General features: G+C 66.6%; 187 protein-coding genes, 3 tRNA genes and 5 pseudogenes (1 of these 195 cut by a window edge). 105 read left to right on the top strand and 90 right to left on the bottom strand.

Annotation, left to right across the window (positions count from 1 at the left end):
- From PM1_RS09250 to PM1_RS09295, 10 genes are all read left to right on the top strand, one after another.
- Positions 1 to 112, top strand: partial view of a flagellar hook-length control protein FliK gene (locus PM1_RS09250; RefSeq protein ID WP_009621627.1) — the 3' portion only. Its footprint begins 1166 nt before the window's first position; the window shows 112 of its 1278 coding nt (coding positions 1167-1278); its start codon lies beyond the left edge, outside the window; it ends in the stop codon at positions 110 to 112.
- A 284-nt stretch (positions 113 to 396) separates the two neighbouring features.
- Complete coding sequence (gene fliL / locus PM1_RS09255; RefSeq protein ID WP_009621628.1) at positions 397 to 909, top strand: flagellar basal body-associated protein FliL; 513 nt, start codon at positions 397 to 399, stop codon at positions 907 to 909.
- 10 nt (positions 910 to 919) lie between these two features.
- A complete protein-coding gene (gene fliM / locus PM1_RS09260; RefSeq protein ID WP_009621629.1) occupies positions 920 to 1891 on the top strand; it encodes a flagellar motor switch protein FliM in 972 nt (323 codons plus the stop codon).
- A 25-nt stretch (positions 1892 to 1916) separates the two neighbouring features.
- Positions 1917 to 2384 (top strand): flagellar motor switch protein FliN, encoded by a 468-nt coding sequence (gene fliN / locus PM1_RS09265; protein ID WP_009621630.1) that lies wholly within the window; start codon positions 1917 to 1919, stop codon positions 2382 to 2384.
- Positions 2384 to 2869, top strand: coding sequence for a flagellar biosynthetic protein FliO (fliO, locus tag PM1_RS09270; RefSeq protein ID WP_009621631.1), 486 nt, complete (start codon positions 2384 to 2386; stop codon positions 2867 to 2869). The genes fliN and fliO overlap by 1 nt, the downstream gene beginning before the upstream one ends.
- Complete coding sequence (gene fliP / locus PM1_RS09275; RefSeq protein ID WP_009621632.1) at positions 2866 to 3645, top strand: flagellar type III secretion system pore protein FliP; 780 nt, start codon at positions 2866 to 2868, stop codon at positions 3643 to 3645. Before fliO ends, fliP begins: the two co-directional genes overlap by 4 nt.
- 19 nt (positions 3646 to 3664) lie before the next feature.
- Positions 3665 to 3934: a flagellar biosynthesis protein FliQ gene (gene fliQ / locus PM1_RS09280; RefSeq protein WP_009621633.1), complete on the top strand. Its 270-nt coding sequence runs from the start codon at positions 3665 to 3667 to the stop codon at positions 3932 to 3934.
- Entirely contained in the window at positions 3934 to 4710 is a 777-nt protein-coding gene (gene fliR, locus PM1_RS09285; protein WP_009621634.1) for a flagellar biosynthetic protein FliR, read from the top strand. Before fliQ ends, fliR begins: the two co-directional genes overlap by 1 nt.
- Positions 4710 to 5846 (top strand): flagellar biosynthesis protein FlhB, encoded by a 1137-nt coding sequence (gene flhB / locus PM1_RS09290; RefSeq protein ID WP_009621636.1) that lies wholly within the window; start codon positions 4710 to 4712, stop codon positions 5844 to 5846. The genes fliR and flhB overlap by 1 nt, the downstream gene beginning before the upstream one ends.
- Positions 5847 to 5970: 124 nt before the next feature.
- The gene (locus tag PM1_RS09295) at positions 5971 to 6792 is read left to right on the top strand and encodes a hypothetical protein (protein WP_009621638.1); all 822 of its coding nucleotides are present in this window, start codon (positions 5971 to 5973) and stop codon (positions 6790 to 6792) included.
- Positions 6793 to 6795: 3 nt separating this feature from the next.
- Here the strand turns inward: PM1_RS09295 and PM1_RS09300 are convergent, their stop codons facing one another.
- Positions 6796 to 8055, bottom strand: a complete 1260-nt coding sequence (locus PM1_RS09300) for an OprD family porin (RefSeq protein ID WP_009621640.1) — start codon at positions 8053 to 8055, stop codon at positions 6796 to 6798.
- Positions 8056 to 8416: 361 nt separating this feature from the next.
- Between PM1_RS09300 and PM1_RS09305 the strand changes: the two genes are divergently transcribed.
- From PM1_RS09305 to PM1_RS09315, 3 genes are read left to right on the top strand one after another with little or no spacing between them, the layout of a single operon-like run.
- Positions 8417 to 9448 (top strand): TRAP transporter substrate-binding protein, encoded by a 1032-nt coding sequence (locus PM1_RS09305; protein WP_009621642.1) that lies wholly within the window; start codon positions 8417 to 8419, stop codon positions 9446 to 9448.
- Between the two features lie 12 nt (positions 9449 to 9460).
- Positions 9461 to 9997: a TRAP transporter small permease gene (locus tag PM1_RS09310; protein ID WP_009621645.1), complete on the top strand. Its 537-nt coding sequence runs from the start codon at positions 9461 to 9463 to the stop codon at positions 9995 to 9997.
- Entirely contained in the window at positions 9994 to 11316 is a 1323-nt protein-coding gene (locus PM1_RS09315) for a TRAP transporter large permease (RefSeq protein WP_009621647.1), read from the top strand. Before PM1_RS09310 ends, PM1_RS09315 begins: the two co-directional genes overlap by 4 nt.
- Before the next feature lie 367 nt (positions 11317 to 11683).
- On the opposite strand, the gene PM1_RS09320 is transcribed toward PM1_RS09315, so the two are convergent.
- A complete protein-coding gene (locus tag PM1_RS09320; RefSeq protein ID WP_009621649.1) occupies positions 11684 to 13180 on the bottom strand; it encodes an aldehyde dehydrogenase family protein in 1497 nt (498 codons plus the stop codon).
- Positions 13181 to 13421: 241 nt separating this feature from the next.
- Between PM1_RS09320 and PM1_RS09325 the strand changes: the two genes are divergently transcribed.
- The 3 genes from PM1_RS09325 to feaR all read left to right on the top strand — a co-directional run bounded on the left by PM1_RS09325 (position 13422) and on the right by feaR (position 16575).
- Entirely contained in the window at positions 13422 to 14921 is a 1500-nt protein-coding gene (locus PM1_RS09325) for an APC family permease (RefSeq protein ID WP_009621651.1), read from the top strand.
- On the top strand, positions 14902 to 15480 hold the full coding sequence (locus PM1_RS09330; protein WP_009621652.1) for a DUF3156 family protein: 579 nt from the start codon (positions 14902 to 14904) through the stop codon (positions 15478 to 15480). Before PM1_RS09325 ends, PM1_RS09330 begins: the two co-directional genes overlap by 20 nt.
- A gap of 153 nt (positions 15481 to 15633) precedes the next feature.
- Positions 15634 to 16575, top strand: coding sequence for a transcriptional regulator FeaR (gene feaR, locus PM1_RS09335; RefSeq protein ID WP_009621653.1), 942 nt, complete (start codon positions 15634 to 15636; stop codon positions 16573 to 16575).
- A 1-nt stretch (position 16576) separates the two neighbouring features.
- On the opposite strand, the gene PM1_RS09340 is transcribed toward feaR, so the two are convergent.
- From PM1_RS09340 to PM1_RS09435, 20 genes are all read right to left on the bottom strand, one after another.
- Positions 16577 to 16915, bottom strand: coding sequence for a hypothetical protein (locus PM1_RS09340; RefSeq protein WP_009621654.1), 339 nt, complete (start codon positions 16913 to 16915; stop codon positions 16577 to 16579).
- Between the two features lie 137 nt (positions 16916 to 17052).
- The gene (locus PM1_RS09345; RefSeq protein ID WP_009621655.1) at positions 17053 to 18165 is read right to left on the bottom strand and encodes a class II histone deacetylase; all 1113 of its coding nucleotides are present in this window, start codon (positions 18163 to 18165) and stop codon (positions 17053 to 17055) included.
- A 32-nt stretch (positions 18166 to 18197) separates the two neighbouring features.
- The gene (locus PM1_RS09350; protein ID WP_009621656.1) at positions 18198 to 19352 is read right to left on the bottom strand and encodes an MFS transporter; all 1155 of its coding nucleotides are present in this window, start codon (positions 19350 to 19352) and stop codon (positions 18198 to 18200) included.
- 10 nt (positions 19353 to 19362) lie between these two features.
- The gene (locus tag PM1_RS09355; RefSeq protein ID WP_009621657.1) at positions 19363 to 20232 is read right to left on the bottom strand and encodes a transporter; all 870 of its coding nucleotides are present in this window, start codon (positions 20230 to 20232) and stop codon (positions 19363 to 19365) included.
- Positions 20233 to 20337: 105 nt separating this feature from the next.
- Complete coding sequence (locus PM1_RS09360) at positions 20338 to 21324, bottom strand: helix-turn-helix transcriptional regulator (RefSeq protein ID WP_009621658.1); 987 nt, start codon at positions 21322 to 21324, stop codon at positions 20338 to 20340.
- A 144-nt stretch (positions 21325 to 21468) separates the two neighbouring features.
- Positions 21469 to 22236 (bottom strand): SDR family oxidoreductase, encoded by a 768-nt coding sequence (locus PM1_RS09365; RefSeq protein WP_009621659.1) that lies wholly within the window; start codon positions 22234 to 22236, stop codon positions 21469 to 21471.
- Positions 22233 to 23030 (bottom strand): SDR family NAD(P)-dependent oxidoreductase, encoded by a 798-nt coding sequence (locus PM1_RS09370; RefSeq protein ID WP_009621660.1) that lies wholly within the window; start codon positions 23028 to 23030, stop codon positions 22233 to 22235. The genes PM1_RS09365 and PM1_RS09370 overlap by 4 nt, the downstream gene beginning before the upstream one ends.
- On the bottom strand, positions 23027 to 23842 hold the full coding sequence (locus tag PM1_RS09375) for a molybdenum cofactor biosynthesis F family protein (protein ID WP_009621661.1): 816 nt from the start codon (positions 23840 to 23842) through the stop codon (positions 23027 to 23029). The genes PM1_RS09370 and PM1_RS09375 overlap by 4 nt, the downstream gene beginning before the upstream one ends.
- A 59-nt stretch (positions 23843 to 23901) precedes the next feature.
- Positions 23902 to 24570 (bottom strand): helix-turn-helix transcriptional regulator, encoded by a 669-nt coding sequence (locus PM1_RS09380; protein WP_009621662.1) that lies wholly within the window; start codon positions 24568 to 24570, stop codon positions 23902 to 23904.
- Between the two features lie 483 nt (positions 24571 to 25053).
- Positions 25054 to 25419: a cupin domain-containing protein gene (locus PM1_RS09385; protein WP_009621663.1), complete on the bottom strand. Its 366-nt coding sequence runs from the start codon at positions 25417 to 25419 to the stop codon at positions 25054 to 25056.
- Positions 25420 to 25453: 34 nt separating this feature from the next.
- A complete protein-coding gene (locus PM1_RS09390) occupies positions 25454 to 26752 on the bottom strand; it encodes an NAD(P)/FAD-dependent oxidoreductase (protein WP_009621664.1) in 1299 nt (432 codons plus the stop codon).
- 131 nt (positions 26753 to 26883) lie between these two features.
- Positions 26884 to 27324, bottom strand: coding sequence for a GlcG/HbpS family heme-binding protein (locus PM1_RS09395; protein ID WP_009621667.1), 441 nt, complete (start codon positions 27322 to 27324; stop codon positions 26884 to 26886).
- 140 nt (positions 27325 to 27464) lie between these two features.
- On the bottom strand, positions 27465 to 28271 hold the full coding sequence (gene hpaI / locus PM1_RS09400) for a 4-hydroxy-2-oxoheptanedioate aldolase (RefSeq protein ID WP_009621669.1): 807 nt from the start codon (positions 28269 to 28271) through the stop codon (positions 27465 to 27467).
- Between the two features lie 124 nt (positions 28272 to 28395).
- A complete protein-coding gene (gene hpaH / locus PM1_RS09405; protein ID WP_009621671.1) occupies positions 28396 to 29199 on the bottom strand; it encodes a 2-oxo-hept-4-ene-1,7-dioate hydratase in 804 nt (267 codons plus the stop codon).
- A gap of 12 nt (positions 29200 to 29211) precedes the next feature.
- Positions 29212 to 30531, bottom strand: a complete 1320-nt coding sequence (locus PM1_RS09410; protein ID WP_009621673.1) for an MFS transporter — start codon at positions 30529 to 30531, stop codon at positions 29212 to 29214.
- Positions 30532 to 30574: 43 nt separating this feature from the next.
- A complete protein-coding gene (locus PM1_RS09415; RefSeq protein WP_009621675.1) occupies positions 30575 to 30967 on the bottom strand; it encodes a 5-carboxymethyl-2-hydroxymuconate Delta-isomerase in 393 nt (130 codons plus the stop codon).
- Positions 30968 to 30977: 10 nt separating this feature from the next.
- Positions 30978 to 31901 (bottom strand): 3,4-dihydroxyphenylacetate 2,3-dioxygenase, encoded by a 924-nt coding sequence (gene hpaD / locus PM1_RS09420; RefSeq protein WP_009621676.1) that lies wholly within the window; start codon positions 31899 to 31901, stop codon positions 30978 to 30980.
- Between the two features lie 112 nt (positions 31902 to 32013).
- Positions 32014 to 33474, bottom strand: coding sequence for a 5-carboxymethyl-2-hydroxymuconate semialdehyde dehydrogenase (gene hpaE, locus PM1_RS09425; RefSeq protein ID WP_009621678.1), 1461 nt, complete (start codon positions 33472 to 33474; stop codon positions 32014 to 32016).
- 19 nt (positions 33475 to 33493) lie between these two features.
- On the bottom strand, positions 33494 to 34264 hold the full coding sequence (locus PM1_RS09430) for a fumarylacetoacetate hydrolase family protein (protein ID WP_009621680.1): 771 nt from the start codon (positions 34262 to 34264) through the stop codon (positions 33494 to 33496).
- Position 34265: 1 nt separating this feature from the next.
- Positions 34266 to 34931: a fumarylacetoacetate hydrolase family protein gene (locus tag PM1_RS09435; protein ID WP_009621682.1), complete on the bottom strand. Its 666-nt coding sequence runs from the start codon at positions 34929 to 34931 to the stop codon at positions 34266 to 34268.
- A gap of 275 nt (positions 34932 to 35206) precedes the next feature.
- On the opposite strand from PM1_RS09435, the gene hpaR reads away from it, so the two are divergent.
- The 3 genes from hpaR to PM1_RS09450 all read left to right on the top strand — a co-directional run bounded on the left by hpaR (position 35207) and on the right by PM1_RS09450 (position 38189).
- On the top strand, positions 35207 to 35629 hold the full coding sequence (gene hpaR / locus PM1_RS09440) for a homoprotocatechuate degradation operon regulator HpaR (protein WP_009621684.1): 423 nt from the start codon (positions 35207 to 35209) through the stop codon (positions 35627 to 35629).
- 36 nt (positions 35630 to 35665) lie between these two features.
- A complete protein-coding gene (gene hpaA, locus PM1_RS09445; RefSeq protein ID WP_009621686.1) occupies positions 35666 to 36580 on the top strand; it encodes a 4-hydroxyphenylacetate catabolism regulatory protein HpaA in 915 nt (304 codons plus the stop codon).
- A 403-nt stretch (positions 36581 to 36983) separates the two neighbouring features.
- A complete protein-coding gene (locus PM1_RS09450) occupies positions 36984 to 38189 on the top strand; it encodes a Bcr/CflA family multidrug efflux MFS transporter (RefSeq protein ID WP_009621687.1) in 1206 nt (401 codons plus the stop codon).
- 1 nt (position 38190) lies between these two features.
- On the opposite strand, the gene PM1_RS09455 is transcribed toward PM1_RS09450, so the two are convergent.
- The gene (locus tag PM1_RS09455) at positions 38191 to 39420 is read right to left on the bottom strand and encodes an MFS transporter (RefSeq protein WP_009621688.1); all 1230 of its coding nucleotides are present in this window, start codon (positions 39418 to 39420) and stop codon (positions 38191 to 38193) included.
- Between the two features lie 301 nt (positions 39421 to 39721).
- Between PM1_RS09455 and PM1_RS09460 the strand changes: the two genes are divergently transcribed.
- Both PM1_RS09460 and PM1_RS09465 read left to right on the top strand, forming a co-directional pair.
- Complete coding sequence (locus PM1_RS09460; RefSeq protein ID WP_009621689.1) at positions 39722 to 40891, top strand: p-hydroxyphenylacetate 3-hydroxylase oxygenase component; 1170 nt, start codon at positions 39722 to 39724, stop codon at positions 40889 to 40891.
- A gap of 171 nt (positions 40892 to 41062) precedes the next feature.
- Positions 41063 to 41998, top strand: coding sequence for a p-hydroxyphenylacetate 3-hydroxylase reductase component (locus tag PM1_RS09465; protein ID WP_009621691.1), 936 nt, complete (start codon positions 41063 to 41065; stop codon positions 41996 to 41998).
- A 6-nt stretch (positions 41999 to 42004) separates the two neighbouring features.
- Here the strand turns inward: PM1_RS09465 and PM1_RS09470 are convergent, their stop codons facing one another.
- From PM1_RS09470 to PM1_RS09480, 3 genes are all read right to left on the bottom strand, one after another.
- On the bottom strand, positions 42005 to 42715 hold the full coding sequence (locus PM1_RS09470; RefSeq protein ID WP_009621693.1) for an rRNA pseudouridine synthase: 711 nt from the start codon (positions 42713 to 42715) through the stop codon (positions 42005 to 42007).
- 52 nt (positions 42716 to 42767) lie between these two features.
- Positions 42768 to 43865 (bottom strand): AI-2E family transporter, encoded by a 1098-nt coding sequence (locus PM1_RS09475; RefSeq protein WP_009621695.1) that lies wholly within the window; start codon positions 43863 to 43865, stop codon positions 42768 to 42770.
- A 192-nt stretch (positions 43866 to 44057) separates the two neighbouring features.
- On the bottom strand, positions 44058 to 44249 hold the full coding sequence (locus PM1_RS09480; RefSeq protein ID WP_009621696.1) for a hypothetical protein: 192 nt from the start codon (positions 44247 to 44249) through the stop codon (positions 44058 to 44060).
- Between the two features lie 157 nt (positions 44250 to 44406).
- Between PM1_RS09480 and PM1_RS09485 the strand changes: the two genes are divergently transcribed.
- Together PM1_RS09485 and PM1_RS09490 are read left to right on the top strand one after the other, a co-directional pair.
- Positions 44407 to 46176 (top strand): ABC transporter transmembrane domain-containing protein, encoded by a 1770-nt coding sequence (locus PM1_RS09485; RefSeq protein WP_009621698.1) that lies wholly within the window; start codon positions 44407 to 44409, stop codon positions 46174 to 46176.
- A 30-nt stretch (positions 46177 to 46206) separates the two neighbouring features.
- On the top strand, positions 46207 to 47043 hold the full coding sequence (locus tag PM1_RS09490) for a CvfB family protein (protein ID WP_009621700.1): 837 nt from the start codon (positions 46207 to 46209) through the stop codon (positions 47041 to 47043).
- An 84-nt stretch (positions 47044 to 47127) separates the two neighbouring features.
- On the opposite strand, the gene PM1_RS09495 is transcribed toward PM1_RS09490, so the two are convergent.
- Positions 47128 to 47682 carry a hypothetical protein gene (locus PM1_RS09495; protein WP_009621708.1) on the bottom strand — a complete coding sequence of 185 codons (555 nt, stop codon included), beginning with the start codon at positions 47680 to 47682 and terminating at the stop codon, positions 47128 to 47130.
- A 214-nt stretch (positions 47683 to 47896) separates the two neighbouring features.
- Between PM1_RS09495 and def the strand changes: the two genes are divergently transcribed.
- A complete protein-coding gene (gene def, locus PM1_RS09500; RefSeq protein WP_009621710.1) occupies positions 47897 to 48436 on the top strand; it encodes a peptide deformylase in 540 nt (179 codons plus the stop codon).
- A 373-nt stretch (positions 48437 to 48809) separates the two neighbouring features.
- On the opposite strand, the gene PM1_RS31075 is transcribed toward def, so the two are convergent.
- The 3 genes from PM1_RS31075 to PM1_RS09510 all read right to left on the bottom strand — a co-directional run bounded on the left by PM1_RS31075 (position 48810) and on the right by PM1_RS09510 (position 49693).
- The gene (locus PM1_RS31075; protein ID WP_009621712.1) at positions 48810 to 48941 is read right to left on the bottom strand and encodes a hypothetical protein; all 132 of its coding nucleotides are present in this window, start codon (positions 48939 to 48941) and stop codon (positions 48810 to 48812) included.
- Positions 48942 to 49046: 105 nt separating this feature from the next.
- The gene (locus tag PM1_RS09505; RefSeq protein WP_009621714.1) at positions 49047 to 49238 is read right to left on the bottom strand and encodes a hypothetical protein; all 192 of its coding nucleotides are present in this window, start codon (positions 49236 to 49238) and stop codon (positions 49047 to 49049) included.
- The gene (locus PM1_RS09510) at positions 49235 to 49693 is read right to left on the bottom strand and encodes a hypothetical protein (RefSeq protein ID WP_009621716.1); all 459 of its coding nucleotides are present in this window, start codon (positions 49691 to 49693) and stop codon (positions 49235 to 49237) included. The genes PM1_RS09505 and PM1_RS09510 overlap by 4 nt, the downstream gene beginning before the upstream one ends.
- Before the next feature lie 194 nt (positions 49694 to 49887).
- Between PM1_RS09510 and PM1_RS09515 the strand changes: the two genes are divergently transcribed.
- Positions 49888 to 50796, top strand: a complete 909-nt coding sequence (locus tag PM1_RS09515; protein ID WP_009621718.1) for a YihY/virulence factor BrkB family protein — start codon at positions 49888 to 49890, stop codon at positions 50794 to 50796.
- 3 nt (positions 50797 to 50799) lie between these two features.
- On the opposite strand, the gene PM1_RS09520 is transcribed toward PM1_RS09515, so the two are convergent.
- The 5 genes from PM1_RS09520 to PM1_RS09540 all read right to left on the bottom strand — a co-directional run bounded on the left by PM1_RS09520 (position 50800) and on the right by PM1_RS09540 (position 54385).
- Positions 50800 to 51294 carry a hypothetical protein gene (locus tag PM1_RS09520; RefSeq protein WP_009621720.1) on the bottom strand — a complete coding sequence of 165 codons (495 nt, stop codon included), beginning with the start codon at positions 51292 to 51294 and terminating at the stop codon, positions 50800 to 50802.
- A gap of 145 nt (positions 51295 to 51439) precedes the next feature.
- Positions 51440 to 51691: a BrnA antitoxin family protein gene (locus PM1_RS09525; RefSeq protein ID WP_009621722.1), complete on the bottom strand. Its 252-nt coding sequence runs from the start codon at positions 51689 to 51691 to the stop codon at positions 51440 to 51442.
- Positions 51669 to 51947 carry a BrnT family toxin gene (locus PM1_RS09530; RefSeq protein ID WP_009621726.1) on the bottom strand — a complete coding sequence of 93 codons (279 nt, stop codon included), beginning with the start codon at positions 51945 to 51947 and terminating at the stop codon, positions 51669 to 51671. The genes PM1_RS09525 and PM1_RS09530 overlap by 23 nt, the downstream gene beginning before the upstream one ends.
- Positions 51948 to 52101: 154 nt before the next feature.
- Entirely contained in the window at positions 52102 to 52665 is a 564-nt protein-coding gene (locus PM1_RS09535; RefSeq protein ID WP_009621728.1) for a GNAT family N-acetyltransferase, read from the bottom strand.
- 595 nt (positions 52666 to 53260) lie between these two features.
- On the bottom strand, positions 53261 to 54385 hold the full coding sequence (locus tag PM1_RS09540; RefSeq protein ID WP_009621730.1) for a PilT/PilU family type 4a pilus ATPase: 1125 nt from the start codon (positions 54383 to 54385) through the stop codon (positions 53261 to 53263).
- A 594-nt stretch (positions 54386 to 54979) separates the two neighbouring features.
- Here PM1_RS09540 and PM1_RS09545 point away from each other — a divergent pair.
- The 5 genes from PM1_RS09545 (at position 54980) to PM1_RS09565 (ending at position 62986) form a co-directional block, all read left to right on the top strand.
- Complete coding sequence (locus tag PM1_RS09545) at positions 54980 to 57622, top strand: LuxR C-terminal-related transcriptional regulator (RefSeq protein WP_161788515.1); 2643 nt, start codon at positions 54980 to 54982, stop codon at positions 57620 to 57622.
- 381 nt (positions 57623 to 58003) lie between these two features.
- Positions 58004 to 58948, top strand: coding sequence for a SphA family protein (locus PM1_RS09550; RefSeq protein ID WP_009621734.1), 945 nt, complete (start codon positions 58004 to 58006; stop codon positions 58946 to 58948).
- Between the two features lie 11 nt (positions 58949 to 58959).
- Positions 58960 to 60546: a hydantoinase/oxoprolinase N-terminal domain-containing protein gene (locus PM1_RS09555; RefSeq protein ID WP_009621736.1), complete on the top strand. Its 1587-nt coding sequence runs from the start codon at positions 58960 to 58962 to the stop codon at positions 60544 to 60546.
- 23 nt (positions 60547 to 60569) lie between these two features.
- Entirely contained in the window at positions 60570 to 61682 is a 1113-nt protein-coding gene (locus PM1_RS09560; protein ID WP_009621737.1) for a DUF917 domain-containing protein, read from the top strand.
- Positions 61679 to 62986, top strand: coding sequence for a cytosine permease (locus PM1_RS09565; RefSeq protein WP_009621738.1), 1308 nt, complete (start codon positions 61679 to 61681; stop codon positions 62984 to 62986). Before PM1_RS09560 ends, PM1_RS09565 begins: the two co-directional genes overlap by 4 nt.
- Positions 62987 to 63007: 21 nt before the next feature.
- Here PM1_RS09565 and PM1_RS09570 read toward each other — a convergent pair whose 3' ends face one another.
- Positions 63008 to 63289, bottom strand: a complete 282-nt coding sequence (locus tag PM1_RS09570) for a peptidylprolyl isomerase (protein ID WP_009621739.1) — start codon at positions 63287 to 63289, stop codon at positions 63008 to 63010.
- A gap of 359 nt (positions 63290 to 63648) precedes the next feature.
- Positions 63649 to 64236: an NAD(P)H-dependent oxidoreductase gene (locus tag PM1_RS09575; protein WP_009621740.1), complete on the bottom strand. Its 588-nt coding sequence runs from the start codon at positions 64234 to 64236 to the stop codon at positions 63649 to 63651.
- A 216-nt stretch (positions 64237 to 64452) separates the two neighbouring features.
- Here PM1_RS09575 and PM1_RS09580 point away from each other — a divergent pair, with 216 nt between their 5' ends.
- From PM1_RS09580 to PM1_RS09595, 4 genes are all read left to right on the top strand, one after another.
- The gene (locus PM1_RS09580; RefSeq protein WP_009621741.1) at positions 64453 to 65298 is read left to right on the top strand and encodes a CAP domain-containing protein; all 846 of its coding nucleotides are present in this window, start codon (positions 64453 to 64455) and stop codon (positions 65296 to 65298) included.
- Positions 65299 to 65776: 478 nt separating this feature from the next.
- Positions 65777 to 67117, top strand: coding sequence for a carbohydrate porin (locus PM1_RS09585; protein WP_009621742.1), 1341 nt, complete (start codon positions 65777 to 65779; stop codon positions 67115 to 67117).
- A 59-nt stretch (positions 67118 to 67176) separates the two neighbouring features.
- Positions 67177 to 69303: a TonB-dependent receptor family protein gene (locus PM1_RS09590; RefSeq protein WP_009621743.1), complete on the top strand. Its 2127-nt coding sequence runs from the start codon at positions 67177 to 67179 to the stop codon at positions 69301 to 69303.
- A 44-nt stretch (positions 69304 to 69347) separates the two neighbouring features.
- Positions 69348 to 71759 (top strand): glucose/quinate/shikimate family membrane-bound PQQ-dependent dehydrogenase, encoded by a 2412-nt coding sequence (locus PM1_RS09595; RefSeq protein ID WP_009621744.1) that lies wholly within the window; start codon positions 69348 to 69350, stop codon positions 71757 to 71759.
- A 492-nt stretch (positions 71760 to 72251) separates the two neighbouring features.
- On the opposite strand, the gene PM1_RS09600 is transcribed toward PM1_RS09595, so the two are convergent.
- The 4 genes from PM1_RS09600 to PM1_RS09615 form a co-directional block, all read right to left on the bottom strand.
- Positions 72252 to 73688: a GGDEF domain-containing protein gene (locus tag PM1_RS09600; protein ID WP_009621745.1), complete on the bottom strand. Its 1437-nt coding sequence runs from the start codon at positions 73686 to 73688 to the stop codon at positions 72252 to 72254.
- A gap of 192 nt (positions 73689 to 73880) precedes the next feature.
- On the bottom strand, positions 73881 to 74687 hold the full coding sequence (locus tag PM1_RS09605) for a helix-turn-helix transcriptional regulator (RefSeq protein WP_009621746.1): 807 nt from the start codon (positions 74685 to 74687) through the stop codon (positions 73881 to 73883).
- A gap of 90 nt (positions 74688 to 74777) precedes the next feature.
- A complete protein-coding gene (locus tag PM1_RS09610; protein ID WP_009621747.1) occupies positions 74778 to 74960 on the bottom strand; it encodes a hypothetical protein in 183 nt (60 codons plus the stop codon).
- A gap of 10 nt (positions 74961 to 74970) precedes the next feature.
- On the bottom strand, positions 74971 to 76665 hold the full coding sequence (locus PM1_RS09615) for an FAD-dependent monooxygenase (protein WP_009621748.1): 1695 nt from the start codon (positions 76663 to 76665) through the stop codon (positions 74971 to 74973).
- 331 nt (positions 76666 to 76996) lie between these two features.
- Between PM1_RS09615 and PM1_RS31080 the strand changes: the two are divergent.
- From PM1_RS31080 to PM1_RS09655, 8 genes and pseudogenes are all read left to right on the top strand, one after another.
- Positions 76997 to 77449 (top strand): annotated as a pseudogene (locus tag PM1_RS31080) (MFS transporter); the annotation flags it as partial.
- Positions 77450 to 77540: 91 nt separating this feature from the next.
- On the top strand, positions 77541 to 79646 hold the full coding sequence (locus PM1_RS31085) for a nitrate/nitrite transporter (RefSeq protein ID WP_173427905.1): 2106 nt from the start codon (positions 77541 to 77543) through the stop codon (positions 79644 to 79646).
- Positions 79647 to 79675: 29 nt separating this feature from the next.
- The gene (locus PM1_RS09630; protein ID WP_009621750.1) at positions 79676 to 83440 is read left to right on the top strand and encodes a nitrate reductase subunit alpha; all 3765 of its coding nucleotides are present in this window, start codon (positions 79676 to 79678) and stop codon (positions 83438 to 83440) included.
- Positions 83437 to 84993: a nitrate reductase subunit beta gene (gene narH / locus PM1_RS09635; RefSeq protein WP_009621752.1), complete on the top strand. Its 1557-nt coding sequence runs from the start codon at positions 83437 to 83439 to the stop codon at positions 84991 to 84993. The genes PM1_RS09630 and narH overlap by 4 nt, the downstream gene beginning before the upstream one ends.
- A complete protein-coding gene (narJ, locus tag PM1_RS09640) occupies positions 84986 to 85747 on the top strand; it encodes a nitrate reductase molybdenum cofactor assembly chaperone (RefSeq protein ID WP_043300132.1) in 762 nt (253 codons plus the stop codon). The genes narH and narJ overlap by 8 nt, the downstream gene beginning before the upstream one ends.
- Before the next feature lie 13 nt (positions 85748 to 85760).
- Entirely contained in the window at positions 85761 to 86444 is a 684-nt protein-coding gene (gene narI / locus PM1_RS09645; protein WP_043270724.1) for a respiratory nitrate reductase subunit gamma, read from the top strand.
- An 11-nt stretch (positions 86445 to 86455) separates the two neighbouring features.
- Entirely contained in the window at positions 86456 to 87277 is an 822-nt protein-coding gene (locus tag PM1_RS09650) for a peptidylprolyl isomerase (RefSeq protein ID WP_009621757.1), read from the top strand.
- Between the two features lie 290 nt (positions 87278 to 87567).
- Complete coding sequence (locus PM1_RS09655) at positions 87568 to 88011, top strand: helix-turn-helix domain-containing protein (protein WP_242935545.1); 444 nt, start codon at positions 87568 to 87570, stop codon at positions 88009 to 88011.
- A gap of 442 nt (positions 88012 to 88453) precedes the next feature.
- On the opposite strand, the gene PM1_RS09660 is transcribed toward PM1_RS09655, so the two are convergent.
- The 10 genes from PM1_RS09660 to PM1_RS09705 all read right to left on the bottom strand — a co-directional run bounded on the left by PM1_RS09660 (position 88454) and on the right by PM1_RS09705 (position 100101).
- Positions 88454 to 88687, bottom strand: a complete 234-nt coding sequence (locus tag PM1_RS09660; RefSeq protein ID WP_152604472.1) for a DUF7683 domain-containing protein — start codon at positions 88685 to 88687, stop codon at positions 88454 to 88456.
- Positions 88688 to 88880: 193 nt separating this feature from the next.
- A complete protein-coding gene (locus tag PM1_RS09665; protein WP_220805254.1) occupies positions 88881 to 89360 on the bottom strand; it encodes a DUF6392 family protein in 480 nt (159 codons plus the stop codon).
- A gap of 43 nt (positions 89361 to 89403) precedes the next feature.
- On the bottom strand, positions 89404 to 89889 hold the full coding sequence (locus PM1_RS09670) for a DUF6392 family protein (RefSeq protein WP_084229665.1): 486 nt from the start codon (positions 89887 to 89889) through the stop codon (positions 89404 to 89406).
- Complete coding sequence (locus PM1_RS09675) at positions 89889 to 91430, bottom strand: S-type pyocin domain-containing protein (RefSeq protein WP_009621759.1); 1542 nt, start codon at positions 91428 to 91430, stop codon at positions 89889 to 89891. Before PM1_RS09675 ends, PM1_RS09670 begins: the two co-directional genes overlap by 1 nt.
- Positions 91427 to 91918, bottom strand: a complete 492-nt coding sequence (locus PM1_RS09680; RefSeq protein ID WP_009621760.1) for a PAAR domain-containing protein — start codon at positions 91916 to 91918, stop codon at positions 91427 to 91429. Before PM1_RS09680 ends, PM1_RS09675 begins: the two co-directional genes overlap by 4 nt.
- A gap of 347 nt (positions 91919 to 92265) precedes the next feature.
- Positions 92266 to 93351, bottom strand: a complete 1086-nt coding sequence (locus PM1_RS09685) for a hypothetical protein (protein ID WP_009621761.1) — start codon at positions 93349 to 93351, stop codon at positions 92266 to 92268.
- A 226-nt stretch (positions 93352 to 93577) separates the two neighbouring features.
- A complete protein-coding gene (locus tag PM1_RS09690; RefSeq protein WP_009621762.1) occupies positions 93578 to 94042 on the bottom strand; it encodes a BRO-N domain-containing protein in 465 nt (154 codons plus the stop codon).
- 281 nt (positions 94043 to 94323) lie between these two features.
- Complete coding sequence (locus tag PM1_RS09695) at positions 94324 to 95853, bottom strand: hypothetical protein (protein ID WP_242935546.1); 1530 nt, start codon at positions 95851 to 95853, stop codon at positions 94324 to 94326.
- Positions 95757 to 97004 carry a ribonucleotide-diphosphate reductase subunit beta gene (locus PM1_RS09700; RefSeq protein ID WP_009621763.1) on the bottom strand — a complete coding sequence of 416 codons (1248 nt, stop codon included), beginning with the start codon at positions 97002 to 97004 and terminating at the stop codon, positions 95757 to 95759. Before PM1_RS09700 ends, PM1_RS09695 begins: the two co-directional genes overlap by 97 nt.
- Before the next feature lie 217 nt (positions 97005 to 97221).
- On the bottom strand, positions 97222 to 100101 hold the full coding sequence (locus tag PM1_RS09705; protein WP_009621764.1) for a ribonucleoside-diphosphate reductase subunit alpha: 2880 nt from the start codon (positions 100099 to 100101) through the stop codon (positions 97222 to 97224).
- A gap of 732 nt (positions 100102 to 100833) precedes the next feature.
- Between PM1_RS09705 and PM1_RS09710 the strand changes: the two genes are divergently transcribed.
- From PM1_RS09710 to PM1_RS09735, 6 genes are all read left to right on the top strand, one after another.
- Positions 100834 to 101538: a response regulator gene (locus tag PM1_RS09710; RefSeq protein ID WP_009621765.1), complete on the top strand. Its 705-nt coding sequence runs from the start codon at positions 100834 to 100836 to the stop codon at positions 101536 to 101538.
- Positions 101539 to 101706: 168 nt separating this feature from the next.
- Positions 101707 to 103320, top strand: a complete 1614-nt coding sequence (locus tag PM1_RS09715) for an ATP-binding protein (protein WP_009621766.1) — start codon at positions 101707 to 101709, stop codon at positions 103318 to 103320.
- Positions 103321 to 103398: 78 nt separating this feature from the next.
- Entirely contained in the window at positions 103399 to 103722 is a 324-nt protein-coding gene (locus tag PM1_RS09720) for an ArsR/SmtB family transcription factor (RefSeq protein ID WP_009621767.1), read from the top strand.
- On the top strand, positions 103719 to 104150 hold the full coding sequence (locus tag PM1_RS09725) for a YeeE/YedE family protein (protein WP_009621768.1): 432 nt from the start codon (positions 103719 to 103721) through the stop codon (positions 104148 to 104150). The genes PM1_RS09720 and PM1_RS09725 overlap by 4 nt, the downstream gene beginning before the upstream one ends.
- A gap of 2 nt (positions 104151 to 104152) precedes the next feature.
- On the top strand, positions 104153 to 104578 hold the full coding sequence (locus tag PM1_RS09730) for a DUF6691 family protein (RefSeq protein ID WP_009621769.1): 426 nt from the start codon (positions 104153 to 104155) through the stop codon (positions 104576 to 104578).
- A gap of 70 nt (positions 104579 to 104648) precedes the next feature.
- Positions 104649 to 105011, top strand: a complete 363-nt coding sequence (locus tag PM1_RS09735) for a YidH family protein (protein WP_009621770.1) — start codon at positions 104649 to 104651, stop codon at positions 105009 to 105011.
- Positions 105012 to 105216: 205 nt separating this feature from the next.
- On the opposite strand, the gene PM1_RS09740 is transcribed toward PM1_RS09735, so the two are convergent.
- On the bottom strand, positions 105217 to 105645 hold the full coding sequence (locus PM1_RS09740; protein WP_009621772.1) for a TOBE domain-containing protein: 429 nt from the start codon (positions 105643 to 105645) through the stop codon (positions 105217 to 105219).
- A 95-nt stretch (positions 105646 to 105740) separates the two neighbouring features.
- Here PM1_RS09740 and modA point away from each other — a divergent pair, with 95 nt between their 5' ends.
- Genes modA through modC form a run of 3 tightly spaced genes read left to right on the top strand, consistent with a single transcriptional unit; the run spans position 105741 to position 108279 of the window.
- On the top strand, positions 105741 to 106496 hold the full coding sequence (gene modA / locus PM1_RS09745; protein WP_009621774.1) for a molybdate ABC transporter substrate-binding protein: 756 nt from the start codon (positions 105741 to 105743) through the stop codon (positions 106494 to 106496).
- A gap of 12 nt (positions 106497 to 106508) precedes the next feature.
- Positions 106509 to 107189: a molybdate ABC transporter permease subunit gene (modB, locus tag PM1_RS09750; protein ID WP_009621776.1), complete on the top strand. Its 681-nt coding sequence runs from the start codon at positions 106509 to 106511 to the stop codon at positions 107187 to 107189.
- 1 nt (position 107190) lies between these two features.
- A complete protein-coding gene (gene modC, locus PM1_RS09755; RefSeq protein WP_009621777.1) occupies positions 107191 to 108279 on the top strand; it encodes a molybdenum ABC transporter ATP-binding protein in 1089 nt (362 codons plus the stop codon).
- A 348-nt stretch (positions 108280 to 108627) separates the two neighbouring features.
- Here the strand turns inward: modC and PM1_RS09760 are convergent, their stop codons facing one another.
- From PM1_RS09760 to PM1_RS09770, 3 genes are all read right to left on the bottom strand, one after another.
- A complete protein-coding gene (locus PM1_RS09760) occupies positions 108628 to 109989 on the bottom strand; it encodes an OprD family porin (RefSeq protein ID WP_009621778.1) in 1362 nt (453 codons plus the stop codon).
- A gap of 248 nt (positions 109990 to 110237) precedes the next feature.
- Positions 110238 to 110942, bottom strand: a complete 705-nt coding sequence (locus tag PM1_RS09765) for a 4'-phosphopantetheinyl transferase family protein (protein WP_009621779.1) — start codon at positions 110940 to 110942, stop codon at positions 110238 to 110240.
- A 325-nt stretch (positions 110943 to 111267) separates the two neighbouring features.
- Positions 111268 to 112062, bottom strand: coding sequence for a dienelactone hydrolase family protein (locus PM1_RS09770; protein ID WP_009621780.1), 795 nt, complete (start codon positions 112060 to 112062; stop codon positions 111268 to 111270).
- Positions 112063 to 112221: 159 nt separating this feature from the next.
- On the opposite strand from PM1_RS09770, the gene PM1_RS09775 reads away from it, so the two are divergent.
- From PM1_RS09775 to PM1_RS09800, 6 genes are all read left to right on the top strand, one after another.
- Entirely contained in the window at positions 112222 to 112893 is a 672-nt protein-coding gene (locus tag PM1_RS09775) for a polysaccharide lyase family 7 protein (protein WP_009621781.1), read from the top strand.
- An 11-nt stretch (positions 112894 to 112904) separates the two neighbouring features.
- Positions 112905 to 114104 (top strand): lytic murein transglycosylase, encoded by a 1200-nt coding sequence (locus PM1_RS09780; RefSeq protein WP_009621783.1) that lies wholly within the window; start codon positions 112905 to 112907, stop codon positions 114102 to 114104.
- Positions 114105 to 114452: 348 nt separating this feature from the next.
- The gene (locus tag PM1_RS09785; RefSeq protein ID WP_009621785.1) at positions 114453 to 115058 is read left to right on the top strand and encodes a PhoP/Q and low Mg2+ inducible outer membrane protein H1; all 606 of its coding nucleotides are present in this window, start codon (positions 114453 to 114455) and stop codon (positions 115056 to 115058) included.
- A 50-nt stretch (positions 115059 to 115108) separates the two neighbouring features.
- Positions 115109 to 115786, top strand: coding sequence for a response regulator (locus PM1_RS09790; RefSeq protein WP_009621787.1), 678 nt, complete (start codon positions 115109 to 115111; stop codon positions 115784 to 115786).
- The gene (locus PM1_RS09795) at positions 115783 to 117126 is read left to right on the top strand and encodes an ATP-binding protein (protein ID WP_024128601.1); all 1344 of its coding nucleotides are present in this window, start codon (positions 115783 to 115785) and stop codon (positions 117124 to 117126) included. The genes PM1_RS09790 and PM1_RS09795 overlap by 4 nt, the downstream gene beginning before the upstream one ends.
- A 107-nt stretch (positions 117127 to 117233) precedes the next feature.
- Complete coding sequence (locus tag PM1_RS09800) at positions 117234 to 118337, top strand: IS110 family transposase (protein ID WP_009613826.1); 1104 nt, start codon at positions 117234 to 117236, stop codon at positions 118335 to 118337.
- Positions 118338 to 119306: 969 nt separating this feature from the next.
- Here PM1_RS09800 and PM1_RS09805 read toward each other — a convergent pair.
- On the bottom strand, positions 119307 to 120308 hold the full coding sequence (locus PM1_RS09805) for an AraC family transcriptional regulator (RefSeq protein WP_009616959.1): 1002 nt from the start codon (positions 120306 to 120308) through the stop codon (positions 119307 to 119309).
- A 352-nt stretch (positions 120309 to 120660) separates the two neighbouring features.
- On the opposite strand from PM1_RS09805, the gene PM1_RS09810 reads away from it, so the two are divergent.
- Positions 120661 to 121953 carry a dicarboxylate/amino acid:cation symporter gene (locus tag PM1_RS09810; protein ID WP_009616960.1) on the top strand — a complete coding sequence of 431 codons (1293 nt, stop codon included), beginning with the start codon at positions 120661 to 120663 and terminating at the stop codon, positions 121951 to 121953.
- Between the two features lie 529 nt (positions 121954 to 122482).
- Here PM1_RS09810 and PM1_RS09815 read toward each other — a convergent pair.
- From PM1_RS09815 to PM1_RS09825, 3 genes are all read right to left on the bottom strand, one after another.
- A complete protein-coding gene (locus PM1_RS09815; protein ID WP_009616961.1) occupies positions 122483 to 123871 on the bottom strand; it encodes an adenylate/guanylate cyclase domain-containing protein in 1389 nt (462 codons plus the stop codon).
- A 130-nt stretch (positions 123872 to 124001) separates the two neighbouring features.
- Positions 124002 to 124580 carry an HD domain-containing protein gene (locus PM1_RS09820; RefSeq protein ID WP_009616962.1) on the bottom strand — a complete coding sequence of 193 codons (579 nt, stop codon included), beginning with the start codon at positions 124578 to 124580 and terminating at the stop codon, positions 124002 to 124004.
- Between the two features lie 163 nt (positions 124581 to 124743).
- Positions 124744 to 125547, bottom strand: a complete 804-nt coding sequence (locus PM1_RS09825; RefSeq protein WP_009616963.1) for a LuxR family transcriptional regulator — start codon at positions 125545 to 125547, stop codon at positions 124744 to 124746.
- A 196-nt stretch (positions 125548 to 125743) separates the two neighbouring features.
- On the opposite strand from PM1_RS09825, the gene PM1_RS09830 reads away from it, so the two are divergent.
- Both PM1_RS09830 and PM1_RS09835 read left to right on the top strand, forming a co-directional pair.
- The gene (locus PM1_RS09830; protein WP_009616964.1) at positions 125744 to 127108 is read left to right on the top strand and encodes an APC family permease; all 1365 of its coding nucleotides are present in this window, start codon (positions 125744 to 125746) and stop codon (positions 127106 to 127108) included.
- Positions 127109 to 127125: 17 nt separating this feature from the next.
- A complete protein-coding gene (locus tag PM1_RS09835; RefSeq protein WP_009616965.1) occupies positions 127126 to 128226 on the top strand; it encodes a DmpA family aminopeptidase in 1101 nt (366 codons plus the stop codon).
- Positions 128227 to 129252: 1026 nt separating this feature from the next.
- Here the strand turns inward: PM1_RS09835 and PM1_RS09840 are convergent.
- The 8 genes from PM1_RS09840 to gcl all read right to left on the bottom strand — a co-directional run bounded on the left by PM1_RS09840 (position 129253) and on the right by gcl (position 139941).
- Entirely contained in the window at positions 129253 to 130251 is a 999-nt protein-coding gene (locus tag PM1_RS09840) for a sulfate ABC transporter substrate-binding protein (RefSeq protein ID WP_024128603.1), read from the bottom strand.
- Positions 130252 to 130371: 120 nt separating this feature from the next.
- Positions 130372 to 131619, bottom strand: a complete 1248-nt coding sequence (gene sstT, locus PM1_RS09845) for a serine/threonine transporter SstT (RefSeq protein ID WP_009616967.1) — start codon at positions 131617 to 131619, stop codon at positions 130372 to 130374.
- Positions 131620 to 131838: 219 nt separating this feature from the next.
- Positions 131839 to 132729: an urea transporter gene (locus tag PM1_RS09850; RefSeq protein WP_009616968.1), complete on the bottom strand. Its 891-nt coding sequence runs from the start codon at positions 132727 to 132729 to the stop codon at positions 131839 to 131841.
- 651 nt (positions 132730 to 133380) lie between these two features.
- Positions 133381 to 134811 (bottom strand): pyruvate kinase, encoded by a 1431-nt coding sequence (pyk, locus tag PM1_RS09855; RefSeq protein ID WP_009616970.1) that lies wholly within the window; start codon positions 134809 to 134811, stop codon positions 133381 to 133383.
- Positions 134808 to 136085 carry a glycerate kinase type-2 family protein gene (locus PM1_RS09860; protein ID WP_009616972.1) on the bottom strand — a complete coding sequence of 426 codons (1278 nt, stop codon included), beginning with the start codon at positions 136083 to 136085 and terminating at the stop codon, positions 134808 to 134810. Before PM1_RS09860 ends, pyk begins: the two co-directional genes overlap by 4 nt.
- 222 nt (positions 136086 to 136307) lie before the next feature.
- A complete protein-coding gene (locus PM1_RS09865) occupies positions 136308 to 137285 on the bottom strand; it encodes a 2-hydroxy-3-oxopropionate reductase (RefSeq protein WP_324711416.1) in 978 nt (325 codons plus the stop codon).
- Complete coding sequence (hyi, locus tag PM1_RS09870; RefSeq protein WP_009616976.1) at positions 137272 to 138054, bottom strand: hydroxypyruvate isomerase; 783 nt, start codon at positions 138052 to 138054, stop codon at positions 137272 to 137274. Before hyi ends, PM1_RS09865 begins: the two co-directional genes overlap by 14 nt.
- Positions 138055 to 138165: 111 nt before the next feature.
- Positions 138166 to 139941 carry a glyoxylate carboligase gene (gcl, locus tag PM1_RS09875; protein WP_009616978.1) on the bottom strand — a complete coding sequence of 592 codons (1776 nt, stop codon included), beginning with the start codon at positions 139939 to 139941 and terminating at the stop codon, positions 138166 to 138168.
- A gap of 109 nt (positions 139942 to 140050) precedes the next feature.
- On the opposite strand from gcl, the gene PM1_RS09880 reads away from it, so the two are divergent.
- Entirely contained in the window at positions 140051 to 140965 is a 915-nt protein-coding gene (locus PM1_RS09880; protein ID WP_009616980.1) for a LysR family transcriptional regulator, read from the top strand.
- Positions 140966 to 141151: 186 nt separating this feature from the next.
- A complete protein-coding gene (locus PM1_RS09885) occupies positions 141152 to 141583 on the top strand; it encodes a GlcG/HbpS family heme-binding protein (RefSeq protein WP_009616982.1) in 432 nt (143 codons plus the stop codon).
- Positions 141584 to 141804: 221 nt separating this feature from the next.
- Here PM1_RS09885 and PM1_RS09890 read toward each other — a convergent pair whose 3' ends face one another.
- Positions 141805 to 142458 (bottom strand): TetR/AcrR family transcriptional regulator, encoded by a 654-nt coding sequence (locus PM1_RS09890; RefSeq protein ID WP_009616984.1) that lies wholly within the window; start codon positions 142456 to 142458, stop codon positions 141805 to 141807.
- 181 nt (positions 142459 to 142639) lie between these two features.
- Here PM1_RS09890 and moaA point away from each other — a divergent pair, with 181 nt between their 5' ends.
- The 5 genes from moaA to PM1_RS09915 all read left to right on the top strand — a co-directional run bounded on the left by moaA (position 142640) and on the right by PM1_RS09915 (position 146692).
- Entirely contained in the window at positions 142640 to 143635 is a 996-nt protein-coding gene (gene moaA / locus PM1_RS09895) for a GTP 3',8-cyclase MoaA (RefSeq protein WP_009616986.1), read from the top strand.
- 96 nt (positions 143636 to 143731) lie between these two features.
- Complete coding sequence (locus tag PM1_RS09900; protein ID WP_009616987.1) at positions 143732 to 144250, top strand: hypothetical protein; 519 nt, start codon at positions 143732 to 143734, stop codon at positions 144248 to 144250.
- A 134-nt stretch (positions 144251 to 144384) separates the two neighbouring features.
- On the top strand, positions 144385 to 144780 hold the full coding sequence (locus PM1_RS09905; RefSeq protein ID WP_009616989.1) for a PA2779 family protein: 396 nt from the start codon (positions 144385 to 144387) through the stop codon (positions 144778 to 144780).
- Positions 144777 to 145733 (top strand): PA2778 family cysteine peptidase, encoded by a 957-nt coding sequence (locus PM1_RS09910; protein ID WP_009616991.1) that lies wholly within the window; start codon positions 144777 to 144779, stop codon positions 145731 to 145733. Before PM1_RS09905 ends, PM1_RS09910 begins: the two co-directional genes overlap by 4 nt.
- Positions 145734 to 145810: 77 nt before the next feature.
- Entirely contained in the window at positions 145811 to 146692 is an 882-nt protein-coding gene (locus PM1_RS09915) for a formate/nitrite transporter family protein (protein ID WP_009616993.1), read from the top strand.
- 26 nt (positions 146693 to 146718) lie between these two features.
- Here the strand turns inward: PM1_RS09915 and PM1_RS09920 are convergent, their stop codons facing one another.
- The gene (locus PM1_RS09920) at positions 146719 to 148002 is read right to left on the bottom strand and encodes an NAD(P)/FAD-dependent oxidoreductase (protein ID WP_009616995.1); all 1284 of its coding nucleotides are present in this window, start codon (positions 148000 to 148002) and stop codon (positions 146719 to 146721) included.
- A gap of 184 nt (positions 148003 to 148186) precedes the next feature.
- On the opposite strand from PM1_RS09920, the gene PM1_RS09925 reads away from it, so the two are divergent.
- Positions 148187 to 148263, top strand: a tRNA-Val gene (locus PM1_RS09925).
- Between the two features lie 55 nt (positions 148264 to 148318).
- Positions 148319 to 148395: transfer RNA gene (locus PM1_RS09930), tRNA-Val, on the top strand.
- A 290-nt stretch (positions 148396 to 148685) separates the two neighbouring features.
- Here PM1_RS09930 and PM1_RS09935 read toward each other — a convergent pair.
- Positions 148686 to 148835: a hypothetical protein gene (locus PM1_RS09935; RefSeq protein WP_162839902.1), complete on the bottom strand. Its 150-nt coding sequence runs from the start codon at positions 148833 to 148835 to the stop codon at positions 148686 to 148688.
- A gap of 120 nt (positions 148836 to 148955) precedes the next feature.
- Positions 148956 to 149195, bottom strand: a complete 240-nt coding sequence (locus PM1_RS09940) for a hypothetical protein (protein WP_009616997.1) — start codon at positions 149193 to 149195, stop codon at positions 148956 to 148958.
- Positions 149196 to 149364: 169 nt separating this feature from the next.
- Here PM1_RS09940 and PM1_RS09945 point away from each other — a divergent pair, with 169 nt between their 5' ends.
- On the top strand, positions 149365 to 149892 hold the full coding sequence (locus tag PM1_RS09945; protein ID WP_009616999.1) for a DUF4946 domain-containing protein: 528 nt from the start codon (positions 149365 to 149367) through the stop codon (positions 149890 to 149892).
- A 217-nt stretch (positions 149893 to 150109) separates the two neighbouring features.
- On the opposite strand, the gene PM1_RS09950 is transcribed toward PM1_RS09945, so the two are convergent.
- Both PM1_RS09950 and PM1_RS09955 read right to left on the bottom strand, forming a co-directional pair.
- Positions 150110 to 150334: a hypothetical protein gene (locus PM1_RS09950; protein ID WP_009617001.1), complete on the bottom strand. Its 225-nt coding sequence runs from the start codon at positions 150332 to 150334 to the stop codon at positions 150110 to 150112.
- A gap of 432 nt (positions 150335 to 150766) precedes the next feature.
- Positions 150767 to 151135, bottom strand: coding sequence for a histone-like nucleoid-structuring protein, MvaT/MvaU family (locus tag PM1_RS09955; RefSeq protein ID WP_009617003.1), 369 nt, complete (start codon positions 151133 to 151135; stop codon positions 150767 to 150769).
- Positions 151136 to 151422: 287 nt separating this feature from the next.
- Here PM1_RS09955 and PM1_RS09960 point away from each other — a divergent pair, with 287 nt between their 5' ends.
- From PM1_RS09960 to PM1_RS10005, 10 genes are all read left to right on the top strand, one after another.
- Positions 151423 to 152256, top strand: a complete 834-nt coding sequence (locus PM1_RS09960) for an alpha/beta fold hydrolase (RefSeq protein WP_009617005.1) — start codon at positions 151423 to 151425, stop codon at positions 152254 to 152256.
- Positions 152257 to 152479: 223 nt separating this feature from the next.
- Positions 152480 to 154402 carry a threonine--tRNA ligase gene (gene thrS / locus PM1_RS09965; protein WP_009617007.1) on the top strand — a complete coding sequence of 641 codons (1923 nt, stop codon included), beginning with the start codon at positions 152480 to 152482 and terminating at the stop codon, positions 154400 to 154402.
- Positions 154402 to 154953 (top strand): translation initiation factor IF-3, encoded by a 552-nt coding sequence (infC, locus tag PM1_RS09970; protein ID WP_173427906.1) that lies wholly within the window; start codon positions 154402 to 154404, stop codon positions 154951 to 154953. Before thrS ends, infC begins: the two co-directional genes overlap by 1 nt.
- Before the next feature lie 60 nt (positions 154954 to 155013).
- Positions 155014 to 155208, top strand: coding sequence for a 50S ribosomal protein L35 (rpmI, locus tag PM1_RS09975; protein WP_009617012.1), 195 nt, complete (start codon positions 155014 to 155016; stop codon positions 155206 to 155208).
- 21 nt (positions 155209 to 155229) lie between these two features.
- On the top strand, positions 155230 to 155586 hold the full coding sequence (gene rplT / locus PM1_RS09980; protein WP_003099086.1) for a 50S ribosomal protein L20: 357 nt from the start codon (positions 155230 to 155232) through the stop codon (positions 155584 to 155586).
- 296 nt (positions 155587 to 155882) lie between these two features.
- Positions 155883 to 156899 carry a phenylalanine--tRNA ligase subunit alpha gene (gene pheS / locus PM1_RS09985; RefSeq protein ID WP_009617022.1) on the top strand — a complete coding sequence of 339 codons (1017 nt, stop codon included), beginning with the start codon at positions 155883 to 155885 and terminating at the stop codon, positions 156897 to 156899.
- Between the two features lie 37 nt (positions 156900 to 156936).
- Positions 156937 to 159315, top strand: a complete 2379-nt coding sequence (pheT, locus tag PM1_RS09990) for a phenylalanine--tRNA ligase subunit beta (RefSeq protein ID WP_009617023.1) — start codon at positions 156937 to 156939, stop codon at positions 159313 to 159315.
- Between the two features lie 3 nt (positions 159316 to 159318).
- On the top strand, positions 159319 to 159621 hold the full coding sequence (gene ihfA, locus PM1_RS09995; protein WP_003090661.1) for an integration host factor subunit alpha: 303 nt from the start codon (positions 159319 to 159321) through the stop codon (positions 159619 to 159621).
- On the top strand, positions 159602 to 159958 hold the full coding sequence (locus tag PM1_RS10000; RefSeq protein WP_009617038.1) for a MerR family transcriptional regulator: 357 nt from the start codon (positions 159602 to 159604) through the stop codon (positions 159956 to 159958). Before ihfA ends, PM1_RS10000 begins: the two co-directional genes overlap by 20 nt.
- Before the next feature lie 85 nt (positions 159959 to 160043).
- Positions 160044 to 160120 (top strand) — tRNA-Pro (locus PM1_RS10005).
- A gap of 341 nt (positions 160121 to 160461) precedes the next feature.
- On the opposite strand, the gene PM1_RS10010 is transcribed toward PM1_RS10005, so the two are convergent.
- The 5 genes from PM1_RS10010 to PM1_RS10030 all read right to left on the bottom strand — a co-directional run bounded on the left by PM1_RS10010 (position 160462) and on the right by PM1_RS10030 (position 168041).
- Positions 160462 to 162387: a UvrD-helicase domain-containing protein gene (locus PM1_RS10010; protein WP_009617039.1), complete on the bottom strand. Its 1926-nt coding sequence runs from the start codon at positions 162385 to 162387 to the stop codon at positions 160462 to 160464.
- Positions 162384 to 164801, bottom strand: a complete 2418-nt coding sequence (locus PM1_RS10015; protein WP_009617040.1) for an AAA family ATPase — start codon at positions 164799 to 164801, stop codon at positions 162384 to 162386. Before PM1_RS10015 ends, PM1_RS10010 begins: the two co-directional genes overlap by 4 nt.
- A 346-nt stretch (positions 164802 to 165147) precedes the next feature.
- Positions 165148 to 165954 carry a hypothetical protein gene (locus PM1_RS10020; protein WP_009617041.1) on the bottom strand — a complete coding sequence of 269 codons (807 nt, stop codon included), beginning with the start codon at positions 165952 to 165954 and terminating at the stop codon, positions 165148 to 165150.
- A gap of 171 nt (positions 165955 to 166125) precedes the next feature.
- Entirely contained in the window at positions 166126 to 167490 is a 1365-nt protein-coding gene (locus PM1_RS10025; protein WP_009617042.1) for an RNA-directed DNA polymerase, read from the bottom strand.
- Positions 167487 to 168041, bottom strand: coding sequence for an SLATT domain-containing protein (locus PM1_RS10030; protein WP_009617044.1), 555 nt, complete (start codon positions 168039 to 168041; stop codon positions 167487 to 167489). Before PM1_RS10030 ends, PM1_RS10025 begins: the two co-directional genes overlap by 4 nt.
- Positions 168042 to 168317: 276 nt before the next feature.
- On the opposite strand from PM1_RS10030, the gene PM1_RS10035 reads away from it, so the two are divergent.
- Entirely contained in the window at positions 168318 to 168860 is a 543-nt protein-coding gene (locus PM1_RS10035) for a HEPN domain-containing protein (RefSeq protein WP_009617046.1), read from the top strand.
- Between the two features lie 335 nt (positions 168861 to 169195).
- Here the strand turns inward: PM1_RS10035 and PM1_RS10040 are convergent.
- Positions 169196 to 170165 (bottom strand): annotated as a pseudogene (locus tag PM1_RS10040) (IS1182 family transposase); the annotation flags it as partial.
- A 17-nt stretch (positions 170166 to 170182) separates the two neighbouring features.
- Here PM1_RS10040 and PM1_RS10045 point away from each other — a divergent pair.
- Positions 170183 to 170872 (top strand): TonB-dependent siderophore receptor, encoded by a 690-nt coding sequence (locus tag PM1_RS10045; protein WP_009617053.1) that lies wholly within the window; start codon positions 170183 to 170185, stop codon positions 170870 to 170872.
- A gap of 134 nt (positions 170873 to 171006) precedes the next feature.
- Here PM1_RS10045 and PM1_RS10050 read toward each other — a convergent pair whose 3' ends face one another.
- The 4 genes and pseudogenes from PM1_RS10050 to PM1_RS31315 form a co-directional block, all read right to left on the bottom strand.
- Positions 171007 to 173427, bottom strand: a complete 2421-nt coding sequence (locus PM1_RS10050) for a TonB-dependent siderophore receptor (RefSeq protein WP_009617056.1) — start codon at positions 173425 to 173427, stop codon at positions 171007 to 171009.
- A gap of 96 nt (positions 173428 to 173523) precedes the next feature.
- The gene (locus tag PM1_RS10055) at positions 173524 to 174507 is read right to left on the bottom strand and encodes a FecR domain-containing protein (protein ID WP_009617058.1); all 984 of its coding nucleotides are present in this window, start codon (positions 174505 to 174507) and stop codon (positions 173524 to 173526) included.
- Positions 174504 to 175019, bottom strand: coding sequence for a sigma-70 family RNA polymerase sigma factor (locus PM1_RS10060; protein ID WP_009617060.1), 516 nt, complete (start codon positions 175017 to 175019; stop codon positions 174504 to 174506). Before PM1_RS10060 ends, PM1_RS10055 begins: the two co-directional genes overlap by 4 nt.
- 199 nt (positions 175020 to 175218) lie before the next feature.
- Positions 175219 to 175461: pseudogene (locus PM1_RS31315) on the bottom strand (cyclic peptide transporter); the annotation flags it as partial.
- A gap of 319 nt (positions 175462 to 175780) precedes the next feature.
- On the opposite strand from PM1_RS31315, the pseudogene PM1_RS10070 reads away from it, so the two are divergent.
- The 6 genes and pseudogenes from PM1_RS10070 to PM1_RS10095 form a co-directional block, all read left to right on the top strand.
- Positions 175781 to 176437: pseudogene (locus tag PM1_RS10070) on the top strand (HAD-IC family P-type ATPase); the annotation flags it as partial.
- Between the two features lie 769 nt (positions 176438 to 177206).
- Positions 177207 to 177560, top strand: coding sequence for a cyclophilin-like fold protein (locus PM1_RS10075; protein ID WP_024128613.1), 354 nt, complete (start codon positions 177207 to 177209; stop codon positions 177558 to 177560).
- Between the two features lie 176 nt (positions 177561 to 177736).
- Positions 177737 to 178717: an alpha/beta hydrolase gene (locus PM1_RS10080; protein ID WP_218585329.1), complete on the top strand. Its 981-nt coding sequence runs from the start codon at positions 177737 to 177739 to the stop codon at positions 178715 to 178717.
- 105 nt (positions 178718 to 178822) lie between these two features.
- On the top strand, positions 178823 to 180049 hold the full coding sequence (locus tag PM1_RS10085; RefSeq protein ID WP_009617069.1) for an MFS transporter: 1227 nt from the start codon (positions 178823 to 178825) through the stop codon (positions 180047 to 180049).
- A 136-nt stretch (positions 180050 to 180185) separates the two neighbouring features.
- Positions 180186 to 181235: an NAD(P)-dependent alcohol dehydrogenase gene (locus PM1_RS10090; RefSeq protein WP_009617070.1), complete on the top strand. Its 1050-nt coding sequence runs from the start codon at positions 180186 to 180188 to the stop codon at positions 181233 to 181235.
- Positions 181236 to 181268: 33 nt separating this feature from the next.
- Complete coding sequence (locus PM1_RS10095; RefSeq protein WP_009617072.1) at positions 181269 to 182258, top strand: aldo/keto reductase; 990 nt, start codon at positions 181269 to 181271, stop codon at positions 182256 to 182258.
- A gap of 13 nt (positions 182259 to 182271) precedes the next feature.
- Here PM1_RS10095 and PM1_RS10100 read toward each other — a convergent pair whose 3' ends face one another.
- The 6 genes and pseudogenes from PM1_RS10100 to PM1_RS10125 all read right to left on the bottom strand — a co-directional run bounded on the left by PM1_RS10100 (position 182272) and on the right by PM1_RS10125 (position 188953).
- Complete coding sequence (locus tag PM1_RS10100; protein ID WP_009617074.1) at positions 182272 to 183183, bottom strand: LysR family transcriptional regulator; 912 nt, start codon at positions 183181 to 183183, stop codon at positions 182272 to 182274.
- Positions 183184 to 183323: 140 nt separating this feature from the next.
- Positions 183324 to 183979, bottom strand: a pseudogene (locus PM1_RS10105) (XdhC family protein).
- A gap of 240 nt (positions 183980 to 184219) precedes the next feature.
- On the bottom strand, positions 184220 to 185491 hold the full coding sequence (locus PM1_RS10110) for an OprD family porin (RefSeq protein ID WP_009617078.1): 1272 nt from the start codon (positions 185489 to 185491) through the stop codon (positions 184220 to 184222).
- Positions 185492 to 185573: 82 nt separating this feature from the next.
- Complete coding sequence (gene mhpT / locus PM1_RS10115; RefSeq protein WP_009617081.1) at positions 185574 to 186770, bottom strand: 3-(3-hydroxy-phenyl)propionate transporter MhpT; 1197 nt, start codon at positions 186768 to 186770, stop codon at positions 185574 to 185576.
- A 130-nt stretch (positions 186771 to 186900) separates the two neighbouring features.
- Positions 186901 to 187749, bottom strand: coding sequence for a fumarylacetoacetate hydrolase family protein (locus tag PM1_RS10120; RefSeq protein ID WP_009617083.1), 849 nt, complete (start codon positions 187747 to 187749; stop codon positions 186901 to 186903).
- Between the two features lie 64 nt (positions 187750 to 187813).
- Positions 187814 to 188953, bottom strand: a complete 1140-nt coding sequence (locus PM1_RS10125; protein WP_009617085.1) for an FAD-dependent monooxygenase — start codon at positions 188951 to 188953, stop codon at positions 187814 to 187816.
- On the opposite strand from PM1_RS10125, the gene PM1_RS10130 reads away from it, so the two are divergent.
- The 16 genes from PM1_RS10130 (at position 188946) to PM1_RS10210 (ending at position 229478) form a co-directional block, all read left to right on the top strand.
- On the top strand, positions 188946 to 189410 hold the full coding sequence (locus PM1_RS10130) for a GntR family transcriptional regulator (RefSeq protein ID WP_084229694.1): 465 nt from the start codon (positions 188946 to 188948) through the stop codon (positions 189408 to 189410). The two genes, PM1_RS10125 and PM1_RS10130, sit on opposite strands and share 8 nt — an antisense overlap.
- 814 nt (positions 189411 to 190224) lie before the next feature.
- The gene (locus tag PM1_RS10140; protein WP_152604476.1) at positions 190225 to 204786 is read left to right on the top strand and encodes an Ig-like domain-containing protein; all 14562 of its coding nucleotides are present in this window, start codon (positions 190225 to 190227) and stop codon (positions 204784 to 204786) included.
- A 384-nt stretch (positions 204787 to 205170) separates the two neighbouring features.
- On the top strand, positions 205171 to 206592 hold the full coding sequence (locus tag PM1_RS10145; RefSeq protein ID WP_009617091.1) for a TolC family outer membrane protein: 1422 nt from the start codon (positions 205171 to 205173) through the stop codon (positions 206590 to 206592).
- Complete coding sequence (locus tag PM1_RS10150) at positions 206589 to 208697, top strand: type I secretion system permease/ATPase (protein ID WP_009617092.1); 2109 nt, start codon at positions 206589 to 206591, stop codon at positions 208695 to 208697. Before PM1_RS10145 ends, PM1_RS10150 begins: the two co-directional genes overlap by 4 nt.
- Positions 208694 to 209935: an HlyD family type I secretion periplasmic adaptor subunit gene (locus PM1_RS10155; RefSeq protein ID WP_009617093.1), complete on the top strand. Its 1242-nt coding sequence runs from the start codon at positions 208694 to 208696 to the stop codon at positions 209933 to 209935. Before PM1_RS10150 ends, PM1_RS10155 begins: the two co-directional genes overlap by 4 nt.
- Positions 209936 to 210269: 334 nt before the next feature.
- Positions 210270 to 213965 carry an autotransporter outer membrane beta-barrel domain-containing protein gene (locus PM1_RS10160; RefSeq protein WP_009617094.1) on the top strand — a complete coding sequence of 1232 codons (3696 nt, stop codon included), beginning with the start codon at positions 210270 to 210272 and terminating at the stop codon, positions 213963 to 213965.
- A gap of 118 nt (positions 213966 to 214083) precedes the next feature.
- Complete coding sequence (locus PM1_RS10165) at positions 214084 to 214650, top strand: GNAT family N-acetyltransferase (RefSeq protein ID WP_009617095.1); 567 nt, start codon at positions 214084 to 214086, stop codon at positions 214648 to 214650.
- Between the two features lie 13 nt (positions 214651 to 214663).
- Complete coding sequence (locus PM1_RS10170) at positions 214664 to 216328, top strand: fatty acyl-AMP ligase (protein WP_009617096.1); 1665 nt, start codon at positions 214664 to 214666, stop codon at positions 216326 to 216328.
- Between the two features lie 12 nt (positions 216329 to 216340).
- On the top strand, positions 216341 to 216574 hold the full coding sequence (locus PM1_RS10175) for an acyl carrier protein (protein ID WP_009617097.1): 234 nt from the start codon (positions 216341 to 216343) through the stop codon (positions 216572 to 216574).
- The gene (locus PM1_RS10180) at positions 216571 to 217842 is read left to right on the top strand and encodes a cytochrome P450 (RefSeq protein WP_009617098.1); all 1272 of its coding nucleotides are present in this window, start codon (positions 216571 to 216573) and stop codon (positions 217840 to 217842) included. Before PM1_RS10175 ends, PM1_RS10180 begins: the two co-directional genes overlap by 4 nt.
- 18 nt (positions 217843 to 217860) lie before the next feature.
- Positions 217861 to 218691 carry an SDR family oxidoreductase gene (locus PM1_RS10185; RefSeq protein ID WP_009617099.1) on the top strand — a complete coding sequence of 277 codons (831 nt, stop codon included), beginning with the start codon at positions 217861 to 217863 and terminating at the stop codon, positions 218689 to 218691.
- Between the two features lie 320 nt (positions 218692 to 219011).
- Entirely contained in the window at positions 219012 to 222068 is a 3057-nt protein-coding gene (locus PM1_RS10190) for an autotransporter family protein (RefSeq protein ID WP_161788516.1), read from the top strand.
- Between the two features lie 33 nt (positions 222069 to 222101).
- The gene (locus PM1_RS10195; protein WP_024128622.1) at positions 222102 to 222443 is read left to right on the top strand and encodes an FCD domain-containing protein; all 342 of its coding nucleotides are present in this window, start codon (positions 222102 to 222104) and stop codon (positions 222441 to 222443) included.
- 174 nt (positions 222444 to 222617) lie between these two features.
- The gene (locus PM1_RS10200; RefSeq protein ID WP_009617101.1) at positions 222618 to 222833 is read left to right on the top strand and encodes a hypothetical protein; all 216 of its coding nucleotides are present in this window, start codon (positions 222618 to 222620) and stop codon (positions 222831 to 222833) included.
- A 337-nt stretch (positions 222834 to 223170) separates the two neighbouring features.
- Entirely contained in the window at positions 223171 to 226140 is a 2970-nt protein-coding gene (locus PM1_RS10205) for a DNA methyltransferase (RefSeq protein WP_009617102.1), read from the top strand.
- On the top strand, positions 226140 to 229478 hold the full coding sequence (locus tag PM1_RS10210) for a DEAD/DEAH box helicase family protein (protein WP_009617103.1): 3339 nt from the start codon (positions 226140 to 226142) through the stop codon (positions 229476 to 229478). The genes PM1_RS10205 and PM1_RS10210 overlap by 1 nt, the downstream gene beginning before the upstream one ends.
- 24 nt (positions 229479 to 229502) lie before the next feature.
- Here PM1_RS10210 and PM1_RS10215 read toward each other — a convergent pair whose 3' ends face one another.
- Positions 229503 to 229805, bottom strand: a complete 303-nt coding sequence (locus PM1_RS10215; protein ID WP_024128624.1) for a hypothetical protein — start codon at positions 229803 to 229805, stop codon at positions 229503 to 229505.
- A 69-nt stretch (positions 229806 to 229874) separates the two neighbouring features.
- Here PM1_RS10215 and PM1_RS10220 point away from each other — a divergent pair, with 69 nt between their 5' ends.
- A complete protein-coding gene (locus PM1_RS10220) occupies positions 229875 to 230684 on the top strand; it encodes a hypothetical protein (RefSeq protein ID WP_009617106.1) in 810 nt (269 codons plus the stop codon).
- Positions 230685 to 230686: the final 2 nt, after the last annotated feature.

Genomic DNA, 230686 nt, shown 5'->3' on the forward strand with positions numbered 1-230686 from the left:
CGCGGCCACGGCGGGCGCGGAAGGCGACGACGAGCCGGTGCTCAGCGGCGTCAGCGAAATCCGCGCGCGGCCGCAGCTGGGTGGGTTGGGGATGGTGGATTATTACGCCTGACGCCGGCCCTGCCGTTCCCACACCACCGGTTGGCAGCGCTTTCGTAGGAGCGAGCCGGCGGAGCACTCTCGTAGGATGGCGTTGAGCGAAGCGATACCCATCGCCAGGGTCGCATGGGCATCGCAAGCGCAAAGCCCTGCACTTCCGCCATCCCGCACGCCGCCCCTCGCTCCGCTCATCGGCAGCCTGTAATATCCGCCGCGGCGGCCGGGCATGACCTGGCACAGCCCTTGCTCCTATCCTTATGGACAGGCAACGGACCGCGCAAGTGACGGATTTCTGGCATGGCTAAGAACGATCAGCAGACCACTCCACCCGCCGAGGGCGGCGCCGGCAAGGGCCGGCTCAAGCTCATCATCATCCTGGGCCTGGCCTTCCTGCTGGCGGTCGGGGCGTCGGTGGGCGGCACCTGGTTCTTCCTCAGCCGCGGCGCCAAGCCGGCCGAGGCGCCGGCCGCGGAGGCCGGCAGCGGCAAGAAACCGGCGCTCTACGAGGTGCTGGCGCCGTCCTTCGTGGTCAACTTCAATCAGGGCGGGCGGCAGCGCTACCTGCAGGTCGCCGTGGCCCTGATGGGCCGCGACCAGGCCCAGCTGGACGCCCTGCGCGAACAGATGCCGCTGGTGCGCAACCAACTGGTGATGCTGTTCTCCAGCCAGAATTTCGACGCCTTGACCACCCCGGTGGGCAAGGAGATGCTGCGACAGCAGGCGACCGCCAGCATCCAGGAACTGGCCAAGAAGGCCACCGGTCAGTTGACCGTGGAACAGGTGCTTTTCACCAATTTCGTACTCCAGTAGGTAAGCCGCCATGGCTGTGCAAGATCTGCTCTCCCAGGACGAAATCGACGCGCTGCTGCACGGCGTCGACGACGGCCTGGTGGAAACCGAAGTCGATTCCGACCCCACGGCGGTCAAGTCCTACGACCTGACCAGCCAGGACCGCATCGTCCGCGGTCGCATGCCGACCCTGGAGATGATCAACGAGCGCTTCGCCCGCTACACCCGCATCAGCATGTTCAACCTGCTGCGGCGCTCGGCCGACGTCGCCGTGGGCGGCGTACAGGTGATGAAGTTCGGCGAGTACGTGCATTCGCTCTACGTGCCCACCAGCCTCAACCTGGTGAAGATGAAGCCGCTGCGCGGCACCGCGCTGTTCATCCTCGACGCCAAGCTGGTGTTCAAGCTGGTGGACAACTTCTTCGGCGGCGACGGCCGCCACGCCAAGATCGAGGGCCGCGAGTTCACCCCCACCGAGCTGCGGGTGGTGCGCATGGTCATCGAGCAGGCCTTCGTCGACCTGGCCGAGGCCTGGAGCGCGGTGCTGCCGATCACCTTCGAGTACGTCAACTCGGAAGTGAACCCGGCCATGGCCAACATCGTCAGCCCCAGCGAGGTGGTGGTGGTCTCCACCTTCCATATCGAGCTGGACGGCGGCGGCGGCGACCTGCACATCACCGTGCCCTACGCGATGATCGAGCCGATCCGCGAGATGCTCGACGCCGGCTTCCAGTCCGACGTCGACGACCAGGACGAGCGCTGGCAGAACGCCCTGCGCGAGGACATCCTCGACGTCAACGTGCCGGTGGACGCCACCGTGGTGCGCCGCCAGCTGCGCCTGCGCGACATCCTGCACATGCAGCCGGGCGACGTGATCCCGGTGGAGATGCCCGAATTCATGGTGATGCGCGCCAACGGCGTGCCTTCCTTCAAGGTCAAGCTGGGTTCGCACAAGGGCAACCTGGCCTTCCAGATTCTCGATCCGCTCGAGCGCCCGCGCTGAGCGCATCCCCCCAGAGGACCCGACAATGGCAGATGAAGACAAAGTGACCCCCGAGGAGCAGGCCCTGGCGGACGAATGGGCCGCGGCCCTGTCCGAGGCGGGCGACGCCAGCCAGGACGACATCGACGCGATGATGGCCGGCAACGCCGCGCCGGCCGCCCCGGTGGCGCCGCGCGCGCCCATGGAGGAGTTCGGCATGGCGCCGCGGGCGCCGACCATCGCCGGCCTGGAAGGGCCGAACCTGGACGTCATCCTTGACATCCCGGTGACCATCTCCATGGAGGTCGGCCACACCGACATCACCATCCGCAACCTGCTGCAGCTCAACCAGGGCTCGGTGATCGAGCTCGACCGCCTGGCCGGCGAACCGCTGGACGTGCTGGTCAACGGCACCCTGATCGCCCACGGCGAGGTGGTGGTGGTGAACGAGAAGTTCGGCATCCGCCTGACCGACGTGATCAGCCCCAGCGAACGCATCAAGAAGCTGCGCTGATGATGGCCCGCCTGTTCGCGCTGTTCTGCGCCCTGCCGCTGGCGGGGCTGCTGCCCCTGGCCCGGGCCGCCGATGAGCCGGCCACCGCGCCGGCGCCGGCCATCGTCCACGCCAGCGCCTCGCCGAGCCTGATCACCGGCAGCGCCGGGGCCCAGCTGCTGCAGCTGCTGTTCGGCCTGGTGCTGGTGGTGGCGCTGATCTTCCTGCTCGCCTGGCTGGTGCGCCGGGTGCAGCAGATCGGCCCGCGCGGCAACCAGGCGATCAAGCTGGTGGCCAGCCAGGCCCTGAGCCCGCGCGACCGCCTGCTGCTGGTGCAGGTGGGCGAGGAGCAGATTCTCCTCGGCCTGACCCCCGGGCGCATCACCCCGCTGCACGTGCTCAAGGAGCCGGTGCGCGGCGTCGAGGCCGGCGAGCAGCCGGCGCCGCCGGAATTCGCCCAGCGCCTGCTGGAGCTGCTGAACAAGGACAAGGGCCGCCCGCAATGAGCTTCCCCGCCTTCGCCCAGGCACTGCGCCGCTGCCTGCCGCTGCTGGCCGTGCTGCTGGCGCTGCTCGCGCCCCAGGCCTTCGCCGCCGACCCGCTGCAGGTCCCGGCGATCACCGTGACCACCAACCCGCAGGGCCAGCAGGAATACTCGGTCAGCCTGCAGATCCTGCTGATCATGACGGCGCTGAGCTTCATCCCGGCGTTCGTCATGCTGATGACCAGCTTCACCCGGATCATCATCGTCTTCGCCATCCTGCGCCAGGCGCTGGGCCTGCAGACCACGCCGTCGAACCAGATCCTCGTGGGCCTTGCGCTGTTCCTCACCCTGTTCGTCATGGCGCCGGTGTTCGACAAGGTCAACAGCACCGCGCTGCAGCCCTACCTGAACGAGCAGATCCAGGCCCCGGAGGCGCTGAGCCGCGCCGAGGTGCCGCTGAAATCGTTCATGCTGGCGCAGACGCGGCAGTCGGACCTGGACCTGTTCGTGCGCCTGTCCAAGCGCACCGACATCGCCAACGCCGACGCCACGCCGCTGACCATCCTGGTCCCGGCCTTCGTCACCTCGGAGCTGAAGACCGCGTTCCAGATCGGCTTCATGATCTTCATCCCGTTCCTGATCATCGACCTGGTGGTGGCCAGCGTGCTCATGGCGATGGGCATGATGATGCTGTCGCCGCTGATCATCTCGCTGCCGTTCAAGATCATGCTGTTCGTCCTGGTGGACGGCTGGGCGCTGATCATCGGCACCCTGGCCGGCAGCTTCGGCACCGTTTGACTAGAGAGGAGGGCGCGCCATGACCCCGGAAGTCGCCGTCGACCTGTTCCGCCAGGCACTCTGGCTGACCGCCATGATGGTCGCCATCCTGGTGCTGCCGAGCCTGCTGGTGGGCCTGGTGGTGGCCATGTTTCAGGCCGCCACGCAGATCAACGAGCAGACCCTGAGCTTCCTGCCGCGCCTGCTGGTGACCCTCGGCACCCTGATCGTCCTCGGCCCCTGGCTGGTGCGCGAGTTGATGGAGTACACCCAGGGCCTGATCACCAGCATCCCCACGCTGATCGGCTGATGCTGGAACTCACCAACGCGCAGATCGGCGCCTGGGTCGGCAGCTTCGTGCTGCCGCTGTTCCGCATCGCCGCGCTGCTGATGACCATGCCGATCTTCAGCAACCAGATGGTCCCGGCGCGGGTGCGCCTGTACCTGTCGCTGGCCATCGCCGTGGTGCTGGTGCCGACGCTGCCGCCGATGCCCCAGGTCGACGCCCTGAACCTGCGCGCCATGCTGCTGGTGGGCGAGCAGGTGCTGATCGGCGCCATGCTCGGCTTCACCCTGCAGCTGTTCTTCCATGTCTTCGTGGTCGCCGGGCAGCTGCTGTCGATGCAGATGGGCCTGGGCTTCGCCTCCACCGTGGACCCGGCCAACGGCATCTCGGTGCCGGTGATGGGGCAGTTCTTCAGCCTGCTGGTGACCCTGCTGTTCCTGGCCATGAACGGCCACCTGGTGGTGCTGGAGGTGATCGCCGAGAGCTTCGTCACCCTGCCGGTGGGCCAGGGCCTGTCGGGCGAGCACCTGTACACCGTGGCCGGCAAGCTCGGCTGGGTGCTCGGCGGCGGCCTGCTGATCGCCCTGCCGGCGGTCACCGCGCTGCTGGTGGTGAACCTCGCCTTCGGCGCCATGACCCGCGCCGCGCCGCAACTGAACATCTTCTCCATCGGCTTCCCGCTGACCCTGGTTATGGGCTTCATCATCGTCTGGATCGGCACCGCCGAAATCCTCTCGCAGTACCAGGACCTCGTCCGCGAGGCCCTGGCGCTGCTCCGTGAACTGGTGGGAGCGCGCTGATGGCGGAAAGCGAGAGCGGCCAGGACAAGACAGAGGAACCCACAGAGAAACGTCGCCGCGAGGCCCGCAAGAAAGGCCAGCTGCCGCGTTCCCGCGAGCTCAACACCCTCTCCGTGCTGATGGCCGGGGCCGGCGCGCTGCTGGTCTACGGCGCGCACCTGGCCGAGGTGCTGATGGGAGTGATGCGCAACAGCTTCGAGATGTCCCGCGAGACGGCGATGCGCAGCGAGAGCATGCTGCAATTGCTGGGCACCGCCGCGCGCGGGGCCGCCGAGGGGCTCTGGCCGATCCTGCTGGTGCTGCTCTGCGCCGCCCTGATCGGGCCCATCTCCCTGGGCGGCTGGCTGTTCTCCGGCGAGGCCCTGGCGCCCAAGTTCAGCCGCATGAACCCGCTGGAAGGGATCAAGCGGATGTTCTCCGCCAAGTCGGTGCTGGAGCTGTTCAAGGCGCTGATCAAGTTCGTCGTGGTGCTGGCGGTGGCGGTGCTGGTGCTGCGCTCGGACAAGGAGGCGCTGCTGGCGCTGCTGCACCAGCCGCTGCAGACGGCCATCGTGGAAAGCGTCAAGGTGGTGGGCTGGAGCGCCTTCTGGATGGCCTGCAGCCTGCTGCTGATCGCTGCCGTGGACGTGCCCTACCAGCTCTGGGACAACCGCCAGAAGCTGCTGATGACCAAGCAGGAAGTGCGCGACGAGTACAAGGACTCCGAGGGCAAGCCCGAGGTCAAGGCCAAGGTCCGCCGCCTGCAGCGCGAGATGGCGCAGCGGCGCATGATGCAGGCGGTGCCCGATGCCGACGTGGTGATCACCAACCCGACGCACTTCGCCGTGGCCCTGAAGTACGACGCCGCAGCCGGCGGCGCACCGCGCCTGCTGGCCAAGGGCAACGACTTCCTCGCCCTGAAGATCCGCGAGGTGGCCCAGGAGCACAAGGTCACGGTGCTGGAGTCGCCGGCCCTGGCCCGTGCGGTCTACTACTCCACCGAGCTGGACCAGGAGATTCCCGCCGGCCTCTACCTGGCGGTGGCCCAGGTGCTGGCCTACGTCTACCAGCTCAGGCAGTTCCGCGCCGGCAAGGGCAAGCGCCCGGGGCCGATGCCCGACGTGCCCATCCCGCCGGACCTGCGCCGCGACGAGTGAGGCACCGCGTTCGTCGCCCGCCATTGACGGCTGCCGCTGGCGGCCTTCACTTTCACTTGAGGGCCGGTGGCGCGTGCCGTGGTACGACCTGAACGGAGTCGGACCACAACACGGGATTGCTGCCATGGCCAAGGTATTGCTGACCGCCGCGCTGCGCGGCGAATACGAACAACTCTTCAACAGCTGCCAGATCCGCCCGGCGCGCGCCGCCGAGGTGGAGGCGCTGGTCGAGCGCATCGAGGACAACCAGCCGCGCTACGCCGAGGTCGGCAAGGCCCTGGGCATCCCCTGGGGTTTCATCGGCGTGGTGCACTGCATGGAAAGCGGCCTGCGCTTCGACCGCCACCTGCACAACGGCGACCCGCTGACGGCGCGCACCGTGCAGGTGCCGGCGGGGCGGCCGAAGGAGGGCAAGCCGCCGTTCACCTGGGAGGAAAGCGCCGAGGACGCCCTGCGCCTGAAGCGCCTGGGCGCCGCCACCGACTGGAGCCTGGCCGGCACCCTCTACCAGCTGGAGGCATACAACGGCTTCGGCTACCGGCTGTACCACCCCCACGTGCTCTCGCCCTACCTGTGGAGCTATTGCAACCACTACCAGAGCGGCAAGTACGTGCAGGACGGCACCTGGTCCGATAGCGCCCAGTCCAAGCAGTGCGGCGCCGCGGTGCTGCTGCGGCGCATGGCCGAGCGCGGCCTGCTGGAGTTCGTCGACCAGCCCAAGCCGAGCGCTGCCCAGCCGCTGCTGGTGAACTACTCCATGAGCCTCTCCGAGGACGCCGCCGAGGTGCGCCGGGTGGAGGAACTGCAGACCTGGCTGAACAGCTTCCCGGGCGTCTTCGTCAAGATCGACGGGGTGCCCGGCAAGCGCACTTCCGAGGCCTGGCGCCTGGTCACCGGCGTCTATCTGCCGGGCGATCCGCGCGCGCGGCGGCGGGCGGCCGCCTGAGACTCACCAGATGGGGATGCTGTAGTTGGCGATCAGGCGGTTCTCGTCCATGTCCGCGCCATGGCTGCTGCGCGCGGTCACGTTGCGCCAGCGCAGCGACAGCCCCTTGAGCGGCCCGTCCTGCAGGGTGTAGGCCAGGTCGCTGTCGCGCTCGTACTCGTGGCCGTCCTCCAGGCCCGCGCCGCGGCGGATGTCGTCGCCGCGGGTGTAGCGGGTCATGAAGCTCAGGCCGGGAACGCCGAGGGAGGCGAAGTCGTAGTCGTAGCGCATCTGCCAGGACTTCTCCCCCGGCTGGGTGAAGGTCTGGATGGTCATCAGGTTGTGCGAGTAGGGCGGGGTGTAGCCGTTGAGGGTGGGGAAGCCGTCGTCGCCGATCATCTTCTGGTAGGCCACGCCGATGGCATGGGCGCCGGCGCGCAGGGTGAACATCATGCTCAGGTTGCGGTTGTCCACCGGGCCGGAGATGGCTTTGCCGTCGTCGTCGCTGTCGAAGTAGCGCAGGTCGCTGCGCAGCGACAGGCCCTCGGCCAGCGGCAGGGTGTGCACCAGGCCGTAGTAGTGCTGCTGGTAGATGTCCTTGAGCTGGCCGTAGAAGTAGCTGGCGGTCAGGTTCGGGGTGAAGGCGTAGCTGGCGCCGGCGAGGTTGAACTCGTCGCTGGCGAAGGCCTTGCTGCGGCCCATGATGTACATGTCGTCGTTGCCCGCCGACTCGCGGGTGCGCGACTTCCACAGCTGGCCGGCGGTGAGCGTCAGCCCGTCGATCTCGTTGGAGGTCAGCAGGGCGCCGTCGAAGGTCTGCGGCATCAGGCGCACGTCGTCGCGGAACACCACCGGCAGCTGCGGCTCCAGCAGGCCGATGTTCAGCTGCGTCTTCGAATAGCGCAGCTTGGCGGTCAGCCCGGCGTGGCTGTAGTCGTCCACCGGCTCGCGGGAGTTGGGCCCGAAGGGCAGGGTGCCGTCGCCGCTGCGCCCGCGCCCGGAATCGAGCTTGACGCCGAGCAGCCCGGTGGCGTCCAGGCCGAAGCCGATGGGGCCTTCGGTGAAGCCCGACTGCAGGCGCAGGACGAAGGCCTGGGACCAGTTGCCGGCCTGGGATTGCGCGGCGTTGTCCTGGCGGTAGTCGCGCAGCTGGTAGAAGTTGCGCAGGTCCAGGCGGCCGCTGCTGTCGTCGATGAAATCGGCCTGGGCGGCCAGCGGCAGCAGGCCGGTGGCCAACAGGCCGAGGCGGAACGGAATGCGCTTCTGAAGGTGTGTGGCGGACATGCTCTTCCCCTTGTTGTTCTTGTTTTGTTCTTGTTCTTCGCTCCTCGGCGGGAGCGAGCGGGGAGAGGTTGTATCACATAATTAATTTGTTAACGATATGCCGGAACAACCCGGAACTTTCCTCCTGCGGATCGGCTGTTTTCCGCGGAATACGCGCCGTTGCCTGCTTGAGAAAGCCTTCATCCCGGTGTTCATAGGCCTTTCAGGGGCGTCTCATAACATTTTGTCACATTTGCCCGGATGGCAATCCGCCGCCTGATTCGCTGGGCGTATTGTTAAAATATTAACTATGTGCCTGAATCTAGCCCCCGGGCGCCACCAGGTGTCCACCCGACGATAAGAACAACACCGAGGTAACGGCATGAAGAAATCCTCCTTCCTGGCCCTGCTGCTCGCCTGTGGCAGCCTGGCCCCGGCCGTGGCGGCCGAGCGCGTGACGCTGAAGATCGCGCACTTCCTCCCGGCCAGCTCCAACGCCCAGCAGCACGTCATCCAACCCTGGTGCGACACCCTGGCCCGCGAGTCGGAGCAGCGCATCCAGTGCCAGATCTACCCCTCCATGCAGCTCGGCGGCACCCCGGGGCAACTGCCGGACCAGGTGCGCAACGGCGTGGTGGACATCGTCTGGACCGCCCCCGGCTACTCGCCCGGGCGCTTCCCGCGCAGCGAGGCGGTGGAGCTGCCGTTCATGCTGCCGGCCAACGGCGTGCAGGCCTCGAAGATCATCTGGCAGTTCTACCAGCAGGCCCTGCAGGAGGATTACAAGGGCTACCGCGTGCTGGCCCTGCACAGCGACGGCGGCATGCAGCTGCACACCACCGGCAAGGCGGTGCGCAGCCTGGAAGACTTCAAGGGCCTGAAGCTGCGCGCCTCCTCGCGCATGAGCGCCCGCCTGGCCACCGGCCTGGGCGCGGCGCCGGTGAGCATGCCGGCGGCGCAGCTCACCGAGTCGCTGTCCAAGGGCGTGATCGACGGCGCCCTGGCCAGCTGGGAACTGATCCCGGCGCTGAAGCTCGACGAGGTGACGCAGCACCATACCGACGTGCCGGAAGGCCGCCCGACCTTCTCCATCACCCTGCTGGGCATGCTGATGAACCCGCGCAGCTACGAGCGCATGCCCGACGACCTCAAGGCGATCCTCGACCGCAACAGCGGCGACGCCCTGGTGCAGCGCTTCGGCGAAGCCTGGGAGAACGAACTGGCGCGGGCCCGCGACATGGTCGCCAGGGACAGCGTCGCCAGCTTCGAGCCGGCGGCCTACCAGAGCCTGCGTGAGGCCGGCGACAAGGTCACCGCCGAGTGGGTGGCCGACGCCGAGGGCAAGGGCCTGGCGGGCGGGCAACTGGCCGACCGGCTGCGCGAGCTGTCCCGGGCCGCCGGCGTCGAGCTGTAAGGGGTGGCCGCGATGAGCGAGATGCTGTCCCTCGAAGGCGCCGTGCCGGCTCGCGGCAAGGGCCTGCCGGTGCGCCTGCTGGAATCCGTGGCGCAGGGCTTCGCCTATTTTGGCGGCGCCCTGCTGCTGGCCCTGGTGGGCATGTCCCTGGTGTCCATCGTCGGCCGCAAGCTGTGGTCGACGCCGGTCACCGGCGACATGGAGCTGCTGGAAATGGGCGCGGCGGTGGCCATCGCCGCCTTCCTGCCGCTGTGCGAGATGCGCAACAGCCACATCCGCGTGGAGATGTTCTCCAACTGGATGCCCCTGGCCGTGCGCCGTGGGCTCGATGCCGTGGCGCACCTGCTGTTCGCCGCGGTCGCCGCGGTGCTGGCCTGGCGCACCGGCCTGCAGGTGCTGGAGGCCCACGCCCACGAGGACAGCAGCACCCTGCTGGCGGTGCCGCACTGGATCCCCCTGGCGCTGGTGGTGCCGAGCCTGGCGCTGCTGTGCCTGTGCGCCCTGTGCCGCAGCCTGCTGGCGCTGCTGGAAGAAGGAGCCGGACGATGAGCGCAATGGCCCTGGGCCTGTGGATGTTCGCCGGCCTGCTGGCGATGCTGGTGCTGCGCGTGCAGGTCGGCGTGGCGATGTTCCTGGCCGGCGCGCTGTGCTTCCTGGTGATCAATCAGGGCGACCTCAGTGCCTTGCTCTATACCCTCAACAACCTCGCCTACGCGCGCCTGTCCAACTACGACCTGGCGGTGATCCCGCTGTTCGTGCTGATGGGCCAGTTCGCCACCCACGGCGGTCTGTCGAAGGCGCTGTTCCGCTGCGCCTCGGCCTTCATCGGCCACTGGCGCGGCGGCCTGGCGCTGTCGGCGGTGGGCGCCTGCGCCGGCTTCGGGGCGATCTGCGGCTCGTCCCTGGCCACCGCGGCGACCATGGGCCAGGTGGCCCTGCCGGAGCTGGCGCGGCACAAGTACTCCGGGCGCCTGGCCACGGCCTCGGTGGCGGCCGGCGGCACCCTGGGCATCCTCATCCCGCCGTCGGTGCCGCTGATCATCTACGCGGTGCTGACCCAGGAATCCATCGCCAAGCTGTTCGTCGCCGCCATGCTGCCGGCGCTGGTCGCGGTGATCGGCTACATGCTGGTGATCCGCATCCAGGTCGCCCGCGACCCCAATGCCTGCCAGCCGGCGCCCAAGGCCAGCGGCCGCGAAAGGCTGGCGGCCTTCGTGCAGATCCTGCCGATCCTGGCGATCTTCCTGGTGGTGATCGTCGGCATCTACGGCGGCTGGGCCAACCCCACCGAGGCGGCCTCCATCGGCGCCGCGGCCTGCGGCCTGCTGGCGGTGCTGCGCGGCGGCATGCGCTGGGACGGCCTGGGCAAGAGCCTGACCGGCACCGCCGAGGCCAGCGCCATGATCTTCCTGGTGCTGCTGGGCGCCGACCTGCTCAACTCCGGCCTGGCGCTGACGCAGATGCCGGTGGAACTGGCCACCTGGGTCCGCGACAGCGGCCTGGCGCCGCTGCTGGTGCTGGCGGTGATCCTGCTGATCTACCTGCTGCTGGGCTGCGTGATGGACTCGCTGGCGATGATCCTGCTGACCATCCCGATCTTCTACCCGATGATCATGGGCCTGGAGTTCTTCGACCTGACGGCGGGGGAGAAGTCCATCTGGTTCGGCATCCTGGCGTTGATGGTGGTGGAGATCGGCCTGATCCACCCGCCATTGGGGATGAACCTGTTCATCGTCAACAAGCTGGCGAAGGACGTGCCCTACATGGAAACCGCCAGGGGCGTGCTGCCGTTCCTCGCCTCCGACCTGCTGCGCATCGTGCTGCTGGTGCTGGTGCCGGGGTTGTCGCTGTGGTTGTTGAGTTTCTGAGCCGCGCGTTCCCGCACCTGTAGGAGCGGGCCCTGCCCGCGATTCGCGCGCAGGGCGCGCTCCTATGAGGGGTGGTGTGGGGTGGGTATGGCATTCCATTGTAGGAGCGAGCTTGCTCGCGAATGGGGGTTGCCGGGGGGATCGGTGTTGGGTTCAAGAGCTCCCTCTCCCCAGCCCTCTCCCTGAAGGGAGAGGGGGCTTGTCCGTGCCGGCGGATAGGAATGGTTTCAACCTGAACCTTCATTTCCGGCTGACGCCGAAATATCCACATTCACCGAACGGTCCCCTCTCCCTTCAGGGAGAGGGTTAGGGAGAGGGAACGGAGTCAACCCAAGACACTAATATCCCCGGCAAACTCCCCCTCACCTCAATACGCAATACAAACCGACTTCCCCTCCGTGAACCCCTCGATCGCCGCCCGTCCGAACTCCCGTCCCAGCCCCGACTGCTTGTAGCCGCCGAACGGCAGGTTGGGGTCCACCGGCACGTGGTTGTTGACCCACACCGTGCCCGCCTCGATCCGCGGGATCAGGTCCATCACCCGGCCCAGGTCGTTGCTCCAGATGCTGGCTGCCAGGCCGTAGGGGTTGTCGTTGATCTGCGCCACGGCGGCGTCGAGGTCGTCGTAGCTCAGCACCGAGAGCACCGGGCCGAAGATTTCCTCGCGGGCGCAGGCCATGCCAGCGTTCACCCCGGCCAGCACCGTCGGTTCGACGTAGTAGCCGGGAAGCTCCGGGCGGCCTCCGCCGCAGACGAATTGCGCGCCCTGTTCCCGGGCCAGGGCCAGGTGGCGCAGCACGCTGTCCTGCTGGCGGCGCGAGACCAGCGGGTTGACCTGGGCCTGCGGGTCCAGGCCCGGGCCGATGCTCAGCTTGCCCACCTGTTCGCCCAGGCGCTCGACGAACTCGGCGTGGCGGCTGGCGTGGACGAACAGCCGTGAGGCCGCCGCGCAGACCTGGCCCTGGTTCAGCAGGCCGCCGCCGATGGCGCCGGCGACGGCCTTGTCCAGGTCGGCGTCGGGCAGCACCAACATGGGGTTCTTGCCGCCCAGTTCGAGGGTGAAGCGCGTCATGTTCTGCAGGGCCGCGCCGCCCACCAGCTTGCCCACCGCGGTGGAGCCGGTGAAGGACACCTTGTTCAGCAGCGGGTGCGCCACCAGCGCCGCGCCGGCTTCGGCGCCGCCGAGCAGGACGTTGAAGACGCCGGCGGGGATGCCCGCCTCGATGGCCAGCTCGGCCACGCGCAGGGCGGTCAGCGGCGTCTCGTCGGCCGGCTTGATGACGATGGCGCAGCCGCAGGCCAGGGCCGGCATGACCTTCCACAGGGCGATCATCAGCGGGAAGTTCCACGGCACTATGCCGGCCACCACGCCCACCGGTTCGCGCCGGGTGTAGGCGGAAAAGCGCGCGCCGGCCGGCATCGGGATGGACACGTCCAGTGTCTGCCCCTCGATCTTGGTGGCCCAGCCGGCCATGTAGCGCATGTAGCCGAGGGAGGCGCCGACCTCAATGGCCCGGGCGATGTGGATCGACTTGCCCTGTTCCAGGCTTTCCAGCTGCGCCAGTTCCTCGGTGTGGCGCTCCACCAGTTCGGCGAAGCGCAGCAGCAGGCGTTCCCGCTCGCTCGGCGCCAGGCCGCTCCAGATGCCGGAGCGGAAGGCGCGGTGGGCCGACTGCACGCAGGCGTCGACCTGCTCCAGGTCGGCCAGGCGCACCTCGGCCAGGGGGCTGTCGTCGGCAGGGTTGCGCAGGGTGCGGCGGGCGTCGCCGCGCGGCGCGCATTGTTCGCCGTCGATGAAGGAGGCGTGGGCGCGGGCGAGATAGGCCTGCACCTCCGGGAGGATCGGGATCAGCGGGCTGGACATGGGCAACTCCTGGGCTGCGATGGTCGATGGCCCAGGCTAGCCGCGGCGCGCGCCGGCGGCTTGTCCGAGCCTGCCAGGCGGGCATGACCGCGGCTGCCGCCCTGGCAGCCATGGACAAGTCCGCCGGCAAGCCTGGGCAAGACGCCAGCAGGCGCCGGGCGCAGAGTGTCGGCCAGGCCCCATCGTGCCGCCCCTGCCTAAGCCACAACAAACCAGAACATCTGCTTAGAGGCCCACCACCATGTCCATCCAGCAGCAGCTCGACGCGCACCTCAAGCGCGGCACTGTCGGTTTTCCCACCGCCCTGGCCAGCACCATCGGCCTGATCATGGCCAGCCCGGTCATCCTCACCGCCACCATGGGCTTCGGCATCGGCGGCAGCGCCTTCGCCGCGGCCATGGTGATCGCCGTGCTGATGATGCTGGCGCAGTCCACCACCTTCGCCGAGGCGGCCTCGATCCTGCCCACCAGCGGCTCGGTGTACGACTACATCTCCTGCGGCATGGGGCGCTTCTTCGCCATCACCGGGACCATCGCCGCCTACCTGATCGTCCACGTCTTCGCCGGCACCGCCGAGACCATCCTTTCCGGGGTGATGGCGCTGGTGAACTTCGAGCACCTCAACACCCTGGCCGAGTCCGCCGGCGGCTCCTGGCTGCTGGGCGTGGGCTTCGTGGTGGTGTTCGGCATCCTCAACGTGTTCGGCGTCAACGCCTTCGGCCGCGCCGAGGTGGTGCTGACCTTCGGCATGTGGAGCACCCTGATGGTGTTCGGCGTGCTCGGCCTGCTGGCCGCCCCGGCGGTGCAGCTGGACGGCTGGTTCGGCGCCTCGCTGGTGGGCACCGACCTGCAGACCATCCTCTCGCTGGTGGGCATGGCCATGTTCATGTTCGTCGGCTGCGAGTTCGTCACCCCGCTGGCGCCGGACCTGCGCAACTCCGCCAAGGTGATGCCGCGGGCCATGGCCCTGGGCCTGTTCGGCGTGGCCTCGTGCATGTTCATCTACGGCGCGGCGATGAAGCGCCAGGTGGAGAACGTGCTGCTCGACCCGGCCGCCGGCGTGCACCTGCTGGACACGCCCATGGCCATCCCGCGCTTCGCCGAGCAGGTGATGGGCCAGGTCGGCCCGCTGTGGCTGGGCGTGGGCTTCCTGTTCGCCGGCGCCGCCACCATCAACACCCTGATGGCCGGCGTGCCGCGCATCATGTACGGCATGGCCGTGGACGGCGCGCTGCCCAGGTGCTTCGCCTACCTGCAGCCGCGCTTCAAGACGCCGGTGCTGTGCATCCTGGTGGCGGTGCTGATCCCCTGCCTGCACGCCCTGTGGCTGCGCGGCAACACCGACCACATCATGAACCTGGTGCTGGCCGCGGTCTGCGCCTGGAGCACCGCCTACCTGCTGGTGACCCTCTCCGTGGTGCTGCTGCGCATCCGCCGCCCGGACCTGCCGCGGGCCTATCGCTCGCCGCTGTTCCCGCTGCCGCAGGTCGTCTCCAGCGTCGGCATCCTCATCGGCATGTGGTACATCACCCCGCCGGGCATGAACCCCGCCGACATCTACGTGCCCTTCGCCGTGATGCTCGGCCTCACCGCCGCCTACGCGCTGGTCTGGACCCTGCTGGTGCAGAAGGTCAACCCGTTCCGCCCGGTGCCGGTGGAAGAGGTGCTGGAGAAGGAGTTCCGCGCCGAGCCCGGCATCCATTCCAGCGAGTTCTACGGCCATGCTTCCAAGGCTGTCTGACTGGCTGCGCCGGCCGCCCTTGGGCTACCGCCCGGGGGTGACCCTGGAGCAGGCCCGGCGCAACCTCGGCGGCCTGGCCTTCGAAGCCCTGGAGCCCGGCGCCGGGCGCTTCAGCACGGTGGACGGCGGGTTGGTCTTCGAGCTGCGCGAGCGGCCCCAGGCGCAGTTCCTCATGCACCTGGTGCTCACCGAGTTCGTCGTCGAAGGGCCGGCGGCGCACGCCGGCGAGGCGCGCTTCGAGCTGCGCCACCAGGGTGTGCTGCGGCGCCAGGGCGTGGAATGCCGCCAGCGTTCCGGCGACCCGGCCCTGGGCGCGCGCCTGGCCGAGCGCCTGGCGGCCGACGAGCACCTGCAACGGGCGCTGCCGCCGCTGGACTTCAAGCGCCTGGAGCTGGAATTCGGCGTCGGGCGCTGGCGCATCCGCCTGGAACATATGGCCGCCAGCGAGGTGGTCAATCGCCTGCCTAGCTTCCGCCGCTACCTGCGCCTGGAGCGCGAACAGCGCGATCACCTGCTGCGCGCGCTGTTCCACCTGGGGCGCCTGCTCGGCGAACTCTGAGCGCGGCTTGCCGCGCTGCTTTCATTTACAGGTTATCCACGCCCACTGGCATGCCAGCTGCATAGGAAACGGCTGTCAGAAATCCGTTGCGGGCATTTCGATAACATGTTAACTGTTTCGCGACAACAACAACGCCACCCCACGGAGGTGCGTATGCAAGCCCATCATGCCGCCCAGGTCGGGCTGGAAGGCTGGAGCGCGGCGCTGCGCTCGATCTGCGGTCAGTTCGAGACGCAGCTGGCCTTCAGTCGTTCGCTGTTCATCGGCGAGATCCACGCGCAATCGCACTCCGGCCTGACCATGGCGCACCTGCGCACCAATGCCGGGCTAATCGCCCGCAAGCGCCTCAATGCGGACCAGGACGACGACCGCCACTGCTTCCTGATCAGCCAGCGCAGCGGCTTCTCCCAGGTCAGCCAGAACGGCGTGGACATCCAGCTGGCCCCCGGCGAGCTGCTGCTGATGGATTCGGTGGGCAGCTGCGAGATCACCCCCTTCGGCCTCATCGAGCACGCCTCCCTGCACCTGCCGCGCGCGGCGCTGGACAAGGTGCTGCCCGGGCGCAGCAAGTTCGGCAAGGTCTCCGCCGCCTGCGCCAGCGGGCGCATGTTGCACCTGCTGGTGGACCAGCTGTGCCGCGAGTCCGGCTCGAACCCCGCCGGCGCCGAAAGCGAGGCCCTGGAGAACGCCTTCATCGCGCTCCTGCCCACGGCCCTCGGCGCCCACGGTGAGACGCCCGGCAGCGAGGCGCTGCAGGGCGGCAACCTGCGCAGCTACGTGCAGAAGGTCATCGACGAATCCCTCACCCAGCCGGGCCTGAACCCCCAGGGCCTGGCGCAGCGCCTGAACATCTCGGTGCGCCATCTGTACCGGCTGTTCGAGGAGCAGGGCGACAGCGTCTGCCGCTACATCCAGCGCGCGCGCCTGCAGCGCAGCGCCGACGACCTGGCCAACCCCATCCTGCGCGGCGAGTCGATCACCACCATCGCCTACAAATGGGGCTTCACCGACTCGGCGCACTTCAGCCGCGCCTTCAAGAAGCACTTCGAGCGCTCGCCCAAGGACTACCGCGCCAGCGCCCTGAGCGTGGCCTGAGTCAGAGCAGCTGGTCGATGAGCACGGCGTTGCTGTAGATCAGGCTGCCGTCGCTGGCGCGGTGGCCCACCAGGTGGAAGTGGCCGCGTTCCTCCTGGTCCAGGTAGACGCGCATCCGGCAGTCGGACAGCGGGCCGTAGCCCTCGGGCAGGTCCAGTTCCAGGGTGCTCATGTCGACGTCCACCCAGGCCTCGCGCTCGTGGGTGCGCTGCAGTTCTTCCTCGGCGTCTTCCAGGTGCCGGCGGTCGGTGCCGCTGAGGTAGAAGTGGATGTCCTCGATGGGCATGGACTTGGCGTCGGGGTCGGGCTTGTACCAACCTTCGATGGTCAGGGTGCTCATGGCGTGGCCTCCAGTTCTTCGTCGGCCGGCACGGATGCCCGGCCTTCTCCTGGATTGGACCACGGGTTCGCCGGGCTTTCTTCCACGCCTGGACAAACGGATCGGCGGCCGCCGCGGGTGCGCCGGCCGCCGATGGCTCAGGCCGCCAGTTGCCGCGCCAGGTCCCGCACGCGCTGGTGGAGGAAGGCCGCCACCTCGCTGCCCGGTTGCTGCAGGCCGAGGAATTCCAGCAGCGGGTCTTCCACCGCGGTGCGGATACCGCTCAGTTCCTCCAGCACCGCCAGGCCGCAGAAGGGTACGTAGGCTTCGGCGTAGCCGCCCTCGTGGACCAGCACCAGGCGCCCGTCGCAGAGCTGCTCGGCGGCTTCGCGCAGGCGCGCGGTCATGGCGCGGAACGAGCCGCTGTGCAGCAGCATGCGCGCCAGCGGGTCCACGGCGTTGGCGTCGTAGCCGCAGGCGACGATGATCAGTTGCGGGCGGAAACGCCGCAGGGCCGGCAGGACGATCTCGTCCAGCGCCTGCAGGTAGGCGTCGTGGCCGCTGCCGGCGGGCAGCGGGACGTTCAGGTTGGCGCCCAGGCCGGCGCCGCGGCCGCGGTCGGCGGCGCCGCCGTAGCCCGGCGGGAAGCAGTTCTCCTGGTGCAGCGAGACGCTCAGCACGTCGCCGCGCTCCTCGTAGATGGCCTGGGTGCCGTTGCCGTGGTGCACGTCCCAGTCCACCACCGCGACCCGCTCGATGCCGTGCCGCGCCCTGGCCGCCTCGATGGCGATGGGGATGTTGGCCAGCATGCAGAAGCCCATGGCCTGGTCGGCCAGGCAGTGGTGGCCCGGCGGGCGCGACAGCGAGTAGGCGTTGTCCGCCTCGCTGCGCAGCACGCAGTCCACCGCGGCCATGGCCAGGCCGGCGGAGAGCCTGGCGATCTCGTAGCTGCCCGGGCCGATGGGCGCGTGGTCGCCCAGCTCGCCGCCGCCGGCGTCGCTCAGGGCCTTGAAGCGCTGCAGGTAGTGCTCCGGGTGGACGCGCAGCAGGTCCTGCTCGCTGGCCGGCTCGGCGCTGCGCAGGTCCAACTGGCGGGTGAGGCCGGAAACGTCCATCAGGTTCTTCAGGCGCCGTTTGCTTTCCGGCGATTCGGCATGGCCGCCGCCGGCCGGCGGCTGCACCCAGCCGCCCACGGGCAGGAACAGGGCGTGCTGGCTGGCGCTGTGCCAGAGGCTCAGCTCATCGAAGAAGAATGCGGTGCGTCGGGTCATGGAAGGCTCCATTCATAGGTGTTCACAGGGATTCACAGGGGTTGCGCAGTGGCGGCCGCCGCGCGCGGGCGGCTGCCGAGGATCAGTGGCAGGGACAGCGCGGTGAGCGCGGCGGCGCCCAGCAGCAGGCCGTGGAAGCCGCCGTCGGCGCCGATCAGCCGCCCGCCGAGGGCCGGGCCCAGGGCCAGGCCGGCGCCTATCACCAGGTTGCTCAGGCTCATCAGCCGGCCGCTGGCGTCCAGCTCGGCGAGGCAGGCGAGGATGAAGGGCAGGGCGTAGGTCCAGGTGAACTTGAACAGCAGGGCGGCCAGGGCGAAGCGCGCCAGGCCCGGGGTGCCGAGCAGCAGGAGGATGGCCAGGGCCATCAGCGCGAAACCGGCGGCCAGCTGGCCCTCGCGGCGCCAGCGCTCGCCCGCCAGGCTGGCGCAGGTGGCGCCGGCGATGCCGGCCAGGGTAGCCACGGCCAGCACCTCGCCACCCAGGGTGGCGGCCAGCCCGGCGCGCTCGCCGATGGCGCCGACGAAGGTCCAGACCGCGCTGAGGGCGACGTAGAAACCCAGCAGGCCGAGGATGGCGGCGGCGATCTTCCAGCGCGGCGCCTCGACGGTCCTGCGCGGGCCGGTGGCGGCCATGGCGCCGCTCGGCAAGGCGCGCGCCAGCGGCAGCGCCAGTAGCATCAGCGCGGCCAGGGCCAGGTAGCCAGCGCCCAGGCCGTAGGCCTGGTACAGGCGCGGCAGCACGGCCAGGCCGACGGCCCCGAGCACCAGTTGGCCCAGCACCCAGATGCCGTAGGCGCGGCTGGGGTTGGGCATGCCGGCAGCGCAGGACAGGCAGAGGATCATCAGCGAGCCGCCGCAGAAGGCGCTGAGGGCGCGCAGCACGAGCAGCGCCTGGTAGCCGCCGGCGTTCGCCGAGGCCAGGTTGGCGAGGATGAAGCCCAGCGCCGCCAACAACCCGGCCAGGCGCCAGTCCACGCGCCTGAGCCAGAACAGCGAGGGCAGGGTGGCCAGGCTCATGGCGCCCAGCTCGACGGCGAACAGGTCGCCGATGCGCGCCGGCTCCAGGTGCAGCTGGGCGGCCAGCTGGCTGGCGATGGCCGGGGCGGTGAGCAGCACCGCGGGAGTGATGGCGGCGAACAGCACCACGGCCGCCAGCAGGGCCGGCGAGGGAGTACGCGGAACAGTCATGGCGGCGACCTCAGAAGGCATGGACGAAGCGCAGCAGCAGGTTGTCCTGGGCATACGCGTTGGCGGTGGAGACATTGCGGGTGAGGCCGAGCAGCACCTGGTTGCGCTTGTCCAGCCAGTGGCCGACCTCGAAACCGGCCTGGGTGTAGCGCTGGTGGCTGTCGTCGATGTCGTGGCCGCCCAGGCGCAGGGCGCCGCCGTCGGCGGCGATCAGGCGCAGCGCGGCATAGGTGGCGGGGGTGAAGTCGTAGGAGGCGAAGGCCTGCAGGCGGTACAGCGGCTTCTGTTCGAGGGTGGCGCCGAGGTAGTCGTCGTTGTTGCCGTAGAGCTGGGCTTCCAGGTTGGCTTCCAGCACCCAGTTCTCGCCCACGCCGCGGGTGTAGTTGTAGTTCAGGTGCAGGGCCCAGCGGTTGGCGCCGGGCGACACGCCCGGGTCCTTGGCGTGGTATTCGCCCAACGGCAGGCTGACCAGGGCCAGCAGGCCGCTGTAGGTGCGCGTCTGCGGCTCGTCGATGAAGAACAGCGTGCCGCCCACCTGTGGGTCGCCCACCCCGCGCTCGCGGCTGCGCTCGGCGGCGCCGGGGCCGCGCGCCTCGATGTCGGCGTAGGGCACGATGAACTGCGGCGTGCACAGGCGCCCGCAGATGTCGCTGAACCACAACTGGCGGTAGGCCAGGGCATTCACCTTGAGGTCGGCCTTGCCGCTGCTGTCCGCCGCGCCGTGGTAGTCGTCGGAGCGCGTCAGCGGCAGGTAGGTCACCCCCAGGCTGGTGCCCACGGGGGCGGAAAAGAAGTCGCGGGCGTTGAGGTCGGCGGCCTGGGCCGGGCCGAGGTACAGCGCGCCAAGGGCGCAGAGCGAAAGGCTTCGGTGCAGCTTCATGGTGGTTTTCTTCTTCTGTCGGTGAGGCGGGCGAAAGCCTCCCCTGGCGCCGCGCGCGGACGCGGCGTCGGGATGTGGAGGCGTTGGGGGAAATGCGGCCGGCTATCAACCGGGCGGGTGGTGCAGCAGCTGGGCGATGCCGGCCTTGCCGTTGACGCCGAGCTTGCTGTAGATGCTGCGGATGTGGTGGCGCACGGTGTTCGGCGCCAGGCCCAGGTCGCGGGCGATTTCCTTGTAGGTGCTGCCCAGGCCGAAGCGCTGCGCCACCTCGGCCTCGCGGGTGCTCAGGCGGGCCATGGCCGGGCACAGGCGGGCGCTGAGCAGCAGCAGGTCGTGCACGGCGGTGGCCTGCAGTTGCAGGTGCTGGCCGCTGTAGCCGGTGGCCGGGTCGACTTCCGCCGGCAGGCGCGGGCCGGTCCAGCGCGGCCATTCGCGCAGCAGCAGCTCGACGAAGCCGCGCTCGGCATAGTGCAGCAGGCCATGCCGGTCGCACACCGCCAGGGCCAGCGGGTTGGGCGCGTCCAGGCGCTCGCGCAGTGCCACCAGGGCGCGGATCTGGTTGGCCCCTTCGGCGGCCACCAGGTGCGGCATCATCTGGTCCACCAGGAAGCGCTCGCTGGCGTCGAAGGGGCGCGCGCCGGCGCGGCGGTACAGGCTCAGGTGCAGGCTGAGCTGGGTGCGCGGGTCGATGTGGATGATGCAGAGGAACTCGCCGAAGCCGTGGCGCTCGGCCAGCCAGCGCAGGCCGGGGGTGCAGTCGGCGGCGTGGGTGTCGATGCGCACCGCGTGGCCGGGCGTGGCGTAGACGCGCTTGACGGTGATGTCCTGGTGGCGGATTGCCTGCCAGTCCTCCAGGTAGCTGTCCGGCAGCCGGTAGAGGTGGCTGCTGTGTTCCAGCGGCAGGCCGTCGACCAGGGCCGCGCGGCCCCACCAGGCCATATCGAAGTCAAGCAACTGCTGCAGGCGGCCCATGGCGGCGGCGTGGAAGCCGGGCAGCGCGCATTCCTGGGCCAGGCGCTGGAGGTCCAGGACCAGGGCGTTGAATTCGCTGAAGCGCTGGGCGCCGAAGGACAGGTCGAGGGTGCTGCTCATGGGGTTCCCCTGCTGCGACTTTAGTTGTTGTTGTCAGTCATCAGTGAGCGGCCGGGTGTCGGGACGACAGGGCAGGGCCTGGGGCTGAGTATCCGCATCGCGGCGCGCGCGCACCATCCTGCAAATGCAGGATGGGCGGGTGGTTCAGGCCAGCGCGGCACTGCTTTCCGGGAGGGTGGCGCCGCCGTCCACCACCAGCGTCTGGCCGGTGATGTAGGCGGCGGCGTCGGAGGCGAGGAAGAGCATGGCGTTGGCGATGTCCGCCGGCTGGCCGAGGCGGCCCAGGGGAATGCCGGCGGCGATGCGCGCTTCCAGTGCCGCGTCGCCCAGGTTGGCCATGGCCGGGGTGTGGATCATCCCCGGTTCCACGCCGTTGACGCGGATGTTGCGTGGCGCCAGTTCCAGCGCGGCGTTGCGGATGAAGCCGTTGACCCCGGCCTTGGACGCCGCGTAGTGGCTCAGCCCCGGGTAGGCCACCCGGTTGCCGGTGACCGAGGAGGTGGCCAGCACGCAGCCGCCGCCGCGCGCGGCGAACAGCGGCAGGGCGGCCTGGGTCAGCCAGAACAGCGCGCCCAGGTTCACCGCCAGGGTGCGTTGCAGCAGCTGCGGGGTGATGGCGGCGAAATCGGTCAGCGGGAAGTAGGCGGCGTTGTGCACCAGCACGTCCAGGCCATCGAGCCCGGCGAGGGCGGTGGCGATGGCCGGTGGATCGGCCAGGTCCACGGCCAGCGCCCGGGCCTCGCGGCCTTGATTGCGCAGTTCGCTGGCCAGGGCTGCGACGGCCTGCTCCTGGCGGTCGAGCAGCAGCAGCGAGGCGCCGGCTGTGGCGAAGCCCTCGGCGATGCGGCGGCCGATGCCCTGGGCCGCGCCGGTGACCAGCACGCGCCGGCCGCTGAAGTCGAAGCGCGTCATGGCTCGTTCTCCATTATTCGTTCGAAGGCGAGGGTGGGCAGGTCCACCACGCTGGCGCCGCCGTCGGCCACCAGGCAGGCGCCGGTGACGATGGCCGCCGCCTCGCTGGCGAGGAACTGGCACAGCCCGGCGATCTCGTCCGCCGTGGCCGGGCGGCGCAGCGGCACCTCGGCGGTGACCCGCGCGTAGGCGGCGTCCAGGCTTTCGCCATGGTGCTGCATCAGCGGCTGCATCTCGGCATCGGCCATGGGCGTGCGCACCCAGCCGGGGCACAGGGCGTTGACGCGCACGCCGCGCGGGCCATAGTCCCGCGCCAGGGAGCGCATCAGCCCGAGCAGCGCGTGCTTGGCGACGGTGTAGCCGCACACGCCGGGCCCGGCCACCAGGGAGGCGATGGAGCCCACCAGCACCATGTTGCCGCGCCGCGCCAGCAGCGATGGCAGGCAGGCGCGGGCGCTGGCGAAGGCGCTGTCGAGGTTGCCGCGCAGGGCGTCGCGCCAGGCCTGGTCGCTGGTCTCGCCGGCCGCGCCCAGGCCGTGGCCGCCGGCGCAGGCGACGAGCACGTCGATGCCGCCGAAGGCCGCCTCGATGCGCTGGATGAAGCCCTGCCAGGTTTCGCCGTCGGCGGCGTCGCCGGCCAGCACCAGGCCGCCGCACTGGGCGGCGACCTGCTCCAGGGCCTCGCGGCGGCGGCCGATCAGCACCACCTTGTCGCCCGCTTCGGCGAAGCGCCGCGCGCAGGCCGCGCCTATGCCGGTGCCGGCGCCGGTGATGACGACGACGCGGCCGCTCATGGGTACACCGTGCGGTTGAGTTCGTCGCAGTAGGAGGCGACCGGGAAGTTGGACAGCTCGTCGAAGCCGCTGCCGGCGTAGCCGAAGATCTTGCCGTCGCTGCGGTGCTGCTGCAGGTCGATCATCACCAGGCCGAGGGTGGGGACGATCTTCTCGCGCCAGACGAACAGGTACAGCTGCTCGGCGACCTTGTAGTAGTGGCAGCGGTCGGTGTCGCACAGCCCGGCCTCGACGCCGGCCAGGCACTGCCAGGTGTAGAAGCCGTCGTTCAGGTAGATGTGTTCGTAGACCTCGGTGGGGCTGTAGCGGTAGCGGTTGCGCAGGCCCACCAGTTCGCTGCTCGGCGCGTGCGGGCAGGCGCCTTCCTGCCAGGGGCGGTCGAGGCTGCCGTGGAGGATCTGCACCTGCACGCCGGTCAGGTCCTTGCCGGCCAGGGCGCGGGCGTAGAGGCCTTCGCCGGTCTCGGCGGCGCCGGGCAGCTGGCCCAGCACGGCGGTGAAGGATTGGCTGTGGCGGTCCAGCACCAGGCTGACCGACCAGGCCTGGCCGTCCTCGCGCTTGATGAAGTCGACCAGCACGATGCCGGGGCGCACCGAGGTGGCGCGGTAGGCCGCCTCGCCCGCGGAGTGGCCGTCGGCGGCGCGCCAGCGGGTGGTCTCGGCGTCGAACCGGTGCTCGATGCGCCAGCCGTTGGCGAAGTGCAGTTCCAGGCGCTGCCCGGCGAGGTCGGCCAGGCGCGGCAGGATGAAGGCCTCGGGGGCGAAACCCTCGGCGAGGGCGCCGACGGTGATCCAGTCGGAAGAAGCGGTCATGGGTGGGACTCCTGTGTTGGTGGAGCCCCCATGCTGCGCGGCGGGGCGCGCGGGGAACATCAACCGGATGGTTGATCCAGGAACAGCCGCGCCAGCAGCTCGGTGCGGCTGGCCACGCCGGCCTTGCGGAACAGGTGGATAAGATGCGTCTTCACCGTGGCCAGGCCCAGGCCGAGCTGGCGCGCCAGGTCCTTGTTGCTGGCGCCGTCGCGCAGCAGCAGGGCGATCTCGCGTTCGCGCGGGGTGAGTTGGGCGAGGGCGTCGTGGCTGCGGGGCAGGGCCTGGGCGGCCAGCTCCAGCAGCCCCTGCAAGGCCCGCAGGCGGTCGAGTTCGTCGCTGGAGAAGGGCGCTTCGCCAACGCGCCGCAGCAGGGAAAGCCCGGCCAGCGGTCGGCCGCGGTCGGCGGCGATGACTTCCACCACGTCGATCACCCCGTGCCGGCGCAGGAAGCCGTGGTAGCGCTCGCGCTGGTCGCCGGGCTGCTGCGCCATGCCCACGGCCAGCGGCACCACCGGCAGGCCGGTGGCCAGGCAGGCGCCGGGCCGCAGCGGGTCGAGGCGGTGGTAGTGGTCGAGGTAGTCGGCGTGCATCTGCCGGCCCATGCCTAGCAGCTGGAAGTCGCAGGCCTGCAGGTCGGCGTCGATGCGGTAGAAGGCGGCGCGGGTGGCGGGGACCAGTTGGTGGAAGCTGTGCAGGCAGCGTTGGCCGATGTGTTCGGGGGTGGGCATGGGCTGGGTCCTGCGTGGGGGTGGGGGGAGGTGTTTCAGGTTAGCGCGGTTCCCTCTCCCCAGCCCTCGACTGCGCGCCCCGCCCTGAAGGGAGAGGGGGCTTGTCCGTGCCGAGAAAGGATTTGGTGTTAGCCGGGGGCTCGGTACAAGCCGGCTAACGTCGAAACATCAGCGCACTCCGAACGGTCCCCTCTCCCTTCAGGGAGAGGGTTAGGGAGAGGGGGCGGACTCAAACGATGCAGAGGAATTTCTGGCGAACATCCATTCGCGAGCAAGCTCGCTCCTACGAAAAGCCAGAGCACCCTCTCCCCAGCCCTCTCCCTGAAGGGAGAGGGAGCTTGTCCGTGCCGGCGGATAGGAATGGTTTCAACCTGAACCTTCATTTCCAGCTGACGCCGAAAATATCCACACTCACCGAACGGTCCCCTCTCCCTTCAGGGAGAGGGTTAGGGAGAGGGGCTCTTCAGGCTCCCGAACCAGCCCTCAAACCACCGCGTAGTAATGCTTCACAAACCCCTCCCCCAACACCTCCCAAAGCACCTGCGTGCCCTTGGTCACGAACCAGCTGTCCCCAGCCTTGTACAGCTGGCTCTGCCCGGTGGCTTCGTCGGTCAGCCGCACCTCGCCGCTGACCACAGTGGCCTGTTCGTTGAAGGGATAGGTCATGCGGAACTTGCCGCCGGTGGTGCCGAAGTAGGCGGCGCTGACCGGGTCGGTGGGGGCGCCGGCGGTCATCTTGCCGAAGGCGCGGACCTCGCCTTCGAGGATTTCCGAGCCGAGGTCGGCCACCGTGCCCCAGGCGTCCAGTTGGTCGAGGGTGATGCCTTGCCTGATGGGGGTGAGTGCCATGTGCTTGCTCCTGTGCAAGTGAAGGAAAGAGGGTTCAGCGGCGCCCGGACCAGTAGCCGGACACCTGGTGCCAGGTCTTGCCGGCGCTGAGCAGCAGCGGGCGGAACTGGTCCTTGCCGTGGACGCGGATGCGCCGCACCGAGCTGATCAGGTCGTAGCGCGCGGAGCCTTCGCTCATGCCCTCGGCCAGCACCTTGCAGATGATGTGGCTGGGGGTGACGCCGAAGCCGGAGTAGCCCTGCACGAAGAAGGCGTTGGGGCGGCCGGGCAGGGCGCCGATCTGCGGGAACAGGTTGGGGCTGCAGGCCATGGGGCCGCCCCAGGCCAGGTCGATCTTCACGTTTTCCAGGTAGGGGAAGATCTTCAGCATCAGCGCCCGGTTCCAGGCCTTGAGGTCGCGTGGGATGTGCTCGATGAAGGGCGTGGCGGCGCCGAACAGCAGGCGGTTCTCGCGGGTCACGCGGTAGTAGTCGATGACCGGGCGGATGTCGCTGTAGGCGCCGCGGATCGGGCTGATGCGCTGGATGAGTTCGTCCGACAGCGGCTCGGTCATCATCTGGAAGGCGTAGGTGTTGATGGTGCTCTTGTGCAGCTCCGGTTCCAGCTTGTTGAGGAAGCTGTCGCAGGCCCAGAGCAGCTTGCCGGCCTTCACCGAGCCCTTGGCGGTGCGCACGGTGATGCGCTCGCCGTAGGTCACGTCCAGCGCCGGGCTGTATTCGAAGATCTTCACCCCGTGGCTGGCCAGGGCCTTGGCCTCGCCGAGCAGCAGGTTGAGCGAGTGCACGTGGCCGCCGCCCATGTGCAGCAGGGCGCTGGAGTAGGCGTCGGAGCCGATGATCTGGCGCACTTCGGAGCCGTCCAGGTAGCGGATCTCGTGGGTGGAGTTCAGCGACTTGAACTCCTTCTCCCAGGCCCGCAGGGTCTTCGCCTGGCGGGCGTTGAAGCCCATGTAGCCGTAGCCGTGGCAGAAGTCGGCGTCGATGCCGTACTTCTGGATGCGGCCCTTGATGATGTCGGCGCCCAGGTCGCTGATCTCGAAGATCTGCCGCAGGCCGTCCTCGCCGACGTCCTTCCTGATCTTCTCCAGGTCGTGGCCGATGCCGGCCATGATCTGCCCGCCGTTGCGCCCGGTGCCGCCGAAGCCGAGGTAGCGCGCCTCCAGCACGACGATGTTGGCGATGCCCTTCTCGGCCAGCTCCAGGGCGGTGTTGATGCCGGAGAAGCCGCCGCCGATCACGACGACGTCGGCCTCCAGGTCCGCCTCCAGGGAGGGGAAGGACAGGTCGTATTTCTTGGTCGCGGTGTAGTAGGTGGGGGTCTCGATGTTGATCATGACTGCAGCCTGGAACCGGAGGGAAAAGGGCGCGGCCGCTGCCGCGCGGATGGCCCTATTAGGGGCCGCGGCGCCCATTCCTGTCTTGACCCTGGCTGCCCGGTCACTTGTCCGGGACTGACAGCGGCGGCTCAGCCGGCCAGCAGTTGCTCCACGCGCTCGACGGCGGCGCGGGCGCAGAGCATGTCCTGCGCCTCGGAGGCGCCGGAGACGCCGACCGCGCCGATGACCGCCTCACCCAGGCGCAGCGGCTCGCCGCCGCCGAACAGCACCAGCCCGGTCTGCAGCGGCAGGCCCTGGCGCACGGTGGGCGCGCTCTGTTCCAGGTAGGCCTGCCAGTCGCCGGTGGGTTTGTCGAAGGCGGCGGCGGTGCCGGCTTTCTTCAGGGCGATTTCGCGGCACGGCTGCGCGGCGCCGTCCATGTGCGCGGTGAGCACCGGCAGGCCGCTGGCGTCGACCAGCGCGATGCTGAGCCGCAGGCCCAGTTCCTCGGCGCGCGCGAGCGCGGCCTGCAGCGCCTGCTGGGCGAGGTTGAGGGTGAGGTGTGCCTGCTGGCGGACGAGTGCGGTCATCGAGGGGACTCCGAGTGGGAAGGTGGGGGGCGGATCATGACCGAAAGGGGGCGGGGCTTTGCAAGGGCCAGGAAAATCCTTGCCTGGGCGCCGCCCGCCAGCCGCGCCTTCCCGCGCGGGCCTGGCGGGCGGCGGGGGCTTCAGTACACCGAGGGGGCGGACGTGGCCTGGGGCTGGGCGCTGCCCTTGAACTTGCCGGCCAGTTCGCGCAGCGAGCGCATCAGCAGGCTGGTGTCCACGCCCACGGCGACGAACTTCGCGCCCAGCTCCAGGTAGCGCCGGGCCAGCTTCTCATCGGCGCTGAGGATGCCGGCGGCCTTGCCGGCGCGCTGGATGCGGGCGATGGCGTCTTCGATGGCGGCCTGCACTTCCGGGTGCCCGGGGTTGCCGCGCTGGCCCATGGCCGCGCTGAGGTCGGCCGGGCCGATGAACACGCCGTCGACGCCGTCCACCGCGGCGATGGCGTCGAGGTTGGCCAGGCCTTCGAGGTTTTCCACCTGCACCAGCAGGCACATCTGCGCATCGGCTTCGTCGAGGTAGCCGGGGATGCTGTTCCAGCGCGAGGCGCGGGCCAGGGCGCTGCCCACGCCGCGCACGCCGAACGGCGGGTAGCGCATGGCGCGCACCAGCTCACGGGCCTGCTCGGCGGAATCCACCATGGGCACCAGCAGCGTCTGCGCGCCTATGTCGAGCAGTTGCTTGATCAGCGCCGTATCGCCGAGCACCGGGCGGATGATCGGCTGCACCGGATAGGGCGCCACCGCCTGCAGCTGGCCGAGCAGGCTGCGCAGGTCGTTGGGCGCGTGCTCGCCGTCGATCAGCAGCCAGTCGAAGCCGGCGTTGGCCGCCAGCTCGGCGCAGTAGGGATCGGCCAGGCCGAGCCAGAGGCCGATCTGGGCTTCGTCGGATTGCAGGCGTTGTTTGAACGTATTGAAGGGGGGGGGCATGGGAGGTCCTTGGTGGAAGGCTGAAGCTGGAAGCTGGAAGCTAGAAGCTAGAAGCTAGAAGCTAGAAGCCGGAGTCGCTCTGACTTCCAGCTTCAGGCTTCCAGCTTCCAGCTCAAACTCAAACTCATCCAAACCGGCAAGAGATGCTGCCGAGCTGATCGTAATCGACGTGGAAGGTATCGCCGGGCGCCGCCGCCACCGGGCGGGTGAAGGAGCCGCCGAGGATCACCTGGCCGGGTTCCAGGGTGACGTCGTAGGGGGCCAGCTTGTTGGCCAGCCAGGCCACGCCCTTGGCCGGGTGGTTGAGCACCGCGGCGGAGACGCCGGATTCCTCGATCACGCCGTTGCGGTAGAGGATCGCCGGCACGCGGCGCAGGTCGATCTCGGTCGGCCGCACCGCGCGGCCGCCCATGACCACGCCGGCGTTGGCGGCGTTGTCGGAGATGGTGTCGAAGACCTTGCGGGTGACCTTCGTCTGCGGGTCCACCTGCTGGATGCGCGCGTCGATGATCTCCAGCGCCGGGATCACCCACTCGGTGGCCTCCAGCACGTCGAACAGGGTGACGTTCGGCCCCTTCAGCGGCTTGCCGAGGATAAACGCCAGCTCCACTTCCACCCGCGGCACGATGAAGCGCTCGAAGGGGATGTCGCTGCCTTCGTCGAAGAACATGTCGTCCAGCAGGGCGCCGTAGTCCGGCTCGGTGATGTTCGACGAGACCTGCATGGCGCGGGAGGTCAGGCCGATCTTGTGGCCCTTGAGCACGCGGCCATTGGCTATCTTTTGAGCCACCCAGGCGCGCTGGATGGCGTAGGCGTCCTCGATGGCGATGTCCGGGTAGTCGAGGGAGAACTGCCGCACCTGCTGGCGCGAACGCTCGGCGGCGTCGAGGCGGGCGGCGGCTTCCTGGATGAGGCTGGAGTCGAGCATGGCGATATCTCTTTAGCGGGGGTTGACCACGGCGGCCGGGGTGCGCAGGACCAGGGCGGCGCCGAGGGCGATGAGGATGGCCAACAGGTACAGGGCCAGGCTGGAGCTGTGGGTGGTGTCGCGCATCCAGCCGATGAAGTAGGGCGCGGCGAAGGCGGCGATGCTGCCGAAGGAGCTGATCAGGGCGATGCCGGCGGCCTGGGCGCGGTCGGCGAGGAAGGCCGGCGGCAGTTGCCAGAACATCGGCAGCGCGGCGCTGGCGCCCATGCCGGCGAGCACCAGCCCGGCCAGCACCAGCCAGGCGCTGCTCGGCGCGAGGCCCGTCAGGGCCAGGCCGGCGGCGGCCAGCAGCAGCGGCACGGCGAGGTGCCAGCGGCGCTCGCGGCGGCGGTCGGAGGAGCGCCCCAGGGCGATCATGAACACGCAGCCGGCGAGGTAGGGCAGGGCGCTGAGCAGGCCGACGCGGCCGTCGGAGCCGATGCCGGCGCCGTGGATCAGGCTGGGCATCCAGAACGCCAGGGTGTTCACCGCCAGCATCACCGCGAAGTAGATGGCCACCAGCAGCCAGACCTGGCGGTCGCGGAAAATGCCGGCGAGGGAGGTGATCTGCTTGCGTCGTTCCTCGCCCTGCATCTCCGCGCGCAGGCCGGCCTTCTGCTCGTCGCTGAGCCAGGCAACGCGTTCGAAGCTCTCCGGCAGGCGGCGCCAGACCAGCAGGCCGAGCAGCACCACCGGCAGGCCCTCGGCGAGGAACATCCACTGCCAGCCGCGCAGCCCGAGGAAGTCGTGGAAGCCCTCGAGGATGCCGCCGGACAGCGGCCCGCCGATCACCCCGGCCATGGGCACGGCGATGGCGAACAGCGCGGTGACGCCGGCGCGTCGGCGCGCCGGGAACCAGCGGTTGATGTACACCAGTATGCCGGGGAAGAAGCCGGCCTCGGCCACCCCCAGCAGCAGGCGCAGGCTGTAGAAGCCGGCCGCGCTCTGCACCAGCAGCATGGCGGTGGACAGCAGGCCCCAGGTGACCATCAGGAAGGCGATCCAGCGGCGCGGGCCGACGCGCTCCAGCATCAGGTTGCTGGGCACGCCGAACAGCGCGTAGGCGACGAAGAACAGCCCGGCGCCCAGGCCGTAGACGGTGTCGCTGAAGTGCAGGTCGGCGCTCATCTGCAGCTTGGCGAAGCCGATGTTGATGCGGTCCAGGTGGGCGAAGACGTAGCAGATCAGCAGCAGCGGCATCAGGCGCCAGACCACGCGGGCGTGGGTGGCGTCGCTGCCGGCGGGCAGGTCGGCGGAGGGCTGTGCGGCGGAGGGCAGGGTGGCGGTGCTCATGGTCTTGTCTTTGTTCTGCGAGTGGCCGGGGGCGCGGCGGGCTTCAGCCCGCCTGGCCGTTGAGGAAGGCGTGGACGTTGTTCTGCTTGTAGTTGAGCTCGGCGTTCAGCTCGCTCATCTCGAAGGACAACGCCAGCAGCCGGCGCGCCTGGAGGTCGGCGAAGTGCGCCTTGATCACCTCGAACAGCGCGTCGGCGACCTGCCTGCGGGTGGCCAGGTCGCGCCCGGCGCCCACCTTCAGGCTCATGTGGACGAAGGCGTAGTCGTGCGCGCCGTCGGCCATGCGCCAGGTGTCCAGGCGCACGGCGCGGCTGCGGATGCCGCCGAGCGGGAACACCCCGCTCGCGCCGAGGCAGGCGTGGACCTTCTCGAACAGGCCGGGCAGGTCGGCCTCGGTTTCGATGTTGTGCGTGTACTCGGCGATGAAGTGCGGCATGGCGGGCTCCTCAGAGGCGGCTGGCGGACGGGTTGCCGGCGGGGTTGGAGGCCTGGGCGGCGGGGATCGCCGAACCGTCCTGCGGGGTGACCGGGAACACCGCGTTGATCTGCCCGGTGCCGGAGGAGCCGAAGTAGGGCGTGACCACCTCGGCCTTGCCGTCGTAGTCCGACCAGCCCAGCGCGCCGAGAAGCATGGCGGTGTCGTGCATGAAGCCTTCGCCGTGGCCCTTGGCCGCGTACTCCGGGAGCATGCCGCAGAAGGCCTGCCAGTCGCCGCGCTGCCACATCCGCACCACCTCGTGGTCGAGGGTTTCCAGGAAGGGGCTCCAGACCTTGTCGGCGAACTCCGGGGCCTGGCCGTTCTGGGCGAAGCGGTGGGTCAGCGAGCCGCTGGCGAGGAAGGCCACGGTGCCGTCGTAGTGCTCTTCCACCGCCTTGCGCATGGCCCAGCCCAGGCGCGCGCTGTCGTTGAGGTAGTGCACGGTACACAGCGCCGAGACCGAGACCACCTTGAAGTGCCGGTCGGCGTTCATGTAGCGCATCGGCACCAGGGTGCCGTACTCCGGGCCGAGGGTGGTGGCGTCGTGGGCCAGCACGTCCACGCCCATGGCGTTGCAGCCCTCGGCGAGGATGCGCCCCAGCTCCGGGTTGCCGGGGAACTCGTACTCCATGTTGGCGATGAAGTGCGGCAGCTCGTTGCTGGTGTACAGCCCCTGGAAGTGCGGCGCGCAGTTGATGTGGTAGCCGGCGTTGACCAGCCAGTGGGTGTCGAACACCACGATGGTGTCCACCCCCAGCTCACGGCAGCGGCGGCCGATCTCCTTGTGGCCGTCGATCGCCGCCTGGCGGCAACCCTGGCGCGGGCCGGGCAGTTCGGAGAGGTACAGCGAGGGAACGTGGGTGATCTTGGCAGCCAGAGCGAGTTTGCCCATGGTGGTTCTCCTGGTGCGGGGCGCCTGCGCTGGGGCGCCCGGATTCTTGTGATTGTGGCTGCACGCCGGCGATGCAGGCGGCCTGGGCGGCCGCTCTCATCGGGCCGCCTTTTTACACGCCCCAGCGGGGGATGTGGTGGCTGCCCATGGAAATGCACACGTTCTTGATCTCGGCGAACACCTCGAAGCTGTACTCGCCGCCCTCGCGGCCGGTACCCGAGCCCTTCACCCCGCCGAACGGCTGGCGCAGGTCGCGCACGTTCTGGCTGTTGATGAATACCATGCCGGCCTCGATGCCGCGCGCCAGGCGGTGGGCCTTGCCGATGTCCTGGGTCCAGATGTAGGAGGCCAGGCCGTATTCGGTGTCGTTGGCCAGGCGCAGGGCCTCGGCCTCGTCCTTGAACTTCAGCAGGCAGACCACCGGGCCGAAGATTTCTTCCTGGGCGATGCGCATGCGGTTGTCCACGTCGGCGAACACCGTGGGCTGCACGAACTGCCCGCGGGCCAGGTGCGCCGGCAGGTTGGCCGGGCGTTCCAGGCCGCCGGCGACCAGGCGCGCGCCTTCTTCCATGCCGATGCGGATGTAGCCGGTGACCTTGTCGTAGTGCTGCTGGGTGATCATCGAGCCGACCTGGGTCTTCGCATCCTGCGGGTCGCCGACGATCAGGCGCTTGGCGCGGGCGGCGAACTCTTCGACGAAACGCTCGTACACGCTCTCCTGGATGAAGATACGGCTGCCGGCGGTGCAGCGCTCGCCGTTCAGCGAGAAGATGGTGAAGAGCGCGGCGTCCAGGGCGCGGTCCAGGTCGGCGTCGTCGAAGATCAGCACCGGCGACTTGCCGCCCAGCTCCATGGAGTACTTCTTCAGGCCGGCGGTCTGCATGATCTTCCGGCCGGTGGCGGTGCCGCCGGTGAAGGAGATGGCGCGCACGTCGGGGTGGCGCACCAGGGCGTCGCCGGCGGTGGCGCCATAGCCCTGCACCACGTTGAGCACGCCCGGCGGGATGCCGGCTTCCAGGGCCAGGCGGCCCAGCTCGTTGGCGGTCAAGGGCGACAGCTCGCTCATCTTCAGCACCGCGGTGTTGCCCAGGGCCAGGCAGGGCGCGGTCTTCCAGGTGGCGGTCATGAACGGCACGTTCCACGGCGAGACCAGGCCGCACACCCCCACCGGCTGGTACAGGGTGTAGTTGAGCATCTGGTCGTCCACCGGGTAGCTGTGGCCGTCCATGCGCGTGCAGACCTCGGCGAAGAACTCGAAGTTGTGCGAGGCGCGCGGGATCAGCACGTTGCGCGTCTGGTGGATCGGCAGGCCGGTGTCGAGGGTTTCCAGCTCGGCGAGGTTGGGCACGTTCGCATCGATCAGCTCGCCCAGCTTGCGCATCAGCTTGGCGCGTTCCCTGGCCGGGGTGTTGGCCCATTTCGGGAAGGCTTCCTTGGCCGCGGCCACGGCCATGGCGATTTCCTCGGCGCCGCCGCTGGCGACCTCGGCTATCACTTCGGTGGTGGCCGGGTTGATGGTCTGGAAGACTTCTTTGCTCTCGACCTCGCGGCCGTTGATCCAGTGCTTGATCATGCTTGTTTCTCTATCTCGATTAGGGACGGGCGCGGTTCGCGAAGAACTCGGCCTCGCTGACGATGCGGTTGACCAGGCGGCCGACGCCTTCCACTTCCACCACCACTTCATCGCCCGGCACCACGTCGGCCAGGCCTTCCGGCGTGCCGGTGGCGATCATGTCGCCCGGCTGCAGGGTCATGAAGCTGGAGAAGTATTCGATCAGGTAGGGGATGTCGAAGATCATGTCCGCGGTGGTGCCTTCCTGCTTCAGCTCGCCGTTGACCCAGGTGCGCAGCTTCAGCTTCGACGGGTCGGCCACGTCGGCGGCGTCGACTATCCAGGGGCCGACCGGGGTGGTGGCGTCGCGGTTCTTCACCCGCAGGTTGGGGCGGTAGTAGTTTTCCAGGTAGTCGCGGATGGCGTAGTCGTTGCAGACGGTGTAGCCGGCCAGGTAGGCGAGGGCGTCCTCGCGCCTGACGTTGCGCGCCGGCTTGCCGATCACCGCCACCAGCTCGCACTCGTAGTGCATGTAGGCGACGTTGTCCGGGCGCCAGGTGACCTGGTTGTGGCCGGTGTAGGTGCCTTTGGACTTGATGAACGCCAGCGGCTCGGTGGGCGCCTTGAAGGCCAGTTCGGCGGCGTGGTCGGCATAGTTCAGACCGAGGGCGAACATGCTCCCTTCGGCCGGCGGCAGCCACTGCACTTCGTGTTCGCCGAGCAGGCGGCCATCGGCCAGGCGCACGGCGTTGTCGGCTTCCACGGTCACTGCGTGGATTTCGCCCTGGTAGCGGATGCGTGCGTGTTTCATCTCAGGCTTCCTCCGCCACGACGTGATTGACCAGGCGGCCGAGACCTTCGATCTCCACCACCACCTCGTCGCCCGGCTGCACGTCGACGCGGCCCTCGGGGGTGCCGGTGATGAGCACGTCGCCGGCGTGCAGGGTCATGAACTCGCTGATCTCGGCGATCAGCCTGGGAATGCTGCGCACCAGGTTGGCGGTGCTGTTCTGCTGGCGCACTTCGCCGTTGACCAGCAGGCGCAGCGGCAGGGCGTGCGGGTCGGCGATCTCGTCGCGGCCGACCACTTCGCTGCCCAGCGGGCAGAAGCCGTCGCGGCACTTGGCCTTGACCGCCGGGCGGTAGTAGCTGTCTTCCGGCAGGCTGAACTCGTTGACGATGACGTAGCCGGCCACGTAGTCCATGGCCTCGTCCTCGCTGACGCGGCTGGCGTCGCGGCCGAGCACCACGCCCAGGGCCGGGCCCGGCTGCAGGCGCTCGACGCCGGCGGGGAAGACCACCGCCTGGCCGTCGCCGTTGCGGGTGTTCGGCGTTTTGATGAACAGCACCGGCTTGACCGGCGGCTTCTGGTAGGGCGGCTGCTGGAATTCCTCCAGCCGGCTGTGCAACAGGCCCTGGTAGTTCAGCGCGACGCCGAACAGGGTGCCCGTTGCGGCTTCGCTGATAGCGCGACGCATGGCTTCGTTCTCCTGCTTCACCCGGGCCGTGGATACCCGGGCATCGTTAACATGTTAGCGTTATAGTTAATATGTTAACTATGGTCAAGCCTCGTCCATCGGGGCCTGGTTTCGCTACGGGCATTGGAGCAGGCGTGCCGGCGTGGGGATTGTCCGGCGCTGCCATGGCCTTGACCGACGCTGCCAGGGCGCCGCGCGGGTCGTCGCAGGGTTTGCCTATGCAGGGGCTATGCTGGTTAAAATCTTTCCTATTTTCAGTCGAGTAGCCCATCTACATGTCCACGCCGCGTCCGTCCCTGACCCTCACCCTGCTGCAGGCCCGCGAGGCCGCCATGGCCTTCTTCCGCCCCTCGCTGAACCAGCACGACCTGACCGAGCAGCAATGGCGCATCGTGCGCATCCTCCGCCAGCAGGGCGAGATGGAGATCTACCAGCTGGCGCAGCAGGCCTGCATCCTCAAGCCGAGCATGACCGGCGTGCTGGCGCGCATGGAGCGCGACGGCCTGGTGCGTCGCTGGAAGTCCGAGCACGACCAGCGCCGCGTGCTGGTGTGCCTGAGCGAGAAGGGCCAGCAGTGCTTCGTGGCCATGAGCGACGACATGGAGAACAACTACCGGCGTATCCTCGAACAGTTCGGCGAGGACAAGCTGCAGCAGTTGCTGGGGCTGCTGGACGAGCTGAAGAAGATCAAGCCCTGATTCCGCGCTCCTGCCGGCATACAGGTAGGTAACGCCATGGCCCGCGCACCCATCCCCAACATCGACATCGGCCAGGTCTACGACCTGCGCTACAGCGATTCCGAGGTGCACTACGAGGAGTTGGGCAAGCTGGCCGACTTCTTCGGCCGCAACATGCCGGTGCACCGCCACGACCGCTTCTTCCAGGTGCACTACGTCAAAAGCGGCTCGGTGCGCGTGTACCTCGACGAGCAGCTCTACCACCGCCAGGGCCCGTTGTTCTTCCTCACCCCGCCAACCATCCCCCATGCCTTCGTCACCGAGAACGACGCCGACGGCCACGTGCTGACCGTGCGCCAGCAACTGCTCTGGCCGCTGCTGGCGCCGGAACAGGGCCTGGCCGCCGGGCCGGACATCGGCCCGGTGTGCGTGGCCTTCGACCAGTTGGACGAGACCTTCGCCGGCGAGGTGGCGCGGGTCGACGGCCTGTTCGAGTTGCTGCGCGAGGAATTCCGCGGCGAACGCCCCGGCCGCGAGCTGGCTCTGGCCGACCTGGTGCGGCTGATCTTCGTCAGCCTGCTGCGCCTGTCGGCCCGTTCGCTCAAGGCGCAGCCCATGCGCCGCGAGGACCTGCGCCTGTTCCAGCGCTTCAACCAGCTGATCGAGCAGCACTACCCCGAGCACTGGCCGCTGACGGCCTACGCCGAGCGCATTGGCGTGACCGAGGCGCGGCTCAACGACATCTGCCGGCGCGTCGCCGGGCTGCCGTCCAAGCGCCTGGTCCACGAACGGCTGATGCAGGAGGCGCGGCGCCTGCTGCTGTTCAGCGGTAGCTCGGTGAACGAGATCTGCTACCAGCTGGGGTTCAAGGACCCGGCCTACTTCAGCCGCTTCTTCGCCCGCAATGCCGGGATGGCGCCGGGGGAGTACCGGCAGCGCAGGGCGGGTGACAAGGAAGAAGCCTGGCGGTAGGTGGGTGCTGCTGGCTTTTCGTAGGAGCGAGCTTGCTCGCGAACGGGGTTCGTCGGCGGCTATGGGGGGCTGGGTTTGAGAGCGCCCTCTCCCTAACCCTCTCCCTGAAGGGAGAGGGGACCGTTGGGCAGAGTTGGATGTCATGGTGTTAGCCGGCAACCTCGGCGATATCAGGCTGAAACCATCACTTATCTCGGCACGGACTGCCCCCTCTCCCTTCAGGGAGAGGGCTGGGGAGAGGGTTACGGACTTCTATCCCGCTCCGTTGCTGAACCTGGCACCGCTGTTCGCGAGCAAGCTCGCTCCTACGAAAAGCATTCCGTTGCCCCGACAGAAAACCCGTGGCTTCCGGTCTTTTGGTTAACTTGTTAACTTTATACTCCGCTCTCACCCGGACCCGCCCATGCCCACCCCAGCCCACCCCCAGCGCCTGATCCTGCCCCTGGCCGCGCTGGTCGCCTTCGCGCCCCTGTCCATCGACACCTACCTCCCCAGCCTGCCGCTGATCGCCGCCGACCTGGCTGCCGGTGCCAGCGAGGTGCAACTGACCATCAGCCTGTTCCTCGCCGGCCTGTGCTTGGGCATGCTGTTCTACGGGCCGCTGTCGGACCGCTTCGGCCGTCGGCGCCTGCTGCTGGGCGGCATCTGTCTTTATCTGCTGGCCACCCTCGGCTGCCTGTTCGCCGGCACGGCTTCGGCGCTGATCGCCTGGCGTTTCTTCCAGGCCCTGGGCGGGGCCGCGGCCTCGGTGCTGGCGCGGGCCATAGTGCGCGACCTGTTCCCCCTGCAGCAGTCGGCGCGGGTGCTTTCGCTGATGCACCTGGTGACCATGCTCGCCACCCTGGTGGCGCCGCTGCTGGGCAGCCTGCTGGCCCAGGCCGCCGGCTGGCGCGCGGTGTTCGCCGTGCTCTTCGCCTTTGCCGCGCTGTGCCTGCTCACGGTGCTGTGGCGGATTCCCGAGAGCTTGCCGGCGGCGCAGCGCGGGCAGTCGGTGGCGCAGGTATTCCACGCCTACGGGCGCATCCTCCTGCAGCCCAGGGCGCTGGGCTACATGCTGTGCATGGGCCTTTCGTTCGGCGGCATGTTCGCCTTCATCACCGCCTCGCCCTTCGTCTACATCGAGCATTTCGGCGTGTCCTCGCAGGCCTATGCCTGGCTGTTCAGCCTGAACATCGCCGGCATCATCCTGGCCACCAGCCTCAATGCGCGCCTGGTGGGGCGGTTCGGGCCGCAGCGGATGCTCGCCTGCGGCGCTGCCGTGGCTGCGCTGTCGGGGCTGCTGCTGTTGGTCTGCGGCTTCACCGGCTGGGGCGGGTTGCCGGCGCTGGTGCTGGGCGTGCTGCTCTACGTCAGCGTCACCGGCCTGCTCGGCGCCAACTGCGTGGCCAGCCTGCTGGCGCTGTTCCCGCGCGAGGCCGGGGCCGCCGCCGGGCTGGCGGTGACCGGGCAGTTCGCCCTGGGCACGGCGTGCAGCGCTCTGGTCGGCGCGCTTTCCGATGGCAGCCCCTGGCCGATGTGCCTGGTGGTCGGCGGCGCCGGCATCGGCTGCCTGCTGGCCTTTCTCCTGGCCCGCTGGCATGCCCCGCAGCCGCTGGTGGAAGCGGCCTGAGCTAGGCCGGCTGCTGTTCCGTCCGCGCCGGGCGGCGCAGGCCCTGCCAGGCGCAGTAGACCAGCAGCAGGGCGCCGGCCGCGGCCATCGCCCAGGGCCCGCCGTAGCGCGCCGCCAGCAGCCCGGCGAGCAGGCCGCCGATGGCGTCGAAGCCGAAGCGGGTGGCGGTGTAGATCGACACCACGCGGCCGCGCAGCGCTTCCGGCGCGCTGCTCTGGATGACGATGTTGGTGCCGACGTTGTTCACCGTGACGCCGAAACCCAGCACTGCCATGGCCGCCAGCGACAGCGGCAGATGGCGGCTGAGGGCGAACGCCAGCAGCGCGCCGGCGCTGGCCAGGGCGGAGAGCAGGATGATCCGCGGCAACCGCGCCGGGTCCTGGTGCTGGGCCAGGAACAGGCTCGACAGCAGCGAACCGAAGCCGGCGGCGCCCCACAGCCAGCCGAGGGTGCGCGCATCGCCGGCGAAGACGTCGCGGGCGAACACCGGCAGCAGCGCCGCGTAGCTGGAGGCGGTGAGGTTGACCAGCAACACGCCGAGCATCAGCCGGCGCACGCTCGGGGTGCGCAGGGCGTAGTCCAGGCCCTCGCGGAACACGCTGCCCATGCTGCCGCTGGCGCGCACCCCCGGCGCCAGGCGCACCCGCAGCAGGCCGGCCACCAGCGCCAGGTAGGACAGGGCGTTGAGGGCGAAGCACAGGCTTTCGCTGGTCAGCCCCAGCAGCAGCCCGGCCAGCGGCGGGCCGACGAAGCGCGAGCAGGTGAACAGCGAGGCGTTCAGCGCCAGGGCGTTGGGCAGGTCGGCGCGGTCGTCGACGAAGCGGCTGAGCAGCGATTGCCGCAGCGGCGTGTCGAAGGCGCTGAGCACGCCGAGCAGCGCCGACATGCCGACGATCAGCGCCGGGGTGATCAGCCCGCTGGTGGTCAGCCCGGCCAGGGCCGCGGCCTGCAGGGCCATCAGGCTCTGGCTGGCGAGCAGCAGGCGGCGCTTGTCGTGGCGGTCGATCCAGGCCCCGGCCAGGGGGCCGATGAACAGCTGCGGCAGCAGCGCCACGCAACTGGTGATGCCCAGCAGCGCCGCCGAGCCGGTCAGCCGGTAGACCAGCCAGGCCAGCGCCACCTGCTGGACCCAGGTGCCCAGGGTGGAGACCGCATGGCCGGCGAAGTACAGGCGGAAGTTGCGGTGGCGCAGCGCGCGCAGGCTGTTCGGCCAGGAACGGGAAGCGGACATCGGCGGCTCGCTCGGGCGGAGGGCGAATGAGGGAAGGGCGCCATGATAACGGAAAAATTCCGTCAGAACGTTCAGATGTTAACGAAAGCCGCGCGGCGCCTGGCCCGGCGCCGATTTCGCCGCTTCCAGGGGCCGCTAAATCCCATGAAAAGTGCAATCGAGTCCGCGGAAGTTGCATTCAAGGCCCCGCCGGGCGGCTCCCATAATCGGCCCTGCCACTCTCGCCACGAGAGCCCTGCCGCCCGTCGCCAAGCACTTCGCGACGGCGGCGCGCCTCCAATAACAATCAAGGGCCGCCAAGATGAAAAAGCCAAACCCCCTGCTCGAAGACCTGAAATCCGTCCTGCCCGCCATTGCCGCCAACGCCGCCAAGGCCGAACAGGCGCGCACCGCGCCCGCCGAGAACATCGCCCTGCTCAAGGGGATCGGCATGCACCGCGCCTTCCAGCCCAAGTGCTATGGCGGCATGGAAATCTCCCTGCCCGAGTTCGCCGACTGCGTGGTCGCCCTGGCCGGCGCCTGCGCCAGCACCGCCTGGGCCTTCAGCCTGCTGTGCACCCACAGCCACCAACTGGCGATGTTCTCCAAGCAACTGCAGGACGAGGTCTGGGGCGAGAACCCCGATGCCACCGCCAGCAGCAGCATCGCGCCGTTCGGGCGCATCCAGGAGGTCGAGGGCGGCATCCTGTTCAACGGCGAGATGGGCTGGAGCAGCGGCAGCGACCACGCCGAATGGGCCATCCTTGGCTGCCGCCGGCAGAACGCCGAGGGCGAGCAGGTGTACTGCTTCGCCGTGCTGCCGCGCAGCGACTACGAGATTCGCGACGACTGGTACGCCGCCGGCATGAAGGGCAGCGGCACCAAGACCCTGGTGGTGAAGGACGCCTTCGTGCCCAACCACCGCATCCAGGCGGCCAAGGACATGATGGAAGGCCGCTCCGCCGGCTTCGGCCTGTACCCCTACAGCAAGATCTTCTACACCCCGTACCGCCCGTACTTCGCCAGCGGCTTCGCCTCCATCGGCCTGGGCATCGCCGAGCGCATGCTGGAAGCCTTCAAGGAGAAGACGCGCAACCGCGTGCGCGCCTACACCGGCGCCAGCGTCGGCACCGCCACCCCGGCGCTGATGCGCCTGGCCGAGTCCACCCACCAGGTGGCCGCCGCCCGCGCTTTCCTCGAGAAGACCTGGCAGGACCACGCCGAGCACGGCGAGCGCCACGAATACCCCAGCCGCGAGACCCTGGCCTTCTGGCGCACCAACCAGGCCTACGCGGTGAAGATGTGCATCCAGGCCGTGGACCGCCTGTTCGAGGCCGCCGGCGGCACCGCCTGGTTCGAGAGCAACGAGATGCAGCGGCTGTTCCGCGACTCGCACATGACCGGCGCCCACGCCTACACCGACTACGACGTCTGCGCGCAGATCCTCGGCCGCGAGCTGATGGGCCTGGAGCCGGACCCGAGCATGGTCTGAGCCGCCACGCCCAGCCTGCTCTTCGTAGGAGCGAGCTTGCTCGCGAACAAACCCGCTGCGGAACCCGTTCGTGAGCAAGAACCAGGCGTCCCCCTCGCTCCTGCAAGTGGCGCCAACCGCAGATGAATCTCTTCAATCCCGCCGGCCCCGCGTCGGCGCGGAGGAACCGCCATGAACCAGAACAATGAAGCGGGCCTGGACCCGCGTGCCTTCCGCCGTGCCCTGGGCAACTTCGCCACCGGCGTCACCGTGATGACCGCGGCCGCCGACGGCGAACGCGTCGGCATGACCGCCAACAGCTTCAACTCGGTATCCCTCGACCCGCCGCTGGTGCTCTGGAGCATCGACAAGCGCGCCACCAGCCTGGCGGTGTTCGACAAGGCCAGCCACTACGCGGTGAACGTGCTGGCCGCCGACCAGATCGACCTGTCCAACCAGTTCGCCCGGCCCAGCGCCGACAAATTCGCCGGCGTGGCCTGCGAGCAGGGCGCCGGCGGCGCGCCGCTGCTGCCGGACTGCGCGGCGCGCTTCCAGTGCGCGTTGCAGCAGAAGCTCGACGGCGGCGACCACTGGATCCTCATCGGCCGCGTGCTGGCCTTCGACGACCTGGGCCGCGCGCCGCTGCTCTACCACCAGGGCGTGTACTCCAGCGTGCTGCCGCACCCGCGCCTGCGCGAGGCCCAGGCCGGGGTGCCGCGCACCGCCTTCCAGGGCCGCCTGAACCACAACCTCTACTACCTGATGACCCAGGCGCTGCGCTGCTACCAGGCCGACTACCAGCCGCGGCAGCTGGCCAGCGGCCTGCGCACCAGCGAGGCGCGCATGCTGATGGTGATGGAGAAGGACGCCGCCCTGGACACCACGGCGCTGCAGCAACTGGTGGCGATGCCGCTGCGGGAGATCGAGGAGGCCCGCGCCAACCTCGAACGCAAGGGCCTGCTGCAGGTGGGCGAGGGCGGCTGCGCGCTGACCGCCGCCGGCATCGACCAGGCCGAGACGCTGTGGAGCATCGCCGAGGAACAGCAGGCCAAGGTCTTCTCGCGCTTCAGCAGCGAGCAGGTAGAGACCTTCAAGACGGTGCTGCGGGGCCTGGCCCAGCCGCTGTAGAAGCTGTCAGAAGCGCTCGTTGGGCAGCAGGTAGCGCCACTGCCCCGGTTCCATCTTGCCCATGGACACGCCGCCCAGGCGCAGGCGGCGGATGCCCACGACCTTCAGGCCGACCTGGCGGCACATGTCGGCGATCTGCCCGGGGCGGAAGCCCTTGCCGGCGAAGCGCAGGCGCGTCTCGTTCTGCCAACTGACCTTCAGCGCCGGCAGCGGCCGGCCCTGGTACAGCAGGCCGTGGCGCAGGCGCGCCAAGCCGGCGTCGTCGAGGCTGCCGGCGACTTCCACCAGGTACTCGAGCTCGATGGTCGCCGCGTCGTCCTGCAGGCGGTGCAGCACGCCGTAGTTCTGGGTGAACACCAGCAGCCCGCTGGCCTGGTCGTCCAGCGGTGTGGTGCTCTGCTGGCGGGCGAAGTGCTTGCTCAGCGGACGTTGTTCGGCGCTGTCGGCTTCCCAGCGATTGGCCGCCACCAGCAGGCCCAGGGCCTGCTCGGCGGAGTGGCCGGCCGGCTTGTACAGCAGCAGGGTGGCCGGCGGGATCGGCGCCGGGATGGCCCCGGGCAGCAGCTCGACGCGCTGCCCGGCGACGCGGAAGTGCGGCTCGTCGACGGGTTGGCCATCCACCGTGACCCAGCCTCCCTCGATGTACAGCTCGGCCTCGCGGCGGGAGCAGGGCAGCAGTTCGGCGAGGCGCTTGGACAGGCGGGTGGTTTCGGTCATGGCAGGGAGTCGGCGGCGGGAAAGGCCGCCATTGTACTCCCCGGCTGCGGGTTCAGGGCGAGACGTCCTCGGCTTCCGGCGGCCGGGCGCCCTCGCGCACCCAGGTCATGAACAGCTGGAAGCCCAGGGCCAGCACCACCGGGCCGATGAACAGGCCGATGATGCCGCCGGTGAGCATCCCGCCCAGGGCGCCGAGGAGGATCACCGGCATCGGCACGGCGACGCCGCGGCCGAGCATCAGCGGCTTGAGCACGTTGTCGGAAAGCCCGGCCAGCACCGTCCAGACGGTGAACACCACTGCGCTGACGGTGCCGTAGTCGCCGCTCCAGAACACGTAGACGATGGCCGGCAGCGAGATCACCGCCACCGGCAACTGGACGATGCCCAGCAGCAGCACGCCGAGGGACAGCAGGCCGGCGGCGGGGATGCCCATGACGATGAAGCCCAGGCCCAGCAGCAGGGTCTGGATGAAGGCCACGCCGACCACGCCCTGGGCCACCGCGCGGATGGTCGCGGTGCTCAGCCGCGCCAGTTCCGGGCCGCGCTCGGGGCCGGAGATGCGCACCGCGATGTCCTCGGCGGTGCGCGCGCCCAGCGGGCCGTAGGCCATGATCACGCAGGCCACCAGGAAGGCGCCGAGGAACTGCAGCAGCTCCATGCCCACGCCGGCGGCCTTGGCCAGCACCGTGCGGGCCACGCCCTGCAGGTGCGGCGCGGCCTGCTGGGCGGCGCCGAGGAAGTCCTCGGCCAGCCGCTGCCAGGCGTTGTAGATGTAGGGCCCCACCAGCGGCCAGCCCGCCACCGCCTCGGGCGGCGCCGGGATGCGCAGGCCGCCGGCCTGGAAGCGGTGCGCAAGGTCGGCCACCGAGTCGGCGATGGAGAAGCCGATCAGCACCACCGGCACCAGCAGCAGGGCCAGGCCCACCAGCGCCAGCAGCGTCGCCGCCAGGGCCGGCCGCTGGCCCAGGGCGCGCTGCAACATGCCCTGCAGCGGGTAGAGGGTGACGGCGAGGATCAGCGCCCAGAGCATCAGGTCGAGAAAGGGGTGGAAAATGCGGAAGCAGAACACCGCCAGGAACAGGATGAGCCCGGCGCGTATCAACACGTCCAGCAGGTTGCGCGACAGCACCCGGTCCGCCGATGGCAGCATGGCATCTCTCCTTGGAAAGCCTCGTGGGGTTCCTCAGAGCATTGGCCGTGCGCGGCGGAATGCAAGTCGGGCGGGGGAAATCGCCGGATGTCGTACGAAAGGAGGAGGAGGGTAGGGCTCTTGCTCGCGAACGCCGGGCCAGGGATGGCGGGGTCCGCGAGCAAGCTCGCGCCTACGGGAGGAGCGGGGGGATTACTTCTTGCCGAGGCTGATGTGGCGGCTGGCGGCGCCGTTGGGCTGGCCGGTCACGCCCTTGGCGACTTGCTGGATCTCGCCGCCGGACTTGAGGAAGGCGGCCACCTGGGCTTCCAGGGCCTCGCGGCTGGTCACGGCCGCAGCGGGTTTCGGGGCGGACTTCTGGCGGGAGATGGTTTTGCTGGACATGCTTGCCATTACCTGTTCATTCGCGAAATGGCCGCCCATTGTACAGGAAATGACCGTCCTTCGGGGTGAAAATCGACCGAAGGGCCATTGCAGCGCCATCGCCGGGCCCGCGGCGGGGTGTTAACCTCGGTCGATTCCCGGTCGCTGCGAGCCCTCCATGCCTCTGCTGTCGTCCCGCCAGCGCAATGCCCTGCGCCTGGCCCGGGCCTTCCTCGGCCCCTACCGCTGGCGCGCCCTCGGCGCCCTGCTGGCGCTGCTGTTCACCGCGGCCATCACCCTGTCCCTGGGCCAGGGCATCCGCCTGCTGGTGGACCAGGGCTTCGTGACCCAGTCCGAGCACCTGCTCAACCGCTCCATCGGCATTTTCTTCCTGCTGGTGGTGGGCCTGGCGCTGGGCACCTTCGTGCGTTTCTACCTGGTGTCGTGGATCGGCGAGCGCTTCGTCGCCGACATCCGCCAGCGCGTCTTCGACCACCTGATCGAGCTGCACCCGGGCTTCTACGAAAGCAACCGCGCCCTGGAAATCCAGTCGCGGCTGACCGCCGACACCACGCTGCTGCAGACGGTGATCGGCTCCTCGCTGTCCATGGCCCTGCGCAATGCGCTGACCCTGGCCGGCGGGGTGATCCTGATGTTCGTCACCAACGCCAAGCTGACCAGCATAGTGGTGGCCTCGCTGCCCCTGGTGATCGCGCCCATCCTCCTGTTCGGCCGCCGCGTGCGCGAGCTGTCGCGGCAGAGCCAGGACCGCGTGGCCGACGTCGGCAGCTACGTCGGCGAGACCCTCGGGCAGATCAAGACGGTGCAGGCCTACAACCACCAGGCCCAGGACCGCGCGCGCTTCGGCCGCACGGTGGAGGCCGCCTTCGGCACCGCGCGCAAGCGCATCCTGCAGCGGTCCTGGCTGGTCAGCGTGGTCATCCTGCTGGTGCTGGGCGCGGTGGGGGTGATGCTGTGGGTCGGCGGCATGGACGTGATCGCCGGGCGCATCAGCCCCGGCGAGCTGGCGGCCTTCGTGTTCTACAGCCTGATCGTCGGCATGGCCTTCGGCACCCTCAGCGAGGTGCTCGGCGAGCTGCAACGCGCCGCCGGGGCGGCCGAGCGCATCGCCGAGCTGCTGCGCGCACGCAACCAGATAGTCGCGCCGCAGGAGGGGCTGCTGCGCTTGCCCGAACGGGTGGAGGGGCGTATCGAGCTGCGCGGCCTGCGCTTCGCCTACCCGTCGCGCCCGGAGCACTGGGCCATCGACGGCATCGACTTGGACGTGCGCCCCGGCGAGACATTGGCCCTGGTCGGCCCCTCCGGCGCCGGCAAGTCCACCCTGTTCGACCTGCTGCTGCGCTTCTTCGACCCGCAGCAGGGCGAGATCCGCATCGACGGCACGCCCATCACCCGCCTCGACCCCGCCGACCTGCGCCGCTGCTTCGCCCTGGTGTCGCAGAACCCGGCGCTGTTCTACGGCACGGTGGACGACAACCTGCGCTACGGCCGCCCCGACGCCAGCGACGAGGCGCTGCGCGCCGCGGCCCGCGCGGCCCATGCCGACGACTTCATCCAGCGCCTGCCCGAGGGCTACCGCACCCACCTGGGCGAGAGTGGCGTGGGGCTGTCCGGCGGCCAGCGCCAGCGCCTGGCGATCGCCCGCGCGCTGCTGGTGGACGCGCCCATCCTGCTGCTCGACGAAGCCACCAGCGCCCTGGACGCCGAGAGCGAGCACCTGATCCAGCAGGCCCTGCCGCAGCTGATGAGCGGGCGCACCACTCTGGTCATCGCCCACCGCCTGGCCACGGTGCTCAATGCCGACCGCATCGCCGTGATCGACCAGGGCCGTCTGCTGGCCCTGGGCACCCACGCCGAGCTGGTGGCGGGCAACCCGCTGTACGCACGCCTGGCGGAATTGCAGTTCGGCCAGGCGCAGAGCGTGTAGAATGCGCGCCTTTTCCCCGGAGTCCCGCACATGGCAGCCATCGGCCGTTTCAATTCCCTGCAGGTGGTCAAGCACACCGAGATCGGCCTGTTCCTCGACGGCGGCCCCCACGGCGAAATCCTTCTGCCCAAGCGCTACATCCCCAAGGACGAGCCCACCGAGCCGGGCGAGTGGCTGAACGTCTTCATCTACCTCGACAGCGAAGACCGCATCATCGCCACCACCCTGAAGCCCAAGGTGCAGGTCGGCGGCTTCGCCAGCCTGAAGGTGGTGGAAGTCAGCCGCGTCGGCCTGTTCCTCGACTGGGGCCTGCCCAAGGACCTGCTGCTGCCGCACTCGGAAGAGAAGCGCCCGCTGCAGGTCGGCGACTACTGTGTGGTGTACTGCTACATCGACGAGCGCACCCGCCGCATCACCGCCACCGCGCGTCTGGACCGCTATCTGGACGACACCGCGGCGCACTACCAGGCGGGCCAGGAAGTGGACCTGCTGGTGGTGGAGCGCACCGACCTCGGCTTCAAGGCCATCATCGACGGCAGGCACTGGGGGCTCATCCACAAGAACGAGCTGTTCAAGTTCGTCCGCAGCGGCATGCGCGAGAAGGGCTACATCAAGGAAGTGCGCGCCGACGGCAAGATCAGCCTGAGCCTGCAGCCGGTCGGCCAGGCCGCCCGCGACGACCTCGGCGAGCGCATCCTCGCCGCCCTGCGCGAGGCCGGCGGCAGCCTGGCGCTGTCCGACAAGAGCCCGCCGGAGGCGATCAGCCGCGAGTTCGGCGTGAGCAAGGGCAATTTCAAGAAGGCCATCGGCGGGCTGTTCAAGCAGGGCCTGATCACCATCCTCGACGACCGCATCGAGCTGCGCTGATTCCACCGGGCCGCAGCTGCCCCCGGCAGCCCCGCGGCCGCCCTCGGCGCGATCATCCAGCGGCAGGTCCGGCCGCCGCGGTCGCTACATCATGCGTTTGAAGCGGTGCCAGGCCTGTTCCCAGGCCAGCACCCAGCGCGGCATGGGCGCGCCGAAACCGGCCACTTCCAGGCGCGGGTGGTGGCCGACGACCATGTCCAGCAGCGGCTCCTGGTCGGCCCGCACGTCGACGAAGAACACATGCCGGCCGGCCTGCAGCGAAGGCGCGAAGCGCCGCACGTCGCCGCTGGGCCGTTGCAGGCCGAAGAAGCTGCCTTCCCACAGGCTGAAGCCCAGCAGCACGGCCGCCAGGAATAGCACCGGAATCCAGCCGGCGGCGCTTTCGCTCCAGCCGGCGAAGTAGCCCAGCGCCAGCACCAGGACCGCCAGGGCGACGCCGATGCCCAGCCCGTACTTGCCGCCGCGCACCAGGTCCTTGCGCATCACGTCCGGCACCTCGTGCAGGTGGCGCTGGTCGAGCTGCGCGTCCTGCTCGCTGAGCACGTGCATCTGCTCCTCGGCGATGCCGTTGGCCTTCAGCTCGCTCTCGACGTTCTCCAACTCGTCCAGGTCGTTGCTGATGTAGTAGTGCCTGTTCATGGAGCACCTCCAGGTCAGTCCCCCGGCTCCCCCTCGGCGAACGCTCCGGCGTTCGCGGCAGTTCCACGCGGATCGCCACGTGTCACTCTTTGAATTTTACCCCCCTGGACGCTCCCGGCCCCCCGGGGCGACGGGCGTAGCGGGCCTTGCCAGGCGCCGGGCAAGGGGCGAGGATGCCAGCTCACGCACAACCGCCAGCCAGGGGCCCAGGGGCATGATCCGCGAGATTCTCAAGATGGGCGACGAACGCTTGCTGCGCGTCGCCCCGCCGGTGCCGGCGCAGATGATCGGCAGCGCCGAACTGCAACGACTGATCGACGACATGTTCGACACCATGCACCACGCCGGCGGCGTAGGCCTGGCCGCGCCGCAGATAGGCGTGGACCTGCAACTGGTGATCTTCGGTTTCGAGCGCAGCGAGCGATATCCGGATGCGCCGGCGGTGCCGCCGACCATTCTGCTCAATCCGGTGATCACGCCCTTGGGCGAGGAAATGGAAGAGGGCTGGGAGGGCTGCCTCTCGGTGCCCGGCCTGCGCGGCGCGGTGAATCGCTACAAGCGTATTCGCTACCAGGGATTGGATCCGCAGGGGCAACCCATCGACCGCACGGTAGAAGGGTTCCATGCCAGGGTGGTGCAGCATGAATGCGACCACCTGATTGGCCGGCTTTATCCATCGCGGATCACGGATTTCGGCAAGTTCGGTTTTACCGAGGTGCTGTTCCCGGGGTTGGATCCGAAGGCGGATGATTGAGGGGCCGCCTCCTGGGCATTGGCGTGGCCGGTGAATCCAATCGCGGACAAGGTCCGCTCCTACGCCCGTGCTCCCTGGAGTTGTAGGAGCGGGCCCTGCCCGCGATTCGCGCGCAGAGCGCGCTCCTACAGGGGAATGGCGCGGGTGGGGTTGCGTAGGAGCGGATCTCATCCGCGAATCGCGCCGTTACGTCCGGTTATCGCGGACAAGGTCCGCATGAGCGAGCACGGCTTTTCGTAGGATGGCGTTGAGCGAAGCGATACCCATCGGCGCAACCGCATGGGTTTCGCACGCTCAACCCATCCTACGAAGAACCGACCCCCTGAATAATTTGCGGACAACCGCCCCCAAGCGGCCGTCCGCAGCTGCACTCTCAGGACGTTTGCCCGTGACTGCCGAGCAGCGCATTGCCGGATTTCTTCTGCTTCTTCGCCATGCGTTTCTCGTGGGCCGTCTTCAGGGGCTTCTTCTTGCCTTCCTTGTGGGCGTTCAGACCTTTGCTCATGACCGTAACCTCGTGGACTGGGAAGGACTGGCATCCCTGCGGTCGGCGCTCCATCGGCCCGCGGGCGCGGGCCGGTGCCTCTTCAGCATAGACCCGCCGGGCGCTTCAGGCTTGGCCGCTGAGCCGCTCCAGCTCGCGGCGGACCATGGCCGCGTACTGCGGCGGGCCCAGGCGGTAGAGTTCGCCGGCCACCCAGGCCAGCCAGCGCCCGCCCAGGACCTGGCGCTCGGCCAGCAGCCGGCGGGCCTCGGCTTCGGCGCGGGTGGCGTGTTCACGGTGATAGTCGGCGCGGCTCATCCCTGGCACTGGAGCTTCTGCGGGTCGATCTCGATGCTCGTCAGCGGCTTGCCGTCGCTGCCGTCGTAGTCGTGGGCGACGCGGATGCCATGCTCGCGGATGCGCTGCAGCAACGCCGGCTGCTGGCAGGTGGCGCGCTCCAGGCGGGCGCGCTGCTCGCCCTTGAACTTGTCCAGGTCGCTGGCCTGCATGCCCTCGGCCTTCATGCTGGAAATGCCGTAGCGGTAGTGCAGCACCTTGCTGTCGGTGTCCAGGCGCACGTTCTCCAGGCGCGTCACCTGGTCCACCTGCAGCGGCAGTTGCTTGCTCTGCTGCTCGAAGAAGGCGGCCGACTCCTTGAGGAAAGTGGCTTCGTCCTCCGCCCGGGCCTGGGGTTGCAGGCTGGCGAAGGCCGCGCCGGCGAGCAGCAGGGTGGCGCCGAGGCGGCGGGCGGGGCGGAGCATCGGGATGGGCATGCGGGGTTCCTCCGGCTGTGGTTGCGCTGAAGTGTATAGGCCATTTCCCACACCTGCCCGCCGCCTGCGCAACTTCCCCTGGCCGCGACGAGTGGCTAGGCTTGCCCGCAAGGACCGAACTTGAGCCGTGCCGGCGGGTCAACCGTCGACACGGGGCCGCGCCGCGGCCGGACTGCGGAGGAAGGAAACCAGGCATGCGATTCATGGATTTTCGGGGCCTGCGCCTGGGCCCCTGGCAACTGCTGAAACTGACCGTCAAGGAATTCCTCGACGACGAGATGCCCACCTACGCGGCGGCGCTGGCCTACCAGGGGTTGTTCTCGCTGTTCCCGTTCCTGCTGTTCCTCATCGCCTTGCTGGGCTTCCTGCACCTGCCGGAATTCTTCGACTGGCTGCGCGAGCAGGCCGCCTACGTGCTGCCGGGCCAGGCCCTGGAGCAGGTCAACCCGATCATCGACCAACTGCAGCAGCGCCAGGGCGGGCTGCTCTCGGTGGGGATCGTGGTCGCGCTCTGGTCGTCCTCGGCGGCGGTGCGCTCGCTGATGAACGCGCTCAACGCCGCCTACGACGTGCGCGAGGCGCGCCCGGTGTGGAAGCGCGTGCCGCTGTCGCTGCTCTACACCCTGGGCCTGGCGGTGATGCTGATGCTGGTGACCGCGCTGATGATCCTCGGGCCGCAGGTGATGGGCTGGATCGCCGAGCGCATCGGCCTGCAGGATTACGTGGTGGTGCTCTGGTCGCTGCTGCGCTGGCCGGTGATGGTCCTGCTGATGATGATGGCGGTGGCGGTGATCTACTACGCCACCCCCAACGTCAAGCAGAAGTTCCGCTTCATCACCCCCGGCTCGGTGCTGGCGGTGGTGGCCTGGGTGGCGGCGTCCCTGGCCTTCGGCTTCTACGTGAAGAACTTCGCCGACTACAACGCCATGTACGGCAGCGTCGGCGCCATCATCGTGCTGCTGCTGTACTTCTACATCTCCGCCGCGGTGCTGCTGCTGGGCGCCGAACTCAACGCGGTGATCGAACACCACCTGCCCCACGGCAAGAACCCCGGCGAGCGCACCTTCGAACAGGCCGAGACGCGCAGCCCCGAGGAGGGCTGAGGCTCACTGCGCCGGCTGCTGGCTGAGCAGCTGGTCGACGATCTGCCCGGCGCGCTCGAAGTTCGGGTAGCCGCTCTTGGCCACGTCCAGCTCGGCATAGGCCTTGCGGTATTCCTCGGCCTTCAGCGCGTCGGCCTCCTGGCCGAGCATGGGCTGGTTGTAGACGCGGTAGAGCAGGGCGATGGCGTAGGGCTGGCCGGCCTTGGCGGCGCGCTCCAGCAGGGGCAGGGCCTGGTCCGCCGGGGCCTGCTGGCGAATCTTCAGCAGGGCCTCGTAGAAGGCCACCTCGCCGCGCTGGTCGGCCTCGCGGGCGCGTTCGAGCAGGTCGTTGGCGCGGGCGTAGTTGCCCGGGTCGGCCGAGGCGATCAGCAGCTTCGCCTCGAGCATGTCGTTGCGGTACAGCAGGTGCTGCTGCTCGGCGTCGTGGCTGGCGCAGCCGGCCAGGCACAGCGGCAGGCCGATGACGGCGAGGCGGGAGAACGGGTGGCGCATGCCCATGAAGGTCCCTCGATGGCGAACGGGCGCGGAGCCGACGATTTTGCCGTCTCCGCGTGGGCAAGCATAGACGGCCGGCGTGCCGTTCAGGAACCGGGCGCGCGCTCCCATGCCGAGTTGCTCTTCGTAGGAGTGAGCCCGTGTATCCCTAGGACTGCCGGTGAGCTTCCATATAGCGCCGCAGCAACTGGTTGATGCGCGTCTGATAGCCGCTGCCCTGGGCCTTGAACCACTCCAGTACATCCGCATCCAGGCGGATGGTGACGGTCTGCTTGGCCGGGACGTGCAATTGCGCTCGGCGGAAAAAGTCGTCGCCCAGTTCGGGGATATCGGAGGTGTCGATGGCGTCGTCGCCCTGTTCGACCAGCCGCTTCCAATCAGTCTTCGATGCTTTCGACATAGCGCCTCACCTCCTGGCGTGTGGCCTTGCGCGCCGAGATGATGCGGATCACCTCGCCCCGTCGTTCGGTATAGACCACCACGCCGACGAGCCGCCGGAGCCAGCCGATGGCGATCCAGCGCTCTTCCTCGTAATCGATTCGGTCATCGCGCAAGGCCAGCAGCGGGTACTGGAAGATTTCCGGTACATCGCGGAAATCGATGCCGTGCTTGCGAATGTTGGCCTGGTTCTTGGCCTCGTCCCATTCGAACTGCATGGGATGTCCCGTATTTACACTTGTAAATACAAGATATGCCGAAAGTCCTGAAATTGCCACCCCTGGTTGGGGCATCCCAGGCCCGGGAGCACGCGTAATAGTGGAATCCTTCTGCAATAGGCCGGGCCTGCGCACGGTTCGCGGATGGAATCCGCTATGGATATTGCGCTCGGGTTTGGGCCCAGTCCTCGGCAAGCAGCCCATACAATGCCGAGTCCGACACTTCGCCGGCGACCATCCAGCGCTGCCGCAGCAGGCCCTCGTGGCGGAAGCCCAGGCGTTCCAGGGTGGCGGCGGAGGCCAGGTTGCGTGGGTCGATGTCCGCCTCCAGGCGGTTCAGGCGCAGGTCGCCGAAGGCGTAGTCGAGCAGGCTGCGCAGGGCCTCGTTCATGAGGCCCTGGCCTTGCGCGGCGCTGGCCAGGCAGTAGCCCAGTTCGGCTCTTCTTGACGTCTCGGCGATGTCGAACAGCGTGCAGGTGCCGATGAGTTCGGTCTCATGGCGGCGGGTGATGGCCAAGGTCAGATATTCCCCCCTGGCGAATGCCTCCATGTTCCGGAGGATGCCGTGCACGGCTTGTTCCGGCTCGGTCCAGGGTGGGGTGTTCCAATAGCGCATCACCCGCGGGTCGGACATCATCGAGAACAGCGCGTCGGTGTCGTCCAGGCACAGGGGGCGTAACTGCAAACGGGGACTCTGAAGGCCTTGGGTGAAGTTCATCGGCTACCTCCTGGGGCGTAGGTGAGCCGGGAAGCCTAGCAACCGCGGGGTTCCCCGCCGCGGCGAATATACGTGTGGATGTTTCTTGAGCGGGGCAGGGAGTACGCGGCGTTCGGCTCGATCCCCGTAGGAGCAACTACCTTGCCGGCTGCGCGGAGGTGCTCTTCGTAGGATGGGTTGAGCGAAGCGATACCCATCGGGCCATGGTGATGGGTATCGCAAGCTCAACCCATCCTACGTGGCTCGCTGCTGGACAGGGAGCCGCTGTCGAAGCGGCGCCAGGTTCAACCACGGAGTTGCCGGCAAGGAAGGTGAGGCGGCGTATAACCGCGAACGGTTATACGCCCTACGCCCATGGTGGGCTTGGTGTAGGGCGCATAACGCCTCCGGCGTTATCCGCCGTTTGACCTGGACCATGCCCCCGCTCGCTGCCGAGCACGGAGCCGCCCTCGAAGCCGCGCCAGGTTCAGCCATGGAGTGGCCGGCAAGAAAGGTGTAGCGGCGGATAACCGCGAACGGTTATTCGCCCTACGCCCATGGCGGGCTTGGCGTAGGGCGGATCTTATCCGCGATTGCGCATGCAGCGGGGCAGGGCTCAGATACCGAAGGCACTCCCGCCGTCGTCGCCATCGAAGCCGCGCTCCAGCTTGATCTTCAGGCTCAGGTCGGTGCGCGAGTCGGCGAATTTCAGGGCGTCGGCGACGCTGATGCGGCCGGCTTCCAGCAACTGGTACAGGCTCTGGTCGAAACTCTGCATGCCCTGCTCCAGGGCGCGTTCGATGGCGCCGCGCAGTTCCGGCAATTCGTCGCGCTGGATCAGCCCGCGGATGTGCGGCGTGCCCAGCACCAGTTCCACCGCCGCCACGCGGCGCTGGGTGGTGCCCGGCACCAGGCGCTGGCCGACCAGCGCCAGGAGGTTCTGCGACAGGTCGGCCAGCACCTGCGGGCGGGCCTCGTCGGGGAAGAAGCGGGCGATGCGCTCGATGGCGTGGCGGGCGCTGGTGCCGTGCAGGGTGGCCATGCACAGATGGCCGGTCTCGGCGTAGTGCAGGGCGTGCTGCATGGTCGCGGCGTCGCGGATTTCGCCGAGCATGATCACGTCCGGCGCCTCGCGCAGCACGTTGCGCAGGGCGTCCTCGAAGCTGTGGGTGTCCAGGCCGACTTCGCGCTGGTCGATGATCGAGCGCTGGTGGCTGTGGAGGAACTCGATGGGGTCCTCGATGCAGACGATGTGCCCCGAGCGGTGGCGGTTGCGGAAGTCGAGCATCGCTGCCAGGGTGGTGGACTTGCCGGCGCCGGCCGCGCCCACCACCAGGATCAGGCCGCGGTCCTGCACCGCCAGCTTCTCCAGGATCGACGGCAGGCCGAGGCTGGCGGCGTCGGGGATGACCTGCCTGATCAGCCGCACCACCATGGCCACCTCGCCGCGCTGCAGGTAGACGTTGACGCGGAAGCGCCCGCTGCCGGGCACCGCCACCGCCAGGTTCATCTCCAGGTCGCGCTCGAAGTCGGCGATCTGCTGCTGCGACATCAACTGGTAGGCCAGCTGCTTGACCTCGCCGCTGCGCAGGCGGCGCTCGCCGGCCGGGCGGCTGACGCCCTCGACCTTGATGTGCGGCGCCGCGCCGACGCTGAAGAACATGTCGGAACCGGCGTGCTGCGCCAGCTGGTGCAGCAGGCTGAAGACGTCGGGCAGGGCGCTGTCGCTGGCATCGCTCATGGGGAATCCTCGCAAGGGCGGGCGCCCGGGGTGGGACGGGCGCATGTTCTCAGCCTAGCCGGCCTGGCGGACGGTGGCCTGTTGGGTGGCGCGCAGCCTAGCGTGCCGGCGGCGCCGATTTCTTGACCTGGGTCGTCCCGGCGATGTCGATGGGGCTGCGCCAGATTGGCCGATTTCCTACGCAATACAAATCCCAATCCTTCGTTGCTTGCGGACGTGGATGGCTGACTTGTGCGGGCATTTCTCAATGCTTCGTCTTGGTGCTGCCAATGACCGTCGCCATCCCCCATTTGCGGTTAGGCACTCCCCCGTTTTTACCGCTGTCCGTAGCCGGCAGCTTCCCATACTGCCGTGCCGGAAGGCGGCAGGAAGGCCGCCAGGTTCGTGCAGACACACGACAGGGCTCGATCCCCCGGCGGCCGGCCGGGTCCATCTGTGCGTAGCGCATCCTGGTCCGGGCCTGGATGCGAAAGATACGCAATACCCACTCGACCAACGGAGACAACCCTTTTCCGGCCGCCCGCACCACCGCCGGCGATCCGCGCCATGCCCGGGGCGCCGGCGCCACCTGGAGAACGTATGGGAACTGCAAGCATGAGTACGTTGGCCGATGGCCGTTTCGCCCCGATCGTCGACATCAGTGATTCACTCCTCCGCCAGCGCCTGTTCGACGCGCTGCTCGGCGCCGCCCCGAGGGACGCCCGCCTGGTGCTGGTCTGCGCCCCGGCGGGTTTCGGCAAGACGACCCTGCTGGCGCAGGTCGAGCGGCTGCTGGCCGAGCGGGGCGAGTACACCTTCTGGGTGAACTGCGGCGAGAGCGACTGCCGGCCGGAACTGTTCCTCGAAAGCCTGCTGCAGTGCCTGCACCAGGGCGGGTTGGGCCCAGCGCCGGATGCCGGCCTCGGCGCGCTGCTCGGCCTGCTCGAAGCCTGCCCGCGCAATTGCAACCTGTTCGTCGACCAGTTGGACCTGGCCCTGGACCTCGAAGTCGAGCGGCTGCTGGAGGACCTGGCCCGGCGCCTGCCTTCGGGGTGCCGCCTGCTGCTGGGCAGCCGGCGGCAACCGGCGCTGCCGCTCACGCAACTGCAACTGGCCGGTCTGCTGCGCGTCGTCGAGGCCGACAACCTGCGGTTCACCGAAGAGGAGACGCAGCAACTGCTCGGCGCGCAGCTGGGCGAGACGCGCGCCCGCTACTGGGCGAACTACACCGAGGGCTGGCCCTTCGCCCTGCAGCTGCTGCGCCTGCGCTGCAACGGCAACCTCGACGGCCAGGCGCCGCCGGAGACCGACCCGTACGCCTCGCTGGGCGGCATCTTCGATTACCTCGCCGAGGAGGTGTTCGCCAGCCTGCCTGTGGAACTGAGCGGGTTCCTGCTCGACTGCAGCATCCTGGACAGCGTGGACGTGCCCAGCGCCAATGCCCTGCGCGGGCGCGACGACGCCGAGCGCTGGCTGCGCGAGGCCGCGCGCCTGGCGCCCATCGTGGTGCCCGAGCAACCGCTGCGGGTGCGCCTGCATCCGCTGCTGCGCGAATTCCTCCTCGGCCGCCTGGAAAGCCGCGAGCCGGACCGCTTCGCCCTGCTGCAGGGGCGCGCGGCCGACTTCCACGCCCAGCGCCAGCAGGTGTTCCGCGCCGTCGAGCACGCCTCGCAAGGGGGGCTCTACTACCAGGCCGTGTCGATCATCCTGGAAGCCGGCGCGGTGCGCCTGCTGGTCAGCGAGGGGGCGGCGCGCACGCGGGCGCTGCTCGAACTGTTGCCGCTGACCCTGGTGCGCCGCGAGCCGCGTCTGCGCCTGATGCTCATCTGCCTGCACATGCTCAGCGGCGAGACGCTGCAGGACAGCCTCGACCTGTCGCGGCTGGAGGCCGCCTACGGCGGCGTGACCTCATCGGCGGAAGACGCGGAGACGCGCACCGACCTGCTCTACGTGCGCGCGATGATGCTCATCGGCTGCGTGCAGCGGGCCGGCGACGGCGCCTCCCGCGAGGTGGTGGTGCGGGCCGTGGCCGATGCCCGCGCGCGCTTCTTCGAGGACCCGCGCTACCTGTGCCTGGTGCTGCCGAGCGAAATCATGCTGCTGCTGCGCTACGGCAACATCGACGAGGCGCGCCTGCGCCTGGAGGAGTTCATCGAGGTCAACCGCAGCGAGGGCTTCCGCGAGAACCAGCCCTGGTCGCTGGTCTACCGGGCCCTGAGCGACAGCGCCCAGGCGCGCTTCGACGAGGTGCTGCAGACGGTGACCTTCCTGCTGGCCAAGGACGGGCCGCTGGCCTCGCCACAGGCGCGGGTGCTCTTCCACCTGGTGCATGCGCTGCTCGGCCATGTCCACTACGTGCGTGGCGAGCTGGAGCAGGCGCGGCAGGCGTTCGCGCACTGCGCCTCGCGCCTGGGCAACGCCATGGCCGAGGCCTGGGAGCGCGGCCTGATCGGCGCGGCGCGGGCGGCCTACTTCCTCGGCGACAGCGCCCAGGCCATGGCCAGCCTGGAGGCGGCCTGGGCCGGGCGGGCCCTGGAATACCCGCTGCGCCGCGCGGTGGCCGCGACCCTGGTGGAGCTGCGCCTGCGCCAGGGCGAGGTGGAGGCCGGCCTGGAACTGGCGCTGGAAGTCAACCTGGCGAAGCTCTGGCAGGAGATCCTGGACGGGCGCCCGCTGTTCTGGGCCGAGCTGGTCGCCATCGCCCAGGCCCACTACTGGCTGCAGGCCGCCCAGGGACAGATGGCGGCGGCGCTGCTGACGGCGGAGGCCTTCGAGCGCCTGGCCCGCGATAGGCGCAACCGCTCCTGCGTCGGCCGCGCCCTGGCGCTCAAGGCCCACGCGCTGCTGGCCGGCGAGCTGCCCGGCCAGCCCACGGCGGTGCTCGACGAGGCGCTGGAATTGCTCGGCCAGGGCGGCGCGGTGCAGAGCTTCATCGAGGCGGGCGCCGAGGTGATCACCCACCTGCGCGAGATGTCGCGGCGCCAGGGCCACGCCCAGGCGCAATTGATCGCGCGCTGCATCGAACTCTGGGAAAGGCACTTCCGCGCGCGCCTGGATGCCCAGGCCCTGTTCACCCGGCGCGAACTGGATGCGCTGATGGGCCTGGCCGGCGGCCGCACCACCAAGGTCATCGCCCGCGAACTGGGGATTTCCCCGGAGACGGTCAAGCAGCACCTGAAATCGGTCTACGCCAAGCTGGGCGTGCACCGGCGCCGGGAGGCGCTGGCCGTGGCGCGGCGCCGGGCCATCCTGCCCTGAGCCAGGGCGCCGTTCCGGCCTGCCGGAACGGAAACCGGGGCGCGGCCTCGATTCTTCGCCGGGGGATCGGCTGCTTCCCCCAGGTTTCTCCGTGGGCTGCGTCCGCATATCCCACGCGGCCGAACGCCAGGACGCCATCCAGGCCACTCCCGCCAGCGCCGTAGCGATGGGGGGCAGCGCTCCCCCGATTTACCCGCCACCTTCCCTCATCCCGGGACGGCTCGCGCCGTCCGAGTCTTCGCATACTGCGCCCGGCAGGCAGCGGCGGCACTGCGCCGCGCGGCCAGCCCATGACAACAACAATCCGCGGCCCACGAGGCCGCAGGCTTCGCCAGGCCGTGAGCCGCGACGGCTCAGCCGGCAGGGCGCAGGAGGCGTGCAATGAATCTTCGAAGAACGACCGCGGTACTCCTCGGCCAGGCGGCGCTGCCCCTGGCCTGCGCATTCGCCGCCGAGGGGGCCAGCTACGGCGGGCCGGTGGGCGGTACCGACCTGGGGGCGGCGCTGCTGCCGGCCACCTCCGGTCTGTACGGCGGGCTGGTGCTCGGCTACGCCAGCGGCGACCGCTTCCATGGCAACGACGGCGGGCGCGACCCGACGCTGGAAGGCCGCATGGCGTCCCAGGTGGCCGCCCTGGGCCTGCTCTACGTCTACCCCGGGCAGGTCTTCGGCGGCACCCTGGCCTCCAGCCTGCAGGGCAGCGTCAACGGCGGGCGCATGGAGCTGAACGGCGAGGCCCAGCACTACCAGGGCTTCGGCGACCTCTACGCGGACCTGCTGATGTGGAGCCGCTACCTGGGCGACGCCGCCCCCGGCCAGCGGCCCACCGGGGCGACGCTCAAGCTGGCGTACTCGATGGTGTTCCCCAGCGGCCGCTACAACACCTCGGACCTCTACACCTCCGGGCGCAACGTCTACTTCTTCGTGCCCAACGCCGCGCTCACCTACCTCGGCGGGCCGAACGCCCTGGGCGAGGGCCTGGAGCTGAGCCTGCACGCCTTCGTCAACGTCGCCTCCCGGAATCGCGCCACCGACTACGAAAGCGGCACCGTGGCCAACCTCAACTTCGCCGTCGGCCAGCGCATCGGCCGCTGGCAGCTGGGCCTGGCCGGCTACCACGCGCGCCAGCTCGACGACGACCGCCAGCACGGCGCGCGCGTCGAGCCGGACGGCCGGCGCTACCGCGCCACCGCGCTGGGGCCGGTGCTGGCCTACGACCTGCCGCGCGCCGCCGGCTCGCTGAAGTTCAAGGCGCTGGCGCCGCTGAGCACGCGCAATTCGCTGGCTGCCAATACCGCCTACGTCGTCTGGTCACGTTCGCTTTGAGGAGAGAGCCCATGGTCCGCAAGGACACCCCTGCGCTGCGCATCGGCATCGATGTCGGCGGCACCAATACCGACGCCGTGCTGATGCGCGGCCGCGAAGTGCTCTGCGCCCTGAAGCGCCCCACCACCGCGGCGGTCGGCGACGGCGTGGCGGCGGCGGTCGACGAACTGCTGCGCGAGGCGGCGGTGGAACCGGCGGCGGTGGCCGCGGTGATGCTGGGCACCACCCAGCTGCTCAACGCCTTCCTCGAACGCCGGCACCTGGCGCGGGTCGCGGTGGTGCGCCTGGCCCTGCCGCGCGGCGACGGCGTGCCGCCGCTGCTGGGTTGGCCGGCGGAGCTGTGCGAGGCGATCGATGGGCAGGTCTTCCTGGCCGACGGCGGCGCGCTGTTCAACGGCCGCACCTACAGCGCGCTGGATGTGCGCCAGCTCGAACGGATCGGCGCATCGATCCGCCAGCGCGGCGCCGAGGCGCTGGTGCTGTCCACCACCTTCGCCCCGCTGCGCCCGGACATCGAGCAGGAAGCGGCGGCGGTGCTGCGGAAGGTCCTGGGTGACGCGGTGCACCTGACGCTGTCCTCGGATGTCGGCGGCATCGGCCTGCTGGAGCGGGAGAACGCGGCCATCGTCAACGCCAGTCTGCAGCCGCTGGCGCAGCGGGTGGTCGGCGACCTGATGCGGGCCTTCCGCCGCCTGCAACTGAACGCGCCGCTGTTCATCAGCCAGAACGACGGCACCCTGATCACCCCATCGATGGCCACGCGCTTCCCGATCCTCACCTGCGCCGCGGGGCCGACCAACAGCCTGCGCGGCGCGGCCTTCCTCACCGGTGTGGAGGACGCCCTGGTGCTGGACATCGGCGGCACCACCAGCGATATCGGCGCGCTGGTCCAGGGCTTCCCACGGCAGACCGCCGGCCCCCTGGAGCTGGGCGGAGTGCGTTGCAACCTGCGCATGCCCGACACCCTGTCCGTCGCCCTCGGCGGCGGCACTTTGGTGCGCCTGGAAGGTGGCCGGCCGGTGCTCGGCCCCGAGTCCCTGGGCCTGCGCTTGCGCCAGCGGGCCAGGGTGTTCGGCGGCGACGCGCTGTGCGCGACCGACATCGCCGTGGCCGCCCACGGCCTGCAGGGCATCGGCGACCCGCGGCGCCTCGCCGATCTCGAACCGGCCCAGGTGGAGCAGGCCATGGCCGCCATCCGCGGGACACTGGAGCACGCCCTGGAGCGCATGCGCACCAGCAGCGCGCCCTTGCCGGTGGTGCTGGTGGGTGGCGGCAGCATCCTCCTGCCCATGCACCTGCAGGGCGCCGCGCAGGTGCTGCGCCCGGCCCGCGCGGAGGTGGCCAACGCCATCGGCGCGGCCATCGCCCAGGTCAGCGGGCGTGTCGACCGCTTGTTCCAGATGCACCCGGGCAACCGCGAAAGCGTGCTGCGCCAGGCCCGCCAGGAGGCCATCGACGCCGCCGTGGAGGCTGGCGCCGAGCCCGCCAGCGTCGGCGTCGTGGAACTGAACGAACTGCCCATGACGCACCTGCGCGCCGGCGCCACCCGCGTGCAGGTCCGCGCCGTCGGCGACCTGGCCCTGGCCGCCACCCATTGACCCCTCCCGAAGAGGACCCGAGCATGCCTTGCTTCGATACCATTTCCAGCCAGGACCTGGCGCGCGGCGCCGTGCTGCTGGGCACCGGCGGCGGGGGCGACCCCCATGTCGGCGAGCTGTTCCTGCGTCGCCAACTGCAGCGTGGCCTGCAGCCGCGCCTGCTGCCACTGGCCGAGCTCGCCGACGAGGCCTTCGTGGTCAGCGTCGCCGGGATAGGCGCGCCCACCGTGCTGGTCGAACACCTGCTCAGCGAGGCCGCCCTGCAGCACCTGCTGCAGCAGGCCGAGGCGTTCTACGCGCGGCCGATAGACGCGCTGATCTGCGCCGAGGTCGGCGGCGCCAATGCCATGCTGCCGCTGGCCGCCGCGGCCCTGAGCGGCCTGCCGCTGGTGGATGCCGACGGCATCGGCCGGGCCTTCCCGCACATCGACATGACCACCTTCGGCATCCACGGCTGCAGCGCTTCGCCGGCCCTGTTCAGCGACGACCTGGGCAACCTGGCGCGCCTGAGCGCGGTCGACAACCCGAGCCTGGAGCACATGGTCCGGGCCCTGGCCGCGAGCCTGGGCGGCAGCCTGTACGGCGTGCTCTATCCGCTGAGCGGGGCCCAGGCGAAGCGCTTCGCGGTAGCGGGCAGCATCACCCAGGCCCTGCGCATCGGCCGCCACATCCGCGAGGCGCGCGCCGGCAGCGCCGACCCGGTGGCCGGGCTGGTGCGCTTCCTCGACGGCCTGGAGCCGGGGCGCCGCGCCCGCGAGCTGTTCGACGGCAAGGTCGCCGACGTGCGCCACGAGACCCGCGACGGCTTCCACTGGGGCCAGGTGCTGCTGGAGCCGGCCAGCGGCAGCGGCGAAGCGGTGGTCATCGACATCCAGAACGAGTTCCTCCGCGCCCGCCAGGGCGAGCGCGTGCTGGCGGTGGTGCCCGACCTGCTGTGCCTGCTGGACAGCGAGAGCGCCGAGCCGCTGACCGCCGAGAACCTGCGCTACGGCATGCGCGTGCGCCTGCTGGCCTACGCCGCGCCGCCGTGCCTGCTCAGCGAGGCGGCGCTGGCGGTGGTGGGCCCGGCGCGCTTCGGCCTGGACTCGCCGTGGCGCTCCTTCCTGGCCGATGACCAGGGGAGGGCGCCGGCATGAACGACCTACCTGGCGCGCAGCCCGACGGCGACCCTGCCACCTGCGCCCTGCCACACGGCGAAGGCCTGGGCGCCTGGCGCCTCGGCCTGATCCTGATGGGCGCGCTGATCGCCCTGCCGTGCTTCGTCACCGGCGCCGAACTGGCCCACGCCCTGGGCCGGCAGCAGGCGCTGCTGGCCTGCCTGGGCGGCGGCGCGGTGCTCCTGCTGCTGGCGCTGCCCGCCGCCTACGCCGGGGCGCGCTCGCGGCTGAGCACCTACATGCTGATCCTCGACGCCTTCGGCGCCGTGGGCGGGCGCTGCGTCAACCTGGTGCTGTCGCTGGCGCTGCTGGGCTGGTTCGGCGTGGTCGCCGGCCTGTTCGGCCAGGCCATGGCGGCGGCCGCGCCGGCCGTCCTGGCAGGGGTGCCGGCGCAGGGCTGGAGCCTGGTCGGCTGCCTGCTGATGCTGCTCACCAACCTGGTCGGCTTCCGCGCCCTGGACCGGCTGTCGCAACTGGCCACGCCGCTGAAGCTGGGCCTGGTGCTGTGGGCCTGCTGGGTGGCGCTGAAAGGCCACGGCATGCCGCCCGCGGGCGGTGGCGTCGGGGATTACTCGGTGCTGCAGGGCATGTCGCTGGTGGTGGGCGGCGTGGTCATCGGCTGCATCCTGCTGCCGGACATCTGCCGCCACGCCCTGTCGCCCGGCCGCGCGCTGGCGGCGGTGTTCTGCGCCTTCGGCCTGGGCTTCCCGCTGGTGCTGGCGCTGGCCGGGCTGCCCAGCCTGGCCACCGGGGAGCGGCAACTGGTGGCGATCATGCTCGCCCTCGGCCTGGGCCTGCCGGCGATGCTGATCATCCTGCTCTCGGCCTGGTCGACCAACGCCTACAACCTCTACGCGGCGACCCTGGTGTGCGCCAGCGTGGCGCCGCAGGTGCAGCGCCGGCGCCTGGCGCTGTTCACCGGGCTGGTCGGCGCGACATTGGGGCTGGCCGGCCTGGGCGACGCCCTGCAGCATTACCTGGCGCTGCTGGCCGTGGCCCTGCCGCCGGTGGGCGGGGTCTACCTGTGCAACTACTACCTGAACCTGCGGGGCGCCGTGCGCAGCCCTCGCCGCTGGCGGCCGGAAGCCTTCGGCGCCTGGGCCTGCGGGGTAGGGGCGGCGGCATTGCAGGTGCTCTGGCCGTTCACCCTGACCTGGGTGCCGGCGCTGGATTCGCTGCTGCTGGCGGCTGGCTGCTATCTGCTGCTGCGCGCCATCGCCGCGCGCCGCGGTGTGCGGAAGCCGGGCGTGGCCCGGCAAGGCAGCCGGGCGCTGTTGCCCTGAGGCGCGCCCGGCTGGGAGGGATCAGTCTTCGCGGCTGGTGACTTCCACCAGGTGGTAGCCGAACTGGGTCTTCACCGGGCCCTGGACCTGGTTCAGCGGCGCGCTGAACACCACCTGGTCGAATTCGCGGACCATCTGGCCCGGGCGGAAGGAACCCAGGTCGCCGCCGCTGCGGCCGGACGGGCAGGTGGAATGCTCGCGGGCCAGGGCGGCGAAGTCGGCGCCACCTTCGATGGCGGCCTTGAGTTCATTGCACTTGGCTTCGCTGGAAACCAGGATGTGACGGGCGGAAGCGCGGGCCATGGTGATGCTCCTGAAAGGCAGAGGGGAGGGAGGCAGAGACTAGCGCATTTGCCGGTACGGTGCGGAGGGTTTCCGTCGGGGCGCCCTCACCCCAACCCTCTCCCTGAGGGAGAGGGGGCTGTCCGTGCCCCCGGGGCGTCCGGCGTGGCCGGTGGATCCAATCGCGGACAAAGTCCGCCTACGCCCGTGCTTCCCCGGAACTGTAGGAGCGGGCCCTGCCCGCGATTCGCGCGCAGGGCGCGCTCCTACAGGGGGAATGGCGCGGGTGGGGCAGCGTAGGAGCGGATCTTATCCGCGAATCGCGCCGGTGGTTCCGGCTATCGCGGACGGAGTCCGCTCCTACGGGGCGACGCCGAACCTCACTGCTTGCCGAACACCTCGTCCAGATGCTTGCGATAACGCTTCACGTCCGCCTCGATGTTCGGCCGCTTCATCACGTCCACGCAGAGGAAGGTCGGCAGCGCCTGCATGCCGAGGAACTGGTTGGCCTTGTGGAAGGGGAAGTAGACCGCATCCACGCCCTTGCCCTCGAAGAAGTCGCTGGGGTCGTCGAAGGCCTGCTGCGGGGCGTTCCAGGTCAGCGAGAGCATGTAGCGCTTGCCGTGGACCAGGCCGCCGCTGCCGTACTTCTGCGAGGCGTCGGAGCGGGTGCGGCCGTCGTTGGCGTAGAGGCTGCCGTGGCCGGCGGTGAACACCTCGTCGACGTACTTCTTCACGGTCCAGGGCGCGCCCATCCACCAGCCGGGCATCTGGTAGATCACCACGTCGGCCCAGAGGAATTTCTGCACCTCTTCCTGGATGTCGTAGCCGCCGTCGATGAAGGTTTGCTTCACGTCGAAGCCGGCGTGGTCGAGGTGGGCCAGGGCCGCTTCGTGCAGGGTGGCGTTGTATTGGCCGTTGGAATGGGCGAACTGCTTGCCGCCGTTGAGCAGGAGGATGTTTTGCATGGAAAGGCTCCGAAAGCTGTGAGTGGCCGGCAGGATAGCCAGGCCGCGGAAGCGGAAAAACCGGCCCCGCGGCAATTGATTTGTGTTTCTAGCTCACGAATCGGCGCCGGGAATTGCTCCAGGTTATGCAATCGGCGACTTCGACCCCGCGCCAGGGGGCAGCGAAATCCCGCCGGATCGCGCATCATGTCCGGTAGTCCACCAAGGGAGCCTTTCATGCGCGTCTTGCCGTCCGTTCTGCGATGCCTCCTGCCGTCCCTGGCGCTGCTGGCCGGCGCCGGCCATGCCGTGGCGGCCGAGCCGCTGCTCGAAGCCATCAACCTCTACCGCAGCCAGCCGCAGGCCTGCGCCGGCCGGGCCAGCGAGGCGCTGCCGCCGCTGGGGCAGGATGCGCGCCTGGTGCTGGCGCCGGGGGTTCCCGACTGGCAGTCGGCGCTCAAGGCCACCGGCTACCCGATGAGCAGCGCGCGCATGCTCAGCCTCAGCGGGCCGAAGGACGAGCAGGCGGCCATGGCGGCGTTGCAGGAGAGTTTCTGCCAGGTGCTGCTCGACCCGCAGTTCATCGAGGTCGGCGTCAGCCGCCAGGGCAACGACTGGCGCGTGGTGCTGGCGCGGCCGCTGTTGCAGGGCAAGCTGGGCGACTGGCAGGCCGAGGGGCAGAAGCTGTTGCAGGCGGTCAATGCCGCGCGGGGCCAGGCGCGCCAGTGTGGCGGGCAGGGCTTCGCCAAGGCCGCGCCGCTGGGTTGGAACGCGGTGCTGGGCAGCGTGGCCGAGGAGCACAGCCGCTCCATGGCCAACGGCAACTATTTCTCCCACCTGGACCGCGACGGCCGCACCCCCGGCGACCGCGCCGAGCTGGGCGGCTACAGCGCCGGCGCCGTGGGCGAGAACATCGCCGCCGGGCAGGGCACCGCGAACGCCGTGGTGCAGGCCTGGCTGGCCAGCCCCGGGCACTGCGCCAACCTGATGAGCCCGCAGTACCGCGAGCTGGGCGCGGCCTACGCGGTGGACCCGAAGAGCGACGCCGGCATCTACTGGACGGCGATGTTCGGCGCGCCCTGAGCGCGCCTCAGGCGAGACCGAAGCGCCTGGACAGCGCTGTCCATAGTGCTTTCCGGCGCTCCAGGCCTTTGCATCCCCGCCCCCGACGTGGCATCCGGCGAATGCGTAGGATGGCGTTTCGCGAAGCGAAACCCATCGATCCATCCCTGACTTTTTCTGTGGGAATACGCAAAAAAATTTCGTCAAGCGGCTGGATTGTTACGGGAAATGAAAAATAATATTGCCAGCCCTGCGTCTGGCCATTAGCCCACGTGGGCAGTAACGTGCGCATCGCCTTTGACCGGGCGTTTTTTTCGCCTGCAAAAGATAGCGCTGTCTCAAGGCTGCGCAGGTTTTCCGGGGCAGGGGGAATGGCCGCGCCAGAGCGCTGCGTCGGCCCCTGTTCTACAGTTTTCGTTTGGCCATGCGGCTCGCGCCCCGTTGGGGAGCGGGCCGGGTGGCGCTTTTTCGCTTCAGGCTGCCAGGAGGAATAGGCCCCATGATCACCGCCCGCAATCTCGCCCCGGGGCTGGGGCTGCTCGCCCTGCTGGCCGGCGGCGCCCATGGCGACGAGGCTTTTTCCGCTGATTCGAAATGGGGCCTGGGGGATTGGGGCGGCACCCGCAGCGAGCTGCTGGAGAAGGGCTACGACTTCAAGCTGGACTACGTCGGCGAGGCCGCGGGCAACCTGCACGGCGGCTACAACGACGACAAGACCGCGCGCTACACCGACCAGTGGGCGCTGGGCACCCACCTGGACCTGCAGAAGATCCTCGGCTGGCACGGCGCGGAGTTCCAGCTGACGGTGACCGAGCGCAGCGGCAACAACCTCTCCAACGACCGTATCAGCGACCCGCGCGCCGGCCAGCTCAGCTCGGTGCAGGAAGTCTGGGGCCGCGGCCAGACCTGGCGGCTGACGCAGATGTGGTACAAGCAGACCTTCCTCGACGACGCCCTGGACATCAAGGTCGGCCAGTTCGGCGAGGGCGAGGACTTCAACAGCTTCCCCTGCGACTTCCAGAACCTGGCGTTCTGCGGCTCCCAGGTGGGCAACTGGGTCGGCGGCATCTGGTACAACTGGCCGGTGGCGCAGTGGGCGCTGCGGGTGAAGTACAACCTCAGCCCGGAGTTCTTCGTGCAGGTCGGCGCCTACGAGCAGAACCCCTCGAACCTGGAGACCGGCAACGGCTTCAAGCTCAGCGGCAGCGGCACCAAGGGCGCGATCCTGCCGGTGGAGCTGGTGTGGTCGCCGAAGGTGGGGGCGCAGCAACTGCCGGGCGAATACCGCCTGGGCTACTACTACAGCACCGCCAAGGCCGACGACGTCTACGAGGACGTCAACGGCCAGCCCCAGGCGCTGACCGGCAACGCCTTCAAGTCCCACGGCAGCAAGCACGGCTGGTGGGTGGTGGCGCAGCAGCAGGTCACTGCGCACGACGGCGACGCTTCGCGCGGCCTGAGCCTGTTCGCCAACTTCACCGTGCATGACCAGGCGACCAACAGCATCGACAACTACCAGCAGGTGGGCGCGGTCTACAAAGGCCTGTTCGATGCGCGGCCGAAGGACGATATCGGCCTGGCGGTGGCGCGCATCCACATCAACGACGACGTGACCAAACACCAGAAGCAGATCAACGAAGTCGCCGGCCTCGACGACTACGACAACCCGCTGTTCCAGCCGGTGCAGCACAGCGAATACGACGCCGAGCTGTACTACGGCGTGCACGTGACCAACTGGCTGACGGTGCGGCCGAACCTGCAATACATCAAGCATCCCGGCGGCGTCTACGAGGTGGACAACGCCCTGGTTGCCGGCCTGAAGATCCAGTCCAGCTTCTGAGTCGCCCAGTCATCACCAAGGCCCCGGCCAGCGCCGGGGCAGGGAGCAGGAACCCCAGCATGTCCTTGCGTTTTCGCCCGCTCAGCCTCGCCATGACCCTGCAGCCGCCGCTGCTGCTCTGGGGCCTGGGCACCGGCACCTTCGCCCTTGCCGCGGACAGCGCCGTGCCCGCCGACGAGGTGTTCGCCCCGATGGTCGTCACCGGCACCTACGCGCCGGTTTCCAGCTTCGACCTGCCGTTCTCCATCGACACCGTGCAGCAGCCGCAGATCGGCGACGGCCAGCTCGGCGTCAACCTTTCCGAGGTGTTGCCGCGGGTGCCCGGCCTGGTGGTGCAGAACCGCCAGAACTACGCCCAGGACCTGCAGATTTCCTCACGCGGCTATGGCGCCCGCTCGGCCTTCGGCATCCGCGGGCTGAAGCTGCTCAGTGATGGCATCCCGGCCAGCACGCCGGATGGCCAGGGCCAGGCAGCGACGCTGAACCTCGATGTGGCCGACCGTATCGAGGTGCTGCGTGGCCCGGCCTCGACTATCTACGGCAGCAACGCCGGCGGGGTCATCCAGATGTTCAGCCGCGACGGCTCCGGCCCGCCGAAGGTGGGCGCCGAAACCACCTTCGGCAGCGACGGTTTCAACAAGAACCACCTCTACGCCGAGGGCGGCAACGACAAGGCCGGCTTCCTCCTCGACGCCTCGCGCATGGACACCGACGGCTACCGCGACCACAGCGCCGCGCGCCGCGACCAGACCTTCGCCAAGCTCAACTTCCGCCCCGACGACGACAGCCGCCTGGCGCTGATCTACAGCAGCCTGGAGCAGAACGGCACCCAGGACCCGCTGGGCCAGACCTGGGCCGCCTACAAGCACGACCCGCGCTCGGTGGCGTCGGTGGCCGAGACCTACGACACGCGCAAAAGCATCGACCACCAGCAGGTGGGCATGAACTACGAGCGCTACTTCGGCGACGCCACCCTGCAGTTCAACCTCTACGCCGGGCAGCGCAGCGTCATCCAGTACCTGTCGATCCCCAGGGGCGTGGTCTCCAACACCCAGCGCGGCGGCGGCGTGGTGGACTTCGACCGCGAATTCCACGGCGGCACCCTGCGCTGGATCCAGCCGGTGCATGGGGTGCCCGGCGAGCTGACCGTCACCACCGGGGTGGACTACGACCGCAGCCGCGACGACCGCCACGGCTACCAGAACTACAGCGGCGACCTGCTGGGCGTGAAGGGCGAGCTGCGCCGCGACGAGGACGACATCGCCACCAGCCTCGACCCCTACGTGCAGGCGCGCTGGGAGCTGGGCGACTGGACCTTCGACGCCGGCCTGCGCCACAGCACCATGAAGATGGAGGTGGACGACCACTACCTGGCCAACGGCGACTCCAGCGGTTCGAAGAAGTACCAGAAGAACACCCCGTCGCTGTCGGTGATGTATGCCTTCACCCCCGAGCTGCACGGCTACGTCAGCGCCGGCAAGGGCTTCGAAACGCCGACCCAGGCCGAGATGGCCTACGCCCCGGGCCTGGTGGAAAGCTTCAACTTCGGCCTCGACCCGGCCACCAGCACCCAGTACGAGCTGGGCCTGAAGGCCAAGGTCGGCGGCAACACGCGGGTCAACGCGGCGGTCTTCGAAATCCGCACCGACGACGAGATCGTCGTCGCCAGCTCCACCGGCGGCCGCACCAGCTACCAGAACGCCGGCAAGACCCTGCGCCGCGGCTTCGAACTGGGCGTGCAGAGCCAACTCAGCGAACAGTGGGACGCGACCCTCGCCTACACCCGCCTGGAAGCCACCTACGACCAGGACTTCGTCGAGGGCGGCAACCTCATCGAGAAGGGCAACCACCTGCCCGGCGTGCCCGGCAGCAGCCTCTACGGCGAGCTGGTGTGGAAGCCGCGCCAGGACATCAGCATGGGCTTCGAAGGGCAGTACCGCAGCAAGGTCTATGTTGAAGACAGCAACGAGGACAAGCCGGCGCCCAGCTACGCGGTGTTCAACTGGCGCACGCGCTTCGAACAGCGCTACGGCCCCTGGACCTTCCACCAGTTGCTGCGCCTGGACAACCTGCTGGACCGCCAGTACGTCGGCTCGGTCATCGTCGGCGACAGCAACGGCCGCTACTACGAGGCCGCCCCGGGGCGTTCCTGGTACGCCGGCGCCGGCCTCCAATACCAGTTCTGAACCCAAGCAGTACCCGCTCACTGAAAGACCGAAGGAGAACACGCATGAGCACTGACGGTGCGTTTGGCAGGCCACGCCTGCTGCCGAGCCTGCTCGGACTATTGCTGCTGCTGATGGGCCTGGCCCTGCTGGCCGGCGGCATCAAGCTGCTGAGCCTGGGCGGCTCGCTCTACTACCTGGTGGCCGGCGCGGTGCTGGCCGTGACCGGCGTGCTGCTGCTGCTCGGCCGCGCCGCCGCCATCGGCCTGTACGCGCTGTTCCTGCTGGGCAGCACCTTGTGGGCCTGGTACGAAGTGGGCCTGGACTGGTGGCAACTGGTGCCGCGCCTGGCGCTGTGGTTCGTGCTCGGCATCGTCCTGCTGCTGCCCTGGCTGCGCCGCCCGCTGCTGGCCGCGGGCCCGGCGCCCAAGGCCACTGCGCTGCTGGGCCTGGCCGTGGTGCTGGCCGGTGCCACCGCCATCGCCTCGCAGTTCACCAACCCGGGCCGCATCGAAGGGCGCATCGACCGCGCCAGCGCCGGCGTGCCCAACGCCGCCCCGGCGCAGCCCGAGGGCGACTGGCAGGCCTACGGGCGCACCGCCTTCGGCGACCGTTACTCGCCGCTCACGCAGATCAACCCGGACAACGTCCACCAGTTGAAGCTGGCCTGGACCTTCCGCACCGGCGACCTGCCCGGCCCGAACGACCCGGGCGAGACCACCGCGGAAAACACCCCGCTGAAGGTCAACGGCAAGCTCTACGTGTGCACCCCGCACAGCCAGGTGATCGCCCTGGACCCGGACACCGGCAAGGAACTCTGGCGCTTCGATCCCAAGCTGAGCACGCAGAACGCGGCCAACTTCAAGGGCTGGGCGCACATGACCTGCCGCGGCGTGGCCTACCATGACGAAGCCGCCTACGCCGCCAAGGCCGCCGACGGCACTACCGTCGCCAGCCCGGCGCCGGCCGCCGGCAGCTGCCCGAAACGCCTGTTCGTGCCCACCGCCGACACCCGCCTGATCGCCCTCGACGCCGACACCGGCAAGGTCTGCGAAGGCTTCGGCAACAAGGGCGAGATCGACCTGCGCGCCAACATCGGCAGCTTCACCGCCGGTGGCTACTACTCCACCTCGCCGCCGGCGGTGACCCGCGACCTGGTGATCATCGGCGGCCACGTCACCGACAACGTCTCCACCGACGAGCCTTCCGGGGTGATCCGCGCCTACGACGTGCGCGACGGCCACCTGGTGTGGAACTGGGACAGCGGCAACCCGGACGCCACCGCGCCCATCGCCGCCGACAAGACCTACACCCGCAACTCGCCGAACATGTGGTCGGTGGCCAGCGTCGACGAGAAGCTCGGCCTGGTCTACCTGCCCATGGGCAACCAGATGCCCGACCAGTGGGGCGGCAACCGCACCCCCGAGGCGGAGAAGTTCAGCGCCGGCGTCACCGCGCTGGACCTGGCCACTGGCAAGGTGCGCTGGACCCACCAGTTCACCCACCACGACCTGTGGGACATGGACGTCGGCGGCCAGCCGACCCTGGTCGACCTGAAGACCGCCGACGGCATCAAGCCGGCGCTGCTGGCCTCGACCAAGCAGGGCAGCATCTACGTGCTCGACCGGCGCAACGGCGAGGCCATCGTGCCGATCAACGAAACCCCGGTGCCGCAAGGCGCGGTGGAAGGCGACCACACCTCGCCGACGCAGCCGATGTCCGAGCTGAACTTCATGCCGCCCACTGTGCGCGAGAAGGACATGTGGGGCGTGACGCCGTTCGACCAGATGCTCTGCCGCCTGGACTTCAGGTCGCTGCGCTACGAGGGCATCTACACCCCGCCGTCGCTGCAGGGCTCGCTGGTGTTCCCGGGCAACTTCGGGGTGTTCGACTGGGGCGGTGTGTCGGTCGACCCGGTGCGCCAGATCATGTTCGTCAACCCCGACTACATGGCCTTCAAATCCAAGCTGGTGCCCCGCGAGGAAGTCGCCGGCGGCCCGGCCCGCAAGAGCGAGACCGAAGGCGTGCAACCCAACGCCGGCGCGCCCTACGGCGTGATCATGGCGCCCTTCCTGTCGCCCATCGGCCTGCCTTGCCAGGCCCCGGCCTGGGGCTACGTGGCGGCGGTGGACCTGACCACCCACAAAGTGATCTGGAAGCACAAGAACGGCACCGTGCGCGACAACTCGCCCCTCCCGCTGCCGCTGACCATGGGCGTGCCCAGCATGGGCGGGCCGATCACCACCGCCAGTGGCCTGGGCTTCCTCAGCGGCACCCTGGACCAGTACCTGCGCGCCTACGACATGCGCGACGGTAAGGTCCTCTGGGAAGGCCGCCTGCCGGCCGGCGCCCAGACCACGCCGATGACCTACACCGGCAAGGACGGCAAGCAGTACGTGCTGGTCATGGCGGGCGGGCATGGCTCCCTGGGCACCCGCCAGGGGGATTACGTGATGGCCTTCGCGCTGCCGGATTGAAGGCGGCGGCGCTGGAATGAAAGAACGCCCGCGGAGTGATCCGCGGGCGTTTTTGTTTGCAGGGTTGGTAGGAGCGAGCTTGCTTGCGAACAGGCTCCCCGGTGACTCCTCTGCCAAGCCCACCTCTGTTCCCTCTCCCTAACCCTCTCCCTGAAGGGAGAGGGGACCGTTCGGTGTGCGCGGATGTTTCGGCGTTAGCCGGCTTGTACCGATTACCCGGCTGACACCAGATCCTTTCTCGGCACGGACAAGCCCCCTCTCCCTTCAGGGAGAGGGCTGGGGAGAGGGCGCTCTGAAGGCTCACCACCAAAGCCCCCGGCAAGCACCGTCCCCGAGCAAGCCCTCACCTCACCTATCACCGACTCCGTGGTTGAACTCGGCGCGCTCTTCAACGGCGGCTCCGTGCCCGGCAGCGAGCGGTGTGTGGCCAAGGTCAAGCGGCGGATAACGCCGGAGGCGTTATGCGCCCTACGCCAAGCCCGCCATGAGCGGTCACCCCACCACCCGATTACGCCCACCCGCCTTGGCCCGGTACAGGTTCTCGTCGGCCACCTTCAGCAGCGCCTCGACGCTCTCCACCTTGCTCGCCGAGGTGCTGGCCACGCCTATGCTCACCGTCACCACGCCGCGCTGGACCTTGGCGTGGGGCAGGGCGGTGGCTTCCACCCGCTGGCGGATGTCCTCGGCCACCTTGCGCGCACCGGCCAGGTCGGCGTTGGGCAGGATGACCACGAACTCCTCGCCGCCGTAGCGCGCGGCGCCGTCTTCCTCGCGGCGGCAGCCTTGGCGCACCTGTTCTGCCACCTTCGCCAGGGCCACGTCGCCCATGGGGTGGCCGTAGTGGTCGTTGTAGGCCTTAAACTGGTCGATATCCAGCATCAGCACCGCCAGGTCGCCGCCGTTACGCAGGTGGCGGTGCCATTCCTGGCGGGCCTTGTCGTCGAACCAGCGGCGGTTGTGCAGGCCGGTCAGGGCGTCGGTGCAGGCCTGGTTGCGCAGGCGGTTCTCGGCGGCGGCGCGTTCGCGCAGATAGCGACTGAGGCGGAAGGCCATGGCCACGGTGGCGATGTTGAAGCTCACCAGCAGGCCGCTGGTGACCACCGTGCGGCCGTTCCAGGTGCGCAGCACGCACTCGCTCCCCAGTTCCACGCTGACCGCCATGGGGTAGTCGCCGACGCGCTTGTAGCCGTGCCAGGCCGGTTGCGGGGCGTCCAGGTTGTCGTGCACGTATTCCTGCTGCCCGCTGGCGACGAAGTGCTCGAAGGCGCGCTTTTCCGCCTCGCTGTTGCTGCGCCCCGCGACCGGCCACCGGGCCAGCGGCGTGCCGTCGAGCAGGCGGATCGACACCAGGCCGCTGCTGTCGATCTTCACGTCCTCGATGAGGCTGCGCAGGCGCCGCAGCTCCTTGATCACCGCCACCACGCCGATCAGCTTGCCGTCCGCGTCGAGCAGGCTGCGGCTGAGCGCCGTGCTCGGCCCCGCGCCCGGATAGGACGGCAGGAAGGGATGGCTCAGGTGCAGGCGCTGCGGTTCGGCCAGCACCGCGCTGACGTATTCCCGCCCGGACAGGTCCCGCTGCACCTCGGTCTGGTGGTGCAGTTCGCGCAGCAGCTGGCCCCGGGCATCGGTGAGGACGATGGTGCCCAATTCCCCGGCGCTGTCCTCGTGCCCCCGCAGCAGGGCGCCCAGCGCCGGCCCGGCGACTTCGCGGGCGTCCGGCGAGACGACCACGTTGTTGAGTGTCTGCAGGGTCTGGGTATGCACCACCAGGTCGCGGTGCAGCTCGCGTTCCACCAGCAGCAGGATGTTGTGCCCGCTGGCCCGGGCGTAGGCCAGTGCATCGCGCTTCATGGCCAGCATCTGCCAGCCGGCGAGCAGGGACAGGCCGATGGCCAGCGACATCATGAAGGCGAAGATCCGGGTGGGCATGCGTGTAGTTTCTTCCCGTCGAGGGCAGAGATTGGCGTGCGAATTGTCCGACAATTTTTCGGTCGACACCTAGGCTCGGTCGCGCCATTCCCCGGAGTCCTTGTCCCAAGTCAGGCCAGTTCGTGGAATTGCGGATCGCCGCCGGGCAAAAGCGTTTCCGGGGTTTTCCGCGGCGCCCGCCTGGCGTCTGCGCTAGGCCCACTGCGCCTGGGTCGCCAGGCCGATCAGCTCGCGCAGCCCGCCGATGCCCAGCTTGCGGTACAGGCGCTTGACGTAGGTGGCGGCGCTGGAGGGGCGCACGCCCAACTGCTCGGCGATGGCGTCGTTATCGGCGCCGGTCAGCATCAGGCGCAGCAGCGTCTGCTCGCGCAGGGTCAGGCCCGGCTGGCGGGCGGCTATGCGTTCGGCCAGCAGCAGCGGCAGCTCGTTGGTCTGCAGCCAGGCCTGGTAGTGCAGGCGCACGGCCTGGATCAGCAGCGGCGCCAGGGTTTCCAGGTAGTCCATCTCGCGGGCGCAGAAGTACCCGTGCTCGTGGCCGCGGTAGAGGTTCAGCGACAGCCAGCGCTCGTTCTCGCCGTGGGCCAGCAGGGCCACGCGCTCGCTGATGCGCGGCTGCTCGTAGCACACGCGGCGGTATTCGGGGTGGGCGATGTCGTCGATGCCCTGGCGCTGCACCAGGATGCGCTCGGCGGGGCCGCGGCGGGCCATGGCCTGCTGGTTGCCGTCCTGGCTGTAGAAGCGTTCGGCGTAGTTGTGCGAGATGCGCGGCAGCGCCACGTCGCGGGCGCGGTCGGCGAAGGAGAACACCTGCGGGTTGCGCCGCGGCGCGTAGGCGAAGATGGTGCACTGCGCCAGGGGCACGCCGGGGCCGATCAGCTGCAGCAGGTCGGCGGCCAGGGTGCGGCTGCGGTTGCCGCCGACGCGGGCGAACAGGTTGGCGGCGTGGCCGAGGTTCAGGCTGTGCTCGACGCTGCCGGCGCGCAGGGGCCAGTACTGCATCGCGACGTCCCTCCGGGATTCTGCGGGTTGCGGGCGCCGGCCACTGTAGCACCCCGACCGCCGCCATGGCGGACCGGGGATCGGCCGGGCTCAGAGGTCCAGCAGGGCGGCCTCGGTCAGTTCGGCGAAGCGTTCGGGCTCGCCCAGGGCCTCGGCGGCGAGCAGCGCCAGCTTGACCAGGAACAGCTCGCGCTGCGCCTGGGGCGCGCGGTCCAGGGCTTCGGCCAGTTGTTCGTAGACGCTTTCCAGCCCGGCGATGGTCAGTGTTTGCATGGCGGTTCCCTCAGGCGTTGCCCAGTGCGGTGTGGATGGCCCGGCCCAGCGCGGCGCCGTCCAGTTGCCGCCAGCGTGCGCAGACGTGCTGGTCGGGGCGCGCCAGGTAGGCGCAGCCCGGCTGCGCGGCGTACTTGCGGCGCAGGTGGCCGTCGGCGTCGGCGAGGCTGAGGTCGGCGCCGTCCACCGCATCGGCCGCGCCTATGGCCAGGATGCGCAGCGGGATGCCGCGCTCGCGCAGGGCGGCGGCCTGGGCCCGCAGGTCTGCGGGCAGTTCGCTGGCTTCGCTGAAGTACAGCAGGTGGAAGGCGGCGCCCAGGTGGTCGAACAGGTAGTCGTCCTCGCCCAGGCGGACGTTCGGCAGCGGCGCGCCCTGGCGCGGGCCGGCGGGGAACGCCGCATCGTCGTCGTCGCGGCAGTTCAGCGGCGAGTCGGTGTAGTCGTGGGGCCGCGAGGTGCGCCAGTGGTACAGCGGGCGGACGAAGGCCTGGCTCAGCGACAGCGACAGCACGGCATCGCGCACCAGGCGCTGGCCGGGCGTGGGCGGGGTCATGAAGCGGGTGCTCTTGCCGGCCTCGGCGATGATCTCCCGCGCCGCGCCGACGCGCTCGTGGCTGTAGGAGGGCAGCAGCGCCGGGCCGGCCAGGCCCTTGAGCGCCAGGGCCAGTTTCCAGGCCAGGCCGTTGCAGTCCTGGAAGCCGGTGTTGGCCCCGCGCACGCCGAAGATCGGCAGCAGGTGCGCGGCATCGCCGGTGAAGATCACCCGCCGGTGGATGTAGTCCGGCAGGGTCAGCGCGCGGGCGGAGTACACCGAGCACCAGTCCAGTTCCCACTGCGGCTCCTGCACGCCCACCAGGGCCAGCTGCGCGTCGATGCGTGCGCGCAGGGACTCGGGCGCCAGGGCCTGCTCCGGCGTCTCGTCGGCCGGCAGCTGGTAGTCGATGCGCCAGATGTCGCCGGGCTCGCGGTGCATCAGCACGGTGTTGCCGGGGTTCCACGGCGGGTCGAAGAAGGCCAGGCGCTCGGTGGGCAGGTCGAGGCGGATGCGGATGTCGGCGATCACGAAGCGGCCCTCGTAGGCCGCGCCTTCCAGCTTCAGCCCGAGCAGCGAGCGCAGGGCCGAACGCGCGCCGTCGGCGGCGATCACCCACTGGGCTTCCAGGGCGTAGGGGCCGGCGGGCGTGTCCACTTCCAGGCGCGCATGGTCAGCGGCCAGGGCCACGGCGGTCACCTTGTTGCCCCAGCGCAGCTCGATCAGCGGGTTGGCCTGGACGGCCTCCACCAGGTACTGCTCCAGGCAGGGCTGCTGCAGGTTGGTCATGGGCGCGAAGCGGTCGTCCGCGTCCTGCGGCGCCTCCATGCGGAACACCCGCTGGTTGCGGTAGAAGGAGTTGCCGAAGCGCCAGCCCAGCCCCGCGGCGGTCACCCGCCCGGCCACGCCGACCTGCTGGAGAATTTCCAGCGAGCGGCGGGTGAAGACGATGGCGCGGCTGCCCTCGCTGACCTGCTGCTCGGCTTCGAGCAGCACCGAGGGGATGCCGTAGCGGGCCAGGTCCAGCGCGGTGGTCAGGCCGATGGGCCCGGCGCCGACGATGACCACGGCATGCCGCGCGGCCTGCGCGGCGCCCACGGCGGCGGTGAAGGCGGGGTGGACCTGGTAGTCGAAATACAGCGAGCGCCGGGGCTCGGCGGAAGGGCAGTGCATCGCGGTGCGTCTCCGGGATTATTGTGCTTGTGGGCGGATTCGCCGACGACTCTACCCCCCGCGCGCTACCGCGATGTCCCCGCAAGGGGACAACTTGAGCCGCCTCTGCGGCGGCGCCTGCCTGAGGCGGCGTTCTGGAATTCTCGCGGAACCTGTCTACGCTCAGTTCTTGCACCAAAGCGGTGCCACGATAACGAAAGCAGCAACATCAACCGTGATTGGCCTGAGTGCGACGTTATTCGCTGTGGACCGGTAGCCGCCGGTATCGGGACTCGCCCCCGGGCCTGTAGAGCAAGCGCCGTTCGAGGCGCTCGCCAGGGACTGCGTGCGCATGGTTACGACCGTTCCCGCCCGGGACCAATACCGGGCCCTCGGCTTGTCGACGTTGGCGTTCACCCTTTGCTTCGCCGTGTGGACGCTGTTCTCCATCCTCGGTCTGCAGATCAAGAACGAGTTCGGGTTGACCGACACCCAGCTCGGCCTGCTGATGGCCACGCCGGTGCTGACCGGCTCCATCTCGCGGATCTTCCTCGGCCTGTGGACCGACCGCTACGGCGGGCGCTGGGTGTTCGGCCTGGTGATGCTGGCCTCGGCGCTGTGCGTGTACCTGCTGACCTTCGCCACGGACTTCTACAGCCTGCTGCTGGCGGCGCTGGGCGTGGGCCTGGCCGGCGGCGGCTTCATCGTCGGCACCGCCTACACCTCGGCCTGGTTCGAGCCGGGGCGCCAGGGCACCGCGCTGGGCATCTTCGGCGCCGGCAACGTCGGTGCCGGCATCACCAACTTCGCCGCGCCCTTCCTGCTGCTGGCCCTGGGCTGGCGCGGCGCCGCGCTGGTGTATGCCAGCGGTGCTGGCGGTCATGGGCGTGGCCTTCATGCTGCTGGCCAAGTCCGACCCGCAGAGCCAGGCACGCAAGCAGCAGCCCATTCCCCTGGCGGAGCAGTTGGCGCCGCTGGCGGAGCTGCGCGTCTGGCGCTTCTCGCTGTACTACTTCTTCGTCTTCGGCGCCTTCGTCGCCTTGGCCCTGTGGCTGCCGCACTACCTGATGCAGGTGTTCGGCGTCAGCCTGGCCAGCGCCGGGGTGATCGCCGCGCTGTACACGGTGCCGGCGTCGCTGTTCCGCATCCTCGGCGGCTGGCTGTCCGACCGCTACGGCGCGCGCCGGGTGATGTACTGGACCCTCGGCGTGTCGGTGCTGTGCACCTTCCTGCTCAGCTACCCGCCGACGCGCTACATCGTCAGCGGCGTGCGCGGTGACCTGGAATTCTCCCTGCACCTGGGCCTGGCCGGTTTCATCCCGGTCATTGTGGTGCTGGGCTTCTTCATGTCGCTGGGCAAGGCGGCGGTGTTCAAGCACATCCCCAGCTACTACCCGCAGCACGTCGGCGTGGTCGGCGGCCTGGTGGGCATGGTCGGCGGGCTGGGCGGCTTCCTGCTGCCGCTGACCTTCGGCATGCTCAACGATGTCATCGGCGTCTGGCAGAGCTGCTTCATGCTGCTGTTCCTGATCGCCGCAGGCGCCCTGGCCTGGATGCACTACGCGATCCGCATGGCCGAGCGCGTGGAATGGGCCGAGCAGCGCGAGGGCCGCGACCTGCCGGAACTGTCCACCCCCAGCAGCTTCGTGCTGCTGGACTGGCACCCGGAGGACGCCGCGTTCTGGGAGGCCAAGGGCAAGCGCATCGCCACGCGCAACCTGTGGATCTCCATCCCCAACCTGCTGCTGGCCTTCGCCATCTGGATGGTCTGGTCGGTGGTGGTGGCCAAGCTGCCGCTGGCCGGCTTCAGCTACACGCCCAACCAGCTGTTCTGGCTGGCGGCGCTGCCCGGGCTGTCGGGCGCCACCCTGCGCATCTTCTACAGCTTCATGGTGCCGATCTTCGGCGGCCGGCGCTGGACCGCGCTGTCCACCGCCTCGCTGCTGCTGCCGGCGCTGTGGATCGGCTTCGCCGTGCAGAACCCCAACACACCCTACCTGATCATGCTGATCCTCGCCCTGCTGTGCGGCCTGGGCGGCGGCAACTTCTCCTCGAGCATGGCCAACATCTCGTTCTTCTTCCCCAAACAGGCCAAGGGCGCGGCCATGGGCCTGAACGCCGGGCTGGGCAACCTGGGCGTGAGCGTCATGCAGTTCCTGGTGCCGCTGGCGATCACCCTGGCGGTGTTCGGCAGCCTGGGCGGCGAGCCGCAGACGACCGCCGCCGGCACCCCGCTGTGGCTGCAGAACGCCGGCTTCATCTGGGTGCCGTTCATCATCGCCGCGACCCTCGCCGCCTGGTTCGGGATGAACGACATCGCCAGCGCCAAGTCCTCGTTCAGCGACCAGATGGCGATCTTCAAGCGCAAGCACACCTGGCTGATGAGCGTGCTCTACACCGGCACCTTCGGCAGCTTCATCGGCTTCTCGGCCGGCTTCCCGCTGCTGGCCGGGCACCTGTTCCCGCAGGTCGACGTGCTGCGCTTCGCCTTCCTCGGCCCGCTGATCGGCGCCTTGAGCCGCGCCTTCTCCGGCGGCCTGGCCGACCGTTTCGGCGGCGCCCGCATCAGCTTCTGGGTGTTCGTCGCCATGGCCGTGTGCGTGGGCGGCGTGCTGTTCTTCATCGGCATCAAGGACCAGCCGGGGGCCTACTGGGGCTTCCTGGCCATGTTCCTGCTGCTGTTCTTCTTCTCCGGGGTCGGCAACGCCAGCACCACACAGATGATCCCGGCGATCTTCCGCATCCAGACGCCGCGCCTGTTCCCCGGCCTGCCCGCCGAGCAGCAGGCGCTGCAGAGCGAGAAGGAGTCCGCCGCCGCGGTGGGCTTCATCTCGGCGGTGGCGGCCTATGGCGGCTTCTTCATCCCGAAGTCGTTCGGCAGCTCGTTCGACCTGACCGGCGGGCCGGAGTGGGCGCTCTACGGCTTCATCGTCTTCTACGCCCTGTGCATCGTCGTGACCTGGTTCTACTACACCCGCCGTAACGCCGAGGTGAGCTGCTAGCCATCCGGCCCGCGCCGAGGAGGAGAGAAATGAGTTACTTCATCGACCGCCTGCGCTACCTGGTCAAACGCCCGCCGGAATTCGCCGGCGGCCACGGCGAGACCCGCGACGAGAGCCGCGCCTGGGAAGACGGCTACCGCCAGCGCTGGCAGTTCGACAAGATCGCCCGCTCCACCCACGGGGTGAACTGCACCGGCTCGTGCAGCTGGAAGATCTACGTGAAGAACGGCCTGGTCACCTGGGAAACCCAGCAGACCGACTACCCGCGCACCCGGCCGGACCTGCCCAACCACGAGCCGCGCGGCTGCCCGCGCGGGGCCAGCTACTCCTGGTACCTGTACAGCGCCAACCGGCTGAAATACCCGCTGGTGCGCAAGGCGCTGATCCAGCTGTGGCGCGAGGCGCTGGCCGCGCACAAGGACCCGGTGCAGGCCTGGGCGAGCATCGTCGAGGACCCGCAGAAGGCGAAGCAGTACAAGTCCATCCGCGGCCGCGGCGGCTTCGTGCGCAGCGATTGGGACGAGCTGCAGACGCTGGTCGCCGCGGCCAACGTCTACACCGTGAAGACCTACGGCCCGGACCGCGTCGCCGGCTTCTCGCCGATCCCGGCCATGTCCATGGTCAGCTATGCCTCCGGCACCCGCTACCTGTCGCTGATCGGCGGGGTGTGCCTGAGCTTCTACGACTGGTACTGCGACCTTCCTCCCGCATCCCCGCAAGTGTGGGGCGAGCAGACCGACGTGCCCGAGTCCGCCGACTGGTACAACTCCGGCTACCTCATCGCCTGGGGCAGCAACGTGCCGCAGACGCGCACCCCCGACGCGCACTTCTTCACCGAGGTGCGCTACAAGGGCACCAAGACCGTGGCCATCACCCCGGACTACGCGGAAATCTCCAAGCTCTGCGACGAGTGGATGAGCGCCAAGCAGGGCACCGACTCGGCCCTGGCCATCGCCATGGGCCATGTGATCTTCAAGGAGTTCCACCTGGAGAACCCGCGGAGTTATTTCACCGACTACGCGCGCCGCTACACCGACCTGCCGATCCTGGTGGAGCTGGAGCCGCGCGCCGAAGGCGGCCTGGTCCCCGGCAAGCAGCTGCGCGCCGCCGACTTCGCCGGCCAGCTGGCGCAGGCCAACAACCCCGAGTGGAAGACCGTGGCCTGGGACGAGGCGGGCGAGCGCCTGGTGGTGCCGCGCGGCTCCATCGGCTTCCGCTGGGGCGAGTCCGGCCACTGGAACCTGGAACCGGTGGACGCCGAGGGCCGCGAGGTGCGCCTGGCGCTGTCGCTGCTGGGCCGCCACGACGAGGTGGCGCGGGTGGCCTTCCCGTACTTCGGCGGCATCGAGCGCAAGCACTTCCCCAACGTGCCGGTGCGCGACGTGCTCTACCACCACGTGCCGGCCAAGCGCCTGCAACTGGCCGACGGCCGCGAGGCGCTGGTGGCCAGCGTGTTCGACCTGATGGCCGCCAACTACGGCATCGACCGCGGCCTGCAGCCCACCGTGGGCGGCGCCGGCGAGGACGACGGCGCCAGCGACTACGGCCAGCTCAAGCCCTACACCCCGGCCTGGCAGCAGGCGATCACCGGGGTGCCGGCGGCGCAGATGATCCGCATCGCCCGCGAGTTCGCCGAGAACGCCGACAAGACCCACGGCCGCTCCATGATCATCGTCGGCGCCGGGATGAACCACTGGTACCACATGGACATGAACTACCGCGGGCTGATCAACATGCTGATCCTCTGCGGCTGCATCGGCCAGAGCGGCGGCGGCTGGTCGCACTACGTCGGCCAGGAGAAGCTGCGCCCGCAGACCGGCTGGACGCCCCTGGCCTTCGCCCTGGACTGGCACCGCCCGCCGCGGCACATGAACGGCACCTCGTTCTTCTACAACCACTCCAGCCAGTGGCGCTACGAGAAGCTGGAAGTGAAGGAACTGCTCTCGCCCCTGGCCCGGCCGCAGGACTTCAGCGGCAGCCTGGTGGACTTCAACGTGCGCGCCGAGCGCATGGGCTGGCTGCCCTCGGCGCCGCAGCTGGGCACCAACCCGCTGCGCCTGGCCGCCGCGGCCCAGGCCGCCGGCAAGAGCACCGCCGACTACGTGGTGGAGCAGCTCAAGAGCGGCCAGCTGCGCTTCGCCAGCGAAGACCCGGACAACCCGCAGAACCACCCGCGCAACCTGTTCGTCTGGCGCTCCAACCTGCTGGGCAGCTCGGGCAAGGGCCACGAATACATGCTCAAGTACCTGCTGGGCACCAAGAACGGTGTGCTCGGCAAGGACCTGGGCGAGGCCGGCAAGCAGAAGCCCGAGGAAGTGCTGTGGAAGGACGAGCCCATCGAGGGCAAGCTCGACCTGCTGGTGACCCTCGACTTCCGCATGTCCACCACCTGCCTGTACTCCGACGTGGTGCTGCCGACCGCCACCTGGTACGAGAAGGACGACCTCAACACCTCGGACATGCACCCCTTCATCCACCCGCTCACCGCCGCCACCGACCCGGCCTGGGAAGCGCGCAGCGACTGGCAGATCTACGACGGCATCGCCCGCGCCTTCTCGCGCCTGTGCGTCGGCCACCTGGGCGAGGAGACGGACCTGGTGACCCTGCCGCTGCAGCACGACAGCCCCGGCGAGCTGGCTCAGCCCGAAGTGCGCGACTGGAAGAAGGGCGAGTGCGAGCCCATCCCCGGCAAGACCATGCCCTCGCTGATCGAGGTCAAGCGCAACTACCCGGAAACCTACGAGCGCTTCAGCTCCGTCGGCCCGCTGCTGGACACCCTGGGCAACGGCGGCAAGGGCATCGCCTGGCAGACTCAGGATGAGGTCGACCTGCTCGGCAAGCTCAACTACCGCAAGCTCGACGGCTCCGCCGAAGGGCGGCCACGGCTGGCCTCGGCGGTGGACGCGGCGGAGATGATCCTCACCCTGGCCCCGGAAACCAACGGCCAGGTGGCGGTCAAGGCCTGGGCCGCGCTGTCGAAGATCACCGGGCGCGACCACACCCACCTGGCGCGGCCCAAGCAGGAAGAGAAAATCCGCTTCCGCGACCTGGTGGCGCAGCCGCGCAAGATCATCTCCAGCCCCACCTGGTCGGGCCTGGAGGACGAGCACGTGAGCTACAACGCCTGCTACACCAACGTCCACGAGCTGATCCCCTGGCGCACCCTCAGCGGCCGCCAGCAGTTCTACCAGGACCACCCCTGGATGCGCGCCTTCGGCGAGAGCCTGATGGTCTACCGCCCACCCATCGACACCAAGGCCGCGGCCAGCGTCGCCGAGCCGCGCAGCAACGGCAACCCGGAAATCGCCCTGAACTGGCTGACGCCGCACCAGAAGTGGGGCATCCACTCCACCTACAGCGATAACCTGCTGATGCAGACGCTGTCGCGCGGCGGACCCATCGTCTGGATCAGCGAGGACGACGCGCGCGCCATCGGCGTGGTCGACAACGACTGGATCGAGCTCTACAACGCCAACGGCGCCATCGCCGCGCGGGCGGTGGTCAGCCAGCGGGTGCGCCCGGGCATGGCGATGATGTACCACGCCCAGGAACGCATCCTGAATATCCCCGGCTCCGAAGTGACGGGTACGCGCGGCGGCATCCACAACTCGGTGACGCGGGTCTGCCCCAAGCCGACCCACATGATCGGCGGCTACGCGCAGCTGTCCTACGGCTTCAACTACTACGGCACCGTCGGCTCCAACCGCGACGAGTTCGTCATCGTGCGCAAGATGAAGCGCATCGACTGGCTCGACGGCGAAGGCAACGACTACCAGCAGGAGGCGGTGAAATGAAGATCCGTTCCCAGGTCGGCATGGTCCTCAACCTCGACAAGTGCATCGGCTGCCACACCTGCTCGGTCACCTGCAAGAACGTCTGGACCAGCCGCGAAGGCATCGAATACGCCTGGTACAACAACGTCGAGACCAAGCCCGGCATCGGCTACCCCAAGGAATGGGAGAACCAGAAGAAATGGAACGGCGGCTGGGTGCGCAACGCCGACGGCTCCATCAACCCGCGCATCGGCGGCAAATGGCGGGTGCTGGCGAACATCTTCGCCAACCCCGACCTGCCGCAGATCGACGACTACTACGAACCCTTCACCTTCGACTACCAGCACCTGCACAGCGCCGCCCAGGGCGAGCACCAGCCCGTGGCGCGGCCGCGCTCGCTGATCAGCGGGCTACGCATGGACAAGGTGGAATGGGGGCCGAACTGGGAAGAACTGCTGGGCACCGAGTTCGCCAAGCGGCGCAAGGACATTAACTTCGAGCAGGTCCAGGCCGACATCTACGGCCAGTTCGAAAACACCTTCATGATGTACCTGCCGCGCCTGTGCGAGCACTGCCTGAACCCGGCGTGCGTGGCCTCGTGCCCAAGCGGCGCCATCTACAAGCGCGAGGAAGACGGCATCGTCCTCATCGACCAGGACAAGTGCCGCGGCTGGCGCATGTGCATCAGCGGCTGCCCGTACAAGAAGATCTACTACAACTGGAAGAGCGGCAAATCCGAGAAGTGCATCTTCTGCTACCCGCGCATCGAGACCGGCCAGCCGACGGTCTGCTCCGAGACCTGCGTGGGGCGCATCCGCTACCTCGGCGTGCTGCTCTACGACGCCGACCGCATCGAGGAAGTGGCCGCCTCGGCCGATGACCGCGACCTCTACCACCGCCAGTGCGAAATCTTCCTCGACCCCCACGACCCGCAAGTGATCGAGCAGGCGCGCAAGGACGGCGTGCCCGACAGCGTCATCGCCGCGGCCCAGGCTTCGCCGGTGTACAAGCTGGCCATCGACTGGCAACTGGCCCTGCCGCTGCACCCGGAATACCGCACGCTGCCGATGGTCTGGTACGTGCCGCCGCTGTCGCCGATCCAGTCCGCCGCCGAGGCCGGCCACGTGGAGTTCGACGGCGTGCTGCCGAAGATCGAATCGCTGCGCATCCCGGTGCGCTACCTGGCCAACATGCTCACCGCCGGCGAAGAGGCGCCGGTGGTGCTGGCCCTCAAGCGGCTGATGGCCATGCGCGTGTACATGCGCGCCAAGCACGTGGATGGCACCCTCAACAGCGAAGTGCTGCAACAGGTCGGCCTGAGCCAGCGCCAGGTGGAAGAGATGTACCGCTACCTGGCCATCGCCAACTACGAGGACCGCTTCGTCATCCCCACCGGCCACCGCGAGGCCCTGCCCGACGCCTACGCCGAGCGCAGCGGCTGCGGCTTCACCTTCGGCAACGGCTGCCACGGCGGCAACAGCGAGGTCAGCCTGTTCGGCGGCAGCAAGCAGACCACCACCCTGGTCAAGCCGGTGCAGACCTTCGACCCGGTGGAGGACAGCCGCCATGGATGAGCGCCAGCCCCAGGGCCTGCTGAGCCTGCGCGTGCTGGCCCGGCTGCTCGACTACCCCTGCGCCGAGCTGCAGGCGGCGGCCGGCGAGCTGGCCGCCATCCTCGACGACGAGACGCGCCTGCCCGAGCCCCTGCGCAAGCGCCTGGGCCAATGGTGCCAACGCCTGGCGCAGAGCGACCTGCTGGACCTGCAGGAAGCCTACGTCGAACTCTTCGACCGCGGCCGCTCGGTCTCGCTGCTGCTGTTCGAGCACGTCCACGGCGAATCCCGCGACCGCGGCCAGGCCATGGTCGACCTGCTGGCCGAGTACGAGGCCGCCGGCTTCCAGCTCGACGCCCGCGAGTTGCCCGACCACCTGCCGCTGTTCCTCGAATACCTCTCCACCCGCAGCCACGCCGAGATCGGCCAGTGGCTGGGCGACATCCAGCACATCCTCGCGCTGCTCGCCGCGCGCCTGGAAGAGCGCGGCGCCGACCACGCGCTGGTACCCCACGCGCTGCTGGCGCTGATCGGCCGCAGCGAACTGATCCAGCAGCAGCGTCCGGCGGTCGAGGGGGAAGCGCCGGACCACACGCCACAAGCTCTGGACGCGGTGTGGGAAGAGGAAATCGTCCGCTTCAACGCCGAGACCGACCAGGACTGCAGCCTGCAGTCCGCCGAGGGCCGGCGCCTGGCCGAGCGCAAGTACCAGGCGCTGCCCCAGGTCGTCCAGGTCCTGCCCGCCACCCCGTCGCCCCTGGCGGACGGCCAATGAACGGAGGCTCACCATGTTAGAAGACTACGTTCTGCACCTGCTCTACGGTTACTACCCCTACCTGGCCGGCACCGTGTTCCTGCTCGGCAGCCTGCTGCGCTACGACTACGGCCAGTACACCTGGAAGACCGGCTCCAGCCAGCTGCTCTCCAGCCGCCACATGCGCCTGGCCAGCAACCTGTTCCACATCGGCATCCTGGCGATCTTCTTCGGCCACCTGGTCGGCCTGCTGACACCGCACTGGGTCTACGAGCCGTTCCTCTCCGCCGGCCACAAGCAGCTCATGGCCATCCTCTTCGGCGGCGCGGCCGGGGTGCTCTGCGTGATCGGCGGCGGCATGCTGCTCTGGCGCCGGCTGTTCAACCCCAGGGTGCGCGCCTCGTCCAGCTTCATGGACAACCTGATCATCGCCCTGCTGCTGTTGCAGGCGTGCCTGGGGCTGATCACCATCTTCTTCTCGCTGCACCACCTGGACGGCGAAATGATGCTGGCCCTGGCCGGCTGGGCGCAGTCCATCGTGTTCTTCCGCGGCGACGCGGCCAGCTTCCTGATCGGTACGCCGCTGATCTTCAAGATCCACATCTTCATCGGCCTGACCATCATCCTGCTGTTCCCCTTCACCCGCCTGGTGCACGTCTGGAGCATCCCCCTGGGCTACTTCGGGCGTAACTACCAGATCGTCCGCCGGCGCGGCTGAGGAGCGAAGCCATGGCCCAAATGATCGCCGTCGAGAACCTGCCGGCCGAACCCGTCGCGGTGATCCGCGTCGGCAACGCCCGGCTCAGCGAAGCCGACATCGCCCGGGAAACCCCCTTCCACCCGGCCGCCTCCCTGGCCGAGGCGCAACTGCAGGCGGCCCGCGCCCTGGTGGTGCGCGAACTGCTCGGGCAAAGGGCCGCCAGCCTCGGCCTGCTGCCCGCGGGCAAACTGGCGGAGGAGGGCGCCGACCAGGCCGTGGCGGCGCTGCTGGAGCGCGAACTGCAAGTCCCCGAGCCCGACGAGGACGCCTGCCGGCGCTACTTCGAAGCCCACCGCGAACGCTTCGCCGAGCCGGCCAGGATCAAGGTCCGCCACATCCTCCTGCCCGCCGCCCCGGACGACGCCAGCGCCCGCGACGCCCACTACCACCTGGGCGAAAAACTATTGCGCGAACTGCACCGCGACCCGCAACGCTTCACCGAACTTGCCCAACGCCACTCGGCCTGCCCGTCGAAAGAAGAAGGCGGCGACCTGGGCTGGCTGCGCGCCGGGCAAACCGTCGCCGAACTCGACCAGGCCCTGCACCGCCTGCCGATAGGCCTGCACGACCGCCCCCTGGCCTCGCGCTACGGCTGGCACCTGGTCAGCATCGACCAACGCCAGGAAAGCCGCCCGCTGCCCTACGCCCAGGTCAGCACCCGCGTCCGCCACAGCCTGCGCGAAGAATCCACCCGCCAGGCCCTGCGCCAATACCTGCTGGCACTGGAGAAGGAAATCGGGGTGCAAGGCATCACCCTGGACGACAGTCCCGAGCATGGGGCTCGGTCGTGACGTAGGGCGCCACTCGTATCATCCACCTGTAGGAGCGCGCCCTGCGCGCGATTCGCGGGCAGGGCCCGCTCCTACAGTCTGCAATGAGGCACGAAGCTTCCCCGTAGGAGCGGACTCCGTCCGCGATTGGCTTCCCCGGTCACGCCGGATGCCCCGGTGGCACGAACAGCCCCCTCTCCCGCTTGCGGGAGAGGGCTGGGGAGAGGGTGCTCTTAACCCCGACCGCCGGCGTTATCCGCCGAATCGCGGACGGAGTCCGCTCCTACGATCGTGCTTCCCTGCGCCCTACGGTGCTGGGCCTCATCCTTAACGCCAAACTCCGCTTTTGGTCGACAGGAAAATTGTGCCGCGTTATCGGTTCCGATAACTTTGCTTGCCCGGCTTTATCGGCGGGCAGCTATCGACCTGGCCAGGAGCCGCCTGCGCGATTGACCGAGGGAAAGAAAACGATCGAGGTCCAAGCGTTCAACAGCGTCTTCGACGCCATTGCAGACACCACCGCCGAGGTGGAAAAGCTGCGCCTGCGCGCGACCTTCCTGCAGGCGATCCAGAAGGAGGCGGCCAGTTGGGATGGCACCGACCGCAGCCGCGCCAAACGTCTGGGTATCACTGCGCCGCGCTATACCCTGCTCAAGCGCGGCCAACTGGGTGAGTTCAGCCTGGATGCCCTGGTTGTGCTCGCCGTTCACGCCGGATTGTCCATCGGCCTGACCATAGAACATCAGGTGGCGTGATCGTCCCCGGTGGGCAGGTTGCGTAGGGCGAATAACCGTTCGCGGTTATCCGCCGCTACACCTTCCTTGCCGGCAACGCCGTGGTTGAGCCTGGCGCGGTTTCGAGGGCGGCTCCGTGCTCGGCGGCGAGCGGGATTGGGCCGAGGTCAAACGGCGGATAACGCGGAGCGTTATTCGCCCTACGAACTGTGCACGTGCATCCCCTGGCGCCGAACCCTGTAGGAGCGAGCTTGCTCGCGAACAACCTCAGGCACGTGGCCTGTTCGCGAGCAAGCTCGCTCCTACGAAAAGACGCCGCCCCGTAGCATGGGTATCGCTGTGCTCAACGCCATCCTACGAACAGGTCCGGTGTTTATCGGGGGGAGGTATCTACCTGCGGCCATTGCCTAAGGAAGCACTATAAAAGATGCCTTGAAACCGGGCTTCTCCAGAGGTTGGCGCGCTAGTCTTTTATTCCAATCAACTGCGCAATACTGTTGGGAAGGTCGATTTCACTTCCTGTCCATTCTTCCAGTGTCTTTATCTGATGAAAGGAAAGATCATATCCATAAATCTCATCTTCAGGTGTTTTCCAATTCATCAGCTGTGCCAGGTCTTTCTTACGGTTTGGCGGTAGCTCGATACTTTTTAATAGTTCGTCTGTATTGGTGTGGAATATGTCGATAAGGTATTTCATTGATATAGTGGAGTCGGCATGCGTCAGTTTTCAGCTTCAGTCATGTCCTTTGTCTATCAGGACATAATCCAGGCCTGTAGCGCTCTTGCCTCCCTTGAGGGGAGCTTCGGTCTTGCTCGTTTCTTAATTAAAGAGCGGTGGCATATCACCTGAGTAAACCAGTCCATGAGTTTTTACCTCAAGCAGTCGTGACTCAGATAAAACTTTTTTCCGTAAGCTTGAAGCCGATTGCACACACGGCTTTTTCCTTTGTATAGCGGAATCCCACTCGGCGCTGCTTGCTCTGGTCAAGATAGTAACCGTCCCAGCCGCCAAATATTTTCCCTCCGCTACCAGGTATCACTCTCTCAGAAAGTGATTGATGTGGTTCACCCAGTACTGATCGAGCTTTTGCCTGGTCGGTTATTTGCGAGAAGGGCTCTGGTAGCGTGCCCGTATAAATAGATATTCCTTCGTCTGTGGGCAGCAAGGAGATAATTATCTGTTGCAATTTCAGTTCTTCGGTGTCAAACCACATTTCAACACCGATAGCTGGGCTCATGATGAGGTCCTCGTTATCGCTGCCTTTGAGTAGTGGTTGTAGTGGCAGCTTGGGTATTTCACCTTTTGTGGTTAGCTCGGTATAGGTATGACCCAGGGCTCTTGTAAGCGTTTCGATTGTTTTGGTGTGCATTAAGTAGGCTGTTGGTAGGATGATTGATTATAGAAATTTTTCATTAGGTTGACTGGCTATGCTCAGGATCAAGTAGCGCGAATGCCAGTGTTTTGACCTCCATTTGGGATGTATAACTAAGGCGTATACAGGCGCTGGGGTGTAAGTTTTTTGCAAGATGGTAGGTATCCCAACCACCACGCATACCCAAACCTCCTGGAAGTTTTCCAGGTCCTTTGGATTTTATGGGGATTCCAAGTTGGCTATTAACTTCTTTTCGATTCATTTTTAATACAAAGGGTGCTGGCAGCTCTCCAGTATAGAAAGGATCGCCTTGCTGAGAGGGAATCAGAGTGAACAAGATTTTTTCGAGCTGCTTTGTATCTGCGCGAAACTCCATTTCTACTCCTGGAACTGGCTCCATATCCAACCAATCCCGCCCTTCATACAGCTCTCGAAGGGGGAGGATGGGAATAACGCCTTCAGCGACTAGCTGCTCGTAAGTGCAGCCCAGATTCCTGACCCATCGGTTGATCGTAGCTGCGTCCATCAGTACCACCCTTGCTCTTGGTTGAGTTCATGCAAAGTAGTGCGAGCAGCCTCAAGGTCCGTATTAGAGAAGCCTTCTTTCAATAGCAAGGGTTTGATCATATCGAAGTTGCTATCTACTGCTGCTCGTAAATTGGCTGCGTCAAGGATCTGTTTATCTATGGTATTTCGTGCACCGTACGTTTCGCTGTGTTGCTGGTGTACCCACGCTGGAATGGCGATGCTGGCTGCATTTCTCAGAGCTCTTTTGATGTCTACTGTTTCGATATCGGGAGAGTCGTCTTTCAAGCGTCTCTCCAAGGCCTTTTTTGACGGAATATGATCCAGATGTGTTCCGTTACGAGGGCGTTTATCGAAGCTGCCGTAGAATCCAACCTCCAGCAGCCTCACTGTTGGCTTGGCAAACACCAGGTACAGCGGCGGAACCCCCGAATCCGCCGGGAAAACGATAATGGTGTCCTGCCAGGTAATGTCTTCAAGGCCCTGGCCGGGGTAGGTGGTGATCTGTGAGTCGCGGCCCTCCGGAATCGGGTGGACCAGCAGGTTGTTGAGGTTGACCGGGATTCCTGGTGTGGCGGTCGGTGCGGTGGCCAGCGGGCCGTCGTTCGGTGTCCAGGTAATGCTGATGCCGCCCAGGTCGGCGACCATGGCGGATTTGCCGGCATCCCAGCGCGCGTGGGTGATGGGGACGCTGTCCTTGCCGCCTCCAGGGCGAGTGTGGAGGCCGTAGACATGCACCGCGCCATTGCTGTCGCGGCGGAACTGGAAGCGTACCCGGGAGGCCGCGCGGTCCTGTGCGGCCAATTGCTCGGGGGTATAGAGCGTTCCGTCGCCCAGGTCCCGCGGCCAGAGTGCCAGTAGCACCGTTCCTGCCAGGCCGGCGGCGGTCACTGCGCTGCCAATGGTGGCTGCTCCACTGGCTCCTGTCGCACTCACCCCGGCGGCGGAGCCGCCACTGATGGCCCAACTGCCCAGGCCCTGGGCCAGCGTCCCTCCCGCTCGGCCGAGCAGGGTTGCGCCGGAGTCCAGGGTTTGCGTTGTGACGAGGACTGTCGTGCTGCCGAAATTGCTCGCCGGCTCTGGCTGCACGCCGGCATCGGTAGAGCCGAGCGGAACGCTTACGCAGGACTTGGCGAAGACGCAGGTCTCGCTGGTGCGGCGGCTCTGGTCGAGTTTTGCCGGAGCGATGGAACTGGCGGGAGAGGCGGTGGGTGCGGGAGATGCCATCTGTTGAGGGGGCGTGCCTATCTGCATCAGCCCCAGCGGAGCGATGATGCGGTTGCTGCCCGGTGGGCAGCCGCAGAGCACGCGGCAACCATCGACCGCCGTCGCCCTGCCATGCCAGCTCAGGCGCGGGTCACCTTCGATGACGGTGCCGATTTTTCCGCAGCGGGGGCAGGGTGTGGTGCTATCCCCGGACCGGATGACGCCCAGGCCATAGACGGTCGCTTCCGGGCAACTGGTGATGCAGGTTGCGCCGGTGGTCGTCTTGTCGCCGTGTATGGCCTGGCCCTTTCCGTGAACCTCCGGGCGATAGCTCATGCCTCCCGTTCCGCCAGGAAGTCGGCGGGCAGAGGGACGCCCTGGCGACGGACCAGCAATAGGCTCTTCTGCCGTGTGGAAATGATTTCATCGCCGTTGCTCAGACGGCTACCGACCAATGCGACTTCTCTGTATTCCTTGCCCGAACCGGTCAGAATTTCCGCGTGGCTACCGTCTGGGTAGACAACTTTGTCGCCGACCCTGGCGACGCCCAGTGGCTGCTCTTCTCCGACATCGATTGTCCATTCCTTGTGAGATGCCTGAACTATGCCTCCCTGGCGGGTCAGACTGCCTTCGGTCGCTGCACGGTAAATACCGATAACGGGGTGCTGCTGCTCCCATGCCTGGCGTTGGCGAACCCATTCCGCGGTTTGCGCGTCGAAGGTGGCCAGGTCGGCTTCCGAAAAGTATGGGGCATTTATCTTCTGGAGCAGTTCGGCGGAGGCTTCGTTGGTGTACTGCGTCGTGATTTCGGTCGCTTGGGGCATGGATGCGCTCTCCAGTGGTGAGTGAAGGCGCATGCATTTTCTTTAGGCCCTGATAGATAGGGTTTTCTGCGCCGGCCCCGAAGCTATCAAGGGCGGGCTCTTGCCGTACTGGGCTCAGAACGAGTTCGGAAAAGTCCGATAGCGAACTTGGTGGAAGCCTGAAAAAAAGCGTGGTGCGGTTGGCTGTAGGGCGAATAACCGTTCGCGGTTATCCGCTGCTACAGCTTTGTTGCCGCCAAACCCGAAGCGGCCATCAAGCGGCGCTTCGTGCTCGATTCCTGAGGGCGTGTGGCGCGGTCAAACGGCGGATAACGCAGAGCGTTATTCGCCCTACAAAGGAGCCGATGCTATCCAGGGTTGCGGATGATGGCTTTGACGAAACGTGAAGGGATCTGGACTTGGCGAGCGATGCCGTCCTTGCCTACGCGCAAGGTGAACATGTCGCCTAATGACCAGATGACAGTTGGGCTTTGCAGCACACAAGGAACTGCTGAAGACATGAAGTCCGGGAGATTCTTTTCGCAGAACTCCGGCTCCATGACGAGGCTTGCCGCTTCGTAGCTTCCCAGACCGAGTCCTTTGACCACACGTTCGGGCATCGAGGTCAGCGCTCCACTGTAGTAGGCAATGGCCAGAGCCAGCGGAACGGAAAAGCAAAGGGAGTGAGTAGGGCCACCTACAGCTCCCATGGTGAAAAAGCTGATGGTAAAGCTGAGTGCCAAGGGAACTAGAAAAATCCCTATTGTCGCCATTTCTCCCGAAAGCATGCCTCCAAATGCCATACGTGAATACGTAAGGGAATCTAGTACCACCCATTTAACAATCATTAGCGCAAGGAACACCGAGCTCCCGTATTGAAGAAAGCTCCATTGGGCAAGCTTGAAATGCCATTGAAGGAAAAGGCCAAAGCTAAATGCGATAACCGCTGAAACGAGGGCATGCGAGATTGGTATCGCGCCGGCGAACGTCACCAGCAGTAGCGAGGTGGCTAGCGAGCTGAGCAGGTAAGGGGCGGTAAAACATAGCAGCACCAGCATGAGGGCGTTTCTTTCCTGCTCCTGCTCACTGGCGCCGATTCTTCGCAGTTTTCCTTTCAGTGTCTTCTTATTCAGGAACAGATGGGCAGTCACCAGTCCGGGAAGGGCAATGCCCGCTACCACTGGAGCAAACAGGAAGAATCCAATGAGGGCCGCCGAGAGCAGCAGGGAGGAAAATTGGAACAGATCGAAACTGGGGAAGAAGTGATTGGAGGAGAAGTAGCTTAGGAAAATCCCAAAACCCACTAAGGGGGGAACCCATGTGCATAACTGGAAGAAGTAGCGCTTCAAAAACTGCTCAACCCAGCCAGCTACTTGGTCTATCGTATCGACTTCCGGTGCCGCTTCCGCTTCTGCGCCCATGCTTAGCCATTCATTGCTTGCGAGTGCTGCCATGGTAAATGGCCATCATTCGGTCTGTCACCTACACAAATCTATCCCATCGCGCCCCTGAGCGAGCTTGCTCGCGAACAACCTCAGGCACTTGGCCCGTTCGCGAGCAAGCTCGCTCCTACGAAAAGACGCCGCTCCGTAGGATGGGTGGAGCGAAGCGATACCCATGCTGCCGCGCCATCGATGGGTATCGCTGCGCTCAACGCCATCCTACGAACAGGTCCGGTGTTCAGCGGGTGGGGGTGGCGTTCGCCTGTGGCCATTGCCGGTAGGGCACCCAGAGCATGCCTTGCCAGTGCAGCACCGTCAGGGCCTGGGTGGGGCCGTGGAGGGTTTCGCGGCGGGGTTGGCGGGTGTCGTGGCGGTAGCTGTCGCGCAGGGCCGGGACCACTTCCTGGGTGATCCATTGGCGGATGCAGCGGTTTTCCGGGTGGAAGTAGTGGATCAGCGTGGCGTACACGGCGGATTCGCTGAGCAGCAGTTCGTCCTCGTAGTCGCCATTGCCACCGCGTAGCCAAGCGCGGCGGTGCTGGTCGTCGTCCAGGTTGCGCTGCACGCGCTCTTCCAGCATCGGCACGCCCATCAGCCGGCCGAGGTCGCGGGTGCTGAACCAGCATTGGTCTTCCAGCAGCAGGGCGCGCAGCTGGCGCTTGTGGCGGGTGAACAGGGTGGGGATCAGCACCTCTTCAGACATGGCGCACCTCCGGGGTGGAGGGGGAAGAGGGCAGGTACGGCGGAGCGCCTTCGGGCTGAAGGCTGGGGGTGATAGGCATATCCATTACCTCAATGGGTACACCGCTGCTTTCGGGAGCAGTATTGCCGCTACGTGAAGCGTTTCTTAGGCGCTGCTGCTTAATTTATTAAGTTATAGCTTGGATATCAATGGTTATGGCTTGATCCCGGTTTTATATCTAGGGCATTTTGAAAAAATGCCCTGCGCAAGCATGTGTAGGGCATAGTGGTTGTTTCGGAGGACTATTCGGAAAATAGATCAATCTGCCCGCCTTTTCTTCGCTCTGCCTGGACGCGTTCTTCAGATTCTTTTATGAGTTCTTCCCATGGCCAGAATAGTGTTACATATTTGCGATAGAATAATAATTGCCGGTCTACGTTAAGTACTTTTTCTTCAGACTCATCGTAGGTGACTACCAATCCACGACCATTTTCATCGACCTGAAGCCCATCAATTTTTGTCAGAATGGATTTTAAGTTGGGCTTTTGAATTCGGGGTTGTCTTGCATGAGATCTATTAAATATTTCGGTTAGAGTTATCCCAAGTAGATGCTTTCTGTCCTCGGCTTCCATGATGGCTGCCATTGCGTGGGCATATATGCCAGTCGCTTCGCTACGCTTTCTAATTCCGTTAGCGACTCGCTCTGCAAACTTTTGGTAGACGCCATTTAATTGGTCGGCTACTGCCATGGCTGAGGATTCGTAGAAAGACAGGTTGGAAACGACTAGTTCGGTTTCCTGTTCCTCCTCTATCCCTGCCTCATCTAGCAGACGCAAAATTAGTTTTTGCAGAAGCCCAGAGTTTCCGAAGCAGTCAACAATGGCTTTATTTTGGATGTCCCGTGATATATGGATGTTTAAGGCTCGTCCACCTTTTTCGAAGATTGACCTCAAATCATCAGGTGTCCATTCAATGGAAAGCTCTTCTAATCTTCCGCTCAAGTCGGGATTGCAGTGTACCAGCAAGTTTGCCTGTCCCCAGACACCAACTAGTATTACGAAACAGCCATAGTCCCATAGCGTCTTTAGTTCGTGCGCGAGTATGTGCCTCTGATCTGAGGAAAGGTAGTGTAGGTCCTCAATTACAAGGCGTCTTTTAGATTCTGTAATTGAGTTGGCAACAAACTTTAGGTCATTGATGTTGTTCCCGAAAGATTGTTCTGTGATTTCTCGCTGAGAGCTGATATTAGCGCCAGCTTTGGCGGTGGCTTTTGCTATAGAAAGTCCCGCTTCGCCAGAGACTTCACCAGAGGCAGAAAGAGTTATTTGTTTCTTTTCAGATGTCTTGGATGTTGTGCCAATCTCTGCTAGCGCTTGGGTGTAAATATCCGTAGATGTGAAGCCCAAGCGACATTGCACGGTGATGGAGTTTTTAATAACTCGTTGTCGAAGCCAAGATTTTCCAGATTTCGATGGGCCACGTATAGCAATATGCGTTCTTCTGTCCAGTAGACGCTTCAATTCACTATCTAGAGAACCCCGATCTATATAGGAGTCATCTAGGATTTCATTGGATATGCCGAAAACATTGTGTGTTTTTTTCTTGATCATAAAAAATCCTATAAAAAACCCCGCACAAGGCGGGGCTTTTGTCTTTCTATCGCTGCCCCAAAAATCCGTCTCGGGAATATAGCGCTTTCTAATGGTCTTGACTTGCTGCTTTGCTACTACTTCCGTCAGTCCCAGCTCAGCGCGCCGCCGGTCTGGTACTCGATCACGCGGGTCTCGAAGAAGTTCTTTTCCTTCTTCAGGTCCATGATTTCGCTCATCCACGGGAAGGGGTTGCTGGTGCCCGGGTATTCTTCCTTCAGGCCGATCTGGGTCAGGCGGCGGTTGGCGATGAACTTTAGGTAGTCCTCCATCATCGCTGCGTTCATACCCAGGACGCCGCGCGGCATGGTGTCGCGGGCGTATTCGATTTCCAGCTGGGTGCCCTGCAGGATCATCTGCGTGGCTTCGTCCTTCATTTGGGCATCCCACAGGTGCGGGTTTTCGATCTTGATCTGGTTGATCACGTCGATGCCGAAGTTCAGGTGCATGGATTCGTCGCGCAGGATGTACTGGAACTGCTCGGCGGTGCCGGTCATCTTGTTGCGGCGGCCCATGGATAGGATCTGGGTGAAGCCGCAGTAGAAGAAGATGCCTTCCAGCACGCAGTAGTAGGCGATCAGGTTGCGCAGGAACTGGCGGTCGGTTTCCGGGGTGCCGGTCTGGAACTGCGGGTCGGAGATCGAGCGGGTGTACTTCAGGCCCCAGGACGCCTTTTTCGCGACGCTCGGGATCTCGTGGTACATGTTGAAGATTTCGCCCTCGTCCATGCCCAGCGACTCGATGCAGTACTGGTAGGCGTGGGTGTGGATGGCTTCCTCGAAGGCCTGGCGCAGGATGTACTGGCGGCATTCGGGGTTGGTGATCAGGCGGTACACGGCCAGCACCAGGTTGTTCGCCACCAGGGAGTCGGCGGTGGAGAAGAAGCCGAGGTTGCGCATGACGATGCGGCGCTCGTCTTCGGACAGGCCGTCCTTGCTCTTCCACAGGGCAATGTCGGCGTTCATGTTCACTTCCTGCGGCATCCAGTGGTTGGCGCAACCATCCAGATACTTCTGCCAGGCCCAGTCGTACTTGAAGGGTACGAGCTGGTTGAGGTCGGCGCGGGCGTTGATCATCTGCTTGTCGCCGACCTGTACGCGGGCGGCGGAGCCTTCCAGATCGTCCAGGCCTTCCTGGATGTCCAGGGCGTCCAGGGCCTTCTTGGCGCGGGCGACCGCGTCGGAGTCGCTGGCGGAGACGGCGCGGGCTTCTTCCACGGAGCCGGCGGCTTCGTCGTCCAGTTTGTCGGCGGCCTGGGCGGCGGCTTTGGCCACGGCCGGGGCGGCCTTGGCTTCGGTGGGGTCTTCTTTGTCGAATTCGTCCCAGCTCAGCATTGGTTCCTCTCCTGGTCTGGTTGCGTGATGGGGGGCACGCTAAAGCTTGCTTGGCTTCCCTTCTCCGGGTTCCCGCGTTCGCGGGAATGACGAGGGGAAGCTGTTATGTCTGAGGGAGGCGGGGACAAGAGCCCCTCTCCCTAACCCTCTCCCTGAAGGGAGAGGGGATATCCGTGCTGCGTGGAAACGCGGCCCTCGGGCGAGGGCCGCTGCTTCCTTACTGGCAGGCTTCGCAGTCGGGGTTGTCGATGCTGCAGGCCTTGGGTACCGGCGCCGGGGCCGGGGCGGCTTGCAGGCCTTCGTCGATCACCGAGCTCACGGCGTTCAGCTTGCCGGTGTTGATGGTGGACTTCTCGGTGCTGGTGGCGGCCAGGGCACGGAGGTAGTAGGTGGTCTTCAGGCCACGGTACCAGGCCATGCGGTAGGTCACGTCCAGCTTCTTGCCCGAGGCGCCGGCGATGTAGAGGTTCAGCGACTGGGCCTGGTCGATCCACTTCTGGCGGCGGCTGGCGGCGTCGACGATCCACTTGGTCTCCACTTCGAAGGCGGTGGCGTACAGGTCTTTCAGGTCCTGCGGGATGCGCTCGATCTGCTGCACGGAGCCGTCGTAGTACTTCAGGTCGTTGACCATGACCGGGTCCCACAGGCCGCGGGCCTTGAGGTCGCGCACCAGGTAGGGGTTGATCACGGTGAACTCGCCGGAGAGGTTCGACTTCACGTAGAGGTTCTGGTAGGTCGGCTCGATGGACTGCGACACGCCGGTGATGTTGGCGATGGTCGCGGTCGGCGCGATGGCCATGATGTTCGAGTTGCGGATGCCTTTGCGCACGCGCTCGCGCACCGGGGCCCAGTCCAGGCTCTCGCTCTGGTCGACTTCGATGTACTTGGCGCCGCGGGCTTCGATCAGCAGCTTCTGCGAGTCGATCGGCAGGATGCCTTGCGACCACAGCGAGCCGTCGAAGGTCTCGTAGGCGCCGCGCTCTTCGGCCAGGTCGCAGGAGGCCTGGATGGCGAAGTAGCTGATGGCTTCCATGGACTTGTCGGCGAAGTCGATGGCGGCGTCGGAGCCGTAGGCGATGTGCTGCAGGTACAGGGCGTCCTGGAAGCCCATGATGCCCAGGCCCACCGGGCGGTGCTTGAGGTTGGAGTTCTCCGCCTGGGGCACCGAGTAGTAGTTGATGTCGATGACGTTGTCGAGCATGCGGACCGCGGTCTTGACGGTGCGGCCGAGCTTCTCGACGTCGAGCTTGCCGTCGACGATGTGGTTGACCAGGTTCACCGAGCCCAGGTTGCAGACGGCGATCTCGTCCTTGTTGGTGTTCAGGGTGATCTCGGTGCACAGGTTCGAGCTGTGCACCACGCCCACGTGCTGCTGCGGGCTGCGCAGGTTGCACGGGTCCTTGAAGGTCAGCCACGGGTGGCCGGTCTCGAACAGCATGGAGAGCATCTTGCGCCACAGGTCCTTGGCCTGGACGACCTTGTGCAGCTTCAGCTTGCCGTACTGGGTGAGGGCTTCGTAGTACTCGTAGCGCTCTTCGAAGGCCTTGCCGTAGAGGTCGTGCAGGTCGGGGACGTCGGACGGGGAGAACAGCGTCCAGGTGCCGTCTTCGAACACGCGCTTCATGAACAGGTCGGGAATCCAGTTCGCGGTGTTCATGTCGTGGGTGCGGCGGCGGTCGTCACCGGTGTTCTTGCGCAGCTCCAGGAATTCTTCGATGTCCAGGTGCCAGGTTTCCAGGTAGGCGCACACGGCGCCCTTGCGCTTGCCGCCCTGGTTCACGGCCACGGCGGTGTCGTTGACCACTTTCAGGAACGGGACCACGCCCTGGGACTTGCCGTTGGTGCCCTTGATGTAGGAGCCCAGCGCGCGCACCGGGGTCCAGTCGTTGCCCAGGCCGCCGGCGAATTTCGACAGCATGGCGTTGTCGTGGATGGCGCTGTAGATGCCCGACAGGTCGTCCGGCACGGTGGTCAGGTAGCAGCTGGACAGCTGCGGGCGCAGGGTGCCGGCGTTGAACAGGGTGGGGGTGGACGACATGTAGTCGAAGGACGACAGCAGGTTGTAGAACTCGATGGCGCGTTCTTCCTTCTGCGGCTCTTCGATGGCCAGGCCCATGGCCACGCGCATGAAGAACACCTGCGGCAGTTCGAAGCGGATGCCGTCCTTGTGGATGAAGTAGCGGTCGTAGAGGGTCTGCAGGCCCAGGTAGGTGAACTGCTGGTCGCGCTCGTGGTTCAGCGCGGCGCCCAGCTTGGCCAGGTCGAAGGTCTTCAGCTTGGGATCGACCAGCTCGAATTCCACGCCCTTCTCGATGTACGCCGGCAGGGCGCGGGCGTAGAGCTCGGCCATTTCGTGGTGGGTGGCGCTCTCGACCACGCCGAGGAAGCCCAGGGCTTCGGCGCGCAGGGTGTCCATCAGCAGGCGGGCGGTGACGTAGGAGTAGTTCGGCTCGCGTTCCACCAGGGTGCGGGCGGTCATCACCAGGGCGGTGTTGACGTCCTTCTCGGCCACGCCGTCGTAGAGGTTCTTCAGGGTTTCGCGTTCGATCAGCCCGCCGTCGACTTCGGCCAGGCCTTCGCAGGCCTCGCGGATGATGGTCTGCAGGCGGCCCATGTCCAGCGGCTGGGTGCTGCCGTCGGCCTTGGTGATGCGGATGCTCGGGTGCGGCTGGGCGACTTCGCCGGCGGCGCTGGCGGTCTTGCGCTCGTTGGCGCGGGCTTCGCGGTAGATCACGTAGTCGCGGGCGACTTTCTGCTCGCCGGCGCGCATCAGGGCCAGTTCGACCTGGTCCTGGATTTCTTCGATGTGGATGGTGCCACCGGAGGGCATGCGGCGCTTGAAGGTCGCGGTGACCTGCTCGGTCAGGCGCGCGACGGTTTCATGGATGCGCGACGAGGCGGCAGCGGTGCCGCCTTCCACGGCGAGGAACGCCTTGGTGATGGCTACGGTGATCTTGTCATCGGTGTAGGGAACTACGGTGCCGTTGCGCTTGATCACGCGCAGCTGGCCGGGCGCGGTGGCGGCCAGATCCTGGGCGGATTCGGCTGCCTGCGGCGCTGCGGCCTGCGGGTTCTCGCGAGTGGTGTCGATCTGCATGGGTGGTTGTCTCCACATTCTCTTAGTGGGTTCTGTCACTGGCGCCGGGGGCGCCGCTCCGGAAAAACAGCAATAAAGAGCGTGTGCGTCCGGCGGGGCCGGCCGCATGAAAACTTGCGTAACAGGGGAAGGGGACTCAAGCGCCTCCCTGGCCCAAGTCGGGTGTCCGGCTTTACGGGCCGGAACCACAATACCTAGTGGTGTTGACCGATCGGTTGCAACACCCGTACCGCATGGCCATCGACATCGATCACTCCTTTGCGGCCTACGCCGCGTCGGACTTCCGTACGCCTGGATGCAGCTGCTGGGGGAACCGGAGGAGCCGTGGAAAAGGCTCGCGACCTCGTGCTTCTTCTTGTGTCCGGTTCCAGGTTGCGGACCCAACATGTAGGGGTTATCCGCAACGGGGATACAAGATAATGCGCTATGGGAGGCTTTGCAAGGCGGCAGGCTGGGGGAAACCTGTGGATAAATTGTGGGTGGCGTGTGCGTGATCGCGTAGGGATCGCGCCAGGCCGCACCGCTGCTGATTTTCACCGTTCGTCATGAGCGACTGACAGATTCAGGAGTTGGCCTGAGGCTGTCAGGGTGTGAACCCTACCACAATATCTTGTGGTCCTGCCCCATCGCGTTCCGCCCGTGCCATGGCGCGGCTTCCTGGCTACAATGCGGCACGTCCGCCTGCCTCGCGGCGGTGCGCGGCGGACCCGTTCAGGTGCATTGGGAGGCGGTGTGGAGCAAGAGGCGCGAATCCTCATTGTCGAGGACGACCAGCGGTTGGCCGAGCTGACCCAGGACTATCTGGAAAGCAACGGCCTGAAGGTGGGCGTCGAGGCTGACGGCGCCCGCGCGGTGGACCGCGTGCTGGCGGAACGGCCGGACCTGGTGGTGCTGGACCTGATGCTGCCCGGCGAGGACGGCCTGTCGATCTGCCGGCGCCTGCGCCCGGACTACGACGGCCCGATCCTGATGCTCACCGCGCGCACCGACGACATGGACCAGATCCAGGGCCTGGAGATGGGCGCCGACGACTACGTGTGCAAGCCGGTGCGCCCGCGCCTGCTGCTGGCGCGCATCCGCGCCCTGCTGCGGCGCAGCGAGGGGCCGGACGAGGCGCCCGCGGCGGGCAGCAAGCGCCTGACCTTCGGCAGGCTGGTGATCGACAACGCCATGCGCGAGGCCTGGCTGGACGGCCAGACCATCGAGCTGACCAGCGCCGAGTTCGACCTGCTGTGGCTGCTGGCGGCCAACAGCGGGCGCATCCTTTCCCGCGAGGAAATCTTCAATTCCCTGCGCGGCATCGAATACGACGGCCAGGACCGCTCCATCGACGTGCGCATCTCGCGCATCCGCCCGAAGATCGGCGACGACCCCATGCACCCGCGGCTGATCAAGACGGTGCGCAGCAAGGGCTACCTGTTCGTTGGCGAGCAGTAGGGCCAACGCTCTCGCCCGCGTCCGTGTTCACGTAGGATGGCGTGGAGCGCGGCGATACCCATCGATGGGTATCGCTTCGCTCTCCCATCCTGCGTGTTGCATCCATACTTCCCGGCGCCATCCCCGCGCCTCCACGCCGGCCGCTGAACCCGGCACAGGGCTTCGCCGATGAAATCCATCTTCCTGCGCATCTACGGCGGCATGCTGCTGACCCTGGTGCTGGTCGCCGCCCTCGGCGTGCTGACCCTGCACCTGGTCAACGAGGTGCGCGGCGACCGCTACCGCGAGGAGCTGGCGCGCGGCACCTTCCGCCTGATGGCCGACGAGATGGCGGGCATGGAGGAGGTGGACCGCAAGCGCGCGCTGCTGCAGTGGAGCCGCCTGATGGGCATCCCGCTGAGCCTGCAGAAGCTCGACGCCCTGGGCATGGATGGCCGCGACCGCGCGCGGCTGATGAATAACCAGGTGCTGGTGGAGGCCGACGGGCCGCACCAGGTGCGCATCCATACCCAGGTCAGCCTGCAGGAGGGCCTGGTGCTCACCGGCGAGGTGGAGCAGGTCAGCGAGCAGCTGGCGCGGGCCACCATCTATATGCTGATGGACGAGCTGCGCCGCTTCCCCGCCAGCGAGCAGCCCTACCACCTGGCGCGCATCGTGCGCGACAAGCGCTTCGGCTTCGACGTGCACCTGCTGCGCCTGAAGGAGATCGACCTGGACGACGACCAGAGCCGCCGGGTGGAGGAGGGCGACACCGTGCTGGCGCTGGGCAAGAACGGCGACTCCATCCGCGTGGTGGCCGGCATCGTCGACACGCCCTGGGTGCTGGAGCTGGGGCCGATCTACCAGATGAACCCCTATCCGCCGCAACTGCTGCTGCTGATCGCCGCCGTCGGCCTGTCGCTGATCGGCCTCACCCTGTACCTGCTGATCAGCCGCCTGGAGCAGCGCCTGCGCGGCCTGGAGTCGGCTGCCTCGCGTATCGCCCGCGGCAGCCTGGACACCCGGGTGGAGGAGCGCGGCAGCGACTCGGTGGGGCGCCTGGCCGGCACCTTCAACCACATGGCCGAGCAGATCCAGCGCCTGATCAGCGTGCAGCGCGAGCTGGTCCGCGCGGTGTCCCACGAGCTGCGCACGCCGGTGGCGCGGCTGCGCTTCGGCCTGGAGATGATCGAGTCCGCCGAGGACGACAAGACCCGGCACAAGTACCTGGAGGGCATGGACGGCGACATCCAGGACCTCGACCAGTTGGTGGACGAGATGCTCACCTACGCGCGCCTGGAACAGGGCTCGCCGGCGCTGACCTACCAGAGCGTGGAGCTGGGCGAACTGGTGCGCCAGGTGGTGGCGGAGATCGCCCCGCTACGCGGCGAGGTGCAAGTGACCTGCGAGGCCGGCGCGCTGGTGCCCTTCGACCAGGGCAGCTGGATCGAGGCCGAGCCGCGCTACCTGCACCGCGCCCTGCAGAACCTGCTGAGCAACGCCATCCGCTACGCCGAGACGCGGGTGCGGGTGAGCTACCGGGTCAGCCTGGACCGCTGCCAGGTGGACGTCGAGGACGACGGCCCGGGCGTGCCGGAGGACCGCTGGGAGCGCCTGTTCACGCCGTTCTTCCGCGTCGACGACAGCCGCACGCGGGTCACCGGCGGGCACGGCCTGGGGCTGTCCATCGTGCGGCGGATCATCCGCTGGCACGGCGGCCGGGTGTCCATCGCCCGCAGCCAGGCCCTGGGCGGCGCCTGCTTCACCCTGGCCTGGCCGCGGCGCCAGGCGCCCAAGGAATAGCCCGCGGCGGGCGAGGGTGGACGTTCTGCGGGTTTATATTATATGTTTTCATATATTGTAATTTCATAGAGCGTTCCCATGCCCGCCACCCCAGCCATCGACCTGCAACGCCTGCGCCGCTCCGCCGACCAGGCCGGGCGCCTGCTCAAGGCCCTGGGCAACCCCGACCGCCTGTTGCTGCTGTGCATGCTGTCCCAGGAGGAGCTGCACGTCGGCGCCCTGGAGGAGCGGGTGGGCATCGGCCAGCCGACGCTGTCGCAGCAACTGGGCGTGCTGCGCCGCGAGGGGCTGGTGGCGACGCGCAAGGAGGGCAAGCAGGTGTACTACCGCATCAGCAGCCCGCAGGCGCTGGCGGTGATCCAGACGCTCTACCAGCTGTTCTGCGCGGAGGATGCCGAATGAACATCGACTGGAATGCCTTCACCCCCTGGAGCGCCCTGGCCGGCGGCGCGCTGATCGGCCTTTCCGCCGGCCTGTTCGCCCTGCTCAATGGCCGCGTGGCCGGCATCAGCGGGTTGCTCGGCGGCCTGCTGGCCAGGGGCGGCGTCGGCGGCGAGCGCCTGGCGTTCCTCCTCGGGCTGCTGCTGGCGCCGCTGCTGTGGCTGGCCTTCGGTCCGCTGCCGGCGCTGCACTTCGACAGCGCCTGGCCAGCGCTGCTGCTGGCCGGGCTGCTGGTGGGGCTGGGCAGCCGCTATGGCTCCGGCTGCACCAGCGGCCATGGCGTGTGCGGCCTGGCGCGGCTGTCGCCGCGGTCGCTGCTGGCCACGCTGTGCTTCATGGCCAGCGGCTTCGCCACCGTCTTCTGCATCCGCCACCTGCTGGGAGCCTGAACATGGCCCGCCTGAGCGCTTTCCTCTGCGGCCTGCTGTTCGGCCTGGGCCTGCTGCTGGCCGGCATGGCCGACCCGGCCAAGGTGCTGGCCTTCCTCGACCTGGCCGGGGCCTGGGACCCGTCCCTGGCGCTGGTGATGGTCGGCGCCATCCTCACCGCCTTGCCGTTCTTCGGCCTGGCCCGCGGCAAGGCGCACGGCCTGCTCGGCGGCGCCATGCAGTTGCCGACGCGGCGCGACCTGGACCGCCGCCTGGTGCTGGGCAGCCTGGTGTTCGGCGTTGGCTGGGGCATCGCCGGCATCTGCCCGGGGCCGGCGCTGGTCGGCCTGGGCGCCGGCCACTGGCAGGCAGCGCTGTTCGTGCTGGGGATGCTGGCCGGCATGGCGGCGTTCGAATGGCAGCAGCGGCACAAGGGCGCGGGGGCATGAAGCCGTGCCTTAGACGCAGCGCCGCCCGCCGCCTACGCTACCCGGAGATTCCCCTGCGAACCGAGGCCCCATGTCCGACCTGAACGACCCCCGCGTCTTCTTCGCCGCCGAGCGCACCCTGCTGGCCTGGAACCGTACCGCCCTGGCGCTGATCGCCTTCGGCTTCGTGGTGGAGCGCACCGGCCTGCTGCTGCGCCTGATGCACGCGGGCCTGGAGACCGCGGCGGCGCTGCGCATGTCGTTCTGGGTGGGGCTGGGCTTCATCCTGCTCGGCTGCGTGGCGGCCTGCAGTTCGGCGCTGCAGTACCGCAACGTGGTGCGCGGGCTGAAGCCGGTGGAGATTCCCGAGGGCTACCGGGTCAATGCCGGGCCCTGGCTCAACCTGACGGTGGCCGGCCTGGGCCTGCTGCTGACGCTGTACCTGGCGCTGTAGCCTTGCGAAGAAATTGACCTTCAGGTCAATAAATGCAGAATGCTGGCGTGCCCATCGGCACCGACGCCCGCGGCAAAGCCCATGGCGTTGCCCTTAATGGGTATTGCTGCGGCACGGGTATCGTTATGTAATTTTTGATATAACGATTCTCCGGCAGCGGGCCCCGGACAGACCGGGGCCCTCCAGCGTCGCGCCGTGGCATCCGTCAGGAAGGAACACCGAGAATCACATGGGAAGCCTTGATCACCGCCGTGGCCTTGACGCCGGCCGCCAGCCCCAGTTCGGCGACGGCGTCGCGGGTGACCACCGCCACCACTTCGCTGCCGCCGCCAAGGTCCAGCACCACCTCGGCGTTCACCGCGCCGTCGGCCACCGACTTCACCGTGCCGGGCAGGCAGTTGCGCGCCGACAGGCGAATGCCCTCGGCATCGGTCATCAGCATCACCCAGGGCGCCTTGACCAGCGCCACCACGTCCTTGCCCTGGGCCAGGCCGAGGCTCTTCACGCTTTCTTCGGTGACGATGGCCACCAGGTCGTTGCCGCCGGGCAGTTGCACCACCACCTCGGCATTCACCGCGCCGTTGCGCAGTTGCTTGACCGTGCCGCGGAACACATTGCGCGCGCTGACTTTCATGTCTTTCTCTCCTTGGTTGCAGTGAGGTCAGGAAGGTATAGCAGAGCCGGCGGGCCCTTCGAAGCAGAACGACAGCCAACCACTGGAGCACATCGATGAAACACACATTCGCCCGCCTTTCCCTGGCCCTGGCGGCCTGCCTGGCCACCCACGCGGCGCTGGCCGACGAGGTGCAGGTCGCGGTCGCGGCCAACTTCACCGCGCCCATCCAGGCCATCGCCAAGGACTTCGAGAAGGACACCGGGCACAAGCTGGTGGCCTCCTTCGGCGCCACCGGGCAGTTCTACGCGCAGATCAAGAACGGCGCGCCCTTCGAGGTGTTCCTCGCCGCCGACGACAGCACCCCGGCCAAGCTGGAGCAGGAGAAGGCGGTGGTCCCCGGCTCGCGCTTCACCTACGCCATCGGCAAGCTGGCGCTGTGGTCGCCGAAGGACGGTTACGTCGACGCCAAGGGCGAGGTCCTGAAGCAAGGCGGCTTCCAGCACCTGTCCATCGCCAACCCGAAGACCGCGCCCTACGGCCTGGCCGCCACCCAGGTGCTGGACAAGCTCGGCCTGAAGGACAAGCTGGCCGGCAAGATCGTCGAGGGCCAGAACATCGGCCAGGCCTACCAGTTCGTGTCCAGTGGCAACGCCGAGCTGGGCTTCGTGGCGTTGTCGCAGATCTACAAGGATGGCAAGGTGACGGCCGGTTCGGCCTGGATAGTCCCGGCCGACCTCTATGAGCCGATCCGCCAGGACGCGGTCATCCTCGAAAAAGGCAAGGACAACGCCGCGGCCAAGGCCCTGGTGGACTACCTGAAGGGGCCGAAGGCGGCGGCGGTGATCAAGGCCTACGGCTACGAGCTGTAAACAGGGAAAACGATGCACCTGACCGCGGCGGACCTCATGGCGATCCGGCTCACCTTGGAGCTGGCCACCGTCAGCACCCTGATCCTGTTGCTGCTGGGCACCCCCATCGCCTGGTGGCTGGCGCGCACCCGTTCGTGGCTCAAGGGCCCGCTGGGTGCGCTGGTGGCCTTGCCACTGGTGCTGCCGCCGACGGTCATCGGCTTCTACCTGCTGGTCACGCTGGGCCCCAACGGCCCGGTGGGCCAGCTCACCGACGCCCTCGGCTGGCAGCGCCTGCCGTTCAGCTTCGCCGGGCTGGTGGTGGGTTCGGTGATCTACTCGCTGCCCTTCGTGGTGCAGCCGTTGCAGAACGCCTTCGAGGCCATCGGCACGCGCCCGCTGGAGGCCGCGGCGACCTTGCGCGCCGGGCCCCTGGACACTTTCTTCAGCGTGGTCCTGCCGCTGGCGCGGCCGGGCTTCGTCACCGCCGCCATCCTCGGTTTCGCCCATACCGTGGGCGAGTTCGGCGTGGTGCTGATGATCGGCGGCAACATCCCCGGCCAGACCCGCGTGGTCTCGGTGCAGATCTTCGACCACGTCGAGGCCATGGAGTACGCCCAGGCGCACTGGCTGGCCGGCGGCATGGTGGTGTTCTCCTTCTTCGTGCTGCTGGCGCTGTACTCCACGCGTCGCAGCCACTCGGCCTGGAACTGAGATGCCGGCAGACATCCAAGCGCGCTTCCTGCTCGAATACCGCAGCTTCACCCTGGACGTCGACCTGCGCCTGCCGGGCCGCGGGGTGACCGCGCTGTTCGGCCATTCCGGCTCCGGCAAGACCACCGTGCTGCGCTGCGTGGCCGGCCTGGAAAGGCCGCGCGAGGCGCGCCTGGTGGTCAATGGCGAAACCTGGCAGGACAGCGCCCAGGGCCTGTTCCTGGCGCCGTACAAGCGCGCCATCGGCTACGTGTTCCAGGACGCCAACCTGTTCGAGCACCTGTCGGTGAGGCGCAACCTGCGCTACGGCATGAGACGCGTGCCGGCGCGCGAGCACCGCGTGGCCATGGACCAGGCCTGCGAGCTGCTGGGCATCGGCCACCTGCTCGAACGCATGCCGCGCCACCTGTCCGGCGGCGAGCGCCAGCGGGTGGGCATCGCCCGCGCCCTGCTGACCAGCCCGCGCCTGCTGCTGATGGACGAGCCGCTGGCGGCCCTGGACCTCAAGCGCAAGGCGGAAATCCTGCCCTACCTGGAGCGCCTGCACGACGAGCTGGACATTCCCATCCTCTACGTCAGCCACTCGCCGGACGAAGTGGCGCGCCTGGCCGACCACCTGGTGCTGCTGGAAGCCGGCCGCGCCCTGGCCAGCGGCGCGGTGGGCGAGACCCTGGCGCGCACCGACCTGCCCACCTCGCTGCTGGAAGACGCCGGCGTGGTGATCGACGGCCAGGTGCTGGGCCACGACGCCGAATACGGCCTGCTCGACCTCGGCCTGCCCAACTGCGGCGAACGCATCCGCCTGGCCCACGGCCCGCTGCCGGCGGGCAAGGCGCTGCGCATCAAGGTGCAGGCCCGCGACGTAAGCCTGACTCTGCAGCGCCCGCAGCGCAGCAGCATCCTCAACCTGCTGCCGGCTACGGTGACCGAGCTGGCTCCCACGGATACGCCGGCGCATCTGCTGGTGCGGCTGGATGTGGGGGGGAATCCGTTGTTGGCGCGGATTACCCGGTATTCCTGCGAGCAACTGGGGTTGCGGGTGGGGCAGGGGGTGTGGGCGCAGGTGAAGTCGGTGGCGGTGTTGGCCTGAGGGCGGATGGCTGTATGGCTTCTCGTAGGAGCGAGCTTGCTCGCGAACAAATACGGTGCCATGCGGTTCGCGAGCAAGCTCGCTCCTACGAAGAGCATCCTGGCACGGCCCGGTGGCTTTCGTGCCTTGGGTTGGCTCCGCTCCCTCTCCCCAGCCCTCTCCCTGAAGGGAGAGGGGGCCGTTCGGTGCGAATTGGGAGTCAGCCTTCAGCCGGATGCATCAGGACTACTGCGGACTACCTCTTGGCAGAGGACAGTCCCCTCTCCCTTCAGGGAGAGGGTTAGGGAGAGGGGCTCTTGGCTCTGGGCTCTTGACCCTCATCACCAACACCCCCTCCAGACCCAAGACCTAGAACAACGGCAACGTATAGCTCACGATCAACCGGTTCTCATCCTGGTCCCGCTGCGTCGCCGTGCCCGAGCCGCTGACCGGCAGGCCGCTGCGCATGGTGGCGTTCTTCCAGGCCAGGCCCAGGCCCTTGAAGGTGCCTTCGGGTACCACGTAGCCCACCGCGATGTCGCGTTCCCATTCGCCCTGGTCGCCGCGGCCGGTCTTGATGTCGTCGGCGTTGAGGTAGAGCACGCTGAAGGTCAGGCCGGGCACGCCGAGCTTGGCGAAGTCGTAGGCGTAGCGGCCGATCCAGGTGCGCTCGCCGGCGTGGTTGAACTTCAGCAGCTGGGCGTCGGTGTGCAGGTAGGTGCTGGTGCCTTCGCCGTCGCCGCGGTTCAGGTAGGGGAAGTCGCTGTCGCCGGTGAGCACCTGGTAGCCGGCGCCGATGCTGTGGCCGGCGAGGCTGTAGGTGAGCAGGCCGCTGTAGACGTTGTTGTCCACCTCGCCCTTGGTCGCGTTGTTGCCGTAGTAGCCGCTGCTGACGTAGCCGTCGGCGCGGCCGGAGGCGCTGCCGTTCTTGCCGTCGGAATCGCTGATGAACACCCGCAGGTCGGTCTTCAGGGTGCCCGGGCCGACCGCCCAGTTGTGCGTCAGACCGAGGAAGTGCTGCTGGTAGAAGTCGGTCAGCTGGCCGTAGTAGTACTGCAGCGTCAGGTCCTTGGTGGCCTTGTAGTCGCCGCCGGCGAAGTAGAACTTGTTGCTGTCGCGGGAGCTGGCGCTGCTGCCGTTGGCGCCGGCGATGGACATGCTGCGCCAGTCGGTGGAGTTGCGGCCCTTGGTATGGGTCAGCTGGCCGCCGATCAGCGTCAGGTCCTTGAACTCGTTGGAGGTGACCTGGCCGCCCTCGTAGGTCATCGGCAGCAGGCGCGCGTCGTTGTAGACCACCACCGGCAGCTTGGGCTGCAGGGTGCCGTAGCGGAACTCGGTCTTCGACACCTTGGCCTTGGCGGTAAGGCCCAGGCTGCTGAACTCGTCCACCGCGCTGCCGTCGCTCTCCAGCGGGAAGATGGTGCCGGGCTGGCGGTCGATGCCGCTCTTGCCGGACTTGCCGCCGCCGTCCAGGCGCAGGCCGAGCAGGCCCAGGGCGTCGACGCCGAAGCCGACGGTGCCCTCGGTGAAGCCGGAGGCGTAGTTGAGCATGAAGCCCTGGCCCCATTCCTCCTGCTTGCTCGGCGAGGTGGGGCCGTTGCGGTTGTCGGTGTTGATGTAGAAGTTGCGCAGGCCGAGGCTGGCCTTGCTGTCCTCGATGAACCCGCCGGCGCTGGCCTGCTGGGCGAGGATGCCCGTGGCGATCGCCAGGGCGAGGGTGGATCGCTTCATTGTCATGCTCCTTGGTCCGTTCTTTTTCTATGTATGTGGCCGGGGTGGCGCCGTCCGCGCCGGCCAGGGTAGCCGCGGCTGGCGTCCATCGCTATATGTTTTTGTATATAGCGATAGGCGCAAGACGTGATTGCCGTGACGATGACGCGGTCAGGCAACGGCTAGGGTCGGTCGCTGGACGCGGTGCATGAGGCCAAATTCTGACTTTCCAGTCAATGGCCGCGATGCCGCACCTTGGCGGCGGAGCGCTAGGCGACCGCCACCAGGCTCAGCAGGCGCCCGTCGAACAGCGCGTACTGCGCCTCCAGCTCGCGGCCGTGGTGCCATTCCGCGGACAGGTCGCAGAGCAGGCGCAGGCGCGCGCGGCCTTCGGCGTCCCAGGCCAGCAGTTCGGCATCCTCGAAGTAGAAGCGCCGGCCCACCAGGGGGTAGAGGGCCTTGAACAGGCTTTCCTTGAGCGAGAAGGTCAGGGTCACGCCCAGGCCGACCTGCTCCGGCGCCAGACGTTCGCGCTCGGCGGGGGTGAGGATTTCCTCCAGCAGGCGGCTGGCGCGGGCATCGTCCAGCAGCGTCTCGACGTCCAGGCCGAGGCTGCGCCAGGCGTCGCGGCGGGCCACCACGGCGGCGGCCCAGTCGTTGCCATGGGTGATGGAGCCGACCAGCCCGCCCGGCCAGATCGGCGCGCGGTCCGGCGCCAGGCCCGGCGCCTGCGGCAGGCCGGTCAGGCGCTGGATGCCGGCGCGGGCGCACAGGCGCCCGGCGAGGAATTCGGCGCGGCGCTTGGCCACCGCGCGGCCGATGTTCGGCGGCAGGTCCACGCCGTGGCGGCCGAAGGCCTGGGCGTCGAGCTTCTGCGGCTGGAAGCGGCAGCTGTGGAGCAGGGCGCCGGGCAGCGCCTGGGGCAGCGGCCAGTGCGCCTGGGGCGGGGTGAGGAAGTCGTCGGTGTCGGGCATGGCGGGGATTCTGCCCGGCCGCCGGACGCGGTGCCAGTGGATTCGCGTGGCGAGTGACCGTCCAGTCGCGTCCGGGCGGTCACGCAGCGTTTACATTCACTTGCAAAGGCTTACCGAAGCGCTACGGATCGGCGGCGGGGGAATTTGCCACACTGCGCCTCGCGTTCCTTTGCCGGAACGCAGGTGAGGTTGTTGTCGGAGCCGTGTGCTCCGGCTTTTTCACAGATCGTGGCGGGAGCCCCTTTTCGGGCTTCCGTTTTTTTTTGCCCGGCCAAGCGCCAACACCCCCGTAGGATGGGTTGAGCGAAGCGATACCCATCGCCCTTCAGTCGGCCTTCTGCTGGAAGATGTCCTTGAGGAAGGCCTGCAGGTCGGCCCAGGACTTCTGGTCGGCGGCCTTGTCGTAGCCCACGTCCAGGCCGTGGCCTTTGTGCTTGTCGGCGTCGGGGTTGGTGAAGCTGTGCTTGGCGTTGGGCTGGACGACGAACCTGTAGTCCACCTTGGCGGCGTCCATCTCCTGCTTGAAGGCGGCCACGCTGTCGGCCGGCACCAGGGTGTCGCCGCCGCCGTGCTCCACCAGCACCTTGGCGCTGACCGCGCCCGGCTGCGCCGGGGTGGCGGTGGCCAGCACCCCGTGGAAGCTGGCCACGCCCAGCAGCGGCAGGCCCTGGCGGGCCATGTCCAGCACCACCTTGCCGCCGAAGCAGTAGCCGATGGCGGCGATCTTGGTCGGGTCGGTCTGCGGCTGTTTCTTCAGCAGGTCCAGGCCGGCCTGGAAGCGCGCCTTGGCGGCGTCGGCATTCTTCAATGCCTCCTGCATGAAGGCCTGGGCCTGCTCGGGGTGCTCGGCCACCTTGCCCTCGCCGTACATGTCGATGGACAGCGCCGCGTAGCCCTGCGCGGCGAGGTCGCGGGCGCGGCGCTTGGCGTAGTCGTTCAGGCCCCACCATTCGTGGACCACGATGATCCCCGGGCGGATACCGGCCTGGGCGTCGTCGTAGGCGAAGTAGCCGACCAGCTTGGTGCCGTCGGTGGCCTGGTAGGGGATTTCCTGGGTCTTGACCTCCGCCTGGGCGGCGAAGCCCAGGCCGAGCAGCAGCAGGGTGGCGAGCAGGCGCATGGGCGTTTTCTCCAGAGGGTGGACTGAAAAAGATAGCCGGTTGTGCGGCGGAGGTCGGATTTTGCCGGCGCAACCGCTCAAGCCCGCGGCATGGCGTGAAAGCCGCGGCGCCATCGGCTACCCTTGCCGGGCCAGTCAGCCGTGCGGGACCCACAACGGATGTTCGACCTCAGTACCTGGAACCTCACCCTTCCCGAAGGCCGCCCGGCCAGGACCATTTCCACCCCGGCGCTGCAGCGCGACTACCAGAGCCCGTATTTCCACCGCAGCGCCGACGGCGTGGAGTTCTGGGTGCCGGTGAACGGCAGCCACACGCGCAACAGCGAGTTCCCGCGCACCGAACTGCGCGAGACGCGCAGCGACGGCTCGCCCTACACCTGGCGCTATCCCAACGTCGACAGCCTGCTGCGCGCCACCCTGCACGTGGACGCGGTGCCCTCCATGCGGCGCATGGTGATCGGCCAGATCCACAGCGACGGCGCCGGCAGCGGCGATGCCGCGCCGCTGCTGAAGCTGGTCTACCAGCTGCGCCTGGACCAGGGCCGGGTTCTGGCGCAGATCCGCGAGCGCCCGGGCGACGCCACCGCCATCACCTACACGGTGCTGGACGGCATCCCCCTGGGGCGGGAGTTCGACTACCGCATCGGCGTGTCGCGCACGGGCGTGCTGAGCATCGAGGTCAACGACCAGCGCCTGGTCCGCCAGCTCGACCCGCAGTGGGCGCGCCAGGGCCTGTACTTCAAGGCGGGGCTGTACCTGCAGGATAATCGCGGCCCCGCCAGCGAAGGCGGGCGGGCGACCTTCAGCGCCCTGTCGATCATGCACCGTTGAGGAACTGCCCCATGCTGCCTTCCCGAATCCTCCAGGCTCTGCTGCTCGCCGCCGGCCTGTCCCAGGCCCCGGGCGCCGTGGCCGACGAGTTCTCCGCCTGCCTTGCGCGCCTGCAACCGCAGGCCGCCGCCAAGGGCGTGAGCGCCGCGGCCTACCAGCGCTACACCGGCGGCCTTGCGGCCGACCTCAGCGTGCTCGACCTGCTCAATGCCCAGCCGGAATTCGTCACCCCGCTGTGGGACTACCTGGCCGGGCTGGTGGACGAACAGCGCGTCGCCGACGGCAAGGCCATGCTGGCGCAGCACGCCGAGCTGTTCGAGCGTGTCGCCCGCCAGTATCGGGTGGACAAGTACACGGTGGCGGCGGTGTGGGGTGTGGAGAGTGACTTCGGCCGCATCACCGGTAAGCGCCCGCTGCTGGTCTCGCTGGGCACGCTGTCGTGCTACGGGCGGCGCCAGGCGTTCTTCCAGGGCGAGTTCTTCGCCACCCTCAAGCTGCTGCAACAGGGCGACCTGCGCGATGCCGGCATCACCGGCTCCTGGGCCGGCGCCTTCGGCCAGACGCAGTTCATGCCCAGCACCTACGCGCGCATCGCCGAGGACTTCGACGGCGACGGCCACCGCGACCTGGTGGGCAGCGTGCCCGATGCCCTGGCCTCCACCGCCAACTACCTGCGCAAGGCCGGCTGGGTGCCGGGCGCGGCCTGGGGCTACGAGGTGAAGCTGCCGGCGAACTTCGCCGAGTCCCAGGCCGGGCGCACCAAGCGGCGCACGGTGGCGGACTGGCAGGCCCTGGGCGTGAAGCGCATCGACGGCGGGCCGCTGCCGGCCGGCGACGCCCGCGCCGCCATTCTGCTGCCCACCGGCAAGGCCGGCCCGGCCTTCCTGGTGCTGCGCAACTACGACGCCATCTACTCGTACAACGCGGCGGAAAGCTACGCCCTGGCCATCGCCCTGCTGTCCGACCGCCTGCGCGGCGAGCCGGGCCTGCGCACCCCCTGGCCCACCGACGACCCCGGCCTGAGCCGCGCCCAGCGCAAGGAGTTGCAGCGACTGCTACTGGCCCGCGGCCACGCCATCGGCGAGCCGGACGGGCTGATCGGCGACAACACCCGCCGCGCCATCCAGGCCGAGCAGCAGCGCCTGGGTTTGCAACCGGCCGATGGCCGCGCCGGGCAGAAGATCCTCAAGGCCCTGCAAGCCGCGCATTGAACCGTAGGGCGAATAACCCTTCGCGGTTATCCGCCGATACACCGAGGCCATGGCCAACGCCCCAGGTCAACCCCGGAGCCGCCGGGAACCAAGGTCAAACGGCGGATAACGCCGTAGGCGTTATGCGCCCTACGGGTTGCCCCGTGTCGCCGTAGGATGGTGTTGAGCGAAGCGATACCCATCATCGCGGCCATAGGGGTTCGCAAGGCTCAACCCATCCCACGGGGCCAAGGCACCGCGAGCCTTCCGTTCAGGCCAGGTTCAGCGGCGCGTCAGGTAGCGTTCAGTGGCCGCCCCTTAACCTGCACTCCGTCAACCCCTTACCCACATCCTTGACGGAGAAACGCCATGAACCTGCTGCAGAAGCTCACCCTCGCCACCGCCATCCTCGGCGCCTCGGTCGGCGTCTCCCAGGCCTCGGAAAACTTCGCCGGCCTGACCTGGGGCGAAACCAGCAACAACATCCAGAAATCCCACGCGCTGAACCGCAATCTCAACGACCCGAAACTCGACAGCGTGATCAACAACAGCAGCACCTGGGGCGTGCGCGCCGGCCAGCAGAACGACACCGGCCGCTACTACGCCACCTACGAGAACACCTCCGACACCTACCGCGGCCTGAAGCTGCGCCAGCAGAACCTGCTCGGCAGCTACGACGCCTTCCTGCCGCTCAACGACCAGGGCACCAAGCTGTTCGGCGGCGGCACCCTGGGCCTGACCAAGCTGGAACAGGACTCCCGCGGCTACAGCCGTGACAGCGACATCGGCTACGCCATCGGCGCCCAGGCCGGTATCCTCCAGGACATCGGCCGGAACGCCTCGCTGGAAGGCGGCTATCGTTACCTGCGTACCAACGCCAGCACGGAAATGAGCCCGCACGGCGGCGACAAGGTCGGCTCGCTGGACCTGCACAGCAGCGCGCAGCTCTACCTGGGCGCCAACTACCGGTTCTGACTGGCAGGGGGCCGGGCTCGCGGCCCGGCCCCGCATAAGGAGGAAGTCCCATGAAACTACTGGTGGTGGAGGACGAGGCGCTGTTGCGTCATCACCTGTACACCCGCCTCGGCGAACAGGGCCACGTGGTCGACGCCGTGGGCAACGCCGAAGAGGCCCTGTACCGGGCCCACGAATACCATCACGACCTGGCGATCATCGACCTCGGCCTGCCGGGCATGAGCGGCCTGGACCTGATCCGTGAGTTCCGCAGCCAGGGCAAGGCCTTCCCGATCCTCATCCTCACCGCCCGTGGCAACTGGCAGGACAAGGTCGAAGGCCTGGCAGCCGGCGCCGACGACTACGTGGTCAAGCCGTTCCAGTTCGAGGAGCTGGAGGCGCGCCTGAACGCCCTGCTGCGCCGTTCCAGCGGCTTCGTCCAGGCCACCATCGAGGCCGGCCCGCTGCTGCTCGACCTGAACCGCAAGCAGGCCACGGTGGCCGGCGAGACCCTGGGCCTGACCGCCTTCGAGTACCGCATCCTCGAATACCTCATGCGCCACCACCAGCAGGTGGTGAGCAAGGAGCGGCTGATCGAGCAGCTCTACCCGGACGACGACGAGCGCGACCCCAACGTCATCGAGGTGCTGGTCGGCCGCCTGCGGCGCAAGCTGGAGTCGCACGAGGGCTTCCGCCCGATCGACACCGTGCGCGGCCAGGGCTACCTGTTCACCGAGCGTTGCCGCTGATGCGCTCGCTGCGCCTGCGCCTGATGCTCGGGGCCGCGGCCCTGGCTATCCTCTTCATGCTGGCCCTGCTGCCGGCGTTGCAGCGGGCGTTCAGCATCGCCCTGGTGAACGCCATCCAGCAGCGCCTGGCCTCGGACGTCGCCACCCTGGTGTCGTCCGCGCGCATCGACGGCGACCGCCTGAGCATGCCCGAGCACCTGGCGGTGGAGGACTTCAACCTGCCGGAGTCCAAGCTGCTGGGCTACATCTACGACCGCGAGGGGCGGATGGTCTGGCGCTCCACCTCGACCCAGGACGAGAGCGTGCAGTACGTGCCGCTCTACGACGGCGAGCCCGACGTGTTCACCCGCGCCCGCGACGACCACGGCAACGAATTCTTCGTCTACGACGTGGAGATCGACCTGGTGGGCGGCAAGCAGGCCGCCTACAGCATCGTCACCATGCAACCGGTGAGCGCCTTCCGCGAGTTGGTGCACGGCTTCCGCGAGCAGTTGTACATCTGGCTCGGCGGCGCGCTGCTGTTGTTGCTCGGGCTGCTCTGGCTGGGCCTGGGCTGGGGCTTCCGCTCCATGCGCGGAATACGCGAGGAGCTGGACCAGATCGAGGCTGGCGAGCGCGAACGCCTGAGCGACGAACACCCCAGCGAGATGCTGCGCCTGACCGACTCGCTGAACCGCCTGCTGGACGGCGAGCGCAGCCAGCGCGAGCGCTACCGCAACTCCCTGGCGGACCTCGCGCACAGCCTGAAGACGCCGCTGGCGGTGCTGCAGGGGGTGAGCGAAAACCTCGCCGACGAGCCGCGCAACCGCGAGCAGGTGCAGGTGCTGCAGAGCCAGATCGAGCGCATGAGCCAGCAGATCGGCTACCAGTTGCAGCGCGCCAGCCTGCGCAAGAGCGGCCTGGTGCGCCACCGCGTGCAGCTCGGCCCGCTGCTGGACACCCTGGCCGGCGCGCTGGACAAGGTCTACCGCGACAAGCGGGTGATCCTCGAACGCGACTTCCCCGAGCACCTGAGCCTGCCGCTGGAGCAGGGCGCGCTGCTGGAACTGCTCGGCAACCTGCTGGAGAACGCCTACCGCCTGTGCCTGGCCCGCGTGCGCATCAGCGCCCGCCAGCAGGACGGCGGCTACGAACTGCGGGTGGAAGACGACGGCCCGGGCATCCCCCCGGACCAGCGCCAGCGCATCCTCCAGCGCGGCGAGCGGCTGGACACCCAGCACCCGGGGCAGGGCATAGGCACGGCGGTGGTGATGGACATCCTCGACAGCTACGGCGGCAGCCTGGCGCTGGACGACTCCGAACTGGGCGGCGCCTGCTTCCGCATCCGTTTGCCGGGGTAGGAATACCGTGTTTCCCGGCAACCTGTAATTGGATGGACTCACCCTCACCGAGGCGTCGAGGCGCCACGGTGGCGGTCTAAGAAGCCACCGACAGTGAGGGTGAGTCCATGAAAAAGCATACGACGATGAATAAGCCGGTGTCTGCAACCGATGTATCGGTGTGCATGACAGTCGCCGTGGATCTGGCGAAAAAGGTCTTTCAGGTGGCGGGGGAAGACGCCCAGGGTCAACTGGCGTACGAACAGCGAATCAAGTCGCGTGAAGCGTTTCAGGTGTTTCTGCAGAAGCTGCCGGAGGGCGTGACGGTGCTGATGGAAACCGGCCCTGGAGCACAAGCCTGGGCCCGGCTGCTGCAGGCGCAGGGCAACCCGGTGCGTATCCTGCCGGCCCAGCGGGTGGCCGAGCACCGGAGCGGAGCGAAGAATGATCGCAATGATGCCCACGCCATTCTGCGGGCGGGCCGGGATAGCAGTATCGCGTCGGTGCCGGTGAAGAGCGTCGCGGCACTGGCGATGCAGGCCTGGCACCGGGTTCGGCGGGGCTATGTGCGGCGGCGCACCGCCATGGGTAATCAGATCCGCGGGCTGCTGCTGGAGCAGGGTATCGCCCTGGCGCAGGGGGATGTGGGCTTGAAGCAAGGTGTCACCCGGGTGCTGGAAGACGCCAGCCAGCCGTTGCCGGCGCTGCTGCGCGAGCTGATCGACGAGATGCTGAACGAATGGAAACGGCTGGGCGAGCGTATCGCCGCGCTGACCGGGCGTCTGGAAGCCTGTGCCGCCGCCGACCCGACAGCCAAACGGCTGATGACGGTACGCGGTATCGGTCCGATCACGGCTACGGCCTTGCTGGCCAAACAGGTCGAGCCGGAACGTTTCGCCAATGCGCGTCAGTTCGCTGCCTACTTCGGCATCGTGCCCGACCAGCACAGCAGCGGGCAGAAGGTAAGGCTGGGCAAGATGACCAAACGTGGCGACGCCTATGTGCGCAGCCTGATGGTCGTAGGCTCGCATGCGGTGTTGAAGCAACTGCGGCCCGATTCCGAACACCCGGACGATCGGCGCCTGCAGCGCTGGCTACAACGCCTGGGGCGCAAGGGCGCGGCAGTGCGACTGGCCAACCGCAACCTGCGTATCGCCTGGGTGCTGCTGTGCAGCGAACAGACCTACCAGCGCAAGCCGAATGCTTGCCGGGAGATGGAAATGAGCCACTGATCAACGAGTTCCCGCCAACGGGGCGCCAAGTCGCTCCAACCCTTGCTGAAGAACATTGACCCCTGGTCAGACCGTCGCGGATCGATGCCTACGCTCCTACCGGCCTTCGAGGCCTCTTTGTAATCGGCATTCCGCGGGCTTACCCAATGTTGGCCAGAAGCCCGACGTGGCTTCCTCGAACAGGCCTAATACATAGATGCAGTCGGGTTTTCATGTTCAAAAGCGGGTTGACGGTGGGGGTGAGTCCATACATAGGAGCGGGCCCTGCCCGCGAAATCGCGCGCAGGGCGCGCTCCTACATGGGAATGGCGTAGGTGGGGCCGCGTAGGAGCGGATCTTATCCGCGAATCGCGCCTGGATGTCCGGCTATCGCGGACAAGGTCCGCTCCTACGGGGGGAGGCATACCGTGTTTCCCGGCAACCTGTAGGCGGGCCCTGCCCGCGAAATCGCGCGCAGGGCGCGCTCCTACAGGGGAATGGCATGGGTGGGGCCGCGTAGGAGCGGATCTTATCCGCGAACCGCGCCTGGACCTCCGGCTATCGCGGACAAGGTCCGCTCCTACGGGGGGAGGCATACCGTGTTTCCCGGCAACCTGTAGGAGCGGGCCCTGCCCGCGAAATCGCGCGCAGGGCGCGCTCCTACATGGAATGACGTGGGTGGGGCCGCGTAGGAGCGGATCTTATCCGCGAATCGCGCCGGGGCGTCCGGCCATCGCGGACAAGGTCCGCTACGGGGAGGAATACCGTGTTTCCCGGCAACCTGTAGGAGCGGGCCCTGCCCGCGAAATCGCGCGCAGGGCGCGCTCCTACATGGAGTGGCGTGGGTGGGGCCGCGTAGGAGCGGATCTCATCCGCGATCCGCGCCGATACCTCCGGCTATCGCGGACAAGGTCCGCTCCTACGGGGGTAGGAAAAACGCTGTCGTAGGATGGCGTTGAGCGCAGCGATACCCATCGCCCGCAAAGCCCGTCACTCCCCCTGCCGCGCCCGGTATGCCCCCGGCGTCAGCCCGGTCCATTTCTTGAACGCGCGGTGGAACGCCGAGGGCTCGGAGAAGCCGAGCTGGTCGGCGATGTCCTGGATCGACAGTTCGTCGCGGCCCAGGTGGTAGATGGCCAGGTCGCGGCGCAGCTGGTCCTTGAGTTCCTGGAAGTTCGGACCTTCCTCGCGCAGGTGGCGGCGCAGCGTCTGCGGGCTCATGTGCAACTGCTGCGCCACGCTTTCCAGGTCCGGCCAGCGCCGGCAGTCGCGGCCGAGCAGGCGGCGGATCTGGCTGGTCAGGCTGTCGCCGCCGTCCGGGCGAGCCAGCAGGTCGGCCGGGGAGTCCTTGAGGAAGTGCTTGAGGCTGCGCTCGTCCTGCAGCAGGGGCATGTCCAGGTAGCGCGCGTGGAAGCTCAGCCCGGTGCTGTCGGCGGCGAAGCGCCGCGGGCAGGGGAACAGCAGGTCGTACTCGGCGGCGTGGGCCGGCTCGGGATAGGCGAAGCGGGCTTCGTCCAGGCGGATGCGCTGGCCGATCAGCCAACTGCCCAGGCGATGCCAGATCACCAGCAGGCTCTCGGTGAGGAAGTGTTCCGGGTCCTGCAGCGCGCTGTGGTCGATGACCAGTTCGGCGCGCTCGCCGTCGCGGCGCAGCTCGATGCGCGGCGCGGCGGGGAACAGGTCGTAGAAGAGTGCGCCGCGGCCCAGGGCCTTCTCCAGGGTGCGGCACTGGATGATGGCGTGGCACATCATGGCGAAGGTGCCGCGCTTGCTGCGCACCTCGCCGAAGCCCATGTACTCGTCGTCAAGGTCTTCCCAGACCAGTTGGATCAGCCGGCCGAACTGCTCCGGCGAGACCCGCGCCCGCGGCTCTTCGAGCAAGGCCGGCTGAATGCCGGCGGCGCGCAGCAGGGGCAGGGGGTCGTGGCCCTGCTGGCGGGCGCCGCGCAGGGCGGCGCGGACGAAATGGCTGGCGATGGTGCGTTCACGCATGGGTTTTCCTTGTTCTGCTGCGTGTGTGCCGGGCGCCGGTTCGCGGCGGCCGTGGGGCAAATCTAAGGCACCCGGGGCCCTGGCGGATACCCGCCAAGTGGCGGGAAACCCGCCGCGGGCTTGGCGGGTTTCCGCCATCGATCGGCCCGCATGTTGCTTTAGTTATTTATTAAGTTGTTGAAATTAAAGTGAAAATTAAAGAATGGCGATTTGGCACAGGGCTTGCCAATAGGGTTCAAGGCCTGCCGACGGGCAGGACGAAAACAAATTCTCCCACTGAAGGGAGATAACGCTTCGGGCAACGCGCCGCCGCCAGGAAGGCGGGCCGCCAGCTCAAGAGGACCCTGCCGCAATGACCAAGCAACCCTTCTACAAGAGCCTGTACGTGCAGGTGCTGATCGCCATCGCCATCGGCATCGCCCTGGGCCACTACTATCCGCAGACCGCCGTGCTGATGAAGCCCCTGGGCGACGGCTTCGTCAAACTGATCAAGATGGCCATCGCGCCGATCATCTTCTGCACCGTGGTCACCGGCATCGCCGGCATGCAGAGCATGAAGGCTGTAGGCAAGACCGGCGGCATGGCCCTGCTGTACTTCGAGATCGTCTCGACCATCGCGCTGATCATCGGCCTGGTGGTGGTCAACGTGGTCCAGCCCGGCGCCGGCATGCACGTCGACCCGGCCAGCCTGGATACCAGCAAGATCGCCGCCTACGCGGCCGCCGGCGCGAAGCAGAGCACCGTCGACTTCCTGATGAACATCATCCCCAACACCGTAGTCGGCGCCTTCGCCAACGGTGACATCCTGCAGGTGTTGTTCTTCTCCGTGCTGTTCGGCTACGCGCTGCACCGCCTGGGCAGCTACGGCCAGCCGATCTTCCAGTTCATCGAGCGCTTCACCCAGGTGATGTTCAACATCATCAACGTGATCATGAAGGTCGCTCCCATCGGTGCCTTCGGCGCCATGGCCTTCACCATCGGCGCCTACGGCGTGGGCTCGCTGGTGCAGCTGGGCCAGCTGATGGCCTGCTTCTACATCACCTGCCTGCTGTTCGTGCTCATCGTCCTGGGCGGCATCGCCCGCGCCCACGGCTTCAACATCCTGAAGTTCATCAAGTACATCCGCGAAGAGCTGCTGATCGTCCTCGGCACCTCGTCCTCGGAATCGGCGCTGCCGCGCATGATCGCCAAGATGGAGAAGCTGGGCTGCGACAAGAGCGTGGTCGGCCTGGTGATCCCCACCGGCTACTCGTTCAACCTCGACGGCACCTCGATCTACCTGACCATGGCCGCGGTATTCATCGCCCAGGCCACCGACACCCCGATGGACATCACCCACCAGCTGACCCTGCTGCTGGTGCTGCTGATCGCCTCCAAGGGCGCGGCGGGCGTCACCGGTTCGGGCTTCATCGTCCTGGCCGCCACCCTGTCCGCCGTGGGCCACCTGCCGGTCGCCGGCCTGGCGCTGATCCTCGGCATCGACCGCTTCATGTCCGAGGCCCGCGCGCTGACCAACCTGGTGGGCAACGGCGTGGCCACCGTGGTGGTCGCCAAGTGGTGCAAGCAGCTGGACTCCGCGCAGCTGGAGCGCGAACTGGCCGCCGGCCCGTCGGCGCTGGAAGCCAAGGAGGCCCAGGCCGCCTGATACCTCCCGGTTCTCCGGTTGGGCGCGGCGACGTGAAGCGCCGCGCCTCCTTCAAGCCCGCCCCGCAGCGGGCTTTTTTATGGGCGGTGGGATTGTAGGAGCGAGGGGGACGCCTAGTTCTTGCTCGCGAACGAGGTTTACCGGTGGCTGTCGTGTTTCAGGTTGACTCCGTCCCCTCTCCCCAACCCTCTCCCTGAAGGGAGAGGGAGCTGTCCGTGCCGAGAAAGGATTTGGTGTCGGCCGGCAACTCTGGAGCTGCCGGCTGACTCTGGAAAGCCCAACTGCTCCGAACGGCCCCTCTTCCTTCAGGGAGAGGGAAAGGAGTCACCCCAAAGTCTCTGGGCTCCCGCGTTCGCGGGAATGACGGGGTGGAAGGATGGTGCCTGACTTGCAGCCCGCTCAGGACAGCCCCCTCTCCCTTCAGGGAGAGGGTTGGGGAGAGGGTGCTCTAATTACCCAGCACCGCAGCCACCGGCAAACCCCGTTCGCGAGCAAGCTCGCTCCTACAACGTCAGCCAACAGCACAAGCTCAAAGAATGATCTTGTCCTTGAGCTTCTCCACCGCCTGCTGCAGCGCCTGGATCACCCGGTCCTTGTCGAAGTTCTGCACGTTGTTGGTGTCCAGGTACATGGAGAACCCCGGCAGCTCGTGCTCGATGAAGCTGGGGTTGGCGCCCAGGTCGCGGCGGAAGTCCACCGCCTGGTAGATCTGCACCGGCTTGCTGAAGCCCTTGACGCTGATCTGGCCCTTGTCGCGGCACATGATCACGTCCTTCACCAGCGAGTAGGTCTCGTGGCTGAGGAGGATCTCGCCGGCCTCGGCGGCGCTTTCCAGGCGGCTGGCGAGGTTCACCTCGCGGCCGATGATGGTGTAGTCCATGCGCGTTTCGGCGCCGAAGTTGCCCACCGTGCAGTAGCCGGTGTTGATGCCCATGCGCACCTCCAGCGGCTTGGTGATGCCCTGGGCGCGCCACTGCTGGCGCATCACCTTCATGTGCTTGCGCATGGCCACGGCCATGGACACCGCGGCCACGGCGTCCTTCTTCGCGCCCTGGGTGGCGGGGTCGCCGAAGAACACCATCACGCAGTCGCCGACGAACTTGTCGATGGTGCCGCCGTACTTGAGGGCGATCTTCGACATTTCGTTGAGGTAGTTGTTGAGCATGTCGGTCAGGGTTTCGGCTTCCAGCTCCTCGGACAGCTCGGTGAAACCCTTGATGTCGGAGAAGAACACCGTGAGCTTCTTGCGCTGGGTTTCCAGGCGCACGCTGCGCTTGCCGCTGAAGATGGATTCCCAGACCTGCGGCGACAGGTACTTGGCCAGGTTGTGCGCCAGCCGCGCGGCCTTTTCCTGCTCGCGGGCGATCTCGCCGCGCACCTGGGCCAGGCGCAGGCCCTGCTGGTGGGTGAAGTAGGCGGTGACGCAGATGTAGAAGGCGCAGAACAGCACGCTGACCAGGTTCACCAGCAGCGGCGCATTGCCCTTGAAGCCCGGGCCGGCCAGCGCGCCGGTGAGCACCGCGGCGCTCAGCGCCATCAGCAGGGCCAGGCCGAGGGTGCGCAGGCCGCCGACGACCAGCGAGGAGAAGGCCAGGATCAGCACCAGCATCAGCGCCGGCACCACCGAGAAGCCCAGCAGCGCGGCGCCGGCGCCGGTGTGCAGGGCGTCCAGGGCCTGCAGCACCAGCCGTGTCTGCTGCGGGTGGCTGTGCTTGTAGCGGCGGCTCAGGTTCTGCGCCAGGTGCGGGTAGAGCAGGGCGTAGGGGACCATCCAGAGCGCGTCGTAGCCGAAGTACTGGCCGAAGGTGCCGGCGCTGACGGTGGCGGCCACGGCGAGGTAGGCCAGGACGCGCGAATGGTACTCGCGCAGAGGGGCGGCGCCAGGTCGGGACGGCGTTTCGGAACGGTTGGGCTTCATGCGCTCGGATTATCCCTGATCGGTGATGGCGCATTCTGACGTGCGCCTTCCACAAGTACGACCTGGGGATCTTAACCAAGCGCCCATCCGCCGGCCAGTGACGATTCATCGCCCCGGCCGGCGGCCGGTTTCAGTCGGCGTCCCGCGCCATGTAGATGGACTGCCGCGGCTTGGCGAAGACGCGCCGCAGCATCGGCTCGAAGAACGCCAGCGGCAGCGTCTCGCCCTCGGGGTCGAAGGCCGCGGCGTCGTAGCGCGCGCAGAACTCGATGGTCTGCTCGAACTGCGGGTGGTCCTTGAACTGCTCGCGCAGGTGGCGGTCCAGGCCCAGGTGGTGGAAGAAGTAGTAGCCCTGGAAGATCGCGTGCTTCTCGATCATCCAGAGGTTCTCCGGGCTGACGAAGGGCTTGAGGATGGCGGCGGCGATGTCGGCGTGGTTGTAGGAACCGAGGGTGTCGCCGATGTCGTGGAGCAGGGCGCAGACCACGTATTCCTCGTCGCGGCCGTCGCGGTGGGCCAGGGTGGCGGTCTGCAGCGAGTGGCTCAGGCGGTCCACCGGGAAGCCGCCGAAGTCGCCGTCGAGCAGGCGCAGGTGGGCGAGGATGCGGTCGGGCAACTGGGTGGCATAGGCGGCGAAGTCCTGGGCGATGATCGACCAGTCCTCGACGCTGCCGTCTTCCATGTGGGTGAACTTGGCGCGGGCATTCATCGGGCTGTCCTCTTGTGATTGTCGTTTGGACGGCCTTCAGTCTATGGGCCCGGCCCGAGCCGGCCAGTGGCCGCGGCGGACAGGCTGCTGTCTCTCCGGACACGCCCATTCAGGCCGCGAAGCTCCCCGCGCGGGCGCATTCGCCGGGTCGATGGAGCCTGCCTCAGGGGTTCTCCGGGTCGTGTCCGAGGGACTGCAGGAACAGCGAGAACAGCTCCGGCTGCGAGGAGATGTCCAGCTTGGTGTAGAGGTGCCGGCGGTGCACCTTGATGGTCTCCGGGGAAATGGCCAGGCGCTCGGCCATGGCCTTGGAGGAGTAGCCGCGCAGGATCAGCCGGGCGATTTCCAGCTCGCGCTCGGAGAGCACCCCGGCGCCGAAGTGGCTGAGGGCGTCGCGCACCTGGGTGGCCACGCCCTCCGGGTTCGCCGGCAGCAGGCGCTGGCTGCGTTGCTGCCAGTGCTGCTGCATCAGCGCCAGCACCCAGGGGCAGAGCATCGCCAGCAGGCCGCACTGTGCGGCGTCGAACGGCTTGCGCATGCCCAGGGACAGCGACAGTGCGCCCTGGCCGGGCAACTGCAGGATGAACTGCACCTCGTCTTCCAGCACGTTGTCGTGGAAGTAGTTGAGGAAGTATTCGCTCTGGCGGAACTGGTCCGGGGCGACTTCCTCCAGGCGGTACAGGCCGCTGGGCAGGCCTTCGCGGCAGGCCTGGTAGAAAGGGTCGAGCTGGTACAGGCCGCTGAGGTAGGCGGGCATGGCCGCCGAGACGGCCTGTGGATCGGCGTCGTATTCCTCCAGCGCCACCGGGGTGGCGTTGGCGGGGTAGAAGGCCGCCAGGGCGTTGTCGAACGGCAGCCACTGGTGCAGCAGCAGGATCAACTGCTTCCAGAAGCGCGGCTGGCCGATCTGCTCGATGGCGCGGCCGAGGTTGGCGTGCATGCCGACTTCGCGAAACAGGTTGTGCATCCCCGGGGCTCCGGCGCGAAAGGTCACCCGGTTTCCTCTTTTTCAGGCCCCGCCGTCAAGGGGCGTAACCCCAAATGGTGATTGGCCGCCAGGGCCCGGCCGCCCAGACTGCGGGCCATGCAGCGTCCCGCGCAGAGGGCGCCACAAGGGTTTTCGTTCCTGCCTCAACCGCCAATAACAATTCGAGGAAAACGACATGAGCTCTCCCGCAGCGCCGGACGGCGCGCTCAAGCCCAGCCTGGGCGTGTTCGACGTGGTCGCCATCACCGTCTCGGCGGTCACCCCCGCCAGCAGCGTATTCGTCATCGCCCCCTTCGCCATCCAGCAGGCCGGCAGCGGCGCCTTCCTGGCCTTCGTCATGGCCGCGGCGCTGGCGCTGATGTTCGCCTGGTGCTACGCCGAGCTGGGCCGCGCGCACAGCTCGGCCGGCGGCGAGTACGTCTACGCCAAGCGCGTGTTCGGCGGCATGGCCGGCTACGCCACCTTCCTCGCCGTGCTGGTCTCGCTGCTGTTCATCCCGCCGGTGCTGGCCACGGGGGCGGCCACCTACCTCAACGGCGCGCTGGGCACGCAGTTCGACACCCAGACCGTGGCCCTGGTCATAGTCGCCGCCAGCTACGTGCTGGGCATCCTCAACATCCGCGTCAACGCCTGGGTCACCGGCGTGTTCCTGCTCTGCGAAGTGGCCGCACTGCTGGTGATAGTGGTGCTCGGCTTCGGCCACGCGAGCCAGCCGCTGAGCGTGCTGCTGCAGCCGCAGACGCTGAGCGGCGGCGTGCTGGCGGCGGCGCCCTGGGCGCTGGTGATAGGCGCGGTGGGCACCGCGGTGTTCTCCTACAACGGCTTCGGCGGCGCCGTGCTGCTGGCCGAGGACATGAAGGACGACGGCCGCAGCGTGCACCGCGCGGTGCTCTGGTCGCTGGTGCTGGTGGTGGTGATCGAACTGGTGCCGCTGACCGCGCTGCTGATCGGCGCGCCCTCGCTCAAGGACATGCTCGCCAGCCCCGACCCCATCGGCTACCTGCTCACCGCCCACGGCAACGCCACGCTGTCGCGGCTGGTCAGCGCCGGCATCTTCCTCTCGGTGTTCAACGCCATAGTCGCCATCGTCATCCAGGTCGGCCGGGTGATCTTCAGCAGCGGCCGCGACGCCCTCTGGACGCCAACGCTGAACCGCGCCTTCACCCGCATCCACCCGCGCTGGGAGTCGCCCTGGCTGGCCACGCTGTTCCTCGGCGTGCCCTCGGCGGCGCTGAGCTTCAGCTCCAACCTGGAGGAACTGACTTCCTTCACCGTGCTGCTGCTGGTGCTGGTCTACCTGGTGGTGGCCCTGTGCGCGCTGTTCAGCCGCGTGCTGCGCCGCGACCGCGAGCACCCCTACCGCATGCCGCTGTGGCCGCTGCCGGCGCTGCTGGCGGTGGTCGGTGCCGGCTACCTGCTGCTCAACCTGTTGCTGGACGCCTCGGCGCGGGATGTGATGACCATTATCGGGATACTGGCCGTGTCGGCGATTCTCTACGGCACCTACGGCAAGTTGAGCCCGGCTTTCCAGAAACTCTGAAGACCACAGGAGTCCCCATGCGCGCTCGTCAACTCGGCATCACCCTGGGCCTGGGCACGCCCGGCGCATTCAATGCCATCACCGATGTCCCCGGCGTTCGCGTCGGCCACAGCACGCTGATCGCCGAGCGTGACGGCAGGCAGGTGTGCACCGGCGTCAGCGTGGTCCAGCCCCGCGCCGGCGAGGCCCGCCTGCAACCCTGCTTCGCTGGCGTCCATGTGCTCAATGGCAACGGCGATGCCACGGGCCTGGAGTGGGTCCGCGAGGCTGGCCTGCTGACCACGCCGATCGCCATCACCAATACCCACAGTGTCGGCGTGGTACGCGACGCCCTGGTGGCCGCCGAGCGCGATGCCCTGGGCGACCCGGCAGTGTACTGGTGCATGCCGGTGGTGATGGAGACCTACGACGGCCTGCTCAATGACATCTGGGGCCAGCACGTCGGCCCCGAGCAGGTGCGCCAGGCCCTGGCCGGCGCCGAGTCCGGGCCGGTGGCCGAAGGCCCGGTGGGCGGCGGCACCGGGATGATCTGCCACGAGTTCAAGGGCGGCATCGGCAGCGCCTCGCGCAAGCTGCCGGCGGAGCAGGGCGGCTGGACGGTGGGCGTGCTGGTCCAGGCCAACCACGGCCAGCGCCGCGAACTGCGCGTCGACGGCTACCCGGTGGGCCGGGTGCTGGGCGACATTCCCTCGCCCTTCGCGGAAAAGGGCGAGCCGGGCATGGGCTCGATCGTAGTCATCATCGCCACCGACGCGCCGCTGCTGCCGCACCAGTGCCAGCGCCTGGCGCAGCGTGCCTCCATCGGCATCGCCCGCACCGGCGGCGGCACCGAGGACAGCAGCGGCGACATCTTCCTGGCCTTCGCCACCGGCAACCGGGACCTGCCGCCGGCCGACTACGGTCGCAAGGGCCTGCCGCAGAGCACGCCGCTGCAGATGCTCAACAACGAGCACATCTCGCCGCTGTTCGCCGCGGCGGCGGAGGCGGTGGAGGAAGCCATCGTCAACGCCATCCTGGCCGGCCGCGAGATGCGCACGGCGGACGGCACGCGGGTGCCGGCGCTGGGCGGGGAGCGCCTGCTGGAGGCGTTGCGCGAGGTGGGGTGGCGGCCGCGTTGAGGAGGCGGGGCTCCGTCCGCGATTCATGCGCAGGGCGCGATGACATCGGCGCGCGGGCTTTCCCCTCACCCCAGCCCTCTCCCGGAGGGAGAGGGGGCTGGTCCGTGCCGAGAGGCGGCCTGGTTTCAGCCGGCAATCCCTGTGCTGGCCGGCTAACGCCGAAATACCAACGCACTCCGAACGGTCCCCTCTCCCTCCGGGAGAGGGTTAGGGTGAGGGGGCCGCAGGCCTGCCCTGGCCGTGAGGCACGGCATTTCCCCTACCCGCGAATCGCGCGCAGGGCGCGCTCCTACAATGGGAATGACATTGGCGTTCGGGCTTTCCCCTCACCCCAGCCCTCTCCCGGAGGGAGAGGGGGCTTGTCCGTGCCGAGAGGCGGCCTGGTTCCAGCCGGCAATCCCTGTGCTGGCCGGTTAACGCCGAAATACCAACGCACTCCGAACGGTCCCCTCTCCCTCTGGGAGAGGGTTAGGGTGAGGGGGCCGCAGGCCTGCCCAGGCCGAGAGGCACGGCATTTCCCCTGCCCGCGAATTCGCGCGCAGGGCGCGCTCCTACAATGGGAATGACATTGGCGCACGGGCTTTCCCCTCACCCCAGCCCTCTCCCGGAGGGAGAGGGGGCTGGTCCGTGCCGAGAGGCGGCCTGGTTTCAGCCGGCAATCCCTGTGCTGGCCGGCTAACGCCGAAATACCAACGCACTCCGAACGGTCCCCTCTCCCCCCGGGAGAGGGTTAGGGTGAGGGGGCCGCAGGCCTGCCCAGGCCGTGAGGCACGGCATTTCCCCTGCCCGCGAATCGCGCGCAGGGCGCGCTCCTACAGGGGAATGGAGCGGTGGGGCAGCGTAGGAGCGGATCTCATCCGCGAATCGCGCCGGGACGTCCGGCCATCGCGGACAAGGTCCTACGGTTCCAGGAAGCACGGCTTTTCGTAGGATGGTGTTGAGCGAAGCGATACCCATCACCACGGCAGCATGGGTATCGCAAGCTCAACCCATCCTACGAAGAGCGCCTCGGCGCAGCTTGCGCTATCAGTTACCGCTATAGATCTGGTCGAACACCCCGCCATCGGCGAAGTGGGTCTTCTGCACCGTGCGCCAGTCGCCGAAGGTCTTCTCCACCGAGAAGAAGTCCACCTTCGGGAAGCGGTCAGCGTACTTGGCCAGGATCGCCGGGTTGCGTGGGCGCAGGTAGTTGTCGGCGGCGATGGTCTGGCCCTCGTCGGACCACAGGTACTTCAGGTAGGCCTCGGCCTGTTCGCGGGTGCCTTTCTTCTCGACCACCTTGTCGACCACCGCCACCGGCGGCTCGGCCTCGGCGGAAACGCTCGGGTAGACCACCTCGAAGCCGCCGCGGCCGAATTCGCGGGCGATCATCTCGGCCTCGTTCTCGAAGGTCACCAGCACGTCGCCGATCTGGTTCTGCATGAAGGTGGTGGTCGCCGCGCGGCCGCCGGTATCCAGCACCGGTACGTGCTTGAACAACTGGCCGACGAATTCCTTGGCCTTGGCTTCATCGCCGCCGTGCTTGAGCGAGTAGCCCCAGGCGGAAAGGTAGGTGTAGCGGCCGTTGCCCGAGGTCTTCGGGTTGGGCACCACCACCTGCACGCCGTCCTTGAGCAGGTCCGGCCAGTCGTGCAGGCCCTTGGGGTTGCCCTTGCGCACGATGAACACGGTGGCCGAGGTGAAGGGCGCGCTGTTGTTCGGCAGGCGGGTGGCCCAGTCCTTCGGCACCAGGCCGCCGTTGTCGGCCAGGGCGTCGATGTCGGTGGCCTGGTTCATGGTGATGACGTCGGCCGGCAGGCCGTCGATCACCGAGCGCGCCTGCTTGCTGGAGCCGCCGTGGGACATCTGGATGGTGATCTTCTCGCCTTTCTCCGCTTCCCAGTGCTTCTGGAAGGCGGGGTTGTACTCCTTGTAGAAGTCGCGCATCACGTCGTAGGAGACGTTGAGCAGCGGCGGCGCGGCCTGGGCGGCGCCGGCCAGGGCCATTCCGGCGGCCAGCAGGGAGGCGGCGAAGAGTCGTTTCACGGGCGGTTCCTTCTCGGCAGTGTTGGATCGCCCGATTATGCCCATGGGTTATATGTCGCTTAAATACCCAAAGGCTATTTGCTTATGCAGGGACGCGCCCCGCGGGGCGCGTCGCCTGGTTCAGCGCTTCTCGCCCAGGCCCGCCTCGGCGGCTGCCGGTTCCTCGGCCAGGCAGGCCGCGGCAGTGAAGATCACGTCGGTGGAGGAGTTCAGCGCGGTTTCCGCCGAGTCCTGCAGGATGCTGATGACGAAGCCCACCGCCACCACCTGCATGGCCACCTCGCCGGAGATGCCGAACAGCCCGCAGGCCAGCGGGATCATCAGCAGCGAGCCGCCGGCCACGCCGGAGGCGCCGCAGGCGCACACCGCCGAGACCACGCACAGCAGCAGGGCGCTGGGCAGGTCGATGGCGATGCCCAGGGTGTGGGCCGCGGCCAGGCTCAGCACGCTGATGGTCACGGCGGCGCCGGCCATGTTGATGGTGGCGCCCAGCGGGATCGACACCGAGTAGGTGTCCTCGTGCAGGCCCAGGCGTTCGCACAGCTGCAGGTTGACCGGGATGTTGGCCGCCGAGCTGCGGGTGAAGAAGGCGGTCACGCCGCTCTCGCGCAGGCAGGTGAAGACCAGCGGGTAGGGGTTGCGGCGCAGCTTCCAGAACACGATCGCCGGGTTCACCACCAGCGCCACGAAGAGCATGCAGCCCAGCAGCACGGCGAGCAGCTGCAGGTAGCCGAGCAGGGCATCGAGGCCGGATTCGGCGAAGGTGCTGGCCACCAGGCCGAAGATGCCCAGCGGGGCGAAGGCGATCACCACGCGGACGATCAGCGTCACCCCGCCGGCCAGGTCGTCGAGCAGGTCGCGGGTGCTCTGCCGGGCATGGCGCAGGGCCAGGCCGAGGCCCACGGCCCAGGCCAGGATGCCGATGAAGTTGGCCTCCAGCAGCGCCTTCACCGGGTTGCTGGCGACGCTGAACAGCAGGCCATTGAGCACGTCGCCGATGCCGCCGGGCGGAGCGTTGCTGCTGGCCGGGGCGTCGAGCACCAGGGTCGAGGGGAAGGCGAAGCTGGCCGCCACCGCCACCACCGCGGCGGCGAAGGTGCCCAGCAGGTACAGCGCCAGGATCGGGCGGATGTGGGTGCGCTGCCCGGCCTTGTGGTTGGCGATGGAGGTGCAGACCAGCACCAGGACCAGCACCGGCGCCACGGCCTTGAGCGCCGCGATGAACAGTTTGCCGAGCAGGCCGACGGCCAGGGCGGCGTCGGGCGCGACCAGCGCCAGGGCGATGCCGGCCAGCATGCCGACGAAGATGCGCATCACCAGGCTGCTGCGCTGGATGCGTTGGAACAGGGTGGGGGAGGGAAGTGTCATGACCTTACCGCTGCTTGCAAATGGAAACGCGAACCCGGCGGGCCGCGGAAGGGCGCGGATTATGCCGTCACGGGCGGGAAAATGCGCGGCGGTCGTCGGAAACCACGCCCACGCCTCGCCAGCATGGCGGCGTGGAGCCGGGCCGGCCTTGACCTGTGCCGGCCTGGATGGGATTGCCATGTGACATGGCGTCACGGTTGGCGCTCGGCGCAATCCGCCTCAGTTGCCGGCCAGCGGTGCGCGGCGCGAGGCCGGGCGCAGCAGGCGTTCGCCCAGCAGTACCAGCAGGCAGGCGAAGATGAAGGGCGCGGTCATGAAGGGGATGCCCAGGGCGACCATGGCCTGTTGCAGGATGAGCGCCAGCACGGCGCCGGCCAGCGGGGCGAAGGGGCCGGGGCCGCGCAGGGCCAGGGCGAGGGCGGCCAGGGCGCTGTTCATGCCGAGCAGGCCGCTGTGCACGTCGCCCTGGGGAATGCCGGCGAACACCGCCACCGGCAGCACCATCACCGCGCCGAACAGCGCCCAGGTGGCGGCGCGCGGGGCGCCCAACAGCAGGCCGAGGAAGATCAGCGCGCCGGCCAGCGGGGTGTCGAGGAAGATTACCTGGCCGAAGGCCCGGGAGGTGGCTTCGAGCAGCGTCGGCAGCGGCAGCTCGACCAGCCCGACCAGGGGCGCGGCAGTTGGCAGCGACAGCAGCGTGCCCAGCGCCGGCAGCGTCCAGCCGAGCAGGACGAAGGCCAGGGTGTAGGGCGGCAGGCCGTGGCGCTGGCGCGAGGCGCGCAGCAGTAGGCGCTGCAGCAACACGCTGGCGAGGCTGGCGAACAGCACGAGCGCCACCAGCATGGGCGACCAGGCGAACTTCAGCGGCAGCAGCAGGCCGATCAGCATGGCGTTGTAGCCGTACAGGCCGGCGTCTGTGTCGCCCTGGCGGCAGCGCAGCAGGTGGGCGAAGGCCGGGCCGGCAGTGGCGCCGATCACGGCGCCGGGGAGCAGGCCGGGGGCGCAGGCGCCGATCAGGGCCAGGCAGAGCAGGCCGAACAGCGGCGAGGGTTGCAGGAACACCTGGCTGAAGCCGCGCAGCCAGAGGGTCAGTAGCGGTAGTGGGCGCATCGAAGGTCTGGGCAGTTGAAGGGGATGTCCGGGGCTTCTCCGGTTCCGCGTCGGCGGCCGTGCCTTCCATCGGGGGAGGGCATCGCGGGAAGCTCCGTGGGCTGTGTCAGTGGGCGCATTCTGCCATGGCCCCATTTTGGGGCGTGAATAAAAAAGAGGCCGGTCTCCGGGATCGCCAGAGGGTGGCCTCGAATGTCCATAGCCTGCGTGGGAGGGTGCGAGGGTGGCTATGGCCGACAGAACTGCTGGCCGTTCAAGGCCAATCCCGGACGGACGGGGTCGCGGCCCCGTTTTCCCGGCCCCGTCCGTCCGGGAGTGACGCGGTGTGGAACCCGGCTTTGGCAGGGTTCCGGAACTCTGTTTTTTCTCTCCAGGCTTTTTCCTGAAGAGGGGGAGGGGCCAGGCCTGGCTCCGGTGTTGGCGGTGGGCCTGGTTCCCTCACCCTAGCCCTCTCCCAGAGGGAGAGGGGACTTGTGTGGCAGAAGGCGGGGCGCCGGAGTTACCGGTGGCGCCTGGTTCCCTCACCCCAGCCCTCTCCCGGAGGGAGAGGGGGCAGTCCGGCGTGGCCGGTGACTTCGGCATTACGCCTTCTGCCGTTCAGCTCCCTCTCCCGCTTGCGGGAGAGGGTTGGGGAGAGGGGCTCTTTGCTCTTCAGGCCGACAACGCCGGCGCCACCGTCTCGATCCTCAGCATATTGGTACTCCCCGGCTGCCCGAACGGCAGCCCCGCCGTCACCACCACGGTATCGCCGCGCTGGGCCATGCGCTGGGCCAGGGCAATCTCCAGGGCGGTGGTGCAGATCTCGTCGACGTGAGCAAGCTGCTCGTTGACCACCGAATACACGCCCCAGGCCACGCTCAGCCGGCGTGCCGCCTTGAGGTTGGGCGTCAGGCTGAGGATCGGCGCCTTCGGCCGTTCCCGCGAGGCGCGCAGGGTGGAGCTGCCGGACTCGGTGTAGTTGACCAGCACCGCCACCGGCAGGATGCGGCTGATGCGGCGGATGGCGCAGCTGATGGCGTCGGATGCGGTGGCGTCCGGCTCCGGGCGGTTCAGTTCCAGTTGGCCCTGGTAGTCCGGCTCGGCTTCCACCTGGCGGATGATCTTGGCCATCATTTCCACCGCTTCCACCGGGTACTGGCCGGAGGCGGTCTCGGCGCTGAGCATCACGCAGTCGGCGCCCTCGCTGACCGCGGTGGCCACGTCGGTGACTTCGGCGCGCGTCGGCGCCGGGGAGAAGCGCATGGATTCGAGCATCTGCGTGGCCACCACCACCGGCCGGCCGAGCTGGCGGCAGACCTGGATGATGCGCTTCTGAATGCCCGGCACGTTCTGCGCCGGCACTTCCACGCCGAGGTCGCCGCGGGCCACCATGATGGCGTCGGCCAGGCGGGCGATCTCTTCGATGCACTGCACCGCCGAGGGCTTCTCGATCTTGGCCATGATGAAGGCCTTGTCGCCGATCAGCGCGCGGGCTTCTTCTATATCCTCCGGGCGCTGCACGAAGGACAGCGCCACCCAGTCCACGCCTAGCTCCAGGCCGAATTCCAGGTCGCGGCGGTCCTTGGCGGTCAGTGGGCTGAGCTTGAGCACCGCCTCGGGCACGTTGACGCCCTTGCGGTCGGACAGCTCGCCGCTGTTGAGCACGCGGGTCTCGATGGCGTCGCCGTGGTTGTTCAGCACCTGCAGGCGGATGCGCCCGTCGTCCAGCAGCAGGCTCATGCCTGGCTCCAGGGCCTGGATGATCTCCGGGTGCGGCAGCGTCACGCGGCGTTCGTCGCCGGCAGCGTCCATCAGGTCGAGGGTGAAGCTCTGGCCCTTGTGCAGCATCACCGCGCCGTTCTCGAAACGCCCGACGCGCAGCTTCGGCCCCTGCAGGTCCATGAGGATGCCGATGGGCGTGCCCAACTCGGCCTCCACCTCGCGCACCCACTGGTAGCGCTGCGAATGGTCGGCGTATTCGCCGTGGCTGAAGTTCAGGCGGAACAGGTTGGCGCCGGCGTCCACCAGGGCGCGGATGTCCTCGCGGCCCTTGATGGCCGGGCCGAGGGTGGCGAGGATCTTGACCTTCTTGTCGCTGTTCATTGCTCGTCACTCTCGAGGATCAGGATGGCGCGGAAGTCGTTGACGTTGGTGCGGGTCGGCCCGGTGACCACCAGGTCGTCCAGCTCGGCGAAGAAGCCGTAGCCGTTGTTGTCGTCCAGCTCGTGCAGCGGGTTCAGCCCGGCGGCCAGGGCGCGTTGGTAGCTGCACGGGCTCATCAGGGCGCCGGCGTTGTTCTCCATGCCGTCGATGCCGTCGGTGTCGCCGGCCAGCGCCCAGATGCCCGGCTCGCCCTTGAGCGCGGCGGTGAGGCTGAGCAGGAACTCGGCGTTGCGCCCGCCGCGGCCCTTGCCGCGCACGGTGACAGTGGTCTCGCCACCGGAGAGCAGCAGGCAGGGCGCGGCCAGCGGCTGGCCGTGCTTGCGCACCTGGCGGGCGATGCCGGCGTGGACCTTGGCCACGTCGCGGGACTCGCCTTCCAGGTCGCCGAGGATCAGCACCTCCAGGCCGGCGGCGCGGGCCTTGGCGGCGGCCGCGTCGAGGGCCTGCTGCGGCGTGGCGATGAGGGTGAAGTAGCTGCGCGACAGGCTGTCGTCGCCGGGCTTGACGGTCTCCGAGCGCGGGTCTTCCAGCCAGGCGCGGATGTGCGCCGGGGTGTCGATGCCGTAGCGCTTGAGGATGGCCAGGGCGTCGGCGGAAGTGGTCGGGTCGCCCACGGTGGGGCCGGAGGCGATCACCGTGGCCTCGTCGCCGGGCACGTCGGAAATCGCGTAGGTGTACACGCTGGCCGGCCAGCAGGCGCGGGCCAGGCGGCCGCCCTTGATGGCCGAGAGGTGCTTGCGCACGCAGTTCATTTCGTCGATGGCGGCGCCGGACTTGAGCAGCGCCTTGTTCAGCGCGCGCTTGTCGTCGAGGCTGATGCCTTCGGCGGGCAGGGCGAGCAGCGCCGAGCCGCCGCCGGAGAGCAGGAAGATCACCCGGTCGTCTTCGCTCAGGTCGCTGACCAGCTCCAGCACGCGGCGGGCCACGCGCTCGCCGGCGTCGTCCGGCACCGGGTGCGCGGCTTCCACCACTTCGATGCGCCGGCAGTTGGCGCCGTAGCCGTAGGGGGCGACCACCAGGCCGTCCACCTGCTCGTCCTTCCAGTGCGCCTCGACCACCTCGGCCATGGCCCCGGCGGCCTTGCCGGCGCCGATGACGATGGTGCGCCCGCCATGCACCCGCGGCAGGTGGCGGGCCAGCGTCTGCGCCGGGTGGGCGGCGGCGATGGCGGTGTCGAACAGCTCGCGCAGCAGGGCGCGTGGGTCGAGGCTCATCTGGGGCTCCTCAGGTTCTTGTCGTTGTTCTTTCATTGCGGCATTGCGCAGGCGCCTGGGGGCAAGCGCCTGGGCAATGCCTTCGATACGCCCGGCCGGCGAAGCCGTGTTCACGCCGGCCGGGGTTCGAAGCCTTGCCTCGCCGCGTCACTCCCATAACGCAGCGGGGCTTTTCGTAGGATGGGTATCGCTGCGCTCAACGCCATCCTACGATCCGCTTTCTCAGTCCTTGCGGATCGAGAAGTTGGCCATGTGCTCCAGGCCCTTGATCAGTCCGGAGTGGTCCCAGTTGCTGCCGCCCAGGGCCGCGCAGGTGCTGAACACCTGTTGGGCGTTGGCGGTGTTGGGCAGGTTCAGGCCCAGTTCGCGGGCGCCGGCCAGGGCCAGGTTGAGGTCCTTCTGGTGCAGGCTGATGCGGAAGCCCGGGTCGAAGGTGCCCTTGACCATGCGCTCGCCGTGCACTTCGAGGATGCGCGAGGAGGCGAAGCCGCCCATCAGCGCCTCGCGCACCTTGGCCGGGTCGGCGCCGTTGCGCGCGGCGAACAGCAGGGCCTCGGCCACCGCCTGGATGTTCAGCGCGACTATGATCTGGTTGGCCACCTTGGCGGTCTGGCCGTCGCCGTTGCCGCCGACGCGGGTGATGTTCTTGCCCATGGCCTGGAACAGCGGCAGGGCGCGCTCGAAGGTGTTCGGGCAGCCGCCGACCATGATGCTCAGGCTGCCGGCCTTGGCGCCGACCTCGCCGCCGGAGACCGGGGCGTCCAGGTACTGCGCGCCGGTGGCCTTGATCTTCTCGGCGAAGGCCTTGGTGGCGGTGGGCGAGATCGAGCTCATGTCTATCACCACCTTGTTCGGGCCGACGCCTTCGGCGATGCCGTCCTGGCGGAACAGCACGTCCTCGACCTGCGGGGTGTCCGGGACCATGACGATGATGAACTCGGCTTCCTGGGCCACTTCCTTGGGGTTGGCCAGGGCCACGGCGCCGGCTTCGACCAGCGCGGCCGGGGCCTTGTCGTGGTGGCTGGAGAGGAACAGCTGGTGCCCGGCTTTCTGCAGGTTCTGCGCCATGGGCAGGCCCATGATGCCGGTGCCGATGAATCCGATCTTGGCCATGAGGGTGTCTCCTGGTTCTGTTTGTCTGTTGGCTACCCGGTGCGGCCGGGCAGCGGAATTCGTGCGCTTGCGTTCACACGGCGTTATGGCTCTTCAGCCAGCCCAGCCCCGCCTCGGTGGTGGTGGCCGGCTTGTACTCGCAGCCGATCCAGCCCTGGTAGCCGATGCGGTCCAGGTGGCCGAACAGGAAGCGGTAGTTGATTTCGCCGGTGCCCGGTTCGTGGCGGCCGGGGTTGTCGGCCAGCTGGATGTGGTTGATGGCCGCCAGGTTCTTCTCCATGGTCCGGGCCAGGTCACCTTCCATGATCTGCATGTGGTAGATGTCGTACTGCAGGAACAGGTTGGGGCTGCCGACCTTCTCGCGCACGTCCAGCGCCTGCTGGGTGGTCTGCAGGTAGAAGCCGGGGATGTCGATCGTGTTGATCATCTCCATGACCAGCTTGATGCCCGCGGCCTCGAGCTTCTCGGCGGCGTACTCCAGGTTGTTCAGGAAGGTGTTCTCGAGGGTGGCGCAGTCGTAGCCCTGCGGGCGGATGCCGGCCAGGCAGTTGACCTGCTTGTTGCCCAGCACCTTGGCGTAGGCGATGGCCTTGTCGACGCCGGCGCGGAATTCCTCGACGCGGTCGGGATGGCAGGCGATGCCGCGTTCGCCCTTGCCCCAGTCGCCGGCGGGCAGGTTGAACAGCACCTGCTCCAGGCCGTTGGCGTCGAGCTTGGCCTTGATGACCTCGGCCTCGAAGTCATAGGGGAAGAGGTATTCGACGCCGCTGAAACCGGCCTTGGCGGCGGCTTCGAAGCGGTCGAGGAAGTCCACCTCGGTGAAGAGCATGGACAGGTTGGCGCAGAAACGGGGCATGTCGGGGCCTCCTAGTGGTGAAACACGTATTTCCGTAAGGGTGGGCCCCGCCGCGCGCAGGTTGTGGTTTTCCCTGCCACGGCTCCCGCGCACGCGGGGCCCGGTACTTCGTCAGTCCAGTAGCGAGATGGCGGTAGGCGCGTCGTCGCGGCTCTGGGCCAGCTCCTCGAACTCGTTGATGGCGTTGATCTCGGTGCCCATGGCGATGTTGGTCACGCGCTCCAGGATCACTTCCACCACCACCGGCACGCGGTGCTGCTGCATCAGCTCGCGGGCCTGGGCGAAGGCGGCGCCGATCTGGTTCGGGTCGAACACGCGGATCGCCTTGCAGCCGAGGCCTTCCACCACGGCGACGTGGTCCACGCCGTAGCCGTTGAGTTCCGGCGCGTTGACGTTGTCGAACGCCAGCTGCACGCAGTAGTCGATCTCGAAGCCGCGCTGGGCCTGGCGGATCAGCCCCAGGTAGGAGTTGTTCACCAGCACGTGGATGTACGGCAGGTTGAACTGCGCGCCGGCGGCCAGTTCCTCGATCATGAACTGGAAGTCGTAGTCGCCGGACAGCGCCACCACCTGGCGGCTGGGGTCGGCCTTGACCACGCCCAGGGCCGCGGGGATGGTCCAGCCCAGCGGGCCTGCCTGGCCGCAGTTGATCCAGTGGCGCGGCTTGTAGACGTGGAGGAACTGCGCGCCGGCGATCTGCGACAGACCGATGGTGCTGACGTAGCAGGTGTCCTTGCCGAAGAACTCGTTCATCTCCTCGTACACGCGCTGCGGCTTGACCGGCACGTTGTCGAAGTGGGTCTTGCGCTGCAGGGTACGCTTGCGTTCGCGGCAGGCTTCGGCCCAGGCGCTGCGGTCCTTGAGCTTGCCGGCGGCTTTCCACTCGCGGGCCACTTCGAGGAAGGCGTCCAGCGCGGCGCCGGCATCGGAGACGATGCCCAGGTCCGGGGTGAACACGCGGCCGATCTGGGTGGGCTCGATGTCCACGTGGATGAACTTGCGGCCGGCGGTGTAGACGTCGACCGAACCGGTGTGGCGGTTGGCCCAGCGGTTGCCGATGCCGAACACCAGGTCGGACTCCAGCAGGGTGGCGTTGCCGTAGCGGTGCGAGGTCTGCAGGCCGCACATGCCGGCCATCAGCGGGTGGTCGTCGGGGATGGTGCCCCAGCCCATCAGGGTCGGGATCACCGGCACGCCGAGCAGTTCGGCGAACTCCACCAGCCTGGCCGAGGCGTCGGCGTTGATGATGCCGCCGCCGGCGACCAGCAGCGGGCGCTCGGCGTCGTTGAGCAGGGCCAGGGCCTTCTCTGCCTGGGCGCGGGTGGTGCTCGGGCGGTGCACCGGCAGCGGCTCGTAGGCGTCGATGTCGAACTCGATCTCGGCCATCTGCACGTCGAACGGCAGGTCGATCAGCACCGGGCCGGGGCGGCCGCTGCGCATCTCGAAGAAGGCCTTCTGGAAGGCGTAGGGCACCTGGCCCGGCTCCAGCACGGTGGTGGCCCATTTGGTCACCGGCTTGACGATGCTGGTGATGTCCACGGCCTGGAAGTCTTCCTTGTGCATCCGCGCACGCGGCGCCTGGCCGGTGATGCAGAGGATCGGGATGGAGTCGGCGGAGGCCGAGTACAGGCCGGTGACCATGTCGGTGCCGGCCGGGCCGGAGGTGCCGATGCACACGCCGATGTTGCCGGCCGTGGTGCGGGTGTAGCCTTCGGCCATGTGCGAGGCGCCTTCGACGTGGCGGGCCAGCACGTGATCGATGCCGCCGAGCTTCTTCATCGCCGCGTACATGGGGTTGATGGCAGCGCCCGGCACGCCGAAGGCGGTGTCCACGCCTTCGCGGCGCATGACCAGGACGGCCGCCTCGATCGCTCTCATTTTGGCCATGACCTTTCCTCTTGAGTCGGTGGTTTTCTTGTTGGGGCCAAGGATGCCGGCTGTGCCAAAGCGACGGAATTGATGGATACTTCAGTTCTGTCGATATCTGGAGTATCGAATGGACCGCTATACCCTCATCCGCAGTTTCGTCCTGGTAGCGGACAACGGCAGCTTCGCCTCGGCGGCGCTCAGCGAAGGCGTGACGCCGGTGGTCATGGGCCGGCGCCTCGATGCGCTGGAGCAGCATCTGGGCGTGAAGCTGATGCACCGCTCGACCCGCGGCCTGCAGCTGACCGACCTCGGCGAGCAGTACCTGGAGCGCGCGCGCAGCCTGCTCAAGGACTTCGACGAGGCCGACGCCAGCGTCGCCCGCGGTGGCACCTCGGTGCGCGGGCACCTGGTGGTGTCGGCCCCGGCGGCCTTCGGCCGGCGCCACATCGCGCCCCACGCGCCGGCCTTCCTGGAGCGCTTCCCGGACCTGAAGCTGTCGTTCAACTTCACCGACAGCCTGGTGGACCTGGTGCGCCAGGGCTACGACATGGGCATCCGCATCGGCGAGGTCACCGACCCCAACTACGTTGCGGTGAAGCTGTTCCCCAACCGCCGGGTGGTCTGCGGCGCGCCCTCGTACTTCGAGCTGCACGGCGTGCCGCGCACTCTGGAAGACCTGGCGCGGCACAACTGCCTGGCCTTCAACCTGCAGGGCGGCCAGCAGCGCGGCTGGACCTTCCTGCGCGACGGCCGGCAGGTGGCGGTGCGGGTGTCCGGCAACCTCGACTGCAACGACGGCGAGCTGCTCTACGACTGGGTCAAGCAGGGCCTGGGCATCGGCTGGCGCTCCACCTGGGAAATCCAGGCCGAGCTCAAGGCCGGCGAACTGGTGACGGTGCTCGACGAGTACGAGATCCCGGCCTACGACATCCAGGCGGTGTACCCGCAGCAGCGCTACCTGCCGGCCAAGGTGCGTTTTTTCATCGACTACCTGAAGGCCCTCTACAACACCCCGGGGTACTGGGAAACCCGGCATCCTTGAGCGGCTGATTCGATACTGGCGTTGTATTTTTCTGTTTTTGTTGTTGTGTACAAAATGTCGCAGGATTGTATTTAATCGTTGCGTCCGGGGTTGCCTTCGGCTATTCCATCAAGGGCTTTGCAACGCCGCGCCGTTTTTCGGAAAAGGGCGCGGGCGAATGTCTCATCCCTTTGCGAGGAACCCCTCATGAGCGAAATCAACCTGGATACCGCCCTGGCCATCACCCACGGCGCCCTGGCCGCCGGCCGCGAACTTTCCACCGCGCCGCTGACCGTGGCGGTGCTCGACGCCGGCGGCCACCTGGTGGCCCTGCAACGCGAGGACGGCGCCAGCCTGCTGCGCCCGCAGGTGGCCATCGGCAAGGCCTGGGGCGCGGTGGCCCTGGGCAAGTCCTCGCGCGCCCTGGCCGCCGACGCCCAACAGCGCCCGTCGTTCATCGCCGCGGTGAACACCCTGGCCCAGGGCAACGTGGTGCCGGCGCCGGGCGGCGTGCTGATTCGCGACACGAGCAATCGGGTAATCGGCGCCATCGGCATCAGCGGCGACGCCTCGGACATCGACGAGCAATGCGCCATCCGCGGCATCCAGGCCGCCGGCCTGGTGGCCGACGCGGGGTAGGGTGAAAAGGGCTGAAACCGGAGCGGCCGGATGCGAGGGCCAAACGGCGGATAACGCCTTAGGCGTTATGCGCCCTACGCCAAGGTCGGGTCGAGCGTAGGGCGAATAACCGTTCGCGGTTATCCGCCGATACACCCAAGCCATGATTCGCGCCGAGGCTGAACCCGGAGCGGCCGGATGCGAGGGCCAAACGGCGGATAACGCCTTAGGCGTTATGCGCCCTACAGCGGCAACGGCCGCATGCGGCCGCTGGCCTTGGCCGGCTCGCCGGCGTCCGGCGCGGTGCCGCGCAGCACCAGGCGGGTAATGGTCTCGGCGGCGGCCTCGAAGTCGGCGTCGCTGAGGCTGTCCTTGCCGGTAACCATGGAGATCTGCCAGTCGAAGTCGGCGTAGGTCTGGGTCGCCGCCCAGATGGTGAACAGCAGGTGGTGCGGGTCCACCGGGGCCAATAGGCCGCGGTCGATCCAGCTCTGCAGGCAGGCGATGTTGCGCTGGGCCTGGGCGTTCAGCTCGTCCAGGTATTCCCTGGGCAGGTGCGGCGCGCCGTGCATCAGCTCGCTGGCGAACACCTTGGAGGCGTGCGGCAGTTCCTGGGAGATGCGGATCTTCGAACGGATGTAGGCGCGCAGCGCCTCGGCCGGCTCGTCGTCCTCGCGGAACGGCGCGGAGGCCTGCAGCAGCGGCTCCACCACGCTTTCCAGCACGCTGCGGTAGAGGTTTTCCTTGGACTGGAAGTAGTAGTAGACGTTGGGCTTGGGCAGCCCGGCGCGCGCCGCTATGTCGCTGGTCTTGGTGGCGGCGAAGCCCTTTTCGGCGAACTCTTCGCTGGCGGCGCGGAGGATCAGGCGTCGGTTGCGTTCGCGAATGCTGGTCATGGTCTGCTGGGTCTTCTTGTGCGCGGGTAGCCCATGGCTGGGCCGGCGATGGTAGCACCGGCTCCGCGGGCCCCTCAAGCAAGGGCCCGGCGGCTGAAGTTGACCCGTTGTTCAGGTTTTCTGTAGAGTCTGCCGGACCCCGGCGCCGCCACGGCGCCCGGCCTTCCAAGAGCTCGCCGCCATGTCCGACAGCCAACTGGTCGACCCCTTCGGCCGCCGCATCACCTACCTGCGCCTGTCGGTGACCGACCGTTGCGACTTCCGCTGCACCTACTGCATGAGCGAAGACATGCAGTTCCTGCCGCGCGACCAGGTGCTGAGCCTGGAGGAACTCTACGCGGTGGCCGACGCCTTCATCGCCCTGGGCGTGCGGCGCATCCGCATCACCGGCGGCGAGCCGCTGGTGCGCAAGGGCCTGACCTCGCTGCTGGCGCGGCTCGGCGCGCGCCCCGAACTGGAAGACCTGGCGATCACCAGCAACGGCTCGCAACTGGCCGGCCGCGCGGCCGAGCTGCGCGCCGCCGGCGTGCGCCGACTGAACATCAGCCTGGACTCGCTGCGCCGCGAACGCTTCGCCGCCTTCACCCGCAGCGACCGCCTGCCCCAGGTGCTGGCAGGGATAGAGGCTGCGCGGGCAGCGGGTTTCGAGCGCATCAAGCTCAACTGCGTGGTGCAGAAGGGGCGCAACGACGACGAAGTCTGCGAACTGGTCGAATACGCGCTGGCCCGCGGGCTGGACATCAGCTTCATCGAGGAGATGCCGCTGGGCAGCATCAGCAGCCACGACCGCGCGCAGACCCTGTGCAGCAGCGACGAGGTGCGCGCCCGCCTGGCCGAACACTGGCAATTGACGCCCAGCCTGGAGCGTAGCGGCGGCCCCTCGCGCTACTACCGCGTCGACGGGCTGCCCAGCCGCATCGGCTTCATCTCGCCGCACAGCCACAACTTCTGCGGCGACTGCAACCGCGTGCGCGTCACTGCCGAGGGCAGGCTGGTGCTCTGCCTCGGCCACGAAGGCGCGCTGGACCTGCGCCAACTGCTGCGCAGCCATCCCGGCGATGGCGCGCGGCTGCGCGCGGCGCTGGTCGAGGCGCTGCAGCTCAAGCCGCAGCGCCATCACTTCGACGCCGCCGGGCAGGTCCAGGTGCTGCGCTTCATGAGCATGACCGGCGGCTGAACGGAAGGCGGCAGTTCCTGCTTGGCAACTGACGGGGCTTTCCGTCAGCCGCAGGCTTTCCCTAGAATCACGCGGCCGATGTGCTGCGAGGCTGATGTGAGCGAGAGTCGACTGCGAATTCCACTGGGCGATTGCTGCCTGGTTTGCGAGGGTTTCCGCCAGCGGGTGGCGGGGCGGCCGTCGCTGGAAGTCGACGGCGATCTGCTCTGGGCCCTGGAGCACAGCAGCTGGCAGCCGCTGGCGGTGGCGCTGGAACCGCTGGCCGACGGCGCCCGGGTCCGCCCGCTGCCGCTGGAGCGCCAGTCTGCCTTCGATGCGCAGCGGGCGCTGGACTGGCGCGACGACGAGGTGCGGATCGCCTGCCTGCCCGAGGTGTGCGATCCCCGGGCACTGCTCGACTGGTGCCGGGCGCGCTGGCCGGGGACGGACTTCGGCGCGCAGGCGCTCGATGCCCAGGCCTATGCCTGGGGCCGCCTGCTGCGCCTGGACTGCCGGCGCGCCGGGCTGGCCGTGGCCGGCCACGAGCATTTCCTGCTGCCCCATGCCTACCCTTGCGTGCACCTCGGCCACCTGGCCCTGGACTGGCGACGCTTGCGCTTCGAACCAAACGCCTGACGCCGTGATCTGAACAGAAGGTGCCTCGTTCGGCGACGGCGCCCGGGCTTTGCTTGTGCAACCGTGCTTGGCGGCGCGGAACCTCCGGCTTTCCCCGGCGGTCTGCTAGCGCGTCAAAGTGGAGGAGACCCAGAATGACAATCACAAAACGGGTAAGGCGCCTGGCGGCCGTGCTGGTGCTGGCGCAGTTGGGCGTGGTGGCCGAGGTGCCTTTGGCGCAGGCGGCGATGGTGGGCACCGGCGAGGTGCTGCAGGCGCAACAGCAGCACGTCGACCGCGAACAGCTGCTGCGCATGCTCGATGATCAGGGCGTGCAGAAGAAGCTGCAATCCATGGGCGTGGAGCGCAGCCAGGTCGAGCAGCGCATCAAGAGCCTGTCCAACGAGGAGCTGGCGCAGTTCAACCAGCAGCTGGATCAGGCGCCGGCCGGTGGCATCATCGGCATCATCATCCTGTTCCTGCTGATCTTCATCATCACCGACATGCTCTGCATCACGCATATCTTCACCTTCGTGCGGTGCCAGCGTTGAGGCACGCCGCCGCTGCCGTGGCCCTGGCCGCGCTGCTGCTCGGCGGCTGCGCCACGGCGCCGCGGCTGCCGGCGGAGGTCGACGCGCTGCCACGGCGCGTCGAGCTTTCCGAAGTGCAGTTCTTCCCGCAGCAGGAATACCAGTGCGGCCCGGCGGCGCTTGCCACCGTGCTCAACCAGCGCGGCGTGCGGGTGACGCCGAACCAGTTGAAGGAGCGGGTGTTCCTGCCGCAGCGCCAGGGCAGCCTGCAGGTCGAGCTGGTGGCCGCGGCGCGCGAGCGGGGCCTGCTGGTCTACCCGCTGCGCCCGCGCCTGGAGGACGTGCTCAAGGAAGTGGCCGCCGGCAACCCGGTGCTGGTGCTGCAGAACAACGGCCTGGACTGGTTGCCGATGTGGCATTACGCCGTGGTGGTCGGCTACGACCGCGACCGCCACGAGCTGGTGCTGCGCTCCGGCATCACCCAGCGCCTGGTGATCGACTTCACCGCGTTCGACGTCACCTGGCGGCGCAGCGGGCGCTGGGCGGTGCTGACGCTGCCGGCCGACCGGCTGCCGGCCAGCGTCGAACCGACACGCTGGCTGCGCGCGGCCCACGACCTGGAGGAAACCGGGCAACAGGCCCTGGCCGACCAGGCCTACCGCACCGCCACCCGGGCCTGGCCGCAGGAGCCGCTGGGCTGGTTCGCCCTGGCCAACGCCCGCTACGCCGCCGGCGACCTGGGCGAGGCCGAAACGGCACTGCGCCACAGCGTGGCCGCGCGGCCGGATTTCGCCGCCGCCTGGTACAACCTGGCCAACGTCATGGCCGAGCGCGGCTGCGCCGAGCAGGCCCGCGCCCCGGCGAGCTGCGCGCACCAGCTGGCGCCGACGGATGCGCGTTTCCTCCAGGCGCCCCAGGCGGCGCCGGTGGCTGCCGGGCAATGCAGTGCCGCGCCGGCCTGCCCCGTGCGCTGAGGCGTAGCGGGGCATTTACTTTGAACCGCTGCGCTTGATCGCCGGCCTAAGTTGCATCCCTTGATGAGGTGCAAGCCATGGCCAGCGACAAGCAGCAGCCGGCACGCGATGCCGCCGGTAAGGGCGATACCGCGGACGATCTTTCCGCCGAGGAGCGCCGCAAGGTCGAGAAGGCCCAGCCGCCCCGGGCGCTGGTGCTGCACGAGGTGATCCGCCTGCAGGGCAACCACGAACTGGAGCGCACCCTGGCGGCGCTCTGGTGGTCGGCCCTGGCCGCCGGGCTGACCATCGGCCTGTCGCTGATGGCCATGGGACTGTTCCGCGCCAAGCTGCCGGAGCACGACAGCGCGGCCATCGTCACCAGCCTGGGCTACCCGGTGGGCTTTCTCGCCATCATCCTCGCCCGCCAGCAGCTGTTCACCGAGAACACCCTCACCGCGGTGCTGCCGCTGATGAGCGAGCCGACCCTGCGCAAGGCTGGGCAGTTGTTGCGGCTATGGGGCGTGGTGTTGCTGGGCAACGTCGTCGGCGCGCTGCTGTTCGCCTACGCCATGCTGCACCTGCCGATCTTCGATGCGAAGACCGACCAGGCCTTCCTCGAGATCGGCCGCGAAGTCATGGAGAACGACGGCTGGCAGATGTTCTCCCGCGGCATCGTCTCCGGCTGGATGATCGCCACCATGGTCTGGCTGGTGCCGGCGGCGGAGAGCGCCAAGGTGTGGATCATCATCCTGGTCACCTACCTGATGTCGCTGGGCAGCTTCAGCCACATCGTGGTCGGCACCTGCGAGGTCGGCTACCTGATGTGGGCCGGCGAGCTGGGCTGGAAGGCCTTCCTGCTGGACTTCGCGCTGCCGACGCTGGCCGGCAACATCGTCGGCGGCAGCCTGATCTTCGCCCTGATCAGCCACGCGCAGATCCGCAGCGACAGCGGCGCGCCAACGAAAACGGCGCCCTAGGGCGCCGTCGTCGTTCGCAGGGCGGGTTACACGCCCAGCTTGTCGCGCAGGTTGTAGTACCAGGCGCCGATCGCGGAGAACGGCACCTGGAACATGCGCCCGCCCGGGAAGGGGTAGTGCGGCAGGTCGGCGAAGGCGTCGAAACGCTCGGCCTGGCCGCGCAGGGCTTCGGCCAGCACCTTGCCGGCCAGGTGCGTGTAGGTGACGCCGTGGCCGCTGCAACCCTGGGAGTAGTAGATGTTGTCGCCGATCCGGCCGACCTGCGGCAGGCGCGAGAGGGTCAGCAGGAAGTTGCCGGTCCAGGCGAAGTCGATCTTCACGTTCTTCAGCTGCGGGAACACCTTGAGCATCTTCGGACGGATGATCGCCTCGATGTTCGACGGATCGCGGGCACCGTAGACCACGCCGCCGCCGAAGATCAGGCGCTTGTCGCTGGTCAGGCGGTAGTAGTCGAGCAGGTAGTTGCAGTCCTCGACGCAGTAGTCCTGGGGCAGCAGGGTCTTGGCCAGCTCGTCGCCCAGCGGCTCGGTGGTGATCACCTGGGTGCCGCAGGGCATGGACTTGGAGGCCAGCTCAGGGACCAGGCCGCCGAGGTAGGCGTTGCCGGCGACCACCACGAACTTGGCCTTCACCCGGCCTTGCGGGGTGTGCACCACCGGGTTGGCGCCACGCTCGATCTTCACCGCCGGGGACTGCTCGTGGATCACCCCGCCGAGGGATTCCACCGCCGCGGCTTCGCCCAGGGCGAGGTTAAGCGGGTGGATGTGGCCGCCGCTCATGTCGAGCATGCCGCCGACGTAGCTGTCTGTAGCCACGACTTCGCGGATGCGCTTGGCGTCCATCAGCTCCAGCTGGGTGTGGCCGAAGCGCTCCCAGAGCTTCTTCTGCGACTCCAGGTGGCCCATCTGCTTGGCGCTGAGGGCGGCGAACACGCCACCGTCCTTCAGGTCGCACTGGATGTCGTACTTGGCGATGCGCTCACGGATGATGCGGCCGCCCTCGAAGGCCATCTGGCCGAGCAGTTGCGCCTGCTTCGGGCCGACGGTGCGTTCGATGACGTCGATGTCGCGGCTGTAGCTGTTGACGATCTGGCCACCGTTGCGGCCGGACGCGCCGAAGCCGACCTTGGCGGCCTCCAGCACGGTCACCTTGAAGCCGTTCTCCAGCAGGAAGAGGGCGGTGGACAGGCCGGTGTAGCCCGCGCCGATGATGCACACGTCGGTTTCGGTCTCGCCCTTGAGTTCGGGGCGCGCAGGGACCGGATTGGCCGAGGCTGCATAGTAGGAAGTGGGATAAGAAGTGTGCGGCATATTGCACCTGTGTTTGTTATTTTTTACGAGATGGGCTGATGCTACCCGAGTCGAAATCACTCGGCTAGTGGCCGTGCAAAATTTTTTACGCAAGGACGAACATAAAAAAATTCCCTTTTTCAGGGGGTTAGCGAAAAAATGCTTGACGGTTCAACGCCTTCGCGTAGAATGCGCCCCCATCGCTAGGCACATAGCTCAGTTGGTTAGAGCACCACCTTGACATGGTGGGGGTCGTTGGTTCGAGTCCAATTGTGCCTACCAAATTCCCGCTTCGGCGGTAGCGAGAGGGCGATCTTAAGCGGTCGCCCTTTTCTTTAGGCACATAGCTCAGCTGGTTAGAGCACCACCTTGACATGGTGGGGGTCGTTGGTTCGAGTCCAATTGTGCCTACCAATTCACCGCTTCGGCGGTAGCAGAAAGGGCGATCCGAGAGGGTCGCCCTTTTTGTTTGCGTGCGATTTGGGCTGATCGCGGACGGAGTCCGCTCCTACAGCATGAGCGAGCATGGCTTTTCGTAGGATGGTGTTGAGCGAAGCGATACCCATCAGCGCAACCGCATGGGTTTCGCAAGCTCAACCCATCCTACGAAAAGCGCCTCGGTGCGGCCCGCAGGGAAGCGCGGGCGTAGGAGCGGACTCCGTCCGCGATTGGATTCACCGGCCGCGCCGGGCGCCCCTGCGTGCTCAGCGGCGCTCGAAGCCGGGCCCGCCGCCATGGCCGCCACCGCCGTGTCCGCCACCTCCCGGCCCGCCGAAGGGCGGGAAGAACGGCCAGCAGCCGGAGAGCGAGACGAGGGCGAGCAGCAGGGCGACTTTGGTCAATCTGGAAAGCATGGCGACACCAGGGTTGGAAAAATGGGCGCAAAGTAGACACGCCCGCACCGCGGGTGTCCCGAGAAACCTGGTATCGGCAGGGTAAGGTTTGTATCGGCGCCGATGCGTTCGTCCGGCGGCTCAGGCGGCGTTGGCGCTGTGCCAGAGGTCGGGGATCAGGGCGCGCAGCGCATGGCGGGGCAGTGGACGGCCGGTGAGGTCGCCCTGCGCCAGGTGGCGGCCAGGCGCCGCTCCGGGGTGGCGACGATCGGCTGGTAGGCCAGGGGCGGTTCGCCGAATTGCAGCGCGCGGCTGGGTGTTCACCACGCAGAGCGCGCCCAGGGCGCGGCCGCTGGTGTCCTTGGATTTTTCGCTGCGCATCACGTATTCCCTCGTGGGCGTTGTCGGTCCCTGGCGTTGCGGGCGCATCGAGCGACGAATTGCCGGCCGGGGTTCAGCAGCCAATCGACGGCAATCGGTGTAGTTTGTCCGGCAAAAGTGCGGTGGCGTTTCGTGGCTACTGTCGGTCGGGAAGTGTGGGAGGCGTGGCATGAGTGGTGGGTGGGGCCGGGGGCTCGGGGTGTTTCTGCTGTGCGCGGCGAGTGGGTTGGCAGCGGCCGCCGGGCTGGCGGAATGGCCGGAGGGCTGGCAGGTGACGCGTTCGCCCGAGGCGCCGGACGACGCTGCGGCGCTGCGCCGCGAGCGCGGCGTCAAGCTGGCGGCGGATGGCTCCCAGGCGCTGGTGGTGGAAATCACCCGCAGCCGCCTGGCCGAGGTGAAGGATGTGGATCTGCAGCGGGTGATCCTGCAGATGCGCAAGTCGCTGCAGGTCGACTTCCTGCGCCAGGGCTTCCAGGCGGCCTGCAGCAAGCCGCGGCAAGCTTCCCTTGGGGGCTTGGACGGCCTGGAGCTGGTCTGCTCGATCAGCCAGAACGGCAACGAGGCCATGAAGCAGGGTGTGCAGGTGGCGCTGGGCAAGGAGGCGGCCTATTCGCTGACCTATGCCGCGCCGGCGGCCGATTACCCGCAGCGACTTGCCGAGGTGGCGGCGCTCAAGGCTGGCCTGCGCCTGGAGTGAGCGGGCCGGAAATGAAAAAGCCCCGCATTCCAGGCTGTGTGAAAACCTCCGGATCGGTCCAGCTGGTTAAAAAACAACCTGGATTTCGCGTTTCTACGCGGATTCTGGGTTGGCTGAATAGCCAAGCCTTTTCAGATTTCACGTAGGAACGCACTCTTCGAAGAGCCGCTCGGGTTTTCACACAGCCTGATTCGCGGGGCTTTTCGTCGGGTGCCGGTCAGGCGGCCAGGGTGCTCTGCACGCGGGCGATGACGGCCTGCAGCGGCTCTGCGGCCTGGTACTGCTGCGGATAGAGACGTTCGCTATGGCAGGCGACGCCGTATTCGTCCACCAGGGCGAAACTGAAGCTGTCTTTGCGCGGTGCCAGGATGATGCAGTTGAGCGGGGCGAAAGCTGCCTTGAGGGTGCCGATCGCCTCCTGGATCTGAGTGCTTTTTTTCATATTGTCTTTCTTCCAAATAGTCACGGTCTTATGACCGCGTGAAACGTAAAAAACTCCGGTCGAACGCAGAATGCGTGATATCCATGACCGGAATGTGGCAGCGAATGAAAACTCGAAGAGGTCTTTCGAGGGCGCCATGGCGGGAGAATACGCCAACCCCCGAAGTTCGGGCTTGCCAAATATGTAAGGACGATTTGCTGCGCCTTGAGGGGCGCGCTGGATGCGCCTGCCAGTGACTGGCTGCTGGCCGTGGCCCTGTGTGTCCCGGCTGCTGCGCCCTGGTTGGGGTGGGCGGCGACGGGAGGGGCGACCTGAAGTTCATGACTCGCGGGCAGCATTATCCGGATGCTGGGCGGGTCTTTCAAGTGCGGATCGTCAGAGGATGTTTCCGAGGAGCTTCCCGCGGCGGCGTGGGCCGCCGCGGGGCGGGCATCACTTCTGCAGCCAGGACTCCACGGTCTCGGCGCCGTACTGCTGTTTCCAGGCCTTCAGGGTCTTGTGGTTGCCGCCCTTGGTTTCCACCACTTCGCCGTTGTTCGGGTTCTTGTACACCTTCAACTGGCGGCTGCGGCGCGGGGCGCTGGCGGCCGGCGCGGCAGCGGCGTTGTTGGCGGTGCCCTGCGGGTCGAGGATGTCGATGACGTTGCGCAGGTTCATGCCGTATTCGTCCATCAGGGCCTGCAGCTGATCCTTGAATTCCAGTTCCTTCTTCAGGGAGCTGTCGTTCTTCAGCTTTTCCAGCAGGGCCAGTTGTTCTTTGAGTAGGCGTTCGGCTTCACGGAATTCCGCGAGTTTGGACATGTTTGCACTCCAGGGCAGGTCATTCCGAAACGGATATCGGTGCGCAGCTATTCGGCGACCATTGTGTTCGGAAAGTTATGTGGGCGGCGAATTATTAATTTAAATAAGCGGGCGATGCAATAATTAATCTTCGATAAGGTGTTTTTCACGGCATTGCAAAGGTCCTTCCGAATGTATGGCTTTATCGCCATGCCGCGAATCGCGGATAATCGCCTCCCATCAACTAGATGGCGGTTCGCCATGGGGATCGTCGATATCTTGCGTGCGCCATGGGATAGGGGATGTAGATGCTTTCGAATGTCCAGTCGTATTCACTCAATGGACATGAACTGGCCTGCCTGGTGGAAGGGGAGGGGGTGCCGCTGGTATTGGTGCACGGCTCGCTTTGCGATTACCGCTACTGGCAATGGCAGTTGCGCGGTTTGGGCGAGCGCTATCGTCTGCTGGCGCCCAGTCTTCGACATTATTATCCGCAGCGCTGGAATGGCGAGGGCGCGGACTTCACTACCGCGCAACATGTCGAGGACCTGCTCGCGCTGATCGACATGCAGGGCGAGCCGGTACACCTGCTGGGGCATTCGCGCGGCGGCAATATCTGCCTGCGGCTGGCGCTGGAGGCGCCCGGGCGCCTGCGTTCGCTGGTGCTGTGCGACCCCGGCGGGGATTTCGCCGCCGACCTGTTCCAGGCGGCCGGCGTGCCCGTGCCGGCGGCGCCGGCCGAGCGCAACCGTTTCCGCGAGCAGGCGCTGCAACTGATCCGCCAGGGCGAGGTCGAGGCGGGCCTGGAGTTGTTCGTCGACACCGTCAGCGGGCCTGGGATCTGGCGGCGTTCCTCGCGGCACTTCCGCGACATGGCCACCGATAACGCCATGACGCTGATCGGCCAGGTCGCCGATCGGCCGGAGCCGCTCGGGCGCGCGCGCCTGGCCACGCTGGCGGCGCCGACCCTGCTGCTGCGCGGCGAACTCAGCCCCGAGCCCTTCCCACAGGTGGTCCAGGCCCTTGCGCAGACGCTGCCGGACGTGCGCAGCAGCGTCATCGCCGGCGCTTCCCACGGCATGAACGCCACGCGCCCGGCCGCTTTCAATCGCGCCGTGCTGGAGTTCATCGACGCGCACTGATGCCGCTCGTCAGTTGCCTCCACATGCAGTACCATGGCGACCTGCCCCGCTCGTCGGGGCTTCGTTCGTTTTTCTTCCAGTGATCTCCGTCCGCGCGCGCAAGCGCAGGGTGCCGAAAAGGCGCCTGCCACTGTGAGGCAGGCCTGCCCGGCGGGCGACGCTTACTGGCACATCCCAACCCATGTGGCCTTTCGTAGGGGTCACCACTAGGAGAGGAGGCGCCATGCCCATCATTACTCTTCCCGACGGTAGTCAGCGGTCCTTCGATCACCCGGTCAGCGTGGCCGAGGTGGCGCAATCCATTGGCGCGGGCCTGGCCAAGGCCACCGTGGCCGGCAAGGTCAACGGCAAGCTGGTCGATGCTTGCGACAAGATCGAACACGACGCGACCCTGCAGATCATCACCCCGAAGGACGAGGAAGGGCTGGAGATCATCCGCCACTCCTGCGCGCACCTGGTCGGCCACGCGGTCAAGCAGCTGTACCCGAGCGCGAAGATGGTCATCGGCCCGGTGATCGACGAAGGCTTCTATTACGACATCTCCTTCGAGCGCCCCTTCACTCCCGAGGACATGGCGGCAATCGAGAAGCGCATGGCCGAGCTGATCGACAAGGACTACGACGTCATCAAGAAGATGACCCCGCGCGCCGAGGTCATCGAGGTGTTCAAGTCCCGCGGCGAGGAATACAAGCTGCGCCTCATCGACGACATGCCCGATGAGAAGGCCATGGGCCTGTACTACCACGAGGAATACGTGGACATGTGCCGCGGCCCGCACGTGCCCAACACCCGCTTCCTCAAGGCTTTCAAGCTGACCAAGATTTCCGGTGCCTACTGGCGCGGCGACTCGAAGAACGAGCAGTTGCAGCGCATCTACGGCACCGCCTGGGGCGACAAGAAGCAGCTGGCCGCCTACGTCCAGCGCATCGAAGAGGCCGAGAAGCGCGACCACCGCCGCATCGGCAAGCAGCTGGACCTGTTCCACCTGCAGGAGGAAGCGCCGGGCATGGTGTTCTGGCATCCCAACGGCTGGACCGTCTACCAGGTGCTCGAGCAGTACATGCGCAAGGTGCAGCGCGAGCACGGCTACGTCGAGGTGCGCACCCCGCAGGTGGTCGACCGCATCCTCTGGGAGCGTTCGGGCCACTGGTCGAACTACGCCGAGAACATGTTCACCACTTCGTCGGAAAGTCGCGACTTCGCGGTCAAGCCGATGAACTGCCCGTGCCACGTGCAGATCTTCAACCAGGGCCTGAAGTCCTACCGCGACCTGCCGCTGCGCCTGGCCGAGTTCGGTGCTTGCCACCGCAACGAGCCTTCGGGCGCGCTGCACGGCATCATGCGCGTGCGCGGCTTCACCCAGGACGACGCGCACATCTTCTGCACCGAGGACCAGGTGAAGAAGGAAGCGGCCGACTTCATCAAACTGACCCTGCAGGTCTACGCCGACTTCGGCTTCTCCGACATCTCCATGAAGCTGTCCACCCGTCCGGCCAAGCGCGTGGGCTCCGAAGAGCTGTGGGATCGCGCCGAAGGCGCGCTGGCGGACGCCCTGAACGAATCCGGCCTGGAGTGGGAATACCAGCCGGGCGAGGGCGCCTTCTACGGCCCGAAGATCGAGTTCACCCTGAAGGACTGCCTGGGCCGTAACTGGCAGTGCGGCACCCTGCAGTACGACCCGAACCTGCCGGAGCGTCTGGACGCCAGCTACATCGCCGAGGACAACAACCGCAAGCGCCCGGTCATGCTGCACCGCGCCATCCTCGGTTCCTTCGAACGCTTCATCGGCATGCTGATCGAGCACTACGCTGGCCTGTTCCCGGCCTGGCTGGCGCCGACCCAGGCGGTGGTCATGAACATCACCGACAAGCAGGCCGATTTCGCCGAGGAAGTGGTCCGCGCGCTCGAGGAAAGCGGATTCCGTGCCAAGTCCGACTTGAGAAACGAGAAAATCGGCTTTAAAATCCGCGAGCATACTTTGCTCAAGGTTCCCTATCTCCTGGTTATTGGAGACAGGGAGGTTGAATCGAAGGCCGTCGCCGTACGTACGCGCGAAGGGGAAGACCTCGGCTCGATGCCGCTTTCCCAGTTCGTCGAGCTGTTGACTCGGGCGGTTTCCCGGCGTGGTCGCCAAGACTCGGAGTAATCATTATTAAGCGTGAAATGAGACAGGATAAGCGGGCTCTCCCGAAACCACCGATCAACGAGAACATCACCGCACGCGAAGTGCGTCTGATCGGTGCCGACGGTCAGCAGATCGGCGTAGTGACCCTTGATGAGGCGCTGCGCCACGCCGACGAGGCCAAGCTGGACCTGGTTGAAATCTCTGCCGATGCGGCGCCTCCTGTCTGCCGCATCATGGATTACGGCAAGCACCTGTTCGAGAAGAAGAAGCAGGCGGCTGCGGCGAAGAAAAACCAGCACCAGCAACAGATCAAAGAAATCAAGTTTCGTCCAGGGACGGAAGAAGGGGATTACCAGGTAAAACTACGCAACCTGGTACGTTTCCTTAGTGAAGGGGACAAGGCCAAGGTATCCCTGCGATTCCGTGGTCGTGAGATGGCCCACCAGGAGCTGGGCATGGAGCTGTTGAAGCGGGTCGAGACCGACCTCGCCGAATACGGCACCGTGGAACAGCATCCTAAGCTGGAAGGACGCCAGCTGATGATGGTCATCGCTCCCAAGAAGCGTAAATAACCTCCCGGGCACTGGCAGGCCTGATGGTTATCAGTTGTTAACGAATGCGGAGTACTAAACATGCCAAAGATGAAAACCAAGAGTGGCGCCAAGAAGCGCTTCAAAGTGACTGCTGGTGGCATCAAGCACAAGCACGCTTTCAAGAGCCACATCCTGACCAAAATGACCACCAAGCGTAAGCGTCAGCTGCGCGGCACCTCGATGCTCGCTGCTTCCGACGTTCGCCGTGTAGAACGCTCCCTGCGTCTGCGTTGATTTCTGGTAGAGGATAGATAAATGGCTCGTGTTAAGCGTGGCGTGATTGCCCGTCGTCGTCACAAGAAGATTCTGAAACTCGCCAAAGGCTACTACGGCGCGCGTTCCCGCGTGTTCCGCGTTGCCAAGCAGGCGGTGATCAAGGCCGGCCAATACGCCTACCGTGACCGTCGTCAGCGCAAGCGTCAGTTCCGCGCCCTGTGGATCGCCCGTATCAACGCTGGTGCTCGTCAGAACGGTCTGTCCTACAGCCGTCTGATCGCCGGCCTGAAAAAGGCGGCCATCGAGATCGACCGTAAGGTCCTGGCCGATCTGGCTGTGAACGAAAAAGCGGCGTTTACCGCGATTGTCGAAAAAGCGAAGGCAAGCTTGGCTTAAGCCCCAAGAGCTTGGTCACGATCTCGCGAGCTAGAGCAGAACAAGGCGCAACGACCAACGGGAGTAACAGCCGAAGGCTGGCCCGAAGGGCGAGCGCAGCGAGTCAAACAGGCGAGGGAGCGCAGTTTAGTCCGCTAAATGAGCATCACTCGCCTGTTTTTAACGCAGTTATGCCGACGCGCAGCAGATCGTGGACAGGTTCTGAGACAATCACCGGATCTCGATCCGGGACGTAACGTCACCGATAGGGGAAGAGCCTAACCGCTCTTCCCCTATTTCGTATCTGGAGTTGGTACATGGAAAACCTGGACGCGCTGGTCTCCCAAGCCCTGGAGGCTGTGCGACATACCGAAGACGTCAATGCCCTGGAACAGATCCGGGTTCACTATCTCGGCAAGAAAGGCGAGCTGACCCAGGTGATGAAGACCCTGGGCGACCTGCCGGCCGAGGAGCGCCCCAAGGTGGGTGCGCTGATCAACGTTGCCAAGGAAAAGGTCCAGGAGGCGCTCAACGCCCGCAAGACCGACCTGGAAGGCGCCGCGCTGGCGGCGAAGCTGGCGGCCGAACGCGTCGACGTGACCCTGCCGGGCCGCGGCCAGACCTCCGGTGGCCTGCATCCGGTGACCCGTACCAAGGAACGCATCGAGCAATGCTTCACCCGCATCGGCTATGAAGTGGCCGAGGGCCCGGAAGTCGAAGACGACTACCACAACTTCGAAGCGCTCAACATCCCCGGCCACCACCCGGCGCGGGCGATGCACGACACCTTCTACTTCAACGCGAACATGCTGCTGCGCACCCACACCTCGCCGGTACAGGTGCGCACCATGGAGAGCCAGCGCCCGCCGATCCGCATCGTCTGCCCCGGCCGCGTGTACCGCTGCGACTCCGACCTGACCCACTCGCCGATGTTCCATCAGGTCGAAGGTCTGCTGATCGACGAAGATGTCAGCTTCGCCGACCTCAAGGGCACCATCGAGGAGTTCCTGCGCGCCTTCTTCGAGAAGGAGTTCTCGGTGCGCTTCCGTCCGTCGTTCTTCCCCTTCACCGAGCCTTCGGCGGAAGTCGACATCCAGTGCGTGCTGTGCAGCGGCAAGGGCTGCCGCGTGTGCAAGCAGACCGGCTGGCTGGAAGTCATGGGCTGCGGCATGGTGCACCCCAACGTGCTGCGCATGTCCGGCATCGACCCGGAGAAATACCAGGGCTTCGCCTTCGGCATGGGCATCGAACGCCTGGCCATGCTGCGCTACGGCGTCAACGACTTGCGCCTGTTCTTCGACAACGACCTGCGCTTCCTCGGGCAATTCCGCTAGGCCGCGTGCGACGTCAACGAATTCTTAGGAGAACAGGATGAAATTCAGTGAACAATGGCTGCGGAGCTGGGTGAATCCGCAGGTTTCCCGCGACGAGCTGGTGGCTCGTCTGTCCATGGCCGGCCTCGAGGTCGACGCCGTGATCCCCGTCGCCGGCGCCTTCAGCGGCGTGGTGGTGGGTGAGGTGCTGAGCACCGAACAACACCCGGACGCCGACAAGCTGCGCGTCTGCCAGGTCAGCAACGGCAGCGAGACCTTCCAGGTCGTCTGCGGCGCGCCCAACGTGCGCCCGGGCCTGAAGATTCCCTTCGCCATGATCGGCGCCGAACTGCCGGGCGACTTCAAGATCAAGAAGGCCAAGCTGCGCGGCGTCGAGTCCAACGGCATGCTGTGCTCGGCCAAAGAGCTGGAAATCAGCGACGACAACGCCGGCCTGATGGAACTGGCTGCCGACGCCCCGGTGGGCGCGAGCATCCGCGACTACCTGGAGCTGGACGACGCCTCCATCGAAATCGGCCTCACCCCCAACCGCGGTGACTGCCTCTCGCTGACCGGCCTGGCCCGCGAAGTGGGCGCGCTGTACTCGGCGCCGGTCACTTTCGTCGATGTGAAGCCGGTCGCCCCCGGCATCGATGACGTCCGTCCCATCGAGCTGCTGGCGCCCAGCGCCTGCCCGCGCTACCTGGGCCGCGTTATCCGCAACGTCGACCTGAGCAAGCCGACGCCGCTATGGATGGTCGAGCGCCTGCGCCGTTCCGACATCCGCAGCATCGACGCCGCAGTGGACATCACCAACTACGTGATGCTGGAGCTGGGCCAGCCGATGCATGCCTTCGACCTCGACGAGATCAAGGGCGGCATCCGCGTGCGCATGGCCGAAGAGGGCGAGAAGCTGGTGCTGCTGGACGGCCAGGAAGTCGCCCTGCGCGCCGACACCCTGGTCATCGCCGACCACGAACGCGCCCTGGCCATGGCCGGCGTGATGGGTGGCGAGCACAGCGGCGTCAGCGCCAAGACCCGTGACCTGTTCCTGGAAAGTGCCTTCTTCGACAACATCGCTGTTGCCGGCAAGGCCCGTTCCTACGGCCTGCACACCGACGCCTCGCACCGCTACGAGCGTGGCGTGGACTTCCAACTGGCCCGCCGCGCCATGGAGCGCGCCACCGAACTGCTGCTGCAGATCGTCGGCGGCGAAGCCGGTCCGGTGGTCGAGCAGGTCAGCCAGGTACACCTGCCCAAGGTCGAGCCGGTGGTGCTGCGCATCGAGCGCGTCACCCAGATGCTCGGCATGGAAATGGACGCTGCGGAAATCGAGCGCCTGCTCACCGCGCTGGAGTTCCAGGTGCAAGCCGATGGGGAAGGGCGCTGGAAGGTCGGCGTGCCGAGCCACCGCTTCGACGTTTCCCTGGAAGTCGACCTGATCGAGGAGCTGGGCCGCCTGTACGGCTACAACCGCCTGCCGGTGCGCTACCCGCAGGCGCGCCTGGCGCCCAACACCAAGTCGGAAACCCAGGCCGAGCTGCCGGCGCTGCGCCGCCTGCTGGTCGCCCGCGACTACCAGGAAGCCATCACCTACAGCTTCATCGATCCCAAGCTGTTCGAACTGTTCAGCCCGGGCGTGCAGCCGCTGATGCTGGCCAACCCGATCTCCGCCGACATGGCCGCCATGCGCGCCTCGTTGTGGCCGGGCCTGGTCAAGGCGCTGCAGCACAACCTGAACCGCCAGCAGACCCGCGTGCGCCTGTTCGAGAGCGGCCTGCGCTTCGTCGGCCAGCTCGAGGGCCTGCAGCAGGAAAACATGCTGGCCGGCGTCATCTGCGGCAGCCGCGAGCCGGAAGGCTGGAGCAACATGCGCGAAGGCGTCGACTTCTTCGACATCAAGGCCGACGTTGAAGCCCTGCTGGCCAGCGCCAGCGCCGCTGATGCCTTCGCCTTCGTCCCCGGCGAACACCCGGCGCTGCACCCGGGCCAGACCGCCCGTGTCGAGCGCGATGGCGAACTGGTCGGCTACGTCGGCGCCCTGCATCCGGAACTGGCCAAGGCTCTGGACCTGGATCGTCCGGTCTACCTGTTCGAGCTGGTACTGGGCGAACTGGTCCGCGGCCGCCTGCCGAAGTTCAGCGAACTGTCGCGTTTCCCCGAGGTGCGCCGCGACCTGGCGCTGGTGGTCAACCGCGATATTCCAGCCGAATCCGTCCTGTCGACCATCCGCGAAGAGGCCGGCGAATTCCTGACCGACCTCAGGCTGTTTGATGTCTATCAGGGTAAAGGTATTGATCCGCTTGGAAAAAGCTTGGCCGTCGGCTTGACCTGGCAGCATCCATCACGCACTCTTAACGATGACGAGGTGAACGCGACTACGCAGAAAATCGTCGCCTCGCTGGAGCAAAGGTTCAACGCCACGTTAAGGAAGTAGCGTATGGGGGCTCTGACGAAAGCTGAGATTGCCGAACGTCTGTATGAAGAGCTGGGCCTGAACAAACGGGAAGCCAAGGAACTGGTGGAACTCTTCTTCGAAGAGATCCGCCAGGCGCTGGAGCACAACGAACAGGTGAAACTGTCCGGTTTCGGCAATTTCGACCTGCGCGACAAACGCCAGCGCCCGGGTCGCAACCCGAAGACGGGAGAGGAAATCCCGATCACGGCTCGCCGCGTCGTCACCTTTCGTCCAGGCCAGAAACTGAAAGCCAGGGTTGAGGCTTATGCTGGAACCAAGTCATAACGACGAACTGCCCCCCATTCCGGGCAAGCGCTACTTCACCATCGGTGAAGTGAGCGACTTGTGCGCAGTGAAACCGCACGTGCTGCGGTATTGGGAACAGGAGTTCCCGCAGCTCAACCCGGTCAAGCGCCGCGGCAACCGCCGGTACTATCAGCGCCAGGACGTGCTGATGATCCGCCAGATCCGCGCGCTCCTGTACGATCAAGGCTTCACTATCGGCGGGGCGCGTCAGCGCCTCTCCGGCGACGAAGCCCGCGAAGACATCACCCAGTACAAGCAACTCATCCGCCAGATGATCGCGGAACTGGAAGATGTTCTTCACGTGCTGCGCAAGTAGCTGAAAAAAATGAAAAAAGTGCTTTGCCGAAAGAAAACCTTACGGTATAGTGCGATCCGCCAACCGGGCAACCGGAAGGCAACGTCGGGGCGTAGCGCAGCCTGGTAGCGCACTTGCATGGGGTGCAAGGGGTCGAGTGTTCGAATCACTCCGTCCCGACCAAAAAACTCTAGAAAATCCAGTCACTTAGCGGTGACTGGATTTTTTTATGCCTGATGCTTTTGTAGCGTCTCCGAATTTTGCCCCACTTTTTGCCCCACCCGAGATTTGGGAGTGCTATCTCCCTTCTTTTGATGGTGAGTTGACACCTTCAAGCATTGGATGGGGGATGCATTTGCCGATCGGCTCAGGTGGCTAGGTCATAAGGGGGATCGGATTGCTGCGCAGACAGGCAGCAATCGGCCAATTGCAGTCGCTCACATCCTCAGAGTTACCACCCGCTAGCTACCGAGCCTGCCGCTCGGCTCTGGCTTCAAATAGGTCAGGCAATCGTTCGCCTATGGTCATCCAACTAATACTTCCTGCGTAAAGACTGCGCTTCGCGGCAAGATCCCGCTCGCCACGACGTTTTCCAGGGTGGTCGCAGGGTCGGCGACAAAGAAGGCTAGTACCAGCCCCCGCTGGGCACGAGTGCAGCAGACATAAAGCAGTCGCAGCGTTCGGCTCCAAGTGTTTTCATCACCGTCTAGTGCTCGTGCACGATCTGCAGCACGGGCCTCAGCACTCGCGAAGACACGCTCGTAGTTGTACGTTCGGTAGTCGCTTTCTTCCTCGTCCATCACCACTATGACGCGTTCGAACTGCGCTCCCTTCACGCCGTGCTGCGTGGCATAGGGGGAGCCTTCTGAGACATAGCGTTCATAGGGCCAAAGCTCTTGCGCAGAGCAATTGAAGAACTTGGCCATTGCCGCGTCCAAGGATAATCCTTCGGCCGGAACTGCATCAGCAGTCTCGGGCTCCTGAGCGGTGTCAGCAATATCCCTGACAAACCCAAGAACACGCGCATAGCGCTCGTCGAACTCAAAAAGACCCGTGTCACAGAGATGGAGAGCTATGTCACCAATGGTGGTCCCTGCCTCGTCCAGCATGGCGACAAGCCTCGACGCAGCAGCGTGCAGCTCTCGCAATACATCCGCGGCACGTCGGCCGGTCAGAGCCGCAGGCGCCAGGCGCGGGCTGAATTCCCGGAGCAGGCTCATCGCCGCGAACTCATTGCCGGCCTTCACAGCTGCAACGATCGGTAGCGCAAAACTTAGGAAGGGTCGAACGGGCCAACCGGTGCCGTCCTGCATCCCTTGCTTCATGGCATCCGACGTCTTGTCGTTCAGCGCCGAGTAGATGCCGCCGAAGCCAAGCCGGTTTGCGGCCATGCGGTGCACGATGACAAGAATCTTGACTGCGATGTCTGGGGTTGTCCAACCCTCGTCGTTGTTCGTCGCCGAGCTCCACGCTCGGACTCTTGCCAAAGCCTCGGTTCGGTTCAGCGTGTTCGGCAAGACGAACATCCGGGCCGACCCCTCCACCAGCTTGAGGTTCCCATCGACCCTCTCGTGCAGCCCGCGGACTTGCTCCATGCCATCGCCCTGCGCGCGCACGGCATTGGCGACGTCAAGGATCTGCTTGGCGCAGCGAAAGTTCTCCGGCTTCGTGATGGCCCGCCAATGATCCTCAAGCTGGATGTCCCCTGCGCCTCTCATGAAGATCGACTGCATCGGGTCGCCGAAAAAACCAAGGCAGAACTTGCCCTGCATCTGGGCTTCCACTTCCTTGAAAGACTTCACTACACCCGGGAACGTGTCCTGACTCTCATCGATAAACACGAACGGGTAGCTCAGCGCCACGACCCGTCGGAACAGCGGGCGGTTTTGTAGCAGGAAGTCGGCGAGCTGAAGAATGTCCTCGTGGCCAAGTATGCCCTTGGCGTAGTCACTGCCCACGCCGTAGTTGAACGTCCTGACGCCGGCCACAGCCTCCAGGCTTCGGACATATCGCTCTTGGTCGGCCTTGTTCCTGTCGCGCGTGGTCTGCCGGACACGCGAGCTGTAATTCTCGAACTCTTCTTCAAGTTCGGAGATCCGTCTGCGGATGTCGTTCTGCAGCCAAACCTTGATGTCGGCCTGGAACGTCTTTGCAATAGACCAGTAAAAGCTGTGGATGGTCGAGACATGAACCAGCGGGTCATCGTTGACGTCCGCCAGGATTTCATTGGTGGCAAGGTCGGTATACGTGATGCATGCGACCTTCTGCTTCCTCGCCCGCATGCTGGCGCCGTGCTCCGAGATCACCCAGTCCAGCGCCTTGATGAGGGAGGTGGTCTTGCCGGAACCTGCGCCAGCACGAACCACGAAGGGCTGCGGAGGCGTCGCTACAATGCATGCGTGGATCTCGCGGTCGGCGTCGGTATCTGGGCTATCAATTCGTCTGCTCATGCCGTCTGCCCCGGGTCAACAATGATAGCGACAACATCGGCTGTAGTCGGTTCAATAGTCGCGACCTCGGTGGCGATGGCAGCATCCGCCTCAAGCTCGTGGGCCACTTTGGCTTCGAGCCAGGCCAAGCCCTCGGCGATGTACGCGGGAACCTTCCAGCCATTGAGCGGCCCGCTTGCGAGTACCTCCAGCGCAAAGCGGGTCTTGTCGAAGTTCTTGCCGACCACCCTATCGTGTAACTTCTCAGCCAGCTCTTCAGGGCTGCTCGGTGCGCGCTTGAGCTTGAGGCCGACCGACCGGTTTGCCTCAGCCTGGCACCAGTCCGCGTTCTCAAGACCAAAGGCCTCCTCAAGTGTGCGGCCGCAGAGCTGTGATGTCGTCGCACCCACCGTCACCGAAACCTTGGTCTGGTAAGCTACCCGAACCTCAGCGCTGGAATCCTCAGCCAGCGACAGCGTCTTTTGCTCCGCCGTGACTTCCCAGAGCTCTGCCATCGACCGCTTCTTCGGGATCCAGCTGATGAGGGTTTGGTTGGACGTGACGGCACCTTCCACGTGTGCATGGCAGGTGCTGCCACGCTTCTTGGACTTCTTCTTGCCACTCGGTTCTGCTTCGTCGTCGTCTTCAAGCTCGAAGGGCTTCAGGTCGTCGTCCTCGTCATCTCCGTCAACGGCGCCCTCAGCGCCTGCGCCTTGCGCGGCGGCCTTCTCGGCGTCCGTCTTGACCGTCACGCTGTCCAGATCCGTGATGACCAGTGTTGTGAGCCCAACGAAGGCGATCAGCTCCTGGAACCGATGCGCGAACGCACCACCGACTTCAAGGATGGTTAGGGCGGAAGAACGCAGGCGCTTGGCCACCAACTCGATCATTGCAGGCAGGAGCAGACGCTCGACGTTGCCTTCCACCAATATCACCGCGTCGGAAAAAAAGAGATCGCAGTGCGTCAGCTTCAGATACCGCTGCAGGAATTCGCGCGCTGGAGCGTCGGACGCGCCCGTTTTGAATAGCGACAGATTGCGCACATCCGTGTGATGGCCCAACTGGTCGTTGACGCGGCGGAAGTACCGAATGGGCGAGAATCCGCGTTCATAGAGGATGTGCGGGGAGTGCGTGGTGATGACGAGCTGCGTGTGGAACAAAGTCGCGTGATCGTTAGCATCCTCAAGGAGGCGCAAAACGTTCCTGATGAAGACCTGCTGGATCTGCGTGTGCAGATGCGCCTCAGGCTCCTCAATGAAGACCAAATGAAGCGGAGCTCGCTTGTCCTCCTCGGCTTTCCACTGCTCGTGCAAGTCGAGCAGCTCAACCACCATGTAGACCAGATTCTTGAACCCCAGGCCATTGTAGCTGTCTGGCAGTTGGGCGGAAGCTACGCCCGGGATTACGTAGTGAACCTTGGCGTCTTGCCCCAAGACAGTGGTCGGATCCAAGGCCGCCCGAATCACGATCTCCGGATTGTTGACGCCCGGATAGCCGAGCTTGGCCAGGCGCGTGAGGGTGTCATTGAAGACTTCCTTCAGGTGGAAGTTCAGCTCCTTCTCCGAGGTATCTAGCGCCTTGAGAGCCGCATGGTCGTCGCCACGCCTCTCCAGGTTGCGGTGATAGAACCTGCTCAGACGCCGCGACAAGCTCTCTGCTCGATCAGAGCTACCGGCATCTGGGTCATCGAGGTGCCGCTGCGCGCGCAGGAAGTCGACCCTCACCAGCGACTTGAGAATGGCCGCACCGCCCGGCTCCTTGCCTAGGGGGAGCGGCTCGTAGTCGGCCTCCCTTGCCTGATAGCCGACAAAAGCCCGCTCATCGAGCACGTAGTAGCGGAGGGTGTATTCCTTGCTCAGTTCCTTGGTGAGGTACTTCGTCAGGCTTTCTGGCCAAGGCTTGTACTCGCCGGCATCGGCCACCACCGCAGCCGCGTCTTCCGCGCCCGCCTCCACAGCTTGCTCCCCGGCGGCCTTGCGCTTGGCCGCAAGCGCGACAGCTGCGTTGTTGGCCTTCTCATGTAGTTCATGGAACTTCCAGACGAGCTCGTGGGCATCCCGAGGTTCGAACGCCACCCGGATCCCGACGCACTTGCCGTCCCACTCAGTGCTCGGCAGCAGCGACATCGCAGTGGCAAGGTCGTCTTCACCGACGCGGAACCAGAGATCCAAGAGGATGGACGGTAACCTTTTGGGCGCATCCTCATCGCCAGGGGGCGTCCTGCCGACCGCGTCGATCTCGGCCCACAGCGCCGCACTGAAGTCGAAGAGTTCGAACTTCTTCGCTTCGCCACGGAGCATCGAGTACAGGCCTTGTACGGCAGACGTCTTGCCGCTGTTGTTGGCGCCAACGAAGATGGAAATCTCGTCGTCAAGCTCAATGACGACGTCGCGCAGTCGGCGATAGTTCTGCAGCCGATATGCCTGTAGCTTCATGATCACCTCTTCCTAAGTGTTGCCGGGACAACTTGGTGCTGAGCACGCAAGCCGGCAGCTTTCCTTTGAGCGCTCGCGCTTTTTCCCACTAACTGCATCCATGTGCGGATGCCGAGATGGGACTTATATAGCGCACGACATGCTGACTCACCACGCTAAACCTCCAACCTAAGCCCCCTTAGGAGCTATTGAACAGCGCAAGCCTCCTATTTGATCTGCGTCGATATGCGTGCAACCCATCAGTTTGAGGATATCTCTTTGCACTTGAACCGCGCTGCAGAATACGCCAAGGGTATGCTTCTGTTACCTTGGCTGTGAGCTACTAGTGCAGCGGGAGACAAGGATGCTACGCACACATTTCACACCAAGTTATGTTGCTTACGTACATGCCCGGTTCGCGATGGACGTCCTTGATGCGCTCGGGGTGGTAGTGATCCTTGATGCAGCCAGCCGGAATATCCTCATGGATGACATAGCAGGGGGGTGAGTCCATGCCGAGGCGCTTACCTGTCACGTTCTGCCCCCACGCGGACAAAATCATGTTCGCGACTTCAGTTCTCTGCTTTGGGCGGATAAGGGCAAAGGGGATGTCCACTTCAAGAACGGTGGGCACGCCAATCTCGCGAAGCCTCCAGCGATAATCCTCTCCATATAGGTCAAAGCGGGTCAGCCTGGCAGCCAGCGACATTAGGTATTCGCTGCCATTGATGGAGTAGTGTCCGAAGTCATCAAGCATTTTGCGATCGTCCCCGGTCAGCCAGATTTTCCCTTTCTCACTGGTGCTCCGGCTGCCCAGCTCATCGATAGCTTTCTGGAGTTGATTGGGATCGACGTCGTGGAACAGCTCTCGAAATCGAGTCTGGATTCGGTCTGGCTGATGTCCTTGTAGGCCATGCTCGTAGTAGGAACGGGTGTTCTCAGGGCGGCAGCCATGAAACGCTTTCACATAGCTGTAATAGCTCGCCAGCAATTCACAGAAGGCGGGTACGAGTTCTTCGTGGTTAGGCAGCCAAGACAGATCATCTGACCAACATTGTGGCCGTTTGCTCTCAAGGTGTCGGCGCAGGGCAGGATCTAACAGCTCACCTGCGTAGAAACGAATCGAGCCGAGCCAACTACGGCGATTACGCCAGTCAAGTGTCCGTTGTTTCATCTGCTTTCCTTGAGTAAGGCCGGAGCTTTGGGGGAGCGCGTTACAAGCGATCCAGGGCGGCCGAGGGTAGGGCAATCGCGCTTTGATGCAGCGAAGAGCAACGCAGAGCCGTGACTGACTAATAGCCCAAACACCGTGCTCGAAAGTGCACGGTAATGGGGGCTGGCAGCATCAGGAAGCTTGAGCGATATCCTCCTCAAGCTCCCGAACGGCCTTAGTAACTTTGATTTCAAAGAGCCGTTCAACGCGGGCATCGGACATTTCCCGCACTTCGTCGCCGATCCAAATCGCCAGTAGCGACCTCTTCTGATCAATGTCGAGATCATCCAGATTGGGAATGTAGGAGTGGCTCTTAGGTTTGCCTCGCTTCAGCTCATAGAAAGTCTTGATAAGTGACTTCGTCTGAATCTTTCCTTCTAGGGAGAAGCGCTGGGTGAGCTTGCGAATGGTGTGATTGACCGATCGCAGCTGCGTCGTCGAAGTAATCTGGGAAAAGTAAGATGCCCAGCCTCGTCGTTTGCCCTCAAAGAAACAGCCGGTGATCCGCAGGTTGACCTTCCACTCGCAGTAGGCCCTGGCTCGCTGTAGGTCTCTATTCGAGTGGGAGGCGGCGACCTTGTGCCGGTAGGCGGTGAAAATCTTCGCGAGGGAGGACTCAAACCTGAGGATGCTCTCGTGGCGAATCTTGATCTGATCGCCGTCGATCTGGTAACCCAGAAAACTGAAAGGCTCAGTGAGATCCGCCACTTTCGACTTGGATTCAGGGCCGAAGTCGTGGGGCGAAAGCCCGAGGCCTTTCAAGGCCGCGATGAGATCATCAGCCACGCGTTTGGCCTTGCCCTTCGGCGCCAAGATCAGGATGTCGTCGACATAGCGCTTGTACCAGATGCGTCGACGGGCCTTGAACTCTGCATCGATGTCCTGAAGGGCGATTTCAGCAAGCAGGTTTGAAATGGCAAGTCCTTGAGGAACACCGAGAGTCGAGTCGGGCGAGTCCTTTCGGCCCTTGGATTCGGGCACTGTCGGTGTGATGATTGCTGATTCGATCAGGTGCCGGAATTGAGGCTTGCGCACCTTTTTCCAGATCGTCGACTTGATCAGGGAGTGGGGAATTGACGGGTAGAAATTCTTCAGATCGACCTTGGCATATTCTGCGTATTTGCCTGACTTCAGTCCTTCCTTCAGGTCATCGATGACTTCTTGGGGCAGCGATAGCTTTGCCGCAGGAAAGACCTCCGCAAGACTGTCGCATAAAGCTCGCAACACGATCCTGTCTCGGGCCGTTGGAATCGAGATCTGTCGAGGGGTGGAGGTAGCGCCCTTGAGGATCAACTTCTCTTTGTACGCAGTGAAGCGATACGTCCCCTCATGAGCCTTGCGAATGATGAAGTCGAGCACCTCACTCAGGTTTTCATCCAGCTTGGCGGGCCGCATACGATCAAGGCCAATAGCTCCTGACATTTTGATCTTTTCGGTATAGATCCGGAACAGTGGCTTGCGGGCAAAGTGTTTGTTGAAGCTATGCGCAGCGCTCATATGACTGACCGAGCGTTAAGGCCCACGATCAGCGGCAGGGCGTACAGCGCTGTGGTCATGATTAGGCGAATAGAAAGCCAGTAGAAGGCGTACGTGTTCTCAAAGACTGTTGGATGGCGACTGCTGAGATTGTTGGCGAACACCCGGGCGATACGGTCGTCGACTTCCGTGTGGTTCTCGCATTCAGCCAAAAGGTCAGCGTACTGGCTAATCTGTGTCGGCGTTGGAGGATTGCCGGCAGCCTCCTCAGCAACCAGTACATTGTAGAGGTTTTGCAATTGCAGGTAGTTATTGCGCATCGCCATGGCACGACCTCGGAAGTCGCGGTTGGTCACAGCGAGGGATACCCCAAGCAGTGCAACAGAAAGCACGGTGGCCATAACATCGGTGTCAGGACCAAGGATGTGAGGGTAGCGAATGGTCAGTACGCAAAGAACCGTACTGAGGATTGCATACCAGACAAGTAGCGTTTGAGAGTGGAAGTCCAACCACTCCAAGCGCTTATGTGCTTGGATGCGCGCCTTGAAGGTAAACCAGACCTTGTCCTTCACCTGTACCTCTCCTTAGAAATGGGGGAAGAAGGCAGGAGGATTTGAGTAACATTGAACATCCCCCAGGGGATCAGTGAGCGTGCGCTCAACGGTCGAAACCGTTCATTATCAGAACCACCCTCGTGTGAGCGAGAGGAAGAACCTGCCTCTTCCTGGGTGATTCTACAATGCCATTATCCGCACTGGAAAGGAGGGTGCCCCGGAGCGGGATGGGTTGACCACTACAGGGTGTGGGCCAGTGACGCGGAAATCGCGTTATCTATGAGAGGGATTTTGATGTCAAAAGCAGAGCAAGCTTTCCAGTACTCGATTAAAGACGCCGAGGAGCTCCTAGAGCACTTTGACTCACTCAACGCCAACCCACCACCGGCCAATGCTGAGATACTCAAGCGTGCGGGCCTAGTAATGGCCCTGACTGCCTGGGAAACCTATGTTGAAGATCGGGTCACCGAAGCGCTGGCGATCCAGCTCAAGCTGATCAAGGGAAGCAGATGTGGAGACTTTATGGCCGAGAAGCTGGAGAGCGAGCTCAAGCGTTTTCACAACCCTGATTCAACTAAGACTAAGCAGCTGTTTCTGGACTACCTCGGTGTTGACGTCACCGCCAGCTGGGCCGGTATGAGCACTGATGCGGCAGGAAATAGAAAGGCGCTTGATACTTTGATCAGCAAGCGGGGCCAAGCTGTGCATCGATCCAAGGTACAGAGCACGGGGGCGCCAGCGGCTCATTTGGTCAAGCGGGAGGAGCTTGAAAAGGCTATCCGCCTCATCAAGCTGCTTGTAGAAAAGACGGATAATTGCCTTGATGCGAACATCTGAGCAATCCACTCGAGTGACTAGGCTAAGGCCAGCATTCGAATCACCACGAGTTTTCTAGACACTTTTCAGGCTCTTTGCGTAACGTTTTTCAAACTCTATCTCGTAGGCACCTCTGACGGCTTGCTATGGCCGATAGTGGCCCGTCGTCACCGACTGAAAACGGCCCAGACCGTGTAAAAACGCAGCGGCTGATAGATAGCTGGTTTTTGGATCGCTTTAGCGACGCCCAGCGGCCTCCTGGACGCTTGGTGTGCCCGTCCAAGGCATTCAGTTGATTCGAACAAGTGCAACCCCACAGTGTTGTACAGCGAGTGCAGTTGGCAGCCAATGAGGTTTCAGGCCTTCATCGCTGCCATCAGCGCACTATTGCCCAGCAGGTTCAGCACCCGTTTGAAGTTGTAGGCGAGCACATGCAGGCTCATTTCCGTGCTTACCCGGTCGAGCGTTCGGGTGAGGAAATGGGTGGCGCCCATCCAGGCCTTCAGCGTGCCAAATGGATGCTCCACCGTCTGGCGACGGATGCGCATCATCTCCGGTGCCTGATCCAAGCGGGACTGCATATCCTCGAGCACCGCCTCATGTTCCCAGCGACTCACCCGGCGCTCTGAGCTTTGGAGTGCAGCACTCTTTCAATGTGCAGCCTTGGCAATGCTAACTCCAGTAACGGTGCAGCTTCAGACCTTTCTCGACGCTGGAGTAGCGCCAGATCAGGCTTTGCCCTGCCGGGCAGCGGTACTCGTTCTTGGCTGCGTCATAGATGAAATCACCTTTGCCAAAGCGGCCCGCTGCTGTCGCCCCCGAAGTCAGTGTCTTGGGTACGAAAACAGTGATTCCAACCTCCTGGCACGCCAGGATTTCTTCACCTTTGAAATACCCTCTGTCGGCGACCGCTGAGAGTACCTCGACACCCATGGCTGCTCGCGCTTGCTTGGCCATCGAGCTCAGTTGGTCTCGATCGACGCCGTCGTTTGTGACCTCGTGGGTCACGATCAGGTGGTGCTTCGCGTCGACCGCTGCCTGCACGTTGTAGCCAACCATTCCGCTGCCACGGGTCTTCATTGAGCGGGCATCGGGATCAGTCAGGGAGAGCTGTTTATCCGGTGCTTCGTTGAGCTGAACCTCGATTTCCTTGAGCTCCTGCATCTTGGCTTTCAAGGTCTCGATCTTGTCGCGGAGACGTTCGGCTTTAACCTGGGCAACGGCAAGCTCCTGACGATCTGCAGTGTCCAGCGCAGTGAGGTAGCGGCTGAGGCTGGACTCGATCTCTTCCATCCGACGTTTCAGCTTGGCACTGGTGAAGTTGCGGTGACCGCCTTGAATCGGTGTACGCCAGCTACACCAGCATCTTCCAGCCGCAGAGCTATCGCGACCGCAACGGTTCGCCACTCGATCCGCGCGAAGGCGACAACTATGAGATCGGCCTGAAGAGCGAACTCTTCGATGGCCGCCTGAACACCGCTATCGCCCTGTACATGATCAAGCAGGACAACCTGGCCGAATCCGATCCGGGGCAGATCGTCCCCGGCACCGACGGCGAGACGGCCTATCGCGCCGTCTCCGGCGCCAAGACCAAGGGCTTCGACCTGGAAGCCAGCGGTGAGCTGCTGCCGGGCTGGAACCTGACCGCCAGCTATAGCCACAGCGTCACCAAGGACTCCGATGGCGAGCGTCTGAATACCGTGGCGCCGGCTGAGATGTTCAAGCTGTGGACCACCTATCGTCTGCCCGGCGAGTGGGAAAAGCTCACCGTGGGCGGCGGCGCCAATTGGCAGAGCGGCATTCACTTCACCGCCACACCCTGGCAGCTGGGGCAGACGGTGAAGGCCAAGCAGGAGCAGTACACCGTGGTCGATCTGATGGCACGCTACCGCTTCACCGAGCAGGTTTCAGCGACGCTCAACGTCAACAACCTGTTCGACAAGAAGTACCTCAGCGCGCTGGATACCACCTTCTACGGTGGCTACTACGGCGACCCGCGCAACGTGATGCTGACCACCCAGTATCGCTTCTGAGGCAGTGCCGCTCCCCGCAGACGGGCGCTTGCCAGATCTGCGGGGAACAGGCTGAGCCGGGCTGGCAGGTCTCCCCGGCATCGATGGTGCGCGCAAGGCCCGCCAGCGTGGCCAGGTCTTCCAGCGGCAACTGCTCAGAAGTGGTAGTTCAGCGTCGTCATGAGGTTGCGCGGCGCGCCATAGACACTCCAGCTATCGGCGTAGCTGTAGTAGGTGCGGTCGAACAGGTTGTTGACGTTGACTGCGACGTCCAACTGGTTGGTGACCGCGAAGCGAGCCATCACATTGACCAGGGCATAGCTACCTTGCTCGAAGGTATGCAGGTCCTGGCCAATCTTGCTCTGCCAATTCACCCCGCCACCGAGGGTCAGGCGATTCCAGGCGCCAGGCAGGCGGTAGCTGGTGAAGGTCTTCAGGCTGTGCCGCGGGATGTTGGTGACGATGCGCTCATCATCCTGATCACGGCTGACGCTGTAGGCATACCCTGCGGAGGCGTTCCAGCCATCGGCCAGCTCACCGTTCATTTCCAGTTCCAGGCCTTCGGTGGTGGTGCCCTTTTCCGGGTAATAGGTATCGAACTGACCTGCGTATACCGCGAGGTTGTCCTGCTCGATGCGGAACAGCGCGAGGCTGGCGTTCAGGCGTCCATCCAGTGGCGCAGCCTTGATGCCCACTTCGTAGCCTGTACCTTCCTGCGGGTCCAGCGGTTTGCCGTCCAGCCCCTTGATGCCATAGGCCTGCGGGTTAAAGATTTTCGTGTAGCTGGCGTACGCCGACCAGGTGTCGTTCAGGTCATACACCAGCCCGGCATAGGGCAGGAATACGCCATGGCGATTCTCTTCGTTACTGGTGGGCGTGCCCTCGTAAGGAGTGTTGTCGCTGCTGCGTTTCCAGTCGGTGACGCGGCCGCCCAGCAGCAACTTGAGGTCATCGCGCAGGTTCCAGCGGCTGGTGGCGTAGGCGGCGTATTGGTTTTCCTCGATCAGGTTCTTGCCGATCGGGCTGGTGTCCGGTCGCGGTGCCGCGCCGGACCACTGGTGGATGTTGCCGATGCTGCCGTCGTAGCCGGTCCATGGGCCATACCAGCCGCCACGGTCCGGTGTGCTTTCGCGGTAACGCGACAGGGTGATGCCGGCGATCAGCTCGTGCTCGCGGCCGAGCAGGCTGAAGGGGCCGGTGAGGTAGGCGTCCAGGTTGTTTTCCCGCGGTGTTCCGGACCAGCGGTTGGGGTACAGGTAGGCGCCGGCGCCGGTCGCTTGATCGATTTCCCCATTCATGTAGTTGATCAGTTCGTCGAACTCGTACTCGGTGTGGCCAAGTTCCGCCTTGGCGCTCCAGCCATTGTCGAACTGGTGTTCGAGCGAGACGAAGACATTGCTCTTGTTCACGTCGAAGTACGACCAGTCTGGCGAGCTGCTGGCAGAGCGGGAGAAGTCGGTCTTCTGGCCATTGGAGTAGAACGTCTGCAGACCGGTACGCAGAGGCGAGTCGGCCTGGTTCTTCTGCACGCTGAAGCCCGCCGTGAGCAGCGTGGCATCGTCCAGGTCGAACTCGGTGAGGGCATAGACGAGCTGGTTGTCCTGCTTGTAGCGATCGACCCAGGAGTTCTGCGTCTTGTAGTCCAGGACCAGGCGCCCGCGCACGTTGCCGGTTTCGGTAAGCGGCCCGGAAACATCCATGCCCAGCCCGTAGCGGTCCCAGCTTCCGGCTTCGGCACTCAGGTTGGTCTGAGCTTCGGCCGTCGGACGCTTGCGAATCATGTTGATAGTGGCCGATGGCGTGCCCAGGCCACTGATCAGGCCGGTGGCGCCGCGCACAATCTCGATGCGGTCATACATCGCCGTGCTTTGCGAAAAATTGCCCAGCCGTGAGGAGCTGGGGACGCCGTCGACTTCGAAGTTGTTGATCTGGAAACCGCGCGACCAGTAAGTGTCGTTCTCGGCGCCGACGCCAACGCGGGATACGGAGATGCCCGTAGTCGCCTCCATGACTTCGGTGAGGTCATTCAGGTTCTGATCCTTGATGCGCTGGTCGGTCATCACCGTGATCGACTGCGGCGTATCGCGAAGCGCCAGGTTGAGGCGTGTGGAGCTGCTCGACGAGGCGGTCGTGTATTCGCCGCTGCCTTCGGTGACGGAGCCCGGTGCCTTGCCGGAGATGGTGACCGAGCCCATTTCCAGCGCACCTTCGGCAGCGGGGGCGGAGAAGATGATCCAATGGCCACTGGCGTTTCTTTCGGCGGCCAGACCGCTGCCGCCCAGCAGGTAGTCCAGGCCGTCCTGAATGCCGAATTCGCCTTGCAGGGCAGGTGCTTGCTTGCCCTGCGTCAGGGCGGGGTCGAAGGGCAGGGTGATGCCGGCGACCTGTGCAAATCCGTTGAGGGAATCTTCCAGCGAGCCGGCGGGCAGGTCGTAGCGGCGCAGATCGGCTTGCTCGGCTTGCACGCTAAAGCTGGGCAACGACGTGGCGGCGGCGCTACCCAGCAGGATGGCGCGCAGGGTGAGTGCGAAGGTGGTGCGACGCGGCACTCGTGGCGGCGAGAAACGAGAGGGCATGGATAACGAGCTCCTTGGCAATGGCAGTATGTTTTCCTGTTTGCCGAAGGGCTCGGATAAAGCCGTAATCAGTATTGAGAATTTTTTGCATCTCTCTCAGCGAGCGGTCACTCGTGTCCACAGCGGGGTAAAGCGCTGAATGCGCAAAGGCATTGAATCGCCGAGAGCATCCAGGGCTTGGTCGATGTGGTCGAGCTGAAACACGCCAGAGACTTCCAGCCCGGCAATCGCTGGATCGCAGCTGAGCCAGCCGTGCCGGTAGCGCGCCAGTTCTGCGAGCAGCTCGGCCAGACGCATGCGTTTGGCGACGAGCAGGCCTTGAATCCAAGCGCTGCTGTTCATGGCAGGGCTCACGACGTTGTGGCTGCCATCGGCGCTGATCAGGTATTCCTCACCCGCCAGCACCCGAATGGGTTGCGATCCGGCGCGATGGATGGCGACGATGCCTCCCTCGACCCGCAGGCGTGTCCCCCGGGCCTCCTCGCGTACTCCGAAGGCAGTGCCGATGGCCTGTAGCTGTGCGTGCCTGCTGTCGACCCAGAGGCTGCGATATCCCTCCGGCGCAGCGATATCCTTGCCGGTGTCGATGAAAATCTCGCCGCGCAGCAACTGGACCGTTCGGCGCTGCTTGGAGAAACGCACATCCACCGCGCTGGAGGTATTGAGCTGCAGGCGAGTGCCATCGCTCAGCAGGAACTGCCGGTGTTCGCCTACGCCGGTGCTGTAATCCGAGGCCCAGTCTGCCGGCGAGTGCTCGCGCAGCCCCCAACCGCCCAGGCCGGTGATCGCCACGCCAAAGCCGAGCATCTTGAGAGCCTGGCGGCGGCCATGGCGTTTGCCCTGCAGGCGCTGCAGGGCGTCTTGCGCGACGCTGCCGGGAGCCTCGGCCAGTCGCCGGAACGCGGATTCGCTGGTCTGTAGCGCCTGCCAGGCGGTTTCATGCAGCGGATGGGCGTGTCGCCACTGTAGGCATGCCGCTTGCGTGTATTCATCGGCGTAGCCCGACTGCAGACGAACCAGCCAGCCAATAGCTTGGTCGAGTACCGCATCGGGCAGATCGTCGGGGGAATTGGCGTTCATCGTTGGGCGAGGAAACAGTGGCGGATGGCGGTCGCCATGTACTTCTCGACTGAGCTGAGGCTGACGCCCAGGCGGATAGCGATCTCTTTGTAACCGAGGCCTTCCAGGCGAGACAGCAGGAAGGCCGTGCGCACCTTGGGCGCCAACCCATCGAGCAGGGCGTCAATATGCGCCAGGGTTTCCAAGAGGATCAGTTGATGCTCCGGGGAGGGCACTTGCGCTTCGGGCAAGTGAGCGATGGCCTCCAGGTACGCCTGCTCGACCCGTTGCCGGCGCAACCGGTCGATCAGCAGGCCCCGGGCGACGACACTCAGCCAGGCGCGGGGCTGTCGGATGTCCTGCAAGGGTGCCGGCTTGCCGAGGATGTGGAGGAAGGTGTCCTGCGCCAGGTCCGCCGCGCCCTCGCTGTGGCGCAGCCGCTTGCGCAGCCAACCCAGCAGCCAGGCATGGTGATCGAGATACAGGGCTTGGATATCGACGTGGCGGGTGGCGGAGGCGGGCGGAAATGGCAACGCGAATCCTTGCGTGATAACGACTTGCAGGTGAGAAGTTATCTCATCTTAAAAGAGTTGGTCGGACTACCGCAAGAAAAGTGGCGTTTCGCCAGAATGCTCAGGCGCACCGAGCCGCTTGCCCCTTCAAGCGAAGTCTTCTGGCCAACTGTTGTCGACGGCTTGCACCAAGAGCGGGTGCCAGCGAGGGGCTGGTGGATCAGTCGACAACGCGCCCATTGCGCAGCTGGACTAGCTGGTCGGCGTGGTGGAAGAACCGATCATCATGGGACACCACGATAAGGGCCTTTCCCTGGCGCTTCAGGTCCGGCAGTAGTTCCTCGTAGAACACCCGGCGGAAGGTCGGATCCTGGTCCGCCGCCCATTCGTCGAAGAGCATCAGCGGCCGCTGTTCGAGGAAGGCATGTACCAGCGCCAGCCGTTTGCGCTGGCCCACCTCCAGGTGCAAGTCCAGCGGGCCGAGGTGGAAGGTCGGCTGGCCAGCGGAGTCGAGGTGCGTATAGCTGACATCGCGCAGTTCGAGCGCTTGCAAAGCGGGGAAGACACCGGTCGGCCGCTCGCTCAGCAGGTCGGGTTCGTACTGGGTGAAGTCGGCGAGCATGGCAGCGATTCGGCGGAAGGCAACCTGGGCCTGGACCGCGGCGGGCAGGCCGCTGGCCACCTGTTCGATGGGGCCGCGGACGAACAGCATGACCAGCACGAAGGCGATCAGCACGCCTTGCTCCAGCTCCAGCCGCGTTCCCAGTATCGAATTGCCCGCGGTTCCTGCCCATGGCGGTCCCATTGCCGGCCTGGCGCTAGGAGGACGCTTTGTTGCCTGGCTACTGCTGGCGGACAGCGTGCGCGCGGAGTCCGCTGAAGTCTTGCAACAGCTCCGGGAGCTGGGGCTGGGACGTCAATTGCTGCTGACCGGGGACCGCCGCGACTCCGCCGAGGCAGTGGCTGCGCAAATCGGCGTTACTCAGGTGGTGGCCGAGGCGCTACCTGAAGACAAGTTGCGCCACGTGAATGAGGAGCTGGCGACCGGCTTTCGTCCGCTGGTGGTTGGCGATGGCATCAACGACTCACTGGCGCTCAAGGCGGGCGTGGTCGGTGTGGCCATGGGGGCAGGGGGCGCCGACATCGCTTTGGCGGCGGCGGATATCGTGTTGATCAATGGCGATCTGCGGCGCCTGGGGACTTGTATTCGCCTGAGTCGCCTGTGTCGGCGCACGCTGCAGATCAACGTCATCATCGGCCTGGGCTGGACACTGGCGATTGTGCTGGCTGCCGCCTTCGGCCTGCTGGCTGCGGCGGGCGCCATGGTGACGGCACTGCTGCATAACCTCAGCACTTTACTCGTGCTGGCCAATGCCGGGCGGCTGTTGCGTTATGACGAAACGCTTTCCAACCCCAATGAATCGGCCGCGCAAGTTTGATGCAATGTCCAGTGGAGCCCGCTCACTGTGGCCTCCAACTTGCGGCGCTCGCGTGTTGCGAGTCTGGCATTACTCACTGGCATCGACCCTCGCCCCTGGTGGTATGACCTCTGTGTACGTCTCCTTCTGGCCGATTTCTGCCCCTTTCGACAGGCTGCTTCTGGTCTGGTGACCATGGTTCGTTTGCTAAGGACGGATCCTGGTCACCGTAGGCTTGCAAGTTGGATTTACTCTCGCAACTCAACGGCTTATCTCGCCAGGTTTCCAGAGAACTTCCCAGTCTTGCTGGTGATCTGGAGCAAACGCAAGCATATGGGTGTAGACGTACCAAGTAGGCGTTGACTAACGATGCGGGGATCACGCTGTCTGCGTTTCCCACCCAATGCCGCGGTGGTATTGCTGAGTCCAACGGATCCTGCGAACCGTCGAGGGGCGAGAGCCCTTTCATTAATGCTGTTGCCAGGACGCAAGAGGCGCTCTCTGACTCAGCACAGGGAGTCGTTGATGGCTTTCGCTATTTCCTTGTCTCGCGCGAATTGATTAGCAGGGCTTATATACTCTTTAAGGATCCATTAGCTATTCGGCCGAGCTCTGATTCGCCATCATAGCAGCCATGAAAAACGCTCCCTCACTCTCCTGGCATCCGTCGCGCCACAGGACCTCGATGCTCCTCGCCAGCGCCTGCCTGGCCCTGGCGGTGGGCATACCTGGTGCCTTGGTGGCCTGGGCAGCGAGCGACACCTCGTCCGCGCCCTCCAAGGAGTTCCCCATGAAGATTCGCCTGGTCGTCGGTGAGCAGGTCGCCACTGCCACCCTGTATGACAACCCCACCGCCAAGGATTTCGCATCGCTGCTGCCGCTGTCCTTGACGTTGACCGACTACGACACCATCGAGCGCGTCTCCGATCTGCCGCGCAAGCTCTCCACGCAGGGCGCCCCTGAGGGCATGACTCCCGTGGCCGGCGAACTGACCCACTACGCCCCCTGGGGCAATCTGGCGATCTTCATCAAGCCGCGCGCCTATTCGCGCAGCCTGCTGCCGCTGGGCAAGGTCGATGAAGGCCTGTCCATCCTGTCCCGGCCCGGTCCCTACAAGGTGCGGATCGAGCGCGTCGAGCCCTAGACCCTATCCCCGTGACAGCCAGCTGCGTGAAAGACATCCCCATCATGACCAAGACCCTCGAGACGAGCGACATCGCCACGCCGGATAGCCTGGGCGTGAGTCGTCGCACCCTGCTCAAAATGACCGCCACCGGAATCGCCGCCGTGGGTGTCGGCGCCATTGCCAGTGGTCCGGCCATGGCGCAGTCGGCCGTGAAGCTCAGCGACAGGTGGGATAAGGTGTTTCCCAGGAGCGACAAGGTCGACCACCGGAAAGTCACCTTCAAGAACCGTTATGGCATCACCCTGGCGGCCGACCTGTACCAGCCGAAGAACGCCAGCGGCAAGCTCGCGGCGCTCGCCGTCGGCGGCCCGTTCGGCGCCGTGAAAGAGCAATCCTCGGGGTTATACGCGCAGACCATGGCCGAGCGCGGCTTCATCGCCCTGGCCTTCGACCCGTCCTACACCGGCGAAAGCAGCGGCGAGCCGCGCAACGTCGCCTCGCCGGACATCAGCGTCGAGGATTTCAGCGCCGCGGTGGACTGCCTGGGCCTGCTACCCAATGTCGACCGCGAACGGATCGGCATCATCGGCATTTGCGGCTGGGGCGGCATGGCCTTGAGCGCCGCCGCCGTGGACAAGCGCATCAGGGCCGTCGTGGCCAGCACCATGTACGACATGAGCCGCGTCATGTCCAAGGGCTACAACGACAGCGCCACCCTCGAACAGCGCACGCAGACGCTGGAGCAACTGAGCCAGCAGCGCTGGAAGGACGCGGAAAGCGGCACCCCTGCGTACCAGCCGCCCTACAACGAACTGAAGGGGGGCGAGGCACAGTTCCTGGTCGAGTACCACGACTACTACCGGACTCCGCGCGGCTATCACCCGCGCGCGGTCAACTCCGGCAACGCCTGGACGATCACCACGCCACTGCCGTTCATGAACCTGCCGATCCTCACCTACATCAAGGAGATTTCGCCGCGGCCAATCCTCCTGGTTCATGGTGAGAACGCGCACTCGCGCTACTTCAGCGAAACCGCCTACGCGGCGGCGGCAGAGCCGAAGGAACTCATGATCATTCCGGACGCCGTCCACGTGGACCTGTACGACCGGATGGACAAGATCCCGTTCGACAAGCTGATGGCGTTCTTCCAGAAGAACCTGGCCGCGTCGGCGTAGAGCCAACGGGGCGCGCGAAACGCCCCTCGTGCCTGAACCCCCTGACCGCGCTGTCCCGGTGGACGGCGCGGTGTTTCCTATCGAGCGACAAAAGAAAGGCATTCCATGACCACCACCGCCATCGACGCCCCCAAGGGCTCCGACACCCTTCGCGAGCACCAGGAGACGCCAACATCCTGGAGCGGCGTCTTCGCCCTGGCCGTCTGCGCCTTCGCGCTGATCGCCTCCGAGTTCCTGCCCGTCAGCCTGCTCACGCCCATGGCAGCGGACCTGCGTGTCACCGAAGGCATGACCGGCCAGGGCATTGCCATCTCCGGCGTCTTCGCCGTGCTTACCAGCCTGTTCATCTCGGCGCTGGCCGGCAGCCTCAACCGCAAGACGCTGCTGCTGGGCCTGACGTTGGCGATGGGCATATCCGGCGCGATCGTCGCGCTGGCGCCGAACTACGTCATTTACATGGTTGGCCGTGCGCTGATCGGCGTAGTCGTCGGCGGCTTCTGGTCCATGTCGGCGGCCACGGCCATCCGCCTGGTGCCGACGCGCGATGTGCCGCGCGCCCTGGCCATCGTCAACGGCGGCAACGCGCTCGCCACCGTGGTGGCCGCGCCGATGGGCGCCTACCTGGGCACCGTCATCGGCTGGCGCGGTGCGTTCCTGTGCCTGGTGCCGGTGTCGCTGATCGCGCTGGCCTGGCAGTGGAAGACCTTGCCATCCATGCCGGCCGCGGTACGCGCATCCGGCATCGGCAACGTGTTCAAGGTGTTCACCCTGTTCAAGCATCCGGGTGTTGCCATGGGCATGCTGGCGAGCAGCCTGCTGTTCATGGGGCAGTTCGGGTTGTTCACCTACGTGCGGCCCTTCCTGGAAACGGTCACGGGCGTGCATGGCTCCGCCATCTCCCTGATCCTGCTGGTGATCGGCGCGGCCGGCTTCATCGGCACCGCGCTCATCGGCCGTGTCCTGCAGCGGGGCTTCTACCAGACGCTGGTCGTCATCCCGCTGCTGATGGCGGCGACGGCCCTGGCACTGGTCGCCTTCGGCGGCTGGACCACCGTCGTCATCGCGTTGCTCGCGCTGTGGGGCCTGACCGGCACCTCGGCGCCCGTGGGCTGGTGGGCCTGGATCGCCAAGGTGTTCCCCAGGGATGCCGAGGCCGGTGGCGGCCTGTTCGTCGCCGTGGTCCAGATGTCCATCGCACTGGGCTCCACCGTTGGCGGCCTGCTGTTCGACCACAGCGGCTACCGCAGCACCTTCATCGCCAGCGCCGTGCTGCTGGCGATCTGCGCGGTGTTGACCCTCATGACCGCGCGCCGGTCCGCGGCACACGGCTGATCGATCCCGCGGGACACTGCCATGAAAAAAGCCACGCTCTGATGTCTCAACGAAGACCACGGCATCAGCCAGCTCCATAGCGACGGCGACACGCCCGCCGCCCATCGCCAGACAGCCCGCACACAGGAGAAAGTCTATGACCGTCAAAGCCTACGGCGCCTATGCCAGCGATCGTCCCCTCGAACCGATCGACATCACCCGCCGTGCTCCCGGCGCCCACGACGTACAGATCGACATCGCCTATTGCGGCGTATGCCACTCGGATTTGCACCAGGTTCGCTCCGAATGGGCAGGCACGCGCTATCCCTGCGTACCGGGCCACGAGATCGTCGGTCGCGTCTCGGCCGTGGGAGCACAGGTCTCGAACTTCAAGCCGGGCGACCTGGTCGGCGTAGGCTGCATTGTCGATAGCTGCAAGCACTGCGAGGATTGCAGCGAAGGGCTGGAAAACTACTGCGACCACATGGTCGGCACCTATAACTTCCCGACAGCCGATGCGCCGGGCCACACCCTGGGCGGCTATTCCCAGCGGATCGTGGTGCATGAGCGCTATGTGCTGCGCATCCGGCACCCCGAGGCGCAACTGGCCGCCGTGGCGCCTCTGCTGTGCGCTGGCATCACCACCTATTCGCCGTTGCGCCACTGGAAGGTGGGGCCTGGCCACAAGGTCGGGGTGGTCGGCATCGGCGGGCTAGGGCACATGGGCATCAAGCTGGCGCATGCCATGGGCGCGCACGTGGTCGCGTTCACCACCTCCGACTCCAAGCGCGAGGCGGCCAGGGCCCTGGGGGCCGACGAGGTGGTGGTCTCGCGCAACCCCGGCGAGATGGCGGCGCACGGCAAAAGCTTCGACTTCATCCTCAACACCGTGGCCGCGCCGCACGACCTGGATGCGTTCATGGTGCTGCTCAAGCGCGACGGCAGCATGACGCTGGTAGGGGCCCCGGCCACACCGCATCCGCCCGTCGAAGTATTCAACCTGATCATGAAGCGCCGCGGCCTGGCCGGCTCGATGATCGGCGGCATTCCCGAGACCCAGCAGATGCTGGATTTCTGCGCCGAGCACGGCATCGTCGCGGACATCGAGATGATCCGCATCGCGGAAATCGACGCGGCCTACGAACGCATGCTCAAGGGCGACGTGAAGTATCGCTTCGTCATCGACTGCGCTTCGCTCGCCGCCTGAATCATCCCATCGCAGCAACTCCGGGAGACACGCATGCACTACACGCACCTCGGCCGTACCGGCCTCAAAGTCAGCCGCATCGCACTGGGCACCATGAACTTCGGCGAGCTGGCAGACGAAGCCACCAGCTTCAGGATCATGGATGAGGCGCTCGGCGCCGGCATCAACCTCTTCGACACAGCCGACGTCTATGGCGGGCCGCAGTCGCCGGACATGGCCAAGGGCTTCGGCACGTCCGAGGAGATCATCGGCAACTGGCTGGCGCAGGACAGATCGCGCCGCGACAAGATCGTGCTGGCCACCAAGGTCTATCAGCCGATGGAGACCGGCTCCAACGACAAGTACCTGTCGGCCTACCACATTCGCCGTGCCTGCGAGGCGAGCCTGAAGCGCCTGAAGACAGACCATATCGACCTGTACCAGATGCACCACATCGACCGGGCAACGCCCTGGGAGGAAATCTGGCAGGCGATGGAGCAACTGATACGCGAAGGCAAGATCACCTATGTCGGCTCCAGCAACTTCGCCGGCTGGGATATCGCCACCGCACAGTTGACCGCCGCTTCGCGCAACCTGCTGGGCCTGGCGTCGGAACAGAGCCTGTACAACCTCACCCAGCGCACCATCGAGCTGGAAGTGATTCCGGCGCTGCGCCACTTCGGGATAGGCCTGATCCCGTGGAGCCCGATCGGCATGGGCCTGCTGGGCGGTGTGCTGCGCAAAGTCGCCGAGGGGCGCCGGGCCACTCCGGCTCTGCAGCAGCGGATCAACAAGCTGCGCCCGCAACTGGAAGCCTACGAGGCGCTGTGTGGCGAACTGGGTGAGCCACCTGCGGTCGTGGCGCTCGCCTGGTTGTTGCACAACCCGGTCGTCACTGCCGCAATCAGCGGCCCGCGTACCGTCGAGCAGTTGCAGCAGAGTCTCGATGCGCTGTCCCTGAAGCTTTCGGACGAGACGCTGGCCAGGCTGGACGAGATCTGGCCGGGACCGGGTGGCGAGGCGCCAATGGCCTACGCCTGGTAGGAGCGATGTCGTTCTAGGCCTTCTTTCCCCGCGGGCGAGTGAAGCGCAGCGCGTTGACGACCAGCGAGAAGGCTGGCGATGGCTGCCGCCGGCTGGGGTAGTACAGGTAGTACCCCGGGAAGGGGGCGCACCAGTCTTCCAGCACCCGGACCAGGCGGCCGTCTTCAATGTGGGGGGCGAATTCTTCTTCCGGTAGCCAGGCCACTCCCAACCCTGCCAAAGCGGCATCCACGATGTTGGGCGAGGTATTGAAAGTGAGCTGGCCATCGACGCGGACATTCAGCGTGTGCCCGCGTCGCTCGAATTCCCAGACATAAAGCCCTCCACCGGACTGCATGCGCATGTTGATGCACTTGTGGTTCATCAAATCCCGCGGGTTCGCAGGTTCGGGATGTTCGGCGAAGTAGGCTGGAGAAGCCGCGACGGCCATGCGGATCGGCGGTCCGATGGGCATCGCGATCATGTCCTTGTCGATGGTGTCCCCCAGGCGCACACCGGCATCGAAACGATCCGCCACTATGTCGCGGAAACCGTAGTTCACATCGAACTCCATCTTGATGTCGGGGTACTCGAGCAGCAGGGGCGTCAGCTTGGGCAGCAGCGTGGTTCGCAGGACATGATCGCCACAGGTGATGCGTACCGTACCCGCAGGCTTGTCGCGCATCTCCGTCAACTCCTCCAGCTCCGCATCGATTTCATCGAAGCGGTGGCCGATGGCCTGCAGGAGCCGCTCGCCGGCTGCCGTGGGGGAAACGCTGCGGGTGGTGCGAGTGAGCAGCCGGATCTGCAGCCGTGCCTCCAGGCCGCTGATCGCCTGGCTGAGCGCCGATTGGGTGACGCCCAGCAGGGCCGCGGCGCGGGTGAAGCTACCTTCGCGTGCGACCGTGACGAAGTAGAGGAGGTCGTTGAGGTTGCGTTTGATCATGGTCCGGCTTGCAGTGAATTGATAAGCATATCTAATATTTTATTGGCGAATTAATCAGTCGATCAATCGGCCGACCGGAGATCTCGTGCAAGGCTTCTCCAGGTCCTGGGGGAGGGGCTCTCCCTGGGCAATCCGCGTGGTCACATTCCCTGCTTTTCAATACGTGTCTTGGCTTGTGCCACGCCGAGCGTGGAGGGGAGGGCAATGCCGTTCTTGGCCGCAAGGATCTCGGCCATCACGCTCATGGCGATTTCGGCAGGGGTCTTGCTGCTTATGTAGATGCCTACCGGCGCGTACAGCCGTGCCAGCGAGAGCGAGTCCGCGGAGGCGTAGAAATGCTCTATCAGGCGCTGCCGTCGGCTCTCGGTGTTGCGGCGCGAGCCAATGGCGCCTACGTAGAAGGCGGGACCATCGAGGGCTTCCAGCAGGGCCAGGTCGTATAGCTTGGGGTCGTGGCTCAGGACCACGATGCAGGTGCGCGTGTCGGGCCGCATGGCACGGACTGCGTCATCGGGCATTTCCCTGGTGACTTGCACGCCGGTCACGGACCAGGTGTCGAGATATTCGCCATTTCCCCATCCCCGTAGGCGCGGGTGTATCGGTGGATCAGGTCGTCCTCGATGCCGCCGCCCGACACCGAGCCGACACAACGGCTATCCTCGCGCAGAGCCATCATGGACCCGACGGGGCGGGGCGAGGAGCCCCAGGTCCTGACCACTGTCGCCAGCAACAGCCGATGCTCGGCCGCAAGCCAGTCGCGGGCGGTTCGCAGGACGCGCACGTCAACGCTTTCCAACTACTGTTCCCCTACCCGGCCGGCTGGACCTCGGAATAGCGACAGCAGAAGCCAGGAGCGCCGTTCTAACCCAAAGCCGCCTTCGAGGCGGTTTTCATCGCGCCGCGCTCCTCGTAGGAGCGAACTTACTGGCGTTGGCACGCGGCGCTGTTCACCCGGCTGCGGGCCGTCGTCATCCACCTCAGCGCCGGCACGACCGCCACGGTCAATATCGAGGCGGATGCCGCGCGCTGAAGGCCGTCACCAGAGTGCGAGGGTGTAGTCGATATTCACCCGCAGCTCGTTGTCGTCGCGGTGCGTGGCGCCGGGCGCGAAGTCGTTGCGGTACCAGGCGTGGCGCACACGCAAGGCCACGCCCTTGAGGCTGCCGCTCTGCACCGTGTAGGACAGTTCGAGGTCCTTCTCGCTCTCGCTCAGGCCGCTGCCGCCGAATTTCGCCAGCTCGATATTGCCGCCGCGCACATAGCGCAGCATGCCCTTTAGCCCGGGCAGGCCGGCGCCGGCGAAGTCCTGGTCGAACTTCACCTGCCAACTGCGCTCCTTGGGGTTGAGGAATTCGGAACTGAGGGTGCCCTCGGTGATCACCAAGGTTTCGGTGCCGTACAGGTATGGCATCCCGGTGGCGCCATCCAGGTGCGAGTAACCTAGCCCCAGGCTATGGCTGCCCCAGGCGTAGGTCAGCATCAGGGCCGCGTTGCGGTTGTCCACCTTGCCGCCCCTGGCCGCACCGTCCTCGCCGGTGACGAACAGGCGGAAGTCGCTCTTGAGCCGGCCCGGGCCCAGCGCGCGCTCGTCGACGAAGCCGAAGTAGTCCTTGCGGTACAGCTGGTCTACCTCGGCGTGGTAGTACTTCAGCGTCAGTTGCTTCGACCAGGCGTAGTCGCCGCCGAGGAAGGTGAACCTGTCCGAGGTGGCGGCGCCGTTGAAGCGGCCGTTGGGCGCGCTGATGCGCATCTTCTCGTAGTTGGTGGCGTCGCGCAGGTTGATGCGGTCCATCCATCCGGCATGCAGGCTCAGGTCGTCGATGTCCGTCGAGTGCAGATAGACGCCGCGGAAGGTCTGCGGCAGCAGGCGTGTGGGGGCGCCGAAGGCGATCGGCAGGAAGGTGCTGATGGTACCGGCCTGCAGTTCGGTCCGCGAGATGAGCAGCTTCGCCGTCAGGCCCAGTTCGGAATAGTCGTCGGCCGGCTCGCGGGTAGCCGGGTCGAAGGGCAGCAGGCCGGTACCGGCGCGGTCCGGCGAGGAGTCCAGCTTCAGCCCGAGCATGCCCTGGGCGTCCAGGCCGAAACCTACCGGGCTTTCGGTGAAGCCCGACTTGAAGTTGAGGATGAAGCCCTGGGCCCACTCGCGGGCGGCGGCCTGCGGGGTTTCGCCCAGGTAGTTGCGGTCGAAGTAGTAGTTGCGCAGGACCAGGTCGGCATGGCTGTCGTCGATGAAGCCCGCGGCGCTTGCGCTGCAGGCGTAGGACAGGGGCACAGCCAGGCACAGCAGGGCGTGGGATGCCTTGTGCATGATGCTCTTCACTTTCTTGTAGTTGTACGAAGCCCTGCCGTGTTGGCGGCAGAGAATGCGCAGGGTGGGGGCGTCGATCCGGCTAGGCGGGGCGCTGGGTGATCAAGCGGAACAGCGCCAGGGCGGCGACCACGATGCCCGGCGCCGAAACCAGCAGAACGCCTGCGGAACCAGCCCCCAGGGCGAGCATCTGGCCCGCCACCAGCGGCCCGCTCATGGCGCCCAGGCGGCCGACGGCGACCGCGGCGCCGACACCGGTGGCGCGCATTCGCGCGGGGTAGAAGCAGGGCGTCAGGGCGTAGAGCACGCACTGCCCACCGGTGGCGAAGAAGCCGGCGACGAAACCGGCCAGCAGCATCGCGCCCAGGTTGTCGGCCAGGCCCAAACCGGCCAGCGCCACGAGGATGCCCAGGTACACCAACGTCGCCATGCACCAGGCCGGCAGGCGCTCCATCAGCATGCCCAGGGCCAGGGTGCCGATGGCCGCGCCTATCTGCAGGGCGAACATCACCCAACTGGCGTGGTTGGCGCTGAAACCCTGGCCGACCAGCAGGCTCGGCAACCAGTTGATGAGGATGTACACCACCATCAAGGTGAAGAAATAGCTGATCCACAACAGCCAGGTGGCGCCTTGCCCGAGCAGGTCGCGATGCAGGCTGCGGCTATCCCGGGCCTGCCCCGACGGTTTGTGGAATTCGCTGGACTCAGGCAGGTACAGCGCCAGCAGCGGCAGGATCAGCAACGGCACCACGCCGCCGATGTGGAACACCAGTTGCCAGCCGCCGGAGTACCCGGCGATGCCGATGCCCGCCGCCAGCGCCCCACCCAGCGGCACGCCGCAGTACATAAGGCTTACCGCCCGGCCGCGCAGATGCGCGCCAGCGGCCTCCGAGCTCAGGGCGATCAGGTTGGGCAGCGCCGCGCCCAGGCCGACGCCGGTGAACAGGCGTGCCACCAGCAGGCTTCCCAGGCCCCAGGCATGGGCGGTGGCCAGGGAGAATATGCCGAACAAGGCCACCGAGCCGATCAGCACACGCTTGCGCCCGATGCGGTCGGCCAGCCAGCCACCGACGAGGGCGCCGGGCAGCAGGCCGAGGATGCCGGCGCTGAACACCCAGCCCATCTGCAGCCTGTCCAGGCCGAAGACGCCACCCAGCTCCGGTGCGACTATGCCGGCCGCCTGCAGGTCCACGCCCTCCAGCAAGGCGACCAGGAAGCACAGGGCTATGGTGATGGCCAACCTCGGCTGGCCGTGAACGGTTGCTCGTTCCACTGTCATGCCACTGCCCTCCCTTGGTGGGGAAGGGCAGGTGCGTCGTGCAGCGCAAGGCGATTGCTCATTGGATTCACCCGTCTTGTTCTTGTAATGGGTAAAGCCGGCCCCGGCCGGGGCCGGCCAGGCTAGCGAGCTATTCGTCGACGATGGTGTTGCGCAGGATGCCGACGCGCTCGACCTCCACCTCGACCACGTCGCCGGGCTTCATCCACAGCGACGGTGTGCGCTTGGCGCCGATGCCGCCCGGAGTCCCGGTCACGAAGACGTCGCCGGGGCGCAGCGGAGCCACCGTCGAGGCATAGGCGATTTGCCGCGGGATGCTGTGCAGCATCATGTCCGTGGTTGCGCGCTGCACCTCCTCGCCATTGAGTCGCGTCACCAGCGACAGCCGGGCGCCTGGCTCGATCTCGTCGGCCGTCACCATCCAGGGGCCGAAGCCGCCGGTGCGCCAGAAGTTCTTTCCGGGCGCCCATTGCGCGGTGTGCAGCTGCCAGTCGCGCACCGAGCCGTCGTTGTAGCAGGCGTAGCCGGCGATATGTTCCCAGGCGTCTTCCTCGCGGATGCGCCGGCCGCCCTTGCCGATGATGACCGCGATCTCGCCTTCGTAGTCCAGCCGGGTCGATTCCGGCGGCCGCGGGATCGCCTCGTCGTGGCCGACCTGGGAATCCGCCACGCGCAGGAAGAACATCGGCTTCTCGCTGATCTCGCGACCGGTCTCGCGGACGTGCTCGCCGTAGTTCAGGCCCGCGCACCAGATCTTGCCGGGGTTGGGGATCACGGGCAGGAAGCGTACGTCCGCCAGTTTCAGGTCCGGCGTGCGGCCCTCGATGGCTGCTGCCGCCAGGGCGATGCCGTCGCCCTCCAGCAGGCTCTTGAGGTCGGCGAAGCGGCCTTCCAGCAGGTGCTGAAGATCGAAAACGCCATCGCCGACTGCGACACCGAAGCTCGCCTTGCCGGCGTGTTCAAAGCTCATGAGTTTCATGGGAGTTCCCGGTTTGGTTGAGTGCAGCTCGCTGCACGGGGTTGAGGCGTTGCATGGCCGCGGCTCACGAGGCTTGCGACTGGATTGCCAGGGACGCACGGGGTTGTGTGTCGCCCTGCGGGCCGGTGCCGTACAGGCAAGCGGGCAGTGCAGGGATGAGCGCTGCCAATGCCTGGAGCGCCAACTGCTCGTCCGGCGCGCGGCTGGCGGCGGCCACGTAGCGATCGGGGCGCACCAGCAGGGTGAGGCCGCTGCCGAGCAGCGCGGCGAAGGCACCGTCGAGGTCGACGACACCCTCGCGACGGCCGGCCGGCCGCTGGATTTCGAGCGCCGCGTCCTTCGGGAAGCGCAGGATCGCCCAGTCGGGCCCCAGCACCTTGTCCAGTGCGACGCGTTCCCCGTTCGGGCGCTGTACCCGGGGCTGCGGCAGCGCGCGGCCCACCAGGTCGGCGGCCGCCCGCGGCAGATCGGAAGCCGGCGGGACTATGCAGCCTGTCGTGAAATACGGCTGCTTCAGGAATTTCATGTCGACCAACCAGCGCTTGGCCGGCGGGACTATCCCCAGGGCCACGACAGCAACGTCGCGCAAGGTGGTCAGCAGCGGATGGGTGCTCATCACCACCTTGCCGATGCGGTGCGAGAGCCGAACCATCTGTTCCGCATGGGGCCGGCGCTCGGCCTGGTAGCTGTCGATCAGCGCTTCGCTGGCCTGGCCACGGACATGGGCTGCGATCTTCCAGGCGAGGTTCGCCGCGTCGCGGATGCCGGCGTTGAGCCCCTGTCCGGCGAACGGCGGCATCAGGTGGGCCGCATCGCCGGCCAGCAGCACGCGGCCGCGGCGGAAGCTCGCGGCGATCCGCTGTTGCGCCACATAGACAGCGGCGCGGCGGATGTCCGCGGCGACTATGCGCTGGTAGGGCGCGACCAGCTCGATGATGAATTCCGGGGTGGTCACCCTGGCCGGGTCATCGCCGGGCAACAGCATGAACTCGTAGCGGCAGCGGCCCTTGACGCCGGGTACCACCACGCAGGGGCGCACGCCGTTGCAGTGGAAGCGCGAGAAGCGCTCTGGCTCGCCCGGGGTGTTGAGGACGTCCACCACGATCCACTTCTCGACCTGGGTCGAGCCTTCGAGGGGGATGCCGAGCTGCGTGCGCACCGGGCTGCGGCCGCCATCGCAGGCCAGCACCCACTTCGTGCCCAAGCTCGACCTGCGGGAGTTCCGGGATGTGACCGAACTGCGCTGCGTCACCGAGTCGCTGGCGCTGCGCCTGGCCATCGAGCGCGGCGACCTGCAGTGGGAGACGGAGCTGATCGCCGCCCACCACCGCCTGGCTCGCACGCCTCGCCGCTGCAGTAGCGATCCCGAACGGATCAGCGAGGATTGGTCAGTAGCTCACAGGGCGTTCCACCAGGCCCTGATCGTGGGCTGCCAGTGCGAGCCGATGATGCGGATCGCCAACAACCTGTCGCAGTCGACGGACCTGTACCGGCGCTGGGCCGCGCCGGCTCCGGAAACGTTGCAGCGGGACGTGGAGCGCGAGCACCGCGACATCCTCGATGCCGTTTTGCAGCGGGACGTGGAGCGGGCCTGCGAGCTGCTGCGCCATCACTACGAGGAAACCGCGCGGATCGTGCTGGCCGCGGGGCTGGTGAGCTGATGAGGCTCGAGGGAGGCTCGAAGCGGTAGATGCGTTATCGATAGGCTGATCGCGCAAGAGTGTAGGCCGGCCGCCGAAGCGTGGTTCTTCTGTACAGGCCGGTAACGCGGCGTGTTCAGGATATTCCCGGGCGCAGTCGGACACCAAGCTGCAGTCTTGGCGTGTAGTCGCAGCGTAATCCGAGCACCAAGCTTTGCGTTCTCTTCGCGAGCGCCACTCTCTCCGTGCAATGACCAATGGAAGGAGCGAGTTTCGTGGTGGGGTATGCCGGTCGGGATTTGAGCGCAGCGGCCGTATCAGGCACCTGACATGACGGTTAACGTACCGTTACTGCACGGTGCCTGCCTTGCGCTAACGGCAGAATGGTGTTCAAAGCAGATATCGCAGCTAGCCGAGCCTTCCGCGGCGCTGGCAGTGCCCCAGATTTCCCTCACCCAGTAAGTCCGTGCGCCTCACCGTCGGTTGTCCCGTGGTGGGCTCCATAGCTTCTGTACCGTGGACGGTAGGGATTAGGAATCATCTGATATTAGTAGGGAATTTTCCTGCGGATACTCCTGAGCCGTATCCATGGGGTGCCTCCGCGACCAGTGCATAGCACGCAGCGGCAAGCGCCATCGGCCTTTCGACGATCAATTCCAAGAATTTTGCCTCCCCCGATCAGCCGGCCTTCGCTTGCCGGTCGCAGAGACGAGTCATCGAACCCCGTGGTTGAAGAAGGTCCGCAGACCTGCCGGTCTGCGGACCCCTTGTGATCGGGAATGACGATGGCGACGCCCATCTGCATTCCCATGACTGCCGAGTTCCGAGGCCCATCATGGCTAAAACAATCGTTGTAATCGACAAGGCTACCCACGCGGCCACCCAGATCAACCAGGCTGACCTGACCCTTCGCGCACCCTCCGTCGTGAAGCTGGCACTGAGCAAGGAGCAGGTCATCAGCATGACCCGCGAAGGCAATGCCTTGGTGATCAAGACCCTGGACGGCGAGACCATCGTCATCCAGGGTTTCTTCGGGGCTCCGGGCGAGCCGAGCAGCGATCTGGTACTCGACAGCGGTGATGGCCACTACTGGGTCGCCGAGGCCAATGAAGAAGGCTCTGTCTTCTCCAGCTACAGCGAGGTCGACTCGGTCGAATCGCTGCTGGTGACGGAGGGCGGCGATCAGGGGGCGCTGCCCTGGATACTGGGTGGTCTGGCACTGGTTGCAGGGGGCGTTGCTGCCTCTAGTGGTGGCGGCGGTGGCGGTCATCATGGCGGCAGCGGGCTCCAGGCGCCTACTGTCAACTTGCAGGCTAGCGATACGGGCGGGCTGATCGTCAGTGGTACCACCAGCCCCGGTGCCAGCGTTACCGTGACCTTCCCAGATGGTTCCAGCACGACTGTGGTCGCCGACGCCAACGGTAACTACCAGGCCTCTTCTTCCTTACCGCAGACCAGCGGTGGCGTGGACATTCACGTCGAGGATGGTAAGGGCAACAGCAGCGACGCCCACGTTGACTACACCGACACTACTGCGCCGAGCGCACCCAGCGTCGAGGTGACCACCAATGCCGATGGCAGCGTGACCGTCAGCGGCAGCGCCGAGCCGGGTAGTACCGTGACCGTTACCTACCCCGACGGCAGTACCGGCAGCGTTGTTGTCGGCGAAGATGGCGGCTACAGCCTGACATCACCGCCCGACCAACCTTCGGGCGATCTGACCGCCAGCGCCACCGACAATGCCGGCAACACCAGTCCTGGCACCCAGTTGCCGTACGTTGATACCACTCCACCTGGGGCGCCGAGCATTGGCGTCACCGAGAACTCCGATGGCGGGCTCACCATCAGCGGTAGTGCCGAAGTCGGCAGCATCGTCACCGTCACCTTCCCGGACGGCTCGGTGGGTAACGTCATGGCTGACGGCAACGGCCACTACAGCATCACCACCCACGTGCCTCAGGCCAGTGGTGAAGTCAGTGCCACCGCCACCGACGTATATGGCAATACCGGCGAGCCCGGCAGACTGGCATACATCGATAGCACCCCGCCGGATGCTCCTCTGCTCGATCCGCTGATCACGCTGGGTGATGGTTCTGTCACCGTTTGCGGTAGCGCAGAACCTGGATGCACCGTCATCGTAACCTTCCCGGACGGCTCTACCGGCACCACGGTCGCCGACGCGAACGGAGCCTTCTCAGTGACCTCCGCCAGTCCGCAGCCCAACGGTGAGGTCAGCGCGGCGGCCACCGACCTGGATGGCAACACCGGCCCGGCCGCCACTGATACCTTCGCCGACACCACCGCGCCCGATGCTCCGGTGCTGGGCCCAATCGTCACCAACGACGATGGCAGTATCACCATCGGCGGCAGCGCCGAGCCGGGTAGTACCGTGACCGTCACTTACCCGGATGGCACTACCGGCTCCGTGGTGGTCGGTGAGGACGGTAGCTTCACCCTCACTTCGCCGGAGAACCAACCTACCGGCGAAATCAGCGTCAACGCCACCGACGAAGCCGGCAATACCGGCGCCTCGGTGGTCGAGAGCTACACCGACACCACTGCACCGGATGCGCCGAGCGCCAACGTCACGGCCAATCCCGACGGCGGCCTGACCGTGAGCGGCAGCGCCGAGCCGGGCACGACCGTCACCGTCACCTTCCCGGATGGCAGCACCGCCACGGCCACAGCCGGCGGCGACGGTAGTTACGAAATCACCACCCATGTTCCGCAAACCAGCGGCGACGTCAGCGCCACCGCGACTGATGCGGCTGGCAATATCGGTGACTCGACCACCGTCGCCTACACCGACAGCACCGCGCCGGAGGCTCCGGTGCTGGGTCCGATCGTCACCAACGACGATGGCAGCGTCACCGTCGGCGGTAGCGCGGAGCCGGGCAGCACCGTCACCGTCACCTACCCGGATGGCTCGACCGGTTCCGTAGTGGCAGGAGAAGACGGCTCCTGGTCGATTACCTCGCCGGAGAATCAGCCCAGCGGCGAAGTCAGCGTCAACGCCACCGACGAAGCCGGCAACACTGGCGCGTCGGTGACCGAGAACTACGCGGATACCACCGCTCCGGACGCCCCGAGCGTCAACGTCACGGCCAATGCCGATGGCGGCCTGACCGTGTCTGGCTGCGCCGAGCCAGGCACGACCGTTACCGTGACCTTCCCGGACGGCTCGACCGGTACCGTTACCGCCGGCGATAACGGCGAGTACAGCGTCACTACGAGCGTGCCGCAGACCAGCGGTGATGTCAGAGCAGCAGCGACCGACGCGGCCGGCAACACCGGTGAGTCGACTACCTTCATCTATACGGACAGCACTGCCCCCGAAGCTCCGGTACTTAATCCAGTTGTCACCAACGAAGACGGCAGCGTCACCGTCGGCGGCAGCGCCGAGCCGGGCAGTACCGTCACCGTGACCTACCCGGATGGATCTACCGGCAACGTAGTGGTCGGTGAAGACGGCTCCTGGTCGATCACCTCGCCGGAAAACCAGCCCACCGGCGAAATCAGCGTCAACGCCACCGACGAAGCGGGTAATACCGGCGCCTCGGTGACGGAGAACTATGCCGATACCACCGCGCCTGGAGCGCCGAGTGTCTCCGTCATTCCGAACGCCGATGGCGGCCTCACCGTGAGCGGCAGTGCAGAGGCGGGCAGCACGGTTACCGTCACCTTCCCGGATGGCTCGACCTCCACTGCTACGGCGGGTAGCGACGGAAGCTACAGCGTGACTACAACGGTTCCGCAAACCACGGGCGACGTCAGCGCCAGCGCGACCGACGCCGCCGGCAACACCGGCGATGCCACGACTCAGAGTTACACCGACAGCACCGCGCCCGAGGCTCCGGTACTCGACCCGATCGTTACCAACGAAGACGGCAGCGTCACCGTCGGCGGCAGCGCCGAGCCGGGCAGCACCGTGACCGTGACCTACCCGGATGGCACTACCGGCTCCGTGGTGGTCGGTGAGGACGGCAGCTTCACTCTCACTTCGCCGGAGAACCAGCCCACCGGCGAAATCAGCGTCAACGCCACCGACGAAGCGGGCAATACCGGCGCCTCGGTGACCGAGAACTACGCCGACACCACCGCCCCGGACGCCCCGAGCGTCAACGTCACGGCCAATGCCGATGGCGGCCTGACCGTGAGTGGCAGCGCAGAGGCGGGCAGCACGGTTACCGTCACCTTCCCGGATGGCTCGACCTCCACGGCCACAGCCGGCAGCGACGGCAGTTACGAAATCACCACCCACGCTCCGCAAACCAGCGGCGACGTCAGCGCCACCGCGACTGATGCGGCTGGCAATATCGGTGACTCGACCACCCTCGCCTACACCGACAGCACCGCGCCGGGGGCTCCGGTTCTGGACCCGATCGTCACCAACGAAGACGGCAGTATCACCATCGGCGGAAGCGCCGAGCCGGGCAGCACCGTTGCCGTCACCTACCCGGACGGCACCACCGGTTCCGTGGTAGCGGGGGAGGACGGCTCCTGGTCGATCACCTCGCCGGAAAACCAGCCCACCGGCGAAGTCAGCGTCAACGCCACGGATGAAGCCGGCAACGCCGGCGCCTCGGTGACCGAGAGCTACACTGATACCACCGCGCCCGATGCGCCTAGCATCAACGTCACGGCCAATACCGATGGCGGCCTGACCGTGACCGGCAGTGCCGAGCCGGCTACGACCGTCACCGTCACCTTCCCGGATGGCAGCACCGCCACGGCCACAGCCGGCGGCGACGGTAGTTACGAAATCACCACCCATGTCCCGCAAACCAGCGGCGACGTCAGCGCCACCGCGACTGATGCGGCTGGCAACACCGGTGACGCCACCACCCAGAACTACATCGATAGCACTGCGCCTGAGGCTCCGGTGCTGGACCCGATCGTCACCAACGATGACGGCAGCGTCACCGTCGGCGGCAGCGCCGAGCCCGGCAGCACCGTCACCGTCACTTATCCGGATGGCAGTAATGGCACTGTCGTGGCAGGTGAGGACGGCAGCTTCAGCATCACCTCGCCGGCCCACCAGCCGAGCGGCGACGTGAGCGCCAGTGCCACCGACGAGGCCGGCAATACTGGCCCGTCGGCCACTGGCGAGTTTGCCGACACCACCGCGCCGGAGGCGCCGAGCGTCAACGTTACCGCCAATACCGACGGCGGACTGACCGTGAGCGGTACGGCAGAGGCCGGCAGCACCGTTACCGTGACCTTCCCGGATGGCTCCACCGGTACCGCTACGGCCGGCAGTGACGGCAGCTACAGCGTGACTACCACTGTTCCGCAAACCTCGGGCGACGTGAGCGCGACCGCTACCGACGGCGCTGGCAATACCGGCGATGCCACCACCCAGAGCTATATCGACAGCACCGCACCGGAAGCACCGGTACTCGATCCGATCGTCACCAACGAAGATGGCAGCATCACCATCGGTGGTTCGGCAGAGCCGGGCAGCACGGTGACCGTCACCTATCCCGATGGCAGCACTGGCTCCGTGGTGGTGGGTGAGGATGGTTCCTGGTCGATCACCTCGCCTGAGGATCAGCCCACCGGCGAAGTCAGCGTCAATGCCACGGATGAAGCCGGCAACACCGGCGCCTCGGTGACCGAGAACTACACCGACACCACCGCGCCGGACGCCCCGAGCGTCAATGTCACGGCCAATGCCGATGGCGGCCTGACCGTGATTGGCAGTGCCGAACCAGGCACGACCGTCACCGTGACCTTCCCGGATGGCACTACCGGCACGGCGACTGCCGGCTCCGATGGCGGCTACAGCGTTACCACCCACGTGCCGCAGACTTCCGGTGACGTCAGCGCCACCGCGACTGACGCCGCTGGCAACACTGGCGATGCCACGACTCAGAGCTACACCGACAGCACCGCTCCAGAGGCCCCGGTACTCGATCCGGTCGTCACCAACGACGATGGCAGCATCACCATCGGTGGTTCGGCAGAACCGGGCAGCACGGTGACCGTCACCTATCCCGATGGCAGCGCTGGCTCCGTGGTGGCCGGTGAGGATGGCCGCTTCAGTATCACCTCGCCGGAAAACCAGCCCACCGGCGAAGTCAGCGTCAATGCCACGGATGAAGCCGGCAACACCGGCGCTTCGGTGACCGAGAACTACGCGGACACCACCGCGCCGGATGCACCGAGCGTGAATGTCAGCGCCAATGCCGACGGCGGCCTAACCGTGACTGGCACGGCGGAAGCCGGCAGCATGGTGACCGTGACCTTCCCGGATGGCTCCACCGGTACCGCCACGGCCGGCAGTGACGGCAGCTTCAGCGTGACTACCACTGTTCCGCAAACCAGCGGCGACGTCAGTGCTACCGCGACCGATGCCGCCGGCAATACCGGCGACGCCACCACTCAGGCCTACACCGACAACACCGCACCACAAGCGCCGGTACTCGACCCGATCGTCACCAATGAAGACGGCAGCATCACCCTCGGCGGCAGTGCCGAACCGGGCAGCACCGTGACCGTCACTTATCCCGACGGTAGCACTGGCAGTGTCGTGGCGGGTGAGGACGGCAGCTTCAGCATCACCTCGCCGGAAAACCAGCCCACCGGCGAAATCAGCGTCAATGCCACGGATGAAGCCGGCAACACCGGCGCGTCGGTGACCGAGAACTACACCGACACCACCGCACCGGACGCCCCGAGCGTCAATGTCACGGCCAATGCCGATGGCGGCCTGACCGTGACTGGCAGCGCCGAACCGGGCACGACCGTCACCGTGACCTTCCCGGATGGCAGCACCGCTACCGCCACCACCGGCGATAACGGCGAGTACAGCGTCACCACCCATGTGCCGCAAACCACCGGTGACGTCAGCGTCAGTGCGAGCGACGCCGCCGGCAACAACGGCGACTCGACCACCGTCACCTATACCGACAGCACTGCCCCCGAAGCGCCGGCCCTCGGCCCGATTGTCACCAACGAAGACGGCAGCATCACCCTCACCGGCAGCGCCGAACCGGGCAGCACCGTTACCGTCACCTATCCGGATGGCAGCACCGGTTCTGTGGTAGTGGGAGAAGACGGCAGCTTCACCCTGACTTCGCCGGAGAACCAGCCCACCGGCGAAGTCAGCGCCGAAGCCACCGACGAAGCGGGCAACACCAGTGCCTCGGTGACCGAGAGCTACACCGACACCACCGCACCGGATGCGCCGAGCGTCAACGTCACGGCCAATGCCGACGGCGGCCTGACCGTGACTGGCATGGCGGAAGCCGGCAGCATGGTGACCGTGACCTTCCCGGATGGCACCACCGGTACGGCGACTGCCGGCTCCGATGGCAGCTACAGCGTGACCACCACGGTTCCGCAGACTACCGGTGAGGTCAGTGCGACTGCCACCGACGCCGCCGGCAACACGGGCGATGCCACTGTCCAGAGCTACACCGACAGCACCGCTCCGCTGGCGCCGGTCCTCGACCCGCTGGTGACCAACGAGGATGGCAGTGTCACCATCGGCGGCTTGGCAGAGCCGGGCAGCACCGTGACCGTCACCTATCCGGACGGAACCACCGGCAGCGTGGTGGCCGGTGAGGATGGCAGCTTCACCCTCACATCCCCCGCCGGCCAGCCCAGTGGTGATGTCACCGCCAAGGCCACCGACGAAGCCGGCAATACCGGCCCATCGGCCACCGGCGAGTTCGCCGATACCACCGCGCCGGATGCACCGAGCGTCACCGTCACCGCCAATGCCGACGGTGGCCTGACCGTCAGCGGTAGCGCGGAGGCGGGCAGCACCGTCACCGTGACCTTCCCGGACGGCAGCATCGGTACGGCAATCGCCGGCTCCGATGGTGGCTACAGCATCACCACCCAGGTGCCGCAGACCAGCGGAGAGGTCAGTGCGACCGCCACCGACACAGCCGGCAACACGGGCGATGCCACCACCCAGACCTACACCGACAGCACCGCGCCGCAAGCGCCGGTCCTCGATCCGGTCATCACCAACGAAGACGGCAGTATTACCGTCGGCGGCAGCGCCGAGCCGGGCAGCACCGTCGTCGTGACTTATCCGGACGGAACCACCGGTTCCGTGGTCGCGGGGGAGGACGGCTCCTGGTCGGTCACCTCGCCGGCCAACCAGCCCAGCGGTGAGATCAGCGTCAACGCCACCGACGAGGCCGGCAATACCGGCGCCTCGGCGACCGAGGACTACACCGACACCACCGCGCCGGAGGCTCCGAGCGTCAACGTCACGGCCAATCCCGACGGCGGCCTGACCGTCAGCGGCAGCGCGGAGGCGGGCAGCACCGTGACGGTGACCTTCCCGGATGGCAGCACCGGCACAGCGACCGCGGGCGCCGATGGCAGCTACAGCCTCACCACGAACGTGCCGCAAACCAGCGGCGACGTGACCGCCAGCGCCAGCGACGCGGCTGGCAACGTGGGTGACAGCACCACCGTGGGCTACACCGACACCGCCGCTCCGCAGTCGCCGAGCCTGACGGTCAGCGCCAACGACGACGGCGGCCTGACTGTCAGTGGCAGCGCGGAGGCGGGTAGCACTGTCACCGTGACCTTCCCGGATGGTTCGACTGCCTCGGTGACCGCCGGCAGCGACGGCAGCTATGAAGTCACCACCCACGTACCGCAAACCAGCGGCGACGTCAGCGCCAGCGCCACCGATGCCGCTGGCAACGCCGGTGCGCCTACGGTCGAGAGCTACACCGACACCCAGGGCCCGCTGGCACCGAGCGTAAACGTGACGGCGAATGCCGACGGCGGCCTGACGGTTGCCGGCAGCGCCGAACCGGGCAGCAGCGTGACCGTGACCTTCCCCGATGGCAGCACCGCGACCGCCACGGCCGGCAGCGACGGCAGCTACAGCGTCACCACCACGACTCCGCAAACCACGGGTGAAGTCAGTGCCAGCGCGACCGACGCCGCCGGCAATACCGGCGCCTCGGCCACCGCGGACTATACCGACAGCGGCGCACCGCTGGCGCCGAGCGTGAATGTCAGCGCCAATCCCGACGGCGGCCTGACCGTCAGCGGCAGCGCGGAGGCGGGCAGCACCGTGACGGTGACCTTCCCGGATGGCAGCACCGGCACAGCGACCGCGGGCACCGATGGCAGCTACAGCGTCACCACCCACGTACCGCAAACCAGCGGTGACGTCAGCGCCAGCGCCACTGATGCCGCTGGCAACGCCGGCGCGTCGACGGTCGAGTCCTACACCGACAACACCGCGCCACTGGCACCGGAACTGGACCCGCTGGTGACCAACGGTGATGGCAGCGTCACCCTCACCGGCAGCGCCGAAGCGGGCAGTACCGTGACAGTGACCTTCCCGGACGGCTCGACCGACACCGTGGTCGCAGGCAGCGATGGCGCCTTCAGCATCACCTCGCCGGCGGGACAACCTACCGGTGATGTCACGGCCAATGCCACCGATGCCGCTGGTAATACCGGTCCGTCGGTCACCGGCGAGTTCGCCGATACCACCGCACCCGATGCACCCAGTGTGAACGTCATAGCCAATGCCGATGGCGGCCTGACCGTCAGCGGTAGCGCGGAGGCGGGCAGCACCGTCACCGTGACCTTCCCGGATGGCAGCAGCACCACCACGACCGCGGGCAGCGACGGTGCCTACAGCGTCACCACAACGGTGCCGCAGACCACGGGTGAAGTCAGCGCGACCGCGACTGACAGCGCCGGCAATACCGGCGATGCCGCCACCGTGGATTACACCGACAGCGGAGCGCCGCAATCGCCGAGCGTCAACGTCAGCGCCAACCCCGATGGCGGCCTGACCGTGACCGGTATGGCAGAGGCGGGCAGCACGGTTACCGTGACCTTCCCGGATGGCAGCACCGGCACAGCGACCGCTGGTTCCGATGGTAGCTACAGCATCACCACCACGGTGCCGCAAACCAGTGGCGAAGTCAGCGCGACGGCTACCGATGCCGCCGGCAACACTGGCGACGCCGCCACGGTGGACTACACAGACAGCAGCGCACCGCTGGCGCCGAGCGTAAGCGTCAGCGCCAACCCCGATGGCGGCCTGACCGTGACCGGTACGGCAGAAGCGGGCAGTACCGTCACCGTGACCTTCCCGGATGGCAGCAGCGGCACCGCGACTGCAGGCTCTGACGGTGGCTACAGCGTCACCACCACGGTTCCACAAACCAGCGGCGAAGTCAGCGCGACGGCTACCGATGCCGCCGGCAACACTGGCGACTCGGCCACCGCGGACTACACCGACAGCGGCGCACCGCTGGCGCCGAGCGTGAACGTCAGCGCCAATGCCGACGGTGGTCTGACCGTGACCGGTACCGCGGAGGCGGGCAGCACGGTCACCGTGACCTTCCCGGATGGCTCCAGTGGCACGGCAACCGCCGGTTCCGACGGCAGCTATAGCGTCACCACCCACGTGCCGCAAACCAGCGGCGAGGTCAGCGCCAGCGCCACCGATGCCGCTGGCAATGCCGGCGCATCGACGGTCGAGTCCTACATCGATGGCACCGCACCTTTGGCGCCGGTACTCGATCCGCTGGTGAACAATGCCGACGGCAGCGTCACCGTCAGCGGCAGCGCCGAAGCGGGCAGCACCGTCACCGTCACCTATCCGGATGGCAGTGAGGTGAGTGTGATCGTTGGTACCGATGGCCACTTCAGCGTTACCTCTCCGGTCGGCCAGCCCAGCGGCGAGGTCAGTGCCAGCGCCAGCGATGCCGCCGGCAACAATGGTCCATCGGCCAGCGCCACCTTCACCGACACCACTGCGCCGGATGCACCGAGCATGAATGTCACGGCGAACGCCGATGGCGGCCTGACCGTAACCGGTACAGCCGAAGCGGGCAGCACGGTCACCGTGACCTTCCCGGATGGCACCACCGGCACGGGAGTCGCCGGTACCGACGGCAGCTACAGCGTCACCACCCACGTGCCGCAGACCACGGGTGAAGTCAGCGCGATGGCGACCGACGCCGCCGGCAATGACGGATCGGTCACCAACGCCACTTACACGGACACCAGCCTGCCCCAGGCGCCGGTGCTCGACCCGCTGGTGAACAATGCCGATGGCAGTGTCACCGTCAGCGGAAGCGCCGAAGCGGGCAGTACCGTTACCGTTACTTACCCGGATGGCACCACTGGATCGGCAACCGCCGGTACCGATGGCCGCTTCAGTGTCACCTCGCCGGAGGGCCAGCCCAGCGGTGAGGTCAGCGCCAGCGCCACTGACCTGGCGGGTAACGCCGGTCCGGCCGCCACTGCGGACTTCACTGACACCACAGCACCGGGCGCGCCGAGCGTAAACATCACGGTCAACGCCGATGGCGGTCTGACAGTGAGCGGCAATGCGGAAGCGGGCAGCACCGTTACCGTGACCTTCCCGGACGGCAGCACTGGAACCGCGACCGCTGGTTCCGACGGCGGCTACAGCGTCACCACCCATGTCCCGCAGAGCACTGGCGAGGTCAGCGCCCATGCCACTGACGAGGCCGGCAACATCGGTGCGTCCGCTTCCGCGGATTACGCCGACAGCACCGCGCCCCTGGCGCCCAGCGTGCTGGTCAATGCCAATGCCGACGGTACCCTGGTGGTCAGCGGCAGCGCCGAGGCCGGCAGCCAGGTCAGCGTGACCTTCCCCGACGGTACGACGCAGACGGTCACCGCCAGCGCCGCGGGCAGTTACAGCGTCACCAGCGCCACTGCCCAGGGCAGCGGCGAGGTCAGCGCCGTGGCCACCGACGCCGACGGCAACAGCAGCGACAGCGGCAGCGCGCACTATGCGCTGGCGACCGTCAGCGGCATCTCCGAAGACAACGGCCTGGATGCCGGCGACTTCATCACCAACGACAACACCCTGGTGGTCAGCGCCACCGTGGACGGCCAGCTCAATGCCGGCGACAAGGTGCAGATCTCCATCGACGGCGGCCAGACCTGGCACGATGCCGTGGACCAGGGCAACGGCACCTATGTCTTCGACAACAGCGGCACGCTCATGGATGACGGCGACTATGTATTCATGGCCCGAGTGGTCGGCAGCGAAGGCAACGTCAGCCTGGCCGACAGTCAGGCGGTACAGATCGACACCCAGGGACCGTCCGCCAGCCTGACCATCAGCTTCGATGGCATCAGCGACGACAACGGCTACCTCGGCAACGACTTCGTCACCAATGACAACACCCTGCTGTTCAGCGGTCATCTGAGCCAGGCCCTGGCGGCCGACGAAGGGGTGGAAATCAGCCTCGATGGCGGCCAGACCTGGCAGCGCGTCGAGGTCAACGGCACCGATTGGCGCTTCGACAACACCGGCCGGGTGCTGGACGACGCGGAGTATGACGTGCAGGTGCGGGTGGTCGACGATGCCGGCAACGTCGGCAACAGCGCCAGCCACACTGTGGTCGTCGACACCGACGGCCCGAGTGCCGACAAGACCATCACCCTTGACGCCATCAGCGAAGATAACGGCGCCCAGGGCAATGACTTCATCACCAACGACAACACCCTGGTGTTCTCCGGCAAGCTGGGCGTTGCGCTCGGTGCCGGCGAAGGGGTGGAGATCAGCCTGGATGGCGGCCAGACCTGGCAGCGCGCCGAGGTCGATGGCACCGACTGGAGCTTCGACAACCGTGGCCAGGTGATCGCCGATGGCAGCTACACGGTGGTGGTGCGGGTGGTGGACGACGCCGGCAACATCGGCCAGAGCGCCCAGCACGGCCTGAGCATCGATACCCTGGCGCCGACCTTCACCAGCTTCGTGCTCGACCTGGATACCGCCAGCGACAACGGCAGTAGCGGCACCGACAACAGGACCAGCGTACTGACGCCGAGCTTCACCGGCACCGTCGCCGGTCTCTCCGCGGCGGATGCGGCGGCGGCAGCGGCGGGCAAGATCACCGTGATGCTGTTCGACGACAAGAACGGCGACGGTGTCTACGGCGCAGGTGACGTCATCTACGCCGAGGGCCTGACCCTGACGGTGAACGGTACCGACGGCACCTTCAACGTGACGCTGCCGTCGATGTTCGATGGCAGCTACAACATGAAGGCGGTGCTGGTGGACGAGGCGGGCAACCACTCGCAGGTCGGCCTGCTCGACAACAGCGCCGATGCCAGGTTGGTCATCGACGTGGCGGGTACCCCGTCGGTGGCCTCCAGCACCCAGGTGGCCGATGGCCTCGGCCTGTCGATGTCGTCCATCGGCGACTTCAACGGCGACGGCTACGAGGACTTCGTGGTCTCGGCGCCGCACGACATCTACGGTTCCACCGCAGCCTACCAATCGGACATCTATGTGCTCTACGGCAGCGCCAACGGTCTGCCGTCGCTGAGCAACATCGACAACCTGACACCGGACCAGGGCTTCCGCATCAAGCAGAGCGGCGTCACCGGCACCGGCGGCGACGTCGGCATCCAGGGCCAGATGGTCACCAACCTGGGCGACATCAACGGCGACGGCTATGACGACTTCGTCATCACCGGCACGCTGAACGACCGTGCCTACGTGATTTTCGGCCGCGAGGGCAACGCCCTCGGCACCCTCGACCTGCAGAGCTTGGAGAACGGCGCCACCGCCAATGGCTTCGTGATCAAGAACTACAACACCGGCGGTTGGCCGGCCAACAGCGTCAGCGGCGGCGACATCAATGGCGACGGCTACGCCGACCTGATCATCGGTTCGGCCGACGGCAACGGCGGCAACGGCATGTACGTGGTGCTCTACGGCCACGCCGGCGACGCGGGCAGCTCCGACTGGAGCAACCTGCTGCTGCGCAACTACGTCAGCGAAGCCGATCCGGGCGGCCTCTACTATGCCACCGGGGCCACCTCGGCGACCCTTGGCTCGCGGGTTCCGAACCAGACCAACGTGCGCACCACCTATGCGCCCGACACCGACCTTGGCTCGGTGATCAAGGTGATCGGTGACGTCAACGGCGATGGCTACGCCGACTACATCGTCACCGCGCCACGTGGCGATGGCCTAAGCGGCAGTACCGTCAGCAACAGCGGCACCGCTTACCTGATCTGGGGCAGCGCCAGCGGGCTGGGCAACAGCTACAACCTGGCCAACCTGACGCCCGACCAGGGCGTGCGCCTGGTGGGCTCGGAAACCGGCGAGTGGCTCGGCGGCGCTACAGTGGACCAGGGTGGCACGGCGCAGAACGCCGGGCAGTGGTACGCCGAGTTCTCGTCGATCCAGAACATCGGCGATATCAACGGCGACGGCATCGAGGACTTCGCCATCGGCTCGCCGGGCTGGGGCGACTCGGCTTCCGACACCACCGCGCCGGGCCGGGTCTACGTGATCTACGGCAAGGAGAGCGGAATGGCCTGGGCCGACATCAAGCTGGGCAACCTGAACGGCACCGATGGCTTCATCATCTCCAGCAGCAGCAACGGCACCGCCATCAGCGGCTCGGTGACTACCGCCGACGGCCAGCTTGGCTATGCAGTCAGCTCCGGCGGCGACGTCAACGGCGACGGCATCGACGACTTCCTGATCGGCATGCCGGGCTACGACAACGGCGTCACCAACCGGGGAGCCGTGTATCTGGTCTATGGCCGCGCGGATGGTGGCTTTGACGCCAACACCGACCTGGATGCGCTGGTCGCGGCCGGGCTGGCGGTGAAGTACACCGGCGTCAACGCCAACGACTACGCCGGCACCGGCCTGGCGATGGGGGACTGGAATGGCGACGGCATCGCCGACTACGGCTACGGCGTCTGGCAGAGCGACACCGGTGCGACCAACGCCGGCGGCTACAACATCTACAGCGGCTCCATCGCCCTGCTGACCCACAGCTACACCGTGGGCGACGACGAGATCTGGGCCGGCACCACCAGCCCGGGGGCATCCGCCATCGAGAACGGCGTGGACATCATCAGCGGCGGCCAGGGCAACGACATCATCCACGGCATCGGCACCGATACCACCGATACCACCGATACCAGCGTACAGCATGACGTGGCCATGGGCGGCGCCGGCAACGACACCATCGGCCTGGCGGGGACGACCTTCACCCGCGTCGACGGCGGCCTGGGCATCGATACCCTGAAGTTCGAGGCCTCCGGCCTGCAGCTGGACCTCACCAGCTACGGTACGCGGGTCAAGGGTTTCGAGATCTTCGACCTGGGCAGCAGCCAGGAGGGCAGTGGCAACAACACCCTCTCGCTGCGGCTGTCGGACGTGCTCAAGCAGGTGGATACCACCAGCGACGAGGTGCCCAACCTGATGATCAAGGGCGACGGCACTTCCACCGTGGACCTGGCCGAGACGGTCGGTTCCGGCGGCTGGGAGGTCAGCGGCAGCAAGACCGTGAATGGTGTCGACTACGACATCTGGCACAACGCGAGCATGGGGAGCAACACCAATGCGGACCTGTTGATCCAGCACGGCATCAACGTGGTCTGACGACCCTGTCCAAGGGGTGCCACGCCACCGGCGCCCCTTGTTCCCTACCGGCCGCGACCTTCCTGCCCGGCTCCCGTTGCGCTCGTCGCGTCGCGGTGGCCGGGTAGCTTTCGTTTAGGAAATGTCTCATTCATGCGTAGGAAGGGGCTTCAGATAATGGCCCCGACGATTCGCAACAGGCCGTCCCAGACGGCCTTCTTCTCCAGCGGGCATCCTCTGGCCAGCCTACCGGCGGCCGTAGTCGGGCCCATCTCTCCCCGCCCTCCGAGGGCGCTGCAGACGAACGTCGCGTATCCATGGCGCGCCGGTACTCCAGGATGAGTTCCTCGAAACGAGCACGGAATCCCGTTCAGGCGCGTCTCTACTGACTCCTGGAGGCTCTCGGTGAACGCCTGGAAACTTGCTCCTCTGGCCTGGCTCTGCCTGGCCAGCTTCTCCACCGCGACGCTCGCCAGTGTCCTCGACGATGGCTGGTTCGGTGCCAGCAGCCCCGAACAGCGCAGTCTGGCACCCAGCCAACTGATCGAGCAGACCGGCGGCCAGCGCCTGACGCCGGAGTTCGACGCGCCCGATGCGCGTCGCCTGCTGGATCTCAACCAGGCCGTGCACATGGCGGTCAATCGCCATCCTTCCATCGCCGATGCCATCGCGACCCTGGCGCAGCAGGGCGACGGCATCGCCATGGCCCGTTCCGGCTACTACCCCCAGGTGAAACTGGGCGTGGGGCGCGGCGACACCACCCAGAACGGCACCAGCCAGACCGCTTCGCTGTCGGTCTCGCAACTGCTCTACGACTTCGGCAAGGTCGCCGGTAGCGTCGATGGCGCCGAAGCGCAGTCGCGCCGGCAGCAGGCGCTGGTGCTCAAGCAGATCGACCTGATTTCCCGGCAGACCGCCGAGGCGACCATAGACCTGCACCGCTACCGCCTGCTCGGGCGCATCGCCGACGAGCAGGTGAAGGCGATGGAGCGCGTCTACGCGATGACCCAGGACCGCGCCGGCGCCGGCGTCACCAGCCGCTCCGACCCGATCCAGGCGCTGGCCCGGGTCGATGCCGCGCGCGCCAGCCAGTTGCAGATCCGCTCGCAGTACAACCAGGCCCAGGAGCGCCTGCGCACGCTGGTCGGCGGTCCGGTTTCCGGCGAGATCACCGCGCTTTCCGACGACCAGGCTGCCCGCGTCGACCTGGCGCGGCGCCTGGATGCCAGCATTCTCCCCGATGTCCTGGCCGCCGAGGCCGAACGCCAGGCCGCCGAGGCGCAACTGCGGGTAGCCAAGGCCGACCGCATGCCGACCCTGACCATCGACGCCTCCAGTACCAAGGCGCTGAGCGGCGACAACCCCAACACCTACGAGCGCCACGGCAGCGACAACAGCATCAGCCTCAACCTGACCTCGACCCTCTACCAGGGCGGCGGCCTGCGCGCCCAGGTACGCGCCGCCACCAATGCGGTGGAGGCCTCGCGCCAGCGCATCGAGGACGCGCGCCTGTCGGCCAGCGACCAGATGCGCCGCATGCGCGAGCAGATCATCGGCAACCGTGCGCGCCTGGGCGTGCTCGGCAGCCGCAAGCGCAACCTCGACGAATCCCGCGAGCTCTACCGCGAGCAGTACAAGCTCGGCACCCGCTCGATCCTCGACCTGCTCAATACCGAGCAGGAGTACTACCAGGCGCTCTCCGACGAGGAGATGGTGCGCCACGACCTCTGGCTGGGCCTGGTCGGGCTGGTCGACGCCCAGGGCCGCAACCGCGAGTTCTACGGGCTGAACTACACCACGGTGCAAGGCATGGAGGTGCTGCCATGAGCCTGACCCCGCAATCCGCGCGCTGGCTGGATGCCATGCTGGCCGTTGCCCGTCACTACGGGATCGGCGTCTCCGAGGAGGGCGCGCGCGTCGCCCTGGCCTGGGAGCAGGGCGCTTCCGCCGACCTGATGCTGCTGCATATGGCCAAGAGCCTCGGGCTCGCGCTGCGCTTCGGCAAGCTCTCGGTCGAACTGCTCGATGCCTGGCGCCTGCCGCTGGTGGCGGAGTTCGACGACGGCAGCGTCTGCGTCGTGCAGACCATCGACGGCGAGGGCAACCTCGGCGTGCTGTTCAGCGGCGACAAGGGCCTGGAAACCCGCATCGGCGTCGAAGAGTTCCGCCAGCGGGTGCGTCGCGTGGCGATCCTCCGCCCGCAGGTGGCGGTCGCCGATGCGCGCGTCGACCAGTACATCCGCCCGTACCGGCGCAACTGGTTCTGGAGCATCGCCCTGCGCGACTGGAAGCGCTACGCTGACATCATGCTCGCCTCGCTGGTGGCCAACGTCCTGGCGCTGGCCGGGGTGATCTTCTCCATGCAGGTCTACGACCGGGTGGTCCCGGCCAACTCCGAAGCCACCCTGTGGGTGCTGTTCGGCGGCGTGATGCTGGCGATCTTCTTCGAGTTCTGCCTGCGCGTCTCGCGTACCCATATCTCCGATACCGTCGGCAAGCGCGCCGACCTGCGCATCTCCGACGTGGTCTTCGGCCGCGCGCTGCGCCTGCGCAATTCGGCGCGCTCGCGTTCCACCGGCACCTTCATCTCGCAACTGCGCGAGATCGACCAGGTGCGCGACCTGTTCACCTCGACCACGGTTGGCGCGCTGGCCGACCTGCCGTTCTTCCTGCTGTTTCTGGTGGTGCTGTGGATGGTCGGTGGGCCACTGGTGTTCGTCGCTCTTGGCGCCATCCCGCTGCTGGTGATCCCCGGCCTGCTCATCCAGAAGCCGCTGGAGCGCCTGTCCAACGAAGGCATGCGCGAGTCGGCGCTGCGCAATGCCATGCTGGTGGAGGCGGTGCAGGGCATCGAGGACATCAAGCTGCTGCGCGCCGAGGCGCGCTTCCAGAATCAGTGGAACAACGTCAACGACGTCTCCGCCGGCATCAGCATGCGCCAGCGCTTCCTCACCAGCCTGTTGATGAGCTGGACCCAGGAAGTGCAGGGCATCGTCTACGCCCTGGTCCTGGCCCTGGGCAGCTACCTGGTGATGCAGGGCGACATGACCACCGGCGCCCTGGTGGCCTCGTCGATCCTCGCCTCGCGAATGATCTCGCCGCTGGCACAGATGGCGTCGGTGTTCTCCCGCTGGCAATCGGCCAAGGTCGCCCGCAAGGGGCTCGACGAACTGATGAGCCGTCCGGTGGACCAGCCCGAGCGAGCGCGCCGCGTGCACCGCGCAGCGCTCAATGGCAACTACCAGCTCGACGGCGTGAGCTTCCGCTATGGCGACAACGACAAGCGCCCGGCACTGGTGGTGCCGCAGTTGCAGATCCGGGCCGGGGAGAAGATCGCCATCCTCGGGCGCATCGGTTCGGGCAAGTCGACCCTGCTCAACCTGCTCTCGGGCATGCACGCTCCGCAGGAGGGACGGGTGTCGCTGGACGGCCTGGACCTGGCGATGATCGATACCGCCGACGTGCGTCGCGACATGGCCATGCTGCCGCAGAGCTCGCGGCTGTTCTACGGCACCATCCGCGAGAACATCCTGCTCGGCGCGCCGATGGCCAGCGACGCCATGATCACCCAGGCACTGGCGCTGTCCGGCGCACTGTCCTTCGTGCAGTCGCTGCCCGACGGCCTTGACGAGGTGGTCCTCGAAGGCGGCCAGGGCCTGTCCGGCGGTCAGCGCCAGACCCTGCTGCTGGCCCGCACACTGATCCGCAACCCGTCCGTGGTGCTGCTCGACGAGCCGACCGCCAACTTCGACGAGATGACCGAGCGCCAGGTGATCGACGCGATGGGGCCGTGGATGGCGCCGCGCACCCTGGTGGTCGCCACGCACCGCATGCCGGTCCTGAAATGGGTCGACCGGATCATCCTCATCGACAACGGTCGCATCGTGCTGGACGGCCCCAAAGACAAAGTCCTCAAGGAGCTGACCCAATGACCGATCTCAAGCTCCCCATCAGCAAACCCGACGCTTCGCCGGCGGTTGCCGAAACCACCGTCTCGACGCCCCGCGCGCACCAGCGCGGCGCGCCGGCCGAGCCTCCGCTGCCGCGCTCGAGCCTGGTGGTCTGGCTGATCGCGCTCATGCTCGGTGCCTTCGCCGTGTGGGCCAGCCTGTTCTCCCTGGACGAGGTCTCCACCGGCAGCGGCAAGGTGGTGCCATCTTCCCGGGAGCAGGTCATCCAGTCCCTGGAAGGGGGCATCCTGGTCTCGCTGAACGTCCATGAGGGCGATCTGGTCGAGGCCGGCCAGGTGCTCGCCCAGCTCGACCGCACCCGCAGCGAGTCGGCGGTGGAGGAAAGCGCCTCGCGCATGCGCGCCGCCAAGGCCGAGGCCGCGCGGCTGTACGCCGAGGTCAACGGCACGCCGCTGAGCTTCCCCGACGACCTGCAGGCCTTCCCGGAACTGGTGAGCAGCGAGACCGCGCTCTACCACTCGCGCAGGGACAGCCTGGCGAAGAACCTGGCCGGCATCAACGACGCCCTGGGCCTGGTGCGCCGCGAACTTGCCATGACCCAGCCGCTGGTGGCGCGCGGCGCCGCCAGCGACGTGGAAGTGCTGCGTCTCAAGCGCCAGGCCAACGAGCTGGAGCGCAAGGCCACCGAGCTGCAGACCCAGTACGTGGTCAAGGCGCGCGAGGACCTGGCCAAGGCCAACGCCGAGATCGAGGCGCAGAGCTCGGTCACCCGTGGCCGCTCGGACGCCCTCAATCGCACCACCTTCACCTCGCCGGTGCGCGGCATCGTCAAGGACATCGAGGTTTCCACGGTCGGTGGCGTCATTCCGCAGGACGGCAAGCTGATGGAGATCGTCCCGGTGGACGAGAAGCTGTTGGTCGAGGCGCACATCTCGCCGCGCGACGTCGCCTTCATTCGTCCCGGCCTGGATGCCACCGTGAAGATCACCGCCTACGACTACTCCATCTACGGCGGTCTGCATGGCAAGGTCACGACCATTTCGCCGGATACCATCCAGGATGAGGTCAAGCGCGAGGTCTTTTACTACCGGGTATTCATCCGCACCGACGTCGATCACCTGACCAACAAGGACGGCAAGCGTTTCGGCATCGTCCCCGGAATGATCGCCACGGTGGATATCCATACCGGCAGCAAGACCATTCTCGACTACCTGCTAAAGCCCCTGAACAAGGCTCGCGAGGCTCTGCGCGAGCGCTAGTTTTCGACGAGGTCTTTTCTGAAAGACGCCCATCTACTCTTAATGGAGAGAGGGCAAAGTCAACTTGACTCATGCGGCCAGCGTAGTTGGTAGCCCAAGGTGAATGCGTTGGGCTGTTGTCCCATTGTTGACCATTTGTCAGAAGATGCCTTATCCAAAATTGCCGAGAATTGGATAGGAAACTATCGTTCGTTTGCGTTCCGCAGTTCCGTTGATGCGTTGAGTTTCACCGTAACCACCGCAGGTTGTATTCGACGAGAGGAGCCTTGTCTTAACGGACCGCCCCAGGTCGTACCCGTCTTCGAGCGGGTGGGGGAAACCTGGAGAGATAGGGATGAACAGGGTTTACCGAGTGGTGTGGCGCGCAGCGTCGCAGTCGTGGGTTGTGGTGTCGGAGTTGGTTCGGGCCAGGAGCAAGCCCGGCGCCGGCGCGCGGCAAACGCAGCAGCGAGTACGATTCACGCCCAGCATGCTGGCATTGTGCATCGGTGGTGTGCTGACGGGAGTTTCGCCAGCGCTGAATGCCGCCGTGGTCGAGTGGACCGGCGCAAGCGGCAACGGTGTGTTCTCCGATCCGGGCAACTGGGCAAACAATACGCCGCCGCAAGTGTCACCTTCCTCTCCCGTTGACGAGGTCAACATCAATACCTTGCCCGCCGCCAGGCTCAACGATGCCAGCAACTACGATTTGCTGTCGCTGAATATCGGTACCTCCGGTGGTAGACAAGGTGAGCTCGTCGTCCAGAACAGCAGTGCCAGCAGTTACTTCTCGTTAGGTACATTGAACCTGGGGGGAGGGGGCGGCAACGGCATCCTCAGCGTGCGGGACACGACGCTGCAGTTCTCTCAGTTGTCCATCGGCTCTGGCCTGAGCATCGGTTCCGGTAGCGGCAGCACTGGAACTTTCAACGTGCTGGGGAGTGGCAAGGGCAGCAGCCGCTATTTTACCGATGCACTGGTTCTAAACCACACTCAGTGGGACAACAGCCTTCCTATATATATCGGGCGCTCGCAGGGGCACGGTATCGTCAACGTCGATGGGGGCTCCTTGGGCACTGTTCGCATGCCGCTAATTCTCGGCAGTGGCACAGGGAGCATTGGCGAGTTGAACGTGCTGTCCGGTGGCAAGGTGGCCAGCGAGAAGTGGCCCTACGAGCCCACGCAGATTGGCGCCATTATCGGGGATGCCGGGGGCACGGGGAGCCTCACGGTGAATGCGGGCAGTGGCACGAGCGCCAACAGGGTCAACTTCGGGACAGGTGTAATCGTCGGTCGGGGCAGTGGCAGCCTGGGCACGATCAACATCCTGGCGGGCGGCAAGGTCTCTTCGGAGATCGGCGGCTACAACCCCGGCAATGTATCCGCTTTCGAGCCGCGGATTGGCGTAGATGGCGGAACCGGCAAAGTTACCGTGGACGGCCAGGGGGCCAGGTGGCTCGTGGGTGGGTTCCTGTCCCAGACCTCCATCGAAGACACGGGGATCGGCAATCTCCATCTCGGTGATTCCGGTACCGGTGTGCTGACCTTGCGCAATGGTGGTGAGGTATTCATCGGCGCCCTGGCCACCAATCTCGTCCGGAATGATGACGGGTATGACCTGCTGCAGTCCGGCAAGACCCCCATCGACACCCAGCGGGGCAAACTGTACCTGGCCTCACAGGCGGGCGCGACCGGGATCATCAACTTCGGCAGTGACCCGGAGCAGCAGGTCGGCGGTGCCACCTCGGGCTCCCTGGTGGCGGATAGCATCGTGCTGGGCCCGGGCAATGCGGTAATCAACTTCAACCATAGCCAGGATGTGCTTTTCAGTGCGCTGGTACCCACGCTGGATGCCAGCCAACAGGGTAGTGGCAGCCTGACCCTGGCCAGTTACGCCGGCACCACGCACCTGGATGTCGCACAACCCGGCTTCCACGGTTTCACCGATATCTACGGCGGCACCTTCTGGATCGACGATGCCCAGGCTCTGGGCAGCTCGGTCATCCGCAGCGGCTATCGGCAGGACATCCCCGGTGGCGGCACCCTGGGCTATGGCAATGCCCTGGACGTCGGCAACGCCATGCAACTGGCCCAGAACGCCAAGCTCAGTTTGCGCGTCGACGGCAGCGACAGTGCCACCCAGTCCGGAGCCATCAGCGGCGCCGGCAACCTGTTGAAGGTGGGTAGTGGCACCCTGGCTCTAACCGCGGACAACAGCTACACCGGCATCACCACCGTCAGCGAAGGCACCTTGGCCCTCCAGGGCGGAGCCGACATCGCCGAGTCTGCAGGAGTGATAGCCGACGGCACCTTCGATGTCAGCGGGCACAGCGGAGCCGCGTCGATCACCACTCTCGCCGGTGGCGGAAGCGTCGTGCTCGGCGGCAACGACCTGGACATCACCGCGGCGGACAGCAACGGTGCCGGAAGTGGCCTGTTCACCGGCGTCATTTCCGGGGCCGGAGGCCTGAATCTCACGGGCGGCACGCAAACCCTCGGCGGCGCCAACACATGGCAGGGGCCGACCCTGGTCGGCAATGGCGCCACCCTGGCCGCGGCCGCGACGAACGCCTTCAGCCCGAACTCCGTCTACACGGTGCAAAGTGGCGGCACCCTGGCCCTGAACGGCTTCGACCAAAGCGTCGATACCCTCAACAACGCCGGCCTGGTAGTCCTGAACAACCCCTTCGGCGAGGGCGGGTTCCGTCCCACCACGCTCACCGTCACCGGCGCGCATACCTATACCGGCAATGGCGGCACCGTGGTGCTCAATACCCAGCTGGGCGGCGACGATTCCCCCACCGACAAGCTGGTGGTGAACGGCGACACCGCGGGTACCACCGCCCTGGTGGTGCGCAATGCCGGCGGTGACGGCGGCCAGACCGTCGAAGGCATCCAGGTGGTGCAGGTCGATGGTGCCTCGGCAGGGAAATTCACCCTGGGCGCGCCGGTCCAGGCGGGTGCCTACGAGTACCGGCTGTTCCAGGGCACGCCGAGCGATCCCGACAACGGTCACTGGTACCTGAGTTCCTCCGGCGAGTTGCCGGCCCCCTGTCCAAGCCCTGAACCGGGCCCCTGTCCCGGACCCGATTCAAGTCCCGAGCCGGATTACCGCCCGGGGGTGGCCAATGTCGTCGCCGCCCAGACCGCCAACATGGAGCAGGGGATGACGTTGCTTTCCAGCCTGCACCAGCGCATCGGCGGCACCTACGATCTAACGGACGGTGAACTGCTCGGCTGGCAACGCCTGTACAACGACAACCAGCGTGCCGAAGGCGACCGCTTCAACTACGACCAGCACGTCGTCGCCCTGCAGTTCGGCCACGACCTTTGGGTCACCGCCGATGGCCAGGGCAATACCCAGCGTGCCGGGGTGGTCATCGACTACGCCAAGGGCGATACCGATTTCGGCGACCAGGCGCGGCCTCAGGAGGGTTACGGCCGCAAGCACACGGGCAGCATGGATTCCAATACCCTCAGCGCCGGCGGTTACTACACCCTGGCCCAGGCGGATGGCAGCTACCTGGACACCGTCGGCATGCTCTCGCACATCCGCAACGGCTACGACGACATCTACGACGACCATGGCACCCAGAAGGCCTGGCGTCTCGGCCTGTCGGCGGAAGTCGGCAAGCCCGTGCTGAGTTTCGCGCGGACCTGGAAAGTCGAGCCGCAGGCGCAGCTGAGCTACCAGCACACCTGGTACGACAGCTTCCATGACGACGTCGGCAAGATCGATAGCTACGGCGCCGACAGCCTGCGTGGGCGTCTGGGGGTACGCGTGCTTGACGACCGCTCCGATGCCGAGCGCCCCGGCCAGGTCTATGCGGTGGCCAACCTCCTGCACGATTTCATCAAGCCGGAGAAAGTTGACTTCGAGGGAACCAAGCTGCGCGAGGATTACGACCGCACCTTCGGCGAAGTGGGTGTCGGTGGGCGGTTGTCGGTGGGCGAGAACTCCACCTTGTTCGGCGATGCCCGCTATCGCCAGTCCTTTGGTGGCGACAGCCGGGGCTCGGTGTTCAACGTGGGCATCCAGATCGATTTCTGACACCTGCTGGTGCTGCCGGGAAAAATCCCGGCAGCGTCGAGCACAGCGGCTACGCTTGAGGGAAACTACGGCCGGATCGCCCGCATCCGGCTGCCACAGCGAGCACAAGGAGGAATTCGTGGTAGAAGCTGTTCGCCCTTTCGCGCAACGGGGCGCGCCTGTCCACATCGAGACCAACGGGTACATCCTGCGCAGCCTGACCCCGGCGGATGTGACCCCGCGCTTCGTGGAGTGGTTGAACGACCAGGAGATGCTCGCCGGCCTGAACCTGCCGACACTGAACTTCAGTCTCGAGCAGCTCAGGGAGTTCGTCGCCAGCTTCGACAATCTGCGCAACTATTTCATCGGTATCTTCGACCGTTCGAACGCGCTACTGCTCGGCTTCTACACCATTGACGTCAACCCCGTGCACAAGGTCGGCAATGTCACCACCGGAGTCGGCGAGAAGGACTACCAGGGCAAGGGCGTGCTCTGGGCGACCATCGATGCGCTACTCGACCACTTCTATGCCTTCCGCGATGTCGAGAAAATGACCGCGCGCATCCTTGCTCGCAACACTCGCATGCTTTTCAACTTCCGCGGCGACACGCGTTTCAAGTTCGAGGCCAAGCTCAGCCGCGAATGCCTGTCCACCGATGGCAAGCGCCTGGACGTGCTGGTCTTCGCTTCGCACAAGACACCTTGAGACGGTGCTGCCAATGACCCCGACGCCCACCCGGAACACCCGGCTCGCGCCGCGGCTGGGCGGCTTCGCTTGTCTTGCCGAGGCGCTCGACTACGCCGCTGGCGGCGAGACCGGCATCAACTTCTACTCGAGCCTGGGCCAACTCGATCAGTGTCTCGCCTATTCCGAACTAAGCCAGAAGGCCCGGCACGCCGCCTCGCATCTGCATGGCCTCGGCCTGCCGCGCGGCGCCTACCTGGCGCTGGTGGCTGACAGCAGCGTGGAGTTCCTTTCCCTGTTCTATGCCTGCCAGTACGCCGGGCTGGTGCCTTGCCCATTGCCATTCAGCGTCCACCCTGGCGGCAAAGACGCCTATATTGACCAACTGGCCGGCATGCTCGGTGCTTCGCGCGCGCCCCTGGCAATCTCCCCGCAGAGTGTGCGCGAATGCCTGGAGGCCGCCGCGCTGTGCAGCGGCACCCGCGTTCTTACCCATGCCGAACTGCACGCCTTGCCGGCGCATCCGCAGCCGGAGCCGCTGGGGCCTGGAGACATGGCCTATGTGCAGTATTCCTCCGGCTCCACGTCGCAACCCAAGGGCGTGCTGATCTCGCAACGTGCGGTGTGCTCCAACGTCGATGCCATTCTTCGCCACGGCATGGCCATGCGCGCCGGCGACCGGGCCTGCTCCTGGTTGCCGTTCTATCACGACATGGGCTTGGTGGGCTTTTCCATAGCGGCGCTGTGCGCCCAATGCAGCGTCGATTACCTCGCCCCGACCACCTTCGCCAAGCGGCCGAGCCTCTGGCTGCAACTGATGTCCGCCAATCGCAGCACCATCACCTATGCGCCGGGTTTCGGTTACCGCCTGGCAGTGCAACGCCTGAAGGATATCGACGACCTGGACCTATCGGCGCTGCGCGTGGCCGGCATCGGTGGAGATATGATCCGCCCGTCTGTCCTCGCGGAGTTCACCGAGGCTCTGGCACCCTGTGGCTTCCGTGCCGAAGCTTGGTCCCCCAGCTATGGCATGGCCGAAGCCACCCTGGCTGTGGCCATCGGCCGTTCCGGCCAGGGGCCGCAGCTCAGTCGGGGCCCAGGCGCAGACGGGCGGTCCCGGGACTTCGTGGCCTGTGGACCCGTACTGCCCGGTACCGAAGTGCGTGTGCTCGACGCTTCCGGCCGGCCGCTGCCAGCCGGCCAGGCCGGCCACCTGTGGGTGCGCGGTCCTGGCCTGATGAGTGGATACCTGCGTGATGCCCGTTTGGATGACTCGATGTTCGACGCCGAAGGATTCTTCGACAGCGGCGATTTGGGATACATGGAGGACGGCCAGGTAGTGGTGACCGGGCGCGCCAAGGAATTGATCCTGCTGCGTGGGCGCAATCTTTGGCCACAGGACATCGAGTGGGCCCTGGAGCGTGTCGAGCCGCTCGGCCAGGGTGACGTGGCGGCTTTCGCGGTGGAGGCGGGGGAGGACGAGGAGTTGGTCGTGTTAGTGCAGTCGCGCCTGCATGGCGACGCCGAGCACCGCGAGGGGCTACGGACACGCCTGGCCACGGTGCTCAGCCAGCATTTCGGCGTCAGCGCGCAACTGGTCTTCCTGCCGCCGCGCAGCCTGCCGATGACCACTTCCGGCAAGTTGTCGCGCAGCCGGGCCAAGGATTTCTATCTGCGTGGTGACTATCGCGCAACGTAGCGAGAGGAAGGCATGGACTACTTGTACGAAGCAAAAAAGATTCTTTCCGGCTGCCTGTTCGTACCGATCGAGAAGATCGACGACGACGCTACCATCAATGCCGCACATGAAATAGACAGCCTCAACTTCGCGCTCATCGTCGTCGAGATAGAAGACTTCATCCAGGCCGAGGTGGACCCCATGGACCTGTTGGAAATGCGCACGGTCCGAGATCTGGCCGGCATCCTGGAGCGGGGCGCACGATGAACGTGCCGCATTTCGACGGCGTCTACGCCGAGGCGGCGAACTGGCTGCAACGTCTGGCTCGCGAGCACAACGGCGAAAACCTCGAGGTCGACATCAACGGCGCCCCGGTCCTGCTCGTGCAGCGTCTGGAGGATGCCGATCATGTGCTGAGGCTCAATGCCGGTAACTATCGCAAGAACATGCACTGGTTCCGCCACATGCTTGGTCCCTCGCGGTTCTCCGAAGACGGCTGGGCCTGGGAGATCCGTCGCGATCTCACCCAGCACTACCTGGCCAAGTTCGATCGTGAGCGTACCTTCACTCTGGCTTGCGAGCACGCCGGGCACACCGTCCGCGAGTTGGCACTGCGCAGCGCGGCCGGAGAGGCGGTGTTGGACGAGCGGCTGCTGCGGCGCATGACGGTATCGGTACTGATCGAGAACTTCTTCGGTGTACCCCTTCGCGACACCCAGGTGGATATCGACCACCTGGCAACCCTGATGGAGTTCGGCTCGGAATATGCCTTCGCACCCAGCGTCGGCAACGACGTGCTGAAGCACAAGCGCCTGGGCTTGCTGCCGGAACTGCGGCGCAAGATTTTCGATGACTTCCGTCTGTTCCGCGAAGCACGCCTGCCCGACAATCCGATGCTGGAGGGCATGCTTGCCGCCGATCGTGACACCGGTAACGACATACTGCTGGAGCACGAGTTGCTGACCTTCTTCGCCGCCGGCGCCGAAACCACCGCGGCGGGAGTCGGCTGGGCCTGCTACCTGCTGGCGCGCTATCCGGATATCCAGCGGCGCCTGCGCGACACCCTGGTGCCGTTCTGGGAGGCACCACAACAGGACTGGAAGCAACTGGCGCAGGTCGACCTGCTGGAAGCCTTCGTGTCCGAAACGCTGCGCCTGTATCCACCGACTCCGATCGTCACGCGCCTGGCCATCGAGGCGGATCATGTCGGCGAACATCGGGTCGAGCCGGGTGGCAACGTCTCGGTGTCGATTCTCGGCATCCAGCACGATGCCCGCCTACACCCCGAGCCATGGACGCCTCATCTGGATGGCTATCGCAACACTGCCAGTGCCGGCGCGAACGTGGCCTTCATCTTCGGCCCGCGTGTCTGCGGTGGGAAGAAATTCGCCCTGGTCGAGCTGGCCACGTTCATCGCGGTGTTTCTGCGCGACGCATCCTTCGAGCTCACCTCGGAAGAGGAGCCGCGCTTCTACTGGAAGTCCCTGATGCTACGTGAAGGTGGCCAGCCTGTACGCGTCACCCTGCGGGGTTGAGAGAAGGGAGAAACCGTCATGAAGACCTGGATGATCAGCGGCGCCAGTAGCGGCCTGGGCTACGAGACGACTCGCCTGTTGCTTGAGCGCGGTGACCGGGTGCTAGCCTGCGCGCGCCGCCTGGATCGTCTGGAGCCGTTGCGACAGCGCCATGGCGAGCGGCTGTGCACCTATTACCTGGAAATCACCGATACCGAGGTCATCCCCCGGATAGTGGCGGAGGCCTTCGAGTCCGTCGGAAATGTCGACGTGTTGCTGAGCAGTGCCGGGTACGGCCTGTTTGGCGCTGTCGAAGAGCTGGAGTTGGAGCAGATCGAACATCAATTACGCACCAACCTGCTGGGTTCGATCCTGCTGATCCAGGCGTGCCTGCCGTTCCTGCGAGCCCAGGGGCGGGGGCGCATCTTCCAGCTCTCCAGTGAGTCGGGAGAAATGAGCTTTCCCGCGCTGGCCCTGTACCAGGCGAGCAAATGGGGCATCGAAGGGTTCTGCGAAGGGCTGCGCCAGGAGGTGGAGTGCCTCGGCATCGACGTCACTCTGGTGGTGCCTGGCAGAGTGCCTACCCGATTCGACGAGCATGCCGTGACCCCGCGCCGGATCATCGCGGACTACCAGCGCAGCACGGTAGGCAACTACCGGCGCCTACTCGCCATGGGCAAGTTCTCCAGCCCTGGATGCGCCGCGAAGATGGCCGCGGCGATAATCGCCTGCGCCGACTCGGAGCGGCCGCCGCGCCGACTGATCCTCGGTAGTGATGCCTACAAGAACATCCGGCGGGCCTTGGACAGCCGACTGGCGGAACTGGAGGCGCAGAAAGACAGCGCACGCTCCACCGACCGGGAGGCATAGCGCTGCTGTCCGTTCGGACAATTCTACCGACCAAGCTCCGCCGCGCTCGCTGGAGCTCGTTCTGCGGTATTTCCTGGCGCCCCAGGTACGTATTTCGACGCGATAGCCGACTCTTCAGACCTCTTATCCAGGAATAAGCGTCTACCATGGGTGTATCGAAATCGACACACGAGGACGGGACAGTGCATACAACGAGGATGTTGTTACCGTGTTTTCTGGCGGTATTCTCAGGAACCCTCTCCGCCCAGACCATCACCTGGACCGGGGGCGCCAATGACGGGGGAAACTGGAATACCCCCGGCAACTGGGACCTCGGCGTGGTGCCGGGCGCCGCGGACGACGCGCATATCTTCGGCATCCCCGGTTCGCAGCTCGCCACCGCCACCGACATCACCATCGACGCCGGCTCGCTGGAGCTGACCGGCCGCGCCGGCCTGAACCTCAATGGCACGGCCTCGGCCGGCAGCGGTAGCTACAGTCTCGAGGGGACAACGCCGGCCGCGCCGGGCAACCCCTACAACGCCATGCATTTCGCCGGTTCGTCCACGGCGGCGAACGCCACCATCACCGTCGTCGGCAATACTCCGGGCGACCTGTTCAGCGGTTCGCTGGTGCAGTTCGTCGAGAATTCGACGGCAGGCAACGCCAACCTGTCGGTCGAGGGCGAGGGCCAGATCAACTTCGCCGGCGCCTCCAGTGCCGGCAGCGCGACCATCGTCAACGGCGACCGCGGCCTGACCTCCTTCACCCAGACGTCGAGCGCCGGTTCGGCAACCATCACCAACAACGCCGGCGGCGTGACTTCGTTCAGCGGCTCGTCCAGCGCCGCTGGCGCCACCCTGGTCAACAACGCCGGCGGCGTGGTGAACCTGGCCAGCGGCATGGCGCTGTCCATAGGCTCGCTGAGCGGCTCGGGCTCGGTCTACCTGTCCAATTCGGTGCTGACGCTGGGGGCGCTGAACCGCGACGACGTCATTTCAGGCGTCATCCAGGACGGCACCTCGGCGGCCATCAACGCCTACCGCCAATACCTCGGCCAGCAGCCCACCAACAGGACCGGAGGAAGCCTGGTCAAGGCCGGCACGGGCACCCTCGTGCTCACCGGCGACAACACCTATACCGGCGGCACAACGATTTCCGCCGGCACCCTGCAACTGGGCGACGGCGGCACCTCGGGCTCCATCGTCGGCAACGTGCAGGACGACGCCCGGCTGGTGGTCAATCGCTCGGACAGCCTGACGCTCGCCGGCGACATTTCCGGCACGGGGACGCTGGAGCAGGTGGGCGCCGGCACCACTGTCCTCACCGGCAACAACAGCTATGCCGGCGGCACCACGATTTCCGCCGGCACCCTGCAACTGGGCGACGGCGGCACCTCGGGCTCCATCGTCGGCAACGTGCAGGACGACGCCCGGCTGGTGGTCAACCGCTCGGACAGCCTGACGCTCGCCGGCGACATTTCCGGCACGGGGACGCTGGAGCAGGTCGGCGCCGGCACCACTGTCCTCACCGGCAACAACAGCTATACCGGCGGCACCACGATTTCCGCCGGCACCCTGCAGCTGGGCGACGGCGGCACCTCCGGGTCGATCGTGGGCGACGTGCTGAACGACGCCACGCTGGCATTCAACCGCGCCGACGCCTTGACCTTCGACGGCAGCATCTCGGGGACCGGCGCGGTCAACCAGATCGGCACCGGCACCACCCTGTTGACCGGCGACAACCCCTACAGCGGCGCCACTACCGTCAGCAGCGGCACCTTGCTGGTGGGCGATGCGGCCCATGCGTCCGCGGCCCTCAGCGGCGGGGGCGCCGTGCAGGTGGCGGCCGGCGCGACCCTGGGCGGCTATGGCAGCGTGCAAGGCCCGGTGAGCAATGCCGGGACCCTGGCGGTGGCCGACGCGGCCTTGCCGGGGCAGGGTACGGGCGCCTTCGTCATCGGCGGCGCATTGAGCAACGCCGGGCTGGTGCAGCTCGCCGGCACCGGCGTGGGCAACAAGCTGACGGTGGGGAGCTACGCCGGCCAGGGCGGCCGGATCAACCTGAACACCGTGCTCGGCGGCGACGCCTCGCCCGCGGACCAGCTCGTCATCGACGGTGGCAGCGCCAGCGGGCAGACCAGCCTCCAGGTCACCAACGTCGGTGGCCTCGGCGCCGCCACGCCGGGCAACGGCATTCTCCTGGTCAACGCGGTGAACGGCGCCACCAGCGAGGCCTCGGCGTTTTCCCTGGGCAACTCGCTGGAGGCCGGGCCCTACCGCTACAGCCTGTACCGCGGCTCGCGCGACGACTCCGCGCCGGACTCCTGGTTCCTGCGTTCGCAACGCGAGGACGACAGCGCCACGCCGCCGCCGACGGGCGGCCCCGTTACGCCCACCACGCCCGACTATCGTCCGGAAACCTCGTTGTACGCGGCCATCCCGTCCCTGGGTCTGACTTACGCCCAGGCCATGGTCGACAGCCTGCACGAGCGCGTCGGCGAGGAGAACCGCAGCCTGGAAGGCACCCTTCAGCAACGGCCGGCGGGCGACGGCCCGCTGGGCTGGGGACGGATGATCTACCGCAGCGGCCAGCAGGACCGCGAGCGCTATGGCCAGTACGGCGAGATGCCCAAGTACGACTACCGGATCAGCGCCTTCCAGGTCGGCCTCGACCTGTTCCAGCGCCAGATGGACGATGGCAGCAGCGACCGGGCGGGCCTGTCCCTGGCCTTCGGCAACATCAAGGGCGGTGTCGACCACTACGACCACCGCGACGCCGGCGACGACACCCTGCGCGGCTACAGCCTGGGCGGCTACTGGACGCACTTCGGCGCCAGCGGCTGGTACCTGGATGGCGTGCTGCAATACACCTACTTGGACATCGACGCCAACTCCAAGCAGACCTACGACCTTGACAGCCATGGCCAGGCCTACACCGCCTCGCTGGAGGGCGGTTACCCCTTCGAGGTCGGCCGGGACCTGTACGTCGAGCCGCAGCTGCAGGCGACCTACACCCGCCTCGACCTGAGCGACAGCCGCGACAGCGCCGCCAGCGTGCGCTTCGACGACAGCGAGTCGCTGGTGACCCGCGCCGGCGTGCGCCTGGCCAAGGACTGGCTGGCCCCGGCGGGCCAGTCCAGCCGCCGCGTCAGCCTGTGGCTGCGCCCCAGCGTGCTGCATGATTTCCAGGGCGAATCGAAGACGCGCTTCTCCTCGGCCGATGGCGACGTGCCGTTCAAGTCCGACATCGGCGGCAGCAGCGGCGAACTGACCTTCGGGGTGGACGTGCAGGCCGACAAGCGCACCAGCTTCTTCGCCACCGGCGGCTACCAGCAGGCCTTCGACGGCGACGCCCATGGCTACAGCGGCAATCTGGGGTTCAGGGTTCTCTTCTGAATAGTTAGAAGACACGATGGGCATAACAACCTGTTGCAGTCGACGGACCTGTACCGGCGCTGGGCCCGCGCCAGCTCCGGAGACGAGCGGGATGTGGCGCGCGAGCACCGCGACATCCTCGATGCCGTTTTGCAGCGGGACGTGGAGCGGGCCTGCGAGCTGCTGCGCCATCACTACGAGGAAACCGCGCGGATCGTATTGGCCGTGGGCTTGGTGAGTGGACTCGGTTTGCGCTGCGCGCCAACGTTGTCCGCATCGTGCGTCGAACACTTGCCTGATGATCGAGCTGGCGGGGTGGAGAGGCGTCGAGCCCGACGCGTGGCGGATCTCTTCGATGTCGATGCCTTCGGGAGGCCTGTCATGCAATCAGCCTAGCGCTGGCCCTGGCAGGCGACGCAAGAGCGTACGGGAGGCCGCGTGGCTTACCGGACCGGGACTGTTCCCGGCGCGCGGAGCCGCAGCCAGCCGTTCATGAGGCGTGCTCGTGGTGCCCCAGCGACAGGGGATCATCCGCCCGCCACTGGCCAAGGTGGCGTAGGCGTTGGCCAGTTGTTCGGCGGGTGCCTGGCGAACATCGAGTGCCGGCTGGTCGACGTGGTCGAGCGGCACAACATAGTGGTGCTCGACGGCATAGCCGCCTACGTCGATTCCAAACGCGAGGAGCGCCGTACCCTGCACGCGGTCGGCGACGGCACCTTCGTGGCGGATGGCGAGAAGTTCGACCGGCGCAAGGCGATGTGTTCGAAGTTGCCGCCGGGCGTCTAGTCGAGCCCCCTTGGCGCAGCCCGGTCCCCACCGGTCGCGAATGACGCGCTTCTCTTGTAAGATCAACGGTTTGGATTGGCAGGGCGCGGCCCAGGTTGCCAATCGCAAGTCAGTTGAGATTCACTGCCTGCCGGATCGCAGAGGGAGCTGAATCCTGATTCCGCCCGCCCCCCGGTCGTTATGCCGTCGAAGCGCCTCGCCACTGCGGCGCGGGCCGGCGGTGCGTGCATCCCGAGCATAGTCCGAGCCCGCCGTGCCGAACCTGGCTGCGGGCGCGGCGTGCGTTTCCCCGGCGGCGAACCCGGACAGATACAGCGGTATTGAAAAAGGCCAAGTCATGAGCGACATCCGTAATCCCAAGCACCAGGCCCTGGTCGCCAAGCTGCGCGAGATCTTCCAGATCGACCGCCCGGAGCTGGACTTCGGCGTCTACCGCATCCTCAATGCCCGCGCCGGCGAGATCAACGACTACCTGGAGCGGCGCCTGCCGCGCAAGATCCAGGAGCACCTGGCGGGAGGCGACGGCGCCGAGCACGAGAACGCCGTCTTCAGCCACCTGCTGACCTTCTTCAGCCGTTACTACAACAACGGCGATTTCGTCAGCCAGCGCCGCTACAAGGGGGACACCTACGCCATCCCCTACGCCGGCGAGGAAGTCATGCTGCACTGGGCCAACAAGGACCAGTACTACACCAAGAGCGGCGAGAACTTCGCCAACTACAGCTTCCGCCTGGAAGACGGCCGCGCCGTGCACTTCCGCCTGGTGGCCGCCGACACCGCCAAGGACAACCGCAAGGACAACGACAAGGAACGCCGCTTCGCGCTGATCGAACCGATGACGCTGAGCCGCACCGACGAGCACGGCCACGAATACGACGAAGCGCTGCTGCCCATCGAGGAGGGCGACGGCGCCGACGGCCAGCCGCTGCTGACGCTGCGCTTCGAATACCGGCCGGTGGCCAAGGGCACCAAGCAGGAGACGCTGATCGGCAAGGCCGTCGAGACCGTGCTGGGCGACGCGGCGGTCAAGGCGCGCTGGGCTGAGCTGGCCAGGCGCGAGCCGACCGAGAAGAACCCGCAGCGCACGCTGCTGGAGAAGAACCTCAGCGACTACGCCAGCAAGAACACCGCCGACTACTTCATCCACAAGGACCTCGGGCGTTTCCTGCGCGGCGAGCTGGACTTCTACATCAAGAACGAAGTCCTGCACCTGGACGACCTGCAGAACGCCACGGCCATCGCCGACATCGACAAGAGCCTGCGCATGACGCAGTGCCTGCGGGCCATCGCCCGGGAGCTGATCGACTTCCTGGCGCAACTGGAGGAGTTCCAGAAGAAGCTCTGGCTGAAGAAGAAGTTCGTGGTCTCCAGCCATTACTGCATCACCCTGGACCGGGTGCCGGAAGCGCTGTACCCAGCCATCGTCGCCAACCCCCGGCAATGGGAGCAGTGGCGCCAGCTGGGGCTCTGGACGGGCGCGGCGAACGGCACCGAGCAGGACCTGCGCAACGCCCCCTTCCGGATGCTCGACACCAGCCTCTACGACGCCGCCTTCAAGGCGCGGCTGCTGGCTTCCATCGCCGACCTGGACGGCAGCGTCAACGGCACCTTCGTCCACAGCGACAACTTCCAGGCCCTGAGCTTCCTGCAGGAGCGCTACCGCGAGCAGGTCAAGTACATCTATATAGACCCGCCCTACAACACCAACTCCACGCCCATCCTCTACAAGAACGAGTACAAGCACTCGTCCTGGATGAGCCTGATGCAGGACCGCCTGATCAAGGGCATGAGCCTGCTGCGCTTCGACGGCGTGAAGACGGTGGCGATCGACGATTCCGAGATGGTCAACCTGTCCAAGGTGATGGAGCAGGTGGCGCCGGAGCACACGCTGTCGCGGGTCACCGTGGTGCACAACCCCAAGGGCTCGATCACCCGCAACTTCAACCGTACCCACGAGTACGCGCTGTTCCTCACCCGCGACGGGCTGTCGAGCATCGCCAGGACCCTGGAAGAGAACGGCACCCCGCGCAAGATGCGGCGCTGGGGCGAGAACTCCCGGCGCATCGACCGGCGGCCGTCGTTCTACCCGATCTACGTGGTGGACGGCCGCGTGGTCGACGTCGGCACGGTGCCGGACGACGATTTCCACCCCGCCGGCAAGAACGTCCTGCTGGCCGATGGGCGCGTCGAGGTGTGGCCGATCGACCAGGACGGCGTCGAACGGCGCTGGAACTTCGGCCTCGACTCCATCCGCCAGAACCTGGAGCGCGTCGCGGCGCTCAAGGTCGGCGACGACTGGGACCTGTTCGTCACCCATGAACAGACCGTGCCCAAGACCGTCTGGAGCGGCGGCGAGTTCGATGCCGGCAAGTACGGTAACAGCCTGCTCATCGACATGCTCGGCGAGAAGCGCTTCGACTTCCCGAAATCGATCCACCTGGTGAAGAAGTGCATCTCCCTGGCGGTCCAGGCCGACGAGCAGGCCCTGGTGCTCGACTACTTCGGCGGCAGCGGCACCACCGCCCATGCGGTGATCGAGCTGCGGCGCGAGGCCCAGGCCGCCGGCCTGGAGCCCAAGCTCGGCTTCATCCTGGTGGAGCAGGGCGAGTACTTCGAAACCGTGACCAAGCCGCGGGCGATCAAGGCCATCTACTCCGCGCAATGGAAGGATGGCGAGCCCACGGCGCCGCAGACCGGCCTGTCCGGCTGCTTCAAGGTGCTCAAGCTGGAGAGCTACGAGGACGCCCTGAACAACATCCAACTGGCCCGGCCGCCGGCGGTGGGCGACCTGTTCGGCTTCCTCCCGGACCACGCGCGGGACGACTACCTGCTGCGCTACATGCTGAACGTGGAGAGCCGCGCCTCGTTGCTGTCGATCGGCGATTTCCGCAAGCCGTTCGACTACGCCATGGACATCGCGGTGGACTCCGCCGGCGCCTTCGAGCGGCGCCCGGTGGACCTGGTCGAGACCTTCAACTATCTCCTCGGCCTGCGCGTCGGCCAGGTGGATGCGCAGCTGGAGCGCGGCTTCGTCAAGGTCACCGGCACGCTGCCGGGCGGGGAAAGCTGCCTGGTGCTCTGGCGTGACTGCGAGGTCCTCGACTACGAGGGCATCAGCCGGCTCTGCGAGGAGCTGGCGATCGACCCGGCGAACAGCCGCTTCGACGTCATCTACCTCAACGGCGACCACAACATTCCCTCGGTGCTCACCCAGACCGCGGCGCAGGGCGGCGCCACCCGCGAGCTCAAGCTGCGCCAGATCGAGCCGGAATTCCTCGAACGCATGTTCGCCGTGGAGGCGCTCTGATGGCGCGAGCACCACGGGGCGCGGCCGGCAAGCGGAGCTTCCACCAGGAACTGGTGCTCAACCGCTGGATGCTGGGCTTCTTCAAGGGCGGCAGCCTGGGGGCGCTGAAGCTGCGCCTGGGCGATGACCGCCACGAGGGCATCGACGATGACGGCCAGACGCTGTTCTTCCACGAGCTGGCCGGCAACTTCTTCGAACCGCAACGCACCAGCGAGGCGGAGCTGCGCCGCTACGACCTGAACATAGTCGAGCACTGGCGGCGCATCACCGCCCAGCGTAACAAGCGCGAAGGCCACGAACTGCAGATGAAGTACTTCCAGTACCTGTCGCTGCTGTTCAGCGAAATCTACCTGGACTGGTACTTCAATCGCCGCGAAGCGCTGCTAGATGGCCTGAACGAAACCCTGGCGGCCTACCGCGGGGAGGCCGGCGCCGATCCGTTCCGCGACTTCGACGCCGACGACCTGAACAAGATCGCCTTCTGGAACGCCACCGGCAGCGGCAAGACGCTGCTGCTGCACGTCAACATCCTGCAGTACCTGCACTACTTCCAGGCCGGCAATGGCGACCGCTACCCGAGCAAGGTCATCCTGTTGACACCCAACGAAGGCCTGTCGCGCCAGCACCTGGAAGAGCTGTACCTGTCCGGCTTCGGCTTCGCCCAGTACTTCAACAAGAGCCAGACGCCGCCGCGCGGCACCATCGAGATCATCGACATCAACAAGCTCGGCGACGAGATGGGCGACAAGACCGTGGCGGTGGAGGCCTTCGAAGGCAACAACCTGGTGCTGGTGGACGAAGGCCACCGCGGCACCGGGACTGCCGCGGGGGCCTGGATGAGCCGGCGCGACGCCCTGGTGCGCGGCGGCTTCGCCTTCGAGTATTCGGCCACCTTCGGCCAGGCGGTGGCCAAGGGGCTGACCGTCGACGCGGCTGAGGAAGAGCTGAAGAAGAAGCGCGCGAAGATGCTGTTCCAGACCGCCAGCCTGAAGAAGCTGGACGAGGACCAGTTGGCGCAGTTGGCGCTGACCGCGGAAGAGCTGCGCCAGGCGCGCATCACCGCGACCCGCGAGGTCTACGCCAAGTGCATCCTCTTCGACTACTCGTACAAATTCTTCTACGAGGATGGCTACGGCAAGGACTCGCTGATCCTCAACATGAACGGCGAGGCCTACGCCGAGGGCGACAACGCGTACAAATATTTCGCCGCCTGCCTGCTGGCCTTCTACCAGCAGACCTGGCTGTGGAGCCGTCATCGCGAGCAGCTGCAGGACTTCAACATCGAGAAACCGCTCTGGGTGTTCGTCGGCAACAAGGTGGCGGACGAAGACTCCGACATTCTCGAGGTGGTGACCTTCCTCGCCGAGTTCCTCAACCGCGAGGCGCAGATCAAGGCCTGGCTGGCGGACCTGGTCAACGACAAGGCACAGCTGGTGGACGCCAAGGGCAACAACATCTTCCAGGGGCGCTTCGCGCCGCTGCTGGGCTATGGCGACAGGATCGACGAGCTGTACGCCGATATCCTCCAGCGGGTGTTCAACGCCCCGGCCCGCCAGCGCCTGAAGCTGGTCAACATCCGCAGCAGCAAGGGCGAACTGGCCCTGCGGGTGGGCGATGGCGAGCCCTTCGCGCTGATCAACATCGGCGACGACTCCGCCTTCTTCCGCCAGGCCGAGAGCTGCGCGGCCTTCGACAGCGAGGCGGACGACTTCAGCGGCGCGCTCTTCGGCACCCTGAACCACAAGGACAGCCGGCTGAACGTGCTGATCGGTTCGCGCAAATTCACCGAGGGCTGGAGCAGCTGGCGGGTTTCCACCATGGGCCTGCTCAACATGGGGCAGGGCGAGGGTTCGCAGATCATCCAGCTGTTCGGTCGCGGCGTGCGGCTGAAGGGCGAGGGCTTCTCGCTCAAGCGCACCAGCCCCCAGGAGCGCCCCAAGGGCCTGCACCTGGACAAGCTGGAAACCCTGAACATCTTCGGCGTGCGCGCCAACTACATCGCGGCCTTCAAGGACTACCTGAAGGAAGAGGGGATCACCCCCAGCGACGAGCTGATCGAGCTGGAGCTCCCCACCCGGGCGAACCTGCCGCAAGGCAAGCTGAGGACCCTGGCGCTCAAGGACGGCTACAAGGACAACCAGCAGAAGGGCTTCAAGCGCACCCATTTCCCCTGGCTGTACGAAGTGCCCGCGGCGTTCGCCGGCAAGGTCAAGCTGCCCCATGTGACGCTGGACCTGTATCCGCGCATCGAGGCGCTGAGCACCACGAAGGCGGCGGGCTCCGTGGCGCAGGCGCGCAACCGCGCCAAGCTCAACCCGGCGCTGTTCGGCCTGTTCGACTGGGACCGCATCTATGTCGAACTGCAGGACTGCAAGCTGCAGCGGGGCTGGAGCAACCTGCGCCTGGACCGGCAGAAGCTGATGGACTTCTGCCAGGGGCCGGCCGACTGGTACACGCTGCTGATCCCGGCCAGCGAGCTGGCGATCACCGGCTATGCCGACGTCCGCAAGCAGGAAGACATACTGGTCCGCCTGCTGGTCGACTACACCGAGCGCTTCTACAAGGCCCTGAAGAGCGGCTACGAAGGCCAGTTCTACGACGTGGTCCAGCTGGATGCGGGGCACGGCTCGATGCTCAAGGGCTACCGCTTCGAGATCGAGGGCAGCGAGCAGGGCCTGGAGTATTTCCGCAAGCTGGAGGAGCTGAAGGCGCTGGTGGCGGAAGGGCGGATCGACCAGGCCGGCCAATGGAGCGCGCCGCACATGGTGGCCATCAGCTTCGATCGTCACCTGTACTACCCGCTGCTGTCGCTGGACGACAAGGACGCCGTTCCCTTCAAGCTGCGCCCGCTGGCGTTCGACGCGCCCAGCGAGTGGGATTTCGTCAGGGACCTGGAGGCTTTCCACGGCTCGCCCGCCGGCAGGCAGGCCATCGGCTCGCGCAGCCTATACCTGCTGCGCAACGCCGCCACCCAGGACAAGGGCCTGGGCTTCGCCACCGCGGGCAACTTCTATCCCGATTTCCTGCTCTGGCTGGTGGACGAGGCGACGGGGCAGCAGTGGCTGACCTTCGTGGACCCCAAGGGCCTGCGCAACCTGGACCTGGGGCACCCGAAGCTGGGCCTGTACAAGGAGGTCAAGACGATCCAGGCCACGTTGGCCAAGCCGGGCGAGCAGGCGCTCGTGCTCAACGCCTTCGTGCTGTCGCCGACGCCCTATGCGGAGTTGCTGAACGTCGCGGAGCATTGCCCGAAAGCGGAGCTGGAGGACCGCCACATCCTCTTCATGGAGGATGGTGCCGGCAGCTATCTGGAGAAGATGTTCGCGAGGATAGGGTAGGGCGCTGCTGGCTGTAGCCGGGGGCTACAGCCAGTGGGCGGGAACTTCGATCTCGTAGTTCTTGGCCACGATGGCCAGGGTCCGGGCGATTTCCGCATGGCGCGCCTGCTGCGCGCCATCCCAGCCTTCCCGGTTGGCCAGCAGGCTCTTGAGTTCCTCCAGGTTGTACATGCCCAGGCGGAGGAAGTTGCCCCAGGTCGGCGCGCCGAAGAGATTGTAGATGGTGGTGGTGTCGTCGCGCTCGCTGGCCAGGCGCTTGGGGCCGGTCAGCTTCTCGGCGGCGGCTTCCGCCTCGTCGCGGTCTTCGTAGGTATTGAGCAGCTTGATCATGAAGAACGTGCGATCTCTTCGTGTAGCATGATTGAAGGGCGTCGATTGTAGGGAGTAGATGTTCGCATGTCGAATCCATGGAAGGCCTGCAACCTGTACCAGAACCTGCTGGAGTCGTTGCCGCCGGGGCTGGTCGCCCGAGTCCCGGCGGGGCACTCCAGACTGCTCGCCTGGCAGCAGGAGTCGCGGCACTACTACCAGACGATGTATCTCGATCAGGCTCAGGGCGCTCCTGCGCTGAAAAGGCCTGGCGATGCGGTTTGCCGGGAATGCGAGAAGTTTCATCTCTCCACGCTCAAGCAGATAGACAAGAACCCGGACATCGACCTGGGCAATGAACTGGAGTCGGTGTTCGAGGCCTACTTCCAGCAAGTCCTGGATACCCTCGTTCCGGGGCTCGTGATCGAACGGGCCGACCGGCAGGAATTGCACATGCCGGATTTCCAGGTACGGCATGTGCAGACCGGCGAAGTTCTGCTGCTGATGGAGTTCAAGGTCATCTTCCGGCCGTTCCTGCGGATCTCACAGAAGGTCAATCCGGCCTACGAGTGTTATTCCCACTCGATGACGCTGGACGTCGCCGGCAAGTTGAACGCCCAGCGCGAGCTCGTGGTCAACGGCCCGGGAGCGCACAAGTGCGCCTACGTCTATTGGTACGGCCTGCCTTGCGTGAAGGGCGTGTTCTGGATGTCGGCGGAAGACGTGTACCGGCACCAGGACGAGCAGGTTGCCTATAAGCGGAAGGTGGTCAGCGGCGACATGGGCTCAGCAGGGCAGGTGAGGGGCGCGGTCAGGAAGCTGTACCTGCCGCTCTATCAGATGAACGACTTCGACTCGCTGGTCTCGCTGCTGCAGGAAAGAGTGCCGCTGAAATAAAA

It is taken from the genome of Pseudomonas sp. M1 (genome assembly GCF_022760135.1).
GTDB lineage: Bacteria > Pseudomonadota > Gammaproteobacteria > Pseudomonadales > Pseudomonadaceae > Pseudomonas > Pseudomonas citronellolis.

Excerpts from the sequence above, each read along its gene's own strand:
- PM1_RS10120 (WP_009617083.1), bottom strand. The coding sequence starts at position 187,749 with ATGAAACTCATGAGCTTTGAACACGCCGGCAAGGCGAGCTTCGGTGTC.
- PM1_RS09350 (WP_009621656.1), bottom strand. The coding sequence starts at position 19,352 with ATGACTGTTCCGCGTACTCCCTCGCCGGCCCTGCTGGCGGCCGTGGTG.
- PM1_RS09835 (WP_009616965.1), top strand. The coding sequence starts at position 127,126 with ATGCGCGCTCGTCAACTCGGCATCACCCTGGGCCTGGGCACGCCCGGC.
- PM1_RS09950 (WP_009617001.1), bottom strand. The coding sequence starts at position 150,334 with ATGAAAAAAAGCACTCAGATCCAGGAGGCGATCGGCACCCTCAAGGCA.
- PM1_RS09380 (WP_009621662.1), bottom strand. The coding sequence starts at position 24,570 with ATGCCCACCCCCGAACACATCGGCCAACGCTGCCTGCACAGCTTCCAC.
- PM1_RS09780 (WP_009621783.1), top strand. The coding sequence starts at position 112,905 with ATGCTGCCTTCCCGAATCCTCCAGGCTCTGCTGCTCGCCGCCGGCCTG.
- PM1_RS10140 (WP_152604476.1), top strand. The coding sequence starts at position 190,225 with ATGGCTAAAACAATCGTTGTAATCGACAAGGCTACCCACGCGGCCACC.
- PM1_RS09660 (WP_152604472.1), bottom strand. The coding sequence starts at position 88,687 with ATGAAATACCTTATCGACATATTCCACACCAATACAGACGAACTATTA.
- PM1_RS10015 (WP_009617040.1), bottom strand. The coding sequence starts at position 164,801 with ATGAAGCTACAGGCATATCGGCTGCAGAACTATCGCCGACTGCGCGAC.
- PM1_RS09485 (WP_009621698.1), top strand. The coding sequence starts at position 44,407 with ATGCCTCTGCTGTCGTCCCGCCAGCGCAATGCCCTGCGCCTGGCCCGG.
- sstT (WP_009616967.1), bottom strand. The coding sequence starts at position 131,619 with ATGACACTTCCCTCCCCCACCCTGTTCCAACGCATCCAGCGCAGCAGC.
- PM1_RS09690 (WP_009621762.1), bottom strand. The coding sequence starts at position 94,042 with ATGTCTGAAGAGGTGCTGATCCCCACCCTGTTCACCCGCCACAAGCGC.
- modC (WP_009621777.1), top strand. The coding sequence starts at position 107,191 with ATGCCGGCAGACATCCAAGCGCGCTTCCTGCTCGAATACCGCAGCTTC.
- PM1_RS09545 (WP_161788515.1), top strand. The coding sequence starts at position 54,980 with ATGAGTACGTTGGCCGATGGCCGTTTCGCCCCGATCGTCGACATCAGT.
- PM1_RS09890 (WP_009616984.1), bottom strand. The coding sequence starts at position 142,458 with ATGACCAGCATTCGCGAACGCAACCGACGCCTGATCCTCCGCGCCGCC.
- PM1_RS09385 (WP_009621663.1), bottom strand. The coding sequence starts at position 25,419 with ATGGCACTCACCCCCATCAGGCAAGGCATCACCCTCGACCAACTGGAC.
- PM1_RS09505 (WP_009621714.1), bottom strand. The coding sequence starts at position 49,238 with ATGAGCCGCGCCGACTATCACCGTGAACACGCCACCCGCGCCGAAGCC.
- gcl (WP_009616978.1), bottom strand. The coding sequence starts at position 139,941 with ATGGCCAAAATGAGAGCGATCGAGGCGGCCGTCCTGGTCATGCGCCGC.
- hpaH (WP_009621671.1), bottom strand. The coding sequence starts at position 29,199 with ATGCTCGACTCCAGCCTCATCCAGGAAGCCGCCGCCCGCCTCGACGCC.
- PM1_RS09945 (WP_009616999.1), top strand. The coding sequence starts at position 149,365 with ATGAGTGGTGGGTGGGGCCGGGGGCTCGGGGTGTTTCTGCTGTGCGCG.
- PM1_RS09600 (WP_009621745.1), bottom strand. The coding sequence starts at position 73,688 with ATGCCCACCCGGATCTTCGCCTTCATGATGTCGCTGGCCATCGGCCTG.
- PM1_RS09430 (WP_009621680.1), bottom strand. The coding sequence starts at position 34,264 with ATGAAACACGCACGCATCCGCTACCAGGGCGAAATCCACGCAGTGACC.
- PM1_RS09480 (WP_009621696.1), bottom strand. The coding sequence starts at position 44,249 with ATGTCCAGCAAAACCATCTCCCGCCAGAAGTCCGCCCCGAAACCCGCT.
- modA (WP_009621774.1), top strand. The coding sequence starts at position 105,741 with ATGAAACACACATTCGCCCGCCTTTCCCTGGCCCTGGCGGCCTGCCTG.
- PM1_RS10095 (WP_009617072.1), top strand. The coding sequence starts at position 181,269 with ATGCACTACACGCACCTCGGCCGTACCGGCCTCAAAGTCAGCCGCATC.
- PM1_RS09610 (WP_009621747.1), bottom strand. The coding sequence starts at position 74,960 with ATGCAAACACTGACCATCGCCGGGCTGGAAAGCGTCTACGAACAACTG.
- PM1_RS09605 (WP_009621746.1), bottom strand. The coding sequence starts at position 74,687 with ATGCAGTACTGGCCCCTGCGCGCCGGCAGCGTCGAGCACAGCCTGAAC.
- modB (WP_009621776.1), top strand. The coding sequence starts at position 106,509 with ATGCACCTGACCGCGGCGGACCTCATGGCGATCCGGCTCACCTTGGAG.
- PM1_RS09450 (WP_009621687.1), top strand. The coding sequence starts at position 36,984 with ATGCCCACCCCAGCCCACCCCCAGCGCCTGATCCTGCCCCTGGCCGCG.
- mhpT (WP_009617081.1), bottom strand. The coding sequence starts at position 186,770 with ATGACAGTGGAACGAGCAACCGTTCACGGCCAGCCGAGGTTGGCCATC.
- hpaD (WP_009621676.1), bottom strand. The coding sequence starts at position 31,901 with ATGGGCAAACTCGCTCTGGCTGCCAAGATCACCCACGTTCCCTCGCTG.
- PM1_RS09580 (WP_009621741.1), top strand. The coding sequence starts at position 64,453 with ATGCGCGTCTTGCCGTCCGTTCTGCGATGCCTCCTGCCGTCCCTGGCG.
- PM1_RS09295 (WP_009621638.1), top strand. The coding sequence starts at position 5,971 with ATGGCCAAGGTATTGCTGACCGCCGCGCTGCGCGGCGAATACGAACAA.
- fliL (WP_009621628.1), top strand. The coding sequence starts at position 397 with ATGGCTAAGAACGATCAGCAGACCACTCCACCCGCCGAGGGCGGCGCC.
- PM1_RS10150 (WP_009617092.1), top strand. The coding sequence starts at position 206,589 with ATGAGCCTGACCCCGCAATCCGCGCGCTGGCTGGATGCCATGCTGGCC.
- PM1_RS09940 (WP_009616997.1), bottom strand. The coding sequence starts at position 149,195 with ATGCGCAGCGAAAAATCCAAGGACACCAGCGGCCGCGCCCTGGGCGCG.
- PM1_RS09735 (WP_009621770.1), top strand. The coding sequence starts at position 104,649 with ATGTCCGACCTGAACGACCCCCGCGTCTTCTTCGCCGCCGAGCGCACC.
- PM1_RS09760 (WP_009621778.1), bottom strand. The coding sequence starts at position 109,989 with ATGAAGCGATCCACCCTCGCCCTGGCGATCGCCACGGGCATCCTCGCC.
- PM1_RS10185 (WP_009617099.1), top strand. The coding sequence starts at position 217,861 with ATGAAGACCTGGATGATCAGCGGCGCCAGTAGCGGCCTGGGCTACGAG.
- PM1_RS09360 (WP_009621658.1), bottom strand. The coding sequence starts at position 21,324 with ATGAGCAGCACCCTCGACCTGTCCTTCGGCGCCCAGCGCTTCAGCGAA.
- pheT (WP_009617023.1), top strand. The coding sequence starts at position 156,937 with ATGAAATTCAGTGAACAATGGCTGCGGAGCTGGGTGAATCCGCAGGTT.
- fliO (WP_009621631.1), top strand. The coding sequence starts at position 2,384 with ATGATGGCCCGCCTGTTCGCGCTGTTCTGCGCCCTGCCGCTGGCGGGG.
- fliM (WP_009621629.1), top strand. The coding sequence starts at position 920 with ATGGCTGTGCAAGATCTGCTCTCCCAGGACGAAATCGACGCGCTGCTG.
- PM1_RS09770 (WP_009621780.1), bottom strand. The coding sequence starts at position 112,062 with ATGCGCCTGCTCGCCACCCTGCTGCTGCTCGGCCTGGGCTTCGCCGCC.
- moaA (WP_009616986.1), top strand. The coding sequence starts at position 142,640 with ATGTCCGACAGCCAACTGGTCGACCCCTTCGGCCGCCGCATCACCTAC.
- PM1_RS10100 (WP_009617074.1), bottom strand. The coding sequence starts at position 183,183 with ATGATCAAACGCAACCTCAACGACCTCCTCTACTTCGTCACGGTCGCA.
- PM1_RS09475 (WP_009621695.1), bottom strand. The coding sequence starts at position 43,865 with ATGCTGCCATCGGCGGACCGGGTGCTGTCGCGCAACCTGCTGGACGTG.
- PM1_RS10180 (WP_009617098.1), top strand. The coding sequence starts at position 216,571 with ATGAACGTGCCGCATTTCGACGGCGTCTACGCCGAGGCGGCGAACTGG.
- PM1_RS09905 (WP_009616989.1), top strand. The coding sequence starts at position 144,385 with ATGACAATCACAAAACGGGTAAGGCGCCTGGCGGCCGTGCTGGTGCTG.
- PM1_RS09340 (WP_009621654.1), bottom strand. The coding sequence starts at position 16,915 with ATGAGCACCCTGACCATCGAAGGTTGGTACAAGCCCGACCCCGACGCC.
- PM1_RS09370 (WP_009621660.1), bottom strand. The coding sequence starts at position 23,030 with ATGAGCGGCCGCGTCGTCGTCATCACCGGCGCCGGCACCGGCATAGGC.
- PM1_RS09495 (WP_009621708.1), bottom strand. The coding sequence starts at position 47,682 with ATGAACAGGCACTACTACATCAGCAACGACCTGGACGAGTTGGAGAAC.
- hpaR (WP_009621684.1), top strand. The coding sequence starts at position 35,207 with ATGTCCACGCCGCGTCCGTCCCTGACCCTCACCCTGCTGCAGGCCCGC.
- PM1_RS09555 (WP_009621736.1), top strand. The coding sequence starts at position 58,960 with ATGGTCCGCAAGGACACCCCTGCGCTGCGCATCGGCATCGATGTCGGC.
- PM1_RS10210 (WP_009617103.1), top strand. The coding sequence starts at position 226,140 with ATGGCGCGAGCACCACGGGGCGCGGCCGGCAAGCGGAGCTTCCACCAG.
- pyk (WP_009616970.1), bottom strand. The coding sequence starts at position 134,811 with ATGAACAGCGACAAGAAGGTCAAGATCCTCGCCACCCTCGGCCCGGCC.
- PM1_RS10160 (WP_009617094.1), top strand. The coding sequence starts at position 210,270 with ATGAACAGGGTTTACCGAGTGGTGTGGCGCGCAGCGTCGCAGTCGTGG.
- PM1_RS09825 (WP_009616963.1), bottom strand. The coding sequence starts at position 125,547 with ATGCACAACCTGTTTCGCGAAGTCGGCATGCACGCCAACCTCGGCCGC.
- PM1_RS09410 (WP_009621673.1), bottom strand. The coding sequence starts at position 30,531 with ATGAGCACCGCCACCCTGCCCTCCGCCGCACAGCCCTCCGCCGACCTG.
- PM1_RS09860 (WP_009616972.1), bottom strand. The coding sequence starts at position 136,085 with ATGAGCCTCGACCCACGCGCCCTGCTGCGCGAGCTGTTCGACACCGCC.
- PM1_RS09435 (WP_009621682.1), bottom strand. The coding sequence starts at position 34,931 with ATGCGTCGCGCTATCAGCGAAGCCGCAACGGGCACCCTGTTCGGCGTC.
- PM1_RS09375 (WP_009621661.1), bottom strand. The coding sequence starts at position 23,842 with ATGACCGCTTCTTCCGACTGGATCACCGTCGGCGCCCTCGCCGAGGGT.
- narJ (WP_043300132.1), top strand. The coding sequence starts at position 84,986 with ATGGATGAGCGCCAGCCCCAGGGCCTGCTGAGCCTGCGCGTGCTGGCC.
- PM1_RS09675 (WP_009621759.1), bottom strand. The coding sequence starts at position 91,430 with ATGAGCTATCGCCCGGAGGTTCACGGAAAGGGCCAGGCCATACACGGC.
- PM1_RS09630 (WP_009621750.1), top strand. The coding sequence starts at position 79,676 with ATGAGTTACTTCATCGACCGCCTGCGCTACCTGGTCAAACGCCCGCCG.
- PM1_RS09830 (WP_009616964.1), top strand. The coding sequence starts at position 125,744 with ATGAGCTCTCCCGCAGCGCCGGACGGCGCGCTCAAGCCCAGCCTGGGC.
- PM1_RS09525 (WP_009621722.1), bottom strand. The coding sequence starts at position 51,691 with ATGTCGAAAGCATCGAAGACTGATTGGAAGCGGCTGGTCGAACAGGGC.
- PM1_RS09455 (WP_009621688.1), bottom strand. The coding sequence starts at position 39,420 with ATGTCCGCTTCCCGTTCCTGGCCGAACAGCCTGCGCGCGCTGCGCCAC.
- PM1_RS09355 (WP_009621657.1), bottom strand. The coding sequence starts at position 20,232 with ATGAAGCTGCACCGAAGCCTTTCGCTCTGCGCCCTTGGCGCGCTGTAC.
- PM1_RS09885 (WP_009616982.1), top strand. The coding sequence starts at position 141,152 with ATGAGCGAAATCAACCTGGATACCGCCCTGGCCATCACCCACGGCGCC.
- PM1_RS09800 (WP_009613826.1), top strand. The coding sequence starts at position 117,234 with ATGAAAAAGCATACGACGATGAATAAGCCGGTGTCTGCAACCGATGTA.
- narH (WP_009621752.1), top strand. The coding sequence starts at position 83,437 with ATGAAGATCCGTTCCCAGGTCGGCATGGTCCTCAACCTCGACAAGTGC.
- PM1_RS09670 (WP_084229665.1), bottom strand. The coding sequence starts at position 89,889 with ATGGACGCAGCTACGATCAACCGATGGGTCAGGAATCTGGGCTGCACT.
- PM1_RS09820 (WP_009616962.1), bottom strand. The coding sequence starts at position 124,580 with ATGAATGCCCGCGCCAAGTTCACCCACATGGAAGACGGCAGCGTCGAG.
- ihfA (WP_003090661.1), top strand. The coding sequence starts at position 159,319 with ATGGGGGCTCTGACGAAAGCTGAGATTGCCGAACGTCTGTATGAAGAG.
- PM1_RS09880 (WP_009616980.1), top strand. The coding sequence starts at position 140,051 with ATGGACCGCTATACCCTCATCCGCAGTTTCGTCCTGGTAGCGGACAAC.
- PM1_RS09510 (WP_009621716.1), bottom strand. The coding sequence starts at position 49,693 with ATGCCCATCCCGATGCTCCGCCCCGCCCGCCGCCTCGGCGCCACCCTG.
- PM1_RS10050 (WP_009617056.1), bottom strand. The coding sequence starts at position 173,427 with ATGCCCTCTCGTTTCTCGCCGCCACGAGTGCCGCGTCGCACCACCTTC.
- PM1_RS09415 (WP_009621675.1), bottom strand. The coding sequence starts at position 30,967 with ATGCCGCACTTCATCGCCGAGTACACGCACAACATCGAAACCGAGGCC.
- PM1_RS09960 (WP_009617005.1), top strand. The coding sequence starts at position 151,423 with ATGCTTTCGAATGTCCAGTCGTATTCACTCAATGGACATGAACTGGCC.
- fliQ (WP_009621633.1), top strand. The coding sequence starts at position 3,665 with ATGACCCCGGAAGTCGCCGTCGACCTGTTCCGCCAGGCACTCTGGCTG.
- PM1_RS09915 (WP_009616993.1), top strand. The coding sequence starts at position 145,811 with ATGGCCAGCGACAAGCAGCAGCCGGCACGCGATGCCGCCGGTAAGGGC.
- PM1_RS09565 (WP_009621738.1), top strand. The coding sequence starts at position 61,679 with ATGAACGACCTACCTGGCGCGCAGCCCGACGGCGACCCTGCCACCTGC.
- PM1_RS09515 (WP_009621718.1), top strand. The coding sequence starts at position 49,888 with ATGCGATTCATGGATTTTCGGGGCCTGCGCCTGGGCCCCTGGCAACTG.
- PM1_RS31085 (WP_173427905.1), top strand. The coding sequence starts at position 77,541 with ATGCTGCTGGCCAAGTCCGACCCGCAGAGCCAGGCACGCAAGCAGCAG.
- PM1_RS09520 (WP_009621720.1), bottom strand. The coding sequence starts at position 51,294 with ATGGGCATGCGCCACCCGTTCTCCCGCCTCGCCGTCATCGGCCTGCCG.
- PM1_RS09700 (WP_009621763.1), bottom strand. The coding sequence starts at position 97,004 with ATGCTGAGCTGGGACGAATTCGACAAAGAAGACCCCACCGAAGCCAAG.
- PM1_RS09790 (WP_009621787.1), top strand. The coding sequence starts at position 115,109 with ATGAAACTACTGGTGGTGGAGGACGAGGCGCTGTTGCGTCATCACCTG.
- PM1_RS09560 (WP_009621737.1), top strand. The coding sequence starts at position 60,570 with ATGCCTTGCTTCGATACCATTTCCAGCCAGGACCTGGCGCGCGGCGCC.
- hpaA (WP_009621686.1), top strand. The coding sequence starts at position 35,666 with ATGGCCCGCGCACCCATCCCCAACATCGACATCGGCCAGGTCTACGAC.
- PM1_RS09920 (WP_009616995.1), bottom strand. The coding sequence starts at position 148,002 with ATGCCGCACACTTCTTATCCCACTTCCTACTATGCAGCCTCGGCCAAT.
- PM1_RS09490 (WP_009621700.1), top strand. The coding sequence starts at position 46,207 with ATGGCAGCCATCGGCCGTTTCAATTCCCTGCAGGTGGTCAAGCACACC.
- PM1_RS09715 (WP_009621766.1), top strand. The coding sequence starts at position 101,707 with ATGAAATCCATCTTCCTGCGCATCTACGGCGGCATGCTGCTGACCCTG.
- PM1_RS10110 (WP_009617078.1), bottom strand. The coding sequence starts at position 185,491 with ATGCACAAGGCATCCCACGCCCTGCTGTGCCTGGCTGTGCCCCTGTCC.
- pheS (WP_009617022.1), top strand. The coding sequence starts at position 155,883 with ATGGAAAACCTGGACGCGCTGGTCTCCCAAGCCCTGGAGGCTGTGCGA.
- PM1_RS09725 (WP_009621768.1), top strand. The coding sequence starts at position 103,719 with ATGAACATCGACTGGAATGCCTTCACCCCCTGGAGCGCCCTGGCCGGC.
- PM1_RS09395 (WP_009621667.1), bottom strand. The coding sequence starts at position 27,324 with ATGACCGCACTCGTCCGCCAGCAGGCACACCTCACCCTCAACCTCGCC.
- PM1_RS09330 (WP_009621652.1), top strand. The coding sequence starts at position 14,902 with ATGCTTCCAAGGCTGTCTGACTGGCTGCGCCGGCCGCCCTTGGGCTAC.
- PM1_RS09570 (WP_009621739.1), bottom strand. The coding sequence starts at position 63,289 with ATGGCCCGCGCTTCCGCCCGTCACATCCTGGTTTCCAGCGAAGCCAAG.
- PM1_RS09575 (WP_009621740.1), bottom strand. The coding sequence starts at position 64,236 with ATGCAAAACATCCTCCTGCTCAACGGCGGCAAGCAGTTCGCCCATTCC.
- PM1_RS09685 (WP_009621761.1), bottom strand. The coding sequence starts at position 93,351 with ATGGCAGCACTCGCAAGCAATGAATGGCTAAGCATGGGCGCAGAAGCG.
- PM1_RS09465 (WP_009621691.1), top strand. The coding sequence starts at position 41,063 with ATGAACCAGAACAATGAAGCGGGCCTGGACCCGCGTGCCTTCCGCCGT.
- fliP (WP_009621632.1), top strand. The coding sequence starts at position 2,866 with ATGAGCTTCCCCGCCTTCGCCCAGGCACTGCGCCGCTGCCTGCCGCTG.
- PM1_RS09315 (WP_009621647.1), top strand. The coding sequence starts at position 9,994 with ATGAGCGCAATGGCCCTGGGCCTGTGGATGTTCGCCGGCCTGCTGGCG.
- PM1_RS09810 (WP_009616960.1), top strand. The coding sequence starts at position 120,661 with ATGACCAAGCAACCCTTCTACAAGAGCCTGTACGTGCAGGTGCTGATC.
- PM1_RS10170 (WP_009617096.1), top strand. The coding sequence starts at position 214,664 with ATGACCCCGACGCCCACCCGGAACACCCGGCTCGCGCCGCGGCTGGGC.
- PM1_RS10055 (WP_009617058.1), bottom strand. The coding sequence starts at position 174,507 with ATGAACGCCAATTCCCCCGACGATCTGCCCGATGCGGTACTCGACCAA.
- PM1_RS09850 (WP_009616968.1), bottom strand. The coding sequence starts at position 132,729 with ATGCGCCCACTACCGCTACTGACCCTCTGGCTGCGCGGCTTCAGCCAG.
- PM1_RS09305 (WP_009621642.1), top strand. The coding sequence starts at position 8,417 with ATGAAGAAATCCTCCTTCCTGGCCCTGCTGCTCGCCTGTGGCAGCCTG.
- PM1_RS09530 (WP_009621726.1), bottom strand. The coding sequence starts at position 51,947 with ATGCAGTTCGAATGGGACGAGGCCAAGAACCAGGCCAACATTCGCAAG.
- PM1_RS09615 (WP_009621748.1), bottom strand. The coding sequence starts at position 76,665 with ATGCACTGCCCTTCCGCCGAGCCCCGGCGCTCGCTGTATTTCGACTAC.
- hyi (WP_009616976.1), bottom strand. The coding sequence starts at position 138,054 with ATGCCCCGTTTCTGCGCCAACCTGTCCATGCTCTTCACCGAGGTGGAC.
- PM1_RS09585 (WP_009621742.1), top strand. The coding sequence starts at position 65,777 with ATGATCACCGCCCGCAATCTCGCCCCGGGGCTGGGGCTGCTCGCCCTG.
- PM1_RS09345 (WP_009621655.1), bottom strand. The coding sequence starts at position 18,165 with ATGACCCGACGCACCGCATTCTTCTTCGATGAGCTGAGCCTCTGGCAC.
- narI (WP_043270724.1), top strand. The coding sequence starts at position 85,761 with ATGTTAGAAGACTACGTTCTGCACCTGCTCTACGGTTACTACCCCTAC.
- PM1_RS09785 (WP_009621785.1), top strand. The coding sequence starts at position 114,453 with ATGAACCTGCTGCAGAAGCTCACCCTCGCCACCGCCATCCTCGGCGCC.
- PM1_RS09310 (WP_009621645.1), top strand. The coding sequence starts at position 9,461 with ATGAGCGAGATGCTGTCCCTCGAAGGCGCCGTGCCGGCTCGCGGCAAG.
- PM1_RS09325 (WP_009621651.1), top strand. The coding sequence starts at position 13,422 with ATGTCCATCCAGCAGCAGCTCGACGCGCACCTCAAGCGCGGCACTGTC.
- rpmI (WP_009617012.1), top strand. The coding sequence starts at position 155,014 with ATGCCAAAGATGAAAACCAAGAGTGGCGCCAAGAAGCGCTTCAAAGTG.
- PM1_RS09730 (WP_009621769.1), top strand. The coding sequence starts at position 104,153 with ATGGCCCGCCTGAGCGCTTTCCTCTGCGGCCTGCTGTTCGGCCTGGGC.
- PM1_RS09665 (WP_220805254.1), bottom strand. The coding sequence starts at position 89,360 with ATGCACACCAAAACAATCGAAACGCTTACAAGAGCCCTGGGTCATACC.
- PM1_RS09720 (WP_009621767.1), top strand. The coding sequence starts at position 103,399 with ATGCCCGCCACCCCAGCCATCGACCTGCAACGCCTGCGCCGCTCCGCC.
- PM1_RS09765 (WP_009621779.1), bottom strand. The coding sequence starts at position 110,942 with ATGCCCGACACCGACGACTTCCTCACCCCGCCCCAGGCGCACTGGCCG.
- feaR (WP_009621653.1), top strand. The coding sequence starts at position 15,634 with ATGCAAGCCCATCATGCCGCCCAGGTCGGGCTGGAAGGCTGGAGCGCG.
- PM1_RS10090 (WP_009617070.1), top strand. The coding sequence starts at position 180,186 with ATGACCGTCAAAGCCTACGGCGCCTATGCCAGCGATCGTCCCCTCGAA.
- PM1_RS10080 (WP_218585329.1), top strand. The coding sequence starts at position 177,737 with ATGGCGCAGTCGGCCGTGAAGCTCAGCGACAGGTGGGATAAGGTGTTT.
- PM1_RS31075 (WP_009621712.1), bottom strand. The coding sequence starts at position 48,941 with ATGAGCAAAGGTCTGAACGCCCACAAGGAAGGCAAGAAGAAGCCCCTG.
- PM1_RS10035 (WP_009617046.1), top strand. The coding sequence starts at position 168,318 with ATGTCAAAAGCAGAGCAAGCTTTCCAGTACTCGATTAAAGACGCCGAG.
- hpaI (WP_009621669.1), bottom strand. The coding sequence starts at position 28,271 with ATGCCCCCCCCCTTCAATACGTTCAAACAACGCCTGCAATCCGACGAA.
- PM1_RS09815 (WP_009616961.1), bottom strand. The coding sequence starts at position 123,871 with ATGAAGCCCAACCGTTCCGAAACGCCGTCCCGACCTGGCGCCGCCCCT.
- PM1_RS10010 (WP_009617039.1), bottom strand. The coding sequence starts at position 162,387 with ATGAGCAGACGAATTGATAGCCCAGATACCGACGCCGACCGCGAGATC.
- PM1_RS09535 (WP_009621728.1), bottom strand. The coding sequence starts at position 52,665 with ATGAACTTCACCCAAGGCCTTCAGAGTCCCCGTTTGCAGTTACGCCCC.
- PM1_RS10205 (WP_009617102.1), top strand. The coding sequence starts at position 223,171 with ATGAGCGACATCCGTAATCCCAAGCACCAGGCCCTGGTCGCCAAGCTG.
- PM1_RS10155 (WP_009617093.1), top strand. The coding sequence starts at position 208,694 with ATGACCGATCTCAAGCTCCCCATCAGCAAACCCGACGCTTCGCCGGCG.
- PM1_RS09550 (WP_009621734.1), top strand. The coding sequence starts at position 58,004 with ATGAATCTTCGAAGAACGACCGCGGTACTCCTCGGCCAGGCGGCGCTG.
- PM1_RS09650 (WP_009621757.1), top strand. The coding sequence starts at position 86,456 with ATGGCCCAAATGATCGCCGTCGAGAACCTGCCGGCCGAACCCGTCGCG.
- fliR (WP_009621634.1), top strand. The coding sequence starts at position 3,934 with ATGCTGGAACTCACCAACGCGCAGATCGGCGCCTGGGTCGGCAGCTTC.
- PM1_RS09740 (WP_009621772.1), bottom strand. The coding sequence starts at position 105,645 with ATGAAAGTCAGCGCGCGCAATGTGTTCCGCGGCACGGTCAAGCAACTG.
- PM1_RS09805 (WP_009616959.1), bottom strand. The coding sequence starts at position 120,308 with ATGCGTGAACGCACCATCGCCAGCCATTTCGTCCGCGCCGCCCTGCGC.
- PM1_RS09365 (WP_009621659.1), bottom strand. The coding sequence starts at position 22,236 with ATGACGCGCTTCGACTTCAGCGGCCGGCGCGTGCTGGTCACCGGCGCG.
- fliN (WP_009621630.1), top strand. The coding sequence starts at position 1,917 with ATGGCAGATGAAGACAAAGTGACCCCCGAGGAGCAGGCCCTGGCGGAC.
- PM1_RS09300 (WP_009621640.1), bottom strand. The coding sequence starts at position 8,055 with ATGTCCGCCACACACCTTCAGAAGCGCATTCCGTTCCGCCTCGGCCTG.
- PM1_RS10020 (WP_009617041.1), bottom strand. The coding sequence starts at position 165,954 with ATGAAACAACGGACACTTGACTGGCGTAATCGCCGTAGTTGGCTCGGC.
- PM1_RS09460 (WP_009621689.1), top strand. The coding sequence starts at position 39,722 with ATGAAAAAGCCAAACCCCCTGCTCGAAGACCTGAAATCCGTCCTGCCC.
- thrS (WP_009617007.1), top strand. The coding sequence starts at position 152,480 with ATGCCCATCATTACTCTTCCCGACGGTAGTCAGCGGTCCTTCGATCAC.
- PM1_RS09705 (WP_009621764.1), bottom strand. The coding sequence starts at position 100,101 with ATGCAGATCGACACCACTCGCGAGAACCCGCAGGCCGCAGCGCCGCAG.
- rplT (WP_003099086.1), top strand. The coding sequence starts at position 155,230 with ATGGCTCGTGTTAAGCGTGGCGTGATTGCCCGTCGTCGTCACAAGAAG.
- PM1_RS10175 (WP_009617097.1), top strand. The coding sequence starts at position 216,341 with ATGGACTACTTGTACGAAGCAAAAAAGATTCTTTCCGGCTGCCTGTTC.
- PM1_RS09775 (WP_009621781.1), top strand. The coding sequence starts at position 112,222 with ATGTTCGACCTCAGTACCTGGAACCTCACCCTTCCCGAAGGCCGCCCG.
- PM1_RS09935 (WP_162839902.1), bottom strand. The coding sequence starts at position 148,835 with ATGCTTTCCAGATTGACCAAAGTCGCCCTGCTGCTCGCCCTCGTCTCG.
- hpaE (WP_009621678.1), bottom strand. The coding sequence starts at position 33,474 with ATGATCAAGCACTGGATCAACGGCCGCGAGGTCGAGAGCAAAGAAGTC.
- PM1_RS10085 (WP_009617069.1), top strand. The coding sequence starts at position 178,823 with ATGACCACCACCGCCATCGACGCCCCCAAGGGCTCCGACACCCTTCGC.
- PM1_RS10220 (WP_009617106.1), top strand. The coding sequence starts at position 229,875 with ATGTCGAATCCATGGAAGGCCTGCAACCTGTACCAGAACCTGCTGGAG.
- PM1_RS09390 (WP_009621664.1), bottom strand. The coding sequence starts at position 26,752 with ATGATCAACATCGAGACCCCCACCTACTACACCGCGACCAAGAAATAC.
- PM1_RS09590 (WP_009621743.1), top strand. The coding sequence starts at position 67,177 with ATGTCCTTGCGTTTTCGCCCGCTCAGCCTCGCCATGACCCTGCAGCCG.
- PM1_RS10000 (WP_009617038.1), top strand. The coding sequence starts at position 159,602 with ATGCTGGAACCAAGTCATAACGACGAACTGCCCCCCATTCCGGGCAAG.
- PM1_RS09955 (WP_009617003.1), bottom strand. The coding sequence starts at position 151,135 with ATGTCCAAACTCGCGGAATTCCGTGAAGCCGAACGCCTACTCAAAGAA.
- PM1_RS10025 (WP_009617042.1), bottom strand. The coding sequence starts at position 167,490 with ATGAGCGCTGCGCATAGCTTCAACAAACACTTTGCCCGCAAGCCACTG.
- def (WP_009621710.1), top strand. The coding sequence starts at position 47,897 with ATGATCCGCGAGATTCTCAAGATGGGCGACGAACGCTTGCTGCGCGTC.
- PM1_RS10075 (WP_024128613.1), top strand. The coding sequence starts at position 177,207 with ATGAAGATTCGCCTGGTCGTCGGTGAGCAGGTCGCCACTGCCACCCTG.
- PM1_RS09470 (WP_009621693.1), bottom strand. The coding sequence starts at position 42,715 with ATGACCGAAACCACCCGCCTGTCCAAGCGCCTCGCCGAACTGCTGCCC.
- PM1_RS09320 (WP_009621649.1), bottom strand. The coding sequence starts at position 13,180 with ATGTCCAGCCCGCTGATCCCGATCCTCCCGGAGGTGCAGGCCTATCTC.
- PM1_RS09595 (WP_009621744.1), top strand. The coding sequence starts at position 69,348 with ATGAGCACTGACGGTGCGTTTGGCAGGCCACGCCTGCTGCCGAGCCTG.
- PM1_RS09540 (WP_009621730.1), bottom strand. The coding sequence starts at position 54,385 with ATGAGCGATGCCAGCGACAGCGCCCTGCCCGACGTCTTCAGCCTGCTG.
- flhB (WP_009621636.1), top strand. The coding sequence starts at position 4,710 with ATGGCGGAAAGCGAGAGCGGCCAGGACAAGACAGAGGAACCCACAGAG.
- PM1_RS09680 (WP_009621760.1), bottom strand. The coding sequence starts at position 91,918 with ATGCCCCAAGCGACCGAAATCACGACGCAGTACACCAACGAAGCCTCC.